Origin of the sequence: Pseudomonas sivasensis (assembly GCF_021391435.1) — a bacterium.
Classification (GTDB): Bacteria; Pseudomonadota; Gammaproteobacteria; order Pseudomonadales; family Pseudomonadaceae; genus Aquipseudomonas; species Aquipseudomonas sivasensis.
This window is the reverse complement of sequence record NZ_CP090029.1, coordinates 5,510,631-5,736,498: the sequence shown is the minus strand read 5'-3', so window position 1 is coordinate 5,736,498 and position 225,868 is coordinate 5,510,631. Positions and strand designations below refer to the sequence as shown.

221 protein-coding genes, 7 tRNA genes, 3 rRNA genes and 4 pseudogenes (2 of these 235 only partly in view) are annotated in these 225,868 nt (G+C 59.0%); 141 read left to right on the top strand and 94 right to left on the bottom strand.

The window, feature by feature from the left end:
- On the top strand, window positions 1–1,077 hold the 3' portion of the coding sequence (locus LRO94_RS26115; protein WP_179179811.1) for an acyl-CoA dehydrogenase C-terminal domain-containing protein. Its footprint begins 693 nt before the window's first position; only the last 1,077 of its 1,770 coding nucleotides appear in the window; its start codon lies beyond the left edge, outside the window; it ends in the stop codon at window positions 1,075–1,077.
- 122 nt (window positions 1,078–1,199) lie between these two features.
- Window positions 1,200–2,978 carry an acyl-CoA dehydrogenase C-terminal domain-containing protein gene (locus LRO94_RS26110; protein ID WP_032883911.1) on the top strand — a complete coding sequence of 593 codons (1,779 nt, stop codon included), beginning with the start codon at window positions 1,200–1,202 and terminating at the stop codon, window positions 2,976–2,978.
- A 226-nt stretch (window positions 2,979–3,204) separates the two neighbouring features.
- Here LRO94_RS26110 and LRO94_RS26105 read toward each other — a convergent pair whose 3' ends face one another.
- The gene (locus LRO94_RS26105) at window positions 3,205–4,104 is read right to left on the bottom strand and encodes a LysR family transcriptional regulator (protein ID WP_032883909.1); all 900 of its coding nucleotides are present in this window, start codon (window positions 4,102–4,104) and stop codon (window positions 3,205–3,207) included.
- Between the two features lie 197 nt (window positions 4,105–4,301).
- On the opposite strand from LRO94_RS26105, the gene LRO94_RS26100 reads away from it, so the two are divergent.
- Both LRO94_RS26100 and LRO94_RS26095 read left to right on the top strand, forming a co-directional pair.
- Window positions 4,302–5,567 carry an aspartate aminotransferase family protein gene (locus LRO94_RS26100; RefSeq protein ID WP_032883908.1) on the top strand — a complete coding sequence of 422 codons (1,266 nt, stop codon included), beginning with the start codon at window positions 4,302–4,304 and terminating at the stop codon, window positions 5,565–5,567.
- A gap of 182 nt (window positions 5,568–5,749) precedes the next feature.
- The gene (locus LRO94_RS26095; protein ID WP_003194776.1) at window positions 5,750–5,908 is read left to right on the top strand and encodes a YqaE/Pmp3 family membrane protein; all 159 of its coding nucleotides are present in this window, start codon (window positions 5,750–5,752) and stop codon (window positions 5,906–5,908) included.
- Window positions 5,909–5,913: 5 nt separating this feature from the next.
- On the opposite strand, the gene pqqE is transcribed toward LRO94_RS26095, so the two are convergent.
- The 10 genes and pseudogenes from pqqE to LRO94_RS26045 form a co-directional block, all read right to left on the bottom strand.
- On the bottom strand, window positions 5,914–7,044 hold the full coding sequence (gene pqqE, locus LRO94_RS26090; protein ID WP_095185055.1) for a pyrroloquinoline quinone biosynthesis protein PqqE: 1,131 nt from the start codon (window positions 7,042–7,044) through the stop codon (window positions 5,914–5,916).
- Window positions 7,037–7,312 (bottom strand): pyrroloquinoline quinone biosynthesis peptide chaperone PqqD, encoded by a 276-nt coding sequence (gene pqqD / locus LRO94_RS26085; RefSeq protein WP_032883906.1) that lies wholly within the window; start codon window positions 7,310–7,312, stop codon window positions 7,037–7,039. The genes pqqE and pqqD overlap by 8 nt, the downstream gene beginning before the upstream one ends.
- A complete protein-coding gene (gene pqqC / locus LRO94_RS26080) occupies window positions 7,309–8,061 on the bottom strand; it encodes a pyrroloquinoline-quinone synthase PqqC (RefSeq protein ID WP_032883904.1) in 753 nt (250 codons plus the stop codon). Before pqqC ends, pqqD begins: the two co-directional genes overlap by 4 nt.
- A gap of 11 nt (window positions 8,062–8,072) precedes the next feature.
- Window positions 8,073–8,984 carry a pyrroloquinoline quinone biosynthesis protein PqqB gene (gene pqqB, locus LRO94_RS26075; RefSeq protein ID WP_032883902.1) on the bottom strand — a complete coding sequence of 304 codons (912 nt, stop codon included), beginning with the start codon at window positions 8,982–8,984 and terminating at the stop codon, window positions 8,073–8,075.
- A gap of 71 nt (window positions 8,985–9,055) precedes the next feature.
- Complete coding sequence (gene pqqA / locus LRO94_RS26070; protein ID WP_003194766.1) at window positions 9,056–9,130, bottom strand: pyrroloquinoline quinone precursor peptide PqqA; 75 nt, start codon at window positions 9,128–9,130, stop codon at window positions 9,056–9,058.
- A gap of 174 nt (window positions 9,131–9,304) precedes the next feature.
- Window positions 9,305–11,659 carry a pyrroloquinoline quinone biosynthesis protein PqqF gene (pqqF, locus tag LRO94_RS26065; RefSeq protein WP_233896911.1) on the bottom strand — a complete coding sequence of 785 codons (2,355 nt, stop codon included), beginning with the start codon at window positions 11,657–11,659 and terminating at the stop codon, window positions 9,305–9,307.
- A gap of 48 nt (window positions 11,660–11,707) precedes the next feature.
- A complete protein-coding gene (locus LRO94_RS26060) occupies window positions 11,708–12,502 on the bottom strand; it encodes a carbon-nitrogen hydrolase family protein (protein WP_032883898.1) in 795 nt (264 codons plus the stop codon).
- Window positions 12,503–12,513: 11 nt separating this feature from the next.
- Window positions 12,514–14,205, bottom strand: a complete 1,692-nt coding sequence (locus LRO94_RS26055) for a flavin monoamine oxidase family protein (protein WP_032883896.1) — start codon at window positions 14,203–14,205, stop codon at window positions 12,514–12,516.
- A gap of 146 nt (window positions 14,206–14,351) precedes the next feature.
- Window positions 14,352–14,798, bottom strand: coding sequence for an Lrp/AsnC family transcriptional regulator (locus LRO94_RS26050; RefSeq protein WP_032883895.1), 447 nt, complete (start codon window positions 14,796–14,798; stop codon window positions 14,352–14,354).
- Window positions 14,799–14,834: 36 nt separating this feature from the next.
- A pseudogene (locus LRO94_RS26045) lies at window positions 14,835–14,987 on the bottom strand (LysR family transcriptional regulator); the annotation flags it as partial.
- Window positions 14,988–14,995: 8 nt separating this feature from the next.
- Here LRO94_RS26045 and LRO94_RS26040 point away from each other — a divergent pair.
- A pseudogene (locus LRO94_RS26040) lies at window positions 14,996–15,295 on the top strand (VOC family protein); the annotation flags it as partial.
- Between the two features lie 767 nt (window positions 15,296–16,062).
- Here the strand turns inward: LRO94_RS26040 and LRO94_RS26035 are convergent.
- From LRO94_RS26035 to rpsU, 8 genes and pseudogenes are all read right to left on the bottom strand, one after another.
- Entirely contained in the window at window positions 16,063–16,305 is a 243-nt protein-coding gene (locus tag LRO94_RS26035) for a hypothetical protein (RefSeq protein WP_122681317.1), read from the bottom strand.
- Between the two features lie 10 nt (window positions 16,306–16,315).
- Window positions 16,316–16,816, bottom strand: a complete 501-nt coding sequence (locus LRO94_RS26030; protein ID WP_177434271.1) for a hypothetical protein — start codon at window positions 16,814–16,816, stop codon at window positions 16,316–16,318.
- 600 nt (window positions 16,817–17,416) lie between these two features.
- Window positions 17,417–17,652 (bottom strand): annotated as a pseudogene (locus tag LRO94_RS26025) (site-specific integrase); the annotation flags it as partial.
- 125 nt (window positions 17,653–17,777) lie between these two features.
- A tRNA-Ile gene (locus LRO94_RS26020) sits at window positions 17,778–17,854 on the bottom strand.
- Window positions 17,855–17,875: 21 nt separating this feature from the next.
- Window positions 17,876–21,613 carry an EAL domain-containing protein gene (locus tag LRO94_RS26015; RefSeq protein ID WP_032883874.1) on the bottom strand — a complete coding sequence of 1,246 codons (3,738 nt, stop codon included), beginning with the start codon at window positions 21,611–21,613 and terminating at the stop codon, window positions 17,876–17,878.
- Between the two features lie 123 nt (window positions 21,614–21,736).
- A complete protein-coding gene (rpoD, locus tag LRO94_RS26010; protein ID WP_032883873.1) occupies window positions 21,737–23,587 on the bottom strand; it encodes an RNA polymerase sigma factor RpoD in 1,851 nt (616 codons plus the stop codon).
- Between the two features lie 67 nt (window positions 23,588–23,654).
- Window positions 23,655–25,622 (bottom strand): DNA primase, encoded by a 1,968-nt coding sequence (dnaG, locus tag LRO94_RS26005; protein WP_179179812.1) that lies wholly within the window; start codon window positions 25,620–25,622, stop codon window positions 23,655–23,657.
- A gap of 443 nt (window positions 25,623–26,065) precedes the next feature.
- Entirely contained in the window at window positions 26,066–26,281 is a 216-nt protein-coding gene (rpsU, locus tag LRO94_RS26000) for a 30S ribosomal protein S21 (protein ID WP_002551877.1), read from the bottom strand.
- 202 nt (window positions 26,282–26,483) lie between these two features.
- On the opposite strand from rpsU, the gene tsaD reads away from it, so the two are divergent.
- Window positions 26,484–27,509: a tRNA (adenosine(37)-N6)-threonylcarbamoyltransferase complex transferase subunit TsaD gene (tsaD, locus tag LRO94_RS25995; RefSeq protein WP_032883871.1), complete on the top strand. Its 1,026-nt coding sequence runs from the start codon at window positions 26,484–26,486 to the stop codon at window positions 27,507–27,509.
- Window positions 27,510–27,552: 43 nt separating this feature from the next.
- Here tsaD and plsY read toward each other — a convergent pair whose 3' ends face one another.
- Window positions 27,553–28,122, bottom strand: a complete 570-nt coding sequence (plsY, locus tag LRO94_RS25990; protein WP_032883869.1) for a glycerol-3-phosphate 1-O-acyltransferase PlsY — start codon at window positions 28,120–28,122, stop codon at window positions 27,553–27,555.
- Window positions 28,123–28,194: 72 nt separating this feature from the next.
- On the opposite strand from plsY, the gene folB reads away from it, so the two are divergent.
- Both folB and folK read left to right on the top strand, forming a co-directional pair.
- Window positions 28,195–28,548: a dihydroneopterin aldolase gene (folB, locus tag LRO94_RS25985; RefSeq protein ID WP_032883867.1), complete on the top strand. Its 354-nt coding sequence runs from the start codon at window positions 28,195–28,197 to the stop codon at window positions 28,546–28,548.
- Window positions 28,539–29,063, top strand: a complete 525-nt coding sequence (folK, locus tag LRO94_RS25980) for a 2-amino-4-hydroxy-6-hydroxymethyldihydropteridine diphosphokinase (protein ID WP_095185045.1) — start codon at window positions 28,539–28,541, stop codon at window positions 29,061–29,063. Before folB ends, folK begins: the two co-directional genes overlap by 10 nt.
- On the opposite strand, the gene LRO94_RS25975 is transcribed toward folK, so the two are convergent.
- The 11 genes from LRO94_RS25975 to LRO94_RS25925 all read right to left on the bottom strand — a co-directional run bounded on the left by LRO94_RS25975 (window position 29,052) and on the right by LRO94_RS25925 (window position 43,125).
- The gene (locus LRO94_RS25975) at window positions 29,052–30,287 is read right to left on the bottom strand and encodes a multifunctional CCA addition/repair protein (RefSeq protein WP_099601627.1); all 1,236 of its coding nucleotides are present in this window, start codon (window positions 30,285–30,287) and stop codon (window positions 29,052–29,054) included. The two genes, folK and LRO94_RS25975, sit on opposite strands and share 12 nt — an antisense overlap.
- A gap of 63 nt (window positions 30,288–30,350) precedes the next feature.
- A complete protein-coding gene (locus tag LRO94_RS25970; protein ID WP_032883861.1) occupies window positions 30,351–31,916 on the bottom strand; it encodes a SpoVR family protein in 1,566 nt (521 codons plus the stop codon).
- Window positions 31,913–33,184, bottom strand: a complete 1,272-nt coding sequence (locus LRO94_RS25965; protein ID WP_179179813.1) for a YeaH/YhbH family protein — start codon at window positions 33,182–33,184, stop codon at window positions 31,913–31,915. The genes LRO94_RS25970 and LRO94_RS25965 overlap by 4 nt, the downstream gene beginning before the upstream one ends.
- Window positions 33,185–33,297: 113 nt before the next feature.
- A complete protein-coding gene (locus LRO94_RS25960; RefSeq protein ID WP_003194732.1) occupies window positions 33,298–35,220 on the bottom strand; it encodes a PrkA family serine protein kinase in 1,923 nt (640 codons plus the stop codon).
- 284 nt (window positions 35,221–35,504) lie between these two features.
- Window positions 35,505–35,834 (bottom strand): thiosulfate sulfurtransferase GlpE, encoded by a 330-nt coding sequence (gene glpE, locus LRO94_RS25955; RefSeq protein WP_032883859.1) that lies wholly within the window; start codon window positions 35,832–35,834, stop codon window positions 35,505–35,507.
- 32 nt (window positions 35,835–35,866) lie between these two features.
- Entirely contained in the window at window positions 35,867–36,718 is an 852-nt protein-coding gene (locus LRO94_RS25950; RefSeq protein WP_095185042.1) for a symmetrical bis(5'-nucleosyl)-tetraphosphatase, read from the bottom strand.
- Window positions 36,718–37,098 (bottom strand): Co2+/Mg2+ efflux protein ApaG, encoded by a 381-nt coding sequence (gene apaG / locus LRO94_RS25945; RefSeq protein ID WP_032883857.1) that lies wholly within the window; start codon window positions 37,096–37,098, stop codon window positions 36,718–36,720. The genes LRO94_RS25950 and apaG overlap by 1 nt, the downstream gene beginning before the upstream one ends.
- Before the next feature lie 103 nt (window positions 37,099–37,201).
- Window positions 37,202–38,014, bottom strand: a complete 813-nt coding sequence (gene rsmA / locus LRO94_RS25940) for a 16S rRNA (adenine(1518)-N(6)/adenine(1519)-N(6))-dimethyltransferase RsmA (RefSeq protein ID WP_095185041.1) — start codon at window positions 38,012–38,014, stop codon at window positions 37,202–37,204.
- Window positions 38,011–39,000 carry a 4-hydroxythreonine-4-phosphate dehydrogenase PdxA gene (gene pdxA, locus LRO94_RS25935; RefSeq protein WP_032883855.1) on the bottom strand — a complete coding sequence of 330 codons (990 nt, stop codon included), beginning with the start codon at window positions 38,998–39,000 and terminating at the stop codon, window positions 38,011–38,013. Before pdxA ends, rsmA begins: the two co-directional genes overlap by 4 nt.
- On the bottom strand, window positions 38,997–40,337 hold the full coding sequence (locus tag LRO94_RS25930) for a peptidylprolyl isomerase (protein ID WP_032883854.1): 1,341 nt from the start codon (window positions 40,335–40,337) through the stop codon (window positions 38,997–38,999). Before LRO94_RS25930 ends, pdxA begins: the two co-directional genes overlap by 4 nt.
- A complete protein-coding gene (locus LRO94_RS25925) occupies window positions 40,312–43,125 on the bottom strand; it encodes an LPS-assembly protein LptD (RefSeq protein WP_032883853.1) in 2,814 nt (937 codons plus the stop codon). Before LRO94_RS25925 ends, LRO94_RS25930 begins: the two co-directional genes overlap by 26 nt.
- Before the next feature lie 130 nt (window positions 43,126–43,255).
- On the opposite strand from LRO94_RS25925, the gene LRO94_RS25920 reads away from it, so the two are divergent.
- From LRO94_RS25920 to LRO94_RS25910, 3 genes are read left to right on the top strand one after another with little or no spacing between them, the layout of a single operon-like run.
- The gene (locus LRO94_RS25920; protein ID WP_032883852.1) at window positions 43,256–44,281 is read left to right on the top strand and encodes an aminoglycoside phosphotransferase family protein; all 1,026 of its coding nucleotides are present in this window, start codon (window positions 43,256–43,258) and stop codon (window positions 44,279–44,281) included.
- Entirely contained in the window at window positions 44,278–44,952 is a 675-nt protein-coding gene (gene murU, locus LRO94_RS25915; protein ID WP_032883851.1) for an N-acetylmuramate alpha-1-phosphate uridylyltransferase MurU, read from the top strand. The genes LRO94_RS25920 and murU overlap by 4 nt, the downstream gene beginning before the upstream one ends.
- 1 nt (window position 44,953) lies before the next feature.
- Window positions 44,954–45,721: a TerB family tellurite resistance protein gene (locus tag LRO94_RS25910; protein ID WP_032883850.1), complete on the top strand. Its 768-nt coding sequence runs from the start codon at window positions 44,954–44,956 to the stop codon at window positions 45,719–45,721.
- Between the two features lie 78 nt (window positions 45,722–45,799).
- Here LRO94_RS25910 and LRO94_RS25905 read toward each other — a convergent pair whose 3' ends face one another.
- Window positions 45,800–46,774: an alpha/beta hydrolase family protein gene (locus tag LRO94_RS25905; RefSeq protein WP_032883849.1), complete on the bottom strand. Its 975-nt coding sequence runs from the start codon at window positions 46,772–46,774 to the stop codon at window positions 45,800–45,802.
- A gap of 77 nt (window positions 46,775–46,851) precedes the next feature.
- On the opposite strand from LRO94_RS25905, the gene LRO94_RS25900 reads away from it, so the two are divergent.
- From LRO94_RS25900 to LRO94_RS25835, 14 genes are all read left to right on the top strand, one after another.
- Window positions 46,852–48,846 (top strand): PAS domain-containing sensor histidine kinase, encoded by a 1,995-nt coding sequence (locus tag LRO94_RS25900; RefSeq protein WP_179179814.1) that lies wholly within the window; start codon window positions 46,852–46,854, stop codon window positions 48,844–48,846.
- A gap of 18 nt (window positions 48,847–48,864) precedes the next feature.
- Entirely contained in the window at window positions 48,865–49,494 is a 630-nt protein-coding gene (locus tag LRO94_RS25895; protein ID WP_032883847.1) for a response regulator, read from the top strand.
- Window positions 49,495–49,708: 214 nt separating this feature from the next.
- The gene (locus LRO94_RS25890; RefSeq protein WP_032883846.1) at window positions 49,709–50,821 is read left to right on the top strand and encodes an ABC transporter ATP-binding protein; all 1,113 of its coding nucleotides are present in this window, start codon (window positions 49,709–49,711) and stop codon (window positions 50,819–50,821) included.
- Between the two features lie 43 nt (window positions 50,822–50,864).
- Window positions 50,865–51,905, top strand: a complete 1,041-nt coding sequence (locus tag LRO94_RS25885) for an ABC transporter substrate-binding protein (RefSeq protein ID WP_032883845.1) — start codon at window positions 50,865–50,867, stop codon at window positions 51,903–51,905.
- A 214-nt stretch (window positions 51,906–52,119) separates the two neighbouring features.
- A complete protein-coding gene (locus LRO94_RS25880; protein WP_032883844.1) occupies window positions 52,120–53,367 on the top strand; it encodes an ABC transporter permease in 1,248 nt (415 codons plus the stop codon).
- Window positions 53,368–53,379: 12 nt separating this feature from the next.
- Window positions 53,380–54,204, top strand: coding sequence for an ABC transporter permease (locus LRO94_RS25875; RefSeq protein ID WP_017739612.1), 825 nt, complete (start codon window positions 53,380–53,382; stop codon window positions 54,202–54,204).
- A 140-nt stretch (window positions 54,205–54,344) separates the two neighbouring features.
- Window positions 54,345–55,493 carry an iron-containing alcohol dehydrogenase gene (locus LRO94_RS25870; RefSeq protein ID WP_032883843.1) on the top strand — a complete coding sequence of 383 codons (1,149 nt, stop codon included), beginning with the start codon at window positions 54,345–54,347 and terminating at the stop codon, window positions 55,491–55,493.
- A gap of 84 nt (window positions 55,494–55,577) precedes the next feature.
- Entirely contained in the window at window positions 55,578–56,252 is a 675-nt protein-coding gene (rpe, locus tag LRO94_RS25865) for a ribulose-phosphate 3-epimerase (protein WP_179179815.1), read from the top strand.
- On the top strand, window positions 56,249–57,067 hold the full coding sequence (locus tag LRO94_RS25860; protein WP_179179816.1) for a phosphoglycolate phosphatase: 819 nt from the start codon (window positions 56,249–56,251) through the stop codon (window positions 57,065–57,067). Before rpe ends, LRO94_RS25860 begins: the two co-directional genes overlap by 4 nt.
- A gap of 70 nt (window positions 57,068–57,137) precedes the next feature.
- The gene (gene trpE, locus LRO94_RS25855) at window positions 57,138–58,619 is read left to right on the top strand and encodes an anthranilate synthase component I (protein WP_179179817.1); all 1,482 of its coding nucleotides are present in this window, start codon (window positions 57,138–57,140) and stop codon (window positions 58,617–58,619) included.
- Between the two features lie 9 nt (window positions 58,620–58,628).
- Entirely contained in the window at window positions 58,629–59,222 is a 594-nt protein-coding gene (locus LRO94_RS25850; protein ID WP_024077700.1) for an aminodeoxychorismate/anthranilate synthase component II, read from the top strand.
- A gap of 9 nt (window positions 59,223–59,231) precedes the next feature.
- Window positions 59,232–60,281: an anthranilate phosphoribosyltransferase gene (trpD, locus tag LRO94_RS25845; RefSeq protein ID WP_032883837.1), complete on the top strand. Its 1,050-nt coding sequence runs from the start codon at window positions 59,232–59,234 to the stop codon at window positions 60,279–60,281.
- Window positions 60,278–61,114, top strand: a complete 837-nt coding sequence (gene trpC, locus LRO94_RS25840; RefSeq protein ID WP_095185035.1) for an indole-3-glycerol phosphate synthase TrpC — start codon at window positions 60,278–60,280, stop codon at window positions 61,112–61,114. The genes trpD and trpC overlap by 4 nt, the downstream gene beginning before the upstream one ends.
- 161 nt (window positions 61,115–61,275) lie before the next feature.
- Window positions 61,276–61,971 (top strand): lipoate--protein ligase family protein, encoded by a 696-nt coding sequence (locus tag LRO94_RS25835; protein WP_032883833.1) that lies wholly within the window; start codon window positions 61,276–61,278, stop codon window positions 61,969–61,971.
- Here LRO94_RS25835 and crp read toward each other — a convergent pair.
- On the bottom strand, window positions 61,968–62,612 hold the full coding sequence (crp, locus tag LRO94_RS25830) for a cAMP-activated global transcriptional regulator CRP (RefSeq protein WP_032883832.1): 645 nt from the start codon (window positions 62,610–62,612) through the stop codon (window positions 61,968–61,970). The two genes, LRO94_RS25835 and crp, sit on opposite strands and share 4 nt — an antisense overlap.
- Window positions 62,613–62,857: 245 nt before the next feature.
- Here crp and LRO94_RS25825 point away from each other — a divergent pair, with 245 nt between their 5' ends.
- On the top strand, window positions 62,858–63,280 hold the full coding sequence (locus LRO94_RS25825; protein WP_003176451.1) for an OsmC family protein: 423 nt from the start codon (window positions 62,858–62,860) through the stop codon (window positions 63,278–63,280).
- Between the two features lie 62 nt (window positions 63,281–63,342).
- Here LRO94_RS25825 and coq7 read toward each other — a convergent pair whose 3' ends face one another.
- The 6 genes from coq7 to hemJ all read right to left on the bottom strand — a co-directional run bounded on the left by coq7 (window position 63,343) and on the right by hemJ (window position 67,813).
- Window positions 63,343–63,990 (bottom strand): 2-polyprenyl-3-methyl-6-methoxy-1,4-benzoquinone monooxygenase, encoded by a 648-nt coding sequence (coq7, locus tag LRO94_RS25820; protein WP_032883831.1) that lies wholly within the window; start codon window positions 63,988–63,990, stop codon window positions 63,343–63,345.
- A 138-nt stretch (window positions 63,991–64,128) separates the two neighbouring features.
- The gene (locus LRO94_RS25815) at window positions 64,129–64,467 is read right to left on the bottom strand and encodes a histidine triad nucleotide-binding protein (RefSeq protein WP_032883829.1); all 339 of its coding nucleotides are present in this window, start codon (window positions 64,465–64,467) and stop codon (window positions 64,129–64,131) included.
- Window positions 64,468–64,514: 47 nt separating this feature from the next.
- Entirely contained in the window at window positions 64,515–65,303 is a 789-nt protein-coding gene (locus tag LRO94_RS25810; protein WP_032883828.1) for an SDR family NAD(P)-dependent oxidoreductase, read from the bottom strand.
- A gap of 60 nt (window positions 65,304–65,363) precedes the next feature.
- Window positions 65,364–66,329, bottom strand: a complete 966-nt coding sequence (locus tag LRO94_RS25805) for a DUF805 domain-containing protein (RefSeq protein WP_032883827.1) — start codon at window positions 66,327–66,329, stop codon at window positions 65,364–65,366.
- A 68-nt stretch (window positions 66,330–66,397) separates the two neighbouring features.
- On the bottom strand, window positions 66,398–67,360 hold the full coding sequence (locus LRO94_RS25800) for an NAD(P)H-dependent flavin oxidoreductase (RefSeq protein WP_095185033.1): 963 nt from the start codon (window positions 67,358–67,360) through the stop codon (window positions 66,398–66,400).
- Between the two features lie 24 nt (window positions 67,361–67,384).
- A complete protein-coding gene (gene hemJ, locus LRO94_RS25795) occupies window positions 67,385–67,813 on the bottom strand; it encodes a protoporphyrinogen oxidase HemJ (RefSeq protein ID WP_179179818.1) in 429 nt (142 codons plus the stop codon).
- Between the two features lie 134 nt (window positions 67,814–67,947).
- On the opposite strand from hemJ, the gene argC reads away from it, so the two are divergent.
- Entirely contained in the window at window positions 67,948–68,982 is a 1,035-nt protein-coding gene (gene argC / locus LRO94_RS25790) for an N-acetyl-gamma-glutamyl-phosphate reductase (protein WP_024077689.1), read from the top strand.
- Window positions 68,983–69,147: 165 nt separating this feature from the next.
- The gene (gene erpA, locus LRO94_RS25785; RefSeq protein WP_003176443.1) at window positions 69,148–69,498 is read left to right on the top strand and encodes an iron-sulfur cluster insertion protein ErpA; all 351 of its coding nucleotides are present in this window, start codon (window positions 69,148–69,150) and stop codon (window positions 69,496–69,498) included.
- A 69-nt stretch (window positions 69,499–69,567) separates the two neighbouring features.
- Here the strand turns inward: erpA and LRO94_RS25780 are convergent, their stop codons facing one another.
- On the bottom strand, window positions 69,568–70,659 hold the full coding sequence (locus tag LRO94_RS25780; protein WP_032883823.1) for an anhydro-N-acetylmuramic acid kinase: 1,092 nt from the start codon (window positions 70,657–70,659) through the stop codon (window positions 69,568–69,570).
- Between the two features lie 3 nt (window positions 70,660–70,662).
- Window positions 70,663–72,081 (bottom strand): peptidoglycan DD-metalloendopeptidase family protein, encoded by a 1,419-nt coding sequence (locus LRO94_RS25775; protein ID WP_032883822.1) that lies wholly within the window; start codon window positions 72,079–72,081, stop codon window positions 70,663–70,665.
- A 208-nt stretch (window positions 72,082–72,289) separates the two neighbouring features.
- On the opposite strand from LRO94_RS25775, the gene tyrS reads away from it, so the two are divergent.
- The 55 genes from tyrS (at window position 72,290) to bfr (ending at window position 114,799) form a co-directional block, all read left to right on the top strand.
- Window positions 72,290–73,489 carry a tyrosine--tRNA ligase gene (gene tyrS, locus LRO94_RS25770; protein WP_017739632.1) on the top strand — a complete coding sequence of 400 codons (1,200 nt, stop codon included), beginning with the start codon at window positions 72,290–72,292 and terminating at the stop codon, window positions 73,487–73,489.
- A 496-nt stretch (window positions 73,490–73,985) separates the two neighbouring features.
- Window positions 73,986–75,522 (top strand): 16S ribosomal RNA (locus tag LRO94_RS25765).
- A gap of 83 nt (window positions 75,523–75,605) precedes the next feature.
- Window positions 75,606–75,682: transfer RNA gene (locus LRO94_RS25760), tRNA-Ile, on the top strand.
- A gap of 30 nt (window positions 75,683–75,712) precedes the next feature.
- Window positions 75,713–75,788, top strand: a tRNA-Ala gene (locus LRO94_RS25755).
- A gap of 247 nt (window positions 75,789–76,035) precedes the next feature.
- Window positions 76,036–78,927: ribosomal RNA gene (locus LRO94_RS25750) — 23S ribosomal RNA — on the top strand.
- 169 nt (window positions 78,928–79,096) lie between these two features.
- Window positions 79,097–79,212, top strand: a 5S ribosomal RNA gene (gene rrf, locus LRO94_RS25745).
- The 16S, 23S and 5S rRNA genes sit together here with 2 tRNA genes alongside, the layout of an rRNA operon.
- Before the next feature lie 167 nt (window positions 79,213–79,379).
- Complete coding sequence (gene birA, locus LRO94_RS25740; protein WP_032884528.1) at window positions 79,380–80,339, top strand: bifunctional biotin--[acetyl-CoA-carboxylase] ligase/biotin operon repressor BirA; 960 nt, start codon at window positions 79,380–79,382, stop codon at window positions 80,337–80,339.
- Window positions 80,329–81,078: a pantothenate kinase gene (locus LRO94_RS25735; protein WP_032884529.1), complete on the top strand. Its 750-nt coding sequence runs from the start codon at window positions 80,329–80,331 to the stop codon at window positions 81,076–81,078. The genes birA and LRO94_RS25735 overlap by 11 nt, the downstream gene beginning before the upstream one ends.
- A gap of 7 nt (window positions 81,079–81,085) precedes the next feature.
- A complete protein-coding gene (locus LRO94_RS25730) occupies window positions 81,086–81,532 on the top strand; it encodes a hypothetical protein (RefSeq protein ID WP_032884530.1) in 447 nt (148 codons plus the stop codon).
- A gap of 142 nt (window positions 81,533–81,674) precedes the next feature.
- Window positions 81,675–81,759, top strand: a tRNA-Tyr gene (locus LRO94_RS25725).
- A gap of 24 nt (window positions 81,760–81,783) precedes the next feature.
- A tRNA-Gly gene (locus tag LRO94_RS25720) sits at window positions 81,784–81,857 on the top strand.
- Between the two features lie 25 nt (window positions 81,858–81,882).
- A tRNA-Thr gene (locus LRO94_RS25715) sits at window positions 81,883–81,958 on the top strand.
- A gap of 161 nt (window positions 81,959–82,119) precedes the next feature.
- Window positions 82,120–82,195: transfer RNA gene (locus LRO94_RS25710), tRNA-Trp, on the top strand.
- A gap of 45 nt (window positions 82,196–82,240) precedes the next feature.
- Complete coding sequence (secE, locus tag LRO94_RS25705) at window positions 82,241–82,609, top strand: preprotein translocase subunit SecE (protein WP_032884531.1); 369 nt, start codon at window positions 82,241–82,243, stop codon at window positions 82,607–82,609.
- Between the two features lie 9 nt (window positions 82,610–82,618).
- On the top strand, window positions 82,619–83,152 hold the full coding sequence (nusG, locus tag LRO94_RS25700) for a transcription termination/antitermination protein NusG (RefSeq protein WP_003176436.1): 534 nt from the start codon (window positions 82,619–82,621) through the stop codon (window positions 83,150–83,152).
- A gap of 117 nt (window positions 83,153–83,269) precedes the next feature.
- Complete coding sequence (gene rplK / locus LRO94_RS25695) at window positions 83,270–83,701, top strand: 50S ribosomal protein L11 (protein ID WP_003176435.1); 432 nt, start codon at window positions 83,270–83,272, stop codon at window positions 83,699–83,701.
- Window positions 83,701–84,396 carry a 50S ribosomal protein L1 gene (gene rplA, locus LRO94_RS25690; protein WP_032884532.1) on the top strand — a complete coding sequence of 232 codons (696 nt, stop codon included), beginning with the start codon at window positions 83,701–83,703 and terminating at the stop codon, window positions 84,394–84,396. The genes rplK and rplA overlap by 1 nt, the downstream gene beginning before the upstream one ends.
- A 199-nt stretch (window positions 84,397–84,595) precedes the next feature.
- The gene (gene rplJ, locus LRO94_RS25685; RefSeq protein ID WP_003232405.1) at window positions 84,596–85,096 is read left to right on the top strand and encodes a 50S ribosomal protein L10; all 501 of its coding nucleotides are present in this window, start codon (window positions 84,596–84,598) and stop codon (window positions 85,094–85,096) included.
- Window positions 85,097–85,174: 78 nt separating this feature from the next.
- Window positions 85,175–85,540, top strand: a complete 366-nt coding sequence (rplL, locus tag LRO94_RS25680) for a 50S ribosomal protein L7/L12 (RefSeq protein ID WP_003176432.1) — start codon at window positions 85,175–85,177, stop codon at window positions 85,538–85,540.
- A gap of 219 nt (window positions 85,541–85,759) precedes the next feature.
- Complete coding sequence (gene rpoB / locus LRO94_RS25675; RefSeq protein WP_032884533.1) at window positions 85,760–89,833, top strand: DNA-directed RNA polymerase subunit beta; 4,074 nt, start codon at window positions 85,760–85,762, stop codon at window positions 89,831–89,833.
- 64 nt (window positions 89,834–89,897) lie between these two features.
- Window positions 89,898–94,097 carry a DNA-directed RNA polymerase subunit beta' gene (gene rpoC, locus LRO94_RS25670; protein WP_032884534.1) on the top strand — a complete coding sequence of 1,400 codons (4,200 nt, stop codon included), beginning with the start codon at window positions 89,898–89,900 and terminating at the stop codon, window positions 94,095–94,097.
- 217 nt (window positions 94,098–94,314) lie between these two features.
- The gene (gene rpsL / locus LRO94_RS25665) at window positions 94,315–94,686 is read left to right on the top strand and encodes a 30S ribosomal protein S12 (protein WP_002555494.1); all 372 of its coding nucleotides are present in this window, start codon (window positions 94,315–94,317) and stop codon (window positions 94,684–94,686) included.
- Between the two features lie 118 nt (window positions 94,687–94,804).
- Window positions 94,805–95,275: a 30S ribosomal protein S7 gene (gene rpsG, locus LRO94_RS25660; protein WP_002555493.1), complete on the top strand. Its 471-nt coding sequence runs from the start codon at window positions 94,805–94,807 to the stop codon at window positions 95,273–95,275.
- 30 nt (window positions 95,276–95,305) lie between these two features.
- Window positions 95,306–97,411, top strand: coding sequence for an elongation factor G (fusA, locus tag LRO94_RS25655; RefSeq protein ID WP_010206921.1), 2,106 nt, complete (start codon window positions 95,306–95,308; stop codon window positions 97,409–97,411).
- A gap of 30 nt (window positions 97,412–97,441) precedes the next feature.
- A complete protein-coding gene (gene tuf, locus LRO94_RS25650; RefSeq protein WP_003176426.1) occupies window positions 97,442–98,635 on the top strand; it encodes an elongation factor Tu in 1,194 nt (397 codons plus the stop codon).
- A gap of 158 nt (window positions 98,636–98,793) precedes the next feature.
- Window positions 98,794–99,105, top strand: coding sequence for a 30S ribosomal protein S10 (gene rpsJ / locus LRO94_RS25645; protein WP_003186070.1), 312 nt, complete (start codon window positions 98,794–98,796; stop codon window positions 99,103–99,105).
- 81 nt (window positions 99,106–99,186) lie between these two features.
- Window positions 99,187–99,822 (top strand): 50S ribosomal protein L3, encoded by a 636-nt coding sequence (rplC, locus tag LRO94_RS25640; RefSeq protein WP_003194649.1) that lies wholly within the window; start codon window positions 99,187–99,189, stop codon window positions 99,820–99,822.
- A gap of 12 nt (window positions 99,823–99,834) precedes the next feature.
- Entirely contained in the window at window positions 99,835–100,437 is a 603-nt protein-coding gene (rplD, locus tag LRO94_RS25635) for a 50S ribosomal protein L4 (RefSeq protein WP_017135963.1), read from the top strand.
- The gene (gene rplW / locus LRO94_RS25630) at window positions 100,434–100,733 is read left to right on the top strand and encodes a 50S ribosomal protein L23 (protein WP_002555488.1); all 300 of its coding nucleotides are present in this window, start codon (window positions 100,434–100,436) and stop codon (window positions 100,731–100,733) included. The genes rplD and rplW overlap by 4 nt, the downstream gene beginning before the upstream one ends.
- 14 nt (window positions 100,734–100,747) lie before the next feature.
- Window positions 100,748–101,572: a 50S ribosomal protein L2 gene (gene rplB / locus LRO94_RS25625; RefSeq protein ID WP_032884535.1), complete on the top strand. Its 825-nt coding sequence runs from the start codon at window positions 100,748–100,750 to the stop codon at window positions 101,570–101,572.
- Between the two features lie 16 nt (window positions 101,573–101,588).
- The gene (gene rpsS, locus LRO94_RS25620; RefSeq protein ID WP_003232420.1) at window positions 101,589–101,864 is read left to right on the top strand and encodes a 30S ribosomal protein S19; all 276 of its coding nucleotides are present in this window, start codon (window positions 101,589–101,591) and stop codon (window positions 101,862–101,864) included.
- 11 nt (window positions 101,865–101,875) lie between these two features.
- On the top strand, window positions 101,876–102,208 hold the full coding sequence (gene rplV / locus LRO94_RS25615; RefSeq protein WP_003103908.1) for a 50S ribosomal protein L22: 333 nt from the start codon (window positions 101,876–101,878) through the stop codon (window positions 102,206–102,208).
- 13 nt (window positions 102,209–102,221) lie between these two features.
- Window positions 102,222–102,908 carry a 30S ribosomal protein S3 gene (gene rpsC, locus LRO94_RS25610; RefSeq protein ID WP_003176422.1) on the top strand — a complete coding sequence of 229 codons (687 nt, stop codon included), beginning with the start codon at window positions 102,222–102,224 and terminating at the stop codon, window positions 102,906–102,908.
- Window positions 102,909–102,920: 12 nt separating this feature from the next.
- Window positions 102,921–103,334, top strand: a complete 414-nt coding sequence (rplP, locus tag LRO94_RS25605) for a 50S ribosomal protein L16 (RefSeq protein WP_003232424.1) — start codon at window positions 102,921–102,923, stop codon at window positions 103,332–103,334.
- Entirely contained in the window at window positions 103,334–103,525 is a 192-nt protein-coding gene (gene rpmC, locus LRO94_RS25600) for a 50S ribosomal protein L29 (protein WP_002555481.1), read from the top strand. The genes rplP and rpmC overlap by 1 nt, the downstream gene beginning before the upstream one ends.
- A 2-nt stretch (window positions 103,526–103,527) precedes the next feature.
- Window positions 103,528–103,794 carry a 30S ribosomal protein S17 gene (gene rpsQ, locus LRO94_RS25595; protein WP_003176419.1) on the top strand — a complete coding sequence of 89 codons (267 nt, stop codon included), beginning with the start codon at window positions 103,528–103,530 and terminating at the stop codon, window positions 103,792–103,794.
- A 23-nt stretch (window positions 103,795–103,817) separates the two neighbouring features.
- Window positions 103,818–104,186 (top strand): 50S ribosomal protein L14, encoded by a 369-nt coding sequence (gene rplN, locus LRO94_RS25590; RefSeq protein WP_002555479.1) that lies wholly within the window; start codon window positions 103,818–103,820, stop codon window positions 104,184–104,186.
- Window positions 104,187–104,197: 11 nt separating this feature from the next.
- Complete coding sequence (gene rplX / locus LRO94_RS25585; RefSeq protein ID WP_003176416.1) at window positions 104,198–104,512, top strand: 50S ribosomal protein L24; 315 nt, start codon at window positions 104,198–104,200, stop codon at window positions 104,510–104,512.
- Window positions 104,513–104,532: 20 nt separating this feature from the next.
- Complete coding sequence (rplE, locus tag LRO94_RS25580) at window positions 104,533–105,072, top strand: 50S ribosomal protein L5 (protein ID WP_003176415.1); 540 nt, start codon at window positions 104,533–104,535, stop codon at window positions 105,070–105,072.
- 13 nt (window positions 105,073–105,085) lie between these two features.
- Window positions 105,086–105,391, top strand: coding sequence for a 30S ribosomal protein S14 (gene rpsN, locus LRO94_RS25575; RefSeq protein WP_003176414.1), 306 nt, complete (start codon window positions 105,086–105,088; stop codon window positions 105,389–105,391).
- A gap of 208 nt (window positions 105,392–105,599) precedes the next feature.
- On the top strand, window positions 105,600–105,992 hold the full coding sequence (rpsH, locus tag LRO94_RS25570; RefSeq protein WP_010566853.1) for a 30S ribosomal protein S8: 393 nt from the start codon (window positions 105,600–105,602) through the stop codon (window positions 105,990–105,992).
- 12 nt (window positions 105,993–106,004) lie between these two features.
- Complete coding sequence (rplF, locus tag LRO94_RS25565) at window positions 106,005–106,538, top strand: 50S ribosomal protein L6 (protein ID WP_003176412.1); 534 nt, start codon at window positions 106,005–106,007, stop codon at window positions 106,536–106,538.
- A gap of 10 nt (window positions 106,539–106,548) precedes the next feature.
- Window positions 106,549–106,899, top strand: coding sequence for a 50S ribosomal protein L18 (rplR, locus tag LRO94_RS25560; protein WP_003176410.1), 351 nt, complete (start codon window positions 106,549–106,551; stop codon window positions 106,897–106,899).
- Window positions 106,900–106,902: 3 nt separating this feature from the next.
- Window positions 106,903–107,403 carry a 30S ribosomal protein S5 gene (rpsE, locus tag LRO94_RS25555; protein WP_003176409.1) on the top strand — a complete coding sequence of 167 codons (501 nt, stop codon included), beginning with the start codon at window positions 106,903–106,905 and terminating at the stop codon, window positions 107,401–107,403.
- Window positions 107,404–107,405: 2 nt separating this feature from the next.
- On the top strand, window positions 107,406–107,582 hold the full coding sequence (gene rpmD, locus LRO94_RS25550) for a 50S ribosomal protein L30 (RefSeq protein ID WP_003176408.1): 177 nt from the start codon (window positions 107,406–107,408) through the stop codon (window positions 107,580–107,582).
- A gap of 3 nt (window positions 107,583–107,585) precedes the next feature.
- Window positions 107,586–108,023, top strand: coding sequence for a 50S ribosomal protein L15 (gene rplO / locus LRO94_RS25545; RefSeq protein ID WP_003176407.1), 438 nt, complete (start codon window positions 107,586–107,588; stop codon window positions 108,021–108,023).
- On the top strand, window positions 108,024–109,352 hold the full coding sequence (gene secY / locus LRO94_RS25540) for a preprotein translocase subunit SecY (RefSeq protein WP_017736663.1): 1,329 nt from the start codon (window positions 108,024–108,026) through the stop codon (window positions 109,350–109,352).
- A 27-nt stretch (window positions 109,353–109,379) separates the two neighbouring features.
- On the top strand, window positions 109,380–109,496 hold the full coding sequence (gene rpmJ, locus LRO94_RS25535) for a 50S ribosomal protein L36 (protein ID WP_002555468.1): 117 nt from the start codon (window positions 109,380–109,382) through the stop codon (window positions 109,494–109,496).
- Between the two features lie 129 nt (window positions 109,497–109,625).
- On the top strand, window positions 109,626–109,982 hold the full coding sequence (gene rpsM / locus LRO94_RS25530; protein ID WP_003210063.1) for a 30S ribosomal protein S13: 357 nt from the start codon (window positions 109,626–109,628) through the stop codon (window positions 109,980–109,982).
- Window positions 109,983–110,012: 30 nt separating this feature from the next.
- Window positions 110,013–110,402: a 30S ribosomal protein S11 gene (gene rpsK / locus LRO94_RS25525; protein ID WP_002555466.1), complete on the top strand. Its 390-nt coding sequence runs from the start codon at window positions 110,013–110,015 to the stop codon at window positions 110,400–110,402.
- Between the two features lie 18 nt (window positions 110,403–110,420).
- Window positions 110,421–111,041 carry a 30S ribosomal protein S4 gene (gene rpsD, locus LRO94_RS25520; protein WP_003176404.1) on the top strand — a complete coding sequence of 207 codons (621 nt, stop codon included), beginning with the start codon at window positions 110,421–110,423 and terminating at the stop codon, window positions 111,039–111,041.
- Between the two features lie 22 nt (window positions 111,042–111,063).
- A complete protein-coding gene (locus LRO94_RS25515) occupies window positions 111,064–112,065 on the top strand; it encodes a DNA-directed RNA polymerase subunit alpha (RefSeq protein WP_003176403.1) in 1,002 nt (333 codons plus the stop codon).
- 41 nt (window positions 112,066–112,106) lie between these two features.
- Window positions 112,107–112,493: a 50S ribosomal protein L17 gene (gene rplQ, locus LRO94_RS25510; RefSeq protein WP_003176402.1), complete on the top strand. Its 387-nt coding sequence runs from the start codon at window positions 112,107–112,109 to the stop codon at window positions 112,491–112,493.
- 237 nt (window positions 112,494–112,730) lie between these two features.
- Window positions 112,731–114,179, top strand: a complete 1,449-nt coding sequence (locus LRO94_RS25505; protein ID WP_099603301.1) for a catalase — start codon at window positions 112,731–112,733, stop codon at window positions 114,177–114,179.
- Between the two features lie 155 nt (window positions 114,180–114,334).
- Complete coding sequence (gene bfr / locus LRO94_RS25500) at window positions 114,335–114,799, top strand: bacterioferritin (RefSeq protein WP_032884537.1); 465 nt, start codon at window positions 114,335–114,337, stop codon at window positions 114,797–114,799.
- Window positions 114,800–114,862: 63 nt separating this feature from the next.
- Here the strand turns inward: bfr and uvrA are convergent, their stop codons facing one another.
- Window positions 114,863–117,697: an excinuclease ABC subunit UvrA gene (gene uvrA, locus LRO94_RS25495; RefSeq protein ID WP_032884538.1), complete on the bottom strand. Its 2,835-nt coding sequence runs from the start codon at window positions 117,695–117,697 to the stop codon at window positions 114,863–114,865.
- A 178-nt stretch (window positions 117,698–117,875) separates the two neighbouring features.
- Here uvrA and LRO94_RS25490 point away from each other — a divergent pair, with 178 nt between their 5' ends.
- The 4 genes from LRO94_RS25490 to tam all read left to right on the top strand — a co-directional run bounded on the left by LRO94_RS25490 (window position 117,876) and on the right by tam (window position 121,575).
- The gene (locus LRO94_RS25490; protein WP_095186176.1) at window positions 117,876–119,270 is read left to right on the top strand and encodes an MFS transporter; all 1,395 of its coding nucleotides are present in this window, start codon (window positions 117,876–117,878) and stop codon (window positions 119,268–119,270) included.
- Between the two features lie 9 nt (window positions 119,271–119,279).
- Window positions 119,280–119,795, top strand: a complete 516-nt coding sequence (locus LRO94_RS25485) for a single-stranded DNA-binding protein (protein ID WP_003232445.1) — start codon at window positions 119,280–119,282, stop codon at window positions 119,793–119,795.
- A gap of 122 nt (window positions 119,796–119,917) precedes the next feature.
- Window positions 119,918–120,724: a hypothetical protein gene (locus LRO94_RS25480; RefSeq protein ID WP_179179819.1), complete on the top strand. Its 807-nt coding sequence runs from the start codon at window positions 119,918–119,920 to the stop codon at window positions 120,722–120,724.
- Window positions 120,725–120,813: 89 nt separating this feature from the next.
- A complete protein-coding gene (tam, locus tag LRO94_RS25475; protein WP_095186178.1) occupies window positions 120,814–121,575 on the top strand; it encodes a trans-aconitate 2-methyltransferase in 762 nt (253 codons plus the stop codon).
- A gap of 20 nt (window positions 121,576–121,595) precedes the next feature.
- Here tam and LRO94_RS25470 read toward each other — a convergent pair whose 3' ends face one another.
- Window positions 121,596–122,159: a cysteine hydrolase family protein gene (locus LRO94_RS25470; RefSeq protein ID WP_032884542.1), complete on the bottom strand. Its 564-nt coding sequence runs from the start codon at window positions 122,157–122,159 to the stop codon at window positions 121,596–121,598.
- Between the two features lie 96 nt (window positions 122,160–122,255).
- On the opposite strand from LRO94_RS25470, the gene LRO94_RS25465 reads away from it, so the two are divergent.
- From LRO94_RS25465 to LRO94_RS25455, 3 genes are all read left to right on the top strand, one after another.
- Window positions 122,256–123,215: a GlxA family transcriptional regulator gene (locus LRO94_RS25465; protein WP_095186179.1), complete on the top strand. Its 960-nt coding sequence runs from the start codon at window positions 122,256–122,258 to the stop codon at window positions 123,213–123,215.
- A gap of 171 nt (window positions 123,216–123,386) precedes the next feature.
- On the top strand, window positions 123,387–124,496 hold the full coding sequence (locus LRO94_RS25460; RefSeq protein WP_179179820.1) for a DUF3182 family protein: 1,110 nt from the start codon (window positions 123,387–123,389) through the stop codon (window positions 124,494–124,496).
- Entirely contained in the window at window positions 124,486–125,241 is a 756-nt protein-coding gene (locus LRO94_RS25455) for an alpha/beta hydrolase family protein (protein WP_032884545.1), read from the top strand. The genes LRO94_RS25460 and LRO94_RS25455 overlap by 11 nt, the downstream gene beginning before the upstream one ends.
- A gap of 5 nt (window positions 125,242–125,246) precedes the next feature.
- Here the strand turns inward: LRO94_RS25455 and LRO94_RS25450 are convergent, their stop codons facing one another.
- From LRO94_RS25450 to LRO94_RS25440, 3 genes are read right to left on the bottom strand one after another with little or no spacing between them, the layout of a single operon-like run.
- Window positions 125,247–126,191 carry a lysylphosphatidylglycerol synthase domain-containing protein gene (locus LRO94_RS25450; RefSeq protein ID WP_099603296.1) on the bottom strand — a complete coding sequence of 315 codons (945 nt, stop codon included), beginning with the start codon at window positions 126,189–126,191 and terminating at the stop codon, window positions 125,247–125,249.
- The gene (clsB, locus tag LRO94_RS25445) at window positions 126,181–127,449 is read right to left on the bottom strand and encodes a cardiolipin synthase ClsB (RefSeq protein WP_032884547.1); all 1,269 of its coding nucleotides are present in this window, start codon (window positions 127,447–127,449) and stop codon (window positions 126,181–126,183) included. Before clsB ends, LRO94_RS25450 begins: the two co-directional genes overlap by 11 nt.
- On the bottom strand, window positions 127,446–128,225 hold the full coding sequence (locus tag LRO94_RS25440; protein ID WP_032884548.1) for an endonuclease/exonuclease/phosphatase family protein: 780 nt from the start codon (window positions 128,223–128,225) through the stop codon (window positions 127,446–127,448). The genes clsB and LRO94_RS25440 overlap by 4 nt, the downstream gene beginning before the upstream one ends.
- Window positions 128,226–128,491: 266 nt before the next feature.
- Between LRO94_RS25440 and LRO94_RS25435 the strand changes: the two genes are divergently transcribed.
- The 5 genes from LRO94_RS25435 (at window position 128,492) to LRO94_RS25415 (ending at window position 135,495) form a co-directional block, all read left to right on the top strand.
- Window positions 128,492–129,934, top strand: a complete 1,443-nt coding sequence (locus LRO94_RS25435; protein WP_032884764.1) for an OmpA family protein — start codon at window positions 128,492–128,494, stop codon at window positions 129,932–129,934.
- 18 nt (window positions 129,935–129,952) lie between these two features.
- The gene (locus LRO94_RS25430) at window positions 129,953–131,524 is read left to right on the top strand and encodes a hypothetical protein (protein WP_095186184.1); all 1,572 of its coding nucleotides are present in this window, start codon (window positions 129,953–129,955) and stop codon (window positions 131,522–131,524) included.
- Window positions 131,525–132,355: a hypothetical protein gene (locus tag LRO94_RS25425; RefSeq protein WP_179179821.1), complete on the top strand. Its 831-nt coding sequence runs from the start codon at window positions 131,525–131,527 to the stop codon at window positions 132,353–132,355. It begins immediately after the preceding gene.
- 58 nt (window positions 132,356–132,413) lie between these two features.
- Window positions 132,414–134,498: a mechanosensitive ion channel family protein gene (locus tag LRO94_RS25420; RefSeq protein ID WP_122756015.1), complete on the top strand. Its 2,085-nt coding sequence runs from the start codon at window positions 132,414–132,416 to the stop codon at window positions 134,496–134,498.
- 112 nt (window positions 134,499–134,610) lie between these two features.
- Window positions 134,611–135,495, top strand: a complete 885-nt coding sequence (locus LRO94_RS25415; protein ID WP_032884551.1) for a sugar nucleotide-binding protein — start codon at window positions 134,611–134,613, stop codon at window positions 135,493–135,495.
- Window positions 135,496–135,621: 126 nt separating this feature from the next.
- On the opposite strand, the gene LRO94_RS25410 is transcribed toward LRO94_RS25415, so the two are convergent.
- The 5 genes from LRO94_RS25410 to LRO94_RS25390 all read right to left on the bottom strand — a co-directional run bounded on the left by LRO94_RS25410 (window position 135,622) and on the right by LRO94_RS25390 (window position 139,534).
- Window positions 135,622–136,320, bottom strand: a complete 699-nt coding sequence (locus tag LRO94_RS25410) for an OmpW/AlkL family protein (protein ID WP_095186186.1) — start codon at window positions 136,318–136,320, stop codon at window positions 135,622–135,624.
- 94 nt (window positions 136,321–136,414) lie between these two features.
- Window positions 136,415–136,936, bottom strand: a complete 522-nt coding sequence (locus LRO94_RS25405; RefSeq protein ID WP_179179822.1) for a DUF3299 domain-containing protein — start codon at window positions 136,934–136,936, stop codon at window positions 136,415–136,417.
- Window positions 136,937–136,947: 11 nt separating this feature from the next.
- On the bottom strand, window positions 136,948–138,213 hold the full coding sequence (locus LRO94_RS25400; protein WP_179179823.1) for an ABC transporter permease: 1,266 nt from the start codon (window positions 138,211–138,213) through the stop codon (window positions 136,948–136,950).
- Window position 138,214: 1 nt separating this feature from the next.
- Entirely contained in the window at window positions 138,215–138,925 is a 711-nt protein-coding gene (locus LRO94_RS25395) for an ABC transporter ATP-binding protein (protein ID WP_122681791.1), read from the bottom strand.
- Window positions 138,926–138,931: 6 nt separating this feature from the next.
- Window positions 138,932–139,534 (bottom strand): DUF2796 domain-containing protein, encoded by a 603-nt coding sequence (locus LRO94_RS25390; protein ID WP_179179824.1) that lies wholly within the window; start codon window positions 139,532–139,534, stop codon window positions 138,932–138,934.
- Window positions 139,535–139,666: 132 nt separating this feature from the next.
- Here LRO94_RS25390 and LRO94_RS25385 point away from each other — a divergent pair, with 132 nt between their 5' ends.
- Window positions 139,667–140,014: a hypothetical protein gene (locus tag LRO94_RS25385; RefSeq protein ID WP_099603289.1), complete on the top strand. Its 348-nt coding sequence runs from the start codon at window positions 139,667–139,669 to the stop codon at window positions 140,012–140,014.
- Here the strand turns inward: LRO94_RS25385 and trxA are convergent.
- From trxA to LRO94_RS25370, 3 genes are read right to left on the bottom strand one after another with little or no spacing between them, the layout of a single operon-like run.
- Window positions 140,011–140,883, bottom strand: coding sequence for a thioredoxin (gene trxA, locus LRO94_RS25380; protein ID WP_032884557.1), 873 nt, complete (start codon window positions 140,881–140,883; stop codon window positions 140,011–140,013). The genes LRO94_RS25385 and trxA overlap by 4 nt on opposite strands.
- A gap of 32 nt (window positions 140,884–140,915) precedes the next feature.
- Complete coding sequence (locus LRO94_RS25375; RefSeq protein ID WP_095186189.1) at window positions 140,916–141,578, bottom strand: class I SAM-dependent methyltransferase; 663 nt, start codon at window positions 141,576–141,578, stop codon at window positions 140,916–140,918.
- Window positions 141,575–142,030 carry a YbaY family lipoprotein gene (locus LRO94_RS25370; RefSeq protein ID WP_032884559.1) on the bottom strand — a complete coding sequence of 152 codons (456 nt, stop codon included), beginning with the start codon at window positions 142,028–142,030 and terminating at the stop codon, window positions 141,575–141,577. The genes LRO94_RS25375 and LRO94_RS25370 overlap by 4 nt, the downstream gene beginning before the upstream one ends.
- 139 nt (window positions 142,031–142,169) lie before the next feature.
- On the opposite strand from LRO94_RS25370, the gene nrdR reads away from it, so the two are divergent.
- The 11 genes from nrdR (at window position 142,170) to LRO94_RS25315 (ending at window position 150,375) form a co-directional block, all read left to right on the top strand.
- Window positions 142,170–142,640 (top strand): transcriptional regulator NrdR, encoded by a 471-nt coding sequence (nrdR, locus tag LRO94_RS25365; protein WP_163033267.1) that lies wholly within the window; start codon window positions 142,170–142,172, stop codon window positions 142,638–142,640.
- Window positions 142,637–143,773 carry a bifunctional diaminohydroxyphosphoribosylaminopyrimidine deaminase/5-amino-6-(5-phosphoribosylamino)uracil reductase RibD gene (ribD, locus tag LRO94_RS25360; protein WP_122681787.1) on the top strand — a complete coding sequence of 379 codons (1,137 nt, stop codon included), beginning with the start codon at window positions 142,637–142,639 and terminating at the stop codon, window positions 143,771–143,773. Before nrdR ends, ribD begins: the two co-directional genes overlap by 4 nt.
- A 47-nt stretch (window positions 143,774–143,820) precedes the next feature.
- A complete protein-coding gene (locus LRO94_RS25355) occupies window positions 143,821–144,483 on the top strand; it encodes a riboflavin synthase (protein ID WP_179179825.1) in 663 nt (220 codons plus the stop codon).
- Between the two features lie 15 nt (window positions 144,484–144,498).
- Window positions 144,499–145,590 (top strand): bifunctional 3,4-dihydroxy-2-butanone-4-phosphate synthase/GTP cyclohydrolase II, encoded by a 1,092-nt coding sequence (ribBA, locus tag LRO94_RS25350; protein ID WP_032884563.1) that lies wholly within the window; start codon window positions 144,499–144,501, stop codon window positions 145,588–145,590.
- An 88-nt stretch (window positions 145,591–145,678) separates the two neighbouring features.
- Window positions 145,679–146,155, top strand: coding sequence for a 6,7-dimethyl-8-ribityllumazine synthase (gene ribH, locus LRO94_RS25345; protein WP_003176356.1), 477 nt, complete (start codon window positions 145,679–145,681; stop codon window positions 146,153–146,155).
- Complete coding sequence (nusB, locus tag LRO94_RS25340; protein ID WP_032884564.1) at window positions 146,152–146,652, top strand: transcription antitermination factor NusB; 501 nt, start codon at window positions 146,152–146,154, stop codon at window positions 146,650–146,652. The genes ribH and nusB overlap by 4 nt, the downstream gene beginning before the upstream one ends.
- Before the next feature lie 18 nt (window positions 146,653–146,670).
- Complete coding sequence (thiL, locus tag LRO94_RS25335; RefSeq protein WP_179179826.1) at window positions 146,671–147,636, top strand: thiamine-phosphate kinase; 966 nt, start codon at window positions 146,671–146,673, stop codon at window positions 147,634–147,636.
- A gap of 66 nt (window positions 147,637–147,702) precedes the next feature.
- Window positions 147,703–148,431, top strand: coding sequence for a substrate-binding periplasmic protein (locus LRO94_RS25330; RefSeq protein WP_179179827.1), 729 nt, complete (start codon window positions 147,703–147,705; stop codon window positions 148,429–148,431).
- Window positions 148,432–148,559: 128 nt separating this feature from the next.
- Window positions 148,560–149,177, top strand: coding sequence for a GTP cyclohydrolase II (gene ribA, locus LRO94_RS25325; protein ID WP_032884567.1), 618 nt, complete (start codon window positions 148,560–148,562; stop codon window positions 149,175–149,177).
- The gene (locus tag LRO94_RS25320) at window positions 149,174–149,590 is read left to right on the top strand and encodes a nuclear FMR1 interacting 1 family protein (protein WP_095186193.1); all 417 of its coding nucleotides are present in this window, start codon (window positions 149,174–149,176) and stop codon (window positions 149,588–149,590) included. Before ribA ends, LRO94_RS25320 begins: the two co-directional genes overlap by 4 nt.
- Complete coding sequence (locus LRO94_RS25315) at window positions 149,587–150,375, top strand: cobalamin-binding protein (RefSeq protein ID WP_179179828.1); 789 nt, start codon at window positions 149,587–149,589, stop codon at window positions 150,373–150,375. Before LRO94_RS25320 ends, LRO94_RS25315 begins: the two co-directional genes overlap by 4 nt.
- A 19-nt stretch (window positions 150,376–150,394) precedes the next feature.
- Here LRO94_RS25315 and LRO94_RS25310 read toward each other — a convergent pair whose 3' ends face one another.
- The 14 genes from LRO94_RS25310 to exaC form a co-directional block, all read right to left on the bottom strand.
- Window positions 150,395–152,284 (bottom strand): TonB-dependent receptor domain-containing protein, encoded by a 1,890-nt coding sequence (locus tag LRO94_RS25310; protein ID WP_179179829.1) that lies wholly within the window; start codon window positions 152,282–152,284, stop codon window positions 150,395–150,397.
- Window positions 152,285–152,425: 141 nt separating this feature from the next.
- Entirely contained in the window at window positions 152,426–154,324 is a 1,899-nt protein-coding gene (gene dxs, locus LRO94_RS25305) for a 1-deoxy-D-xylulose-5-phosphate synthase (RefSeq protein WP_095186196.1), read from the bottom strand.
- A 111-nt stretch (window positions 154,325–154,435) separates the two neighbouring features.
- Window positions 154,436–155,323 carry a farnesyl diphosphate synthase gene (locus LRO94_RS25300; protein WP_179179830.1) on the bottom strand — a complete coding sequence of 296 codons (888 nt, stop codon included), beginning with the start codon at window positions 155,321–155,323 and terminating at the stop codon, window positions 154,436–154,438.
- A complete protein-coding gene (locus tag LRO94_RS25295) occupies window positions 155,320–155,562 on the bottom strand; it encodes an exodeoxyribonuclease VII small subunit (protein WP_003176346.1) in 243 nt (80 codons plus the stop codon). The genes LRO94_RS25300 and LRO94_RS25295 overlap by 4 nt, the downstream gene beginning before the upstream one ends.
- A gap of 265 nt (window positions 155,563–155,827) precedes the next feature.
- A complete protein-coding gene (gene ycaC / locus LRO94_RS25290; RefSeq protein WP_027605204.1) occupies window positions 155,828–156,460 on the bottom strand; it encodes an isochorismate family cysteine hydrolase YcaC in 633 nt (210 codons plus the stop codon).
- A 423-nt stretch (window positions 156,461–156,883) separates the two neighbouring features.
- Window positions 156,884–157,660: a LexA family transcriptional regulator gene (locus LRO94_RS25285; protein ID WP_081797587.1), complete on the bottom strand. Its 777-nt coding sequence runs from the start codon at window positions 157,658–157,660 to the stop codon at window positions 156,884–156,886.
- Between the two features lie 211 nt (window positions 157,661–157,871).
- The gene (ppa, locus tag LRO94_RS25280; protein WP_003176323.1) at window positions 157,872–158,399 is read right to left on the bottom strand and encodes an inorganic diphosphatase; all 528 of its coding nucleotides are present in this window, start codon (window positions 158,397–158,399) and stop codon (window positions 157,872–157,874) included.
- A gap of 108 nt (window positions 158,400–158,507) precedes the next feature.
- On the bottom strand, window positions 158,508–159,323 hold the full coding sequence (locus LRO94_RS25275; protein ID WP_032884574.1) for a M90 family metallopeptidase: 816 nt from the start codon (window positions 159,321–159,323) through the stop codon (window positions 158,508–158,510).
- A 6-nt stretch (window positions 159,324–159,329) separates the two neighbouring features.
- Window positions 159,330–159,986, bottom strand: a complete 657-nt coding sequence (locus LRO94_RS25270; protein ID WP_032884575.1) for a DedA family protein — start codon at window positions 159,984–159,986, stop codon at window positions 159,330–159,332.
- A gap of 300 nt (window positions 159,987–160,286) precedes the next feature.
- Window positions 160,287–160,745, bottom strand: a complete 459-nt coding sequence (locus tag LRO94_RS25265) for a GNAT family N-acetyltransferase (protein ID WP_032884576.1) — start codon at window positions 160,743–160,745, stop codon at window positions 160,287–160,289.
- A 91-nt stretch (window positions 160,746–160,836) separates the two neighbouring features.
- Window positions 160,837–161,670: an ethanolamine ammonia-lyase subunit EutC gene (gene eutC / locus LRO94_RS25260; protein WP_179179831.1), complete on the bottom strand. Its 834-nt coding sequence runs from the start codon at window positions 161,668–161,670 to the stop codon at window positions 160,837–160,839.
- Window positions 161,667–163,061 carry an ethanolamine ammonia-lyase subunit EutB gene (locus LRO94_RS25255; RefSeq protein WP_099603283.1) on the bottom strand — a complete coding sequence of 465 codons (1,395 nt, stop codon included), beginning with the start codon at window positions 163,059–163,061 and terminating at the stop codon, window positions 161,667–161,669. The genes eutC and LRO94_RS25255 overlap by 4 nt, the downstream gene beginning before the upstream one ends.
- A 52-nt stretch (window positions 163,062–163,113) precedes the next feature.
- The gene (gene eat / locus LRO94_RS25250; protein ID WP_122681780.1) at window positions 163,114–164,547 is read right to left on the bottom strand and encodes an ethanolamine permease; all 1,434 of its coding nucleotides are present in this window, start codon (window positions 164,545–164,547) and stop codon (window positions 163,114–163,116) included.
- Between the two features lie 145 nt (window positions 164,548–164,692).
- Entirely contained in the window at window positions 164,693–166,213 is a 1,521-nt protein-coding gene (exaC, locus tag LRO94_RS25245; protein ID WP_032884580.1) for an acetaldehyde dehydrogenase ExaC, read from the bottom strand.
- A 271-nt stretch (window positions 166,214–166,484) separates the two neighbouring features.
- Here exaC and LRO94_RS25240 point away from each other — a divergent pair, with 271 nt between their 5' ends.
- The 4 genes from LRO94_RS25240 to LRO94_RS25225 all read left to right on the top strand — a co-directional run bounded on the left by LRO94_RS25240 (window position 166,485) and on the right by LRO94_RS25225 (window position 170,718).
- Window positions 166,485–168,386: a sigma-54-dependent Fis family transcriptional regulator gene (locus LRO94_RS25240; RefSeq protein ID WP_179179832.1), complete on the top strand. Its 1,902-nt coding sequence runs from the start codon at window positions 166,485–166,487 to the stop codon at window positions 168,384–168,386.
- A gap of 79 nt (window positions 168,387–168,465) precedes the next feature.
- Window positions 168,466–169,815: a UDP-N-acetylmuramate:L-alanyl-gamma-D-glutamyl-meso-diaminopimelate ligase gene (gene mpl / locus LRO94_RS25235; RefSeq protein ID WP_032884582.1), complete on the top strand. Its 1,350-nt coding sequence runs from the start codon at window positions 168,466–168,468 to the stop codon at window positions 169,813–169,815.
- The gene (gene ubiX, locus LRO94_RS25230) at window positions 169,812–170,441 is read left to right on the top strand and encodes a flavin prenyltransferase UbiX (protein WP_032884583.1); all 630 of its coding nucleotides are present in this window, start codon (window positions 169,812–169,814) and stop codon (window positions 170,439–170,441) included. Before mpl ends, ubiX begins: the two co-directional genes overlap by 4 nt.
- Entirely contained in the window at window positions 170,434–170,718 is a 285-nt protein-coding gene (locus tag LRO94_RS25225) for a YceK/YidQ family lipoprotein (RefSeq protein WP_032884584.1), read from the top strand. The genes ubiX and LRO94_RS25225 overlap by 8 nt, the downstream gene beginning before the upstream one ends.
- 137 nt (window positions 170,719–170,855) lie before the next feature.
- On the opposite strand, the gene LRO94_RS25220 is transcribed toward LRO94_RS25225, so the two are convergent.
- From LRO94_RS25220 to LRO94_RS25210, 3 genes are all read right to left on the bottom strand, one after another.
- Entirely contained in the window at window positions 170,856–171,497 is a 642-nt protein-coding gene (locus LRO94_RS25220; protein WP_122681778.1) for an oxidoreductase, read from the bottom strand.
- A 29-nt stretch (window positions 171,498–171,526) separates the two neighbouring features.
- Entirely contained in the window at window positions 171,527–173,245 is a 1,719-nt protein-coding gene (locus LRO94_RS25215; protein WP_032884586.1) for a C13 family peptidase, read from the bottom strand.
- 105 nt (window positions 173,246–173,350) lie between these two features.
- Window positions 173,351–173,806 carry a MaoC family dehydratase gene (locus LRO94_RS25210; RefSeq protein WP_032884587.1) on the bottom strand — a complete coding sequence of 152 codons (456 nt, stop codon included), beginning with the start codon at window positions 173,804–173,806 and terminating at the stop codon, window positions 173,351–173,353.
- 165 nt (window positions 173,807–173,971) lie between these two features.
- Between LRO94_RS25210 and LRO94_RS25205 the strand changes: the two genes are divergently transcribed.
- From LRO94_RS25205 to LRO94_RS25195, 3 genes are read left to right on the top strand one after another with little or no spacing between them, the layout of a single operon-like run.
- Complete coding sequence (locus LRO94_RS25205) at window positions 173,972–174,325, top strand: CidA/LrgA family protein (protein WP_032884588.1); 354 nt, start codon at window positions 173,972–173,974, stop codon at window positions 174,323–174,325.
- A complete protein-coding gene (locus tag LRO94_RS25200) occupies window positions 174,322–175,038 on the top strand; it encodes an LrgB family protein (RefSeq protein WP_179179833.1) in 717 nt (238 codons plus the stop codon). The genes LRO94_RS25205 and LRO94_RS25200 overlap by 4 nt, the downstream gene beginning before the upstream one ends.
- A 21-nt stretch (window positions 175,039–175,059) precedes the next feature.
- A complete protein-coding gene (locus LRO94_RS25195) occupies window positions 175,060–175,653 on the top strand; it encodes an LON peptidase substrate-binding domain-containing protein (protein WP_095186203.1) in 594 nt (197 codons plus the stop codon).
- Here the strand turns inward: LRO94_RS25195 and LRO94_RS25190 are convergent.
- Window positions 175,647–176,963 (bottom strand): bifunctional DedA family/phosphatase PAP2 family protein, encoded by a 1,317-nt coding sequence (locus tag LRO94_RS25190; protein ID WP_032884591.1) that lies wholly within the window; start codon window positions 176,961–176,963, stop codon window positions 175,647–175,649. The two genes, LRO94_RS25195 and LRO94_RS25190, sit on opposite strands and share 7 nt — an antisense overlap.
- A 25-nt stretch (window positions 176,964–176,988) precedes the next feature.
- Window positions 176,989–177,672, bottom strand: a complete 684-nt coding sequence (locus tag LRO94_RS25185) for a DNA-3-methyladenine glycosylase (protein ID WP_032884768.1) — start codon at window positions 177,670–177,672, stop codon at window positions 176,989–176,991.
- Between the two features lie 174 nt (window positions 177,673–177,846).
- Between LRO94_RS25185 and LRO94_RS25180 the strand changes: the two genes are divergently transcribed.
- From LRO94_RS25180 to LRO94_RS25120, 13 genes are all read left to right on the top strand, one after another.
- Complete coding sequence (locus LRO94_RS25180; RefSeq protein WP_032884592.1) at window positions 177,847–179,112, top strand: glutamate-5-semialdehyde dehydrogenase; 1,266 nt, start codon at window positions 177,847–177,849, stop codon at window positions 179,110–179,112.
- The gene (gene nadD, locus LRO94_RS25175; protein ID WP_095186205.1) at window positions 179,112–179,756 is read left to right on the top strand and encodes a nicotinate-nucleotide adenylyltransferase; all 645 of its coding nucleotides are present in this window, start codon (window positions 179,112–179,114) and stop codon (window positions 179,754–179,756) included. The genes LRO94_RS25180 and nadD overlap by 1 nt, the downstream gene beginning before the upstream one ends.
- A gap of 69 nt (window positions 179,757–179,825) precedes the next feature.
- Window positions 179,826–180,320 carry a ribosome silencing factor gene (gene rsfS, locus LRO94_RS25170; protein ID WP_003176298.1) on the top strand — a complete coding sequence of 165 codons (495 nt, stop codon included), beginning with the start codon at window positions 179,826–179,828 and terminating at the stop codon, window positions 180,318–180,320.
- A 9-nt stretch (window positions 180,321–180,329) separates the two neighbouring features.
- Window positions 180,330–180,797, top strand: coding sequence for a 23S rRNA (pseudouridine(1915)-N(3))-methyltransferase RlmH (gene rlmH / locus LRO94_RS25165; RefSeq protein ID WP_048724663.1), 468 nt, complete (start codon window positions 180,330–180,332; stop codon window positions 180,795–180,797).
- A gap of 15 nt (window positions 180,798–180,812) precedes the next feature.
- A complete protein-coding gene (gene mrdA, locus LRO94_RS25160) occupies window positions 180,813–182,711 on the top strand; it encodes a penicillin-binding protein 2 (RefSeq protein WP_032884594.1) in 1,899 nt (632 codons plus the stop codon).
- 31 nt (window positions 182,712–182,742) lie between these two features.
- Window positions 182,743–183,846 carry a rod shape-determining protein RodA gene (gene rodA, locus LRO94_RS25155; RefSeq protein ID WP_050442794.1) on the top strand — a complete coding sequence of 368 codons (1,104 nt, stop codon included), beginning with the start codon at window positions 182,743–182,745 and terminating at the stop codon, window positions 183,844–183,846.
- A 17-nt stretch (window positions 183,847–183,863) separates the two neighbouring features.
- Complete coding sequence (gene mltB, locus LRO94_RS25150; protein WP_179179834.1) at window positions 183,864–184,874, top strand: lytic murein transglycosylase B; 1,011 nt, start codon at window positions 183,864–183,866, stop codon at window positions 184,872–184,874.
- Window positions 184,874–185,875: a septal ring lytic transglycosylase RlpA family protein gene (locus LRO94_RS25145; protein WP_179179835.1), complete on the top strand. Its 1,002-nt coding sequence runs from the start codon at window positions 184,874–184,876 to the stop codon at window positions 185,873–185,875. Before mltB ends, LRO94_RS25145 begins: the two co-directional genes overlap by 1 nt.
- A 180-nt stretch (window positions 185,876–186,055) precedes the next feature.
- A complete protein-coding gene (locus tag LRO94_RS25140) occupies window positions 186,056–187,213 on the top strand; it encodes a D-alanyl-D-alanine carboxypeptidase family protein (protein ID WP_032884597.1) in 1,158 nt (385 codons plus the stop codon).
- Window positions 187,214–187,297: 84 nt separating this feature from the next.
- Window positions 187,298–187,573 carry a DUF493 domain-containing protein gene (locus LRO94_RS25135; RefSeq protein WP_032884598.1) on the top strand — a complete coding sequence of 92 codons (276 nt, stop codon included), beginning with the start codon at window positions 187,298–187,300 and terminating at the stop codon, window positions 187,571–187,573.
- Window positions 187,573–188,220: a lipoyl(octanoyl) transferase LipB gene (lipB, locus tag LRO94_RS25130; RefSeq protein WP_032884599.1), complete on the top strand. Its 648-nt coding sequence runs from the start codon at window positions 187,573–187,575 to the stop codon at window positions 188,218–188,220. The genes LRO94_RS25135 and lipB overlap by 1 nt, the downstream gene beginning before the upstream one ends.
- Window positions 188,221–188,246: 26 nt before the next feature.
- Window positions 188,247–189,248: a lipoyl synthase gene (gene lipA, locus LRO94_RS25125; protein WP_162163623.1), complete on the top strand. Its 1,002-nt coding sequence runs from the start codon at window positions 188,247–188,249 to the stop codon at window positions 189,246–189,248.
- Between the two features lie 139 nt (window positions 189,249–189,387).
- On the top strand, window positions 189,388–190,308 hold the full coding sequence (locus tag LRO94_RS25120; protein ID WP_032884600.1) for a S66 peptidase family protein: 921 nt from the start codon (window positions 189,388–189,390) through the stop codon (window positions 190,306–190,308).
- Window positions 190,309–190,427: 119 nt separating this feature from the next.
- Here the strand turns inward: LRO94_RS25120 and LRO94_RS25115 are convergent, their stop codons facing one another.
- The 5 genes from LRO94_RS25115 to leuS form a co-directional block, all read right to left on the bottom strand.
- Complete coding sequence (locus LRO94_RS25115; RefSeq protein WP_032884601.1) at window positions 190,428–191,753, bottom strand: lytic murein transglycosylase; 1,326 nt, start codon at window positions 191,751–191,753, stop codon at window positions 190,428–190,430.
- A 61-nt stretch (window positions 191,754–191,814) separates the two neighbouring features.
- Window positions 191,815–191,979: an alternative ribosome rescue factor ArfA gene (gene arfA / locus LRO94_RS25110; RefSeq protein ID WP_003176285.1), complete on the bottom strand. Its 165-nt coding sequence runs from the start codon at window positions 191,977–191,979 to the stop codon at window positions 191,815–191,817.
- 228 nt (window positions 191,980–192,207) lie between these two features.
- Complete coding sequence (gene holA / locus LRO94_RS25105) at window positions 192,208–193,245, bottom strand: DNA polymerase III subunit delta (protein ID WP_032884602.1); 1,038 nt, start codon at window positions 193,243–193,245, stop codon at window positions 192,208–192,210.
- Window positions 193,246–193,284: 39 nt separating this feature from the next.
- Window positions 193,285–193,890 (bottom strand): LPS-assembly lipoprotein LptE, encoded by a 606-nt coding sequence (locus LRO94_RS25100; RefSeq protein ID WP_032884603.1) that lies wholly within the window; start codon window positions 193,888–193,890, stop codon window positions 193,285–193,287.
- An 88-nt stretch (window positions 193,891–193,978) separates the two neighbouring features.
- Complete coding sequence (leuS, locus tag LRO94_RS25095; protein ID WP_122752989.1) at window positions 193,979–196,585, bottom strand: leucine--tRNA ligase; 2,607 nt, start codon at window positions 196,583–196,585, stop codon at window positions 193,979–193,981.
- A gap of 261 nt (window positions 196,586–196,846) precedes the next feature.
- Here leuS and LRO94_RS25090 point away from each other — a divergent pair, with 261 nt between their 5' ends.
- The gene (locus LRO94_RS25090) at window positions 196,847–197,164 is read left to right on the top strand and encodes a hypothetical protein (RefSeq protein ID WP_095186209.1); all 318 of its coding nucleotides are present in this window, start codon (window positions 196,847–196,849) and stop codon (window positions 197,162–197,164) included.
- Window positions 197,165–197,262: 98 nt separating this feature from the next.
- Window positions 197,263–198,024 carry a YdcF family protein gene (locus tag LRO94_RS25085; RefSeq protein WP_095186210.1) on the top strand — a complete coding sequence of 254 codons (762 nt, stop codon included), beginning with the start codon at window positions 197,263–197,265 and terminating at the stop codon, window positions 198,022–198,024.
- Window positions 198,025–198,098: 74 nt separating this feature from the next.
- Here the strand turns inward: LRO94_RS25085 and lnt are convergent, their stop codons facing one another.
- The 5 genes from lnt to miaB form a co-directional block, all read right to left on the bottom strand.
- A complete protein-coding gene (gene lnt, locus LRO94_RS25080) occupies window positions 198,099–199,622 on the bottom strand; it encodes an apolipoprotein N-acyltransferase (protein WP_122752987.1) in 1,524 nt (507 codons plus the stop codon).
- An 8-nt stretch (window positions 199,623–199,630) separates the two neighbouring features.
- A complete protein-coding gene (locus LRO94_RS25075; protein ID WP_005791724.1) occupies window positions 199,631–200,470 on the bottom strand; it encodes an HlyC/CorC family transporter in 840 nt (279 codons plus the stop codon).
- A 31-nt stretch (window positions 200,471–200,501) separates the two neighbouring features.
- Window positions 200,502–200,960 carry an rRNA maturation RNase YbeY gene (gene ybeY, locus LRO94_RS25070; protein ID WP_032884608.1) on the bottom strand — a complete coding sequence of 153 codons (459 nt, stop codon included), beginning with the start codon at window positions 200,958–200,960 and terminating at the stop codon, window positions 200,502–200,504.
- Window positions 200,953–201,957 carry a PhoH family protein gene (locus LRO94_RS25065; protein ID WP_032884609.1) on the bottom strand — a complete coding sequence of 335 codons (1,005 nt, stop codon included), beginning with the start codon at window positions 201,955–201,957 and terminating at the stop codon, window positions 200,953–200,955. Before LRO94_RS25065 ends, ybeY begins: the two co-directional genes overlap by 8 nt.
- A gap of 193 nt (window positions 201,958–202,150) precedes the next feature.
- Window positions 202,151–203,479 (bottom strand): tRNA (N6-isopentenyl adenosine(37)-C2)-methylthiotransferase MiaB, encoded by a 1,329-nt coding sequence (gene miaB / locus LRO94_RS25060; RefSeq protein WP_032884610.1) that lies wholly within the window; start codon window positions 203,477–203,479, stop codon window positions 202,151–202,153.
- 131 nt (window positions 203,480–203,610) lie between these two features.
- Between miaB and LRO94_RS25055 the strand changes: the two genes are divergently transcribed.
- A complete protein-coding gene (locus LRO94_RS25055; RefSeq protein WP_003236992.1) occupies window positions 203,611–203,937 on the top strand; it encodes a DUF1820 family protein in 327 nt (108 codons plus the stop codon).
- Window positions 203,938–203,945: 8 nt separating this feature from the next.
- On the opposite strand, the gene LRO94_RS25050 is transcribed toward LRO94_RS25055, so the two are convergent.
- The 4 genes from LRO94_RS25050 to LRO94_RS25035 form a co-directional block, all read right to left on the bottom strand.
- Window positions 203,946–204,500, bottom strand: coding sequence for a tetratricopeptide repeat protein (locus LRO94_RS25050; protein WP_032884611.1), 555 nt, complete (start codon window positions 204,498–204,500; stop codon window positions 203,946–203,948).
- A gap of 225 nt (window positions 204,501–204,725) precedes the next feature.
- Window positions 204,726–206,009, bottom strand: a complete 1,284-nt coding sequence (gene hemL / locus LRO94_RS25045; RefSeq protein ID WP_095186212.1) for a glutamate-1-semialdehyde 2,1-aminomutase — start codon at window positions 206,007–206,009, stop codon at window positions 204,726–204,728.
- An 18-nt stretch (window positions 206,010–206,027) separates the two neighbouring features.
- Complete coding sequence (gene thiE / locus LRO94_RS25040) at window positions 206,028–206,651, bottom strand: thiamine phosphate synthase (RefSeq protein ID WP_032884613.1); 624 nt, start codon at window positions 206,649–206,651, stop codon at window positions 206,028–206,030.
- Between the two features lie 31 nt (window positions 206,652–206,682).
- Complete coding sequence (locus LRO94_RS25035) at window positions 206,683–207,480, bottom strand: hydroxymethylpyrimidine/phosphomethylpyrimidine kinase (protein ID WP_122756000.1); 798 nt, start codon at window positions 207,478–207,480, stop codon at window positions 206,683–206,685.
- A gap of 275 nt (window positions 207,481–207,755) precedes the next feature.
- Between LRO94_RS25035 and LRO94_RS25030 the strand changes: the two genes are divergently transcribed.
- The 4 genes from LRO94_RS25030 to LRO94_RS25015 all read left to right on the top strand — a co-directional run bounded on the left by LRO94_RS25030 (window position 207,756) and on the right by LRO94_RS25015 (window position 214,246).
- Window positions 207,756–210,146, top strand: coding sequence for a hybrid sensor histidine kinase/response regulator (locus LRO94_RS25030; protein WP_099603269.1), 2,391 nt, complete (start codon window positions 207,756–207,758; stop codon window positions 210,144–210,146).
- A gap of 68 nt (window positions 210,147–210,214) precedes the next feature.
- Window positions 210,215–211,870 carry an acyl-CoA dehydrogenase family protein gene (locus LRO94_RS25025; RefSeq protein ID WP_179179836.1) on the top strand — a complete coding sequence of 552 codons (1,656 nt, stop codon included), beginning with the start codon at window positions 210,215–210,217 and terminating at the stop codon, window positions 211,868–211,870.
- Between the two features lie 195 nt (window positions 211,871–212,065).
- Window positions 212,066–213,538 (top strand): AMP nucleosidase, encoded by a 1,473-nt coding sequence (gene amn / locus LRO94_RS25020; protein WP_163033266.1) that lies wholly within the window; start codon window positions 212,066–212,068, stop codon window positions 213,536–213,538.
- Between the two features lie 72 nt (window positions 213,539–213,610).
- Window positions 213,611–214,246, top strand: coding sequence for a pseudouridine synthase (locus LRO94_RS25015; protein ID WP_122765288.1), 636 nt, complete (start codon window positions 213,611–213,613; stop codon window positions 214,244–214,246).
- Here LRO94_RS25015 and LRO94_RS25010 read toward each other — a convergent pair.
- Together LRO94_RS25010 and LRO94_RS25005 are read right to left on the bottom strand one after the other, a co-directional pair.
- On the bottom strand, window positions 214,241–214,450 hold the full coding sequence (locus LRO94_RS25010) for a DUF2788 domain-containing protein (protein WP_032884769.1): 210 nt from the start codon (window positions 214,448–214,450) through the stop codon (window positions 214,241–214,243). The two genes, LRO94_RS25015 and LRO94_RS25010, sit on opposite strands and share 6 nt — an antisense overlap.
- Window positions 214,451–214,645: 195 nt before the next feature.
- Complete coding sequence (locus tag LRO94_RS25005) at window positions 214,646–215,125, bottom strand: Lrp/AsnC family transcriptional regulator (protein ID WP_003176264.1); 480 nt, start codon at window positions 215,123–215,125, stop codon at window positions 214,646–214,648.
- A 416-nt stretch (window positions 215,126–215,541) separates the two neighbouring features.
- Between LRO94_RS25005 and LRO94_RS25000 the strand changes: the two genes are divergently transcribed.
- The gene (locus LRO94_RS25000; RefSeq protein WP_179179837.1) at window positions 215,542–216,615 is read left to right on the top strand and encodes a DUF6515 family protein; all 1,074 of its coding nucleotides are present in this window, start codon (window positions 215,542–215,544) and stop codon (window positions 216,613–216,615) included.
- On the opposite strand, the gene LRO94_RS24995 is transcribed toward LRO94_RS25000, so the two are convergent.
- On the bottom strand, window positions 216,612–217,505 hold the full coding sequence (locus LRO94_RS24995) for a cation diffusion facilitator family transporter (RefSeq protein ID WP_032884620.1): 894 nt from the start codon (window positions 217,503–217,505) through the stop codon (window positions 216,612–216,614). The two genes, LRO94_RS25000 and LRO94_RS24995, sit on opposite strands and share 4 nt — an antisense overlap.
- A 9-nt stretch (window positions 217,506–217,514) precedes the next feature.
- Complete coding sequence (locus tag LRO94_RS24990; protein ID WP_179179838.1) at window positions 217,515–217,934, bottom strand: polyribonucleotide nucleotidyltransferase; 420 nt, start codon at window positions 217,932–217,934, stop codon at window positions 217,515–217,517.
- Between the two features lie 110 nt (window positions 217,935–218,044).
- Between LRO94_RS24990 and hrpB the strand changes: the two genes are divergently transcribed.
- Window positions 218,045–220,552, top strand: coding sequence for an ATP-dependent helicase HrpB (gene hrpB / locus LRO94_RS24985; RefSeq protein ID WP_122765289.1), 2,508 nt, complete (start codon window positions 218,045–218,047; stop codon window positions 220,550–220,552).
- A gap of 124 nt (window positions 220,553–220,676) precedes the next feature.
- Here the strand turns inward: hrpB and LRO94_RS24980 are convergent, their stop codons facing one another.
- Both LRO94_RS24980 and LRO94_RS24975 read right to left on the bottom strand, forming a co-directional pair.
- Window positions 220,677–221,765, bottom strand: coding sequence for an endonuclease/exonuclease/phosphatase family protein (locus LRO94_RS24980; RefSeq protein ID WP_032884623.1), 1,089 nt, complete (start codon window positions 221,763–221,765; stop codon window positions 220,677–220,679).
- A gap of 40 nt (window positions 221,766–221,805) precedes the next feature.
- Window positions 221,806–222,465 carry a YciC family protein gene (locus tag LRO94_RS24975; protein ID WP_032884770.1) on the bottom strand — a complete coding sequence of 220 codons (660 nt, stop codon included), beginning with the start codon at window positions 222,463–222,465 and terminating at the stop codon, window positions 221,806–221,808.
- Between the two features lie 180 nt (window positions 222,466–222,645).
- On the opposite strand from LRO94_RS24975, the gene LRO94_RS24970 reads away from it, so the two are divergent.
- The 3 genes from LRO94_RS24970 to LRO94_RS24960 all read left to right on the top strand — a co-directional run bounded on the left by LRO94_RS24970 (window position 222,646) and on the right by LRO94_RS24960 (window position 224,643).
- Window positions 222,646–223,395 (top strand): DUF2076 domain-containing protein, encoded by a 750-nt coding sequence (locus LRO94_RS24970; RefSeq protein ID WP_122681744.1) that lies wholly within the window; start codon window positions 222,646–222,648, stop codon window positions 223,393–223,395.
- Between the two features lie 117 nt (window positions 223,396–223,512).
- On the top strand, window positions 223,513–223,989 hold the full coding sequence (locus tag LRO94_RS24965) for a LabA-like NYN domain-containing protein (RefSeq protein ID WP_032884625.1): 477 nt from the start codon (window positions 223,513–223,515) through the stop codon (window positions 223,987–223,989).
- A 42-nt stretch (window positions 223,990–224,031) separates the two neighbouring features.
- Window positions 224,032–224,643, top strand: a complete 612-nt coding sequence (locus tag LRO94_RS24960; protein WP_032884626.1) for a 3'-5' exonuclease — start codon at window positions 224,032–224,034, stop codon at window positions 224,641–224,643.
- Window positions 224,644–224,783: 140 nt separating this feature from the next.
- Here the strand turns inward: LRO94_RS24960 and LRO94_RS24955 are convergent.
- A pseudogene (locus LRO94_RS24955) lies at window positions 224,784–225,025 on the bottom strand (DUF6124 family protein).
- Between the two features lie 102 nt (window positions 225,026–225,127).
- On the opposite strand from LRO94_RS24955, the gene LRO94_RS24950 reads away from it, so the two are divergent.
- Window positions 225,128–225,694, top strand: a complete 567-nt coding sequence (locus tag LRO94_RS24950) for a hypothetical protein (protein WP_179179839.1) — start codon at window positions 225,128–225,130, stop codon at window positions 225,692–225,694.
- On the top strand, window positions 225,672–225,868 hold the 5' portion of the coding sequence (locus LRO94_RS24945; protein ID WP_032884628.1) for an acyl carrier protein. It continues 88 nt past the right edge of the window; the window shows 197 of its 285 coding nt (coding positions 1–197); it begins with the start codon at window positions 225,672–225,674; the stop codon falls past the right edge of the window. The genes LRO94_RS24950 and LRO94_RS24945 overlap by 23 nt, the downstream gene beginning before the upstream one ends.

Sequence of the window (225,868 nt, the reverse complement as noted above, 5' to 3'; positions counted from 1 at the left end):
CCCAAGTTCCACGCTGACTCCGGCGAACGCAACGCGGTGCACTGCGGCTCCATCGAGCATAAGATGGGCATCAAGGCTTCGGCCACCTGCGTGCTGAACTTCGACGGCGCCAAGGGCTTTTTGATTGGAGAGGCCAACAAAGGCCTCAATTGCATGTTCACCATGATGAACCACGCGCGGCTGGGTACCGGCATGCAGGGCCTGTGCAACGGCGAGGCGAGCTTCCAGGGCGCGATCAAATACGCCAACGACCGCCTGCAAATGCGCTCCCTGACTGGCGCCAAGGCGCCGAACAAAGCCGCCGACCCGATCATCGTGCACCCCGATGTGCGTCGTATGCTGCTGACCATGAAAGCCTTCAACGAAGGCAATCGCGCGCTGACCTACTTCACCGCGCAATTACTCGACACTGCACACCTGAGCAGCGACGCCGCTCAACGCCAGGAAGCCGAAGACCTGCTGGCGTTCCTCACGCCGATCTGCAAAGCCTTTATGACCGACACCGGGCTGGAAGTGACCAACCACGGCATGCAGGTATTTGGCGGCCATGGCTATATCCGCGAATGGGGCATGGAGCAGTTGGCTCGCGATGCGCGGATTGCGCCGATCTATGAAGGCACTAACGGCATTCAGGCACTCGACCTGCTGGGGCGCAAGGTGCTGGGCAGCCAGGGCAAGTTGCTGCGCGGGTTTACCAAGATTGTGCATAAGTTCTGCGCCGCGAATGCCGAACATCCGCAGTTCAAGGCCTATGTGGCGCAGCTCAATCAGTTGAACCAGGAGTGGGGCGAGTTGACCACCCAGGTCGGCATGGCCGCGATGAAAAATCCCGACGAAGTGGGCGCCGCTGCCGTGGATTACTTGATGTACAGCGGTTACATCGTCCTTGCCTACCTGTGGCTGCGCATGGCGATTGCGGCGCAGGCCCATGACGATGTCGAGTTTGCCAAGGCCAAGCTGGCCACGTGCGAGTTCTACTTCAAGCGTCTGCTGCCGCGTACCACAACCCACCGCGCCGCTGTGCAAGCGGGCAGCGAATGCCTGATGAGTCTGCCAGCGGAGGCATTTGCACTGTAGTGACTTAAAAATACCAATCAGTCACAAGTGGACCCTATGTGTCTGAAAAGTTGTTCGGGTACACTCGGAGCCTGTAAAACCGATCCTATCGAATCACTTTTCCCGTTCTCACGAGGTTTGCCATGGCTGATTACAAAGCGCCGCTGCGTGATATGCGCTTCGTCCTCAACGAAGTTTTTGAGGTCGCCAATACATGGGCCCAATTGCCGGCATTGGCAGACAGCGTTGACGCCGAAACTGTCGAGGCGATCCTCGAGGAAGCCGGCAAAGTCACCGCCAAATCCATCGCCCCGCTGAGTCGCGGTGGCGATGAGCAAGGCTGCCGCTGGGATAACACCGCGGTGTTTACCCCGGACGGTTATCCACAGGCCTACAAAACCTACGCTGAAGGCGGCTGGGTCGGTGTCGGCGGCGATCCGGTGTTTGGCGGTATGGGCATGCCCAAGGCGGTGTCGGCCCAAGTTGAAGAGATGATCAACTCGTCGAGCCTGGCGTTTGGCCTGTATCCGATGTTGACGTCTGGTGCGTGCGTATCGATCAACACCCACGCCAGCGAAGAGCTCAAGGCTGCCTACCTGCCGAAGATGTATTCAGGTGAATGGGCCGGTTCCATGTGCCTGACCGAGGCCCATGCCGGCACAGACTTGGGGATTATCCGGACCAAGGCCGAGCCTCAGACGGACGGCTCCTACAAAATCAGCGGGACCAAGATCTTTATCACCGGTGGCGAGCACGACCTCACCGAAAACATTATCCATCTGGTCTTGGCCAAGCTACCGGATGCGCCGGCCGGGCCTAAGGGGATCTCGCTGTTCCTGGTGCCAAAGTTCATGGTCAATGCCGACGGCAGCCTCGGCGCGCGCAACCTGGTGAGCTGTGGTTCCATTGAACACAAGATGGGTATCCAGGCGTCCGCTACTTGCGTGATGAACTTCGACGAAGCCGTGGGTTACCTGGTGGGCGAGCCTAACCGTGGGCTGGCGGCGATGTTCACCATGATGAACTACGAGCGTCTGGGTGTGGGTATCCAGGGTCTCGCATCCGGCGAGCGTTCCTATCAAAACGCAATTGAATATGCGCGTGATCGTCTGCAAAGCCGCTCACCGACAGGCGCTCAGGCGAAAGACAAAGCCGCTGACCCGATCATCGTCCATCCGGACGTGCGCCGCATGCTGCTGACCATGAAAGCTGCGAACGAAGGCGGCCGCGCGTTCTCCACCTACGTGGCAACGCAGCTGGATATCGCAAAGTTCAGCGAAGACGCCGCAGCCCGTGAGCGTGCGGATAACCTGGTGGCATTGCTGACGCCGGTGGCCAAAGCGTTCCTCAGCGACCTGGGCCTGGAAACCACGGTGCTCGGCCAGCAGGTGTTTGGTGGCCACGGCTACATCCGCGAGTGGGGCCAAGAGCAACTAGTGCGTGATGTGCGCATCACCCAGATCTACGAAGGCACCAACGGCATTCAGGCCCTGGACTTGATGGGGCGCAAGATCGTGGGCAGCGGCGGGGCGTTCTACACCTTGTTTGCCGACGAGATCCGCCAGTTCATTGCTCACTCGAACGCCGACCTGGCTGAGTTCACCAAACCGCTGAGTGCGGCGGTGGACAACCTCGATGAGTTGACGGCCTGGGTGCTGGATCGCGCCAAGACCAACCCGAACGAAATCGGTGCGGCCTCAGTGGAGTATTTGCATGCGTTTGGATACATGGCCTACGCCTACATGTGGGCGCGTATGGCCAAGGCCGCGTTGGGCAAAGAGGCTGAAGAAGACTTCTACGCCAGCAAGCTGGGGACCGCGCGCTTCTACTTTGCGCGCCTGCTGCCGCGTATTCACTCGCTGAGTGCATCGGTAAAGGCCGGTAGCGAATCACTGTTTTTGATGGATGAGGCACTGTTTTAAGGGGGGCGAGGGCGTGTAAGCATTCTCTTACATGACGTGCTGCTATTCGTCCTCTATCGCCAAATTGGATCCACGGATAATCTACTTCACATGGACGTCGCGCAGGAAGCGCAAAGAAACAACACGGACACGTAGGATTCTGCCAGGACGGCGGAGTGAAATGGATGTCAGGGAAACAGTCTGCAAAGCCCCGCTTCGGCGGGGTTTTCTTTTGCCCGCGAAAAAGTCAGGCCGGCGCCTGCGGGGCATTCATCACGTCTTCAAGCAAGGTGCGCAGCAGTGCCACTGTTGCTTGCTGGCGCTGCACGTCACGGCACACCAAGCCTACTTTCAGCGGCACCCTCGGTTCACTCAAGGGTTTCCACAGCAGCATCTGGCTGTTGTGTTCGTCCTGGGAGCGCCCCGGCAGCACCGTTGCCAGTTTGGTATGGGGCAGGCTGTCGAGAATCCCCACCATGGTGTTGAGCTCAGCCTGGACTTGTGGCCGTCGCCCAAGGTTGGCGAGTTGGCCCTGCCAGATCTGCCTGATTTGAAACTCTTCCCCCAGCAACAACATCGGCAACTCGGCCGCCTGTTTCAGCGAGACTTTCTTGAATTCGCGCAGGGGATGATCGTCCGGAATGACCACTTTCAACTCATCTTCATACAGCAGCACGCCATGTAATCCCGGCTGACGGGGTGGCAGGTAACTGATGCCGATGTCCAGCGAACCATTGAGCAGCCGCCGTTCAATCTCAAGCCCGGTCAATTCGTAAATCTGCACCACCAGATGCGGCTGGGCCTTGCGTACGCGCTCAAGCATCTGCGGCACCAGGCTGGTGTGCACGGTTTGCAGCACGCCGATAGCCAAGGTGCGCAGGGCCTGGCCCTTGAAGTTGCGCAGCGCTTCGACGGCTTGCTGCATGCCATCTATCAACGGCAACGCGTGGTTGTACAGCGTGTGAGCGGCCAGGGTTGGCAGTAGACGTTTGCTGCTGCGCTCGAACAGGCTCACATCCAGGTTCTGCTCCAGTTGGCGAATCTGTTGCGACAACGCTGGTTGGGAAATCGACAGACGTTCGGCGGCACGGCCTACATGGCCCTCTTCATACACCGCGACGAAATAACGCAGTTGCTTGAAATCCATAAGTCTTTCTTATCGAAAAAGCTGAAAAATCGAAATGGCTGTTAGCCCTTTAGGCGCCTAGTCTAGCGCCTATTCGCAGGGCTTACAGGGCCAGATCAGGCAATGAACAGTGTTTGTGTTGATAGCGTTTACATAGGCAACTCAAAAAATTCACAGGCAGTCTTCGCGACTTGCTCGGTTGCTATCGGGGGGGATCTGTGAACTTGTTCTCTATTCGCCGCCCCGCGCCTAGCCTGGACGATTTGGTCTTGGATACGCAGCACGATGATCCGTCCAGCGAATCCTTGATGCCCACGGTGGCGAGGCCGCCGCAAGTCTTCGTGCGTGGCCAAGGTTCCTGGTTGTGGGACAGCGACGACCGCGCTTACCTGGACTTCAGCCAAGGCAATGGCGCCAATAGCCTCGGCCATAGCCCCCAGGTGTTGATCAAAGCGCTGAGTGACCAGACCCAAGCGTTGATCAACCCCGGCGTGGGTCTGCATAACCGTGCCCAACTCAACCTCGTCGACCGTTTGTGTCACCGTACCGGCAGCGACCAGGCTTACCTGCTCAACAGTGGCGCGGAAGCCTGTGAAGCGGCGATCAAGCTGGCGCGCAAATGGGGTCAGCTGCATCGGGGTGGCGCGTACCGCATCATCAGTGCCAGCAACGGTTGCCATGGCCGCAGTTTCGCGGCGCTGGCTGCATCGGCCGGTACTTTGGAAAACCGTTTCGAACCGCAATTGCCTGGTTTCAGCCATGTGCCTTTCAACGACCTGCCGGCGCTGCACGCTGCTGTCGATGCTCAAACCGTAGCCATCATGCTCGAACCGATCCAGGGTGCCGGCGTAACCCCTGCGACGGAGCGCTACCTCAAGGGCGTTGAGCGCTTGTGCCGTGAACTGGGGATCCTGCTGATCCTTGACGAAGTGCAGACAGGCCTCGGTCGTTACGGCACGTTGCTGGCCGAACAACAGTACGGTGTACGCGCCGACATCATCACCCTTGGCAAAGGTCTGGGCGGCGGCGTGCCCCTGGCGGCGCTGCTGGCACGTGGTAAGGCGTGTTGTTTCGAAGTAGGTGAATTGGAAGGCACTCATCACGGCAATGCGTTGATGGCGTCAGCCGGCGCGGCGGTGCTCGATACGGTGCTGGAGCATGGCTTTCTTGAGCATGTGCGCGAGTCCGGCCTTTATCTTGGCGAAGGCCTCACCCGTCTGGCCTATCGCTACGACCACGGCCAACTGCGCGGCCAGGGCCTGATGTGGGGGCTGACGTTGTCGGATGATTCTGCCGATGCTGTAGTAAGCGCCGCACTGCAAGAAGGCCTGATCCTCAACGCCCCGCAACCTGACTGCCTACGCTTCACGCCAGCGCTGACGGTGAGCAAAAGCAACATTGACGAAATGCTCCTACGCCTCGCTCGCGCGTTCTCCCGCGTGCGTACCGCACAGCTGCAATGCCGCAAGGGCATCGCTGTTTAATCCCATTTTTCTGAACCGTCTCGCGGTATACGCGGCGCCTCCAGCCTGATTCTTTTGGCTGGGGGCGTTTTTTTGCCTGCTCGTTACAGGATGGCTCAATGCCAGAATTCACTGAACCCTCACGAATGGCAAAGGTCGATTAGCTACACGGCTCGCACGAGCCGATTTTTTGGAGCTGACCCATGGACATCATTCGTATCATCATCGCCATTCTGCTGCCGCCACTGGGTGTGTTTCTGCAAGTAGGCTTCGGCGGCGCGTTCTGGCTGAATATTCTGCTGACGTTGTGCGGTTACTTCCCTGGGATCATCCACGCGGTGTACATCATCGCCAAGCGCTGAGGCTGTTAGCCTTTTGCGATGAGCCGTGAGTTGCGCTCATTTCGAAAGGCCAGTTGCTCGATGGTCTGGGTGGCGTGTTCGGCCTCTTCCCGCGCTTGCAGGATGATGCCGTGTTGCTCGGACTTGCTGCACACTGGGTCGGCATTGCTCGCATCCCCCGTGAGCATGAAGGCCTGGCAACGGCAGCCGCCGAAGTCCTTTTCCTTCTCATCGCATGAACGGCATGGCTCGGGCATCCAGTCATAGCCGCGAAAGCGGTTGAAGCCGAACGAGTCGTACCAGATGTGCTGCATGCTGTGGTCGCGCACGTTGGGAAACTGCACTGGCATTTGTCGGGCGCCGTGGCAGGGCAGGGCGGTGCCGTCTGGCGTGACGGTCAGAAAGATGCTGCCCCAGCCGTTCATGCAGGCTTTCGGGCGTTCTTCGTAGTAATCCGGCGTGACGAAGATCAGCTTGCACGGATGACCTTCGGCTTCGAGCTTGGCGCGGTATTCGTTGGTGATGCGCTCGGCGCGCACCAACTGCTCCTTGGTTGGCAACAGCCCAACACGATTGAGCTGCGCCCAGCCGTAGAACTGGCACGTCGCGAGCTCAACAAAGTCCGCTTCCAGCGCGATGCACAACTCGATGATGCGGTCGATCTTGTCGATATTGTGCCGATGGGTGACGAAATTCAGCACCATCGGATAGCCGTGGGCTTTCACCGCACGAGCCATTTCCAATTTTTGCGCGAAGGCTTTTTTCGAGCCGGCCAGCAGGTTATTGACCTGTTCGTCGCTGGCCTGGAAGCTGATTTGGATATGGTCCAGGCCGGCCTTCTTGAAGTCGCTGATCTTCTGCTCGGTGAGGCCGATGCCGGAAGTGATCAGGTTGGTGTAGAACCCCAGTTTGCGAGCCTCGGCGATCAACTCGGCCAAGTCCTGACGCACCAGCGGTTCACCGCCGGAAAACCCCAGCTGCGCGGCGCCCATTTCCCGGGCTTCGCGAAATACCTTGATCCACTGCTCGGTGCTCAGCTCCTTGCCCTGCTCGGCAAAGTCCAGCGGGTTGGAGCAATACGGGCACTGCAGCGGGCAGCGGTAAGTCAGCTCGGCCAGCAGCCATAGCGGCAGGCCAATGGCCGGCTTTTCAGGCAAGGGTGATCCAGTGCTCAGCACGGGCGACCTCCATGAATTGCTCGATGTCGTCACCGAGCTCAGGCACACCTGGGAATTGTTTATCCAACTCGGCGATGATTGTGGCCACGTCGCGCTCGCCGTCGATCAAACCACCGATCAACGCGGCGCTGTCATTGAGCTTGATCATGCCCTCAGGGTAGAGCAGCACATGGCCCTTTTGCGCAGGCTCGTACTGGTAGCGATAACCCTGGCGCCAGGTCGGTGTTCTGCTGCGATCAAAGCTCATAGGGTGATCCCTTTATGCCAGACCCGCTGCTCGGTCACGCTGTGATAGGGCGGGCGTTTGAGTTCGTAGGCCATGCTCATGGCGTCCAGCATGCTCCACAGGATGTCCAGTTTGAACTGGAGAATTTCCAGCATGCGCTCCTGGCCTTCGCGGGTGGTGTAGTGCTGCAGCGTGATCGCCAGGCCGTGCTCCACATCGCGACGGGCCTGACCCAAGCGAGTGCGGAAATATTCGTAGCCGGTTGGGTCGATCCACGGGTAATGCTGCGGCCAACTGTCGAGGCGCGACTGGTGGATCTGCGGCGCGAACAGTTCGGTCAACGAGCTGCTGGCGGCCTCCTGCCAACTGGCGCGACGGGCGAAGTTGACGTAGGCGTCCACCGCAAACCGTACGCCGGGCAGCACCAATTCCTGGGAGCGCAGTTGGTCCGGGTCGAGGCCGACAGCCTCGCCCAGGCGAAGCCAGGCTTCGATACCGCCGTCCTCACCGGGAGCGCCATCGTGGTCGAGCAAGCGCTGGATCCACTCGCGACGGATCTCGCGCTCCGGGCAGTTGGCCAGAATCGCGGCGTCCTTCAGGGGAATGTTCACTTGATAGTAGAAACGGTTGGCGACCCAGCCCTGGATTTGTTCGCGGCTGGCACGGCCTTCGTACATCGCCACATGGTAAGGGTGATGGATATGGTAGAAGGCGCCCTTGGCGCGCAAGGCGGCTTCGAATTCGGCGGTAGTCAACGGTGTGTCAGTCATGTCGTCTGCTCCTACAATTCAATGCTCATGCCGTCGTAAGCCACTTCGACATTGCGCCGCACCAGCTCCGCCCGCTCGGGAGAATCTTCATCGAGGATCGGGTTGGTGTTGTTGATGTGGATAAGCACCTTGCGCTGCTCCGGCAGTTGCTCCAGCACTTCCAGCATGCCGCCGGGGCCGTTTTGCGCCAGGTGGCCCATCTCGCGACCGGTGCGGGTACCGACGCCACGGCGCTGCATTTCATCGTCGTCCCACATCGTGCCGTCTACCAGCAGGCAGTCGCTGCCGGCCATGATCTCCAACAGTGGCGCGTCGACTTTGCCCAGGCCCGGGGCGTAGAACAGTTTGCCGCCGGTGCGCAGGTCTTCAACGATCAGGCCAATGTTATCGCCGGGGTGCGGGTCGAAACGGTGCGGCGAGTAAGGCGGCGCAGCGCTGCGCAGTGGCAATGGAGTGAAGCGCAGATTCGGGCAGGCCGGGATGGTGAAGCTGGCGTCGAGTTCGATGCGGTTCCAGGCCAGACCGCCGTTCCAGTGGGTGAGCATGGTGAACAGCGGGAAGCCGGTGCTCAGGTCTTCATGGACCATGTCAGTGCACCACACCTGGTGCGGGCAGCCTTCGCGCAGGCTCAAGAGGCCCGTGGTGTGGTCGATTTGGCTGTCCATCAGGATGATCGCACTGATGCCGGTGTCGCGCAGGGCACGGCCCGGTTGCATCGGCGCAAAGCCTTGCAGCTGTGCGCGAATATCCGGGGAGGCATTGCACAGCACCCAATTCACACCATCGTCGGAGATCGCGATGGACGACTGGGTACGTGCCTGGGCCCGCAGGCTGCCATCACGAAAACCTGCGCAGTTCACGCAGTTGCAGTTCCACTGCGGGAAACCACCGCCGGCGGCGGAACCTAGAATCTGGACGAACATGGTTACTCCATCACGCAAAGCTCAAAACAAAAACGCCCCGGGCGAACCGAGGCGTTGTATTACCCAGCGGATTAACGGCTGGCGAAGTACATGGTGACTTCGAAACCGATGCGCAGATCAGTGTAAGCAGGTTTGGACCAAGTCATATTCTTACTCCTACGAAGTGATGGGACGTTTACTACCAAGTAATACATATAGTCCACCTCCAGTCGGAGATGTTCAGATGTGTGCGTAGGAATGTTACTCAATTCTTGTCAGGTTAGCGCTGTCTTGGTGGAAAAAGCCTGTTGCAGGGTTGGCAATGATCAGCCTGCTGGCGTTCAGGCGCTCAACGTCTCCGGGCCGTTGGCTACGTAGCGCCAGCCACCTAGGGCGTCATTCAATTGCTGGGCGGCCCGCAGCAGGTCTTCACGGCTAACGCTGTGGATCAGTTGCTGAATGTGCGTGAGATAACCCGACGAATGGCCGGCCAAGTGTGCGTGCCACAGCAGCTCGGCAGCTTGGCCGACCGGCAACGCTTGAGGTGAAAATTGTTGAGCCAGGGCAAGGTTGCCCAGATCTTCGAAACTGCCGACCAACGCTGGCAGTTGGGCCAGGAAAGTTTCCAGGTGCTCAACGATGCCTTCCAGGGACACGCTGGGAGACTGCACGCCAAACAACAGGCCGGTTTGCCCGTTTATCTGTCGGACTGCGCTGAATACTGCGTAGCCCAACTGCAGTTCAACCCGCAGGCGTTGGTAGAAAGGAGCTTGGAGCAGGTGTCCAAGCAGTCGCCACGACGCTTCATCGGCCAGGGATTGGCTCGGGGTCGGGCAAAACAGCAGCAAGGCGGCTTCGGTGGAGCTGGTTTTTATCTCATGCCACACGCGTTGACCACTGAGGTTTTGCAGTGTTTGTTCGATGTGGGCAGGTTGCCCAGGCAGACGGGCGGCGGCCGCTTTGATCAACGCTTGAGTTGCGATGGGTAAACCCAGGCCCAGGCCATGCCAGCGTGCGGTGGCCCAGGATGCAGGCTGCTCGTGGGGGGCGACATTACCAGCGGCGCAGCACGAGGGCAGCGCCTTGAGCAACGCTCGGATTGGGATCATGGGCGGTGGCGCGATGACAGCTTCTTGCGGCTGATTCAGGCTTTGCGCCAAGACCTCCAGCACGGCCGGCATGGGCTCGTGCAGGCCGGTCATTTTCACCAGCCAGTCACTACCGGTGGCTTCAAAGGACACTTCAACACCCGCCTGACGTGCATTTTTAAGCAAGGGCTGCAAGCTGCTTTCCACCCCGGCGGCAACTGGCGAGCCAAACCGCCATTGCAGGTACAGCGCGCCTTCGTCGCTGTCATCCGCCAAGGCCTGGCTGAATGTTAGCGCCGCTACCTCCCGGCGACCCCGCGAGCGATCCTGGGCAAAGGTTCGCAGCCCTCGGTGGGCGCTGGTTTGGCCGCGGATCAGGCCTGCGCGCTCTTGCTTGACCGGTGGGCGCAGGAACGGATTGTTCGATGGGAGTTGCCAGCGATGTTCAGCGGGCGGTAGTTGCAGTGATTCAAGCAGGGCCTTGAGCGCGGCGATGCCTTGTTCACCCAGATCGTCGCTGTCGTTTCGGGCCAATGTCAGGGCGCCTTGGATCTGTTGTTGTCGCACGTTCAGCAGCGCGAACTCTTCGCGCAGCGGAGTCCAGTCGCTGTGTGAGAAAAAGCTCAGCCAGTCGTGCAACAGTGCCTCAATGTGTGTCGCCGGTTTGTCTGCGGTCCCGAGCGTAAATTCGATATCCAGCACTGCTTGTCCGACGGCGTGGTACAGGACTGACGCCTGCAGTGCGCTGACCAATTGCCGTGCTTTCAACTCAGCGAGCAGCCCGCCCGGTGCAGAGGCGTTTAGCCAAGTGCAGAGGAAATCCAGTGCTTCGCGGGGTACGTCACAGGTGATGACGTGGTGCAGGTGGTCGCCTTCGGTGTGCTGATACCGCCGAGCCTGGCCTTGCATCAGGGCCGGTGGCGACGCCTGCGGATGTTGCGGGCCAGAGACCAGTTGCACACTGAACTGCTGCGCCAGGGCTTCCAGCTCTTGCAGCGACTGCGGACCGGCAAGGCTCAAAGTCATCTGCCCGCTCTGATAGAAATGTGTGTGGAATTCCCGCAAGGCTTGTTGAAACGCCTCGCGCTCCACCGGCAGGCTGTCGCGGTTCCCGGCATGAAAACCACGCAACGGATGATCCGCCGCCAAGCCTTCGAACAGCGCCACCTGTTGCTGAGCCTTGGCATCTTGAGACCAGGCGACAAACTCTGCGTGCAGCACTTCGCGCTCGCGCAGTTGATCCTCCAGCGTCAGGCGCGGATGGGTCAGCATGTCGGCCAGCCGTTCAAGTCCCTCTGCAAAGGTCGGAACGGGCAGTTCAAAGAAGAAGTCTGTGGTGCGTTCGCGGGTGCTGGCATTCACTTGGCCACCGTGACGTTGTACGTAGGCCATCAACCCTTCGCCGCTGGGAAACCGCTCGGTGCCGAGAAACAACAAATGCTCAAGAAAATGCGCCAGACCCGGCCAAGCCAACGGTACGTCATGGCTGCCGGCAGCCACCCTTAACGCTGCGGCGCAACGCTTCAAACGTGGCGCATGGCGCAGGCAAACCCGCAGGCCGTTGGCCAGGGTCAAATGAACGGGATAAGGGTGGGCCGGGACAGGCATGGGCACTTCCAGAACGGGGCAAGTGCCTATGCTAACAAACCCATCGGATCAGGGCTTGTGCAGCGGGCCGTAAAGCTCGGGGCGACGGTCTTGCAGGTAGTGATTGGCGGCGCGGGCGTCGAGGATCGATTGGTGATCCAACGTGCCGACAATCAAGGCTTCATCCAGACCGGCCTGGGCGATGCGCTGGCCATCCGGTGCGGCGATGCTGCTTTGGCCACAGTACTGAATCTCGCCTTCGTGCCCGCAATAGTTGGCATAGGCCACATAGCACTGGTTTTCAAAGGCCCGCGCCCGCACGGTGACGTCGGCAACGAAATCGAACGGCACCATGTTGGCGGTGGGCACCAGTATTAATTCGGCCCCGGCCAAGGCCAGGCGTCGGGTGTTTTCCGGGAACTCCAGGTCGTAGCAAATCAGGAATCCCAGCTTCCAACCGTTGAGCTCCACCAGTGGGAAGTCATCGTCGCCGGCACTGAACATCGAATGGTCCAGATCCCCGAACAGATGGGTCTTGCGATAGTTGCAGAGGCGCTGGCCGTTGGCGTCTATCAGCTGCACGGCGTTGTAGATCTGCCCATCGTCGGCCCGCTCAGGATAACCATACAAAATGGCCAGTCCGGCGCTTTGCGCGATGTCGGCAATGCTCTGGGCAGACTCGCCATCCCGCGCTTCGGCCAATGCCCCGACGGCTTCTGCGCCGATGTTGTAACCGGTCAGGAACATCTCCGGCAGCACTAGCACATCGGCGCCGGTCGCTTCGTGTGCGAGCTGGCGCAGGCGCTTGAGGTTGCCCGCCACTTCCAGTGGCAGCGGCGGGCATTGGTACAGGGCGACACGCATGGCGTAACTCCTTATTCGGCCAGGGCGATTGGTCCGATGTCATCGAACACGTCGCCCGGCCCTGGGTTCTCGGCGTGAGTACTGCCACCGAAGTGGGTCATGATGCCCCACACCGCGTTCAGCGAGGTTTGTACTGCGCCTTCCACCCAGGCAGGTGTCCAGGAAACGTCGTCGCCGGCGATAAAAATCCCACGCTGTTCGGCCGGCATGTCCTTCTGCATAAAGTGCGCATACATACGCTGGTTGTAACGATAGTGGCCAGGCAGCGCGCCTTTGAAGGCCCCGAGGAAATGCGGGTCGGCCTCCCAGGACACGGTGATCGGATCACCAATGATGCGCGCCTTGATATCGACTTTCGGGTAGATCTTGTTCAAGGCATCCAGGGCCAGCTTTACCCGCTTTTCGATAGGCTGCGGAAGCATTTTCAGCGCGTCGCTCATCCACGAGTACGACAAGCAGATCACCCCTGGTTTGTCGTCGCCGTTGTCGAACAGGTAAGTGCCGCGGGTGAGGCGGTCGGTGAGGGTCATGCTCATGAGGTCGCGGCCGGTTTCCGGATCTTTGTCTTTCCAGAAGGGGCGGTCGACCATCACGAAGGTTTTCGAGGATTGCATGTAGCGGGTGCGGTCCAGGGCCATCCACATCTTTTGCGAGAACAGGGTTTCATCGCATTCGATTTGGGTGGTCAGCAGCCAGCTTTGGCAGGTGGTGAGGACGGCGGCATATTCGCGGGTGTCGCCGTAGTTGTCGGTCACCGCGAAACGGCCATCGGCTGCGTGTGCAATGCGCTTGACCCCGGCTCTCGGCGCGCCGCTGTGCAACGAGCTGAGGCTGGTGCCGGCCGGCCAGTGGGCGCAGCGTTCCGGTACATGGCGCCAGATACCCATTGGCACTTGGGCCACGCCACCGACCACCAGGTGTTGGTGGTCGTCGCAGTTGGTCATCACTACGCGGAAGATTTCCAGCATCGAGTTGGGAAAGTCCGAGTCCCAGCCGCCGGTGCCGAAACCGACTTGCCCAAACACTTCACGGTGATGAAACGACAACTTGGCGAACGCCTTGGACGTGGCGACGAAATCGTAGAAGGTGCGGTCGTCCCACAGGGGCACCAGCTTATTCCACAGCGCTTTGAGGCGCGGTACGTCGCGGTCGCGAATGGCTTGCTGGATATCACCGAACTGCGAGCCGGCTTCCAGGGCGTCGGCCCAAGCGTCAGCCACTTCCTGGAACAGTGCAGGCAAGTCGGACAGCTTTTGTGCGTAGTGGGTTTGGCCTTCGAGGTCGATCACGGTGCTGCCGGAGGCCGGCGTCAGTGGGTTGGGGAACGGTTTGGTTTCCAGTCCCAGCTTGTCCACATAGTGATAGAAGGCGGTGGACGACACCGGGAAGCGCATGCCGCCCAGCTCGGCGATGATGCCTTCGGCACCTTCGAAAGCCTGGGAGCGCAAACGGCCACCCATTTTCGAGGCTTCGTACACCACGGGTTTGAGGCCCAGCTTCATCAGCTCATAGGCGGCAACCAGCCCGGCGATACCTGCGCCGATGATGGCTACTTCTGCACCATGGTTGGCGGCGGGGATGCTGCCCAAGCCTGCGGGGTGCTCGATCCAGTCATCAAAGGCAAACGGAAAATCCGGGCCGAAGATGGTGATGGGCTTTTTACCGTCTGCAGGGTGGCGACTGTTTTTGTTCGACGTATTCATGGCTGACCTGGCTGGATACCCGGCGGGGCACGACCCGCTGATTATAGGAAAAGATGGCAGCCAGTTTAGGGAGCGTTGCGCTCGTTAATAAGACGCAATGTGTCGTCGGAATGAATTGTTTTCAGTCGAAGTGACGAGATTGCTGGTCAGATTGGTTGTCCGCGATCCAATTTGTTACTGAGGATGATCGAGGTGGTGGTTTTCTCTACACCATCGACACTGCCGATCTGGTCCAGTAACTGATCCAGTTGCTCCGGCGAATCCGTCCGTAGCCAAGCCACGTAATCAAACTCGCCGCTCACCGCGCACAACTGTTGCACCTGAGCCATGGCACTCAGCCTGCGCAACACTTCTTTGCCTGAGCGAGGTTGCACAGTGATGCCCACGTAGGCCTGCAAACCACCGTCCGCTACCCGTTGGCCCAAGCGCACGCCATAACCGGTGATCACTTGGGTTTTCTCCAGGCGCGCCAGGCGGGAGGTCACCGTGGTGCGCGCGATGCCCAACTGCCGGGCAAGCATGGCTACGCTTTCGCGGGCGTTGATCTGCAAGGCGGCGATCAGTTGGCGATCGATTTCATCGAGGACAGGCAAGGGAGGCTCCGTGACGGGCTGCAATGGGAACGCATGTTACAGGCTTGAATCGTCCAGCAGGCAGCGGGCAAACAGTTGTGGCACTGGTAAGTGCCGTTGGCTATAGCGACTCAGTAGGATGACCTCTCGGTAAAACGTCAGGTTGCCCAGCGGGATTATTCTTACTTGGGGCGAGCGCTCCAGCCACAGTCAGTAGTTTCTTCGGCCACCCATTGGTCATCCCCGGACATCCGAAAACCGCCTTCCAGGACGCGGCCCACACCAATGCCGTCGACGTCCACGATGTCCCCGTGCCGTATTTCGGCGTGGTATTGAGCTGTGAAGATTGGCACGTACTGGCGTACCGCTTGCAGGCGCGAGGTACGACGTTTGCGCTTGAGTCGCATATTCGGTTCAAGGGCCAAGTAGGAGGGCAGGCGACATTGTTCCTGTTTGACCCGTGCGTTAATGCGCTTGAGTTCAAAGCAACCAGGGATATTGGGCAGTTGTTTGCGAAGTGGGGCGGCGGACGTTGTGTGGACAGTCCGGATACTGAGAGTGGGTCTTCAGACACACAAAAGCCGCGCAATGCGCGGCTTTTGAGTTGGTGGGCCCACACGGACTTGAACCGTGGACCAAGGGATTATGAGTTGCTGGGCGAGCTGATATGCCTAGAGAAATCGTTCGTAGGTGAACGTAGGTTGGCATAGCTGGAGGCCCCGTAGTACGTGGTGTTAAGCGTAATTTTGAAAAGGGTGCTCAAGCTGAGTACTGTACCGTGGTTGTACTGATTTTGCGCTCTTTGAGTTTCGCAATTTGCCCCGCAGTGAATTCTTCGCCCACGATCTTCTGTAGTGCCCCCGGGCTAATTCTCTTGCATCTCAAAACCACGTTCCATTCACAGATCGAGAAGCAAAGCGCGACTTGGCCTAAGGCATGCGTATAGTCTGACTTTAAAGGTTGGCGATTGCGGTGACCTTTCATGTGCGCTAGATCCGTGCTGTCTAGGATCAGAATTAGGCCGCGCCCGCAGAGTTGGCGAGGCTGGTCAATGTGGCATTACACATTTCCGACTGCACCTGGTCTGCGTTACAGCCGCCACCCATCATTTAGCAGTGATTTTGGCGGCATCTAACCTACGTTAGGAGTTACCAGTATGTTCAAAGTAACCCCTCAATCCGCCGGCAAGGTCCAACGCTAAGATCATCGATCAACGCGCTGTTGATCGACTGTTGTCCCATATGATTTTGGGTCAGAGACGGCACCGAGAAATCGTGCAAGGGCTTCAGTCCCTCTCCGTGAACCGCCGCCGCGTCAGGAAAAGCACCACGCCCAGCGGCACGGCCAGCAGTGCTAGCAGCTCCAGGTCAAAGCCCAGCACCTGCTGCTCACCAACCTTGAAGATGCTGACCAAGCCCGTTGCCAGCAGCGCCAAACCAAGCCACTTGCGCAGCGGGTATGGTTTCAGAAACTGAACGAGGATCGCGCCCAGCACCAGAAGGAAGACAGTTTGCATGATGTAGGGCATGTGCAGTTCCTCAGACCTTGATGACCAGCGTCACGACAGAGCGCTGTGGGCCAATCCCGCCATGTACCTCTCCCTCGATGCTGACCAGCACGTCACCTGCATGAAGGTTCGGTAGGGCCCCTTTGAGGTACCAGTTGACACCTGTCGTCACAACTGCACCTGAAGCCCAACCAATGAGCGGCCCGCCCAACGCACCTACCTTCCCGGCAACGCCACCTGAGGCCGCAGCAATTCCCTTGGCGACGTTGCCGCGCATAGTAGTGATAGCGTCGGCCTGCTGCCGGGTCAGGGGATTGGAAATGCAGACTGTCAGCAGGCATGGCAGGTTTCGAGCCTGCATTCGGTCGTACATATCGACAACGATGCTGTTGACTTGGTAATGGGCGCGTTTCGCTTCGCCAAAGTGCAGCTCGCGCAGGCGACCTCGGTCGCTTTCCATGAGGGTGATTTGAGACAGATTGAAGACGATTCCTTCCTCGGACCTGTACTGCGTGGTTTTCTCGAACTTCATGCGCGTATCCATTCGTGCAAAAAGACGATGATCTTCTACAAGCGGTGACTAAGATGCAAACGGTCTTTGATGTGAGGCCCCGGGGAATTTGACGTCTGCACGGGTCTCATCGCCAGCAAGCCAACTCCCCGGTAACAACACATCGAGCGCGTCGGTTTTGGAGACGTTAGGCCGAGGCGCCTCCGCACGAGGCACTGGCCGGGGTATGTTGTGACCGTGTAAAGCTCCGTCGACAACTTCTGCATTGCGCTGAGGGTTAAGGGCGTGCGATCAAACTGCAATCGCGGAATCCCGCCGCACCTCTCTCACGAGCCTGAAGGCGGCGGGTGATAATCGGGATGCCCCTCGGTGCGCTCACCACGTGCAGAAGCCCAGAAGTATTTCGCGTGATGCTTGTAGACGTCGGTGACTTCCGATAGGTCTAAGCCCAGACCTTGAACCAAACTCTGTTGTCGCTGATGCCCAATTGACCCGGCTACCGAAATTTGGCTGACCCAAGCCTTGGCGTTATAAGTATTAGCAGGTCTGACTTTGAGCTGATCACTGATGGAGTAGCTTTAAGTCGGCATCTGGGATAATTCTGCATCAGCGATAACAAATGGTGGGTTTCTTGGTGGGGGTTATGCCGCTCAGATAGCGCTTGAGTGCAGCCTCTAGCGTCATTTTCTCCGAGCCGCTACATCGGATGTACACGCCACGCACCATTTCTTCTTCGGTACGCCTCGACCAGTCCTCCGCATCACGCTTTGTGCGGAAGGTTTTGGCGACTGTGGGCCAGCCATTTTTACGAATGAGCGCCTTCAGGTGCCGGAAGGAGTTTTGACGAGAGTAGCCATGAGAGGGTGCTCCTAGGCGGCTGGCGAACCAGCACTGTACCTAAATTGTACCCTTGGACCATAGGACTGTATCTGTGGTGGACCAGCCAGAAACGCGAAAGCCGCGCAATGCGCGGCTTTGGAGTTGGTGGGCCCACACGGACTTGAACCGTGGACCAAAGGATTATGAGTCCTCTGCTCTGACCAACTGAGCTATAGGCCCTTAACAGGTCGCGGATTATAACTATGGTTTCTTCTGTGTGCTATCCGAAAAATCCTCAATGCTCATACGAAGGAAGGTAGCGACAAAAAGCTCCGGCGGCAGTGGCAAGCTGACGATGTAGCCTTGCATCTGTTCGCAGCCCTCAGCTGCCAGGAAGGCTTGCTGCGCGGGGTTCTCCACGCCTTCGGCGATGATGGTGAATTGCATGCTGTGGCCCAGGGCGATGATAGCGCGCACGATGGCGGCGTCGTGGGGGTCGTCCGGCAGGCCGCGGACGAAGGATTGGTCGATCTTCAGGAAATCCAGCGGTAGCCGTTTAAGGTAGCTGAGGGACGAGTAGCCAGTGCCGAAGTCATCAATTGCCAGCTGCACGCCCAGTTGTTTGAGTTGGTGTAGCACCTCAAGTGCTTCTTCGGCCTGGCTCATGATGAAATTTTCAGTGATCTCCAGTTGCAGGTGACCTGGGTCGAGGTGGTAGTCGCGCAACAGTTGTTCTATTCGACTCAGCAAGCCGGGATGGCGTAGCTGCGCACCGGCGAGGTTGACCGACAGCGGGCCGAAATCTTCGTAGGTGCCCTGCCACGCGTGCAGTTGTCGGCAGGCCTGTTCCAAGACCCAATCGCCAATTTGCAGGATCGTGCCGTTCTCTTCGGCCAGGGCAATAAAGTGTTCTGGCGGTACGTCGCCAAAGGTGGGGTGATGCCAGCGGATCAGGGCTTCGGCACCGATCAGTTCTTGTGTTACCAGGCTCAGTTTCGGCTGGTAATACAGGCTCAGCTCTTTACGTTCGATGGCTCGCCGCAGTTCATGCTCCAGTGCCACACGCTCGTTGGCCTGAGCCGTCAGGTCGCGGGTGTAGCTTTCGACCCGGTTACGTCCCTTGGCTTTGGATCGATACATCGCAGCGTCGGCATTCTTGACCAAGGTGGCGACATCCGTACCGTCCTGCGGGTAAAGGCTGGTGCCGATGCTGGCGCTGATGAAGAACTCGTGCTCGCCAGCCTGGAATGGCGGGGTGAAGCAGGTCAGTAACTTGTTGGCCAATTGCTCGGCGTCATTGGCGTGTTGCAGGCCGGGTAGCAGGATGATGAATTCATCGCCGCCCAGGCGCGCTACGGTATCGATGTCTCGCAGTTGGTCCTTGAGGCGCACGGCAATGTCTTTGAGCAGCAGATCGCCGATCGGGTGGCCGAGGCTGTCGTTGATGTGTTTGAAGCGGTCCAGATCGAGGAACAACACCGCGCCCTGTTTGCCAGTCTCTTGATGGCCGTTTAGGGCTGCCTGCAACCGGTTTTCAAATAGAGTGCGGTTGGGCAGCCCGGTCAGTGGATCGTGGTGCGCCTGATAATCGAGGCGCGCCTGGGCCAGTTTGAGGCTGGAGATGTCTGCAAACACCGCCACAAAGTGAGTGATCAATTGATCCCGGTTGCGCACAGCGCTGATGGTCAGCCAACTGGGGTACAGTTCGCCGTTCTTTCGACGGTTGGAAATCTCGCCCTGCCAATGACCTTGGGCCGTCAATTGGTGCCACATCGCGGCGTAAAACGCGCTGTCATGCAGGCCAGAGGCGAGGAGGCGGGGTGTTTGGCCGAGGGCTTCGGCTTCGCTGTAGCCAGTGATTTCGCTGAAGGCGCGGTTGACGGCGCTGATGTTCTGCCGGGTGTCGGTGATCAACACGCCTTCGGCGGTACTCTCGAATACCGTCGCGGCCTGTTGCAGTTTTTCCTGCATCAATTGACGTTCGGTGATGTCGCGGGCGATGGTCAGCATGCAGTCTTCCCCGGCGATCGGCAGCGGGCGACTGGACACTTCACACATCCGAATTTCACCGTCGCTACGTCGTATGTGGCAGATGAAATCACGCACAAAGCCATCTCGCTGCATCAGTTCCAGCATGTGTTTGCGTTCGTTGAGATCGACCCAGATGCCCAGTTCCAGGGTTGATTGGTCGAGAGAGGTGGCGCTGGTGTAACCGGTCAGGCGGCTGAAACCTTCGTTGACTTCAATCAGCAGGCCGTCGCGTTGGCGGCTCAGCAGCAAGCCGTCGGGCGAAGCATGGAAGGCTTTGGCGAACTTCTCTTCGGAGGTTTGCAGCAGTTGCTGGGTTTCCTTGAGTTGGGTGATATCGCGCACCACCACCACGATGGCTTCAATCGCGTCGAGCTGGAAGGGCTCCGCGGAGATAAGCCCGGTGAAGGCTTGGCCGTTGCTGCGCAAAAACGGCATTTCAAGGTTGCGAATACTGGTTGTCTGGACGCGTTGCAACAACTCCGGACCGATGCCCGGGATGCCCCATATCTCCAGTTCCGTGCCGGTTCTGCCGATCACTTCCTCGGCAGTCAGGCCGATTTGATCTTCGAACGCTTTATTGACCTCCAGCAGACAGCCATCGGAAAGCCGCGCGATCACCAGGATGTCGGGGCATTGCTGGAAGACCGAGGCAAACTTCTGCTCGGACAGCTGCAGCGCCTCCTCGGTGCGCTTGGCCTCGCTGATATCAATCATCAAGCCGCGCAGCACCGGCTCATGGCCGTGTTCGATCAGGCTGACAATATCGCGTACCCACAAACAGCGGCCGTCGGCGGTGATCACTCGGTAATCAATGCTGTGGTCGCGGTTGGCGCGGGTTTCGCGATAGCAATAGGCTTCGGTGCGGATCAGGTCGGCGGGGTGAATGATGTTGCGCCAGAAGCCCGGAATCAGCCAATGGGCTCGTGGGTAACCCAGCAGGTCCTCGGCGTGGGGCGACACGTAGCTGTAGGTGAAATCGGTGATGCTGGCTTCCCAGGCAATAGCGGACAAGCTTTCTACCAGGCCGCGATAGTGGTACTCGCTGCTGCGCAATTCTTGTTCAAGCGCGACGCGGCGGGAAATTTCCGAACTCAGCCGGCGATTGATCCGAATCACGACGGCCAATACGGCGATTAGCAGCAGCACGGCGGGCAGGCCGTACATCAGCAGGTCGCGCCAGAACGTGCGGTTATCCGTGAAGTTGCCTACCCAGTGCTGTTGGATGGCATTGGTTTCATCGGGGCTGAGGTCGGCCAGGACTTTATCCAGGATGCCCACCAGTATTTTGTCGTCCCGTGGCACTCCCATCGCCAATTGATAGCGGTAAGGGGTGTCGCCGCTGACGTATAGACCATCGAGTTTTAGTTCGCGCAGGCTCCAGACGCTGGACGCCAGGTCGCTGACCACGGTATCGACTTCGCCGGTCGCCAAGGCCTGCAGCGTGGAACTGACGTTGGGCATCGCGACCAGGTTGAGGTCAGGATGGTGGGTGCGCAGCAACTCGTGAGGGGCGTAGTTTTCCACCACGGCAACCTTCAATCCGTAAAGGTCCTTGAGATTACGCGGCCGTGCCCCGCCTTCGTGGGCAAGAATCACCATCGGAAAATCGATGTAAGGCCGGGTGAAGGCCAGATAATTCTGGCGCTCCGGTGTCGACATGATGCTGGGGATAAGGTCGAGCTGATTGCTTCGAGCCATCTCCAATACGGCACCCCAGCTCGGCGGCTCGATTATCTTGACCCTGACGCCCAGGCGATCCTGGATCAGACGCACATAATCCGCCGACAAGCCTTGGTATCGACCATTTTCATCACGGTATTCGAAGGGTGGCCACGAGGGGTCCACTCCCAGTCTCAGCTCCTGATGGTCCGCCAGCCAGCCACGCTCATCATCAGTAAGAGTCAACGCGCCAGCCGTTGCGGTCCAGTTCAGCAGCGACAGCAGTATCACGGTCGGCAATCTGGGCATAACGGTCTCGTTATGGCACGGGGGAATGTGTCGAGTGTAGACGGGCATTGCGGGGGGAGTGGGGCAGTACGGGATTTTATCTATGCAAAACAAAACCCCCGGCATGGGCCGGGGGTTCTGGTATCACTCGTCGAGGAAGGAGCGCAGATGCTCGCTTCGAGTCGGGTGGCGCAATTTGCGCAGCGCCTTGGCTTCGATCTGACGGATCCGTTCACGGGTCACGTCAAACTGCTTACCGACTTCCTCAAGGGTGTGGTCGGTATTCATGTCGATGCCGAAACGCATGCGCAGTACCTTGGCTTCACGGGCAGTGAGGCCGGACAGTACGTCGCGAGTCGCTTCTTTCAAGCTCTCAACAGTGGCGACATCGATTGGCGACTGCATAGTCGAGTCTTCGATGAAGTCACCCAGGTGGGAGTCTTCGTCATCACCGATCGGGGTTTCCATGGAGATCGGCTCTTTAGCGATCTTCAATACCTTACGGATTTTATCCTCAGGCATTTCCATGCGTTCGCCCAGCTCTTCCGGGGTCGGTTCGCGACCCATTTCCTGCAACATCTGCCGGGAAATACGGTTGAGCTTGTTGATCGTCTCGATCATGTGCACCGGAATACGAATGGTGCGGGCCTGGTCGGCGATCGAGCGAGTGATCGCTTGACGGATCCACCAGGTGGCATAAGTCGAGAACTTGTAGCCGCGACGGTATTCGAACTTGTCGACAGCCTTCATCAAGCCGATGTTGCCTTCCTGGATCAGATCGAGGAATTGCAGGCCACGGTTGGTGTACTTCTTGGCGATGGAGATCACCAGACGCAAGTTCGCTTCTACCATCTCTTTCTTCGCGCGGCGGGCTTTAGCCTCACCGATCGACATGCGACGGTTGATGTCCTTGATCTCGGCAATCGTCAGACCGGTTTCGGTCTCAAGTGCAGTCAGCTTCTGCTGGCAGCGGATGATATCCGGCTGCAGGCGACCAATGGCTTCAGCATACTTCGCCTTGCCTTTGGCCAGAGCGTCGCTCCAGCTTTCGTCAACTTCGTTGCCCGGGAACTGGCGCAGGAAGTCAGTACGCGGCATGCGAGCATCACGAACACAGAGCTGCATAATCGCACGCTCTTGTGCGCGCAGACGCTCAAGGGCGCTGCGAACGCGTTCAACCAGGCCTTCGAATTGCTTCGGAACCAGCTTGATTGGCATGAACAACTCAGCCAGCGCCAGCAGCTCGGCAATTGCCAGCTTGTTGGAGCGACCGTGCTTTTTCAGGGCCTTGCGGGTGACTTCCATTTGATCGGAAACCGCACCGAAACGCTGGGCAGCGATGATCGGGTCTGGACCGCTTTCGACTTCTTCTTCGTCGTCGGTGCTGGCTTCAGCCTCGTCGTCATCGGAGTCGTCGTCCGCTTTTGCGGCTTTCGCATCGACAGGCGGCGGTACTTCGGCAGCAGGCGGCGCAATACCGTCGTCCGGGTCGATATAACCGCTCAGGACGTCGGACAGGCGGCCACCTTCGGTGGTGACGCGAGTGTACTCGGAGAGAATGTGGTCAACCGTGCCAGGGAAGTGCGCGATTGCGCCCATCACTTCACGGATGCCCTCTTCGATACGCTTGGCGATTTCGATCTCGCCTTCGCGTGTCAGCAACTCGACGGTACCCATTTCACGCATATACATGCGCACAGGGTCAGTCGTGCGACCGATGTCGGTCTCCACCGCGGCCAACGCAGCAGCGGCTTCTTCAGCGGCTGCCTCGTCGGTATCGGCGTCGGCCAACATAAGGGCGTCCGCATCCGGAGCACTCTCGTGTACGGGGATCCCCATGTCATTAATCATGCGGATGATGTCTTCCACCTGCTCAGGATCTGAAATATCCTCAGGCAGGTGGTCGTTGACCTCTGCGTAAGTCAGATACTTCTGCTCACGACCAAGGGTGATCAACTCTTTGATACGAGACTGCTGTTGCGCTTTTCCGGACATAACACCCTATCCACTGAAGGTCTTGGCGGGCAAAAAACAAGCCGAGGATTATACCCGAGCTATGACCTCACACGCCAGCTGAGGTCGGGTTTGATGCGGAAACATTCTGTTTTAAGAGGTCGCGCATCTGTTTTGCTATCTGAATTTGCTCTTCAGCCGATAATCCTGGCTGTCTTGCTCTCTTGATGAGTTCATCGAGGGTTTGCGTATGCTGACCCGCAGATAACCTAGTAATGGTGTCTAAAAACTGTTGTTCAAGGTTATCGCCGTCAATTAGCCACTCCTTTTCCGCAAGTGCTTTCAACAAGCGCCCTTGTTCTGTGCCGTGCCAGCGTGCCATCAGCTGAATTGAGTTTAGCTTAGGATTTTTCTGCACGGCTTCGATCAGCGCGATCAGCACCTGAGCGTAGGTATTGCTCGCATTGGCAAAATGGTCGGCACTTTCGACCTTGCCCGCCAGTTGCGGGTGGTGAATGAGCGTGCGCAGGGCGATCAGCGTGGGCGCTTCTACGGCAACTGGCGTGCGTGGGGCGTAGGCCTCATCGCGATCGCCACGCTTGCCGTTCTTGCTCCACGGTTTCTTGTCCCATTTCTTGCCGCCGGCACCGGGCTTCTTCGGCGTCCATTCCTGCTGGGGCGCGTAGGCCTCCTGCGGCTGGAAGTCGGCATAGTCCGGCATGGCGTCGTAATCCATGCCCGGGTCGTAGGCGGGCGGAGCATCCTGCGGTGCGCTGTGCACCAGCTGACTGACGGCTTCGCCGCTTAGCCCGGTAATTTCCAGCAGGCGTTGGCGCATCAGGGTGCGCAGGTTGGCGCCAGGCACCTTGTCGATCAGCGGCGCTGCGAGGGTGGCCATATGGGCCTTGCCTTCAAGGGAGCGCGGATCGGCTTCCTCAGTCAGTTGCTGGAAGAAATAATCGGCCAGCGGCTGCGCATGTTGGTTGATGCGTGCACGGAATGCGTCAGTGCCTTCGGAGCGCACCAGGGTGTCCGGGTCCTCTCCCTCGGGCAAGAACAGGAAGCGCGCGCGGCGCCCATCCTGCAGGCTCGACAGCGTGGCTTCGAGTGCGCGCCAAGCGGCGTTGCGGCCAGCCTGGTCGCCGTCGAAGCAGAACAGCACGCTGGGCACGACGCGAAACAGGCGCTTCAGATGTTCTTCGCTGGTGGCGGTGCCAAGGGTGGCCACGGCGTTGCGCAAGCCTTGCTGAGCGAGGGCGATCACGTCCATATAGCCTTCAACCACGATGATTTCATCGAGGTTGCGATTGTTCTTGCGCGCTTCGAACAGGCCGTAGAGTTCCTGGCCTTTGTGGAACACCGGGGTTTCCGGGGAGTTCAGGTACTTGGGCTTGTCGTCGCCCAGTACGCGGCCACCGAAGGCGATGATACGGCCGCGACTGTCACGGATAGGGAACATCACGCGGTCGCGGAAGCGGTCGTAGCGCTTGCCGGTCTCGGCGTTTTCCACCAGGAGGCCTGCGTCGATCATGGCTTTTTGCTGCAGAGTGTCGCTGCTCAAATGTTTGTACAGGTTGTCCCAGCCGGGTGGCGCGAAGCCGAGACCGAAGTCGCGAGCGATTTCACCGGTAAGGCCGCGCCCCTTGAGGTAATCGACTGCTGCCTTGCGCTGAGGATGGCTCTTCAGTGCCTGCCGGTAAAAGTCGGCGGCGGCAGTGAGCAGCGGGTATAGCGGCGAATCGGTGGGTTGCCGTGGTTTGTGCGGGCGGCCACTTTCTTCGCGGGGGACTTCCATGCCGGCGGCTTTCGCCAGGTCCTCGATTGCCTGGGGGAAGTCCAGGTTGTCGTGGTCCATCAAGAAACCGAGGGCGTTACCGCCTGCGCCGCAGCCAAAGCAGTAATAGAACTGCTTGTCTGGGCTGACGCTGAACGACGGGGTTTTTTCTTTGTGGAACGGGCAGCAGGCGGTGTAATTCTTGCCGGCTTTCTTCAATTGCACGCGCGAGCTGACAACATCGACGATGTCGGTGCGGTTCAGAAGGTCGTCAATAAAGCTCTGGGGAATTAGCCCGGTCATGGCGTTCTCGTCAGCACTGCGTGTAAATGAGGGCCCGTGAAGTGCTCAAGCGCTTGAGTCGAGTGGCTCGACCATCAATCGTCTGCTTGGGCTGTATGGAAGTGTATCTGCCGAGCATTCACTGACGTTAATTTCTATCAGTCTTCGGCGAAGAAATGTTGCCCCTGGCTCCGGTCTTGGCCGCTGGCGGCCTCGGAAGCTCATCGATGGGCACAGCCGACCGTTGATCGCCTGTTTACAGAATAAGTGTGCTCGTCAGTAGCCTTGTTAGGCTCGTCAGAAGAGACGTGCACCGCTGGCAAAAGAGCCAGTCCTGACGTGTGAAGCAGTTGTCTCAGTCGCATGTGCGGCTTCGACGATGAAGCATCAAGCGATATCTGCAAATGCCAATAGCCCGGCTGAAGGGCCGGGCTTGGCAGAAGCTTGCTACGAACGTCTGTGTATTAGTACAGACGAACGGCGCGGCGCTGCTCGCGCTGAACTTTCTTGGCGTGACGCTTAACAGCGGCTGCTGCTTTACGCTTACGCTCAGAAGTTGGCTTCTCGTAAAATTCGCGGCTACGAACTTCGGCCAGTACACCGGCTTTTTCGCAGGAGCGCTTGAAACGACGCAGAGCTACGTCGAAGGGTTCGTTCTCTTTAACTTTGACGGCTGGCATCCAGAGCTACCTTCTTTCATTACCGGGATCAACGTTCTCGTCGCAAAAAATTCGCGGCTGAGGTCGTCGGTTTTTAAGGGTTGCGGATGTTAACCCCTCATTGACCGGAATGCAAAGCCTCTGATCGAAAACCGCTAGTCGGGAGGGGGAGTGGCGACTATTATGCGCGCCTTCGAATTTAGCCTCTACAAGGCGCAAACCCATGCTAGTACTGGGACTTGAAACCTCCTGCGACGAAACCGGTGTCGCACTTTACGACAGTGAACGCGGGCTTTTGGCCGATGCACTGTTCAGTCAGATCGACCTGCACCGCGCTTATGGCGGCGTGGTGCCGGAGCTGGCCAGCCGTGATCACGTCAAGCGCATGCTGCCCTTGATTCGCCAGGTGCTGGACGAGGCCGGTTGTGTGCCGACCGAGATCGACGCGATTGCCTACACGGCGGGCCCTGGATTGGTCGGAGCCCTTCTGGTTGGGGCCTCTTGCGCACAGGCGCTGGCTTTCGCCTGGGGTATTCCAGCCCTGGGTGTGCACCATATGGAAGGCCATTTACTGGCGCCGATGCTGGAAGAAAACCCGCCGCAGTTCCCGTTCGTCGCTTTGTTGGTTTCGGGGGGGCATACGCAGCTGGTTCAGGTCGACGGAATCGGTCAATACACGCTTTTGGGCGAGTCGCTGGACGACGCCGCCGGCGAAGCTTTCGACAAGACTGCGAAGATGATGGGCCTCAATTACCCCGGCGGACCGGAAATCGCCCGTCTCGCCGAAAAGGGCGTTGCTGGTCGCTACACATTCCCGCGTCCGATGTGCGATCGCCCCGGTTTGATGTTCAGCTTCAGCGGGTTGAAAACCTCCGCACTGAATACCTGGCAGCACAGCGTCAGCGCCGGGGACGACAGTGAGCAAGCCCGTTGCGACATCGCTCTGGCGTTCCAGCAGGCCGTGGTGGAGACTTTGACCATCAAGTGCAAGCGTGCTCTGAAACAGGCTGGCATGAAGCGTCTGGTGATTGCTGGCGGCGTCAGCGCAAACAAGGCGCTGCGCAGTTCATTGGAAAAAATGCTCGGTGATATGAAGGGGGATGTGTTCTACGCCCGCCCTGAGTTTTGCACCGACAATGGCGCCATGATCGCCTATGCCGGTTGCCAGCGTCTGCTGGCGGGGCAGCACGAAAGCCTGGCGATCAGCGTGCAGGCACGTTGGCCGATGGAGCAGCTACCGCCGTTGTAGGCCGTTATTTGGGCGCGACGTGAGCCAGGCTCATCTTGGGGATTTAAAAATGCCGTTCGCGCCCGGCAAACAGGTCGCGTAAATTGCCCCGATGGCGCCAGACGATCAGCAATGTCAGCACGCTCATCGGCAGCAGCGCCGCCGGTTCCTGCCAGGCCAGCAATGGCAGGGTGAGCGGCGTGGCGATCAGCGCCGCCAGTGAGCTGGTTCGGGTCAGGTAGAACGTCAGCAGCCAGGCAAGCACGGCCAGTAGTGCCGCCGGTGGGTAGATCCCCAGCAGCATACCGGCCGCCGTGGCGACACCTTTGCCGCCGCGAAATCGGAAGTACAGTGGAAACAGATGGCCCAGGACGGCGCACACGCCCACCCAGGCCTGCTGTTGCAGGGTAAGGCCGGCGGTGCTGGCGATCAGCACGGGCAGCAAGCCCTTGCACAGATCGCCCAGCAGCGTCAGCACGGCGAGCTTCTTGCCGGCCAGGCGCAACATGTTGGTGGCGCCAGCATTGCCGGAACCACTCATTCGCGGGTCGGGGTTTCCCGTCAGGCGGCTGAGCAAAATGGCGAAGGACAGCGAGCCGAGCAGGTAGGCGAGAATCGCCAGTGACCAAAACATGCTAACTATTCCGGGCGAGGACGCCCTGATTCTAACGGGGCATCGCGCCCTTGTCGTGCTGCGGAGAAGAGCTTGGACAGAGTGTTTATCGAAGGCCTGGAAGTCGACACCGTGATCGGGGCCTACGACTGGGAGCGCGGGATCCGCCAATGCCTGCGTCTGGACCTGAGCTTCGCGTGGGATAACCGCCCGGCCGCCGCAGGTGACGACCTGACCTTGGCGCTGGATTACGCCAGCGTTTCGGCGCGTATCCAGGCGTTTGCCGAGCAGTCCCAGTACCAACTGGTGGAAACCTTTGCTGAACGCTTGGCCCAAGTGTTGATGAGTGAGTTCCAGATTCCCTGGCTGCACCTCAAACTGACCAAGCCCGGCGCAGTACCGGCCGCCAAAGGTGTGGGCGTGGAGATTGAGCGCGGATGTCGCTAACTCAGGTTTACCTTGGCCTCGGTAGCAATATCGAGCGCGAGCTCCATCTGTGCGCCGGGCTCGACGCGTTAGCGAGCTTTCTGACGGATATGCGCTGCTCGGCGGTGTTCGAAAGCCAGCCGGTGGGCATCAAAAGCGGGCCGTTCTTCAATCTGGTGGTGTCGGCCTATACCGACCTGTCGTTGACAGAATTGGACCGCCGTCTTAAGACCATCGAAGCTGAAAACGGCCGCTACGCGCCGGACCGCAAAGGCCTGCCATTGGACATCGATGTGCTGCTGTACGGCGAGTTGGTGGGGGATTTCGACGGTTTGATTCTGCCCCGTGCGGAAATCCTGAAAAACGCCTTTGTTTTGTGGCCGCTGTCGTTGATGGCGCCGGACCGCGTGCATCCTGAGGTGGGTAAAACGATGGCTGATCTGTGGCGGGATGCGCAGATCGATCAGTTGTTGGCGCCTGTCGCCTTTGAGTGGCAGGGCCAGCACCTGACGCCGAATGCGCTTCTAATTCGATAGGGCGCGTTGTTCCTTGTAGGCCTGCAATGCCTTGAGCCGTTCGCGCTTCAAGGCTTCGCCCAGCTCAGGGCCTTTGAAACCCTTCTCCACCAATGGCGCCACCGCCACCTCGCGTGCTGTCTGCGCCGCACCGCGCAAATAATCTGCCTGTGGATAACTGCGTTGCTCGAAGCCCTTGCGGCCCCGGGCATCCATTTCACAGGCGACCACAAACTCCTCAAAGCGCTGCGGTCGGCGATATACGTCAAAACTTTGCAGTAACTCCAGCAGCGTCGAGGCTTTCAGCTCCAGCGCTCGATGGCCGTGGGTGTGATATTGACCCACCAGCAGCGCCAGCTCCTGGCAATCCCTTGGCACTTTGAAACGTTCATTGACTGCCTTGATCAGCTTCAAGCCCCGATGCTCATGGGCGATATGCTGCGGCAACTTATCCACAGGCGTTAGACCTTTGCCCAGGTCATGCAGCAGGCAGGCCCAGCGCACGGTCAGTGGCTGTTTGTGCAAGGCGGCCTGCTCCAGCACGCTCAAGGTATGCACGCCAGTGTCTATCTCGGGGTGGTGGGCCTCGGGTTGGGGGACGCCGAAGAGTGCATTCACTTCCGGCATCAAGGTTTTCAGTGCGTCGCAGTCGCGCAGGACCTGAATAAACACCTGAGGCTGATCTTCCATCAGCGCTCGGGAGATTTCCTTCCAGCTGCGCTCCGGCGTCAGGGCTTCCAATTCGCCTGACTCGCTGAGTTGACGCATCAGTTCCAGAGTCTGCGGTGCCACTGTAAAACCAAGATGTGCATAGCGAGCGGCAAAACGTGCGACGCGCAGAACTCGCAGGGGATCTTCGGCGAAAGCGGGGGAAACATGGCGCAGAACGCGGGCTTCGAGGTCACGCTGGCCGTTGTAGGGGTCGGTCAGGTTGCCGTCATCGTCTTCAGCCATTGCGTTGATGGTCAGGTCGCGACGGATCAGGTCTTCTTCCAGCGTGACCTCGGGGCTGGCGTGAAAGACAAAACCGCCATAGCCCCGGCCGCTCTTGCGCTCAGTGCGGGCCAAAGCATATTCGTCGCCGTTCTTCGGGTCCAGGAACACCGGGAAGTCAGCGCCTACCGGCTTGAAGCCCTTCGCCAGCATCTCCTCGGTGGTCGCGCCGACAACGACGCGGTCGATATCAGTGACCTTGATGCCCAGCAGGCGGTCACGCACGGCGCCGCCGACTTTGTAGATTTTCATGAAAAAGCCTCCATTAGCGGCACAGGATACCGCCTGTGCCTGACCAATGGAGGCTTTGCTGTTTCAGAGGTGAACGACGGCCATGTCCAGGCGACCATAGTCGTTATCGTTGTGATCACTGCGCGGTGGAACATGGTGAGTTTTCATCACCTGATCGCCTTGCAGGGTTTCCAGATGGATGTCAAAACCCCACAACCGGTGTAAGTGCTTGAGTACTTCCTCGGTGGATTCGCCCAGGGGTTTGCGGTCATGTTGCTGGTGACGCAAGGTCAGCGAGCGGTCTCCGCGGACATCAATGCTGTAGATCTGTACGTTGGGCTCCCGGTTGCCCAGGTTGTACTGCGCGGCCAAGGTTTCACGGATGATGCGGTAGCCGGGCTCATCGTGGATGGCCGGGACCACCAAATCGTCCTTGAGATCGTCATCGAGGATGCTGAACAGCTTGAGGTCGCGGATCACCTGGGGTGACAGGTACTGCAGGATAAAACTCTCGTCCTTGAAGCTGCTCATGGCGAACTTGATGGTGGACAGCCAGTCGCTGCCGGCGATTTCCGGAAACCAGCGGCGGTCCTCTTCGGTCGGGTGTTCGCACATGCGCCGGATGTCGCGGTACATGGCAAAACCCAGAGCGTAAGGGTTGATGCCGCTGTAATACGGGCTGTCGAAGCCAGGCTGAAATACCACACTGGTATGGGAGGTGAGGAACTCCATCATGAAGCCGTCGGTGACCAAGCCCTCGTCGTACAGGTCGTTCATAAGCGTGTAGTGCCAGAACGTCGCCCAGCCTTCGTTCATCACTTGGGTTTGGCGCTGTGGATAAAAGTACTGGGCGATCTTGCGCACGATGCGCACGATTTCCCGTTGCCATGGTTCCAGCAGTGGGGCGTGTTTTTCCAGGAAATATAGGATGTTTTCCTGAGGTTCGGCGGGGAAGCGCGCATTGTCCTTGTCGCTGTTTTTGTCGGCGCGTTTAGGAATAGTGCGCCACAGGTCGTTGATTTGCTTCTGCAGATGCTCTTCACGCTCCTTCTGACGCAAGCGTTCTTCCTCGGCGGAAATCGGGTACGGGCGCTTGTAGCGGTCGACCCCGTAGTTCATCAGGGCATGACAAGAGTCGAGCAAGTCCTCCACTGCGTCGATCCCGTGGCGCTCCTCACACTGCATGATGTACTGCTTGGCGAACACCAGGTAATCGATGATCGAACTCGCATCGGTCCAGGTGCGGAACAGGTAGTTGCCTTTGAAAAAGCTGTTATGCCCATAGCAAGCGTGGGCCACCACCAATGCCTGCATGCAGATGGTGTTTTCTTCCATCAAGTAGGCGATGCATGGGTCGGAGTTAATCACGATCTCGTAGGCCAGCCCCATCTGGCCGCGGGTGTAGGACTTCTCGGTGCTGAGGAAGTGTTTACCGTAGGACCAATGGTGATAACCCAGCGGCATACCAACAGACGCGTAGGCATCCATCATCTGCTCAGCGGTGATCACTTCGATCTGGTTGGGGTATGTGTCCAGAGCATAACCCGCCGCGATCCGACTGATTTCCTTGTCATAGGCTTGGATCAGCTCAAAGGTCCACTCGGAGCCGGTGGAAATGGGTTGGCGCTTAGTCTCTTTTTTGGCGGTCATGTCACTAACCTGCGCTGGAAGAGTTCACGGAAGACCGGATAGATATCGCCGGCCGAGACCAGTTGCTGCTGGGCGAACGTGTCGGCAAAAGCTTCGCCGATGCGCTCATATTCGAACCACAGGGCCTGGTGCTCACGGGGGGTAATTTCAACGTAAGTGTAGTACTGCACGAACGGCATGATCTGGTTGATCAGAATGTCGCGGCAGATGGGCGAATCATCATTCCAGTTGTCGCCGTCAGAGGCTTGAGCGGCGTAGATATTCCATTCGTTGGCCGGGTAGCGCTCGGCCATGATCTCCTGCATCAGCTTCAGGGCGCTGGACACGATGGTGCCGCCGGTTTCCCGCGAGTAGAAGAACTCTTCTTCGTCGACTTCCCGGGCGCTGGTGTGATGGCGGATGAACACTACGTCGATCTTGTCGTAGTTTCGCTTCAGGAACAGGTAGAGCAGGATGAAGAACCGTTTGGCGATGTCCTTGGTGGCCTGGGTCATGGAGCCGGAAACGTCCATCAGGCAAAACATCACCGCCTTGGAACTGGGGTTCGGTTGTTTGACGAGCAGGTTGTATTTCAAGTCGAAGGTGTCGAGGAACGGCACACGATGGATGCGCGCATTGAGTTTCTCGATTTCCGCCTCGATTTCCTGGATATCGCCGAAGTTATCCGGTTCTTCGCGCTTCAAGCGCGCCAACTCTTCCTTGGCCTCTTTCAATTTGGCGCGGCTGCTGCCCGACAGGGCGATACGCCGTGCATGGGCCGAGCGCAGGGTACGGATGATATTGATCCGTGACGGGTTGCCCTCGTTACTGATACCTGCCCGCACGGTCTTGAAGGTGTCGGTACCGGTCAGGTTTCGTTTGACGAGGTTGGGTAATTCCAAGTCCTCGAACATGAACTCGAGGAATTCCTCCTGGGTGATCTGGAACACAAACTCGTCCATGCCTTCGCCAGAATTGCCGGCTTTGCCTGGACCTTTGCCGCCACCACCGCCTTGAGGTCGCTGGATATGTTCGCCGGTGGTGAACTCCTTGTTACCAGGGTGCACGACGGTCTGTTTGCCGCCGCGGCCATGGTGCAGGACCGGTTCGTCGATATCCCGTCCGGGAATGCTGATTTGCTCACCATGCTCCATGTCGGTAATGGAGCGGCGGCTGACGGCCTCTTCGACGGCCTTTTTGATGTGGTCACGGTAACGCCGTAGGAAACGCTGGCGGTTTACCGTGCTCTTGTTCTTGCCATTGAGGCGTCGGTCGATCACATAGCTCATGAGGAGCCCTCCGGGCAGCTTCACGTTACAAGCTTCAAGCGGCGAGCTGGAAGCTTAGAGACAAGCGGTCAACTGCCAGGCCCATGACCTGGCAGTGCACGCCTATCGCTGCCTTACTGCGATTTGCGAACCCGCAGATACCACTCGGAGAGCAGTCGTACCTGTTTGTCGGTGTAGCCACGCTCGACCATTCGTGTGACGAAGTCGTTGTGTTTTTGCTGATCCTCCTTGCTGGCCTTGGCATTGAAGCTGATGACCGGTAGCAGATCCTCGGTGTTGGAGAACATTTTCTTCTCGATGACCACCCGCAGCTTCTCGTAGCTGAGCCAGGTAGGGTTCTTGCCGTTGTTGTTGGCACGGGCACGCAGTACGAAGTTGACGATCTCGTTGCGGAAATCCTTCGGATTGCTGATGCCAGCGGGTTTCTCGATCTTTTCCAATTCCTCGTTGAGGGCTACGCGGTTGAGGATCTCGCCGGTTTCCGGGTCGCGGTATTCCTGGTCCTGGATCCAGAAATCCGCATACAGCACATAGCGGTCGAAAATGTTCTGGCCATACTCGCTGTAGGACTCCAGGTACGCGGTCTGGATTTCCTTGCCAATAAACTCGATGTAGCGCGGCGCGAGGTACTCCTTGAGGAAGCGCAGGTAGCGTTCACGGGTTTCCGCCTGGAACTGTTCCTGTTCGATCTGCTGCTCCAGCACATAGAGCAGGTGCACCGGGTTGGCGGCGATCTCGTGCGGGTCGAAGTTGAAGACTTTGGACAGGATCTTGAACGCAAAGCGCGTCGATAGGCCGTTCATGCCTTCATCCACGCCTGCCGTGTCGCGGTATTCCTGGATTGACTTGGCTTTAGGGTCGGTGTCCTTGAGGTTTTCACCGTCGTACACGCGCATCTTCGAGTAGATGTTCGAGTTCTCCGGCTCCTTGAGGCGCGACAGCACGGTGAACTGGGCGAGCATCTTCAGGGTGTCGGGTGCGCAATGGGCCTTCGCCAGGGAGCTGTTGAACAGTAGCTTGTCGTAGATCTTGATCTCATCGCTGACTCGCAGGCAATAAGGCACCTTGACGATGTAGATCCGGTCGATGAAGGCTTCGTTGTTCTTGTTGTTACGGAAGGTGTGCCATTCCGATTCGTTGGAGTGGGCCAGCAGGATCCCGGTGAACGGAATCGCGCCCAAGCCTTCGGTGCTGTTGTAGTTACCTTCCTGGGTCGCGGTAAGCAGTGGGTGCAGCACCTTGATCGGTGCCTTGAACATTTCCACGAATTCCATCAGGCCTTGGTTGGCCCGGCACAGTGCGCCCGAGTAGCTGTAGGCGTCGGCGTCGTTTTGCGGGAATTCTTCGAGTTTGCGAATATCGACCTTGCCCACCAGCGCCGAAATATCCTGGTTGTTCTCATCGCCCGGCTCGGTCTTGGCAACGCCGATCTGGTTGAGGATCGAGGGGTAGAGTTTCACCACGCGGAACTGGCTGATGTCACCGCCAAACTCGGCCAGGCGCTTGGTGGCCCAGGGCGACATGATGGTGTTGAGGTAGCGGCGTGGGATGCCGAAGTCTTCTTCGAGGATCGCGCCATCTTCCGTGGCGTTGAACAGGCCCAGTGGCGACTCGAAGACCGGCGAGCCCTTGATCGCGTAGAAGGGCACTTTCTCGATCAGCTGTTTGAGCTTTTCGGCCAGGGACGATTTACCGCCGCCGACAGGGCCGAGCAGGTAGAGGATCTGTTTCTTCTCTTCCAGGCCTTGGGCGGCATGGCGGAAGTAGGAGACGATCTGATCAATGCATTCTTCCATTCCGTGGAAGTCTTCAAAGGCCGGGTAGCGGCGGATCACCTTGTTGGAGAATATTCGCGACAGGCGCGAATTATTGGCGGTTTCCACCAGCTCCGGCTCACCAATCGCCAATAGCAGGCGCTCGGCGGCAGATGCGTAGGTGCTGCGGTCCTGCTTGCACAGCTCAAGATACTCTTGCAGCGTGAGTTCTTCCTGCTGTGTGGACGCGAAGCGTTGTTGGAAGTGGCTAAAGATACTCATGACGTCGTCACCTCGCTCGATACGTGGAGCCGACGCCGGATCTATCAGTCGATGCTGGCAGTCATTGACGATCGCCAATGGCCGTTTTCCCCCCAGAACACCCTAAACGCTACCGATGACCCGCACGCCGGTGTACCGGCTCTCCCCTGATTCGGATGGCCTGCGCTTAAGGATAGTTCGGAATCTGGGAGGTCAAGGCGTGATACGCAATTAGTTTGCCTGCGCCGTTCGTCAGAAACGGCGCGAGCCCAAGCGTCACGCGGGGTAGCGGGGTTTGAAAATATTTATTGCGAATCGCCCGAAGAAATTTCTGCGGGATAGGTCGTACGCCACAGCTCAAAACCACCGTCCAGGCTGTAGACGTCGGAGAAGCCTTGGCTGATCAGGTAGGCGGCGGCGCTCTGGCTGGAATTGCCGTGGTAGCAGGCCACGATCAGTGGCGCGTCGAGGTCGGCGGCGCGAATGAAGTCGGCGATGTTAACGTTATCAAGATGCTGGGCGCCGGTGATATGGGCTGCCGAGTAAGTAGGCTGGTCGCGGATATCAACCACCACCGCGCCTTGCTCGCGCAGGGCTTGGGCTTGTTCGGGAGGGATACGTTTGAATTCGCTCATGGCGGGCTCCTTGTCTTGGCGGCGCTTAGCGTCTAGCGCTTGGCGGCAGCCGGCAGTGTAATGGGAAGGGGAGATTCACACTGGCAGCTGTGGCGCTCGCCAGTGTCGATGTTCATCAGGGTCATGGCGCCGCCCCACACGCAACCGGTGTCGAGGGCGAATACGCCGGGTTCGTTGCACTTGCCTTCCAGGGCGGCCCAGTGGCCGAAGATGATCTTCGTATCACGGGTCTTGCGTTCCTTATGGGCAAACCACGGCTTGTAACCGGGCAGGGCGGTGTCGGCACCTTCTTTGCTCTTGAGGTCCAGCTTGCCCTCGGCGGTACAGAAGCGCATGCGCGTGAAGTAGTTGGTGATCACCCGCAGGCGGGCGACGCCCGTCAGGTCGTTATCCCACTTCACCGGTTCGTTGCCGTACATGCCGTCCAAGTAGGTGGTGTACAGGCTGTCATCGGCCAAGGCACTTTCGACTTCGGCTGCGCACTTAAGGGCTTTCTTCAGCGTCCATTGCGGCGGGATACCCGCATGCACGAGGGCCATGTTGCGGCCTTCGTCGTAATGCACGATCTTTTGCCGGCGCAGCCAGTCGAGCAGCTCGGCTCGGTCGGGCGCTTCGAGAATTTCCCGCAGGGTGTCGCCCTTTTTCAGGCGCTCGATATTATTGCCGGCCGCCAACAAGTGCAGGTCATGGTTGCCCAACACACACACCAGGGAATCACGCAGGCTATATAAGTAGCGCAGGGTTTCCAGGGACTCGGGGCCGCGATTGACCAGATCACCGACCAGCCAAAGCCGATCATTGGCCGGGTCGAAGCTCACGCGCTCAAGCAGGCACTTGAGCGGCTCCAGGCAGCCTTGCAGGTCGCCGACTGCGTAGGTCGCCATCAGTGCAGGGCTCCCGGTACGGCAAGGCGAAATGGCTTGATGATGGCGTCGAACAGTTGGCCATCGGTGGCTTTCATCTGATACGAGCCTTGCATGGTGCCGACCTTGGAGGTCATCACCGTGCCGCTGCTGTAGGTGTGGCTGGCGCCAATGTCGATCAGCGGTTGCTGGCCAACCACGCCTGCGCCGCGCACCTCTTCCACTTGGCCGTCACCGTCGGTGATTACCCAATGGCGTGATAGCAACTTGGCCGGCACCTGCCCGTTGTTCTTCACCGTGATGGTGTAGGCAAAGGCAAAGCGGTTCTGTTCAGGTTGCGATTGGTCCGCCAGGAAGCGGGTCACGACGCTGACGTCGATCTGGTAGCGAGGATCGGACATGCAAGAGGCCTTAAAAGCAAAAGCGGAGGACAGCAGATGCGGATCAGTCTAGGCCAAGAGGTGGGCACTAGGCCAGACATGTGTCTGGCCATGGCTGGGTGCTTCAGTCGACTGCTGGAGCAGGCTGGATGGCAAGCTGGTCTGCCAGGCGCACGAACGCGGCCAGGTCCAGTTGCTCGGGACGCAGGCTACCGTCGACGCCGGCGGCTTCGATTTCAGCTTGGCTCAATAGGGCCTTGAGCGTGTTGCGAAGGGTCTTGCGGCGTTGGTTAAACGCTTCGCGCACGACACGTTCCAGCAACTTGTGGTCCTTGGCCGGGTGGGGCAGAACAGCATGCGGTACCAGGCGAACAATGGCCGAGTCGACCTTTGGCGGCGGGTTGAATGCACCCGGACCCACGTTGAACAGGTGTTCAACGCGGCAGTGGTACTGAACCATGATCGACAGACGGCCCCAATCACCACCACCTGGGCCTGCGGCCAGGCGTTCCACCACTTCTTTCTGCAGCATGAAGTGCATGTCGCGGATGATCCCGGCGTTGTTCAGCAGGTGGAAAATCAGCGGTGTGGAGATGTTGTACGGCAGGTTACCGACCACGCGCAGGCTGTTAGGCGCGGCGTTGAGGGAGTTGAAGTCGAACTTCAGTGCATCGCCCTGGTGCAGATTGAAGTTGGATTTTCCGGCGAACTGCTGGTTGAGGATAGGGATCAGATCCTTGTCCAGTTCAACCACGTCCAGCTGGCCACCGCTGGCCAGCAGGCCTTGGGTCAATGCGCCCTGGCCTGGGCCGATTTCCAGCAGGCGGTCTTCGGGCTTGGCATGGATGGAGCGCAGGATGCGGTCGATCACGCCAGCGTCGTGCAGGAAGTTTTGCCCGAAGCGCTTGCGCGCCCGGTGTTGGTAATGCTCAGTCATATACGGGTCTCGGCCATCTGATAGGCGGTTTCCAGGGCCACGTGCAGGCTGCCGGTATCGATCTTGCCGCTGCCCGCCAAGTCCAGGGCAGTGCCATGGTCGACGGAGGTGCGGATGATCGGCAGGCCCAGTGTCACGTTGACGGCGGCGCCGAAGCCTTTGTATTTCAGCACCGGCAGCCCCTGGTCATGGTACATCGCCAACACTGCGTCGCAGTGCTCCAGATATTTGGGGGTAAACAGAGTGTCCGCTGGCAGTGGGCCACGCAGGTCCATGCCTTCTTGGCGCAGACGCTCCAGGGTTGGTTCGATGATGTCGATTTCTTCATGGCCCAAGTGCCCGCCTTCACCTGCATGGGGGTTGAGCCCACAGACCAGGATACGCGGTTGAGCGATGCCGAATTTTTGCTGCAGGTCGGCGTGCAGGATGCGCGTGACGCGCTCCACGCGTTCGGCGGTGATGGCGTCTGCGACGTCACGCAGCGGCAGGTGCGTAGTCACCAGGGCGACACGCAGGCCGCGTGTGGCCAACATCATCACGACTTGTTCAGTGTGTGTCAGTTCGGCGAGGAATTCGGTGTGGCCGGAAAAGGCGATGCCGGATTCGTTGATCACGCCCTTGTGGACCGGTGCGGTGATCATGCCGGCGAAGTCACCGTCGATGCAGCCTTGCCCCGCACGAGTCAGGGTTTCGAGCACAAAAGCCGCATTGCCCTTGTCCAGTTGCCCTGCAACCACCTTGGCCTGCAGTGGGGTGTCCCACACATAGAGGCTGCCCGCGGGCGCCGGCAGGTCAGGCCAGTTGCCCGGCGCCACGTCCAGCAGGTTGATAGCCACACTCAGTTGCGCGGCCCGCTCAAGGAGCAGGTCGCGGCTGGTAATGGCAATCAGGGGGTATGGTTGAGGCTGCGAGGCGAGCAGCAGGCAAAGGTCTGGACCAATGCCGGCCGGCTCGCCGGGTGTTACCGCGAAACGCTGGGGTTTCACTGTGCTGCCTGGTCGGTGCCTGTTTGCTCGGCGCCTGGCAGCTTGTTTTCCACGTAGGCTTCGTCACGGATCTGACGCAGCCAGGTTTGCAGCTCTTCGTCGTACTTGCGGTTACGCAGTACGTTCAGCGCTTGTTGCTCGCGGGCCTGGCTGGTGTTGTCAGTGGCGCGGCGGCCAAGGACTTCCAGTACATGCCAGCCATATTGGGTCTTGAACGGCTTGGACAGTACGCCTTGCGGAGTATCGGCCATTACCTGTTGGAACTCGGGCACCAGCGCTTTCGGGTCGATCCAATTCAGGTCGCCGCCGTTGAGGGCTGAACCTGGGTCTTCCGAGAAGCTCTTGGCCAAGGTGGCGAAGTCTTCACCGCTTTCGATGCGGTCATAGATCTTCTGGGCCAGCTCCTTGGTTTGCGCCTCGGTACGGATTTCGCTTGGTTTGACCAGGATATGACGAACATGAACTTCGTCTTTCAGCGAGGTCTCGCCACCGCGACGTTCCAGCAACTTCAGGATAATGAAGCCACCTGGGGTGCGGGCTGGCTGGGTGATACCGCCCACTTCCATGGCACTCAGTTCACGGTCGAACGGAGGTGGCAGTTGAGCGGCTTTACGCCAGCCCATATCGCCGCCTTCAAGGGCGTTGTCGCTGCCGGACTGGGCAATGGCCATCTGAGCAAAGTCAGCACCGCCTTTCAGGCGATCATAGATAGCTTGGGTTTTCGCCGCCGCCGCATTCAGTTGCTCGGAGTTGGCACTGTCCGGGGTCGGGATCAGGATATTGGCCAGGTGCAGTTCTTCGGAAAGCTGCATCTTGCCCAAGTCGGAGGCCAGGAAGTTCTTCACTTCCTGCTCGGACACCTGCACTCGCTCGGCAACGCGACGCTGACGCACACGGCTGATGATCATCTCGCGGCGGATCTGGTCGCGGGCGTCTTCGTACGAAAGACCGTCGCGGGCCAGGGCTGAGCGGAACTGGTCGATGCTCATGTTATTGCGTTGAGCGATGGTGCCGACGGCCTGGTTCAGCTCTTCGTCCGAAATACGAATACCGGAACGATCACCGATCTGCAGTTGCAGGTTTTCGACGATCAAGCGTTCAAGTACCTGTTGGTCCAGGACGCTGGTAGGCGGTACACCACCGCCACGCTTGGCGATGGTTTGCTGAACTTCCTTGACCCGTTGGTCCAGTTGGCTCTGCATGATCACGTCGTTATCGACGATGGCCACTACCTTATCCAGCTGTTGAACCGCAGCGTGTGCCGATGCGGTCCCCAGGAACAGTGCGCCCAGCACTAGCGGGCGCAGACAATCAGAAAGCTTGGTCTTCACGTTCACGATAACCTTCAATGCCTTTGTCGAGGAAGCTCTCTACCTTGGCGCCGGTCAGGCCGCCGAGTCCTTTGAGGACGATCTGCAGGAAGAGCCCGTGGTCACCCTTTTCGTTCAGCGGGGCGATCTGGCTGTATTCGTCGTTGGAAACCCAGTAACGGTTGATGACGCGCAGTTTCCAGCAGCAGTTGTCGTACTCGAAACCACCAAAGGCTTCCAGTGTACGGTTGCGTGCGTAGTCATACTGCCAGCGGGTGATCAGATTCCACTGAGGAATGATCGGCCACATCATCGAGAAGTCGTGTTGTTGGATTTTGTAGTAATCCTTCACGTAGTTCGGGTCGCCTGGCTGACCGTAGTCGCCACCGAACTGCCACTTACCGGTCAATTGGTTGTAGACAACCTGGTCGTTACGATAGCGGTAACCAACGTTGATGATCTTGTTCGGGTTGTCTTCCGGCTGGTAGTGAAGCATCGCGCTGCCGGAGCGAGGGCTGTGCTCCTCGGTGTCCCAGTTGTAGTTGGCCGTGGCGCGCCAGTCGCGGTTGAAGCGGAACTCGTAGTCCAGGGCAACCGGAGAGACGTCGGACTGTGCATCGGCACGGTCTGCGGCGAGGATGCCTGGCAGTTGAACTTCACGATCCTTGAAGTACACCGCCTGGCCCACGGCTACACGTTGACGTTCGAAGCCGTTTTCTTCGATCCAGCGGCTGGTCAAGCCAAGGGACAGCTTGTTTTCGTCGCCGATACGGTCGGCCCCGCTGAAGCGGTTGTCGCGGAACAGCGAAGAGTAGCTGAACGACGATTCGCTGGTGTCAAACACCGGAATATCGCTTTGGTCCTTGTTCGGCACGTACAGGTAGAACGCGCGCGGTTCAAGGGTCTGGCGATAGTCTTTGCCGAACCAGTTGGTATTGCGATCGAAGTACAGGCCGCTGTCGACGCTGGCTACAGGAATTGCACGGTCCTGGGAGCTTTTGAACGTGCCGCCAGCGTATCGGGTGCCGTTATTCGCTGCCAATGTTTGTGCAGCGATGATGTCGTTCTTGCCTTTGTTGTCTAGGTCAAGATCGTACTTGGTGTAGACGTACTTGAGCTTCGGCGTCACAAAGCCGTAGGTCCAGTTCATCGGGTATGAAACGGCTGGCGCTACGTTCAGGCGAGTACCGTTTGCACGGGTCAGGCCGTTGACGTAAGTGTCCAGGCGACGCTCGGAATCACCGTTTTCATTGATAAAGTTGCCGCTTTCCAGGCTGCGTTCAAACCGAACTGCTTCGGTTTCGTAGCTGAAGTTCAAACCACCTGGGTGGTATGGCAGCTGACCATTGAAGGTGATCTGTGGCAGTCGGTCATACGGTGTGATCTGGGAGATCGTGGCCAGCTGGTAAGCCTGGACATTCAAGCGCGCCTGGTAGGAGTCGCCGCGATAACTCACGGAGCCCTGCTGGTTGACGTAGTCCCGGCTCTCGACACCTTCCTGATAGGACTTGAGGTCCTGGAAGTAATAAGGGTCGCTGATTTTTGTGTAGTCGACCTGGGTCAGTACACGCGAATCCAACCCGCCTTTATGCTGCCAATTGAGCATGTAGCGGGTTTTTTCGTAATCGGTCTGCAGTTTGCGTTCGTCGTTGTCGTCGTTGAGGTACGCGCCGCCGAACTGGCCTTCGCTGGACTTGGTGAGGTAGCGGAATTCGCCTTCCATCATCATGCCGCGCTTGGTCATGTATTGCGGGTACAACGTGGCGTCGTAGTTCGGCGCCAGGTTGAAGTAGTACGGCGTAACCAGGGTGAAGCCGGTTTCGCTGCCGGTGCTGAAGCTCGGCGGCAGGAAGCCGGACTGACGACGGTCGTCGATCGGGAAATAGATGTAAGGGGTGTACAGGATCGGGATGTTCTTGATCCGCAACGTCGCGTTGGTGGCCGTACCGAAACCGGTGGCTGGGTTCAACGTGATGTTGTTGCCTCGAAGCTGCCAGGCGTTGCTGTCCGGCTCGCAGGTGGTGTACGTACCGTCCTTGAGACGGATGATCGCGTTTTCGGCGCGCTTGGCGTACAGCGCGTTACCGCGGATACGCGACTTGTGCAGCACGTATTCGGCGTTGTCGATCTGGGCCGCGCCGGTGTCCAACTGAACCTGGGCGTGGTCGCCGACGATCAGTGCACCGTTGTCACGCAGTCGTACGTTGCCGTTCAGCTCGCCGCGGCTTTCGGCCTGGTACAAGCTGGCTTCTTCGGCTTCAAGCTGCATGCTGCCCTGACGCATGACGACGTCACCTGCCAGGGTCGCGACTTGTTGTTCCTGCTCGTAACGAGAGGCCTTGGCACCGATGAAGGTGGGCGCATCGCTCTTGTTCGTCTTGTCGTTCATGCCAGGACGAGTCGGCTCGATGTACGCACCGCCGCAATAAGGACCGGTTTCGGCCAACTGGGCTGCGGTCAACTTTTCGCGAGGTACCCAGTCCAAGTGGCTGTAGTCGGCGCTGCGTGAGCGCAGGCCACGGCCCTTGGATTCTGTGACCAGTGCGGTCTTGGGTTCGGCCGCGGCAGTGCCATCAGCTTCGGCCTGCGCCGTGCTGTTGGCCGAGCTGACGGCAGCGCCGTCATGCACCGGGCGCGGTGGCAATGGGGCTGCGGCGGTTTTCGGCGCGCAATCCCAGGCACCCGAAGCAGAGACTGAGCAGTCATACTGTTCCGCGGCGACCACGAATGAGGTGGCGAAGGGTTGCATGGCCAGCAGACTGCCGGTTACCAGCAACGGAAATTTTCTACGAAACGCGGGGGATTTCAATGCCATCTTATTAGTCCGGGCTTCCTGCGTGCCATCTGCCCGCGGTTTGGGCCGCACGCCTCTCGATGGTCTGAAAAAGATGCGTGATAATAAAGCATGACCCGCTTGACGGCTAGCGCCGTCGGAGACCCTTGTAATGCCTGAGCAAGATCTACGTTTACAACAGCTGGAAGTCTGGCTGGATGAGCAGTTGCCGATCCTTTTCAACGCTCAAGACTGGGGCTCCGTACCCCCGGCCACACTGACTGCGGCCAGCAGCGACGCGAGTTTCAGGCGTTACTTCCGTTGGGAGGGTGGCGGCCGGACTTTCGTGGTGATGGACGCTCCGCCCCCCCAGGAAAACTGCAAACCCTTCGTCGATATCGCCCATTTACTGGCGAAGTCGGGCATAAATGTTCCAAAAATTTATGCAGAAGATCTGTCGCGCGGCTTTCTTTTGCTCAATGACCTGGGCAGAAAAACCTACCTGGACGTGATTGACGAACAAAACGCCGATCAGCTGTTTGCCGACGCCATCGACGCCTTGCTGGCATTCCAGCAGTTGCCGATGGACGCACCACTGCCCAGTTATGACGTTGCCTTGTTGCGCCGCGAGCTGGAACTCTTTCCCGAGTGGTACGTACGGCGCCATTTGGGTGTCGAGTTGGATGCAGAACAACAAGCCCTCTGGCAGCGCGTCAGCGACCGGCTGATCGACAGCGCCTTGGCGCAGCCGAAAGTGCTGGTGCATCGCGACTATATGCCGCGCAACTTGATGATCAGCGAGCCGAACCCCGGCGTGCTGGATTTCCAGGACGCGGTCTACGGCCCGGTCACTTATGACATTACCTGCCTGTTCAAGGACGCTTTCCTCAGTTGGCCCCAGGCGCGCGTACGCGATTGGCAGCGCGGTTATTGGGAGCGTGCGGGCCAAGCGGGCATCCCGGTGCAACCGGATTTTGATGACTTCCTGCGTGCCAGCGACCTGATGGGTGTGCAGCGCCACCTCAAGGTCATTGGCATCTTCGCGCGTATTTGCCATCGCGACGGCAAGCCACGCTACTTGGCCGACGTGCCGCGCTTCTTTGCTTATATAGAAGCAGTGCTCGCCGATCGCCCGGAGTTGAGCGAATTGGCTGAGCTGCTGACCAGTCTGCGCCAACCCGCTGAGGCCAGCGTATGAAGGCCATGATCCTGGCCGCCGGCAAAGGTGAGCGGATGCGTCCGCTTACCTTGCACACGCCCAAGCCGCTGGTGCAGGCCGGCGGCAAGCGTCTGATCGAATACCACCTGGAGGCGCTGGCCAAGGCCGGCTTCACCGATATCGTGATCAACCACGCCTGGCTCGGCCAGCAGATCGAGAGCTATTTGGGCGATGGTGCGCAGTTTGGCGTACGCATCCGCTACTCCCCGGAGGGCGAACCGCTGGAAACCGGCGGTGGGATTTTCCAGGCGTTGCCGTTGCTGGGGGACGAGCCTTTTCTGGTGGTCAATGGCGATATCTGGACTGACTACGACTTTACCCAACTCAAGCAACCGCTCAGCGGCCTGGCTCACCTAGTGATGGTCGACAACCCAGCGCATCATCCCTCGGGCGGTGATTTCTTCCTTGATGAGGGTCTGCTTCATGATGCGACGCCCGGTGCCGATAACCTGACCTTCAGTGGCATTTCAGTGCTCGACCCCCAGTTGTTCGCGGGTTGCAGTGCCGGTGCCTTCAAGCTGGCGCCGCTGCTGCGTGCGGCGATGGCCAAGGGTCAGGTAACGGGGGAACACATGGCGGGACGCTGGATTGATGTCGGCACGCTGGAGCGCTTGGCGCAAGTCGAAACCCTGCTGACAGCGGGGCAGTAGCATGTTGTGGCCAGGGACGCTGATCGGCGCCGGGGCTGGCTTTGCCATTGCCAGTATTCCGGGGGCCTTGTTGGGTGCATTGTTGGGGCAGGCGTTGGACCGCCGAATGCAATTGCGCAGTTGGGCTCAGTTGCGCGAGCGCATGGGCGGCCGCCCGGTGCTGCGCAATGATGAGTTGTTGTTTGTATTGCTCGGGCGCCTGGCCAAAAGCAACGGGCGCGTGGTGGACGGGCATATCCAGCAGGCGCGTCAGGAGATGCGCTCGCTGGACATGACCGAGTCCGCCCAGCGCCGCGCGATTGCGGCGTTCAATCGCGGTAAGTCGGGCTCCGATCGTATGCGCAGTTATCTGCGCGTGCTCAAGGCTCAGCCCCATGCGGCGGAAGGTGTGTTGCGCGCCTGTTGGCGGATGGTGTGGGCGGACGGTAAGGCGGATGATGCCGAGCGCGACTTGATCAACCTGTGGGGCAAGTGGTTGGGCTGGACGCCGCAGCAGCTTCAGGCCTTGGCGGCGGACTACACGCCTGAGCGCAAGCCGCTGGTCAATCGAGGCACGACCTATCAGGAAGCGTTGCGACTGCTCGGCGTCACCGCTACCACCGAGCCGTCGGTCATCAAACGTGCCTATCGCCGCCTGCTGAGCCGTCACCATCCGGACAAGGTGGCCGGTAGTGGCGCCAGTCTCGCGCAAGTGCGTGAGGCGACCGAGCGAACCCGTGAATTGCACAATGCTTACTCGTTGATTCGCGAGCGCCGTGATTTTCGCTAGATGCCGCTCTTTCACGGATAACCACATTCCAATGTGGGAGAGGGGCAAGCCCCTCCCACATTGTTTTTGTGCTGTTCTTCAGTCGGCGCTGGCCTGCGGGCTCAACCACCCGCGAATCCTGCGATACAACTGCTCCTGCTCGGCTGCGCTATTGCCGGGCACGGTTTTCAATGACACCTGCTTATAGCCATCATTCTTCAATCGCTTGGCAGCCTGGGCACGGGCCTGAGCGTTTTTGCGTGCCAGCGCGTTGTCTTGATAGAAGACATCGGCAGTCGGCAGTTTCAGGCCGGGCGCCAGTTGCTGCACGTCCGGATGGCGTCCGTTAGGCGTCTGCGCCGCGACCATCACAAATTTCTGCACCTGGGACGGTTGTTTCTCGGTGAGATAACGCGCGGCCCACCAGGCGCCTGTGCCATGGCCCAGCAGCACCACACTGCGTGCGTTCTGGGTCTGGGCGAAGGCCACGGCAGCGTCGATGCGGTCGAAGATGCGCGAGGCGTCGGTCTTGTCCTGCTCGTCGGCGCCCGGCACCACTGACGGATCGGTGCCCTCGGCTTCGGCGCTGGCGGCTTGTTCGATCGGTTTGTCGGCGGTGCTCGCTTCTTTGCTGCTGGTGTCGACAGTGGCTTTGGGTGCTTCCATAACGCGCGGCGGCAGGGTATCTACGCTCACATCCGGCAATGACAGGCTGAGGCTGCCCCAATTGGCGTCGGGAAATTTGCGCCGCAACGGGCCGATTGCTTGCGGCCAGTCAGCACTTTCACCGCTGCCCGGTACGATAATCACCACACCTTCGGGTTCGGCGCTGTTGGCCGGTTTCCACAGGGCGAGGAATGAGTCGCTGCCAGCCTGCAATTGTTGCTGTTCCTGCTGAGGGATGGTGCGCTCCAGCGCGGTGGCGTCTTCCTGGCTGCGCTCAAGCAGAGGCTGGCGCTCGACGGGTTTTTCGTCGGCCGGCGCGGGGGCGTCGGCGGCCTGTACAGAAAAGGCACTGGTAAACAGCAGCGACAGGCACAATGCTGGCAGTGCCGAACGGTTTCGATAGGGCATCGTAGATTTCCGGCCAGAAGAGATTCCAGCAGCCTAATGGGTTGGTCAGTTTTTGTCAGTGATGTGAGACGTGGATCATGGGTTTTCGCTGTCTGCTGGTTATCGGCTGTTTGTGCGTCGCCTTGATGGCGAACGCCTCACCTACGTCTGCTGCCCCGCAGGCGCAGCTCAATGCGCAGCAGCGCGAATGGCTGGCCCAGCACCCGGAATTGCGGGTGGGCGTAGTGCTGCAGTTGCCTTACGCGCAATACGACCGTCGCTTGCAGCGCTTGTCCGGGGCCAATGTGGAGTTGATGCAGTGGCTGGCCAAGGCGCTGAATATCGAGCTGACCTGGCGCAATTTCCCCAACCAGGAGCAACTGGAAGCCGCCGTCCGCGACGACGAAGTGGACATTGCCCCCGGCCTGCAACAGACCCCAGCCGGCTTGCGCCTGTGGTTATTCAGCGACCCGTACATGCGTGTGCCCCAGCATATCGTCGGCATCCGCGAGGGCGGCGGCGCGGTTGAGCTGGAAAAACTGGACGATCAATCCCGCGTCGCCGTGCGCATGCCCAGCGCCGTGGCCGATTACCTGCGCAGCACTTATCCCAACCTCAACCTGCAAGGTGTGCCCATTGAACGCCAGGCCTTGCAGTTGTTGGTCAGCCAGCAAGCGCGTTATGCCGTGGTAGATGAAGCGCAATTAAGCCGATTATCCGGCGAGGCCGAGTTCGCCGGTTTGGCGGTGGTGGGGGACATCGGTCTGCCGCAATTGTTGCGGGTGGCCACACGGCGCGATTGGCCCGAACTGGCGGGCATCATGGAAAGTGCCTTGGGCGCTATCCCCGCCCGAGACCTTGACCAACTGCATAGCCGCTGGCTGCAACCCAAATACCCACGGTTATCGGAGTCGCCTGGGTTGTGGCAGAACCTCAGCCTGTTACTGAGCCTGCTGCTGCTCGCCAGTTTGGCGACCGTGTTCTGGCAGCGCCGCCAGCAACGTGTGTTGGAACATGGCCTGCTGGCCGCCCGTGAAGAAAGCGCCGCCCGCGCTGCCGGTGCCGAAGCGCTGCGGTTGACACAGTTTTCCATCGACCAAAGCACCGTTGGCATCCTGTGGGTCAACTGGGACAGCCATGTGCGCTACGCCAACCACGCCGCCGAAAGCATGCTCGGTTATGCTCCTGGCGCACTGATCGAGCGGCCGCTGGTTGACCTCGACCCGACCCTGGACATGGACCGCTGGCTCAATTTGTGGAAGCGCGCACGGGCCAGCGAAGAGGGACCACAGAACTTCGCCACCGATTGTTTGCGCGCCGACGGCAGCATCTTGCCGGCCAACGTGTCCTTGAGCTTTTTGCGGTTTGCCGAGGCTGAGTACTTGGTGGTTTACCTGAACGACGTCACCGAGTTGCGCCGCACGCTGGCCGCGTTGATGCAAAGCGAAGCGCAACTACGCGAACTGTCGGCCCACCTGGAAACCGTGCGCGAGGAAGAAAAAGCCCGCATCGCCCGGGAAGTGCATGACGAACTCGGTCAGATGCTCACCGTGCTCAAGTTGGAAACGTCCATGTGCGAGCTGGCTTATGCGCAACTGGACCCTGGCCTGCACGAGCGCTTGAACAGCATGAAGCGCCTGATTGCTCAACTGTTCCAACTGGTGCGGGACGTCGCGACGGCGCTGCGCCCACCGATTCTCGATGCTGGCATTGCCTCCGCCGTTGAATGGCAAGCCCGTCGTTTTGAAGCGCGCACGCAGATTCCCTGCCTGGTTCAGGTGCCGGATAACCTGCCGACCCTGAGCGACGCCAAGGCCATCGGCCTGTTTCGTATCCTGCAGGAGGCGCTGACCAACGTGATGCGCCATGCCCAGGCGCATACTGTGGAGCTGACGCTGGCCATAGAAGGCTCGGATTTGCGGTTGACCATCAGCGACGACGGCGTAGGTTTCGTCCAGCCTGAAGGGCGTGCGGTATCGTTTGGCCTGGTCGGTATGCGCGAGCGGGTGCTGATCATGGGCGGGCAATTGAGCCTGCACAGCGAGTTGGGGGAGGGCACCACCCTGAGTGTGACGGTGCCGCTGGATGCATAACGCCAAGAGGAAGTCCCTGTGATCCGTGTACTGGTAGCCGAAGACCACACCATCGTTCGTGAAGGCATCAAACAACTGATCGGCCTGGCCAAAGACCTGCTGGTGGTGGGGGAGGCTAGCAATGGCGAGCAGTTGCTGGAGACGTTGCGCCACGTGCCGTGCGAGGTGGTGTTGCTGGACATCTCGATGCCCGGCGTCAACGGCCTGGAAGCGATTGCGCGCATCCGTGCGTTGAGCAACCCGCCGGCGATCCTGGTGCTGTCGATGCACGACGAAGCGCAAATGGCTGCCCGTGCCCTGAAGGTCGGTGCCGCCGGTTACGCCACCAAGGACAGCGACCCGGCGTTGTTGCTGACGGCGATCCGCAAAGTCGCGGCCGGCGGGCGTTATATAGACCCGGACCTGGCCGACCGTATGGTGTTTGAAGTCGGTCTGACCGACGCCCGGCCATTGCATTCGTTGCTGTCGGAACGGGAGTTCTCGGTGTTCGAACGCTTGGCGCAGGGCGCCAACGTCAATGACATCGCCCAGCAACTGGCGCTGAGCAGCAAGACCATCAGCACTCACAAGGCGCGATTGATGCAAAAGCTCAATATCACCTCCCTGGCTGAGCTGGTGAAGTACGCCATGGAACACAAGCTGTTGTGATGACATGCCTGTTTGCGACCTGCTTCAAACCCCGCTGACGCCATTCCCGGCGCTTCGCACTGCAGCACTGTTCCATCCCCGCCATCCGTGTAGGGCAATCCCTACCCCCAAGCTTCCATCCTGCTGATGCAATTCTCTCCTGGCCCCCGATTTCCGGGGTCTCGCGCCTGGACTACGCTTGTGCCACAGCAGTCCAAAACACAAAGGTGCGGGTATGAGCGAGGTGGATTCAAATGATGTGCTGGTCAGCTTTCGTGGCGTGCAGAAGAGCTACGACGGCGAGAACCTGATCGTCAAAGACCTCAACCTGGAAATTCGCAAGGGCGAGTTCCTCACCTTGCTCGGGCCTTCCGGTTCGGGCAAGACCACCAGCCTGATGATGCTCGCCGGGTTTGAGACGCCGACTGCCGGTGAAATCCAGCTGGCCGGGCGCTCCATCAACAACGTGCCGCCGCACAAGCGCGACATTGGCATGGTGTTCCAGAACTACGCGCTGTTCCCGCACATGACCGTGGCCGAGAACCTGGCGTTTCCCTTGTCCGTGCGTGGTTTGAGCAAGACCGATGTCAGTGAGCGGGTCAAGCGCGTGCTGAGCATGGTCCAGCTCGACGCGTTCGCCCAGCGCTACCCGGCGCAACTGTCCGGAGGCCAGCAACAGCGTGTGGCCCTGGCCCGCGCGTTGGTGTTCGAACCGCAACTGGTACTGATGGACGAACCGCTCGGCGCTCTCGACAAGCAATTGCGCGAACACATGCAGATGGAGATCAAGCACCTGCACCAACGTCTCGGCGTGACAGTGGTGTACGTGACCCATGACCAGGGTGAAGCCCTGACCATGTCCGACCGCGTGGCGGTGTTCCATCAGGGCGAGATCCAGCAGATCGCCCCGCCGCGCACGCTGTATGAAGAACCGAAGAACACCTTCGTCGCTAACTTTATTGGTGAGAACAACCGCCTCAACGGCCGCTTGCACAGCCACACCGGCGACCGCTGCGTGGTCGAGCTTGCGCGGGGCGAGAAGGTTGAAGCACTGGCGATCAATGTCGGCCAGATCGGTGGCCCTGTAACGCTATCGGTGCGTCCGGAACGTGTCAGCCTCAATGGCTCCAGCGAAAGCTGCATCAACCGCTTCTCCGGGCGGGTGGCCGAATTTATCTACCTGGGCGACCACGTGCGTGTGCGCCTGGAAGTCTGCGGCAAGACCGATTTTTTTGTGAAACAACCGATTGCCGAGCTGGACCCAGCACTGGCGGTCGGCGACGTGGTACCGATTGGCTGGCAAGTCGAGCACGTTCGCGCACTCGACCCACTTCTAGAGGCGAATTGATCGCCCCATGGCTTCACCAACCCTGCACGTGGAGAGAACAACAATGTTGAGATCCCTGAAGTATTCCGTCCTGGCCTTGAGCTTGATGGGCGCGACACAGGCCATGGCCGGCCCGGACCTGACCGTCGTGTCCTTTGGTGGCGCGAACAAGGCTGCACAGGTCAAGGCCTTCTATGCACCGTGGGAAAGCGCGGGCAACGGCAAGATCGTCGCCGGTGAGTACAACGGTGAGATGGCCAAGGTCAAAGCCATGGTCGACACCAAAAGCGTGTCCTGGGACCTGGTAGAAGTGGAATCGCCGGAACTGTCCCGCGGTTGTGACGAAGACATGTTCGAACCGCTGGACCCGAAACTGTTCGGCGACAGCGCCAACTACGTGAAGGGTGCGATCCAGCCATGCGGCGTGGGTTTCTTCGTATGGTCGACTGTGTTGGCGTACAACGCCGACAAACTGGCTTCCGCGCCAACCAGCTGGGCGGATTTCTGGGACACCAAGAAATTCCCGGGCAAGCGCGGCCTGCGCAAAGGCGCCAAGTACACCCTGGAATTCGCCTTGATGGCCGACGGCGTAGCGCCGAAGGACGTGTACAAAGTGCTGGCCGGCAAAGATGGCCAAGACCGTGCGTTCAAGAAACTCGACGAACTCAAGCCGTCGATCCAATGGTGGGAAGCTGGCGCACAACCGCCGCAGTACCTCGCATCGGGTGACGTGGTGATGAGCTCGGCTTACAACGGCCGAATCGCTGCCGTGCAGAAAGAAAGCAACCTGAAAGTGGTGTGGAACGGCGGCATCTACGACTTCGATGCATGGGCGATTCCAAAAGGTCTGGCCAAGGATCGCGCAGAAGCGGCGAAGAAATTCATCGCCTTCTCGGTCGCACCGCAGCAGCAGAAGACCTACTCGGAAAACATCGCCTACGGCCCGGCCAACACCCAAGCCGTACCGTTGCTGGCCAAGGACATCCTCAAGGACATGCCGACTACGCCAGAGAACATCGCCAACCAGGTGCAGATCGACGTGAGCTTCTGGGCGGACAACGGCGAGCAGCTTGAGCAGCGCTTCAATTCTTGGGCTGCCAAGTAACCCGCCTGCTGTGTTCAATGGGCTTTTGTGGTGAGCGGGCTTGCCCAGCGCTGGACTGCGAAGCAGTCCCAAACCAGGCGCCGTGTTCTGTCTGAAAGAACGCGGTGACTGTCAGAGGGGCCGCTTCGCCGCCCAGCGCGGGGCATGCCCACTCACCACAGCGTCTGAGCCCAGGCACAGGTTTGTCGTCACTTTCAGATTTTCGGAGTTAGCCATGGCCATCGCCGTTCCCTCGAACGAGGTCAACAGCCCCACCCTCAAGCAGCGCCTGGCGCGTGCCGAGCGGGTCAATCGCTGGAAGGCCCAGGCCTTGATTGCACCGCTGGTGCTGTTTTTGCTGCTGGTGTTTCTGGTGCCGATCGTCGCGCTTTTGTTCAAAAGCGTCGGTAATCCGGAAGTGGTGGGCGGCCTGCCGCGTACCGTGGTGGCGGTGACTGCCTGGGACGGTCGTGGTCTGCCGGGTGAACCGGTGTATCAGGCTCTCAGTGAAGACCTGGGTGAGGCGCGCAAAAACCAGACCCTGGGCGATCTGTCTAAACGCTTGAACATGGAGCTGGCCGGCTATCGCAGCCTGCTGACCAAAACCGCGCGGGCGCTGCCGTTCACCGAAGCGCCTGCCTCCTATAAAGAAGCGCTGGAAACCCTCGACGAACGCTGGGGCGACCCGGCGTACTGGCAAGCGATCCGGCGTAATACCAGCAGCCTGACACCGTTCTACCTGCTGGCGGCCGTCGATCACCGCATCGACGACCTCGGCGAAGTGGCCCCGGCCACCCCGGATCAGGCGATCTATCTGGATATCTTTGCCCGTACCTTCTGGATGGGCCTGGTGATCACCGTGATCTGCCTGTTGTTGGCCTATCCCCTGGCGTATCTGCTGGCCAACCTGCCGGCGCGTAAAAGCAACCTGCTGATGATTCTCGTGCTGCTGCCGTTCTGGACCTCGATCCTGGTGCGAGTGGCAGCGTGGATCGTGCTGTTGCAATCCGGCGGTCTGATCAACAGTGCGCTGATGGGCATGGGCCTGATCGATAAGCCCCTGGAGTTGGTGTTCAACCGCACCGGTGTCTACATCTCCATGGTGCACATCCTGCTGCCGTTCATGATTCTGCCGATCTACAGCGTGATGAAAGGCATCTCGCCGACCTACATGCGTGCGGCGATTTCCCTGGGCTGCCACCCGTTCGCCAGTTTTTGGCGCGTGTACTTCCCGCAGACCTACGCCGGCGTTGGCGCTGGTTGCCTGTTGGTGTTCATCCTGGCGATTGGTTACTACATCACCCCGGCACTGTTGGGCAGCCCGAACGACCAGATGGTCAGCTACTTCGTGGCCTTCTACACCAACACCAGCATCAACTGGGGCATGGCGACGGCGTTGGGCGGCCTACTGCTGCTGGCGACCGTGGTGCTGTACCTGATCTACAACCGTTTGGTCGGCGCCAGCCGCCTGCGCCTGAGCTGAGGAGACCTTGCGATGCTGAGCCCTTATATGTCGCCCGTTGAGCGGGTTTGGTTCTACAGCTTGCGGATCCTCTGCGGCTTGATTCTGCTGTTCCTGATCTTGCCCGTGCTGGTGATCATCCCGCTGTCGTTCAACAGCGGCAGTTTTCTGGTGTACCCGTTGCAGGGCTTCTCGCTGCACTGGTACCAGGACTTCTTCGCTTCAGCTGAATGGATGCGAGCGCTGAAGAACAGCATCATCGTCGCCCCGGCGGCCACCGTGCTGGCCATGGTGTTTGGTACGCTGGCGGCGATTGGCCTGACCCGTGGCAATTTCCCCGGCAAAGCACTGGTCATGGCGCTGGTGATTTCGCCGATGGTGGTACCGGTGGTGATCATCGGCGTGGCCAGCTACCTATTTTTTGCGCCGCTGGGTTTGGGTAACAGCTTTTTCTCGCTGATCGTGGTGCACGCGGTGTTGGGTGTACCTTTTGTGATCATCACGGTATCGGCGACGTTGCAGGGTTTTAACCACAATCTGGTGCGTGCAGCGGCCAGCCTGGGGGCTTCGCCACTGACTGCGTTTCGTCGGGTGACCTTGCCGTTGATTGCGCCGGGGGTGATCTCCGGGGCGCTGTTTGCGTTCGCGACCTCGTTCGACGAGGTGGTGGTGACGCTGTTTCTCGCCGGCCCCGAGCAAGCGACCCTGCCACGGCAGATGTTCAGCGGTATCCGCGAAAACCTCAGCCCCACCATTGCGGCGGCGGCGACGTTGCTGATTGCCTTCTCGGTGTTGCTGTTGCTGACCCTGGAATGGCTGCGCGGCCGTAGCGAGAAACTGCGTACTGCCCAAGTCTAAAGCCCAGCACAGAACCCATGTGGGAGGGGGCAAGCCTCCTCCCACATGGGTTCTGTGACCATTCAGCTGCTGAATGAAAGACAACCTGTTTCGGTCAGCTACTCTTGTGCCAGCCCATGGACTAATAAGAGGCCGCGCACATGAGTACTTCCTCATTCAAGATCGCCCACAAATTGCTGACCGGCGCTGGCGCCATCGAACAACTGGCCTTTGAACTCACGCGCCTGGATGTGGATAACCCGCTGATCGTGACCGACGCCGTGCTGGTCAAATCCGGCACCGTGGCGCTGGCGCTTGAACACCTGGGTGAGCGCCCCTACGAAATTTTTGATCGCGTGCTGCCCGACCCGGAAATCGCCATCGTCGAAGACTGCATGCAGGCTTATCGCGACGGCGGGCACGACGGCCTGATTGGGCTGGGCGGCGGCAGTGCCATCGACATCGCTAAAAGTGTGGCCGCCTACGCCGGTTACCATGGCGCCCTGGCCGACTTGTTTGGTGTCGACCAGGTACCGCGCAAGGGCCCGCCGCTGATCGCCATCCCGACTACGGCCGGCACGGGCTCGGAGGTGACCAATGTGGCGATCCTCTCCGACAAGGCCGCACAGCTGAAAAAAGGCATCGTCAGCGACTACCTTTTGCCGGATGTGGCGCTGATCAGCCCGCAAATGACCCTGACCTGCCCACGCAGTGTCACCGCCGCCAGTGGTGTAGATGCACTGGTGCATGCCATTGAGTCCTACCTGTCGCTGAATGCCTCTCCGATCACGGACGCCTTGGCCATCGGCGCAATCAAGCTGATCGCCAAGGCGCTGCCCAAGGCCTACGCCAACCCCGCCAACCTCCAGGCCCGCGACGACATGGCTACCGCCAGCCTGATGGCCGGCATGGCGTTCGGGAATGCCGGGGTGGGTGCGGTGCACGCGTTGGCTTATCCACTGGGCGGGCGTTTCAATATCGCCCATGGCGTGAGTAACGCGCTGTTACTGCCCTATGTGATGCACTGGAACAAGCTGGCGTGTGTCGAGCGGATGCAGGACATTGCTCAGGCCATGGGCGTGAATATCACGGGGTTAAGTGCCAATGACGCAGCCGACCAGGCGGTCGAGGCGATGACGCGACTCTGCGCCGCAGTGGAGATCCCGGAAGGGCTTCACAGTTTCGGGATTCCCGAAGGCGCAATTCCCACCATGGCTGCCGAAGCGGCAGGTATCGAACGGTTGATGCGTAACAACCCGCGCAAGCTCAGCGTGGCGGATATCGAGAAAATCTACCGGGCCGCTTACTAGCCATTGAGCCAGGTCACGGTGCGCGCAGCAAAGCATGAGGTATACAATGCGCGCCATCGTGATTTAGCTCAAAAAAGGTGCGTCATGCAGCCCTTCGTCATTGCTCCATCGATTCTCTCCGCCGATTTTGCCCTCCTGGGTGAGGAAGTGGACAACGTGTTGGCCGCTGGTGCCGACTTCGTGCACTTCGATGTCATGGACAACCACTACGTGCCCAACCTGACCATCGGTCCGATGGTCTGCGCAGCGTTGCGCAAATACGGCGTTACCGCGCCGATCGATGCGCACCTGATGGTGAGCCCGGTAGACCGCATCATCGGCGACTTCATCGAAGCCGGTGCAACCTACATCACCTTCCACCCGGAAGCCTCGCTGCACGTCGACCGTACCTTGCAACTGATCCGCGAAGGCGGCTGCAAGGCGGGCCTGGTGTTCAACCCAGCTACCCCGTTGGACGTGCTCAAGTACGTGATGGACAAGGTCGACATGGTGTTGCTGATGAGCGTCAACCCAGGTTTCGGCGGGCAGAAGTTCATCCCCGGCACCCTCGACAAGCTGCGCGAAGCCCGCGCGCTGATCGATGCGTCCGGTCGTGATATCCGCCTGGAAATCGACGGTGGGGTCAACGTCAACAATATCCGTGAAATCGCAGCGGCCGGCGCCGATACGTTCGTGGCCGGTTCGGCGATCTTCAACGCGCCGAACTACCAGGAAGTCATCGACAAGATGCGTGCCGAACTGGCGCTGGCACGTCCATGAGCGGCTTTGAGCAGCTGTTTCCCGGCAAACTGCCACGGTTGGTGATGTTCGATCTGGACGGTACGCTGATCGACTCGGTGCCAGACCTGGCGGCGGCGGTGGACCAAATGCTGCTCAAGCTGGGACGCAAGCCGGCGGGGATCGAGTCTGTACGCGAATGGGTTGGCAATGGTGTGCAGATGCTGGTGCGCCGGGCCCTGGCTAACCATATCGACGCTGAAGGCGTCGATGACGTGGAAGCCGAGCACGCGCTGGAGTTATTCAATGCTGCTTATGAGGGCGGCCACGAACTGACCGTGGTTTACCCCGGCGTGCGCGACACCCTCAAATGGCTGCACAAACAGGGCGTGGAAATGGCCCTGATCACCAACAAGCCGGAGCGCTTCGTAGCGCCGCTGTTGGACCAGATGAAAATCGGCCGGTATTTCCGCTGGATCATCGGTGGCGATACCTTGCCACAGAAGAAACCCGACCCGGCGGCGCTGTTTTTCGTGATGAAAATGGCCAATATCCCGGCGTCCCAGTCGCTGTTTGTCGGCGACTCGCGCAGTGATGTGCAGGCGGCAAAAGCCGCGGGTGTTCAGTGTGTAGCCCTAAGCTACGGTTATAACCATGGCCGGCCGATTGCCGAAGAGTCGCCGGCGCTGGTCATTGATGACCTGCGACTGCTAATCCCCGGTTGCTTGGGAGCGGGCGCTGAGATAACGTTGCCCGACATCGATAAGTCCCCTTCTGGAAATTCCATCGTGGTGGTCACTCGCAAACTCTGGATGAAAGTCATCAAGGCCCTGGCCCGCTGGCGTTGGCGCGCCTGACTGATCCTGGCCGCGCCCTGCGGCACGTTTGCATACCTGACTGTTAGACCCTCACGCCACGAGGCACATCATGATCCGCGAAGAATTCCTGCGTTTGGCCGCTGCCGGCTATAACCGTATCCCCCTGGCCTGCGAAACCCTGGCCGACTTCGACACGCCACTGTCGATCTACCTGAAACTGGCCGACGAGCCCAACTCCTATCTGCTGGAGTCGGTACAGGGCGGCGAGAAGTGGGGCCGTTACTCGATCATCGGCCTGCCATGCCGCACGGTGCTGCGGGTACACGACCATCATGTGAGCATTACCCATGATGGCGTCGAGATCGAAAGCCATGACGTTGAAGACCCGCTTGCCTTCGTCGAAGCCTTCAAGGCGCGCTACAACGTGCCGACCATTGCGGGTCTGCCGCGTTTTAACGGCGGGCTGGTGGGTTACTTCGGCTACGACTGCGTGCGTTACGTGGAAAAACGCCTGGGCAAATGCCCGAACCCGGACCCGCTGGGCGTGCCGGATATTCTGCTGATGGTGTCTGACGCGGTGGTGGTTTTCGACAACCTCGCCGGCAAGATGCACGCGATTGTGCTCGCTGACCCATCCCAAGCTGACGCCTTCGAACAGGGCCTGGCCAGCCTGGAAGCCCTTCTGGAAAAACTGCGGCAGCCGATCACCCCGCGTCGCGGCCTGGACCTCAGCCGTCCGCCGGCGGCTGATCCGGTGTTCCGCTCCAGCTTTACCCAGGATGACTATGAGCGCGCGGTCGATACCATCAAGGAATACATCCTCGCCGGTGACTGCATGCAGGTGGTGCCGTCGCAACGTATGTCCATCGACTTCAAGGCCGCGCCTATCGACCTGTACCGGGCGCTGCGCTGCTTCAACCCGACGCCGTACATGTACTTCTTCAACTTTGGTGACTTCCACGTAGTGGGTAGCTCGCCGGAAGTGCTGGTGCGTGTCGAGGATAACCTGATCACCGTGCGCCCGATCGCCGGCACTCGTCCGCGTGGCGCGACTGAAGAAGCGGATCTGGCGCTGGAAGAAGACCTGCTCAGCGACGATAAGGAAATCGCCGAGCACTTGATGCTGATCGACCTGGGCCGTAACGACACCGGGCGTGTTTCGGAAATTGGCTCGGTGAAGCTGACCGAGAAGATGGTCATCGAGCGTTATTCCAACGTGATGCACATCGTGTCCAACGTCACCGGTGAACTGAAAGCCGGGTTGACGGCGATGGACGCACTGCGGGCGATTCTGCCGGCGGGCACGTTGTCGGGCGCGCCGAAGATTCGCGCGATGGAAATCATCGACGAGTTGGAACCGGTCAAGCGTGGTGTCTACGGCGGCGCCGTGGGGTATTTCGCCTGGAACGGCAACATGGACACCGCTATTGCGATCCGCACGGCAGTGATCAAGGACGGGGAGCTGCATGTGCAGGCCGGTGGCGGGATCGTCGCCGACTCGGTACCGGCCCTCGAATGGGAAGAAACCCTGAACAAGCGCCGCGCGATGTTCCGCGCTGTTGCGCTGGCTGAACAGACCCCCAATTCCTGAGGTTTCCCCATGTTGCTGATGATTGATAACTACGATTCCTTTACCTACAACGTTGTGCAGTACCTGGGCGAACTCGGTGCCGAGGTCAAGGTGGTGCGCAACGACGAGCTGACCGTGGCCGAGATCGCCGCGCTGAATCCCGAGCGCATCGTGGTTTCGCCGGGCCCGTGCACGCCGACCGAGGCGGGTATTTCTCTCGAAGCCATCAAGTACTTCGCCGGCAAGCTGCCAATCCTGGGTGTATGCCTGGGCCACCAATCCATTGGCCAGGCCTTTGGTGGTGACGTGGTGCGTGCGCGCCAAGTGATGCACGGCAAGACCAGTCCGGTGTTCCATAAGGACTTGGGCGTATTCCAGGCACTCAACAACCCGGTGACTGTGACTCGCTACCACTCGCTGGTGGTCAAGCGCGAAACCCTGCCGGAATGTCTGGAGCTGACTGCCTGGACACAGCTGGAAGACGGCTCGGTCGACGAGATCATGGGCCTGCGTCACAAGACACTGAACATCGAAGGGGTGCAATTTCACCCCGAGTCGATCCTGACCGAGCAGGGCTACGAGCTGTTCGCCAACTTTCTCAAGCAGAGCGGCGGCACGCGCTAAGGACTTTCCATGGATATCAAGACTGCCCTGAGCCGTATCGTCGGCCATCTGGACCTGAGCACCGCTGAAATGAGCGATGTGATGCGCGAGATCATGACCGGCCAATGCACTGACGCGCAGATCGGCGCGTTCATGATGGCAATGCGCATGAAGAGCGAGAGCATCGACGAGATCGTCGGCGCGGTTTCGGTGATGCGTGAGTTGGCCGACAAGGTCGAGCTTAAAACCCTCGACGGTGTGGTCGATGTGGTTGGCACCGGCGGCGACGGTGCGAATATTTTCAACGTGTCGACGGCTTCATCCTTTGTGGTCGCGGCGGCGGGCTGCACCGTGGCCAAGCATGGTAACCGTGCGGTGTCCGGTAAGAGCGGCAGTGCCGACCTGCTGGAAGCGGCCGGTATCTACTTGAACCTGACACCGGTACAAGTGGCGCGCTGCATCGACAACGTCGGCATCGGCTTTATGTTTGCCCAGTCCCATCATGGTGCAATGAAGCACGCCGCCGGTCCGCGCAAAGACCTTGGCCTGCGTACGCTGTTCAACATGCTCGGCCCGCTTACGAATCCGGCCGGTGTAAAGCACCAGGTGGTGGGCGTATTCAGTCAGGCGTTGTGCAAACCGTTGGCTGAAGTGCTGCAACGCCTGGGCAGCAAGCATGTGCTGGTGGTGCATTCCAAAGATGGCCTGGATGAATTCAGCCTGGCCGCGCCGACCTTTGTGGCGGAGCTGAAGAATGATCAGATCACCGAGTATTGGGTCGAGCCAGAAGACCTGGGCATGAAGAGCCAGAGCCTGCATGGCTTGGCGGTAGAAAGCCCGGCGGCGTCCCTGGAGTTGATTCGCGATGCCCTGGGGCGGCGTAAGACTGAGAACGGTCAAAAAGCTGCGGAAATGATTGTTCTGAATGCTGGCGCGGCACTTTACGCTGCCGACCATGCCTATAGTCTTAAGGAAGGTGTCGAATTGGCCCACGATGCGCTGCACACCGGTCTGGCTCGTGAAAAGCTCGAAGAGCTGGGAGCATTCACCGCTGTATTCAAGATGGAGAATGAAGGATGAGTGTTCCGACCGTTCTGGAAAAGATCCTGGCCCGCAAGGCTGAAGAAGTCGCCGAACGCCGTGCCCGTGTGAGCCTGGCCGAGCTGGAAGCCCAAGCGAAAGCCGCTGACGCACCGCGTGGATTTGCCAATGCACTGATCGCCCAGGCCAAGCTCAAGCATCCGGCGGTGATCGCGGAGATCAAGAAGGCTTCGCCGAGCAAGGGTGTGATCCGCGAGCACTTTGTGCCAGCGGAAATCGCGGTCAGCTACGAAAAGGGCGGGGCGACATGCCTGTCCGTATTGACTGATATCGATTATTTCCAGGGTTCCGACCTGTTCCTGCAGCAGGCCCGCGCGGCGTGCAAGTTACCGGTGATCCGCAAGGATTTCATGGTCGACCCGTACCAGATCGTCGAAGCCCGTGCCTTGGGCGCCGACTGCGTTCTGCTGATCGTCTCCGCTCTGGATGACGTGAAGATGGCCGAGTTGGCGGCCGTGGCCAAAAGCGTCGGCCTGGACGTGCTGGTGGAAGTGCACGACGGCGATGAGCTGGAGCGCGCACTCAAAACCCTCGACACACCGCTGGTGGGGGTCAACAACCGTAACCTGCACACCTTTGAAGTCAGCCTGGAAAACACTCTCGACCTGCTGCCGCGTATTCCACGCGACCGCCTGGTGATCACTGAGAGCGGCATTGTTAACCGCGCCGACGTGGAGCTGATGGAAATCAGCAACGTGTACTCGTTCCTGGTGGGCGAGACCTTCATGCGCGCCGAGAACCCGGGGGCGGAACTGCAGCGTCTGTTCTTCCCGGAGCGTGGCGTGGCGGTCAGCGGTTCAACTCTCGATTGATTTGACCCACGGTCAATATTTGAAATGCAGTCAAATGTGGGAGGGGGCTTGCTCCCGATAGCGGAGTGTCAGTTGACTTGTTCATCAACTGACAGAATGCCATCGGGAGCAAGCCCCCTCCCACATTGGGTCCTGTGGTTATGCCGATAGGTAGGTGTTAGATGACTCAGCCAGTAAAGATGACCGTCGAAGCAGGCCTTGCCGCCGAGCAAGCCTTGTTGGCTGCCGTTTGTGCTGGTGACCAGGAGTTCGGCCTGCTGTTCTGGCAACCCAGTGATCAAGCCTTGGTGATGCCGCGTCGTCTGAGTCGGTTGCCGGCATTCGAAGCCGCCAGCCAAGTCTCGGCCGATTACGGTTGGCCGGTGTTGCTGCGTGAGACCGGTGGCGAACCGGTGCCGCAGTCCAGCGCTACGGTCAATATCGCCCTGGTCTACGCTCCGCCGCGCAGTGAAGGCGATCAAGGCCGCATCGAAACCGGTTACCAGCGCCTATGCCAGCCGATCTGCGATTTACTCATCGAGTTGGGCGGCGATGCCTCCGTCGGGGAAATCGAAGGTGCATTCTGCGACGGTCGTTACAACGTCAACCTGAACGGGCGCAAAATGGTCGGCACGGCCCAGCGATGGCGGCAAAGCGGTGGCCGCCCGGTAGGGTTGGTGCACGGTGCGTTGTTGCTGGATAACGATCGCGAAGAACTGATCGCGGCGGTCAATCGCTTCAACGAAGCCTGCGGTCTGGAGCAACGGGTTCGTGCCGACAGCCATATCGCCTTGCACGAAGCTTTCCCCGCGCCGGACGCCATCAGCCGATTGGATACCTTGTACCGTCAGATGCTGGCCAGCTTCCTGCCGGGTTAGCGAGTACCGAACACCACCATTGTCTTGCCTTTGACGTGGACCAGATTGCGCTCCTCCAGGTCCTTGAGCACGCGGCCGACCATCTCTCGTGAACAGCCGACAATTCGCCCGATTTCCTGACGGGTGATCTTGATTTGCATGCCGTCGGGATGAGTCATTGCATCGGGCTGTTTGCACAGCTCCAGCAGGCAACGGGCCACGCGACCGGTAACGTCGAAGAATGCCAAGTCGCCGACCTTGCGCGTGGTGTCACGCAGGCGCTGGGCGATCTGACCGCTGAGTGCGTAGAGAATGTCGGGATCGTGTTGAGCCAGCTCGCGAAATTTGGTGTAACTGATCTCGGCCACTTCGCACTCGACCTTTGCCCGCACCCAGGCGCTACGCTCCTGTTCCTTGCCGGCTTGCTCAAACAGCCCCAGTTCCCCGAAGAAATCCCCCGTGTTCAGGTAGGCGATGATCATCTCGCGGCCGTCTTCATCCTCGATCAGAATGGTGACTGAGCCCTTGATAATGAAGAACAACGTTTCGGAGCGCTCGCCGGCGCAGATGATGTTGTGCTTGGCCGGGTAACGTCGGCGCTGGCAATGCATCAGCAGCTTGTCGAGATTCTTGATCTTGGGTATGGGCGTCAGAGCAACCATGGTTGTATCCCGAAAGGCAGCGCGAGGTGGTTGGAATTGTTGTACTCGGCGGTATCGGCATTGATACACGCTTTATAAAGGGTGGCAATGCGCCACTCATTTGGCGTCAGCTTAACAGACACATTCTGACTCGATTAGCCAATTTACCGAGCAAGCCCCGTTATTGATCACATAGATGGGAAACGCTGTCGCGCTCAGGCCCTGTGCTAAGCTGGCGACCCTTTTTTAGCAGTGGAGTCTGGGCGATGAAGGCACGCATCCAATGGGCGGGCGAAGCCATGTTCCTCGGTGAGTCGGGCAGTGGCCATGTAGTGGTCATGGATGGCCCGCCTGAAGCCGGTGGCCGCAACCTGGGCGTACGTCCGATGGAAATGCTCCTGCTGGGCGTGGGCGGTTGCAGCAATTTCGACGTGGTCAGCATCCTGAAAAAATCCCGACAGGCTGTGGAAAGCTGTGAAGCCTTCCTGGAAGCCGAGCGCGCCACTGAAGATCCCAAGGTGTTTACCAAGATCCATATGCACTTCGTGGTGAAGGGCCGAGGGCTGAAGGAGGCTCAGGTCAAGCGCGCCATCGAGCTGTCGGCAGAGAAGTACTGCTCGGCGTCGATCATGCTCGGTGCGGCCGGCGTGGCCATTACCCATGACTACGAGATTATCGAGTTGGGTTAATCGCCGATTGGCAAAAGAAAAGGGCGCTTTGAAAGCGCCCTTTTTTTCGGCTGCAGGTTTGCTCAGACGCGGTAGGTGCTTTTGGTCATGACCTTGGCAAGTAGGCTCATGCCGAAACGCACTGGCGCCGGGAAGCGGAAACCGCCTGCATCCAGTGCGCTTTCAGCGTGGTGTTCTTCATCGATACGCATCTGCTCAAGAATGGCCCGGGATTTTTCGTCTTCGGCCGGCAATTGTTCCAGGTGTTCATCCAAGTGCTTGCACACTTGATGTTCAGTCGCGGCGACAAAACCGAGGCTGACCTTGTCACTGATCAAGCCGGCAGCAGCGCCGATGCCGAACGACAAACCGTAAAACAGTGGATTCAGCACGCTGGGATGGCTACCCAGTTGACGGATGCGTTGCTCGCACCAGGCCAGGTGGTCGATTTCTTCCTCGGCCGCGTGCTCCATGGCCGCGCGTACCTGCGGCAGCTTGGCAGTCAGTGCCTGGCCTTGGTAAAGCGCCTGGGCACAGACTTCGCCGGTATGGTTGATGCGCATCAGGCCGGCGACATGACGAGTGTCGGTCTCGCTCATCTGCGCGTCAGGTTGCACGATGGCGGGCGACGGACGGTACGGTTGGCCACTGAAGGGCAGGAGTGTGCGCATGGCCGTGTCGGCTTGCAGCAATAGGCGATCAATCGGCGAGTAGTGACGTTGGGTAGTCATGCTGACCTCCGGGAAGAATCTCGGCGGCCAGTTTACCGCAAGAGATGGGCAAGCGTTTGCCCTGAGTCAATTTGCCTTTGTAGCGAGGGAGCTTGCTGTCGTCCGGCTGCGTCGCAATCGCAAACTCCCCAATAATCCTCAGCCCGGTGGCCAGTTCATCTGGCGCTGACCCAGCACGTGCATATGGATGTGATAGACAGTCTGTCCGCCATCCTCATTGCAGTTCATTACTACGCGAAACCCTTTCTCGCAGCCTTGTTCCACGGCGAGGCGCTGGGCGGTAAACAGAATGTGCCCGGCCAGGGATTTGTCATCTTCCGTGAGGTCATTGAGGGTGCGGATAGGCTTCTTCGGGATCACCAGAAAATGCACTGGTGCCTGCGGGGCAATATCGTGAAAAGCGAGGACTTGATCATCTTCGTAGATGATCTTCGCGGGTATTTCTCTGTTGATGATCTTGGTGAACAGAGTATCCACAGCTGTTTCTCCATTATGAGCGTGCAGGGGTGAGTGTACCCACGCGGTCAGCGTGGGCAATAGGCCTTGTTGATGGCACCGGCTATTTTGCGCGTCAGCCAGCGCGGGCTTAGACGTGGGCTGAAGGCCAGCCAGCGATTACGGCGGCCGGGGATGATGATGGCTTTGTTCTTTTCCAATGCGCGTACGGTGTAGAGCGCGACCTCTTCCGGGCTCATCAGTTGTTCGCTGCGATCAAGCTTGGCGGTGTCCATTTGCGCGGTACCGAAGAACGCGGTGCGTGTCGGGCCAGGGCAAAGGACCGATACCTTGATGCCGCAGGTCTTCAGTTCTTCGCGCAAACCCTCGGAGAAATGCAGCACATAGGCCTTGCTGGCGTAGTAACTGCTCATCCACGGACCGGGTTGAAACGCGGCAATCGACGCAACGTTAAGAATTTGTCCGCCGCCCTGCAGCGCCATGGTATTGCCCAGGGCGTGACACATGCGGGTGAGGGCGAGGATGTTGACTTCAATAAGGTCTTGCTCGGTCATCCAGTCCTGGGCCAGGAATGGTCCGCTTGTGCCGATGCCGGCGCAGTTGACCAGCAAATCAATCTGCCGCTCGCCTTCTTCAAGCTCTAACAGGAATCCGGACAAGCGCAGCGGCTCGCCCAGGTCGCAGGCACGAAACAGCACCTCGACGCCGAAGCGCTGAGTCAATTCGATTGCAATGCTTTCCAACTGATCACGCTGGCGGGCCACCAGAATCAAGCTGCGGCCACGACGTGCCAGGGCTTCTGCCAAGGCAAGGCCAATGCCGCTGGAGGCACCGGTGATCAGAGCGTAACGGGTCATGCCTTTCTCCATCGCAACGCCCCCATCAATGATGGAGGCATCACGGATGGGGGCGTTTCTTTACTGTTCTTCTGCAGAGTCTACAGGTTCGGCCGCTTCGTCAGCACTTTGGGCGTCTTCTTCATCAACGATGACGCTTTGATCGGCGTCTTCATCGGAGGTGATGGAGCTGCTTTCGTAGCTGCTGTCGACGTTGGATTCGAGTTGGTCCAGGTAGCCGTTCATGCCCAGCGACACGACGAGGATGAGCATCAGAGGAATGAATGCCAGCCACAGAGAGGCCAGAACCTTTACCGCAGTGGAGTTACGCGGTGGCGGTGCGCCGTATTGGTTGGCACCCGAGTTACCTGGCACTACCAGCAGCAACAGCGGGAAAATGCTGTTTACCAGCGGCACGAGGTTCAGCAGGTACAGCCAGCCAGACCAGCCCAGGTCGTGCAAGCGCTGGACCCCGATTTGCACACTTACGACTACAACCGCAACGAACAGCGCTAAACCGAGCAACGAGCCAACAATGATGGCTATCGTCGGTGACGCGGTCGCGATGGCGAAGCCTACAGTACTAAGGATGCCTGCTGCGACGAGCATTGCGACGGTCAGTACCAGCGTCCATGCCAGATACCGCAGACGGCCAATACGGCCATTGATCGTGAAGATCTTGAGATCGGCGTATTCAGGGTGGCTGTCACCCACGGCAGCACGCGGAGGCGCGTACGGTGAAGCGGCTGGGCGAGAGAAGTCTGTTGCACCAGAACTCGTCTCGTGTGTTTCGGCAAGGCTGAAGGCTACGGGCTGTTCGGCCTCGATGCGCGCGTCGACGCCAGCGTTCTTCAGAGCGGTGAGGTAGGTTTCGGCGTCGGGGCGTGACAGGTCGCGTTTTAGTGCAACCGGGCGACCGGTGAAGAGTTTCTCGATGTCCTCGACGGTGCTTTTGAACAGCTCAGCCAGGTTCAGCTTGGCCGTGGTGCTTTCGACACCCGGGAGCAAGGCTCCATCAAAAACAATCTTGAAGCGGTTGTCGCTCATGCGGGCTTCCTTGTCACTTATTCAGGTGGGGGTGCGGGCCTGCTCAATTGGCAGGCCTGTCGGTTGGGTCAGCGTGGCCAGCGCAATTGTGCGGCCTGCTCGCGCGCCTTGCGGTATTCGGCATCGAGGCGGGCAACGAGTTCATCGACGCTGGGCAAATCATTAATCTCACCGACGCCTTGGCCGGCGGACCATACGGTCTTCCATGCTTTGGCTTCGTCGCTCAGCGGTTTGAGCTTGGAACCGAAGTTGACTTCGCCTTTGCCTTGCAGGGCAGCGAGGTCGAACCCGGCATTTTCCAGGCTTTGGCGCATAAAGCTAGCGGGAACGCCGGAGACTGCGGGAGTGTGCACGATGTCGGCGGCGCGCGATGTGAGCAGCATCTCTTTATAGGCATCTGGGGCGTGGCTTTCGGTGGTACCGATAAAGCGCGTGCCGAAATATGCCAGGTCTGCGCCCAGTAACTGGGCGGCGAGGATTTCGTGTCCATGATTGAGGCACCCGGCCAGCAGCAGGGTTTTGTCGAAAAACTGCCGAATCTCGGCAATCAGCGAGAACGGGCTCCAGGTGCCGGCATGGCCACCGGCACCGGCAGCCACAGCAATCAGGCCATCTACACCGGCTTCAGCGGCTTTTTCGGCATGGCGCCGGGTGGTGACATCGTGGAACACCAGCCCGCCGTAGCTGTGCACGGCATCTACCAACTCCTTCACCGCGCCCAAACTGGTGATCACGATCGGCACCTTGTGCTCAACGCAGATCGCCAGATCCGCCTCCAGGCGAGGGTTACTGTTGTGCACGATAAGGTTGACGGCGTACGGCGCTGGATTGTCCAACTGCGCAAGGCCCGCTTCGATTTCCTCCAGCCAGGCTTTGAAGCCACTGCTCTCGCGCTGGTTGAGCGCAGGGAAGCTCCCGACCACGCCATTGCGGCAGCAGGCCAGGACCAGTTGTGGATTGGAAATCAGGAACATCGGCGCAGCCACCACGGGCAGGCGCAGACGTTGTTCAAGCAGAGCGGGCAGCGACATTGGAGGTACCCCGAGTAATTGAAGTTAGAACGGTTTGACTACGACCAAAATTACGATAGCCAGCAATATCAGAACCGGGACTTCATTGAACCAGCGATAAAAGACATGGCTGCGGGTGTTTTCGCCACGGGCGAAACGTTTTACCTGTGCGCCACACATGTGGTGATAGCCGATCAACAGTGCAACGAGGGTCAGCTTGGCGTGGATCCAGCCGCCGGACTGAAAGATGCCGGGGTTGAGGGCAATCAGCCAGATGCCGAATGCCAAGGAGGCAATCATCGCCGGGCCCATGATGCCGCGGTACAACTTGCGCTCCATGATGCTGAAGCGCTCCTTGCTGACGGTGTCCTCGCTTTGGGCGTGGTAGACGAACAGGCGCGGCAGGTAGAACAGCCCGGCAAACCAGCAGACGATGCTGATGATGTGGAAGGCTTTGACCCATAGATAAAGCATTTTTAGTTATTCCCAGGTTCACGGTAGCGAAGATAGTAGTGGCTCATGCGCCCATACGTCACGTTGACGGTTGTCGCAGGGCGATACGGCCCCTATTATCGACGGCTTTCCAGTGGTTCGTTGAGGGCAGGTTTATGGTCAAGGTCGGTATCGTCGGCGGCACGGGTTACACCGGTGTCGAATTGCTGCGTCTGTTGGCTCAGCATCCGCAAGCTGAGGTGGTGGTCATCACCTCTCGATCCGAGGCAGGCCTGGCTGTGGCCGATATGTACCCGAACCTGCGAGGCCACTACGACGGCTTGGCGTTCAGTGTTCCGGACATCAAGACCCTTGGCGCCTGCGACGTGGTGTTCTTCGCCACGCCACATGGTGTTGCCCATGCGCTGGCCGGTGAGTTGCTGGCAGCTGGCACCAAGGTCATTGACCTGTCGGCAGACTTCCGGCTGCAGGACGCCGATGAATGGGCCAAGTGGTACGGTCAGCCACACGGCGCGCCGGAGTTGTTGGAAGAGGCGGTGTACGGCCTGCCTGAAGTCAATCGTGAGCAAATCAAGCAGGCGCGCCTGATCGCGGTGCCGGGTTGCTACCCAACCGCTACGCAGTTGGGCTTTCTGCCGTTGCTTGAAGCTGGGCTGGCGGATGCTTCGCGCCTGATTGCAGACTGCAAGTCGGGCGTCAGCGGTGCCGGCCGTGGTGCTGCGGTAGGTTCGCTGTACTCCGAGACATCGGAAAGCATGAAGGCCTACGCGGTAAAAGGGCATCGCCACCTGCCGGAAATCCGCCAGGGCCTGCGCCGTGCTGCCGGTAAGGAGGTGGGCTTGACCTTTGTGCCGCACCTGACGCCAATGATCCGTGGTATCCACTCAACGCTATACGCAACCGTGGTCGATCGTTCGGTAGACCTGCAGGCGTTGTTTGAAAAGCGCTACGCGAATGAGCCGTTCGTCGACGTAATGCCGGCGGGCAGCCACCCGGAAACCCGTAGCGTGCGTGGCGCCAACGTGTGCCGGATTGCTGTGCACCGTCCGCAGGACGGCGACCTGGTGGTCGTGCTGTCGGTGATCGATAACCTGGTCAAGGGCGCGTCGGGCCAGGCTGTGCAGAACATGAACATCCTATTCGGCTTGGATGAGAAGTTGGGCTTGTCCCATGCCGGCATGCTGCCTTAAGGCGGTTTGTTGATTGCGCAAAAGGCCCGTTGATCGGGCCTTTTGTGTTTCTAATGGCGGCGATGCAGATTGATATACCGTAACAATAGTTGACCGATTTTCTAGGAGAAGCGGATAATGCCCGCCATTACGCATATGGCGGCTCTACGCCGGGAGATTATCAGCATGAGCGTTGAATCCTTCACCCCCACGGCTTTGCAATTCACTCACGGTGCTGCGCACAAGGTGAAGAGCCTGGTCGATGAAGAGGGTAATGATCGCTTGAAGCTGCGCGTATTCGTTACGGGCGGCGGTTGTTCAGGGTTTCAGTACGGCTTTACCTTCGATGAAGATGTGGCTGACGATGACACTATCGTTGAGCGCGAGGGCGTGAGCCTGGTTGTAGACCCGATGAGTTTCCAGTACTTGGCGGGCGCCGAGGTGGATTATCAGGAAGGTCTGGAGGGTTCGCGTTTCGTGATCAAGAACCCTAATGCCACCACTACATGTGGTTGCGGGTCTTCGTTCTCGATCTGATCGAGAGTGGATACAAAAACGCCGCTTGGCTTTCATGGGCCAAGCGGCGTTTTGCTGTCTGCGGATTAGTCAGGCGGGGTAGATTGCGCCTAGTAACCGCAGTCCGCGCGCGCCAGTGACGCTGGGGCGGTTGGCGGCAATGCCTTCCAGGCAGCAATGGGCCAGCCAGGCGAAGGCCATGGCTTCGACCCAGTCGGGGTCTACGCCGTGAGTGGCTGTGCTGCTGACCTGGGTGGATGGCAGCAGGGCGGCCAGTCGCTTCATCATTGCGGTGTTATGGGCGCCGCCCCCACAGATCAACAGCGTTTCTGTCTGCGATTGTGCGGTTTGCAGGGACTCAACGATGGTCAGGGCGGTCAGTTCCAGCAAGCTGGCCTGCACGTTCTGGGGTTCGAAGGCTGGCAGGCGGCTAAGGTGCTGTTGCAACCATCCCAGGTTGAACACTTCTCGGCCGGTGCTTTTTGGGCCTTTTGTCAGGAAAAACGGGTCGCCGAGCAGAGCGTTGAGCAACTGATGTTCTACTTTGCCGCTGGCTGCCCACTGGCCGTCGCGATCAAAGTGTTCGCCGCGTTGTAGATGAATCCAGGCATCCAGCAGGACATTGCCCGGGCCGCAGTCGAAGCCGGCTACAGGTTTGCCGGTCTCAATCAGGCTGAGGTTGCTGAAACCGCCTATATTCAACACCGCACGGTTGCCGGTGCTTTCGCCAAACAATGCTTCATGAAACGCAGGGACGAGCGGTGCACCCTGGCCGCCGGCGGCTACATCGCGGCTGCGAAAGTCGCTGACCACGGTGATGCCCGTCAGCTCAGTGAGCAAGGCCGGGTTTCCGATCTGCACCGTAAAACCTCGGGCGGGTTCGTGGCGGATAGTCTGACCATGGCTGCCGATCGCGCGGATGTCTTGAGGCTTGAGGTTTTGCTGGTCGAGCAGTGTGTGAATGCCTTGAGCGGCGAGGGTAACCCAATGCTGCTGGGCGATCGCTGAACGGGCAATCTCATCCGGGCCGCTAGCGCACAGGCTTAGCAGCTCTGCGCGCAGGGTGTCCGGCATCGGAGTGTAGTGGGTGGCGATCAGATTGACCGCTGCACCTTGTTCGATCAGGGCGATATCCAGGCCGTCGAGGCTGGTTCCGGACATCACACCTATATAGAGCGGCATGACTTAACGCTTCGCCGAAGCCAGAAGGGTGGAACGCTCCTGGTCCATACGTGCCATCAGGGGCTGGCTTTGTTGTATGAAGCGCGCGCGCTCTGCTTTGGCGATTGGGTCGGCCATCGGCAGTTTCTGGCCCAGTGGATCAACGTGTACGCCATTGACCTGGAACTCGTAGTGCAAATGCGGTCCGGTGGAGAGGCCGGTAGTGCCGATATAGCCGATCACCTGACCCTGCTTCACATTACCGCCCGTCTTCACGCCCTTTGCGAAGCCTTGCATGTGGCCATACAAGGTTCGGTAGGTGTTGCCGTGCTGAATGATCACCGTGTTGCCGTAACCGCCGCGACGGCCGGCCAGCAGGACCTTGCCGTCTCCCGCTGCCTTGATAGGCGTACCACGAGGAGCTGCGTAGTCGACGCCCTTGTGTGCGCGGATTTTGTTCAGGATTGGATGCTTGCGCCCCATGGAGAAACGCGAGCTGATGCGAGCGAAGTCCACTGGGGTACGGATGAAGGCTTTGCGCATGCTATTGCCATCAGCCGTGTAGTAGCTGCTATTGCCTTGCTTGTTGGTGTAGCGCACAGCGGTGTAGGTCTTGCCGCGGTTGGTGAAGCGTGCAGAAAGAATATTGCCAGTGCCGACCACTTTGCCGTTGGCGACTTTCTGCTCGTAGATCACGTCGAATTCGTCGCCTTGGCGGATGTCTTGGGCGAAGTCGATGTCGTAGCCAAATACGCTGGCCATGTCCATGGTCATGCTATGCGACAACCCCGCGCGCGCAGCGGATTGCGACAGCGAGCTGTTGATCACACCGTGAACGTAGGCGGAGCGCATCACTGGTTTGGTGGTGATGCGATTGAACGCGAAACCTTTAGCGCCCTTAGTCAGGGAGATGCTTTCGAGGTCGCTGACGTTGCTGTGCAGGTTGTTCAACTGGCCGTCAGGCGTCAATTCGAACTCAAGCTTCTGGCCGTGTTTCAGTTGGGTGAACTGCTTGGCTTGTTTGTCGCTGGCCAGCACGTCGTTAACGGTGGCGGCAGGAAGGCCAACCTTCTCGAAAAGGGTCGAAAGCGTATCGCCTTTTGCGACGATCACTTCGCGGTGCTGAGGATTCTTAGCTGCGTCTGCGACTGGCTTTTGCAGTTCCTTTGCCGCTTGCTGGGTATCTTCGGGCGTGTTTTCTATCTGGGCAAACGGCGATTCAGATGGGGCATTTGTGGCTTGTTGAGCGTCGGAAGCGTCTTGATCTTGTGTCAGTTGTTCAACTGGACTCTCCAAGTCGAGGCTCAGGGATGTTCGTTTGGCTTCTACGTCACTGGAAGGGAATACCAGGAGTGCCAGGCTAAGAAGGGCGGCGATACCACTTGCGGCGAGCAGGTGGGTCTTCGGGTAAAGCGGCGGCGCTTTAGACGGTTCAGTGGTCATAGGTAATTTGACTTTGAAGATGAAATGGAAAAGATGAATGACATGATGAAGATGAAATAACTGTATAAAATATAACCAAATCATCTGTGGCGCAAGCTCGCGAATGCTGGGCTTGCTGAACGGTGTCCGTGCGCAGGGCAAAACTTGTAATTAGTCCCTGATCTTGTATGGTTGGTTCCCTTTTGAATCTGAGCCTTGCGGGTCTGTTATGAAGTCGGTTGAAGAGCAGCTAGCGCTGATAAAACGTGGTGCGGAAGAACTGTTGGTTGAGGCCGAGCTGATCGAAAAGCTCAAGCGTGGCCAACCCCTGCGTATTAAGGCTGGTTTCGATCCGACAGCGCCGGACCTGCACCTGGGTCACACCGTGCTTATTAATAAGCTACGTCAGTTCCAGGAACTGGGGCATCAGGTCATCTTCCTTATAGGTGACTTCACTGGGATGATCGGCGACCCGAGTGGCAAAAGCGCTACGCGCCCGCCGCTAACCCGCGAGCAGGTTCTCGACAACGCCGAGACCTACAAGACCCAAGTATTCAAGATTCTTGATCCGGCTAAGACCGAGGTGGCGTTCAACTCCACCTGGATGGATCAGATGGGGCCGGCCGACTTTATTCGTCTGACATCTCAGTACACCGTTGCGCGAATGCTTGAGCGCGACGACTTCGATAAGCGCTACTCCACCAATCAGCCGATCGCTATTCATGAGTTCCTGTATCCGCTAGTCCAGGGTTATGACTCGGTGGCGCTGCGTGCCGATGTGGAGCTGGGTGGTACCGACCAGAAGTTCAACCTGCTGATGGGGCGTGAGCTCCAGCGTGCGTATGGGCAAGAGGCTCAGTGCATTCTGACTATGCCATTGCTGGAAGGGTTGGATGGCGTCAAGAAGATGTCCAAGTCTCTGGGTAACTATGTAGGTATCCAAGAGGCGCCAGGCGTGATGTACGGCAAGCTGGTTTCCATTCCTGATGCGCTGATGTGGCGTTACTTTGAGCTGTTGAGCTTCCGCTCGATGGACGAGATCAATGCGTTGCGTGCTGATGTCGAGGCGGGTGCCAACCCGCGTGATGTGAAAATCAAGCTGGCAGAGGAGATTGTTGCTCGGTTCCATGGTGAAGAGGCAGCGGCCAGTGCTCACCGCGCGGCGGGCAACCGCATGAAAGATGGCGAGTTGCCGGATGATCTGCCTGAGGTTGAGCTGACTGCTGCTGAGGCGATGCCGATTGCGGCCGTTCTTAATAAGGCGGGCTTGGTGAAAAACTCCGCCGTGGCTCGTGACCTTCTGGGTTCGGGTGGTGTGCGTATAGATGGCGAGGTGGTAGATCGCACCTTTATATATGAGCTCGGAGCGACCCACGTTTGTCAGGCGGGGAAGAAGGCCTTTGCACGTATTACGCTAAAATCTGAATAAGGCTGAAATTAGGTGTTGACGGCGAATTATATCTGTCTATAATTCGCCCCACTTCCGGTGCAGTCGAAACGGAAAACTCCTTGGTAAACAATGAGTTACGCAGTTTTCGGCAGTAGGTTGCTTCAGTTCATCGAAGCCAAAAGGAAGTTGAAAAAGAGGTGTTGACAGCAGCGTGTAACGCTGTAGAATTCGCCTCCCGCTGATGAGAGATCAGAAGCGCAAGTGGTTGAAGTTGTTGAAGAAATCTTCTAAAGCTTCTGAAAATAATCACTTGACAGCAAATGAGGCTGCTGTAGAATGCGCGCCTCGGTTGAGACGAAAGATCTTAACCAACCGCTCTTTAACAACTGAATCAAGCAATTCGTGTGGGTGCTTGTGGAGTCAGACTGATAGTCAACAAGATTATCAGCATCACAAGTTACTCCGCGAGAAATCAAAGATGTAACCAACGATTGCTGAGCCAAGTTTAGGGTTTCTTAAAAACCCAAAGATGTTTGAACTGAAGAGTTTGATCATGGCTCAGATTGAACGCTGGCGGCAGGCCTAACACATGCAAGTCGAGCGGTAGAGAGAAGCTTGCTTCTCTTGAGAGCGGCGGACGGGTGAGTAATGCCTAGGAATCTGCCTGGTAGTGGGGGATAACGTTCGGAAACGGACGCTAATACCGCATACGTCCTACGGGAGAAAGCAGGGGACCTTCGGGCCTTGCGCTATCAGATGAGCCTAGGTCGGATTAGCTAGTTGGTGAGGTAATGGCTCACCAAGGCGACGATCCGTAACTGGTCTGAGAGGATGATCAGTCACACTGGAACTGAGACACGGTCCAGACTCCTACGGGAGGCAGCAGTGGGGAATATTGGACAATGGGCGAAAGCCTGATCCAGCCATGCCGCGTGTGTGAAGAAGGTCTTCGGATTGTAAAGCACTTTAAGTTGGGAGGAAGGGCAGTTACCTAATACGTGATTGTTTTGACGTTACCGACAGAATAAGCACCGGCTAACTCTGTGCCAGCAGCCGCGGTAATACAGAGGGTGCAAGCGTTAATCGGAATTACTGGGCGTAAAGCGCGCGTAGGTGGTTTGTTAAGTTGGATGTGAAATCCCCGGGCTCAACCTGGGAACTGCATTCAAAACTGACTGACTAGAGTATGGTAGAGGGTGGTGGAATTTCCTGTGTAGCGGTGAAATGCGTAGATATAGGAAGGAACACCAGTGGCGAAGGCGACCACCTGGACTGATACTGACACTGAGGTGCGAAAGCGTGGGGAGCAAACAGGATTAGATACCCTGGTAGTCCACGCCGTAAACGATGTCAACTAGCCGTTGGGAGCCTTGAGCTCTTAGTGGCGCAGCTAACGCATTAAGTTGACCGCCTGGGGAGTACGGCCGCAAGGTTAAAACTCAAATGAATTGACGGGGGCCCGCACAAGCGGTGGAGCATGTGGTTTAATTCGAAGCAACGCGAAGAACCTTACCAGGCCTTGACATCCAATGAACTTTCTAGAGATAGATTGGTGCCTTCGGGAACATTGAGACAGGTGCTGCATGGCTGTCGTCAGCTCGTGTCGTGAGATGTTGGGTTAAGTCCCGTAACGAGCGCAACCCTTGTCCTTAGTTACCAGCACGTAATGGTGGGCACTCTAAGGAGACTGCCGGTGACAAACCGGAGGAAGGTGGGGATGACGTCAAGTCATCATGGCCCTTACGGCCTGGGCTACACACGTGCTACAATGGTCGGTACAGAGGGTTGCCAAGCCGCGAGGTGGAGCTAATCCCATAAAACCGATCGTAGTCCGGATCGCAGTCTGCAACTCGACTGCGTGAAGTCGGAATCGCTAGTAATCGCGAATCAGAATGTCGCGGTGAATACGTTCCCGGGCCTTGTACACACCGCCCGTCACACCATGGGAGTGGGTTGCACCAGAAGTAGCTAGTCTAACCTTCGGGAGGACGGTTACCACGGTGTGATTCATGACTGGGGTGAAGTCGTAACAAGGTAGCCGTAGGGGAACCTGCGGCTGGATCACCTCCTTAATCGACGACATCAGCTGCTCCATAAGTTCCCACACGAATTGCTTGATTCATTGAAGAAGACGATAAAGAAGCAGCCCGAAATTGGGTCTGTAGCTCAGTTGGTTAGAGCGCACCCCTGATAAGGGTGAGGTCGGCAGTTCGAATCTGCCCAGACCCACCAATTTTGTGTGGGAAACGCCTGTAGAAATACGGGGCCATAGCTCAGCTGGGAGAGCGCCTGCCTTGCACGCAGGAGGTCAACGGTTCGATCCCGTTTGGCTCCACCACTACTGCTTCTGTTTGTTGAAAGCTTAGAAATGAGCATTCCATTGTGATGATGGTGAATGTTGATTTCTAGTCTTTGATTAGATCGTTCTTTAAAAATTTGGGTATGTGATAGAAAGATAGACTGAACGTTACTTTCACTGGTAACGGATCAGGCTAAGGTAAAATTTGTGAGTGGCTCGAAAGAGCCAAATCGAATTTTCGGCGAATGTTGTCTTCACAGTATAACCAGATTGCTTGGGGTTATATGGTCAAGTGAAGAAGCGCATACGGTGGATGCCTTGGCAGTCAGAGGCGATGAAAGACGTGGTAGCCTGCGAAAAGCTTCGGGGAGTCGGCAAACAGACTTTGATCCGGAGATGTCTGAATGGGGGAACCCAGCCATCATAAGATGGTTATCTTACGCTGAATACATAGGCGTAAGAGGCGAACCAGGGGAACTGAAACATCTAAGTACCCTGAGGAAAAGAAATCAACCGAGATTCCCTTAGTAGTGGCGAGCGAACGGGGACTAGCCCTTAAGTGGCTTTGAGATTAGCGGAACGCTCTGGAAAGTGCGGCCATAGTGGGTGATAGCCCTGTACGCGAAAATCTCTTAGTCATGAAATCGAGTAGGACGGAGCACGAGAAACTTTGTCTGAATATGGGGGGACCATCCTCCAAGGCTAAATACTACTGACTGACCGATAGTGAACTAGTACCGTGAGGGAAAGGCGAAAAGAACCCCGGAGAGGGGAGTGAAATAGATCCTGAAACCGTATGCGTACAAGCAGTGGGAGCCCACTTTGTTGGGTGACTGCGTACCTTTTGTATAATGGGTCAGCGACTTATTTTCAGTGGCGAGCTTAACCGAATAGGGGAGGCGTAGCGAAAGCGAGTCTTAATAGGGCGTCTAGTCGCTGGGAATAGACCCGAAACCGGGCGATCTATCCATGGGCAGGTTGAAGGTTGGGTAACACTAACTGGAGGACCGAACCGACTACCGTTGAAAAGTTAGCGGATGACCTGTGGATCGGAGTGAAAGGCTAATCAAGCTCGGAGATAGCTGGTTCTCCTCGAAAGCTATTTAGGTAGCGCCTCATGTATCACTGTAGGGGGTAGAGCACTGTTTCGGCTAGGGGGTCATCCCGACTTACCAAACCGATGCAAACTCCGAATACCTACAAGTGCCGAGCATGGGAGACACACGGCGGGTGCTAACGTCCGTCGTGAAAAGGGAAACAACCCAGACCGTCAGCTAAGGTCCCAAAGTTATGGTTAAGTGGGAAACGATGTGGGAAGGCTTAGACAGCTAGGAGGTTGGCTTAGAAGCAGCCACCCTTTAAAGAAAGCGTAATAGCTCACTAGTCGAGTCGGCCTGCGCGGAAGATGTAACGGGGCTCAAACCATACACCGAAGCTACGGGTATCACGTAAGTGATGCGGTAGAGGAGCGTTCTGTAAGCCTGTGAAGGTGAGTTGAGAAGCTTGCTGGAGGTATCAGAAGTGCGAATGCTGACATGAGTAACGACAATGGGTGTGAAAAACACCCACGCCGAAAGACCAAGGTTTCCTGCGCAACGTTAATCGACGCAGGGTTAGTCGGTCCCTAAGGCGAGGCTGAAAAGCGTAGTCGATGGAAAACAGGTTAATATTCCTGTACTTCTGGTTATTGCGATGGAGGGACGGAGAAGGCTAGGCCAGCTTGGCGTTGGTTGTCCAAGTTTAAGGTGGTAGGCTGAGATCTTAGGTAAATCCGGGATCTTAAGGCCGAGAGCTGATGACGAGTTAACTTTTAGTTAACGAAGTGGTTGATGCCATGCTTCCAAGAAAAGCTTCTAAGCTTCAGGTAACCAGGAACCGTACCCCAAACCGACACAGGTGGTTGGGTAGAGAATACCAAGGCGCTTGAGAGAACTCGGGTGAAGGAACTAGGCAAAATGGCACCGTAACTTCGGGAGAAGGTGCGCCGGTGAGGGTGAAGGACTTGCTCCGTAAGCTCATGCCGGTCGAAGATACCAGGCCGCTGCGACTGTTTATTAAAAACACAGCACTCTGCAAACACGAAAGTGGACGTATAGGGTGTGACGCCTGCCCGGTGCCGGAAGGTTAATTGATGGGGTTAGCTAACGCGAAGCTCTTGATCGAAGCCCCGGTAAACGGCGGCCGTAACTATAACGGTCCTAAGGTAGCGAAATTCCTTGTCGGGTAAGTTCCGACCTGCACGAATGGCGTAACGATGGCGGCGCTGTCTCCACCCGAGACTCAGTGAAATTGAAATCGCTGTGAAGATGCAGTGTATCCGCGGCTAGACGGAAAGACCCCGTGAACCTTTACTATAGCTTTGCACTGGACTTTGAATTTGCTTGTGTAGGATAGGTGGGAGGCTTTGAAGCGTGGACGCCAGTCTGCGTGGAGCCAACCTTGAAATACCACCCTGGCAACTTTGAGGTTCTAACTCAGGTCCGTTATCCGGATCGAGGACAGTGTATGGTGGGTAGTTTGACTGGGGCGGTCTCCTCCTAAAGAGTAACGGAGGAGTACGAAGGTGCGCTCAGACCGGTCGGAAATCGGTCGTAGAGTATAAAGGCAAAAGCGCGCTTGACTGCGAGACAGACACGTCGAGCAGGTACGAAAGTAGGTCTTAGTGATCCGGTGGTTCTGTATGGAAGGGCCATCGCTCAACGGATAAAAGGTACTCCGGGGATAACAGGCTGATACCGCCCAAGAGTTCATATCGACGGCGGTGTTTGGCACCTCGATGTCGGCTCATCACATCCTGGGGCTGAAGCCGGTCCCAAGGGTATGGCTGTTCGCCATTTAAAGTGGTACGCGAGCTGGGTTTAGAACGTCGTGAGACAGTTCGGTCCCTATCTGCCGTGGACGTTTGAGATTTGAGAGGGGCTGCTCCTAGTACGAGAGGACCGGAGTGGACGAACCTCTGGTGTTCCGGTTGTCACGCCAGTGGCATTGCCGGGTAGCTATGTTCGGAATAGATAACCGCTGAAAGCATCTAAGCGGGAAACTAGCCTCAAGATGAGATCTCACTGGAACCTTGAGTTCCCTGAAGGGCCGTCGAAGACTACGACGTTGATAGGTTGGGTGTGTAAGCGCTGTGAGGCGTTGAGCTAACCAATACTAATTGCCCGTGAGGCTTGACCATATAACACCCAAGCAATTTGCTTGCTTCGAGCTGAAAAGCGAAAGAGCACCAGATTGCGGTGTGTGAAGACGAAATGAACCGAAAGTTCGACTCTTGCAAACACCGAAAGCTATCACATACCCAATTTGCTGAAGCGAGGCCTGCTGGTCGCGACTCAGTACCCGAATTTCTTGACGACCATAGAGCATTGGAACCACCTGATCCCATCCCGAACTCAGTAGTGAAACGATGCATCGCCGATGGTAGTGTGGGGTTTCCCCATGTGAGAGTAGGTCATCGTCAAGATTAAATTCCGAAACCCCATTTGCGAAAGCAGATGGGGTTTTGTTTTGGGCGGGCGGAAAGTGCCGGCAGGTTTTCTCATGGCCGCCTTCAGGGCTAGACGCCTGCCTTTCTATGCAATGGTCTTTCGCATGGCTATCATGCGTTCCTCATTGTGAGGCGATACTTGCATGCTGACGTTGTTAGAACTTCTGAAAGATGGCCGATTTCATTCCGGGGAAGCACTTGGCGCCGCCCTGGGCGTCAGTCGCAGTGCTGTCTGGAAGCAACTCCAGCACCTTGAGGCCGAATTGAATCTGCCTGTTCATAAGGTTCGTGGAAAGGGGTATCAATTAGCATCCCCATTGGTTTTCTTGAGTGCTGCGGAAATTGAGCAGCATGCCCCTGATTTAGCATGGCCTATCCATATCTACGATTCCATTGACTCAACAAATGCGGAAGCTTTGCGTCTTGCTGGGGTTGAGTGCGCGACGCCCTTTCTGGTGCTTGCGGAGCAGCAAACGGCGGGAAGAGGCAGGCGTGGTCGAAAGTGGGTCAGTCCATTTGCCCAGAATGTCTATTACAGCCTTGTATTGCGTATTGAGGATGGTCTTCGGCAGTTGGAAGGCTTAAGTCTTGTGGTTGGATTGGCGGTCATGCAAGCCCTGCGTGAGTCTGGAGTTCAGACTGCGACTTTAAAATGGCCAAACGACGTTCTCGTAGGGCAAAAGAAAATTGCCGGGATTTTGCTGGAGCTCGTAGGGGATCCTGCTGATATCTGTCACGTTGTCCTTGGAATAGGCATCAACGTCAATATGCAGAAGGCTGGCGAGGTTGATCAGCAATGGACATCAGTGCAGTTAGAGACGGGTTTTCCTGTTGATCGAAACGCCCTGATTGCCCGGCTGGGTTTGCAGTTGCAAGGCTACTTGGGTCGACACCGGGTGCTAGGTTTTGCCGAGCTTCAGAATGAGTGGGAGAAAAATCACGCTTGGCAGGGGAGGGCTGTGTCGCTTATAGCCGGTGTCAACCAGGTCGATGGAGTGGTGCTGGGTGTTGATCGTCAAGGTGCTTTGCGTTTGAGTGTTGATGGTGTTGAGAAAATATACAGTGGTGGTGAGCTAAGCCTGAGGTTGCGTGATGATTCTTGAGCTCGACTGTGGGAATAGCTTTATCAAATGGCGTGTGCTTGATTCGAGCGGGGTGAACGCCTCGGCTGAAGGTGTTGCAGGTTCGGATGCTGCCTTGATTGATAGCCTGCTGGCGCTGCCTGAGTTGTTGCTGACGCGTTGCAGGTTAGTGAGCGTCCGTGCGCAGGAAGAGACGGAAAAACTGGTTGAAGCGCTTGTGGATACATTTGGTGTTGTTGTTACCAGTGCTGCTTCAGCTCGTGAAGTGGCTGGGGTACGTAACGGCTACGAAGATTTTGAGCGCCTTGGTCTGGATCGCTGGTTGGCAATGCTCGGTGGATTTAAATTGGCCTCGGGTGCCTGCTTGGTGCTCGATTTTGGCACTGCGGCGACTGCAGATTTTATAGCTGAGGATGGCGAGCACCTGGGAGGCTTTATTTGTCCGGGCATGTCTCTCATGAGGAATCAGCTGCGTACACATACGCGAAAGATAAGGTATGGCGATGCCGCTGCTGAAAGGGCTTTGGAGTGCCTCTCACCAGGTCGTACAACAGTCGAGGCAGTAGAGCGAGGCTGTGCGTTGATGCTTCGAGGATTTGTTCTGACCCAGGTAGAGCTCGCGCGCAGCTACTGGGGCGATGACTTCAGTATATTCCTGACTGGCGGAGATGCTGATTTGGTATTGGGCTCTGTGCCGCAGGCTCGACTCGTTCCTGATTTGGTTTTCGTTGGTCTGGCGATGGCGTGCCCGTTATCTTGAGGTGTTTATGCGTTGGCTGTTTTTGCTTTTACTGATCCTCAACGCCTTTTACTACATATGGCACCAGCAAGAGGCCCCGCTGCGCGCTAAAGACGTTACTCCTCTGAGTCTCTATCGAGGTGCTCAGCAGGATATTCGTCTGCTGAGTGAATCTTCGGATGCAGTGATCCGCAGGGAGCGGGCAAAGGTATCTGATTCGCAAAGTACCTGTTTGTACATTGGTGGATTTACAGACCAGCGCCAAGCGCAATCTGTCGAGCAGCGTCTCACTAGCTTGGATATAAAGGTCAAGGTTCAACTGCTGAGTACGCCAGATGCTCAAGGTTACTGGCTCCGGGTGGCCCCGGAAAGCCGGCGCCTGGCTGAAGATCTGCCCTTTGAAAACCTTGTTAAGGAATTCAATGAGTTAAAACATAAAATAATGCTGTGCGAAGGCATTGCAACTGTCGAATAGTTTGCATAGAATGGCGCCCGCTTCGCAGTGAAGACCTTTAGGGGGATTTAATGAGATGCGGCGTCAATGCAGCTAACCTCATAATTTAAATGAGAAAATGCTTGACAGAAGGTCGGCGTAATGTAAAATGCCGGCTCGCTTAGGAGGGGTTCCCGAGCGGCCAAAGGGATCAGACTGTAAATCTGACGTCTACGACTTCGAAGGTTCGAATCCTTCCCCCTCCACCATTTTTAGCGTGAGCTGCAAGCTCCGCGGGTATAGTTTAGTGGTAGAACCTCAGCCTTCCAAGCTGATGATGCGGGTTCGATTCCCGCTACCCGCTCCAAGTTTGCAGGTTGTGCATGTGTTTTGCTCTTGTAGCTCAGTTGGTAGAGCACACCCTTGGTAAGGGTGAGGTCAGCGGTTCAAATCCGCTCAAGAGCTCCATATAACAAGGCAGATATGAAAATATCTGCCTTTGTTTTAACAGCTGCCTCGGCTTGAGTGTTTTGTATCTGGTGGTTTTGCCAGGTTGTCTCAAGTCTGTTGGGGTTGGTTGTTGTAAAGTCTTTTTCAGGCCTGCATAATGGTCGGCCTGATTTTGTTTTAGGTCAGTAGCTCAATTGGCAGAGCGACGGTCTCCAAAACCGTAGGTTGGGGGTTCGATTCCCTCCTGACCTGCCAGATTCACGTGGTGTGTCTGGCTTTCTTTTCACAGGATCTTCATAGATGACTCCTAAGGCTGAAGCTCAAAGCTCTCGTTTCGATCTCGTCAAGTGGCTAGTTGTTGTAGCGTTGGTGGTCGTAGGCGTAGTTGGCAATCAGTACTATTCTGCTTCGCCGATCCTGTACCGTGTGCTCGCTTTGCTTGTTATTGCTGCTGTGGCTGCCTTTGTGGGCTTGCAGACTGCTAAAGGCAAGTCTTTTGCGGTACTGGTAAAGGAAGCTCGCACCGAAATCCGTAAAGTCGTTTGGCCGACTCGCCAAGAAACCACGCAGACCACGTTGATTGTTGTGGCTGTTGTTCTGGTTATGGCGTTGCTGTTGTGGGGGCTTGATTCCCTGCTCGGTTGGCTTGTTTCCTTGATTGTTGGCTAAGGGTGTCCCGTGGCTAAGCGTTGGTACGTTGTTCATGCTTACTCGGGTTACGAGAAGCATGTTATGCGCTCTTTGCTAGAGCGCGTGAAGCTGGCAGGCATGGAAGATGGCTTCGGCGAAATTCTGGTTCCCACTGAAGAAGTGGTTGAAATGCGGAATGGTCAGAAGCGTAAAAGTGAGCGTAAGTTCTTCCCTGGCTATGTTTTGGTTCAGATGGACATGAATGAAGGTACTTGGCATTTGGTCAAGGATACGCCTCGTGTCATGGGTTTCATTGGCGGTACCGCTGATAAGCCTGCTCCGATCACTGATAAAGAGGCAGAAGCAATTCTGCGTCGCGTTGCTGATGGTAGTGACAAGCCTAAGCCGAAGACTTTGTTCGAGCCGGGTGAGGTTGTTCGTGTTACAGATGGTCCGTTTGCTGATTTTAACGGCACTGTCGAAGAGGTTAACTACGAGAAGAGCCGGATCCAAGTGGCAGTGCTCATTTTCGGTCGCTCTACTCCTGTAGAGTTGGAGTTCAGCCAGGTCGAGAAGGTCTAGCTGGCTAAGCATCCCAACCCCGCAGCCTTAGGCTGTGGGGTTTTGTCGTCACTGGGATAAACGCGCAAGTAACCGGGGAGCCTTTCGAGGCGTTTGAACCCGTAATTGGAGTGCCTCATGGCCAAGAAAATTACCGCTTACATCAAGCTGCAAGTGAAGGCCGCTCAGGCCAACCCAAGCCCACCTGTTGGTCCAGCTCTGGGTCAGCATGGCGTGAACATCATGGAATTCTGCAAGGCCTTCAACGCCCGTACTCAGGGTCTTGAACCAGGTCTGCCGACTCCAGTGATCATCACTGTATACAGCGACCGTAGCTTCACTTTCGAAACTAAGTCGACCCCGGCTTCGGTTCTGCTGAAGAAGGCTGCTGGTCTGACTAGCGGTTCCGCTCGTCCTAACACCGTTAAAGTCGGCACTGTAACTCGTGCTCAGCTGGAAGAAATCGCGAAAACCAAAAACGCGGATCTGACTGCAGCTGATATGGATGCAGCCGTGCGTACCATCGCCGGTTCTGCTCGTAGCATGGGCCTTAACGTGGAGGGTGTGTAATGGCTAAGCTGACCAAGCGCCAAAAGGCTATCGCCGGCAAAATCGAAGCAGGCAAGGCCTACAGCTTTGTAGACGCTGCAGCCCTGTTGACCGAGCTGTCGACTGTCAAATTCAGCGAGTCCGTTGACGTTGCTGTAAACCTGGGTGTGGACCCGCGTAAGTCCGACCAAGTCGTTCGTAGCGCTACTGTGCTGCCACACGGTACTGGCAAGACTGTACGTGTAGCCGTCTTCACCCAAGGCCCGGCAGCTGAAGCTGCTCTGGCCGCTGGCGCTGATCGCGTTGGCATGGACGACCTGGCTGCCGAAATGAAAGGCGGCGACCTGAACTACGACGTAGTTATTGCCTCCCCGGATGCAATGCGTGTTGTAGGTCAGTTGGGTCAGATCCTTGGTCCGCGTGGCCTGATGCCTAACCCTAAAGTCGGCACTGTAACGCCAGACGTAGCTACCGCGGTTAAAAACGCCAAGGCTGGTCAGGTTCGTTATCGCACCGACAAAAACGGCATCATTCACACCTCCGTTGGCAAGGTCGGTTTCGACGCCGTCAAGCTGAAGGAAAACGTTGAAGCCCTGATCGCTGATCTTAAGCGTATCAAGCCAGCTTCTTCTAAAGGTATCTACGTCAAGCGCGTTACCCTGAGCACCACTATGGGCCCAGGTCTGGTCATCGACCAAGGCTCGCTGGACGTATAAGACACAGATTGACGCAAGCGATTGCGTCAATTGAAAAAATTGGGGTCCCTGCCTGGCGGGGGCTATCCAAGACCGTAGGCGACGCAAGTCTTAAACCAAAAGCCTACGCAGATGGTGCTCCCGGTTCCTTACCGAATCAGACACCAAAACGACATCCGGCCTAGGCCAGATGAAACGGTAACAAGCAGGAGTTAAACCCGTGGCAATTAATCTCGAAGACAAGAAGGCCATCGTCGCTGAAGTCAACGAGGCTGCCAAAGCTGCCCTGTCCGCTGTCGTGGCTGATGCCCGTGGTGTGACAGTAGGCGCTATGACCGGACTCCGTAAAGAGGCTCGTGAAGCTGGTGTATACGTACGTGTTGTACGTAACACCCTGCTCAAGCGCGCTGTTGCTGACACTGAATACAGTGTTCTCAATGACGTGTTCACCGGCCCGACTCTGATCGCTTTCTCCAAAGATCATCCAGGCGCTGCTGCCCGTTTGTTCAAGGAATTCGCCAAGAGTCAGGATAAGTTCGAGATCAAGGCAGCTGCGTTCGAGGGCAAGTTCCTCGCAGCTAACCAAATCGACGTACTGGCAACATTGCCGACCCGCGACGAAGCCATTTCGCAGCTGATGAGCGTGATTCAAGGCGCTACCAGCAAGCTGGCTCGTACTCTGGCTGCAGTTCGCGAGCAAAAAGAAGCTGCCGCAGCCTAAGGCTGAGCGACTTCTCTCGCGTATTTTTGTTTATTTCGATGGCCGCGTAGGCCGTCCCCCAATTCAGGAAATACAGCAATGTCTATCTCCCAAGACGATATCCTCAACGCCGTAGCTGAAATGTCGGTTCTGCAGGTTGTTGAGCTGATCAAAGCTTTCGAAGAAAAATTCGGCGTTTCCGCTGCCGCTGCTTCCGCTGGCCCAGCAGTTGCTGCTGTTGCTGCTGAAGAGCAAACCGAATTCAACGTCATGCTGCTGGAAGCTGGCGAGAAGAAAGTAAACGTGATCAAGGCAGTACGTGAACTGACCGGTCTGGGCCTGAAAGAAGCCAAGGCTGTAGTTGACGGCGCTCCTGCCCAGGTTCTGGAAGCAGTGTCGAAAGACGCAGCTGACAAAGCCAAAGCTACTCTGGAAGAAGCAGGCGCTAAAGTCGAGCTGAAGTAAGCATCGACTTTGCGTCTCCAGCCCAAGCGTTAAGCTGAAGGCTGATGGCTGGTGGCTCTTGCCACCGGCCTTTTTCCGTTATTGGCTGTCGACTCGGTCGCCGCCATTAACGCGCTGTAGCCACCCGAAGTGGTGGTGCAAACCATGGGGTTTGCAAGATTTTCTGGCTGCTCCCGTCGGAGGGGCCAAACAAGCAGGTGACCAAGCTGGGGAACGCTGATGGCTTACTCATATACTGAGAAAAAACGTATCCGCAAGGACTTTAGCAAGTTGCCGGACGTCATGGATGTCCCGTACCTTCTGGCTATCCAGCTGGATTCGTATCGTGAATTCTTGCAGGCGGGAGCGACCAAAGATCAGTTCCGCGACGTGGGCCTGCATGCGGCCTTCAAATCCGTTTTCCCGATCATCAGCTACTCCGGCAATGCTGCGCTGGAGTACGTCGGTTATCGCCTGGGCGAACCGGCATTTGATGTCAAAGAATGCGTGTTGCGCGGTGTTACGTACGCCGTACCTTTGCGGGTAAAAGTCCGTCTGATCATTTTCGACAAAGAGTCGTCGAATAAAGCGATCAAGGACATCAAAGAGCAAGAAGTCTACATGGGTGAAATCCCACTGATGACTGAAAACGGTACCTTCGTTATCAACGGTACCGAGCGTGTTATCGTTTCTCAGCTGCATCGTTCACCGGGTGTGTTCTTCGATCACGACCGCGGCAAGACGCACAGCTCCGGCAAACTCCTGTACTCCGCGCGGATCATTCCGTACCGCGGTTCTTGGTTGGACTTCGAGTTCGATCCTAAAGACTGCGTGTTCGTGCGTATCGACCGTCGCCGTAAGCTGCCAGCTTCTGTGCTGCTGCGCGCGCTCGGCTATACCACCGAGCAGGTGCTGGACGCTTTCTACACCACCAACGTATTCAGCCTGAAGGATGAAACCCTCAGCCTGGAGCTCATCGCATCGCGTCTGCGTGGTGAAATTGCTGTCCTGGATATCCAGGATGAGAATGGCAAGGTAATCGTTGAGGCTGGCCGTCGTATTACTGCGCGCCACATCAACCAGATCGAAAAGGCCGGTATCAAGTCGCTGGAAGTGCCTCTGGACTACGTCCTGGGTCGCACTACCGCCAAGGTCATCGTTCACCCGGCTACAGGCGAAATCCTGGCTGAGTGCAATACCGAGCTGAACACTGAGATCCTGGCCAAAATCGCCAAGGCTCAGGTTGTTCGCATCGAGACCCTGTACACCAACGATATCGACTGCGGTCCGTTCGTCTCTGACACGTTGAAGATTGACTCCACCAGCAACCAACTGGAAGCGCTGGTCGAGATCTATCGCATGATGCGTCCTGGCGAGCCACCAACCAAAGACGCTGCTGAGACCCTGTTCAACAACCTGTTCTTCAGCCCTGAGCGTTACGACCTGTCTGCGGTCGGTCGGATGAAGTTCAACCGTCGTATCGGTCGTACCGAGATCGAAGGTTCGGGCGTGTTGTGCAAAGAAGACATCGTTGCGGTACTGAAGACTCTAGTCGACATCCGTAACGGTAAAGGCATCGTCGATGACATCGACCACCTGGGTAACCGTCGTGTTCGCTGCGTAGGCGAAATGGCCGAGAACCAGTTCCGTGTTGGTCTGGTGCGTGTTGAGCGTGCGGTCAAAGAGCGTCTGTCGATGGCTGAAAGCGAAGGCCTGATGCCGCAAGACCTGATCAACGCCAAGCCAGTGGCTGCGGCGGTGAAAGAGTTCTTCGGTTCCAGCCAGCTCTCGCAGTTCATGGACCAGAACAACCCTCTCTCCGAGATCACCCACAAGCGCCGTGTTTCCGCTCTGGGCCCGGGCGGTCTGACCCGTGAGCGTGCTGGCTTTGAAGTTCGTGACGTACACCCGACGCACTACGGTCGCGTTTGCCCGATCGAAACACCGGAAGGTCCGAACATCGGTCTGATCAACTCCTTGGCGGCCTACGCGCGCACCAACCAATACGGTTTCCTCGAGAGCCCGTACCGTGTGGTGAAAGACGCTCTGGTCACTGACGAGATCGTGTTCCTGTCCGCCATCGAAGAAGCTGATCACGTGATCGCTCAGGCTTCGGCCACGATGAACGACAAGAAAGTCCTGATTGACGAGCTGGTAGCTGTTCGTCACCTGAATGAGTTCACCGTTAAGGCGCCGGAAGACGTCACCTTGATGGACGTTTCGCCGAAGCAGGTAGTTTCGGTTGCAGCGTCGCTGATCCCGTTCCTGGAGCACGATGACGCCAACCGTGCGTTGATGGGTTCCAACATGCAGCGTCAAGCTGTACCGACCCTGCGCGCTGACAAGCCACTGGTAGGTACCGGCATGGAGCGTAACGTAGCGCGTGACTCCGGCGTTTGCGTCGTGGCTCGTCGTGGCGGCGTGATCGACTCTGTTGATGCCAGCCGTATCGTGGTTCGTGTTGCTGATGATGAAGTTGAAACTGGCGAAGCCGGTGTCGACATCTACAACCTGACCAAATACACCCGCTCGAACCAGAACACCTGCATCAATCAGCGACCGCTGGTGAGCAAGGGTGATCGCGTCCAGCGTAGCGACATCATGGCCGACGGCCCGTCCACCGACATGGGTGAACTGGCACTGGGTCAGAACATGCGCATCGCGTTCATGGCGTGGAACGGCTTCAACTTCGAAGACTCCATCTGCCTGTCCGAGCGTGTTGTTCAAGAAGACCGCTTCACCACGATCCACATTCAGGAACTGACCTGTGTGGCACGTGACACCAAGCTTGGGCCGGAGGAGATCACTGCGGACATCCCGAACGTGGGTGAAGCTGCACTGAACAAGCTGGACGAAGCCGGTATCGTTTACGTAGGTGCTGAAGTTGGCGCAGGCGACATCCTGGTTGGTAAGGTCACTCCGAAAGGCGAGACCCAACTGACTCCGGAAGAGAAGCTGTTGCGTGCCATCTTCGGTGAAAAAGCCAGCGACGTTAAAGACACCTCCCTGCGTGTACCTACTGGTACCAAGGGTACTGTCATCGACGTACAGGTCTTCACCCGTGATGGCGTTGAGCGTGATGCTCGTGCGCTGTCCATCGAGAAGACTCAGCTCGACGAGATCCGCAAGGACCTGAACGAAGAGTTCCGTATCGTTGAAGGCGCGACCTTCGAGCGTCTGCGTTCCGCTTTGGTAGGCCACAAGGCTGAAGGCGGCGCAGGTCTTAAGAAAGGTCAGGACATCACCGACGAAATCCTCGACGGTCTTGAGCACGGCCAATGGTTCAAACTGCGCATGGCTGAAGATGCTCTGAACGAGCAGCTCGAGAAGGCCCAGGCGTACATCGTTGATCGCCGCCGTCTGCTGGACGACAAGTTCGAAGATAAGAAGCGCAAACTGCAGCAGGGCGATGACCTGGCTCCAGGCGTTCTGAAAATCGTCAAGGTTTACCTGGCAATCCGTCGTCGCATCCAGCCGGGCGACAAGATGGCCGGTCGTCACGGTAACAAAGGTGTGGTCTCCGTGATCATGCCCGTTGAAGACATGCCGCACGATGCCAATGGCACTCCGGTCGACGTGGTCCTCAACCCGCTGGGCGTACCTTCGCGTATGAACGTTGGTCAGATCCTTGAAACCCACCTGGGCCTTGCGGCCAAAGGTCTGGGCGAGAAGATCAACCGTATGATCGAAGAGCAGCGCAAGGTCGCAGACCTGCGTAAGTTCCTGCACGAGATCTACAACGAGATCGGCGGTCGCAACGAAGAGTTGGACACCTTCTCCGACCAGGAAATCCTGGATCTGGCGAAGAACCTGCGCGGTGGCGTTCCGATGGCTACCCCGGTGTTCGACGGTGCCAAGGAAAGCGAAATCAAGGCCATGCTGAAACTGGCAGACCTGCCAGAAAGCGGCCAGATGCAGCTGTTCGACGGCCGTACCGGCAACAAGTTTGAGCGCCCGGTTACTGTTGGCTACATGTACATGCTGAAGCTGAACCACTTGGTAGACGATAAGATGCACGCTCGTTCTACCGGTTCGTACAGCCTGGTTACCCAGCAGCCGCTGGGTGGTAAGGCTCAGTTCGGTGGTCAGCGTTTCGGGGAGATGGAGGTCTGGGCACTGGAAGCATACGGTGCTGCTTACACTCTGCAAGAAATGCTCACAGTGAAGTCGGACGATGTGAACGGTCGGACCAAGATGTACAAAAACATCGTGGACGGCGATCACCGTATGGAGCCGGGCATGCCCGAGTCTTTCAACGTGTTGATCAAAGAAATTCGTTCCCTCGGCATCGATATCGATCTGGAAACCGAATAACACGTGACGCGAATCGAGAGCGGGGCTGTTTAGCCCGCTCTCTGCTCCGCCAGGAGGAAAGGCCTTGAAAGACCTACTGAATTTGCTGAAAAACCAGGGTCAAGTCGAAGAGTTCGACGCCATCCGTATTGGGTTGGCATCGCCTGAGATGATCCGTTCGTGGTCGTTCGGTGAAGTTAAAAAACCGGAAACCATCAACTACCGTACGTTCAAACCTGAACGTGACGGCCTGTTCTGCGCCAAGATCTTTGGCCCGGTAAAGGATTACGAGTGCCTGTGCGGTAAGTACAAGCGCTTGAAACACCGTGGTGTGATCTGCGAGAAGTGTGGCGTTGAAGTTGCACTGGCCAAGGTTCGTCGTGAGCGCATGGCGCACATCGAACTGGCTTCGCCGGTTGCTCACATCTGGTTCCTGAAATCGCTGCCGTCCCGTATCGGTTTGCTGATGGACATGACCCTGCGTGATATCGAGCGCGTTCTCTACTTCGAGAGCTATGTCGTTATCGACCCAGGCATGACCACCCTTGAAAAGGGTCAGTTGCTGAACGACGAGCAGTACTTCGAAGCGCTGGAAGAGTTCGGCGACGATTTCGATGCCCGCATGGGTGCCGAAGCGGTCCGCGAACTGTTGCACGCTATCGACCTGGAACACGAGATTGGCCGTCTGCGTGAAGAAATTCCGCAAACCAACTCCGAAACCAAGATCAAGAAGCTGTCCAAGCGTCTGAAGTTGATGGAAGCCTTCCAGGGTTCCGGCAACTTGCCAGAGTGGATGGTGCTGACCGTTCTGCCGGTTCTGCCGCCAGACCTGCGTCCGCTGGTACCGTTGGACGGCGGTCGTTTTGCGACCTCCGACCTCAACGACCTATACCGTCGCGTGATCAACCGTAACAACCGCTTGAAGCGCCTGCTTGATCTGTCCGCTCCGGACATCATCGTGCGCAACGAAAAGCGTATGTTGCAAGAAGCGGTTGATGCCCTGCTTGACAACGGTCGTCGTGGTCGCGCTATCACGGGTTCCAACAAGCGTCCTCTGAAATCCCTGGCCGACATGATCAAGGGTAAGCAAGGTCGTTTCCGTCAGAACTTGCTCGGTAAGCGTGTTGACTACTCCGGTCGTTCGGTAATTACCGTAGGCCCGACCCTGCGCCTGCACCAGTGCGGTCTGCCTAAGAAGATGGCTCTCGAGCTGTTCAAGCCGTTCATCTTCGGCAAGCTGGAAATGCGCGGTCTCGCGACCACCATCAAAGCGGCCAAGAAAATGGTCGAGCGCGAACTGCCAGAGGTTTGGGACGTTCTTGCTGAAGTGATTCGCGAACACCCGGTCCTCCTCAACCGTGCACCGACCCTTCACCGTCTGGGTATCCAGGCGTTTGAACCGGTACTGATCGAAGGTAAGGCTATTCAGCTGCACCCTCTGGTCTGTGCTGCGTACAACGCCGACTTCGACGGCGACCAAATGGCCGTGCACGTACCGCTGACGCTGGAAGCCCAGCTGGAAGCGCGTGCGTTGATGATGTCGACCAACAACATTCTGTCGCCAGCCAACGGTGAGCCAATCATCGTTCCGTCGCAGGACGTTGTATTGGGTCTGTACTACATGACGCGTGAAGCGATCAACGCCAAAGGCGAAGGTCGTGTATTTGCGGACTTGCAGGAAGTTGACCGTGTGTTCCGTGCCGGCGAAGCCGCATTGCACGCCAAGGTCAAGGTGCGGATCCACGAAACCGTCAACGATCGTGATGGCGGAAGCGTGAGCAACGTTCGTATCGTCGACACTACTGTCGGCCGTGCACTGTTGTATCAAGTTGTGCCAAAAGGTCTGTCGTACGATGTCGTCAACCTGCCGATGAAGAAAAAGGCGATCTCCAAGTTGATCAACCAGTGCTACCGCGTGGTTGGTTTGAAAGAGACTGTTATCTTCGCTGACCAGTTGATGTACACCGGTTTTGCTTATTCGACCATTTCCGGCGTTTCCATCGGTGTTAACGACTTTGTTATTCCGGATGAAAAAGCCCGCATCATCAGTGCTGCTACTGACGAAGTGAAAGAGATCGAAAGCCAGTACGCCTCGGGCCTGGTAACACAGGGCGAGAAGTACAACAAAGTGATCGACCTTTGGTCCAAGGCGAACGATGAAGTTTCCAAGGCGATGATGGCCAACCTCTCGAAAGAGAAAGTCATCGACCGTCATGGCGTCGAAGTCGACCAGGAGTCCTTCAACTCGATGTACATGATGGCCGACTCGGGCGCGCGGGGTTCTGCTGCGCAGATCCGTCAGCTCGCCGGTATGCGTGGCCTGATGGCCAAGCCGGACGGTTCCATCATCGAAACGCCGATTACTGCGAACTTCCGTGAAGGTTTGAGCGTACTTCAGTACTTCATCTCCACTCACGGCGCTCGTAAAGGTCTGGCGGATACCGCGTTGAAAACCGCTAACTCCGGTTACCTGACACGTCGTCTGGTAGACGTTGCACAAGATCTGGTTGTAACCGAGATCGATTGCGGCACCGAGCACGGCCTGCTCATGACTCCGCACATTGAAGGCGGTGACGTTGTAGAGCCGCTGGGTGAGCGCGTATTGGGTCGTGTTATTGCGCGTGACGTGTTCAAGCCAGGTACTGAGGAAATCATCGTTCCTGCCGGCACTCTGGTTGATGAGAAGTGGGTCGAGTTCATCGAACTCAACAGCATCGACGAAGTGATTGTTCGCTCGCCGATTAGCTGCGAAACCCGCTACGGTATTTGCGCCAAGTGCTATGGCCGTGACTTGGCTCGTGGTCACCAGGTGAATATCGGTGAAGCGGTCGGCGTTATCGCTGCCCAATCCATCGGTGAGCCGGGTACCCAGCTGACCATGCGTACGTTCCACATCGGTGGTGCGGCAAGCCGGACCTCCGCAGCTGACAGCGTTCAGGTGAAGAATGGCGGTACTGTCCGTCTGCACAACCTGAAGCACGTTGAGCGAGTGGATGGCTGTCTGGTTGCGGTATCCCGTTCCGGTGAGCTGGCAATCGCTGACGACTACGGTCGTGAGCGTGAGCGTTACAAGCTGCCGTATGGTGCTGTGATTTCGGTTAAAGAAGGTGACAAGGTCGACGCTGGCGCAATCGTGGCCAAGTGGGATCCGCACACTCACCCAATCGTTACCGAAATGAAAGGTACCGTGACCTACGTGGGCATGGAAGAAGGCATCACGATCAAGCGTCAGACTGACGAATTGACCGGTATGACCAACATTGAAGTACTCGACGCGAAAGATCGTCCAGCTGCCGGTAAAGACATCCGTCCTGCCGTTAAGATGGTCGATGACAACGGCAAGGACTTGTTGCTGCCAGGCACTGACGTAATCGCTCAGTACTTCCTGCCAGCTAACGCCCTGGTCGGTGTAGCGGATGGTGCGAAGATTGCGATCGGTGATGTTATCGCTCGTATCCCGCAAGAAACTTCGAAGACCCGTGACATCACCGGTGGTCTGCCGCGTGTTGCCGACTTGTTCGAAGCTCGTCGTCCGAAAGAAGCATCGATTCTGGCTGAAGTCAGCGGCACCATCGCGTTCGGTAAAGAGACCAAAGGCAAGCGCCGTCTGGTTATTACCCCGAACGACGGTAGCGATCCGTACGAAGAGCTGATTCCGAAGTGGCGTCACCTGAACGTCTTCGAAGGCGAACAGGTAAACCGCGGCGAAGTTATCTCCGACGGCCCGAGCGATCCACACGACATCCTGCGTCTGCTGGGTGTGAGTGCGCTGGCCAAGTACATCGTTAACGAGATCCAGGATGTTTATCGTCTGCAAGGCGTGAAGATCAACGATAAGCACATTGAGACCATCCTGCGTCAGATGCTGCGTAAAGTTGAAATCGCTGAATCCGGCGATTCCAGTTTCATCAAGGGCGACCAGATGGAACTGACTCACGTACTGGTAGAGAACGAGCGTCTGGCTGGCGACGAGAAATTCGTATCCAAGTTCACTCGTGTTCTGCTGGGTATCACCAAGGCGTCGTTGTCTACTGAGTCGTTCATCTCGGCGGCCTCCTTCCAGGAGACCACTCGCGTACTGACCGAAGCAGCGGTAACCGGTAAGCGCGATTACTTGCGCGGCCTGAAAGAAAACGTGGTCGTGGGTCGTCTGATCCCGGCTGGTACCGGTTTGGCTTACCACAGCGAGCGTAAGCGCCGCCGTGATGCTGACAAGCCGCTGCGCGTAAGCGCCAGTGAAGTGGAAGCTGCACTGACCGAAGCGCTGAACTCAAGCGGTAACTGAGTTCTGCAATAAATAAGTCTGGGCCCTGGCAGTCCCATTCGTCGGATCGAGGCAATTTTGCCCCGGTTCGACGAGAGGGGAGGTCGGGGCCTTGCCTTGACTGGGGGCAAGATCCTCTTTAGACTCTTGTACCCCTAAATTTGGCGGGAACTCGTTCCTGCCATTTTTGCTTTTCTTGCAAGACAATAGCGTCGCAAGACAACAGTGGAGCTAGTAGATGGCAACTATCAACCAGCTGGTACGTCAGCCGCGTAAGCGTATCGTCGAGAAATCCGACGTGCCTGCGCTGCAGAACTGCCCGCAACGTCGTGGCGTATGCACTCGCGTGTATACCACTACGCCGAAAAAACCTAACTCGGCACTGCGTAAAGTGTGCCGTGTGCGTCTGACCAACGGTTTCGAGGTTTCCTCGTACATCGGCGGTGAAGGCCACAACCTGCAAGAGCACAGCGTGGTGCTGATTCGTGGCGGTCGTGTAAAAGACTTGCCAGGTGTTCGTTATCACACCGTACGCGGCTCCTTGGATACTTCCGGCGTTAAAGGTCGTAACCAGGGTCGTTCGAAGTACGGTACCAAGAAGCCTAAGTAGTAGCGGCTTTTTGTAAAACTGAACCATCTTATTTTCTGAGTCGATAAGAGTAAGGTCGGAGGCGTCCCGAAAGGGCACTGATTCCGAGCGAACCTGAAGACCGTTTGAGGGCTTATCCATGCCAAGAAGACGCGTAGCAGCCAAGCGCGAAGTGCTTGACGATCCAAAATACGGAAGCCAAATTCTGGCCAAGTTCATGAACCACGTGATGGAAAGCGGCAAGAAAGCCGTTGCCGAGCGTATCGTTTATGGCGCGCTGGAAAAGGTTAAAGAACGCAAGAACAGCGACCCCCTGGAAATCTTCGAGAAAGCTCTCGACGCCATCGCTCCGCTGGTCGAAGTGAAGTCGCGCCGTGTAGGCGGCGCTACTTATCAGGTTCCGGTTGAAGTTCGTCCGTCCCGTCGTAACGCCCTGGCAATGCGCTGGTTGGTAGACTTCGCCCGTAAGCGCGGCGAGAAGTCTATGGCTCTGCGTTTGGCTGGCGAACTGTTGGACGCTGCTGAAGGTAAAGGTGCTGCTGTTAAGAAGCGTGAAGACGTGCACCGTATGGCTGAAGCTAACAAAGCTTTCTCGCACTACCGCTTCTAATCTTAGCTTCACTAATTTTGCGAGGGCTTTATGGCTCGTACTACTCCGATTAGCCGCTACCGTAACATCGGTATCGTTGCTCACGTGGATGCTGGTAAAACCACCACCACCGAGCGCGTACTGTTTTACACCGGCAAAAGTCACAAAATGGGCGAGGTGCATGATGGCGCCGCGACCACAGACTGGATGGTTCAGGAGCAGGAGCGTGGTATTACCATTACTTCTGCTGCTATTACCGCCTTCTGGAAAGGTTCTGAGAAGCAGTACAAAGACGAGCATCGCTTCAACGTAATCGATACCCCGGGCCACGTAGACTTCACCATTGAAGTTGAACGTTCCCTGCGCGTACTCGATGGCGCTGTCGTTGTGTTCTGTGGTACTTCGGGTGTTGAGCCTCAGTCGGAAACCGTATGGCGTCAAGCCAACAAATACGGCGTTCCACGTCTTGTTTACGTAAACAAGATGGACCGTGCTGGTGCCAACTTCCTGCGCGTGATCGGTCAGATCAAGCAGCGTCTGGGTCACACTCCGGTGCCAATCCAACTGGCTATCGGTTCCGAGGACAACTTCCAGGGTCAGATCGATCTGATCAACATGGAAGCGGTCTACTGGAATGATTCCGACAAAGGTATGGTTCCTGTTCGTAAGCCTATCCCTGCTGAACTGCAGGAACTGGCTGACGAGTGGCGCAACAACATGGTTGAGGCTGCTGCCGAAGCCAGCGAAGAGCTGATGAACAAGTACCTCGAAGGTGAAGAACTCACCAACGTGGAAATCAAGGCCGCTCTGCGTCAGCGTACTATCGCTGGTGAGATCGTCTTGGCTGTTTGCGGTTCCTCGTTCAAGAACAAGGGTGTTCCCCTGGTTCTCGATGCTGTGATCGACTACCTGCCTGCTCCAACCGACATTCCTGCTATCAAGGGTACCAACCCTGATAACGAGGAAGAGGAAATGGAGCGTCATGCAGACGACAGCGAGCCGTTCTCGGCCCTGGCGTTCAAGATCGCTACCGACCCATTCGTGGGTACCTTGACTTTCGTCCGCGTTTACTCGGGCGTGTTGGCGTCCGGCGACGGTGTGATCAACTCGGTTAAAGGTAAGAAAGAGCGCGTGGGTCGTATGGTGCAAATGCACGCAAACGCCCGTGAAGAGATCAAGGAAGTGCGCGCTGGTGACATCGCGGCCCTGATCGGCATGAAGGATGTCACCACTGGTGAGACTTTGTGCGACGCTGCTAAGCCAATCATCCTGGTTCGCATGGACTTCCCGGAGCCAGTTATTTCGGTTGCCGTAGAGCCTAAGACCAAGGATGACCAGGAAAAAATGGGTATCGCTTTGGGCAAGCTTGCTCAGGAAGATCCATCTTTCCGCGTTAAGACTGATGAAGAGACTGGTCAAACGATCATCTCTGGCATGGGCGAGCTGCACCTGGACATCCTGGTTGACCGGATGCGCCGTGAGTTTAACGTCGAAGCCAACATCGGTAAGCCTCAGGTTTCCTATCGTGAGCGCATCACGAAAAACTGTGAAATCGAAGGCAAGTTCGTTCGTCAGTCCGGCGGTCGTGGTCAGTTCGGTCACTGCTGGATCCGTTTTGCTCCTGCTGACGAAGGTCAGGAAGGTCTGCAATTCGTGAACGAAGTAGTGGGTGGTGTTGTTCCTAAGGAATACATCCCTGCTATCCAGAAGGGTATCGAAGAGCAGATGAAGAACGGTGTTGTTGCCGGCTATCCGCTGATCGGCCTGAAAGCAACCGTTTTTGACGGTTCTTACCACGACGTCGACTCCAACGAGATGGCGTTTAAGGTGGCTGCTTCCATGGCAACCAAGCAACTGGCCCAAAAGGGCGGTGGTGAGTTGCTTGAGCCAATCATGGCGGTAGAAGTTGTTACACCTGAAGACTATATGGGTGATGTCATGGGCGACCTTAACCGTCGTCGCGGCATGATCTTGGGTATGGAAGACACGGTTTCCGGCAAAGTGATTCGCGCCGAGGTTCCGTTGGGTGAGATGTTCGGTTATGCGACCGACGTTCGCTCCATGTCCCAGGGTCGCGCAAGCTACTCTATGGAATTCAAAAAATACAACACAGCTCCGGCGCACATCGCTGAAACTGTATCCAAAAAACAAGGCTGATTCAGTCCTTTAGGCAAGGAGTTAATTGTCGTGGCTAAAGAAAAATTTGATCGTTCCCTACCGCACGTCAACGTTGGCACCATCGGTCACGTTGACCATGGTAAAACCACTCTGACTGCTGCTCTGACTCGCGTTTGCTCCGAAGTGTTCGGTTCCGCAATCGTTGATTTCGATAAAATCGACAGCGCGCCAGAAGAAAAAGCTCGTGGTATCACCATCAACACTGCGCACGTTGAATACAACTCGCTGATCCGTCACTACGCTCACGTTGACTGCCCAGGTCACGCCGACTATGTGAAGAACATGATCACCGGTGCTGCCCAGATGGACGGCGCGATCCTGGTTTGCTCGGCCGCTGATGGTCCGATGCCACAAACCCGTGAGCACATCCTGCTGTCCCGCCAGGTTGGCGTTCCGTACATCGTGGTTTACCTGAACAAGGCTGACCTGGTAGACGACGCTGAGCTGCTGGAACTGGTTGAGATGGAAGTGCGCGATCTGCTGAGCACTTACGACTTCCCAGGTGACGACACTCCGATCATCATCGGTTCTGCTCGTATGGCTCTGGAAGGCAAAGACGACAACGAAATGGGCACCACGTCCGTTCGTAAACTGGTTGAGACTCTGGACAGCTACATCCCAGATCCAGTTCGTGTTATCGACAAGCCGTTCCTGATGCCAATCGAAGACGTATTCTCGATCTCCGGTCGTGGTACTGTTGTGACTGGTCGTATCGAGCGCGGTATCGTTAAGGTTCAAGATCCACTGGAAATCGTTGGTCTGCGTGACACTACCGTCACCACCTGCACCGGTGTTGAAATGTTCCGTAAGCTGCTCGACGAAGGTCGTGCGGGCGAGAACTGCGGCGTTCTGCTGCGTGGTACCAAGCGTGACGACGTTGAGCGTGGCCAGGTTCTGGTTAAGCCGGGTTCGGTTAAGCCGCACACCAAGTTCGAAGCTGAAGTGTACGTGCTGAGCAAAGAAGAAGGCGGTCGTCACACTCCGTTCTTCAAAGGCTACCGTCCACAGTTCTACTTCCGTACTACCGACGTTACTGGTAACTGCGAACTGCCGGAAGGCGTAGAAATGGTAATGCCAGGCGACAACATCAAAATGGTTGTCACCCTGATCAAAACCATCGCTATGGAAGACGGTCTGCGCTTCGCAATCCGTGAAGGCGGCCGTACCGTTGGTGCTGGCGTTGTAGCTAAAATCATCGAGTAATTATCTCTTCTGAGATAGCTCTGATGTTTTGAGGAGGCCCCCGCTTAGCGGGGGCCTTTTTATTGGGTTGACACCCATCTGGGCCGTCTATAGAATTGCGCCTCCTTTTAACGGGCGTATTGCGCTCGGTGGGAATAGCAGCCGGAGTCTGAAATCCAATGCAAAATCAGCAAATCCGTATCAGGTTGAAGGCTTTTGACCATCGCCTGATCGACCAATCCACCCAGGAAATCGTGGAAACCGCGAAACGTACTGGTGCTCAAGTGCGTGGTCCAATTCCACTGCCTACCCGTAAAGAGCGGTTCACCGTTCTGGTCTCCCCGCACGTCAACAAAGACGCGCGTGACCAGTACGAGATCCGTACTCATAAGCGCGTACTGGACATCGTCCAGCCAACGGATAAAACCGTTGATGCACTTATGAAGCTTGATCTGGCGGCCGGTGTGGAAGTTCAGATCAGCCTCGGCTAAGACTTGGGTCTTAGTCGTGTAACGCTCTGAAATGGGCGGCCATAGCGGGTGAAAGCCCCGTACACTCATGAGGTTTACAACATGACTATTGGTGTAGTCGGTCGTAAATGCGGTATGACCCGTATTTTCACCGAAGAAGGTGTCTCCATTCCGGTTACGGTCATTGAGATCGAACCGAATCGCGTCACCCAGTTCAAAACTGAAGAGACCGATGGCTATCGTGCAGTGCAAGTCACTGTCGGCGAGCGTCGTGCTTCGCGCGTGACTGCTGCTCAAGCAGGTCACTTCGCTAAAGCAAACGTTGCAGCTGGTCGCACTGTTATGGAGTTCCGTCTTGAAGATGGCGACTACCAGGCTGGCGATCTGATCAACGCTGAAATCTTTGCCGCTGGTCAACTGGTTGATGTAACCGGTCAGTCCAAAGGTAAAGGCTTCCAGGGTACGATCAAGCGTTGGAATTTCCGTGGTCAAGATAACACTCACGGTAACTCCGTCTCCCACCGCGTCCCGGGCTCTATTGGCCAGTGCCAGACTCCTGGTCGTGTATTCAAGGGCAAAAAAATGTCCGGTCATATGGGCGCTGAGCGCGTGACCGTGCAGTCCCTCGAAGTAGTGCGCGTCGACGCTGAACGCAATCTGTTGTTGGTCAAGGGTGCTGTTCCTGGCGCTACTGGCGGCAACCTGGTTGTACGTCCAGCGGCCAAGGCTCGCGGTTAAGGGGAAGCTGACATGCAATTAAATGTAAATGACGCTCAAGCGATCGAAGTTTCCGAACTGACATTTGGCGGCGAATTCAACGAGACGCTCGTTCACCAAGCAGTCGTGGCCTATATGGCCGGCGGCCGTCAAGGTAGCAAGCAGCAAAAGACCCGTTCCGACGTTCGTGGTGGCGGTAAGCGCCCATGGCGTCAGAAAGGCACTGGCCGTGCTCGTGCCGGTACTATCCGTAGCCCAATCTGGCGTGGCGGCGGTACCACTTTCGCAGCTCGTCCACAGGATCACACTCAGAAGCTCAACAAGAAGATGTACCGCGCAGCTCTGCGCTCCATCCTTGCTGAACTCGTGCGTACTGATCGTCTGGTCGTGGTTCAGGACTTCGCTGTTGAAAGTCCAAAAACCAAAGATCTGCTGGGCAAACTGAACAACATGAGCCTGACCGATGTTTTGATCGTGTCTGAAGCTGTTGATCAGAACCTGTACCTGGCTGCTCGCAACCTGCCACACGTTGATGTACGTGACGTGCAAGGTTCCGATCCAGTTAGTCTGATCGCATACGACAAGGTGTTGATCACCGTGTCGGCCGTGAAGAAATTCGAGGAGCTGCTGGGATGAACCAGGAACGCGTATTTAAAGTTCTGCTTGGCCCGCACGTTTCCGAAAAGGCTACGGTTCTGGCTGACAAGAAAGGCCAGTTCGTTTTCAAGGTTGCAACTGACGCAACCAAGCTGGAAATCAAGAAGGCCGTCGAAAGCCTGTTCAGCGTGAAAGTAGAGCGTGTTACTACCCTGAATGTTCTGGGTAAGAGCAAGCGCACTGCTCGCGGTCTGGGCAAGCGTAATGACTGGAAGAAGGCAGTTATCTCCCTTCAGCCAGGCCAAGATCTCGATTTCAGCAGCAGTGCTGAGTAAGGAAGGGGTGCATCATGGCAATCGTTAAATGCAAACCGACTTCCCCTGGCCGCCGTTTTGTGGTCAAGGTGGTCAACCAGGAGCTGCATAAAGGCGCTCCTCACGCACCGCTGCTCGAGAAAAAATCGAAGACTGGTGGTCGTAACAACAATGGTCGTATTACCACTCGTCACATCGGTGGTGGCCATAAGCAGCATTATCGTTTGGTCGACTTCCGTCGCAACGACAAAGATGGCATCACTGCCACTGTTGAGCGTATCGAATACGATCCAAACCGTACTGCTCACATCGCTCTGCTGCTGTACGCAGATGGCGAGCGTCGCTACATCATCGCACCTAAAGGTGTGAGTGCTGGCGACCAGCTGATCGCAGGTGCCTTGGCGCCGATCAAGCCGGGCAACGCTCTGCAGCTGCGTAACATTCCAGTTGGTAGCACCGTACACGGCATCGAATTGAAGCCAGGTAAAGGCGCGCAAATCGCTCGTTCCGCTGGTGCTTCGGCTCAGCTGATCGCTCGTGAAGGTGTCTACGTGACCCTGCGTCTGCGTTCTGGTGAGATGCGTAAAGTTCTGGCTGAATGCCGCGCGACCCTAGGTGAAGTCTCGAACTCCGAGCACAGCCTGCGTTCGCTGGGTAAAGCTGGTGCCAAGCGCTGGCGTGGCGTTCGCCCAACCGTTCGTGGTGTTGCCATGAACCCGGTTGACCACCCACACGGTGGTGGTGAAGGTCGTACCTCTGGTGGTCGTCATCCGGTATCGCCATGGGGCTTCCCGACTAAGGGCGCGAAGACTCGTGGTAATAAGCGTACCGACAAAATGATCGTCCGTCGTCGCAAGTAAATAGAGGGATACGACAGTGCCACGTTCTCTGAAAAAAGGTCCTTTTATTGATCTTCACCTACTGAAGAAGATCGAAGTGGCGGCGGAAAAGAACGATCGCAAACCGGTGAAAACCTGGTCGCGTCGTTCGATGATCCTGCCACAAATGGTCGGTCTGACCATCGCTGTACACAACGGTCGCTTGCACGTCCCAGTTCTCGTGAACGAAGACATGGTCGGCCACAAACTAGGCGAGTTTGCCGGTACCCGCACTTATCGTGGGCACGTGGCAGACAAGAAAGCCAAGCGTTAAGGGGTTAGGAAATGGAAGTAGCCGCTAAGTTGTCGGGCGCTCGAATCTCCGCCCAGAAAGCCCGCTTGGTCGCCGACCAGATCCGCGGGAAGAAGGTGGGCGAAGCGCTCAACCTGTTGGCTTTCAGCAGTAAGAAAGCCGCCGAGATCATGAAGAAAGTGCTGGAGTCGGCCGTAGCCAACGCCGAGCATAACGAAGGCGCAGACGTTGATGACCTGAAGGTCAGCACCGTTTTCGTCAACGAAGGGCGTTCGCTGAAGCGCATCATGCCACGTGCCAAAGGCCGTGCTGATCGCATCGTCAAGCGGTCTTGCCATATCACTGTCAAGGTTGCTGACAAGTAACGGAGTCGAAGAGATGGGTCAGAAAGTACATCCCATTGGCATTCGCCTGGGAATCGTCAAGGAGCACACCTCCGTCTGGTACGCAGACGGTCGGACTTATGCGGACTATTTGTTCGCTGATCTGAAGGTGCGTGAGTATCTCCAAGACAAACTAAAAAGCGCGTCCGTAAGCCGTATCGATATCCATCGTCCGGCACAAACTGCACGTATCACCATCCACACCGCTCGTCCAGGTATCGTTATCGGGAAGAAAGGTGAAGATGTTGAGAAACTGCGTCAGGACCTGACCAAGCAAATGGGTGTGCCTGTGCACATCAATATCGAAGAGATCCGTAAGCCGGAGCTCGACGGTATGCTGGTTGCGCAGAGCGTAGCTCAGCAGCTGGAGCGTCGCGTAATGTTCCGTCGCGCTATGAAGCGCGCCGTACAGAACGCCATGCGCATTGGTGCCAAAGGCATCAAAATCCAAGTGAGCGGTCGTCTCGGCGGTGCTGAAATCGCACGTACTGAATGGTATCGCGAAGGTCGTGTGCCACTGCACACCCTGCGTGCCGACATCGACTATGCCAACTACGAAGCTCACACCACTTATGGTGTGATCGGTGTAAAGGTTTGGATCTTCAAAGGCGAAGTAATTGGTGGTCGCCAAGAAGAACTGAAACCACAAGCACCAGCGCCTCGTAAAAAAGCTGCTAAGTAAGGGGTACGCCAAATGTTGCAACCAAAGCGTACGAAGTTCCGCAAGCAGATGACAGGCCACAACCGTGGTCTGGCTCAGCGCGGTAGCAAAGTCAGCTTCGGCGAGTTCGCGCTGAAGTCTGTAGCTCGTGGTCGTCTCACCGCTCGTCAGATCGAGTCAGCGCGTCGTGCACTGACCCGTCACGTTAAACGTGGCGGCAAGATCTGGATCCGTGTATTCCCGGACAAGCCGATCTCCAAAAAGCCCCTCGAAGTTCGGATGGGTAAAGGTAAGGGTAACGTGGAATACTGGGTAGCCCAGATTCAGCCAGGCAAAGTCCTGTATGAAATCGAGGGTGTAACTGAAGAGCTGGCGCGTGAGGCTTTTGCCCTGGCTGCTGCAAAGCTGCCGCTCGCCACCGCCTTTGTTAAACGGACGGTGATGTGATGAAAGCGAATGAACTTCGTGAAAAATCCGCACAGCAGCTGAACGAGCAACTGCTCGGCCTGCTGCGCGACCAGTTCAATCTGCGTATGCAGAAAGCAACTGGCCAGTTGGGGCAGTCTCATCTGCTCTCGCAAGTTAAGCGTGACATTGCTCGCGTGAAGACTGTGCTCAACCAGCAGGCAGGTAAGTGATCATGGCTGAAGCCGAAAAGACTGTCCGTACGCTGACTGGCCGTGTTGTCAGCGACAAGATGGACAAAACCATCACCGTTTTGATCGAGCGTCGCGTTAAGCACCCGATCTACGGTAAATATGTTAAGCGTTCGACTAAGCTGCACGCGCACGACGAAACCAATCAGTGCCACATCGGCGACAAGGTCACTATTCGTGAAACTCGTCCGCTGGCCAAGACCAAGTCTTGGGCGCTGGTTGATGTTCTCGAACGCGCTGTGGAAGTCTAAGGACTAGGGGTCGGAGAAATTATATGATTCAGACTCAATCCATGCTCGATGTGGCCGATAACAGCGGCGCTCGCCGTGTTATGTGCATCAAGGTGCTGGGTGGCTCCCATCGTCGTTACGCTGGTATCGGTGACATCATCAAAGTTACCGTGAAGGAAGCAATTCCTCGCGGTAAGGTGAAAAAAGGCCAAGTGATGACTGCTGTTGTAGTCCGCACTCGTCACGGTGTACGCCGTGCAGACGGCTCTATTATCCGCTTTGATGGCAACGCTGCTGTTCTTCTGAACAACAAGCAAGAGCCGATCGGCACCCGTATCTTTGGGCCAGTGACGCGTGAACTTCGTACTGAGAAGTTCATGAAGATCGTCTCGCTCGCCCCAGAAGTGCTGTAAGGAGATCCGACATGCAAAAGATTCGTCGTGACGACGAGATCATCGTGATCGCCGGCAAAGACAAAGGTAAGCGCGGTAAGGTTCTTAAGGTTCTCGCTAATAACCGTCTGGTTATTGGTGGTCTGAACCTGGTTAAGCGCCATACCAAGCCTAACCCTATGTCGGGCGTGCAGGGCGGTATCGTCGAAAAAGAAGCTCCTCTGGACGCTTCTAACGTCGCCATTTTCAACGGCGAAACCAACAAGGCTGACCGCGTTGGTTTTAAAGTAGAAGATGGCAAGAAAATTCGTGTCTTCAAGTCGACCCAAAAAGCGGTTGATGCTTGAACACTGCTAGGTAGAAGACCATGGCACGACTAAAAGAGATTTACTGGAAAGAAATCGCACCGAAGCTTAAGGAAGAACTTAAGCTCTCGAACGTGATGGAAGTTCCACGCGTTACCAAAATCACCCTGAACATGGGTTTGGGCGAAGCGGTCGGTGACAAAAAAGTCATCGAGCACGCTGTTGCTGACCTGGAAAAGATCACCGGTCAAAAAGTCGTTGTGACTTACGCTCGGAAATCCATCGCTGGCTTTAAAGTCCGTGAAGGTTGGCCGATCGGCGTCAAAGTGACTCTGCGCCGTGAGCGTATGTACGAATTCCTGGATCGTCTGCTGTCGATCTCCCTGCCTCGGGTTCGCGACTTCCGCGGCCTGAATGCCAAGTCCTTCGATGGTCGTGGTAACTACAGCATGGGCGTGAAAGAGCAGATCATCTTCCCGGAAATCGACTACGACAAGATCGATGCTCTCCGCGGTCTGGACATCACCCTGACCACCACTGCCAAGAACGATGATGAAGGTCGCGCTCTGTTGCGTGCTTTCAAATTCCCGTTCCGCAACTGATTGGAGTAGGACCATGGCCAAGATGAGCATGAAAAACCGCGAGCTGAAGCGTCAGCTCACGGTTGCCAAGTACGCCAAGAAGCGTGCAGCACTGAAAGCAATCATCGTTGATCTGAACGCAAGTCCAGAAGCGCGTTGGGAAGCTACAGTTGCTTTGCAGAAGCAGCCACGTGACGCAAGCGCTTCGCGCATGCGTAACCGCTGCCGCCTGACCGGTCGTCCACACGGCGTTTACCGCAAGTTCGGCCTCGGCCGTAACAAACTGCGTGAAGCGGCAATGCGTGGTGACGTACCAGGTCTGGTTAAAGCTAGCTGGTAAGTACTTTCAGCGTCTAGGGGGTCTGCATCGCAAGATACTGACCGCCGGTGACCTTGAATCTGGAACAAGCCCCTTTTGGGGCTTGTTTCATTTCCGGAGTGTGTCTAAAATACGCGGCTCGCCTGAGCCCGTGTTTTTTACGCTCGGAGATTCTCGGCGACATATGTAGCCGCAAGGCTAATTTTTTTGTATTAGGAGCGTCTAGCCCATGAGTATGCAGGACCCGTTAGCGGACATGCTAACTCGTATCCGTAATGCCCAGATGGCTGAAAAGTCCGTCGTAAGCATGCCATCTTCCAAGTTGAAGGTAGCTGTTGCCAAAGTCCTGAAAGACGAAGGCTACATTGCGGGTTATCAGATCAGCAGCGAAACCAAGCCACTGCTGTCCATCGAGCTGAAGTACTTCGAAGGCCGTTCGGTCATCGAGGAAGTGAAGCGCGTTAGCCGTCCAGGCCTGCGTCAGTACAAGTCCGCTGAAGATCTGCCGAAAGTTCGTGGCGGTCTTGGCGTGTCTATCGTCTCCACCAACAAAGGTGTGATGACGGATCGTGCTGCGCGCGCTGCCGGTGTCGGCGGCGAAGTTCTTTGCACTGTGTTCTAAGGGGGGATAAGCATGTCTCGCGTCGCTAAGAACCCCGTTAAGCTGCCAGCCGGTGTCGAAGTCAAATTCGCAGGCCAACAGCTTTCGGTGAAGGGTGCCAAGGGCACTCTTGAACTGAACATCCATTCGTCCGTTGAGATCGTTGAAGAAGCTGGTGAGCTGCGTTTCGCTGCTCGCAATGGCGATCAACAAACTCGCGCAATGGCCGGTACCACGCGTGCGTTGGTAAACAACATGGTCCAAGGCGTAAGCCAAGGCTTCGAGCGCAAGCTCCAGCTGGTCGGTGTTGGTTACAAAGCGCAAGCAAAAGGCACGGTTTTGAACCTTGCCCTTGGCTTCTCGCACCCAGTGGATTACGAACTGCCGGAAGGCATCACCGCTGAGACCCCTAGCCAAACCGATATCCTGATCAAGGGTATTGATAAGCAGCTGGTAGGTCAGGTGGCCGCTGAGATCCGCGACTTCCGTCCACCAGAGCCTTACAAAGGCAAAGGTGTGCGCTACGCGGACGAAGTCGTCCGTCGTAAAGAAGCCAAGAAGAAGTAGGGCATAGCAAATGACCGACAAAAAAGTTACTCGACTGCGTCGCGCTCGCAAAGCACGCCTGAAAATGCACGAACTCGAAGTCGTGCGTCTCTGCGTGTACCGCTCGTCGCAGCACATCTACGCCCAGGTCATCTCGGCCGACGGCAACCAAGTCCTGGCAAGCGCCTCGACTTTGGATAAAGAACTGCGTGATGGTGCCACTGGCAACATCGACGCGGCCACTAAGGTTGGCCAGCTGGTCGCTACGCGTGCTAAGGCCGCGGGCGTCTCGCAAGTGGCTTTCGACCGCTCTGGCTTCAAGTACCACGGCCGCGTGAAAGCGCTGGCTGATGCTGCTCGTGAAGCTGGGCTGGAGTTCTAAGTTATGTCAAATAACGACCAAAAGCGCGACGAAGGCTACATTGAGAAGCTGGTTCAAGTTAACCGCGTAGCTAAAACCGTTAAAGGCGGCCGTATCTTCACTTTCACTGCGTTGACCGTGGTAGGTGATGGTAAAGGGCGCGTTGGCTTCGGCCGTGGCAAGTCACGTGAAGTGCCTGCTGCGATCCAGAAGGCAATGGAAGCTGCTCGTCGCAACATGATCCAAGTTGATTTGAACGGTACCACTCTGCAGTACGCAATGAAGTCCGCCCATGGCGCTTCGAAGGTGTACATGCAGCCTGCCTCTGAAGGTACCGGTATCATCGCTGGCGGCGCTATGCGTGCTGTCCTCGAAGTTGCTGGTGTTCAGAACGTTCTGGCCAAGTGCTACGGCTCGACTAACCCTGTAAACGTGGTTCACGCCACTTTCAAAGGTTTGAAAGCCATGCAATCTCCTGAGTCCATCGCTGCTAAGCGTGGTCTGACTGTCAAGGAGATCTTCTGATCATGGCTACCGTTAAAGTAACGCTGATCAAAAGCATGACCGGCCGCATTCCTAACCACAAACTGTGTGTTAAAGGTTTGGGTCTGCGTCGCATCGGTCACACTGTAGAAGTCCAGGATACTCCCGAGAATCGCGGGATGATCAATAAGGCTTACTACATGCTGCGTGTAGAGGGTTAATCGATGAAACTCAATGATCTGAGTCCAGCGCCGGGCTCCCGTCGCGAAAAGCATCGTCCGGGCCGTGGTATCGGTAGCGGTTTGGGTAAGACTGGTGGCCGTGGTCACAAAGGTCAAACCTCCCGCTCCGGTGGCACCATTGCTCCAGGCTTTGAAGGCGGTCAACAGCCGCTGCATCGTCGCCTGCCTAAGTTCGGTTTCGTATCCCTGAAAGCTATGGATCGCGCAGAAGTGCGTCTGTCCGAGCTGGCTAAAGTGGAAGGCGACATCGTTACTGTGCAGACCCTGAAAGATGCCAACGTGATCAACGTCAACGTACAGCGTGTGAAAATCATGCTGTCCGGTGAAGTGACTCGCGCTGTCACTATCGGCAAGGGAATCGGCGCCACCAAAGGTGCGCGTTCGGCTATCGAAGCAGCTGGCGGCAAGTTCGAGGAATAAATGGCTAAGCAAGGTGCTCTCTCAGCGCTCGGCAAAGGCGGTATGTCTGAACTTTGGGCTCGTCTGCGTTTTCTGTTCCTGGCGATTATCGTCTACCGAATAGGCGCACACATCCCGGTTCCAGGTATCAACCCGGACCGACTCGCAGACCTGTTTCGACAGAATGAGGGGACCATTCTTAGCTTGTTCAATATGTTTTCCGGCGGCGCGCTGGAACGGATGAGCATCTTTGCACTGGGGATCATGCCGTATATCTCGGCATCGATCATCATGCAGTTGATGACTGCCGTCAGCCCGCAGCTGGAGCAGTTGAAGAAGGAAGGTGAAGCTGGCCGTCGCAAGATTAGCCAGTACACCCGCTACGGCACTGTTGCCCTCGCTCTGGTTCAGGCTATCGGCATGTCCGTTGGTCTGGCTGGGCAGGGCGTTGCGTTCACTGGTGACTTTGGCTTCCATTTCGTCGCGGTATCCACTTTTGTGGCTGGTGCGATGTTCATGATGTGGCTGGGTGAGCAGATTACTGAGCGCGGTGTTGGTAACGGTATCTCGATGTTGATTTTCGCAGGTATCGTCGCCGGTCTTCCGAGAGCGATTGGGCAGTCTTTCGAGTCTGCACGTCAGGGTGATATCAATATCTTCGCCCTAGTTGCTATCGGTTTGCTGGCAGTAGCGATTATCGGTTTTGTGGTGTTCATTGAGCGTGGCCAGCGTCGTATTGCTGTTCACTACGCCAAGCGTCAGCAGGGCCGTAAGGTCTTTGCTGCGCAGACTAGCCACTTGCCGCTGAAAGTGAATATGGCCGGTGTTATTCCGGCAATTTTCGCGAGCAGCATTTTGCTGTTTCCGGCTTCGTTGGGTACCTGGTTTGGCCAGTCTGAAAATATGGGCTGGCTGCAGGACCTCTCTCAGTCGATCGCTCCTGGTCAGCCGTTGAATATTCTGCTGTTTAGTGCAGGGATTATTTTCTTCTGCTTCTTCTATACGGCGTTGATGTTCAATCCGAAAGACGTAGCGGAAAACCTGAAGAAGTCCGGTGCCTTTATTCCGGGTATCCGTCCAGGTGAGCAGTCTGCGCGCTACATTGATGGCGTTCTGACTCGTTTGACCCTGTTCGGTGCTCTATATATGACGGCCGTCTGCCTGTTGCCCCAGTTCCTTGTGGTTGCAGCAAACGTTCCGTTCTACCTTGGCGGGACCTCGTTGCTGATCGTGGTCGTGGTTGTGATGGACTTCATGTCCCAAGTACAATCGCACCTCGTTTCGCACCAGTACGAATCCCTGATGAAGAAAGCCAACCTGAAGGGTTACGGCAGCGGCATGTTGCGCTGAGTACCCATAAGGTTCGAGGAGTTGGTGATGAAAGTTCGTGCATCGGTGAAAAAGCTGTGCCGTAACTGCAAGATTATTCGCCGCGAAGGTGTTGTTCGAGTAATTTGCAGCGCGGAACCGCGTCACAAACAGCGCCAAGGCTGAGTGTGATCCGCTTGAAGCCCGGCAGCTAGTGCGCTGCCGGGTTGATTATTTGTTATTACAGCGATATTATCTCGCGCCCTATTTCTTGGCTTCCGGGGCGTAGGTAGCTGTCAATTGGAGTCCCACTGAATGGCCCGTATTGCAGGCGTTAACATTCCAGATAACAAGCACACTGTTATCTCGCTGACCTACATCTATGGTGTTGGTCGCACTACTGCGCAGAAAATTTGCGCAGACACTGGGGTAAACCCAGCCGCTAAGATCAAGGATCTGAGCGACGAGCAGATTGAGCTGTTGCGTGGCGAAGTGGCGAAGTTCACCACTGAAGGTGACCTGCGTCGCGAAATCAACATGAAAATCAAGCGTTTGATGGACCTCGGTTGCTACCGTGGTCTGCGTCATCGTCGTGGTCTTCCAGTACGCGGTCAGCGTACCAAGACTAACGCGCGTACCCGTAAAGGTCCGCGTAAGCCGATCCGCAAGTAATCGCCCACGCGAATCGACAGGAAATTAATCATGGCAAAACCTGCTGCTCGTCCTCGTAAAAAAGTTAAAAAGACAGTGGTTGATGGCATCGCCCACATCCATGCATCTTTTAACAACACAATCGTGACCATCACCGACCGTCAAGGTAACGCGCTTTCTTGGGCTACCTCCGGTGGTTCGGGTTTCCGCGGTTCCCGCAAGTCCACCCCGTTTGCTGCTCAAGTAGCTGCTGAACGTGCTGGTCAAGCTGCGCTGGAATATGGCCTGAAAAACCTCGACGTTAACGTCAAAGGTCCAGGTCCAGGTCGTGAGTCTGCTGTCCGTGCTTTGAACGGCTGTGGCTATAAGATCGCCAGCATCACCGACGTGACGCCAATCCCGCACAACGGGTGCCGTCCGCCGAAGAAGCGCCGCGTGTAATCCAGGAGATTGTAAAGAATGGCTCGTTACATTGGTCCAAAATGCAAACTCGCTCGTCGCGAAGGCACCGATCTCTTCCTGAAGAGCGGCGTGCGCGCGATCGAATCGAAGTGCAACATTGAAGCAGCACCTGGTATCCACGGCCAACGCCGCGGTCGCCAGTCCGATTACGGCACCCAACTGCGTGAAAAGCAGAAGGTTCGTCGTATCTACGGCGTTCTCGAGCGTCAGTTCAGCGGCTACTACAAAGAAGCTGCTGGCAAGAAAGGTGCAACTGGTGAAAACCTGCTGCAACTGCTCGAATGCCGTCTGGACAACGTTGTATACCGTATGGGCTTTGGTTCGACTCGTGCCGAATCCCGTCAGCTGGTATCGCACAAGTCGATCAGCGTTAACGGTCAGACCGTAAACGTTCCGTCTTATCAGGTTCGTGCTGGTGACGTGGTCGCAGTTCGCGAGAAAGCAAAAAACCAACTTCGCATTGTCCAAGCTCTCGATCTGTGTGCCCAACGTGGCCGCGTAGAATGGGTAGAAGTAGACACTGAGAAGAAGTCGGGCGTTTTCAAGAACGTTCCTGCTCGCAGTGATCTGTCCGCCGACATCAACGAAAGCCTGATTGTCGAGCTCTACTCCAAGTAAGGGCTAGAAAATAGGTGCATCCATGCAGATTTCGGTAAATGAGTTCCTGACACCCCGCCACATTGATGTGCAGGTTGTCAGTCCAACCCGCGCCAAGATCACACTCGAGCCTCTCGAGCGTGGTTTTGGCCACACCCTGGGCAACGCGCTGCGCCGCATCCTGTTGTCCTCAATGCCCGGCTGTGCAGTAGTCGAGGCCGAGATTGACGGTGTGCTCCACGAGTACAGCGCCATCGAAGGTGTACAGGAAGACGTAATTGAAATCCTGTTGAACCTTAAAGGTCTGGCTATCAAGCTGCACGGCCGTGACGAAGTTACGCTGACCTTGTCGAAGAAGGGTTCGGGGGTGGTTACCGCTGCCGATATTCAGCTGGATCATGATGTCGAGATCGTTAATCCCGATCACGTAATCGCTAACCTGGCGTCTAACGGCGCCCTGAACATGAAGCTCACTGTAGCTCGTGGTCGTGGTTATGAACCGGCCGACTCGCGTCAGAGCGATGAAGACGAAAGCCGCAGCATTGGTCGCTTGCAGCTCGACTCTTCGTTCAGCCCGGTTCGCCGTATCGCATACGTGGTGGAAAACGCCCGTGTCGAACAGCGTACTAACCTGGACAAGCTGGTTATTGATCTGGAAACCAACGGTACTCTGGATCCTGAAGAGGCTATCCGCCGCGCTGCAACCATTCTGCAACAGCAGTTGGCTGCGTTCGTCGACCTCAAAGGTGACAGCGAACCAGTGGTAATCGAGCAGGAAGACGAGATCGATCCGATCCTGCTTCGCCCGGTTGACGATCTGGAACTGACTGTACGTTCGGCTAACTGCCTTAAGGCGGAAAACATTTACTACATCGGCGACCTGATTCAGCGTACCGAAGTAGAACTGTTGAAGACTCCGAACCTGGGCAAGAAATCCTTGACTGAAATCAAGGACGTTCTGGCCTCCCGCGGTCTGTCCCTCGGCATGCGCCTCGACAACTGGCCGCCTGCAAGTCTTAAGAAGGACGACAAGGCGACTGCCTGATCGTCGTAATCACCGAACGTGAGTTTGGTAAGGAATGAACCATGCGTCATCGTAAAAGTGGTCGTCACCTGAGCCGTACCAGCTCGCACCGCAAGGCCATGTTTCAAAACATGGCGGTGTCGCTGTTCGAGCACGAGCTGATCAAAACTACACTGCCGAAAGCTAAAGAACTGCGTCGCGTTGCTGAGCCGCTGATTACTTTGGCTAAGACAGACAGCCTGGCTAACCGCCGTCTGGCTTTCGACCGTACTCGTTCGAAAGCTATCGTTGGTAAGCTCTTCAACGACCTGGGCAAGCGTTACGCTACCCGTGAGGGTGGCTACCTGCGCATCCTCAAGTGCGGTTTCCGCGCTGGTGACAACGCGCCTATGGCGTACGTTGAGTTGGTTGATCGTGCTACTGCCGGCGAAGCTGTAAGCGCCGAGTAAGACGACAAGCTATAACAAAGAACCGGGCCTAGTGCCCGGTTTTTTGTGCGCGTAACAAAAGCGCGATTTGTACAAGTTTTCGGGGTAGGGGCTTGGCACTATGCTGTTGAGGTTGTTGGTAGTAATTTTCTATTGATGCGTGAAATTTAATGAATTTGTACGTGTCATGTTGCTGATCAATAATCCTCCCAAGCCGATTAGCCGGCAGTTCTAAGTCCGACCTGAGGAAAATTGAGCATGAGCCAGAATAAAATCCTTACTACCGCCAGCGGTGCTCCCGTTGCAGATAACCAGAATTCCCGTTCTGCTGGCCCGCGTGGCCCGCTGTTGCTCGACGATTTCCATCTGATCGAGAAGCTCGCTCACTTCAACCGTGAAAACATTCCTGAGCGCCGCGTACATGCCAAAGGGTCGGGTGCCTACGGAACGTTTACAGTCACCCAAGACATCACTCAGTACACAAGCGCCAAGCTGTTTGAATCTGTGGGTAAGCAGACCCCGACCTTCCTGCGCTTCTCAACTGTGGGCGGTGAGCGTGGTTCTGCTGATACCGAGCGCGACCCACGTGGTTTTGCCTTGAAGTTCTACACTGAAGAAGGCAACTGGGACATCGTGGGGAACAACACTCCGGTGTTCTTCATTCGCGACCCGCTGAAATTCCCTGACTTCATTCACACTCAGAAGCGTCTGCCGCAAAGCAATCTCAAAAGCGCACAGATGATGTGGGACTTTTGGTCGCACTCCCCTGAGGCGCTGCACCAAGTGACCATCTTGTTTTCGGACCGTGGCATTCCAGACGGCTACCGTCACATGCACGGCTTTGGCAGCCACACTTACAGCCTGATCAATGCTAATGGTGAGCGTCACTGGGTGAAATGGCACTACAAAACCAAGCAGGGGATCAAGAATCTGGCTCCAGCCGATGCTGCACGCTTGGCCGGTACCGACCCCGATTACGCCCAGCGTGATCTGTTCGGTGCGATCGAGCGCGGTGATTTCCCGAAATGGCGCGTCTGCATCCAGATCATGACTGAAGCCCAAGCTAACGCTCACTACGAGAATCCTTTCGACGTGACCAAAACCTGGTCGCAGAAGGAATTTCCGTTGATCGAAGTTGGTGAGCTTGAGCTCAATCGCAACCCGCAAAACTACTTTGCTGAAGTTGAGCAGGCAGCATTCGGCCCGAGCAATATGGTCCCAGGTGTTGGCCTGTCCCCAGACCGCATGCTGCAAGGTCGGGTTTTTGCCTACGCTGATGCCCACCGCTACCGTGTTGGCACCAATCACCAGCAGTTGCCGGTAAATGCGCCGCGCAACCCGGTAAATAGCTACCAGCGTGACGGGTCGATGGCTTTCGGCAACAACGGTGGTGCCGCCCCTAACTACGAGCCAAACAGCTACGCCGATGCACCTAAGCAAGCTCCGCAGTACGCCGAGCCAGCCTTGGCCCTGAGCGGTGCCGCTGATCGTTACGATCATCGGGAAGACACTGACTACTACAGCCACGCCGGGGCGCTGTTCCGCCTGATGAACGATGATCAGAAAGCCCTGCTCACCAATAACATCGCGGGTGCAATGGCTGGGGTTTCCAATGATGTGGTTCAGCGTCAATTGGCGCACTTCTACAAAGCGGACCCTGCATATGGAGAAGCAATCGCAAAGGCATTGGGTGTATCGCTTAACTGACTCTAAACGATAAGCAGAACCGCCCTCATTTGGGCGGTTTTTGCGTTATTTCCGCTACTTTTCTCCGGAAATGTTCACTTTTATGCCGTTAGTCCCGTGACCTCCGAGTCATCATGGTTCAAACTACAGACTTTCAAGCAGGGAGATGTAGGGCGATGCAAGGTCACCCCGACGTAATCGATTACCTCAACACGTTGCTGACGGGCGAACTGGCAGCTCGTGACCAATATTTCATCCACTCGCGTATGTACGAAGACTGGGGTTTTACCGAACTCTATGAGCGTATCAACCACGAGATGGAAGAAGAGGCACAGCACGCTGACGCGCTGATGCGTCGTATCCTGATGCTCGAAGGCACGCCGCGCATGCGTCCCGATGATCTGGACGTGGGCACCAGCGTACCTGACATGCTCGCAGCCGATCTTCGCCTTGAGTACAAGGTGCGTGCTGCGCTCTGCAAGGGCATCGAGCTCTGCGAGCAGCACAGCGACTTCGTCACGCGGGAAATCCTGCGTGTGCAGTTAAACGACACCGAAGAAGATCACACCTACTGGCTGGAAAAGCAGTTGGGCCTGATCAAGTTGGTAGGGCTGGAGAATTATCTGCAATCGCAGTTCTGATTTCCGGCTACTAAAAAGCCCCTGTCACCGCAAAGTGACAGGGGCTTTTTTATGGGGCATACATCAGGCCCGATCACGCTCCAACAGCGGCTTCAAGTAGTAACCGGTGTGGGACTGCGGCATTTCGGAGACTTGCTCCGGTGTACCTACCGCGATGATCTGGCCACCCTTGGAACCGCCTTCCGGCCCTAGGTCCACCAACCAGTCAGCAGTCTTGATCACATCAAGGTTGTGCTCAATCACGACCACAGTGTTGCCGTGGTCGCGCAATCGGTGAAGCACGTCCAGCAGTTGCTGGATATCTGCGAAGTGAAGGCCCGTGGTCGGCTCATCGAGGATATACAGAGTCTTGCCCGTATCGCGCTTGGACAGCTCGCGAGACAGCTTCACCCGCTGCGCCTCACCCCCGGACAGCGTGGTCGCCGACTGTCCCAGCTTGATATACGACAGGCCTACATCCATCAGCGTTTGCAGCTTGCGCGCCAATGCTGGAACCGCGTCGAAGAACACGCGAGCTTCCTCGATGGTCATCTCCAGGGTTTCGTGGATGTTCTTGCCCTTGTACTTGATCTCCAGGGTTTCGCGGTTATAGCGCTTGCTCTTACATACGTCGCACGGCACATAAATATCCGGCAGGAAGTGCATCTCCACTTTAATCAGGCCATCGCCTTGGCACGCCTCACAGCGCCCGCCCTTGACGTTGAACGAGAACCGGCCAGGACCATATCCACGCGAGCGTGACTCCGGAACACCGGCGAACAGCTCGCGAATCGGTGTGAACAGCCCAGTGTAGGTCGCTGGGTTAGAACGCGGTGTGCGGCCAATCGGGCTTTGGTCGATGTCGACGACCTTGTCTAAATGCTCCAGGCCTTTGATGCTGTCATGTGCCGCCGCTTCCAGGGTGGTTGCACCGTTCAGGGCGGTTGCGCTCAGTGGGAACAGCGTGTTGTTGATCAGTGTCGACTTGCCCGATCCGGAAACACCAGTCACACAGGTCAGCAAGCCCAGCGGAATCTCCAGGTCGACATTACGCAGGTTGTTCCCGCGTGCACCTTTGAGGTGTAGCGCCATCTTCTTGTTACGCGGCGTGCGTTTAGCCGGTACCTCAATCTTCACGCGGCCAGACAAGTACTTGCCGGTCAACGAGTCCGGGTGAGCCATGACTTCGGCCGGCGTACCCTCGGCAACAATATGCCCACCATGTACGCCGGCACCTGGGCCAATATCGACCACATAATCCGCCAGGCGAATCGCGTCTTCGTCGTGCTCGACTACGATTACCGTATTGCCGATATCCCGCAGGTGTTTCAGCGTACCCAACAGTCGGTCGTTATCTCGTTGGTGCAAACCAATGGACGGCTCATCAAGGATGTACAAAACGCCTACCAGCCCGGCACCAATCTGGCTGGCCAGGCGAATACGCTGCGCTTCACCGCCCGACAGAGTATCGGCACTGCGATCCAGCGAAAGATAATCCAGGCCCACGTTAACCAGGAACTGCAACCGCTCACGGATTTCCTTGAGGATTTTGTCGGCAATCTCCCCACGGCGTCCTGTCAGCTTGAGGACGCCGAAGTATTCACAGGCATCGCCAATCGGCAGATTGGTCACTGCCGGCAGCGTCTTCTCGCCCACCCATACATGCCGCGCCTCACGACGCAGGCGAGTGCCACGGCAATCCGGGCAAGGTTGAGTGCTGAGGAATTTCGCCAACTCTTCGCGCACGCTCGCCGATTCGGTCTCGCGGTAGCGCCGCTCCAAGTTCGGCACGATGCCTTCGAACGGGTGGGAGCGCTTGACGATGTCGCCACGGTCGTTCAGGTATTTAAAGTCGACGTTCTGCGAGCCACTGCCATTAAGGATGACCTTCTGCTGATCTGCCGGCAGTTGGTTGAATGGCACTTCAAGGCTGAATTTATAGTGAGACGCCAGTGAACCCAGCATCTGGAAGTAGTAGACATTACGCCTGTCCCAGCCGCGTATTGCCCCCTCCGCCAACGTCAGCTCGCCGTTGACCAGGCGTTTGATGTCGAAGAACTGCTTTACCCCAAGACCATCGCAGGTCGGGCAAGCGCCGGCCGGGTTGTTGAAGGAAAAAAGCTTGGGTTCCAGCTCGCTGATGGCATGGCCACAGATCGGGCAGGCAAAGCGTGCGGAGAAGATGATCTCTTCACCCGGCTCGTCATCCATCGGCGCCACCAGGGCAATACCGTCCGCCAGTTTCAGCGCGGTTTCGAATGACTCGGCCAGACGCTGCTGCAGGTCGGCGCGCACTTTGAAACGGTCGACCACTACATCGATCGAATGCTTCTTCTGCTTGTCGAGCTTTGGCGCTTCATCCAGCTCATACAGCTTGCCGTTGATGCGTGCGCGTACAAAACCCTGGGCACGTAGCTCTTCGAAAACAGAAAGGTGCTCGCCCTTACGCTCGCGAATCACCGGGGCCAGCAGCATCAGCTTGGCGCCTTCCGGCTGCGCCAGTACCAAGTCGACCATCTGGCTGACGGTCTGGGCTTCCAGCGGAATGTCGTGGTCCGGGCAGCGGGGAATACCTACCCGCGCGTACAGAAGGCGCAGGTAGTCGTAGATTTCGGTGATGGTGCCCACGGTGGAGCGTGGGTTGTGGGAGGTCGACTTCTGTTCGATGGAAATCGCCGGCGACAGACCTTCGATGGTGTCGACGTCAGGCTTTTCCATCATCGACAGGAACTGCCGAGCATAGGCCGACAGCGATTCCACATAGCGGCGCTGACCTTCGGCATACAGCGTGTCGAACGCCAGGGACGATTTGCCCGAGCCGGACAAGCCGGTGATGACAATCAGTTTGTCCCGGGGCAGGGTCAGGTCGATGTTCTTCAGGTTGTGGGTTCTAGCCCCACGAATCAGGATCTTGTCCAAGATGGCCTCGCACGGCGGGCGTAAATAATGCCGGAGTATACGGCTAAAGACTGGATGAATATACACTGTCAAAGTGCCGGGTGCAGCCTTACATGAAAGCTGCGCGGCAAAGCGCCGCATATACCCTCTCAATCGATGGGACTGGTAGAATCGCCGCCGGTTCACACGAGGTTTTTCCATGCACGATCCCCACAGCGAACGCATGAGTAGCGGCGAGACCCGAGCAGCAAGCGGTCTGGCCCTGGTGTTCGCGTTCCGTATGCTTGGCATGTTCATGGTGTTGCCGGTACTGGCGACCTATGGAATGGATCTGGCAGGCGCGACCCCCGCACTGATCGGCCTGGCGATTGGCGCCTACGGCCTGACCCAGGCGATTTTTCAGATCCCCTTTGGGATCATTTCCGACCGCATTGGCCGTCGTCCGGTGATTTACCTCGGGCTGATCGTCTTCGCCCTCGGCAGTGTGCTCGCGGCGCAGTCCGATTCCATCTGGGGTGTGATCGCCGGGCGTATCCTGCAAGGTGCTGGGGCGATCTCCGCTGCGGTGATGGCGCTCCTCTCTGACCTGACCCGCGAACAACACCGCACCAAGGCCATGGCCATGATCGGCATGACCATTGGCCTGTCGTTTGCGGTGGCCATGGTGGTCGGTCCCTTGCTGACTCGTGCTTTCGGCCTGCACGGCTTATTCCTGGCCACCGGCGGCATGGCGTTGTTCGGGATCGTGATCGTGGCCTTTATGGTGCCGCGCTCCACCGGCACGTTGCAGCACCGGGAGTCGGGTGTCGCACGCAAGGCGTTGTTGCCGACGCTCAAGCACCCAGACCTGCTGCGTCTGGATTTAGGTATCTTCGTATTACACGCAATGCTGATGTGCAGCTTCGTCGCCTTGCCCCTGGCCCTGGTGGAAAAAGCCGGGCTGCCCAAGGAGCAGCACTGGTGGGTCTACCTCACTGCTCTGCTGATTTCGTTCTTCGCCATGATTCCGTTCATCATCTACGGCGAGAAGAAACGCAAAATGAAACGAGTTCTCCTGGGCGCCGTCGCGACATTGATGCTCACTGAACTATTCTTCTGGCAGTTCGGCGACAGCCTTCGGGCGCTTGTGATCGGGACGGTGGTGTTTTTTACCGCGTTCAACCTGCTGGAGGCTTCATTGCCTTCGCTGATCAGTAAAGTTTCACCGGCGGGTGGCAAAGGCACGGCCATGGGGGTGTATTCCACCAGCCAGTTCCTTGGCTCGGCGTTGGGCGGCATCATGGGCGGCTGGATGTTCCAGCATGGCGGTTTGTCGGTTGTGTTCCTCGGATGCGCCGGGCTTGCTGCACTTTGGCTGGTCTTTGCTGTTACCATGCGCGAACCTCCCTACGTCACAAGTCTGCGTTTGCCGCTATCGCCTGAGGCGATCCGTGAAAGCGGTCTGGTAGAGCGCCTGAAGGCAGTCGTAGGGGTAACAGATGCAGTCGTGGTCGCTGAAGAGGCGGCCATTTACATCAAATTGGACACCGAATTATTGGATCGCGCGACGCTTGAGCAACTGGTCAATCCAGTGCCGACAGCGCGCCCAGCTTAGGAGAACGTTATGGCCCGTGGGGTTAACAAAGTCATATTGGTCGGTACATGCGGCCAGGATCCCGAAGTTCGCTACTTGCCTAACGGTAACGCCGTGACCAACCTGAGTCTGGCGACCAGCGAACAGTGGACCGACAAGCAAACCGGCCAGAAGGTCGAGAAAACCGAGTGGCACCGTGTGTCGATGTTTGGCAAGGTTGCAGAGATCGCCGGCGAATACCTGCGCAAAGGTTCGCAGGTCTACATCGAAGGCAAACTGCAGACCCGCGAGTGGGAAAAAGACGGCATCAAGCGTTACACCACTGAAATCGTGGTCGACATGCAAGGCACCATGCAACTGCTGGGCGGTCGTCCACAAGGCGATCAACAGGGCCAGGGCGGCATGTCCAACTCGGCACCGCGTCCACAGCAGTCGCGTCCACAGCCAAGCCAGCAGCCACAGCGTGAGTCGCGTCCAGCGCCACAACAGGCCGCTCCGCAACCGGCTCCGGATTTCGATAGCTTTGATGACGATATTCCTTTCTAGGATATCGCTCGGAGCAATCCGTTAAGCTTTCCCGAAAAGCCCCATGAGCCCTGCTCTTGGGGCTTTTTTGTTTGTAGGTTCGCATTGAGAACCGCCGACCCACACAGTCATGGATGAACATCGTGTCGAACACACTGCTGCGCTACGTATTGGCCGTCGTTTTGGCGGCCGGCTGCACCGCGTTACACGCTGAGCCAAAGGCTTCAAAAAACCTGATTGTCGGCCTCTGGGCCATGCAGGCATTGAACGAAGGTCAAACGACCGTGGCTGAGTTCAGGTCCGATGGCCAATTGTTGATGCACGCTTTCGACTGCGTGAAATCAACTCGGGAACCGACGAACGTGGTCGCTTATTCCGTGGCTGACAATGGGGAGGTAATCAACATGATATTACCGACCAAAACCATTGAGCTGAAGGTGCTGACCTTTTCTCCCGAGGCCATGCAGTTCACTTCCCGAACGGATGGCATGGAAATCAGGTACGACCTTGAAAAAGTCGACAGCATCGATTCTGTGTGCGAACGCTACCCTCAGCTCAAGGCCGAGCAGGCCCGGAGTACGCCCTACACTGACAGTGATTTCGTCGCTGCCCCAGCCATTCCCGACCATCCGGGTATGGACCGCTACGTCGGCAAATGGAGCTCCAGTAATTTTGTGATGTATGAAATTACCCGAGATGTGAACGGGGTTTTTTACCTGAGTACGCCCAGTGACAAAAACTGGCATTACCTCTACAACGACGTCCACTGGATAGGCAATGCGCTGCATTTCCAACGGTATACCTACTCGGACCATGAACAGGCGTTTCGTCTCCCAAAGCACAAATTACTCACCCCTACCAGTCTTGAACCCATGCTTGACGGCCGGATGCGCGAAGACTTCATCCTCAATGGCGATCCGTACATGAGTTTTCTGAAGCGGATGAAATGACGGCATAGAAGATCTCCGGCCCTGGCATTTGTCCTCATGGGTCACACGATTTAGGCTGTAGCCCCTTCCAAAGAACAAGGAAAGCCGCGATGACCTGGTCTGCCAAGCAGTACACGATGTTCGAGCAACAACGCACCCGTCCGGTCCGTGACTTGGTTGCAGCCATTCCAAATAGTGACGTGAAAACCGCCGTTGACCTGGGTTGCGGCCCTGGCAACTCCACTGAAGTGCTGGCCGAGCGCTTCCCTCAAGCACATGTCATCGGCATGGACAGCTCCGACGATATGTTGATCGACGCCCGCAAACGCCTGCCGGAATTGAGCTTTGAACTGGCCGATATCGGCGCCTGGAGTCCCGCGCAAAAATTCGACGTGATCCTGGCCAACGCTTCGCTGCAATGGGTGCCCAACCACAGCACGCTTTACCCTCATCTGGTCAACCAACTGACGCCCGGCGGCACGCTGGCAGTGCAAACCCCGGACAACCTCGATGAGCCTGCACACCGGCTTGCGCGTGAAGTCGCGGCTGAGGGCCCGTGGTCTGCAAAGCTTGGTACGGTCAAACACAATGAGCGGTACGCGGCGAGCTACTACTACGAGTTGCTGAGCAAGCACTGCGCTGCCGTTGACGTATGGCGCACGACCTACCTGCACCCGTTGGCGGATCACGGGGCTGTGGTGGAGTGGTTCAAGGGCACGGGATTGCGTCCATTCCTTGCGCCTTTGACCGATGGTGAAAAAGCCGCCTTTCTACAGGAATATCAGGCGCGGATTGCCCAGGCGTATCCAGCCCTGGCCGATGGCACCGTGTTACTGCCGTTCCCGCGCCTCTTTATTATCGCGACCCGCTAAAACACCCAGGCAAGCAGCGTTTACGCCGCCGCTGCTTGCGCCTTCAAATACTCCTCCGCCGACACCACGCCCGCATACCCAAACGCCAACGAGGCCATGTACGCGCCATGCACCTGCGCGGCCGGAATCACCTGCCCGTTGAACTCCTGATCGCGGGTGGCGCAGGCATCATGAATCACCGTGACCTTGTAGCCCAGATCCGCTGCGGCCCGCACCACGGCATCGACGCACATATGGCTCATGCTGCCGACCACCACCAGTTCGGTGATGCTGCGTTGTTCCAGCAAGGCGCGCAGATTGGTTTCACGAAACGAGTTCACGAAATGTTTAAGCACCACAGGCTCATTGCTTTCGTTCAGTACCTTTGGATGCAACTGCGCGCCTTGTGACCCAGGCGTGAAGAACGGTGCATCTTCGGACGTGAATTCATGGCGCACATGAATCACCGCATCACCTGCCTGGCGGAACGCCTTGAGCACCTGCGCAGCCTTGTCCGCCGCAGCTTCCACACCATCAAGCGGCCACTTGCCCTGGGGGAAGTAGTCGTTCTGGATATCGATTAGGATGAGCGCTTGCTTGGCCATGGGTATTGCCTCGTGATGGGTTGATGGGCCCAGTATCTTAGCTGGCGCCGGCGCCGGGGATTGGCTGCACCGACAATAACAGGGGGAAAACTGACAATGGCTGTTGTTGAGCTGGGCGTGTTGATCTACGAAGGGGCGCAATTGGCCGCCGTGCATGGCCTGACCGACCTGTTCGGCGTGGCCAACCGGATTGCGGCCGAGCATCAGTCTGCACAACTGCCGCTGCTGCGTATCAGTCATTGGCAGGTAAGTGCCGATGGCTCGCCGAAAAGGGTATTCGACAGCCACCCAGGCCCCGACCAGCCGATGATGGCCGTGCTGGTGCCCCCGTCGATTGGTGAGTTCACCGAAGAACAAGCGCCGCCTGCGCTGCTGGAGTGGCTTCGTCAGCAGCACGCGACGGGGACCGTACTCGGTGGCGTCTGTATCGGCTCGATCATGCTGGCGCGCAGTGGCTTGCTGGATGGGCGCAGCGCTACTACCCATTGGTCTTCCGCCAAGTCTTTTGCCGCACGTTACCCCTCCGTGCGCCTGGAGGCGGACAAACCTATTGTCGATGACGGCGACCTGATTACTACGGCCGGGCTGATGGCGTGGTCCGAACTGGGCCTGCGTCTGGTTGACCGTCTCATGGGGCCGAGCATCGCTGCCGACACCGCGCGGTTCTTGGTCATCGAACACAGCGACAGCGCCAGCCAGTGCGGCAGTAACTTTGCGCCGATCCTCGGTCATGGCGACGCGGCCATTCTCAAGGTTCAACATTGGTTGCAAGCCAGCGGGGCGGTAGATGTGTCCGTCGCGACCATGGCGCAAGAGGCGGGGTTGGAAGAACGTACTTTCCTGCGGCGCTTTCGCGGCGCCACTGGCTTGAAACCCACCGAATACTGCCAGCACCTGCGTGTGGGCAAGGCGCGGCAGATGTTGGAGTTCACCAACGGCACCATCGACCATATCGCCTGGACCGTGGGCTATCAGGATCCCAGCGCCTTTCGCGCCATTTTCAAGAAAATCACAGGTCTGGCGCCCAGTGATTATCGCAGCCGTTTTGGCGTGTGAATCGTGCAGAACGCCGCGCACTTGACGCCTCGTCGTGCAGAATAAAACAGGCCAAATGCCATCGGTTTTTCAGTAACTGATTGATTTCAAACCGGTCCCGCCCCTCCGTGTTTTGGCCTGATCCCTGCAGCCTTCTTGATACACACATGGCCGGACGGCCAAGGGGGACGCATGACCCCGACACAACGCAAAAAATGGGTGGTCGCTTACTCCACACGAGAGGGCGCACCTCAGCATGAAGTCGACACAAACCTCGCCCTGGCCCGCTGGCTGGCGCAAATTCTGGGGCTTAAATTCGGTGGCAGCTACGATCCGCAAAAACATGCTGGCCGTGAGCTGTATTTACTGCCAACGCAAACCCTTGTGGGCCCGGCGCAGGCCCGCGCCCTTAACGTCAAAGGCCCCGAAGATCTGTGGGGCGGCTATGTCGATCACGACTTCATCTGCACCAAAGCCATCAGCCATGGTTTGTTAAGCCCTGAGGCCAAGGCGCCAGAGGGGTGGTCGTCGTTGTTCTGCGAGCGGGTAAAAAAAGTCGTGTTGGAAGGCCTCAGTGTATTCGCGCTCGAAGACGCACTGCCCGCTGCCACCCGTTTGCTCAACGACGGGCCCATTCGCCTGAAACCAGTGCACGCCTGCGCTGGACGCGGCCAGGAAGTTATCCACAGCCTCGATGCCTTCAAAGTCGTGCTGGCCCGACCTGAGGCCGTGCAATTGTTCGACGAAGGCGTGGTGTTGGAGCAGGACCTGCATGATGTGGTCACCCATAGCGTGGGCCAGAGTTTTATCGGCGATCACGTGTTCAGCTATTGCGGCGAGCAATACCTGACTGAAGACGGGGAGGGCGAAGGTGTCTATGGCGGATCCGAGCTGCTGGTCGTACCCGGTTATTACGAAGACTTGCTTAAGCTCGATCTGCCCGAGGACGTACGCCTGGCCATCGAGCAAGCGCAGGTCTTCGACACGGCAGCTGATGAAGCCTACCCCGGCTTCTATGCCTCACGGCGCAACTACGACATCGCTCAAGGTTTGGATAACCACGGCCAGCGTCGCAGTGGCGTGCTCGAACAATCCTGGCGCATGGGCGGCGCCAGCAGCGCGGAAGTCGCGGCGCTGCAGAGCTTCATCAACCACCCGGGCCTTAAAGCCATTCATGTGTCCTCGGTAGAAACCTACGTGGACCAAGCGCTGCCGGCGGATGCCATTGAGGTGTACCGCGGCCCCGCGGAAAACAGCGACTTTCTTCTCAAGTACGTGACGGTTAAATCTTATGACGGCTAGAAGTGAAACCATTTCCATCGATATCGACGACGAACAAATGAGCGGCACGTTTCTGAGCCCTAAATCCAAAGTGCCGGGCGTGTTGTTTGTGCACGGCTGGGGCGGTAGCCAAGAGCGGGATCTGGAGCGGGCCAAAGGCATCGCCGGCCTGGGGTGTGTGTGCCTGACCTTCGACCTGCGCGGCCATGCTGGCAACGGTATTCCATTGAACCGCGTCACCCGCGAAGACAACCTGCGGGACCTGCTGGCGGCGTATGACCGGCTGCTCGCCCATCCTGCCATCGACACCTCGGCGGTGGCGGTCGTGGGCACCAGTTATGGCGGCTACCTGGCTGCAATCCTCACCTCGCTGCGCCCGGTACGCTGGCTGGCGCTGCGTGTGCCGGCGTTGTACCGCGATCAGGAATGGCTCAAGCCCAAGCGCGATCTGGATAAGGTCGATTTGATGGATTACCGCAGCACCTTGGTGCATGCCGAGACCAACCGCGCCTTACATGCTTGTGCGGCGTTTACCGGTGATGTGCTGATTGTCGAATCGGAAACCGATGACCATGTGCCCCACGCCACCATCATGAGTTACCGCGCTGCGTGCCAGCAGACCCATTCCCTGACTCACCGCATCATCGATGGCGCTGACCACTCCCTCAGCGATCCGGTGTCCCAACAGGCCTACACCTCGATCTTGGTGGACTGGATCACCGAGATGGTGGTCGGCGAGCGGTTGAGCATCATCCAATCCCAGTAGTGCGTTCAGGCGGGTGTTTTCTTCACCCGCAACGCCTTGGCCTTGGCTTCCACGCCCAAGTACATCACCAGTGCAATCAGCAGCGGGCAGATGAAGTAGATCGCCCGATACGCAATCAACCCCGCCAGCAAACTGCCCCGCGACGCCTCATGCTGTAACAGCCCGATAAACACCGCTTCCAGCACCCCAAGCCCGGCTGGGATATGGGTGACTACGCCGGCAATCGCGCTGATCAACAACACACCCAGTACCAGCGGATAGTCCAACTTGGCGGGTAGCAGGGTAAAAATCACCGCCGCCATCAGCGACCAGTTCAACGCGCCCAACGCCAGTTGCAAGCAGGCCATGCGCAGCGATGGGAGGTTGATCTCGATGCCTCGGATCGACCACGCGCGTTTTTTCGAAAATTGGCAGGCCGCCAGGTAGCCCAGGCTGGCCAACACCAGCAATACACCCACCCCTTGCAGCGCGCCGCTGCTCAGCTTCCAGCCCGGCGGCATGGTCACCAGCCCGCTGCTGAAAACCGCGCCGGCCAGCGCCATGTAGCCAAACCAATTGGTGGCCAGGCTCAGGCCCAGAATCTTGGCGATATTGCCGGTGCTCACGCCCAACCGCGAATACAGCCGATAGCGCATGGCTATGCCGCCGACCCACGCGCTGAGGTTGAGGTTGAACGCGTAGCTGATGATGCCCACCGGCAGAATCTGCTTCCAGCGCAATGGCTGGCGGATGTAGGTGCGGCCGATCAGGTCGAAGCAGGCGTAGACGATAAAGCTGCACAGGGTCAACGCGCCTGCTATCAGCAAGGTACGCAGTTTGAAATCACCCAGCGTCTGGACCACCTCGCTCCAGTCGATCCTGCGGGCGAGCAGGGTGAACAGCACGATCAGCAGCAGGAAGAAGGCGATGGTCAGGGGCTTCTTCCAACGCTTGAAACGCTCAGCTTTCATGGCGCTGTTCCTCATGCACGAAGGGTTTCAAGCGCGGTTTGTGCGCAGGCAGCCAACCGGTCAGCGCGGGGAAATGGCGCATCACATGGAACACCAGGAAGCCGACGGTCAATCGCCATAACCACAGGCGTGGCTTGCGGTTTTCCGGCATGGTCTGGCAGTGATTTTTACTGAGCACTTCGAGGCGCTCGTACAGTTGCTGATTAAACGCGCGGTCGCGAATCAACACGTTGGCTTCCAGATTCAGTGCCAGGCTCAACGGGTCCAAGTTGCTCGAACCTACAGTGCTCCACTCGTCATCCACCAAGGCGACTTTGCCGTGCAGCGGGCGCTGGCAGTATTCGTGAATCACTACGCCGTCTTTGAGCAGGTAGTCGTAGAGCATGCGTGCTGCCAGTTTGGCCAGCAGCACGTCGGGTTGGCCCTGCATGATCAACTGCACATGCACGCCGCGGCGCGCGGCGTTGCGGATTTCCCGCAGCAGGCGGTAGCCGGGGAAGAAATACGCGTTGGCGATCACCGCTCGGTGTTGGGCCTTGCTCAGGGCATGGATATACGCTTCTTCGATATCGTCGCGGTGTTGCAGGTTGTCACGGTAAATCAACCGTACCAGGCCGTCGCCGTGCTCGCTCGACCACGCTGAAGGCCGCTGCTGGCGCCGTCGCCACCCGCGCCGCGTGCGCACCTGGCGGCCACTTTGCGCCAAGGCAAAGTGATGCAAGTCTGCCACCGCCGGGCCAATTACCTGCACCGCGTAATCCTGTTTGGCCTCGGGGCCGAAATCCCCCAAGTGATCAGCAGAGAAGTTGATCCCGCCGATAAACCCCACGGTGGCGTCCACCACCACAATCTTGCGGTGCAGGCGGCGGAACCAGTTTGTGCGAATCCCCAGCGTCTTGGACGCCGGATCGAACATCTGCACCGTCACGCCGGCCTCGGCCAGCTCACCGAGAAACCCCGCGCTCAGCTCGCCACAGCCAAAGCCATCCAGGCTGACCACGACCTTGACCCCACGCTGCGCCGCCTCGATCAGGATACGTTGCAGCTCATGGCCAACCTTGTCCTCGAAAAGGATAAAGGTCTCCAGCAGGATCTCGCGCCGGGCTTGGCGCAGCGCCTCGAATACCTTGGGAAAGTACGCTTCGCCGTTCTCCAGCAACTCGACCTGATTACCGCTCTGCCAGCCGTAATCCAGGTCGCGTGCCTTGGTTTCGTCCGGCGGCTGGTCGGTAGAGATATGCTCGACCGCAACGTTCATAGCTCAATCTCCACCGACAGCGGCACATGGTCTGAAAGATGGGACCACGGCCGTGTGGTCAGCACCTGTGGGTTGTGAACCTTCACGTTGCGCACATAAATGCGGTCCAGCGGCAGCAACGGCAGGCGTGCCGGGAAGGTGCGCGCCGGTTTGCCAAGGGTGTGCACGAACACCTCGGTGAGGCCGCTTTGGCTCAAATCGGCCCGCTGGCGCCAGTCGTTGAAATCGCCGGCGACCACCAACGGCGCATCGGCGGGAATCTCGCGGATGCGCTGCTCCAGCAAACGCAATTGCTGCTGGCGATGCACCTCGCGCAAGCCCAGGTGGATACAGATTGCGTGCACTTCCTGCCCGCTGCCCGGCAAGCGCAACACGCAATGCAGCAGGCCACGGTTTTCATGGCCGCTTTGGGAGATGTCGAGGTTGTCGTAGCTCACGATCTGGAATTTCGACAGCAGCGCATTGCCGTGGTCGCCATGGGGATAAACCGCGTTACGCCCGTAAGCGAACTGCGGCCAGATACTGTCGGCCAGAAACTCGTACTGCGGCATGTTCGGCCAGTCGCTGTAGCGCTGCGGATGGCGCTCGTGGGTGCCATGGATTTCCTGCAGGAACACCATGTCTGCGCCCACGCTGCGCACCGCTTCTCGCAGCTCGGGCAGGATGAAGCGTCGGTTCAGGGCGGTGAAGCCCTTGTGGATATTGACCGTCAGCACTGTAAAGCGCGTGATGGCGACGCTGGGGGTAACGGGCACCCAGTCGGGGATCGCAGTCATGTGTATTCCTGTGAAGAGTGGGGCTTGGCTTCATGTAATGGCTGACTGCTGGCGGCTGGAGAAAGTTTCGAGCGTCCTACGGACGGTTCTGAAGGACGCATGGAGTTACAAATGCTGTTGAATTGCCATCACTGACGTGATCCAATCCCGCGCTATTTACCCCATTCAACGATTGTGCAGGGCCTGTTCATGGATGATGCAGTTGGCGCGTATTCGGCGTTGGCAGTGGGTCGGCGGCTCTTTTCATGAAGGCCGGAACCCATCAAGTGAATACCTCCTTTACCCGAAAAATCAGCCTGCTTGCTGGCGCCGTGGCGCTCAGCGGCTGCGCGACGCTTAACGACGCCGGCAAAAACTACGGCACGGCCATCGGTTGCGCCGGTGGTGCATTGCTCGGTGCAGGCCTGACGTATGCGATCACGGGCGATGCCAAAAAGGCGATCGTCGGCGGTGGTGTGGGCGCGGCGGCCGGTTGTGTGGCGGGTAACTTGTGGCAGAACCGTTTGCAGGAACTGGAGCGGATCGCCAAGGAAGAGAACCTGAATATCCAGGTGCAAACCCTGCAAAGCCAGGAGGTCGCCAGCGGCAACGCCCGCGCGCCGGCACCGACTGAAGCGGGCATCGTTGCCCAAGTGCAGGATGAAGGCATGTTCGCCACCGGCAGCGCGCAGTTGAGCGCCAATGGTCAGCGCCAGGTCCGCAAGTTGGCCGCCGCGTTCGCGCCCAAGCAGGGCCAGAACAGCCAAGCGGCGATTCTGGTCGTCGGCCACACCGACGCTACCGGCAGCGCCGCCACCAACCAGCGGTTGTCCGAGCAACGTGCCCGCGCCGTGGCGTCGATCCTGGCCGAGCAAGGCATCGCCCCGCAGCGTATGTTTTTCCAGGGGGCGGGGGCTTCGCGGCCAATCGCCGACAACAGCGATGTGCAGCAACGCGGCAAGAACCGTCGGGTTGAGATCGTTGAAGTGACTGACCGCAACATGCTGGTCAAACGGGTCAACGCCGAACAGAACAACTCCAAATACCTGGCGCACGGTACCTCGACCGAGCCTGCGCGCACCGTCGCCCGCGCGCCGAAAAACAAGCCTGCTGCCACCACCAAACCGGCTGCCGAGAGCAAGCCCGCCGATGCCGGTACCGCCCTGGTCGACTTTGGCGGCCAGCCGGCCAGCGACACGCGTTGGACCCTGGCCCAAGGCATCGCGCCGAAAAAGGCCGGGTTCGCTCTGGTCAGCAGCGCGCAAGCCAACGATCTGCCCAACAGCAGTTGCGAAGCCGACCGCCCGCGAGAAACCGGCAAGGTGTTCAACCTCGCCAGCGGCAAGGCGCTCGACACCCAAGTCACCACCGAGTACCTGCCGGGCTACAACAACCGCGTGTGGGCGAATGTGGTCAATGGCCACCTGGTGACGCTGTCACCGGTTTCGATCCTGCGTGACGGCGCCAGCGTCGACCGCCAACCCTTCATCGAAGTGGTCCAGGGCTACAAGGACGGCAACCGCAAGTCGATCAAAAGCAAAGCCGTGGCCAACACCTACGAAGGTGAGGACCTGGTGCTCTATCGCGTTTTCATCCAAGACCCCAAGGCACCGGTGTCGTGTATCGACGTGGTGTTCAGCAAGAAAAACTCCGAAGCCACGGACGGTGCGTTGTTCTACCCGCGCAGCCGTGAAGCTTTCACTACCCGTTTCGTGCCGATTCGCGCGTAAGACTCAAGGACATACACCATGGAAGACTTCAGCTTTAATGCGCTGACGGCCCTGCTCTGGGCAAACAAGCTAATCACCGGCCTGGTGATTTCCACGCTGCTGGCGGCGATCCTGATTCAAGCGTATTGGGAAAAAGTGGGTTATTTCGTCATGCGTGTTTGGCACGGCGTGCCCGTGATCGGCAAGGTGGCGCGCCTGTCCAAGCAGAGCCTGATGCTCGACGCTTATGGCTGGCCGAAATCCGAGAGCGAGCTGTGCGACGCGTACTACTCGCGCTATGAAAAAATCGGCGCGGAAGACGTCGACTTCTTTAATAAAAGCGAATCCTACCTGCGCACCATCGGCGAGCGTGGCCGCCGGGAGCGACCGTTCTGGGTGTTTGCCCTGATTTTTATGCTGATCATGTTCGAGGCCGTGGGTTTCGCCTACGTACTGGTGCCATTCATCAACCAGAACCTGTCGGCCAATGACCAAAGCTGGATGGGCTGGTTGTTCGCCTTCCTGCTGGCGGTCGCCTCGGCGATCCTGGCCGAAGTCACCGGCCGTGCCGCGCACAAGAACGCGCTGATCAGCAAGGCTCGCCACTGGTGGGAAAACGACAGCGACAGCGACCGCCCGAATCAGCTCAAGGAGTTGCCGGGCATCGGGATCAAAGACACCGAAAGCGATAAAGACGGCAAGGACTACAACCGCATCCTGGCGCGCATTAACACCAACCACACCGTGACACCAAGCCGTGGCTGGATGATCACCACCGGTATCTGGATCGCGATTATCGCGATTGCGGCGTTCGGTATCCGCACCATGCAGCTCAAAAGCATCGAGACCGAAATGGTCGGCAGCCCGCATGCCTTTGCCCAGCAGAATTACGACTCGGCCAGCCCGTTCGAACTGCCGGCCGATTCGGCGGCGATCAACGATCAGGCAGACAAGCAAACCCTGACCGACAAGATGGACGCGATCCGCAAAGCCTCGCTGATCACCTTCATCGTGCTGTCGGTGATCTACATCGCGATTCAGATCACCAGTATCTGGCTGGCGTCGATCTTCGGTTTTGCCGGGGTTGAGTCCAAGACTGCCTGGGAGCACACCCACAAGTTCTCCAGCGGCGAAGCCCTGGAAAACTGGATGCAGAGCCAGCGCGTGGAAATTGCCTCCCATGCCGATCACAAATTGAGCAAATTGCAGCTCAAGCTCGCCGGGCGCACCACCACCAACGCCCAGCAGCAGGCGGCGTTGACCACTGCACACAATCGCAGTTTCGAGACCTTCGTGGCGCGCAAACAGGCGTTGCCAGGGAATCCGCAACCGGCGGCCAAACCCGTCAATGTTCCGGTTGCACCTGCCGCACCTGCCGCACCGGCGGTAGCGGAAGTCGCTGCACCAGCACCAGCACCAGCCCCGGTGCAGGCACCAGTGGCGGTGGCTGCCCCGGAAGGTCTCGACGCCCTGCGCGGCAAAGACCTGACGGCCTACACCGAAGAGCAATTGGCAACGATCAGCCGTGCCAAAGGCCACGCCCTGGAAGATGTGCTGGCGCTGCGTGCCGAACAGCAGTTGGTTAAAGACTTTGACGCAACAGGTGCCTGAATGATGATCCCGCGCTTTTTCTGTGCCCTGTTGCTGGCGCCCTTGATGGCGGTGGCCGGCGAGCGCAACGACATTCCGGATTGCTATCCGTATGCCAAGGTCGCTGAGTTTCGGCCCGTGGCTGCGGGGCGCGAGTTGACGGTGATCATTGATCAAACGATCCCGATGCCTGAGGTCATTCAGAAGGCCACTTGGGCCCAGGTGCAGCGCTTTGTTCAGCCGGGCGATAAGGTCCGACTGTACAGTTTCTCGGCGTTTCTGCCGGGGCAGTTCATGCAATTGCGCTTTGCTGGTGAACTCAACCAGGGCATCGACGAGAAAGTCCGTGAGCGCGTGGGTATGCAATCGCTGCGCACCTTTGACACGTGCCTGGCCGAGCAACGCAGCTTCTTCAACAAGACCTTTGGCAAGGTGTTTGTGACCACGCTGCGTGAAGCGTCCGAAGAGATTGCGCGCAGTGAGATCTTCCAGTCGTTGCGTGATATCGGCAAAGACCTGGGCCAGCAACCGGCTCAGGAACGTGTGGTGTTGTTGATTTCCGACATGCTGGAAAACAGCGACTTCGGCAGCTTCTACGCCAACAACCGGATTCGTGATCTGCAACCCGACGCCGAGCTGAAGCGGGTGGCCGACAAAGGCCTGTTCGCCGATCTGCAGGGCGCGCGGGTCTATGTGGCCGGTGCGGCGTTGGTGACCAAGGACGTCAAGCAGGCTTATCGCTCCGGCAAGACCATCCAAGCGTTGGAAGGCTTCTGGAACGGCTATTTCGCCGGCTCTAACGCGCAGTTGGTAGCGTTTGGCGCGCCAAGCCTGAATGTCGACCTGAAGTGAACCATCCCTGCTGAAACCCGTCAGTTCCTTACAGACCCTTCTGAAGGAACTCGGTGTTTTGCTGAATCTCAAGACTGCATTACTGCTCGGTGCGCTGCTGTTTTGCGGCAGTGGCGCACTGCACGCCGCGGCGGTTGCGCCCGAACCCGAGACGCCGGCCAAGCCAGAGTTGCTGGTGGAAGGCGGACTGCTCGGTGCCATCAGTTCCAGCATCGACGACGTGCAAGACAAGCTCGACCTCAATCAGAGCCTGATCGACGCCTGGCGCCTGCGTGCGGACAGGGCGGCGGATGAAGTAGGGCGGTTGGTCGACCAAACGTCAGAACGTTCGCCGTGGAGTGTGGCCGGGAATTTTCTGCTGCTGTCAGGTGTGTGGGTCGGCGCTTTTACCGTGCTGACGTTGTTGGGGCGGTTTATCGTGCAGCGCTTGGGCCGACGGTCATTCGTCGCACAGCGCAAACGCCTGCATGCGGTGCTCGGGTATGTGGTGCCCTACACGATCCCGGCGCTGATCTGCCTGCCGCTGACCCTTTATGTCAGTCACTTCCTGCCCACTTCGGTGGGGCGCGCGTTGGCACTGTGTTTTGCCTATGCCACCAGCAGCGGGATCTTTTCCACCTCGATGCTGTTGTGCGTGATTGTCATGTTCAATTTCGGCCACAAGCGGCCGGCGGTGCAGATTATTCGCGATTACTGCCCCAAGCCGCTGTTCCTGATTGGCTTCCTCGCCGCCCTCAGCGATGCTCTGACCAGCCCGCAAATTGCCCGCCAGCTTGGCGGCAATATCACCAGCAGTATTGCGGTATTTACCGGCCTGTTCGCGGCGGTGATTTTCGGCGTGCTGGTGGTGCGCTTGCGTCGGCCGGTCGCCCATCTGATCCGCAATCGGCCACTGGCCCAGCGCCTTAAACATCCGGCGTTGCAGCAATCTTTGCGGGTGTTTTCCGGCCTGTGGTACTGGCCGATTCTATTGATGGTGCTGGTCTCGGCAATCAACCTCATCGGCGCCGGTGACGATAACCAGAAAGCCCTGCGTTGCGCGCTGTTCACCACGATTCTGCTAATTGGCACCGTGTTCTTGAGCACCGTGTTGCAACACCTGTTCAAGTCCCGCAGCCAGGTAGCGATCCAGCGCAGTAGCGCCTATAAAGATCGCTTCTTGAGCCTGTTGCACGCGATCCTTCGCATTGTCATGGCGATCGCCTTTATCGAGATCCTTGGGCGGATCTGGGGCGTGTCCCTGTTCGAGTTTGCCCAGCGCAACTCGGTAGGTCGGGCGATCAGCGACTCTTTGAGCAGCATCGGTTTGATTCTGCTGATGACATGGTTGTTCTGGGTGGTGCTCGACACGGCGATCCAGGAAGCGCTGAAACCGCCGGTAAACAAACGCTCCAGTCGCCAGCCGAGCACGCGGGTGAAAACCATACTGCCGCTGTTGCGTAATGCGGTGAAGATCATCCTGGTGGTCATCTGCGCGATCACCACCATGGCCAACCTTGGCATCAATGTCGCGCCGCTGCTGGCGGGTGCTGGTGTGGTCGGCCTGGCCATTGGTTTTGGTTCTCAGCAACTGGTGCAGGATGTGATCACCGGGCTGTTCATCATCATTGAAGACACGCTGTCCATCGGCGACTGGGTGGTGCTTGACTCCGGCCACGCCGGCACCGTCGAGGGCCTGACCATCCGCACCCTGCGTCTGCGTGACGGCAAGGGCTTTGTGCATTCGGTGCCGTTCGGGCAGATCAAGGCGGTCACCAACCAGTCGCGGCAATTTGCCTATGCGTTCTTCTCGGTGCAGTTCACCTACGACACCGATGTGGACAAGGCCGTGGAGTTGATTCGTGAAGCCGGTCAGTCGATCCGCGACGATGTCTTCCTCAAGTACAACCTGCAAGGGCCGCTGGAAGTGTTTGGTGTCGACAAGATGGACCTCAATGGTGTGGTGCTCACAGCGCAGTTCCGCACGGTATCGGGTGGGCAATATGCTGTCAGTCGCGCATTTAACCAGCGTCTGAAAAAGCTTGTGGATAACTGCCCCGAGGTGCACTTCGCGCAGACTTATCCACAGCAGGTCATGGTGCCCCAGCGTGCGGCGTTGGAGCATGAGCCCGCAGAGCCAGGCGTCAAGACACTTAATCCGTGACGGTTGCGCTACAAACCCGCAAAATGCAACGATTCTGGCAAATGCCAGCGGCAAGGCCCACGGGCCTGCCGACCATAGCCAACGTTCCAAACAGACCGGGCCTGCTCAATCTATGCGAATGCGCCTTATGTTATTGGGCGGCGGGAATGCCCTCGGGCAGGCGCTGATTCGCCTCGGTGCAGAGGAAGACATCGGTTTCCTCGCACCCAAACCGCCCCAAGACGGCTGGGATGCCGCGAGCCTTACCCAATTGCTCGACGACACCCGTCCCGATGCCTTGATCAATCTCGCCTACTACTTCGACTGGTTCCAGGCCGAAGCCGTCAGCGAAACCCGTTTGGCTTCGCAGGAGTTCGCTATCGAGCGCCTGGCCGAACTGTGCCAACACCACAACATCACCTTGCTGCAACCGTCCAGCTACCGCGTATTCGATGGCTCCCGTGCCACCGCCTACAGCGAAAAAGACGAGCCGGTGCCCTTGGGCCTGCGTGGCCAGGCGTTGTGGCGTATCGAACAGAGTGTGCGCGCCACGTGCCCGCAGCATGTGTTGCTGCGCTTTGGCTGGCTGCTGGATGACAGTGTGGATGGCACCCTCGGGCGCTTCCTGGCTCGGGCCGAGAAACCGGATGAATTGCTGATGGCGGATGATCGCCGTGGCAACCCGACGCCGGTGGATGATGCGGCGCGGGTGATCATTTCAGTGCTCAAGCAACTCGATTGCGCGGCGCCGCTGTGGGGCACTTACCATTACGCCGGCCAGGAGGCGACTACGCCGCTGGCGCTGGGTCAGGCGATCCTAACCGAAGCGCGCACTTTCCATCCGTTGGCCATTGAATCGCCCACCGCCCAAGCCCACGCGGCCCGGCCGGATGCGACGGACGAGCCGCAGCACGCGGTGTTGGCCTGCAAGAAAATCCTGCATACCTTTGGCATCAAGCCACGGGCCTGGCGGGCGGGGCTTCCGGCGCTATTGGATCGGTTTTACCGCCACAGCTGAACCCAACGCACAATCAACTGTGGGAGGGGGCTTGCTCCCGATAGCGGTGTACCAGTCACTGGTTTGTTGACTGATCCACCGTCATCGGGAGCAAGCCCCCTCCCACAGTTGTTTATGCAGTTTTGCTTAGAACTTGTAGCCGATACCCACCATGTAAACCATTGGGTCCACGTCCACATTGACCTTGGCACGGGTGCCCGGCGCCACGGCATTGTTTTCCACGGTAGCCTTGGTGCTGATGTCGATGTAACGCGCCTGGGCGTTGATCATCCACTTGTCGTTGATCATGTAGTCCGCGCCGATCTGCGCAGCCCAACCCCATGAGTTCTCGGCTTTGAAGTTGCTGAAGCCTGCGCCCTGGGCACGGCTGCCGACGTGTTCGTCGTAGATCCAGGTGTAGTTGATACCGGCGCCTACGTACGGTTGGAACGGGGACTTGTTGTCCAGCGGGTAGTACACGACGCTCAGGGTTGGCGGCAGGTGTTTCAGCGTACCCAGCTTGCCGTTGGCGCCGCCGAGGGCGGTGCCCTTGATCTTCACGTCATGCTCGAACGGCGTGGCGGCCAGCAGTTCGATACCCACGTGGTTGGTCAGCATGTAGGCGAAGTTGAGGCCCAGTTGGGTGTCGCTGCTCATGGTCGCCTTGCCGCCCAGGTTGGTACCGGCCAGCGGGCCCTGGTCAACCTTGACGGTGCTGCTGTCGGCCTTCGGGTTCACGGTGATAGCACCGGCGCGAACCAGAATGTCGCCCGCTTCGTGAGCATGGGCAATGGGGGCGACGAGGGCGAGCGCGAAGAGGGACGCGCCGAGCAGAGACTTGTTCATGGGAGCTCCAAAGGACGTTTAAAAGTTGTACGTCCAATGGTAAAGATCGTTCCGTTCGGTCTGTTGACTCAGCTCAATGAAAGGACGATCAGCGTTATTCCTGCAGTTCGTACATGTAAATCTTCTCGGCATCCATCTGGTAACCGGCGTCCGCCAGTTCGCTGGTAGACGGCTTGACCTGCATCGCGCCTTCGATCCAATACGGCTGGTACAGCTCATCGAGCTTCACGCCGACTTCACTTTTCACATGCACGATCTGGTTCGACGGCGGCGGCGGTACGTGGATGCACGCGCCGAAATACGGCACCAGCAGGAACTCGGTGGTACGGCCTTCTTCGCTGACTTCCAGCGGCACGATATAACCCGGCAGGCGGATGTGCTGGCCATTGAGGCTCTGCACCACCGGCGCGTTGGGCAGGTCCTGCTTGGCCGCCGGCGCGGCTTCGACGGACAAGGCGTCGGCCATGTTCGACAGTTCGTGCAGCGGTTTCATATTCGGGACTTCTGGCGGCGCGTCCGGTGGGATCATCTCCTGCCAGGACAAATCCTTGGGCTGCTCATCGGCCCAGGCGGGTACCGCCACCAGCAACAACAGTGCAAACAGGGCACGACGCATCGAGTCCTTCCTCATAAACGTATGGACAGGCCATCGGCCAAGGATTGTCGGTAGGCGCGCCAGGCCGGCACGCTGCCCATCAACAGCGCAGCAGCCAGGATACCGGCGAGCAAGGTCCATTCATATTCGCTCGGCCAGGACATCGGAAGGTCCAGCCCGTAATTGGCCTGCAAATACCCACGCGACGCGGCAATGCACACATACAGCAAGCCCACGCCTGCGATCACGCCGGACAGGGCCAGGGCGAAGGCTTCGAAGATCAGCAACGTTGCGATATGCCACGGCCGTGCACCCACCGAACGCAGGATCGCCATTTCGCGGCGGCGTTCGTTGAGGCTGGTAAGGATGGCGGTGAGCATGCCGATCAAGCCGGTCAGCACCACAAACAGCGAGATCACGAACAGCGCTTTTTCGGCGGTGCCCATCATGCTCCACAGCTCTTGCAGCGCCACGCCGGGCAGGATCGCCAGCATCGGCTCGCCACGGAATTCATTGATCTCGCGCTGCAGGGCGAAGGTGGAAATCTTGTTGTTCAGGCCGAGCATGAAGGCGGTAATGGCCTGCGGGGTCAGGTCCATATTGCGCGCCTGATCGGCGCTGATGCGGCCTTTGCCCTGGGCCGGCACACCGTTGTGCCAGTCGATATGGATAGCTTCCATGCCGCCCAGGCTGATGTGCAACGTGCGATCCACCGGCGTGCCGGTGCGCTTGAGAATACCGACCACGGTGAACGGCTTGTCATCGTGCTTGACCAGGCTGACCACCGCCACGCCGTGGGCCAGTACCAGCTTGTCGCCGAGCTTGTAGTGCAGGGCATCAGCGACCTCGGCACCGAGCACCACTTCGAACGGGTCGATGGCAAAGGCACGGCCGCTGGCCAGTTCGAGGTTTTGCTTGCGGCCGTACTGGTAATGCTCGAAGTACGACTCGTTGGTACCCATCACCCGGTAGCCGCGATGGGAGTCGCCGAGGGAAATCGGGATCGCCCATTTCACCTGGGGGCTGGCGGCGAAGTGCTCGTAGCTGTCCCAGCGGATGTTGTTGGTGGCGTTGCCTATGCGAAATACCGAATACAGCAGCAGGTTGACCGAGCCGGAGCGGGCGCCGACGATCAGGTCGGTGCCGCTGATGGTACTGGCGAAACTGTTGCGCGCCTCAACGCGAACCCGTTCCACTGCGAGCAACAAGCAGACTGAAAGCGCGATGGCAAATGCGGTGAGGATCGCGGTAAAGCGACGGTTAGCCAGGCTGGCCATGGCTAGACGAAACAAATACATCTCAAACCTCTGCGGGCGTGGCGGCGCGATTGAGTTCGGCCAGCGACAGGTTGCGGTCGAACAGCGGCGCCAGGCTCTGATCATGGCTGACAAACAACAGACTGGCGCCGGCGTCGCGGCATTCAGCGAACAGCAACTGAAGGAAAGCTTCGCGGGCGTCGTAGTCCAGGGCTGAGGTGGGTTCGTCGGCGATCACCAATTCCGGTTGGCCGATCAGCGCGCGTGCAGCAGCCACCCGTTGTTGCTGGCCGATGGACAGCGAATCGGCGCGGCGCTCCAGCAGGTCTTTATCCTTCAAGCCCAAATGCGCGAGCAATGTAGCTGCGGCCTGGTCGACACTGCCGTGGCGCTGCTTTGCCCGCTGCGCTCGCAGTTTGGAAAAGTGGCAAGGCAACTCGACGTTTTCGCGCACCGACAGGAACGGCAGCAGGTTGAACTGCTGGAAGACGTAGCCCGTATGGTCGACGCGGAAACGATCACGGGCGCCGGCCGAGAGTTCGGTCAGCTCCTGGCCGAGCAAGCGAATGCTACCTCGGCTGGGTTTCTGCACGCCGCCCAATAGACCAAGCAGCGTAGTTTTTCCGCTGCCGCTCGGGCCCTTGAGAAACAGGGTTTCACCCGCTTCCAGGCGGAAGGCGGGGATGTCCAGCAACTGTGGGTGACCGGGCCAGTTGAAGCCCAGGTCAGACAGTTCGATCAGTGCTTGGGTCATGTGAACTCAGAACTTCAGGGTGGCTGCTGTGGCGGTGGCATCAACACCTTGCTGGCCGCTCGGGCCGATCAGTTGTACCTGAATTTTCTGAGTGGCGGGGAAGGTCTTGAATACCTGGGTCAGGTCCAGATTGCTCAACGCAGTCGGCGTGGCGCAGGTGAATTGGTAGTGGGCGTGGATTTCGCTGTGGTCGTGATGATGTTCGTGGGCGCCGTCTTTGGCGTCGTGATCGTGGTCATCGTCGTCGTGGTCGGCTTCCGGCTTGTCACCGAACAGCGGGCTGTTGAGCTCCTGGGAGCTGATCACGCAACCGGCGGCCTTGGGCAGGTTGAACAGGGCCGCTGGGTTTTCCAGCTGTTTGCGTGCAGCGGCGACTTTGGCCTTATCGGCAGCCGTGGTGGCGACGTGCTCAAAACCCACCAGATTCATTGCCGGGCTGTCCAGCTCAAGCTCCAGGGTCTGGCCGTCGAGTACGGCGTTGAGACGCCCGACGCCGTGCTCGTGCGCGCCGAGGCTGCCGTGTTCGTGGTCGTGATCATGGTCCTCAGCCGCATGGGCAATGGCCAGTGGCAGCAGGGCAAACGGCAAAGCGAGCAGCAGACGGCGCATGAGAGGGCTCCAGAACATGAAAGTTATGTTATGTGATCTTATAACAATAAGGCCGAGAGTTTGACCGTCTGCTTGGCGTTGCGCAAGCCGCATGGGAGCATGCCCGTCAGAAAAACTGCAGGAGTCAGGACGATGTTGCGAATTCGTGGAACCATCGGCGACCTGCCGGTGGACTTAACCCTGGAACTGGACGACGGCGATTGGGCAAAGTTGGGCGCGCAATTGCAGGCGACGCCGGCAGCCAGCGCCGCCGCCGCGCCGGTAGCGCCGGTCAAACACAATGATGACCTGTGGCAGAACGCCCAGGACTTGTTGCGCAACGCCGGACAACTCAGCGGCCTGGAGTTGCTTGATCGATTGGAAGGTTTGGCGGGGGATGCTGCGGCGGGCAAGCGACTGTTGGTGCGCCTGCGCCACAGCGCTAAGGTCAAGGTGAGCAGCGGCGGGGATACGCCGCTGTACAGTTGGATCGGTGATTAGTACAGCGCGGCAAACAACTTGCGGCGGTACACGGTGACCAGCGGGTGGTCATTGCCCAGCAGTTCGAACACTTGCAACAGGGTCTTGTGCGGCAGGCCTTCGCTGTAGCCGCGGTTGCGGATAAACAACTTGAGGAGGCCTTCCAGCGCGGCGTCGTACTGCTGACGCGCCAGTTGCTGGATGCTCAACTGATACGCAGCTTCATCGTCCTGCGGGTTTTGCGCCAGACGGCTTTTCAAGTCGGCGGCGTCCGGCAGGTCGGCGGCTTGGCGCAGGAAAGTGATTTGCGCCTTGGCCCCGGCGAGCGCGGCTTTGTGGTCGTCGCTTTTCACTGCGTCGAGCACGGTTTGGGCTTCACCGAGCTCACCGCGTTCGGCCAGGCAGCGTGCGTACAGAATCAGCGCGGCGGCGTTGGTGTTGTCCTCGCCCAGCAGCGCGACGAGTACGGCTTCGGCGTCGCTGATGCGCCCTTCGGCAAACAACGTTTGTGCCTGTACCAATGGATCCGCCGCCTTCGGCGCGGGCATCTGCACATGCGGCGCCAACAGCGCTCGCACAGCCGACTCCGGCTGGGCTCCGGCGAACCCGTCTACCGGCTGGCCATCCTTGAACAGCACCACCGTCGGCAGGCTTTGAATACCAAAGCGCGCAACGATGTCTTGCTCGGCTTCGCAATCGACTTTCGCCAACAGCAACTCGCCTTGATAACTCTCGGCAATCTGCGCCAGCATCGGCATCAAGGCCTTGCAGGGCGCGCACCACTCGGCCCAGAAATCCACCAATACGGGTTTTTCGAAGGAGTTCTGAATCACGGCCTGGTCGAAGTTGGCGGCGGTGACGTCGAAGATGTACGGCGTGGGCTCACTCATGGGGCGTCTCGAATAAAGCGGGAATGGGGCAACTATAAGGGCTGGCGTCGCGAATGGTACAGGCTCACCTTGCGAAACTCCCAAGGCTCGGCCAAGTCTGGCAACGTCAGCGCATCGAGGATTTCCAGGCGCTGATAAGCCGGGTGTTGGAAGTCGCGAACCCGCGAGTCCGCCACCAGTGCTTCGCGGCCGCGGCTGAGGAAATGATCCAGCAGTGGCAGGTTGGCGCGATCGTAAAGCACATCGGCTACCAGGATCAGGTCGAAGCGATCGGCTTCGGCGAAGAAGTCCGGCGAATAGGTTAATTCCACGTTATTGAGCTCGGCATTGGCGCGGCAAGATGCCAACGCCAGCGGATCCAGGTCGCAGGCAACTACTTCCACCGCACCTGCCTTAACCGCCGCAATCGCGGCCACGCCGGAACCGGCGCCGAAGTCCAGCACGCGCTTGCCCGCGACCCACTCGGGGTTCGCCGCCAAATACCGCGCCAATGCCAGGCCGCTGGCCCAGCAAAAACTCCAGTAGGGCGGCTCATGCAGGATGCGCCGGGTTTCTTCCGGGCTGAAGGCGCGGTCCATGTTGTCCGCATCCAACAGCCACAACGAGAGCTCGGTGCCCGGCAGCGGGCAGGGCACCAGTTGAGCGTCGCCGATCAGCGCGCTCAGGGCGCGCTGCAAGTCCAACGGGGGCGTCATGGTGCCTTGACGAGTTCCAGGGGGCCGGTGGTCTGGGTGATTGCTTGGGTGATGCGTACGGCGGGCAGGTGCAGGATCAACTGACCGGACTGGCTGGCGCGGCCACGCAGCTCAACCCGTGCACCGGCCGGGAAAGCCTCTGGGTTAAAACGCAGGCGGAAGGCCACGGGCTTGCCGTTGCCGGTCAGTACGCTGCTGGCGAGCAGTTGTTGCGGGCGCGAACGGTCGTCGATCACCAGCAGGGCCATCTCGACTTCGGCACCGGCGGGGACGTTGGTCAGGCTGCCGTTGATTTCACGTTGGTAGGCGGGTAGGGGGCCCAGGTCTTCAATGCCAGGGACTTTTTTCTCCTGCGCAGGCACCGGTTGGGGCGCAGACGGCTTGGGGGCTTCGCTGCTGCAGGCGACCAGGACACTGAACAGGGTGAGCAAAACAAGTGGTCGTAACTGCATGTACGGCTCCAGAAAGGACAAAATCCGTGGCTTGAAATGTAAGAAACATAATAGCCCGCCTGTATACCGTAAAGGCTATGGCTTGTCTTGCCACAGGGATGCGCTACCATGGCCCTCCCTTTTTTTGTTGCCTGCCACCATGCACTGTCCCTTCTGCGGTGCCAACGACACCAAGGTCATTGACTCGCGTCTGGTCGCCGAGGGCGATCAAGTACGTCGCCGGCGCGAATGCCTGGCCTCTGGCTGCGGTGAACGTTTCACCACCTTCGAAACCGCCGAACTGGTATTGCCACGTCTGATCAAGTCCGACGGCAGCCGCCAGCCTTTCGACGAAGAAAAACTGCGCGCCGGTATGCAGCGCGCGCTGGAAAAACGCCCAGTGAGTGTCGAGCGGCTGGAGGCGGCGCTGGCGCATATCAAGCACAAGCTGCGAGCGACTGGCGAGCGCGAGGTCAAGAGCCTGGTGGTGGGAGAGTTGGTGATGGGCGAGCTGCAAAAGCTCGACGAAGTCGCCTATATCCGTTTCGCTTCGGTGTATCGACGCTTCCAGGACCTCAATGAGTTCCGCGAAGAGATCGACCGCCTGGCCCGTGAGCCGGTCAAACCATGATTCCTCCTTCTGCTGAACAAACTGTCCTCGACGCCCATTACATGGCCCGCGCCCTTGAACTGGCGCGCAACGGCCTGTATACCACCCACCCTAATCCGCGTGTTGGCTGCGTGATTGTGCGCGATGGGCAGATTGTCGGCGAAGGCTGGCATGTGCGCACGGGCGAGCCCCATGCGGAAGTGCATGCCTTGCGGGCTGCCGGCGATAAGGCCCGAGGCGCCACGGCATACGTCACCCTCGAACCGTGCAGCCACTATGGTCACACCCCGCCGTGCGCCGATGCGCTGGTGAGCGCCGGGCTGGCGCGGGTGGTTGCGGCGATGCAGGACCCTAACCCGGAAGTTGCCGGGCGCGGTATGCAGCGCTTGGCCCAGGCCGGGATCGAGGTGCGCAGTGGCGTACTGGAAGGTGAGGCGCGGGCGCTCAACAAAGGCTTTCTCAAACGCATGGAACACGGGTTGCCGTTCGTGCGAATCAAAATGGCGATGAGTCTGGACGGTCGTACCGCGATGGCCAGCGGCGAAAGCCAATGGATCACCGGTCCCGCCGCCCGCGCCGCCGTGCAGCGCCTGCGCGCCGAGGCCAGCGTGGTGCTGACTGGCGCCGACACGGTGTTGGCTGACGGTGCGCGGCTTACCGTCCGTGCTGCCGAGCTGGGACTGGATGAAGAAACCACCGCCCTGGCCATGTCGCGCCCGCCGTTGCGTGTGTTGATCGACGGCCGCCTGCGAGTACCGCTCAACGCACCCTTCTTTAAGGCGGGCCCGGCATTGGTCATCACCTGTGTCACCCCGGAAAACCAGTTCCCCCGAGGCCCCGAGTGTCTGGTGGTGCCAGGCGTAGAAGGCCAGGTCGACCTGCGCTCGGCGCTGGTGGCGCTGGCCGCCCGTGGCGTCAACGAAGTCTTGGTGGAAGCTGGCCCAAGCCTGGCAGGGGCGTTTGCCCAGCAAGGTCTGGTGGACGAATACGTGATTTTCGTCGCCGGCAAGTTCCTCGGCTCCGCTGCCCGGCCTTTGCTGGACTGGCCGCTTGAGAAACTGGCCGACGCCCCCCAACTCAAGATCACTGAAATGCGCGCTGTAGGCGACGACTGGCGAGTCACTGCCATCCCTGTGCCAGCAGCGAGCGTATAATTCTGACCGGGCGCTCAAGTGCCCGCCCCGTTTTCCAGGAGAAGGCCATGTTCACCGGCATTATCGAATCCATCGGCAGCATTCGCGCCATGACCCCCAAGGGCGGCGACGTGCGCCTGCTGGTTGAAACCGGCAAGCTCGACCTCGGCGACGTCAAGCTGGGCGACAGCATCGCCGTCAGCGGCGTGTGCCTGACTGTCATCGAACTGCCGGGCAATGGCTTTGCCGCCGACGTCAGCCGGGAAACCCTGGACTGCACCGCGATGAATGACCTCAAGGCCGGCAGCCCGGTCAACCTCGAAAAAGCCCTGACGCCCACCACCCGTCTCGGTGGTCACCTGGTCAGCGGCCACGTCGACGGTGTCGGCGAAGTCGTTGCCCGCAGCGAAAATGCCCGCGCCGTGGAATTCCGCATCCGCGCGCCCAAAGAGCTGGCCAAATACATTGCCCACAAAGGTTCGATCACTGTCGACGGCACCAGCCTGACCGTGAACGCCGTGAATGGCGCCGAATTTGAACTGACCATCGTTCCCCACACCCTGAGCGAAACCATCATGGCGTCGTACCAGCCTGGTCGCCGGGTGAACCTGGAAGTCGACTTGCTTGCCCGTTACCTGGAGCGCCTGCTGATGGGCGATAAGGCCGCAGAGCCTGCAACTGGGAACATCACTGAGAGTTTTTTGGCCGCTAACGGCTACCTGAAATCCTGACCAAGGGGGTGCCGCGTGGCGCTCAATAACATCGAAGAACTGGTTGAAGACATCCGCCAAGGCAAGATGGTCATCCTGATGGATGACGAAGACCGCGAAAACGAAGGCGACATCATCATGGCCGCCGAGGCCTGCAAGCCTGAGCACATCAACTTCATGGCCAAGCACGCTCGCGGGCTGATCTGCATGCCCATGAGCCGCGAGCGCTGCGAGCTGCTCAAGCTGCCGTTGATGGCGCCGCGTAACGGCTCGGGTTTTGGTACCAAGTTCACCGTGTCGATTGAAGCGACCACAGGCGTGACCACCGGCATTTCCGCCGCTGACCGCGCCCGCACCGTTCAAGCCGCTGCCGCCAAAGACGCCAAGGCCGAAGACATCGTCAGCCCAGGCCACATCTTCCCGCTGATGGCCCAACCGGGTGGCACCCTGGCCCGTGCCGGCCACACAGAAGCAGCCTGCGACCTGGCGCGCATGGCCGGTTTCGAGCCGAGCGGTGTGATCTGCGAAGTGATGAACGACGACGGCACCATGGCTCGTCGCGCCGAACTCGAAGCATTTGCCGCCGAGCACAACATCAAGATAGGCACCATTGCCGACTTGATTCACTACCGGATGATCCACGAACGTACCGTTCAGCGGATTGCCGAGCAGCCACTGGACAGCGAACTGGGCCAATTCAATTTGGTGACCTACCGTGATTCAGTGGAGGGCGATGTGCACATGGCCCTGACCCTGGGCACCATCAGCGCAGACGAACCGACCCTGGTGCGTGTGCACAACATGGACCCGCTGCGCGACCTGTTGATGGTCAAGCAACCGGGCCGTTGGAGCCTGCGCGCCGCGATGGCTGCGGTGTCCGAGGCGGGCAGCGGTGTGGTGCTGCTGCTGGGTAACCCGGTGGACGGCGATGTATTGCTTGCCCATATCCGCGAGACCGCCGAGCAGACCCAGGTTAAAACACCGACCACCTACAGCATCGTCGGTGCCGGTTCGCAGATCCTGCGTGACCTCGGTGTGCGCAAAATGCGCCTCATGAGCGCACCGATGAAATTTAATGCGATATCCGGATTCGATCTGGAAGTTGTAGAATACGTGCCCTCCGAATAAAGGCTGGCGTCTTTTGCCCCTTGTTCGCGGTTAAATCATCACTGAGGGACGCACTTTTCGCGTCCCGGCTCTTTAAGAGATTTGTCGAATGACCCTGAAGACCATCGAAGGTACCTTCATCGCCCCCAAAGGCCGCTATGCCCTGGTGGTTGGCCGCTTCAACAGCTTCGTGGTTGAAAGCCTGGTAAGCGGTGCCGTGGATGCCCTGGTTCGCCACGGTGTGAGCGAAAGCGATATCACGATTATCCGTGCCCCTGGCGCCTTCGAAATTCCACTGGTTGCGCAAAAAGTTGCTCAGCAGGGTGAATACGCAGCAATCATCGCCCTGGGCGCTGTGATTCGTGGCGGTACCCCGCACTTCGAATACGTGGCCGGCGAATGCACCAAGGGCCTGGCCCAGGTGTCCATGGAGTTCGGCGTGCCAGTCGCTTTCGGCGTACTGACCGTTGATTCCATCGAGCAAGCCATCGAGCGCTCCGGCACCAAGGCCGGCAACAAAGGCGCTGAAGCTGCTCTGTCCGCCCTGGAAATGGTCAGCCTGCTGTCGCAGTTGGAGGCCAAGTGATTTCCGACGAGAGCGATCGTTTCAACCCGCGTGACGAGCGTCCAGCGGACGCCGGCAAACCTTCGAAGAGCGAAAAGCGCCGTGCTGCTCGTCAGCTCGCCACCCAGGCGTTGTACCAGCGCCATATGGCCGGTACTTCGCTGAACGAAATCGAAGCGCAATTTCGCGTCGACAACGACTTCACCTTTGCCGACCAGAGCTACTTCCACGACATCCTGCACGGCGTTCCGGCCAACCTGACCGAGATCGACGCTGCATTGACGCCGTGCCTGGACCTGACCCTTGAAGAGCTGGACCCGGTTGAACTGGCCGTACTGCGCCTGTCCACCTGGGAACTGCTCAAGCGCGTCGACGTGCCGTACCGCGTGGTGATCAACGAAGGTATCGAGCTGGCGAAAGTCTATGGTTCGACCGACGGTCACAAGTTCGTCAACGGCGTGCTCGACAAGCTGGCTCCGCGCCTGCGTGAAGCCGAAGTGAAGGAACACAAGCGCTAAGTTGCGCTTGAGTTCTCGATGGGCGAGTTTGAGCTGATCCACAAGTACTTTGCCGCCGCGCCCTGTGCGCAGGGCGGCGAGGGCATTGCCTTGGGGATCGGCGACGACTGCGCCCTGCTGGCGCTCCCTGCCGGGGAGCAACTGGTAATCTCCACCGATACCTTAGTGGCAGGCGTGCACTTTGCCGACCCTTGCGATCCGTTCCTGCTCGGCCAGCGTTCGCTGGCGGTGGCGGTGAGCGATCTGGCTGCCATGGGCGCCAACCCCCTCGCGTTTACCCTTGCACTCACTACGCCCACCGTCGATGCCGACTGGTTGCAACGCTATGCCCAGGGTTTGAACGCCATGGCGCTAAGCTGCGGCGTGGGCTTGGTGGGCGGCGACACCACGCGGGGGCCGCTCAGTTTGACCCTGACGGTGTTCGGCCGTGTGCCAGCGGGCCAGGCGTTGACGCGCAGCGGTGCGCAGCCGGGGGACCTGCTGTGCGTGGGCGGTGAGTTGGGCAATGCCGCTGGCGCCTTGCCACTCGTGCTGGGCCAGCGCAACGCCGATGCGGCCATCGCTGATCCTCTGCTGGCCCATTACTGGTCACCGCAGCCGCAGTTGGCTTTAGGGCTGGCGCTGCGGGGCAAGGCGACGGCTGCGATGGATATCTCCGACGGGCTGTTGGCCGATTGCGGGCATATCGCCAAGGCGTCGGCCGTCAGCCTGTTGATCGAGCGTCAGAAGCTTCCGCTGTCCAGCGCCTTGCTGGCGTTTGTCGGTGATGACCAGGCGCGGGTGGCTGCATTGAGCGGTGGCGACGACTACGTGCTGGCCTTCACCTTGCCGTCCGTCGAGTTGGCACCGCTGCTGGCCGCGGGTTGGCCGGTGCACGTTATTGGCCGTGTCCAGGCGGGGCAGGGTGTGACGCTCCTCGACGCCAACGGGCAGGACATCACTCCGGCCATCCGGGGTTATCAGCACTTTCGCGAGACGCCCTGAGTCGGCGTGCTGCGCTACCCTCTACTACGTCATTACGCAAGCAAAGCATTGCAGGAGGTCGTACCCATGGATGTGCGCCACTGGCTGCTGACACTGCTGTGTGTCATTCCGGCGTGGGTCCTGGCGCAGGATGAGTCTGTTGTACCAGGCAAGATCATGCTTGCCAGTGAGGCTTGGGACGGCTACACCAATGCGGACGGCAGCGGTCTGGCCTGGGATGTGCTGCGGCAGGTCTTCGAGCCGGTCGGGATCACTCTGCACACCCGCATCGAGCCCTATACCCGCTCGGTGGGCCTGGCCCAGCGCGGTGAGGTAGATGGTTGGGTCGGCTCTTACCGTGACGAGGTCACGGGCGTTCTTTACCCGCACTGGAAGTTGGACTCCGACGCTATCTACGCCCTTGGGCTGGCAACCTCCCCGACTCCGAGCGCCGCAACGCTGGGCGAATACCGCCTGGCCTGGGTACGCGGCTATCGGTACGAGGCGTACTTGCCCAATGTGCGACGTTTCAACCAGATTCAGCGGCGCGATGGGATTTTACCGATGCTCCAGCATGGTCGGGCCGATTTCTACATTGATGCCCTCAGCGAAACGCAATACGTCCTCAAACAGGCGCGAGACCCTTCCGCGTTCAGGCTTACCCACATCATCGACCTGCCGCTATACGTTGGCTTTGCCGATACCGAGCGCGGCCGTTCGTTACGCACCGTGTACGATCAGCGCATGGCCGTGCTGGTCAAAAGCGGCGTGCTGAAGCCGATCTTCCAGCGCTGGAACCTGCCGTATCCCTTCTAACTGCATAGAACCGAGATGAAGGCCAATCGAACCGATTGATCTTTATCAGCGATCATTCAGCTTAAGCGTGTGCAGGAACCTGCTGTTACAATGCCCGCCTCTGTAAAATCTGAAATCAGGAGCACACGGTGCCCGTCGTTTTCGTCGCCGCTTCCAAGCTGCCTACCCCTTTTGCCACGTTCACCATGAACGGCTTTCTCGAAGAAGCCACCGGGCGTGAGCACGTTGTGCTCAGCCTCGGCGATATCGCGGATGGCGCGCCAGTACTGGGTCGTGTGCATTCCGAGTGCCTGACCGGCGATGCGTTGTTCAGCCAGCGCTGTGACTGCGGCTCGCAACTGGAGGCGGCCATGCGCGCCATCGCCCGTGAAGGCCGTGGCGTGCTGCTGTATCTGCGCCAGGAAGGCCGCGGTATTGGCCTGCTGAACAAAATCCGCGCCTACGAGCTGCAAGACGGCGGCGCTGATACCGTTGAGGCCAACGAGCGCCTGGGCTTCGCTGCAGACCAGCGTGACTACGCGATCTGCCTGCCAATGCTTGAGCACCTGGGCGTGAAATCCCTGCGTCTGATGACCAACAACCCGCGCAAGGTCAAAGCCTTGACCGAGATGGGCATCACCGTGGCCGAGCGTGTGCCGCTGCATACCGGGCAAAACCCCCACAACAAGCTCTATCTGGCGACCAAAGCCAGCAAGCTCGACCATATGATGGGCAACGAGCATCAGGGCGAGGTCGACCGCGCGTGACCCGTGGCCAGGTAAAGCGGCGACTGTCCTTCAACTGGTGGCAGTACCTGGCCTTGGCGCTGCTTCCGTTGTTCGTGCTCAACCTGGTGTTTGGCCAGGTAGCGCTGCTGCCCGTGCTGGCGATGCCGTTCTTCATCGCTGGCGTGGCCTCGATGTTCCTAAGCCTGCGTTACTTCCACGGCTATAAACACGCGCTGATCGCCACCTCAAAAGCTCTCGATACTCCCGAAGAACCGGCTGCCTGGATCACCCTCGCGGCCCGCCGGCGCACGGCTTTGCTGGTGGCGGCGATTCCCGCGTGGGTGGGCGCGCTGGCGGTGTTCGTTGGCCTGGAAGCGGTGCCGCTGTTCCTGCTGGCGCTGTCGACGATGGTGCTGTTTTACCTCTACCGCATTCCCCGTCAACTCGGATGATGCACCGCTGGCTGGCGCTTCTGCTGCTGACACTGAGTGCACAGGCCTTGGCCGCCGAGCGGGTGGTGAGCCTGGCGCCATCCCTATCTGAAATCGTGGTCGAACTGGGTGCTGCCGATCTGCTGGTAGGCGTGCTTGATGGCGGCGAACGGCCGGCCGAGTTGGTGAAGGTGCCATCGGTGGGGCATTACGGCCAGTTAGACATGGAGCGCCTGCTCAGCCTCAATCCCGACCTGATTCTGCTGTGGCCCGGCAGTGTCGGCCCGGCCCAGCGCGAGCAGCTGCAACGCCTGAATATTCCGGTGTACGTCGCCGAACCTCATAGCCTCGAACAGTTGACCACCCAAGTCCAGGCCATAGCCGAGCAATTAGGCCGTGCCGACGCCGGCCGGCAATTGGCCGCGCAACTGCGCGAGCGCCTGGCCGGGTTGCGCCAGCGTTATCAACGTGTCGAACCGTTGCGGGTGTTCTATCAGGTGTGGAACCAGCCGCTGTACACCGTGGGCGGTGGCCAGATCATCAGCGACGCGCTGAGCGTGTGCGGTGCGCGCAACGTGTTTGACGACCTGAGGCTACCCGCACCGCAGGTCAGCATCGAGTCGGTGTTGCAACGTAATCCCGAAATGATTCTGGTGGGCGATCAGGCTCAGAAGGACGCCTGGAAGGACTGGCCAAGCATGGCGGCGCGGGTACAGTTGGTTCCGGACAAAGGCCTGGAACGGCCCAGCGGGCAGATGCTGGAAGCGCTGGCGCGGCTGTGTCAGGTAATTGCCCCGAGCCGATGAAGCCAGTACCAGGCGACAATCAGATTTCAGGTGTCCAGGTCACACCAAGCATCCACGCCCGGCCCTCTTCACGGTAATCCTGATTGTTCAGAAATGCCGGATCGTTGTAGCTATAACGTGCCCGCGAATAGGATTTATCCAGCACGTTATCAACCTTCAGCGACAGCGCTACTTCTCGGCTAACCGCCCAACTGCTGCGCAACCCGAGCAATCCGTAGCCGCCCAGGCGCTGCGTGTTGTCTTCATTGTCGTAGCTATTGCTGATGGCCTGCCAACTGGCGCCCACGCCTACCTGATCGAATTGCCGATCCATATCCAGGCTCAATGTGCGGCGTGCACGACGGGCCAACGTGTGGCCGCTGTCGCGGTCGCGTGGGTCGATGATCGAAACACCCAGGTTGCCCTGCCAGCCGAACAGTTCCTGTTTCAGCGCCGCTTCAAAGCCATCAATGCGCGCCGATGCCACATTCTGCGGTTTGTCGGTACGGTCGAGGATGATCGCATTGCTCAGGTCGGTGCGGTACACCGAGGCTTCCAGGCGCGTGCTGTCACTCAGTTGGCTGCGCCATTGCACTTCGTAGCTTTTCGAGGTTTCGGGCTGCAGGTTGGGGTTGCTGTATTGCGTTTGCGGGTAATACAAGTCGTTGAAGGTCGGCGCACGGAATCCTTCGCTGTAACTCAGTAACAGGTCATTGTCGGGATTGACCGGCACGGTGAGCGTACCGCTCCAGCTGTTCTGGCCGCCGAACTGCTGGTTCTCGTCGTGGCGCAAACCCAGCTCTGTGGAGAACCGTTCGCTGCGGAAGCGGTGCTGCACAAAGGCGGCGCGGTTCCAGCGGCTGTTTTCGGTGAAAGTGGTGGAGCCGTGGAAGCGGTCTTCGTACCAGTCACCGCCCAAGATCAGGCTGTTCTGTTCATCCAGGGTCAGGTCGTTCTGCCAGTTGACGGAGTCGCGGTAGGTGTTGAATGCGCTGAAATAATCACTGAGGGTGTCGCGTTTGATGTCACGGTTCTCGCTGTGGCCCAGTTCCACGCGCGATTGCCAGCGCTCACTGAACGTGGCGTCGATATAACCGCTGGCGCTGCTCACGGCGTAGTCGGTGTAGGGTTTTTGCCCAACAGTCTGCTTGGTGACGATGTCGTAGCGGCCGAAGCTGTTGTCGTACTCCGACTTGCCACGGTTATCCAGCAGGTTGAAACCCACCTCCAGCGCATCGCTGAACGAATGGCTGAGGTTCAGGCTCACCGATTGGTTGCGATAGGCATCATGGTCGCCGTCGCTGGGGAAGGATTCGTGGGTCGAATTGATACCGGCAGTTTCATCCAGGCTCGCCCCGAGGTTGAAGCGCGTGTGTTCATCGCCACCCGAGAGACCGAGGCTGCGCTCCCAAGTGTTATTGCTGCCAAAACCCAGTTTCACGCGCGGTTGCAGGCCTTGCGCGGCGTTGCGCCGGGTGAACACTTGGATTACGCCGCCAATAGCATCGCTACCGTAGATCACCGAGCGCGAGCCGCGCAGGACTTCCACGCGCTCAATCTGGTCGATATTCAGGTATTGCAGGCCGCTGTCGCCGGACGTGGTGTTGGCGATGCGCTGGCCGTCCACCAGCACCAGGCTCTGGGCGGATTTAGTGCCGCGTAGGTAGATCCCCGGCAAACTGCCGCGTCCGCCGGTTCGCGCGACTTGCGCGCCGGGCACTCGGCTGAGCAGGTCAGTGAGGCTGGTGGGTTGCAGGCGATCGATGTCATCGCGGGTGAAGACGGAGTTGGCGGCGCTGCTGTCGTTGCGCGCCTGCACCTGACGGTTTGCGCTGATGACCACTTCGGGGAGCTTCAGGGCCTCGTCGCGGGTTTCGGCGAGCAATTCAGGGGAGGGCAGAAGCAGCAGGGCAAGGTACAGGCGATTCATAGACTGTTCACAGCTTTTGAAGGTGACACAAATCAAATGTGGGAGGGCGCTTGCCCCCGATGGCGGCCTGTCAGTCAGCATAGTTGTTGACTGAACTGCCGCTATCGGGGGCAAGCCCCCTCCCACATGTTGATCCGGTTTCTACAGGTCCAGCAGCGCCATTCGTGCGCGCACCGAAGCCTCGATCCCTGCTTCGTCCAAGCCGCACTCCGCCAGCATCTGCGCTGGCTTGGCGTGTTCGACGTACACATCCGGCAAGCCCAGGTGCAGCACCGACTTGAGGATATTCTCCCGTGCCAGGAACTCACTGACTGCCGCGCCGGCGCCCCCCATGATGGCGTTCTCTTCAACGGTCACCAGCAACTCATGGCTACCGGCGATCTCGCGTACCAAGGCTTCATCCAGCGGTTTGACGAAGCGCATATCGACCACGGTCGCGTCGATCTTTTCGGCGACTTTCAGTGCTTCGGCCAATTGCACGCCGAACACCAGGAACGCGACCTGGCTGCCCTGGCGACGCACGATGCCTTTGCCGATCTCGATCGGCTCCAGATCTTTTTCGATCACTGCATTCGGGCCATTACCACGCGGGTAACGCACGGCGGCCGGGCCGTTATACAGGTGGCCAGTGCTGAGCATCTTGCGCAGTTCGTTCTCGTCGCTCGGCGTCATTACCAGCATGCCGGGGATGCAACGCAGGTACGATAGGTCGAAGCTGCCGGCGTGAGTTGGGCCGTCTTCGCCTACAAGACCCGCGCGGTCGATGGCGAACAGCACGTCAAGGTTCTGCACCGCCACATCGTGAATGAGCTGGTCATAACCGCGTTGCAGGAACGTGGAGTAAATCGCTACTACTGGCTTGGCGCCTTCACAGGCCATACCGGCGGCAAAAGTCACCGCGTGCTGCTCGGCAATCGCCACGTCGAAATAGCGCAGCGGGAAACGCTCGCTGAACGCCACCAGGTCGGAGCCTTCCTTCATCGCCGGGGTAATGCCCACCAGGCGCGAGTCGGCAGCGGCCATGTCGCACAGCCATTCGCCAAACACACCGGAATACTTCGGCCCGCTGGCCTTTTTCGGCGCAGCGGCTGGGGCGTCCACAGGTTCCAGCTTGGTGATCGCGTGGTAACCAATCGGGTCGACTTCCGCCGGGGCGAAGCCTTTACCTTTCTTGGTGACGATATGCAGGAACTGCGGGCCTTTGAGGTCGCGCATGTTACGCAGCGTGGCGATCAGAGTGGGCAGGTCGTGGCCGTCGATAGGGCCGATGTAGTTCCAGCCCAGCTCTTCGAACAGGGTACCGGGGACAAGCATGCCCTTGGCATATTCTTCGGTGCGTCGGGCAATTTCCCACGCGCCGGGCAGACGCGAGAGCACCTTCTTGCTGCCTTCGCGCATGCTGGCGTAGGTACGGCTGGAGAGGATTTTTGCCAGGTAGTTGGACAGGCCACCGACATTGCGAGAGATCGACATGTCGTTGTCATTGAGGATCACCAACATGTTGGCGTTCACTTCAGGAGCATGGTTCAGCGCTTCGAAGGCCATGCCGGCGGTCAACGCGCCATCACCGATCACCGCAATCGCCTTGCGATCACTGTTTTGCAGGCGGGCGGCAATCGCCATGCCCAGCGCTGCACTGATAGAGGTGCTGGAGTGACCGACGCCAAAGGTGTCGTACTCGCTCTCGGCGCGACGCGGGAAGGCGGCAACACCGTCCTTTTGGCGCAGGGTACTCATGCGCTCGCGTCGGCCGGTGAGGATTTTATGCGGATACGCCTGATGGCCCACGTCCCACACCAGCCGGTCGTCCGGGGTATCGAACACGTAATGCAACGCGATGGTCAGCTCGATGACGCCCAGGCCTGCACCAAAATGCCCACCGGTCTGACCGACCGTGTAGAGCAATTCCAGGCGCAGTTCATCGGCCAGGGTTTCCAGCTCGGCTTCACCCAGACGACGCAGGCCGTCCGGCGTGACAGCACGGTCGAGCAGGGGCGTGGACGGGCGCTTGCGGGGAATCTCTTGAAACGTCGTGGGCATCAGGCGAATCGTTATAGGTATAAGAAGAGGCGGCAGTTTACCTCAAGCATCGCAAACTGCCCACGCAGAGCGCCGAACTTGGCCGATATGCGGCTGCAATGGCCGCTGTTATCAGTGGCGGCGTTCGACGATATACCGCGCCAGGTCACGCAGTGGCGCGGCTGCCGCGTCGAAAGGTCGCAGGGCGTCCAGGGCCTGGTCGCGCAGTTCCAGGGCATATGCCTTGGCAGCGTCGAGACCAAGCAGCGCAGGATAAGTCGGTTTGTCCCGTGCGATATCGGCACCTTGGCGCTTGCCCAAGGTGGCCGTGTCACTTTCCACGTCGAGAATGTCGTCCTGCACTTGGAAAGCCAGGCCGATGGCGCGGGAATACGTCTGCAAGGCCGCCAACTGCGCAGCTTCGGCCCGGCCACTGGCCAGGGCACCGAGGTGCACGGCAGCCTCGATGAGCGCGCCGGTCTTGTGGCGATGCATATGTTCCAGAGCTTTTTGATCCAGCTTGAGACTGACCGAACCCATGTCGATCGCCTGCCCACCAACCATACCGGCCGGGCCCGCAGCGTGGGCGAGGGCGGTGACCATGCGCAGGCGAGTCTCGGCGTTGACGCTGCTCAAGCCCGGGTCCAGCAATGCGCTGAACGCCAGGCTTTGCAGGCCGTCACCGGCCAGAATCGCATAGGCTTCATCAAAGGCTTTATGAGTGGTTGGCTGGCCGCGACGCAGATCGTCGTCGTCCATTGCCGGCAAATCGTCGTGTACCAGGGAATAAGCGTGGATCAGCTCCACCGCACACGCCGCGCCGTTGGCCTGATCGGCAGGCGCACCGAGGGCTTCACACGCCGCATACGCCAGCAACGGGCGCACACGCTTGCCGCCATTCATCACGCTATAGCGCATGGCTGCATAGAGACGGTTCATTTCTGCGCTGGGCGCAACAAACAAGGGCTCCAGCGCCGCATTCACCCGGGCTTGGCTACTGGCCTGATACGCGTCGATCATTCCGGCTGTTCCGCATCGAAAGGTTCTTCGGCCAACTCCCCGTCACGCTCCAGCAACACCTGTACCTTCTGCTCCGCCTGCGCCAGCGCGCTCTGGCAGTCGCGAGTCAGGCCGATGCCTTGCTCAAACGCCGTCAGCGAGTCCTCCAGCGACAACTCGCCATTCTCCAGACGCTCGACCAGGGTTTGCAGGTCGGCGAGGGATTGTTCGAAATCGAGTGCAACTTTTTTGCGGGCCATGGCGGCTATTCCGGTAGACGGTAAACCGGCGGGACACTAGCAGACATGGGGGAGTGGGGCAAATGAGTGGTGGGAATTACGAGGTGGTAAATCGCAAAGTCGATTGAACACAGGTGGTCCCGAAACACGCGGGATGGGCACGTTGCCGGCAGTTGCAAAACAGTTGCCAAGCCTCGAGCAAGTTGAGCGTGAACGGGCGGGTTACGCTCAGGTGAACACCGAAAGCCTGCTTTTCAAGGCAGGCTTATCGGGAATTTCGGCTGACTTATTTCTGATGGGCTGTCAGCGCCGCATAACCATTCATCAAGTTGCGATAGTTGGGAATACGCTGGGACAACAGATTGCCCAGTCCTTCGATATCGTTGCGCCAGTCGCGATGCAGCTCACACGCCACCGAGAACCAGTTCATCAACTGTGCACCGGCTTGCGTCATCCGGCTCCATGCCGCTTGTTGCACGGTGGTATTGAACGTGCCGGATGCATCTGTCACCACAAACACCTCAAACCCTTCTGCCAACGCCGACAAGGTCGGGAACGCTACGCACACATCCGTTACTACGCCGGCAATGATGATCTGCTTACGGCCGGTAGCCTTGATCGCCTTGACGAAGTCTTCGTTGTCCCACGCATTGATCTGGCCAGGACGAGCGATGTACGGCGCGTCCGGGAACATCTCCTTCAACTCAGGCACCAGAGGGCCGTTGGGGCCTTGCTCAAAGCTGGTGGTGAGGATGGTCGGCAGGTTGAAGAATTTGGCCAGGTCGGCCAGTGCCAGCACGTTGTTCTTGAACTCGTTGGGCGAGAAGTCTTGCACCAAGGAAATCAAGCCGGTCTGGTGGTCGACCAGCAGGACTACGGCGTCGTCTTTGTTCAAGCGGTTGTAGGTCGGAGTGCTCATGGTTGAATCCTTTTTTTGTTTAAGTGGGTTTGGCGTTGCGTTCAACATGGGCACAGATTAATGGGTCGTGATTGGAGGATAAATCGGGCGAGGGGAGTCTTACTGTCAACTAAAAAGGGACAAAGGATGGAGGCTGGGCATGGCGTTGGGAGCGAGCGGAGGCAAAGAGGATGCGTGCACGTTGGCTTGATTTGCAGAGGGGGAGATTATTAGAGGCATTAAAAAGCCGGCTTGTGGCCGGCTTCTCGGGGACTGCCTCAGCTTGTTTTTGACAAACCTCACCAGCCTTCAAATCGCTCAGCCCACATTGCGTCGGGCTGAATAGTAGGGGCATCCGCGGGAACTCCTCCGCTTCGCCGAGCAGGGTGGTTAGCCTTAAGCCACCCCCTGCCAAATGTGCGGCGCATGATACCCACATTCACCTTAAATGCCCACCTCCGGTTCCGATTTAGAGCCTTCCCAGCCTAATAGGTGCTCATCCAGCGGCACGGGCGGGCGGCGGTTGTTGAGGGTGGACCACCAGAATATCCAGCCGACGATTTTGAAGTTCTGCTCGAAGCGTTCTTCATGGTTGAGGTATTCGTCCGGGTGTTCGCTGGCGTTGTGGCTTCGCATGCGCAACCCTCCCCCTGGACGGTTGTAGAGATATTTGATGCGCAGCATGCCGTCGTGTTCGACGGCGTAGATTTCGCCATCAATGATTTGGGTGCGGCCTCTGTCGATGGCGAGGGTGGCGCCCTGTTGGATGATGTCGATCATGCTGTTGTCGACCATGTAGGCGCCTACCGCGCGGTCAGGGTTGACGGTAAGGGTTTCGAGAGTATGCAGGGAGACGCGGATGCGCTCGGTTGAGGTGAATGTGGGGTGGAGGGGAATCTCCACGTCGAGTGGTTCCGGAGGGCAGGTTGGGCCTGTGAGGTACTTTCCGCCTCCTTCTCGGGTGCTGGGCAGTCCTTTCCGGGCGTCTGGGCCTTCCAGCAGGAAGTTGGCCGGTGGGTGTTTGGGGCCTTCGCCGGTGCGCAGCCAACGGCTGGAGACGCAGAGAAGTTCTGCAAACTCGTTGAGTCGGCCCATGGGTACACCGCGTTTGAACCAGTTGTTCACGTGTTGAGGCGTGACACCACGGTTTTTGGCGAAGTCGGATGCGGAAAGATGAACTTCCTGCAATAGCACTTTTAAACGATCACCTGATGTATTCATAAACGCAGAGTTTACTGGCCAAGAAAACCAATCAAATAAACCATGCGTTGAATTGCGCCTGTAGGTTTTTGCTTAGTTGTGGCTTGATCTTTCAGTTGTATCGCTTAGTTGAACGGCGTGTACTAATTTTTGAACTTGTTGTTTAGTTTTCCCACAAAAAAGCCCCGAATAATCGGGGCTTTTTAATTGCCGGGGCAATGAAGAGCGGGTATCAGCCTTTGTAGGCTGCAACCGACTTCATGATCTCGGCGCGGGCGGCGTCTGCGTTGCCCCAACCGTCGATCTTCACCCACTTGCCTTTTTCGAGGTCTTTGTAGTTCTCGAAGAAGTGCTTGATCTGTTCCAGCAGCAGTGGTGGCAGGTCGGTGTATTCCTTCACGTCCACATACAGCTGGGACAGCTTGTCGTGTGGGACTGCGATAACTTTGGCATCGCCGCCGCCGTCGTCGGTCATGTTCAGGATGCCGACTGGACGTGCGCGGATGACCGAACCAGGGGTGACCGGGTAAGGCGTTACGACCAGCACGTCGAGGGGATCACCGTCGTCAGCCAGGGTGTTCGGGATGAAACCGTAGTTGGCCGGATAGAACATCGGGGTGGCCATGAAACGGTCAACGAACAGGCAGTCGCTGTCTTTGTCGATTTCGTATTTGATCGGCGCGTGGTTGGCCGGAATCTCGATGGCGACGTAGATGTCGTTCGGCAGGTCTTTGCCAGCCGGAATCTTGCTGTAGCTCATTGGGCGTTGCCCCCGTAGTTGGCCATATGACATGGCCGGATTGGCCTAAAAGTGGCGGCGATTATAGGCATATTCTGACGGCGATGCCATGCGCCAGACGTCGTACGGTCATTCGTCTTGTGGCTGATAACGCGGGTCGTGGGCTTGCAGATGGGTCAGGCGGGCCAAGGGGTCTTGGCGATAAAAGCGACTGAGTTGGGCATACACCTGTGGATAAGTGCGGACCAGTAAATCCGGGGCACTGAAAAAATATTCGCTGGTGACCGCAAAGAATTCCGCGGGGTTTTCTGCGGCGTAGGGGTCGATCTCGGTGTCGGCGTCCGGGTTGGCGTCCAACTGGCGATTGAGATCGTCATAAGCGCTTTGCATCACGCTGGCCCACTCCTGCACGCGCATGTCGTGGTGCAGCGGCGGTAGGCCGTTGGCGTCGCCGTTGAGCATGTCGAGTTTGTGGGCCAGTTCGTGGATCACCAGGTTGTAGCCCTCCCACTGGCCGCTGGCGAGTACGCCCGGCCAGGCGAGGATCACCGGGCCTTGCTGCCAGGCTTCACCGCTGTGTTCGCCGTCCCACTCGTGTTCGATACCGCTGCTGTCTCGATGGCGCTGGGGGCTCAGGAAATCGTCGGGGTACAACACGATTTCGTGGAAGCCCTGATACCAGTCGAGGTCGCCGAGGTTCATCAGTGGCAATTGCGCCTGAGCGGCGAGCAGCAGGCGTTGCTCCTGGTGCAGCTCGACGCCCGGCAGGGCGGTGAGGTGTTTTTCGGCGAGAAACACCACGCAGGCTTCGCGCAACCACTGGTCCTGCTCGGCGCTGATACCGTCGAGGAAGGTCAGGTGGTGGCGCACCCGTTGCCAGGTTTCATCGGCAATCGGGTGCTTGGCCAGCAGGCGCCGGCGACGCCAGGCGCTGAGGGACCACATCGCAGGTTACTGCTGCTTGGCTTCGGAGGAAGTGCGGCCAAAACGGCTGCGGAACACGCCAATGATCATCGGCACCAGGGACAGCAGGATGATGAACACCACCAGCAGCGACAGGTTTTTCTTGATAAAGGGCACGTTGCCGAAGAAGTAGCCCAGGGTCACCAGGCCGCCGACCCAGAGGATAGTGCCCAGCACGCTGAATCCGAAGAACCGTGGGTAGGGCATTCTCGCGATGCCGGCCACGAACGGCGCAAAGGTGCGCAGAATCGGCAGGAAGCGCGCCAGGGTCACGGTTTTACCGCCGTGCTTGTCGTAGAAGTCGTGGGTTTTTTGCAGATAGTCGCGGCGGAAAATCTTCGAGTTCGGGTTACTGAACAGGCGTTCTCCGGCTGTTCGTCCGATTACGTAGTTGGTGCTGTCGCCGAGGATTGCCGCCAACATCAACAGGCCGCCCAGCAATACCGGGTCCATGCCGCCACCTGCGGCGATGGCTCCGGCGATAAACAGCAAAGAGTCGCCTGGCAGGAACGGCATGACCACCAGGCCGGTTTCGCAAAAGATGACCAGAAACAGAATGGCGTAGATCCACGGACCGTAATTGGTTACCAGCAGGTCGAGGTAGACGTCGAGATGCAGGATAAGGTCGAGCGGGTTGAAATCCATGGATGGCACCTGTGTGAACGGCCCGGCTCAGCAGGCCTGTGCGGAAGCTCGGGTAATAAGGCTACAAGTGTATGCCGCATTTCTTACAACCCTGAAAGGTCCGCATTATACGGATTGAGAGGTGAAAAGCGTGTTGGTTTTGTAGCGGGGGATGTCGTGGCGTGAGGTCTGAAGATCGCCAGAAATCAATGTGGGAGCGGGCTTGCTCGCGAAAGCGGTGGGTCAGTTATAAATAGTCTGACTGACAAACCGCTATCGGGGGCAAGCCCCCTCCCACAAGGTGTCCACGGTGTCCGGGAGTCAGTCTTCGCTGATCGGCAAGGTGTAGTTCTTGAACTCGGTGTCTTCACGAAACCCGATTGACTCGTACGTCTTCTGCGCCACTTGGTTGTCACTGCTGGTCGACACCCGCAGCCGCACTGCGTGCGTCTCTTTGGCCATCTTTTTCGCGGTGCGCATCAGGTTATCCGCCACCAGCTGCCGACGTGCGTCTTCTGCTACGTAGATGTCATTGAGGATCCACACCCGCTTGAGCGAAAGCGACGAAAAGCTCGGATACAACTGACAAAAACCAAGCAACTTCTTGTCGTCATCATCGGCCAAGGCCAGGTAAATCACCGACTCCTTGCGGCGCAGGCGCTTTTCCAAAAAAGCCCGCGATGAGTCCGGGAACGGCAGGGCCCCATAAAACTCGCGGTATTTGACGAACAGCGGGGTCAACAGGTCCAGGTGTTCCAGGGTCGCTTGAGTAATCCGCATGCCAGGCCTCAACTTCCAGATGGGTATGACCACACGTGCGGCCGTGAATTGATGCTGCCTAAAGACGCCAAAAAGCGCAATCGTGCCGGGATCAGTCCTGCGGTGGGCTGAGCAGGAAATTACCTTTCATCAGGTTCGGATCGTCGGACTCGATGGTCTGCAGCTGCGCCTCATCCTTGAGGTTTACCCCCGAGAGCTGCCGGCGACGCGCCTCTTTCATCAAATACAGCAAACGATGGGCCGCCATCCCGTAACTCAAGCCTTCCAAGCGCACGTTGGAGATGCAATTGCGATAGGCATCGGTGAGACCGATCTTGGGGTTGTAAGTGAAATACAGCCCCAGACTGTCCGGCGAACTGAGCCCCGGCCGTTCGCCGATGAGGATCACCACCATTTTGGCGCCGAGCAGTTGCCCGATTTCGTCGGCCACCGCCACGCGCCCCTGTTCCACCAGGATCACCGGCGACAAGGACCACCCTTCGGCGTGGGTTTGTTCTTCCATGCGCGTAAGAAACGGCAACGTATGTTTATGCACTGCCAGCGCCGACAGACCATCAGCCACCACGACCGCCAGGTCCACGCCGCCGGGATGCGCTGCCGCGTAATCCCGCAGGCTCTGTGCCGATTCGTCACTCAAGCGCCGCCCCAAATCCGGACGTTGCAAGTAGCTATGCCGGTCGGTTGCGGCGCTGTGCAGCAACAGGCTGTCACGCCCACGTTCGGCCAGTTGACTGCTAAGGCCAGCATGGTCGAAAGGCAGATGCACCGCGTCCCGCGCCTGGGCGTGGGCAAATTGGAAATCAAGCTGGGCGTTGGTAGGAATGCTGGTACCGGTACGGCCCAAGGCAATACGCGCCGGGGTCAGGCGCCGCAGTTCCAACCACGGGTTTTCAGGCAGGTCGAGTTGCACAGGCGGCTCCTTCATCCCAATTGCGCCAGGGCGTGGCGAAACGCCGGTGGCAGGCTGTTGCCGAAGCGCACCTTGCCGTCGGCTTGCGTAAAAATGCCCATTTTTGCCAGCCACTGTTCAAACTCCGGTGCCGGCTTTAAACCCAACGTCTGGCGAGCGTACAAGGCGTCGTGGAACGAGGTGGTCTGGTAGTTGAGCATGATGTCGTCGGAGCCGGGGATACCCATGATGAAGTTGATCCCGGCCACGCCCAGCAGGGTCAGCAGGGTGTCCATGTCGTCCTGGTCGGCTTCGGCGTGGTTGGTGTAACAGATGTCGCAACCCATCGGTACACCCAGCAATTTGCCGCAGAAGTGGTCTTCCAGGCCGGCACGGATGATCTGCTTGCCGTTGTACAGGTACTCGGGGCCGATAAACCCGACCACCGTGTTTACCAGAAACGGTTTGAAATGCCGTGCCACGGCATAGGCGCGGGTTTCGCAGGTTTGCTGGTCGACGCCAAAATGCGCATTGGCCGACAAGGCGCTGCCCTGGCCGGTTTCGAAATACATCAGGTTTTGGCCCAGAGTGCCCCGGTTCAAGCTCAAGCCCGCGTCGTAGCCTTCCTGCAGCACATTCAGGTTGATGCCGAAACTGGCGTTGGCCGCCTCGGTGCCGGCAATCGACTGGAACACCAGATCCAGTGGCACGCCGCGGTTGATGGCTTCGATGGAGGTGGTGACGTGGGTCAGCACACAGGCCTGGGTGGGGATTTCGTAGCGCTGGATGATGGCGTCGAGCATCTCCAGCATCGCGCAGATCGAGGCGATGCTGTCGGTGGCCGGGTTGATGCCGATCATGGCGTCGCCGTTACCGTACAACAGGCCGTCGAGAATGCTCGCAGCGATGCCCGCCGGCTCGTCGGTCGGGTGGTTAGGTTGCAGGCGGGTCGACAGGCGACCGCGCAGGCCCATGGTGCCGCGAAACTGGGTGACGACGCGGATCTTCTGCGCCACGAGTACCAAGTCCTGCACGCGCATGATCTTGGACACCGCAGCAGCCATTTCCGGTGTCAGACCCGGCGCCAAGGCGCGTAGGGAATGTTCATCGGCGGCGTCGCTGAGCAGCCAGTCGCGCAGGCCACCGACGGTCAGGTGACTGACAACGGCGAAAGCCTGCTTGTCGTGGGTGTCGATGATCAGTCGGGTGACTTCATCGCTTTCATAGGGGATCAGCGCTTCTTCAAGAAAGTGTTTCAACGGGATATTTGCCAGCGCCATTTGCGCCGCCACCCGCTCACCGTCGTTCTGCGCGGCGACGCCGGCGAGAAAGTCTCCGGAGCGCGCGGGACTGGCCTTGGCCATCACGTCCTTGAGGCTGTCGAAGCGGTAGGTTTGTGCACCCACCGCGTGGGAAAAGCTTGCCATACAGTGTCTCCTTGACGACGCGGGCAGCAGCCCGCGTCGAGGTTTACGGCAGTTAGTGCAAGGCGGCCTCTGCGGCCTGGATCGCCGCGAATTCCTCTTCGGGTGTGCCTGCTACCAAGTGATGCCGGCTGTAGAAAGCAAAGTAAGCAATTAATACTCCATAGATGATCGCGGCGCCAATCACCACCCGTGGATCCACCAGAAAGCCCGCAACTACGGCCACGCAGGCGAGTACCAAGGCAACCCCTGAAGTGAAAATGCCACCCGGCGTGCGGTAAGGACGGTCCATTTTGGGGCGACGGATGCGTAGGGTTATGTGCGCGGCCATCATCAGTACGTAGGAAATGGTCGCGCCAAACACCGCCACCAGGATCAGCAAATCCCCCTGGCCTGTCAGCGACAGGCCGAAACCGATAATGCCGGGGATCACCAGCGCCAGTACCGGTGCCTTGCTCTTGTTGGTCTGGGACAGTTTGCGCGGCAGATAGCCGGCACGGGACAAGGCGAAGATCTGCCGCGAATAGGCATAGATAATCGAGAAAAAGCTGGCGATCAGTCCGGCCAAGCCAACCAGGTTGACGAAGCTGCCCATCCAGGTCGAACCGCCGTAGGACAACGCCAGCGCTTCCACCAGCGGGTTCCCGGATTTGATCAACGCGTAAGTGCCCGCGCCGCCCGGTGCAATCACCAGGATCAACAAGGCAAAGCTGGTCAGCACCACAATGGCGCCGATCAGGCCACGAGGCAGGTCGCGCTTGGGGTTCTTGGTTTCTTCGGCGGCCAGCGGCACGCCTTCTACGGCCAGGAAAAACCAGATCGCGTAGGGAATTGCCGCCCACACGCCGACGTAGCCAAACGGCAGGAAGGTGCTGGCGCCCTTGGCCTCGGTCACCGGAATATCCAGCAAGTTGGCGACGTTGAAGTGCGGCACCATCGACACCAGGAACACGCCCAGTGCAACCGCGGCGATGGCAGTGATGACAAACATCAGCTTCAAGGCTTCGCCAACGCCAAAGATGTGGATACCGATAAAGATGATGTAGAACGCCAAGTAGATCATCCAACCGCCAATGCCGAACAGCGACTCGCAGTAAGCGCCGATAAACACCGCGATGGCGGCGGGGGCTATGGCGTATTCGATCAGAATGGCCGTGCCCGTGAGAAAACCGCCCCAAGGCCCGAAGGCACTGCGGGCAAAGCCGTAGCCACCGCCAGCGGTAGGGATCATCGAAGACAGTTCGGCCAGGGAGAAACACATGCACAGGTACATGGTGGCCATCAGCAATGTGGCGAGGAACATACCGCCCCAGCCACCTTGGGCGAGGCCAAAGTTCCAGCCGGCGTAGTCGCCGGAAATAACGTAGGCAACGCCGAGCCCAACTAACAGCACCCAGCCGGCGGCGCCTTTTTTAAGTTCGCGTTGTTGGAAGTATTGGGAGTCAACTTTTTCGAAGTCGACAGAAGATCCAGTCGGTTCGCTAGGCATGAAGAAGTACCTTTCGTTGTTATTGTTTTTAACTCGGCCTCTGTGTGCCGAATGCTATTCGCAAGTACTTGTGACGATCTAAGTGTGGGAGGGGAAAACCCCCTCCCATCAATGACCTTGTTTCAAAAGTGGGAGGGGATGTTAGTTAGAAGAAGCCCAGTGGATTAATGTCGTAACTCACCAGCAAGTTCTTGGTCTGCTGGTAGTGGTCCAACATCATCTTGTGTGTCTCGCGGCCCACACCGGACTTCTTGTAGCCACCGAACGCGGCATGCGCCGGGTACAAGTGGTAGCAGTTGGTCCACACTCGGCCCGCCTTGATCGCCCGGCCCATGCGGTAGGCGCGGTTGATGTCGCGGGTCCACACGCCGGCGCCCAGGCCGAACTCAGTGTCGTTGGCAATGGCCAGGGCTTCGGCTTCGTCCTTAAAGGTGGTGATGCTCACCACTGGGCCGAAGATTTCCTCCTGGAACACACGCATTTCGTTGGTGCCCTTGAGCAGCGTCGGCTGGATGTAATAACCGCCGGCCATGTCGCCGGTGAGCTGCTCCACCTTGCCGCCGGTGAGCAACTGCGCGCCTTCGCCCTTGGCGATTTCCAGGTAAGACAGGATCTTGTCGAACTGCTGCTCGGACGCCTGGGCGCCGACCATGGTGTCGGTGTCCAGCGGGTCACCGCGTTTGATCTGCTCGATTTTCTTCATCACCACTTTCATGAAGTCGTCGTAGATCGACTCTTCCACCAGCGCACGGGATGGGCAGGTGCACACCTCGCCCTGGTTGAAGAACGCCAGCACCAGGCCTTCGGCGGCTTTCTCGATGAAGGACGGTTCGGCTTTCATGATGTCGGCGAAGAAGATGTTCGGCGACTTGCCGCCCAGCTCAACGGTGGACGGAATAATGTTCTCCGCCGCCGCATGCATGATGTGCGAACCCACCGGGGTGGAGCCGGTGAAGGCGATCTTGGCGATGCGTTTGCTGGTGGCCAGGGCTTCGCCGGCTTCTTTGCCGAAACCGTGTACTACGTTCAGCACGCCCGGTGGCAGAAGGTCGCCGATGACTTCCATCAGCACGTTGATGCCCAGCGGGGTTTGCTCGGCGGGCTTGAGTACCACGCAGTTACCGGCGGCCAGGGCCGGGGCGAGTTTCCAGGCGGCCATCAGCAGCGGGAAGTTCCACGGGATGATCTGACCAACCACACCCAGAGGCTCGTGGAAGTGATAGGACGCGGTGTGTTCGTTGATCTCGGCGCTGGTGCCTTCTTGGGCGCGGATGCAGCCGGCAAAGTAGCGGAAGTGGTCGGCGGCCAGCGGTATATCGGCGTTGAGGGTTTCACGCACGGCTTTGCCGTTGTCCCAGGTTTCGGTGATGGCCAGCAGTTCGAGGTTCTGTTCGATGCGGTCGGCGATTTTCAGCAGCACCAGCGAGCGGTCCTGGGCCGAGGTCTTGCCCCAGGCGTCAGCGGCGGCGTGGGCGGCGTCGAGGGCCTTGTCGATGTCTTTGGCAGTGGAGCGCGGGAATTCGGCGATGGGCTTGCCGTTTACCGGCGAGGTGTTGGTGAAATAGTTGCCGTCGACCGGCGCAACGAATTCGCCACCAATGTAGTTGCCGTACTTGGCCTTGAACGAAACGATCGCGCCTTCAGTACCGGGGTGTGCGTAACGCATGGTGGTATCTCCTGGCTTTTATGTTTATTGGAGTGCAGCGCTCAAGCGCTTGATAAAGCGTAGAGCAAAGGTCGGGCCACTGCCTTGAGGGCCAGGTAAATCAAGGGGGTGGGGTGTGTTGCAAGGCATTGCTGTCACACGCCTGGCACAGCCTGGGTGACACTTTGTGCCATAAACGGTACAGCCTGTGACCGGTGGGTCTGCACGGGATTGCATCTCTTGCAGGGCTGGGGGATGCTGGACGCTCTCACGCAGGGAGAATAATAAGAACATGCACAACGATCATTTCAGTCGCCATGCCCAGCAAGTCCTCACCGTGGCACGTGGCCGTGACCCCTCCAGCGATCCGTCCATCGCCCGTTCCTGGCTGCGGTGCCTGGAGGATTACCACCTGGATCCCGCGCAGACCATCGCACCCACCGTGCTTGAACACGGGCGCCTGTTGGAAAGCCGCGAGCGTCTGCAGCAAGTGCTGCACATCGCCGGCAGTGAGATGAATAGCCTGCACCAGCAGCTCTCCGGTGCCGGCCACGCGGTACTGCTGACCGATGCGCGCGGAGTGATCCTCAACTGTGTCACCGCGCCGTCCGAGCGCAAGATTTTCGAGCGCGCCGGTCTGTGGCTCGGTGCCGATTGGAGTGAAGCCTGCGAAGGGACCAATGGCATCGGCACCTGCCTGGTGGAGCGTCAGTCCCTGACCATTCATCGCGATGAACACTTCCGTGGCCGCCACACCGGGCTGACCTGCTCGGCGAGCCCGGTGTTCGACCCCCATGGTGAATTGCTGGCGGTGCTGGACGTGTCGTCAGCCCGGGAAGCGGTATCGCGCCAGAGTCAGTTTCACACCATGGCGCTGGTGAACCTGTCAGCGAAGATGATCGAGAGCTGCTACTTCCTGCGCCATTTCGAGCACCACTGGCTGTTGCGCTTTCATCTGCAGGCCGAGTCCGTGGGCCTGTTCAGCGAAGGGTTGCTGGCGTTCGATGGTGAAGGGCGCATTTGCGCGATGAACCAGAGCGCGCTGAATCTGCTAGGGCAGGTTCGAGGCAACCTGCTGGGGCAGCCGGTGGAGGCGTTCTTCGACTGCTCTCTGGATCAATTACTCGGTCGCGCCAGTGCCAATGCGACCGCCAGTTGGCCACTGCGCACCCGCGATGGGCGGCGCTTGTTTGCCGCACTGCGTGGTCAGCCACGCAGTGTGTCTTTACCCATCGCGAAGGCTGAGCCCGCCCGCCTGGCTGGCATCTGCCTGGGTGATCCGGCGTTGCAAAATGATTTTCGCAAGGCGCTGCGGGTATTCGAGCGAGATGTGCCGCTACTGATTAATGGGGAAACCGGCAGCGGTAAAGAAGCCTTCGCCAAGGCCGTGCACCATGCCAGCCAGCGTGCCGACAAAGCCTTCGTCGCCCTCAACTGTGCCGCCATCCCGGAAAGCCTGATCGAAAGCGAGCTGTTCGGCTATCGCGGTGGCAGTTTCACTGGCGCGCGGAAGGAGGGCATGCAGGGTAAGTTGCAACAGGCTGACGGCGGCACTCTGTTCCTCGATGAAATCGGTGATATGCCTCTGGCTCTGCAAACCCGCTTATTAAGGGTTCTGGAGGACCGTATGGTGGTGCCTATCGGCGGTGAGCCCCAGGCGGTTAACGTCAGAATTATCAGCGCGACGCACCGCAACTTGCTGGGGCGTGTCCAGGACGGCAGTTTCCGTGAGGACTTGTATTACCGGCTCAACGGGCTGGAAGTTGGGCTGCCACCGCTGCGTGAGCGCAGCGATAAATCTCAGTTGCTGGATTTTCTGCTGGCTGAAGAGGCGGGCGAGCAGACTATACAACTTGAGCCGGCGGCGCGTTCGGCGCTGTTGACCTTTGCCTGGCCCGGTAACGTCCGACAACTGCGCACGGTGCTGCGTACGTTGGCGGCGCTGTGTGACGACGGGCGCGTGGGCCTTGAAGATTTGCCCGCGTCGATCCGCCAGGCCCGGCCGCAACCGGTGGTTGAGGCTAAGACCGCCGAGTCGCCCCTGGAAGACGCCGAGCGACTTGCCTTGCTAACGGCCTTGGAACAACAGCGCTGGCACATGTCCCATACGGCGGAGCAACTGGGGGTCAGCCGCAATACGTTGTATAGAAAGCTGCGCCGGCACGGCATCGCACGCGCGTCCCTGCCCGGATGATCGTGGTTTGGTCCTACAGCTAAAGAGTGCGATTTTCGCCCCCCTGCGCTAACCTGCCTCGATGTTTACGAGGTCGACTATGCACATTCATATTCTTGGTATTTGCGGCACCTTCATGGGTTCGATGGCGGTTCTGGCTAAAGAGCTGGGCCATCACGTGACAGGCTCCGATGCCAATGTTTACCCGCCCATGAGCACGCAACTCGAAGCGCAGGGCATTGAACTGACCCAGGGTTACGATCCGGCGCAATTCGACCCGGTGCCGGACTTGGTGGTGATCGGCAATGCCATGTCCCGTGGCAACCCGGCCGTCGAGTACGTGCTCAACAAAGGTTTACCGTACGTCTCCGGCCCGCAATGGCTGGCCGATCATGTGCTGCAAGGCCGCTGGGTACTGGCCGTTGCCGGTACCCACGGCAAGACCACTACCAGCAGCATGCTGGCCTGGGTGCTGGAGCATGCAGGCATGAGTCCTGGCTTCCTGATCGGCGGCGTGCCACAAAACTTCTCGGTCTCCGCGCGCCTGGGCGACACGCCGTTCTTTGTGATCGAAGCTGACGAGTACGACAGCGCCTTCTTCGACAAGCGCTCCAAGTTTGTCCACTACCGTCCACGCACGGCGATCCTCAATAACCTTGAGTTTGATCATGCGGATATCTTCCCCGATCTGCCCGCTATCGAGCGGCAGTTCCACCATTTGGTGCGCACCATCCCAAGCGAAGGCCTGGTCATCTACCCGACTACCGAGCCGGCGTTGCAGCGCGTGATCGAGATGGGCTGTTGGACACCAGTGCAAACCACCGGTGCGGGTGGGCAATGGCAGGTTAAGTTGCTCAGTGAAGACGGTTCCAGGTTTGAAGTGCTGTTTGAGGGTGAGGCCCAAGGCATCGTCGAGTGGGACATGACTGGTCAGCACAACGTTGCCAATGCCTTGGTCACTCTGGCTGCCGCACGGCATGTGGGCGTGGTGCCTTCCATGGGCATTGCTGCGCTGAGCGCATTCAAAAGCGTAAAACGCCGCATGGAAAAAGTCGCCGACGTGAATGGGATTACCATCTACGACGACTTTGCCCACCACCCAACCGCCATTGCCACCACCCTTGACGGACTGCGCAAGCGCGTTGGCGATGCCCCGATCATTGCTATTGTCGAGCCGCGCTCAAACTCCATGAAGCTCGGTGCACACCGCGACGGCCTGCCGGAAAGCGTCAACGATGCCGACCAGGTGGTGTGGTACGCCCCGACCAATCTTGGCTGGGACTTACCGGCGATTGCGGCCCAGTGCACGGTGCCGTCGAAAGTCTGTGATTCCATCGAGGGCATCATTGAGTTCGTCAAGCAGCAGGCCAAGCCTGGCACCCATGTGGTGGTCATGAGCAACGGCGGCTTCGGCGGCTTGCACGGCAAACTGGCCGAGGCGCTGAAATGAGCGGGCCGGAACGCGTCACCCTGGCGATGACCGGTGCCTCGGGCGCGCCCTACGGCCTGCGTCTGCTTGACTGCCTGGTGCGTGAAGATCGCGAGGTGCACTTCCTGATCTCCAAGGCCGCGCAGTTGGTGATGGCGACCGAGACCGACGTGGCACTGCCTCCCAAGGTGCAGATGATGCAGGCCTTCCTCACTGAGTACACCGGTGCGGCGCCGGGGCAGATCAAGGTTTACGGCAAAGAAGATTGGATGTCGCCGGTGGCCTCGGGCTCCGGTGCACCGGCGGCAATGGTTGTTGTGCCGTGCTCCACCGGCACCTTGTCGGCGATTGCCACCGGGGCTTGCAATAACCTGATCGAGCGCGCGGCAGACGTGACATTGAAGGAGCGCCGCCAGTTGATCCTGGTGCCGCGCGAGGCGCCGTATTCGAGCATTCATCTGGAACACATGCTCAAGTTGTCGAACATGGGCGTGACCATCTTGCCTGCGTCGCCGGGCTTTTATCATCAGCCGCAGACCATCGATGACCTGGTGGATTTTGTGGTGGCGCGCATTCTCAACCTGCTGAATATTCCACAGGACATGCTGCCGCGTTGGGGCGAACACCATTTGAGCAGCGATGAATAAGGCACTGTTGGTGATACTGGCGTTGCAATTGGGCGGCTGCGCCACCGCGCGTACGCTGGACGCTGCGCAGCCCGGCGCGCCGGTGGTGTATGCCGGCACGCGGTTGGACTTGTACGCAATGAATGGAGGTTGCTGCGCCAAGGACCGGTTTGGTGCTGAGGCGCCGAGCTATCCCGGTGTCGACCTGCCGGCCAGTGCGTTGCTCGACACTTTGCTGTTGCCGCTGTCGGTGTTGACGGTGCTCGGAGTGGGATTTAACGCCACGGGCGGGCTCTAGCGCTGACCCGAAGGCAATACAAAACCAATGTGGGAGGGGGCTTGCCCCCGATAGCGGTGTATCAGTCACCCAATATGTTGACTGACCCTCCGCCATCGGGAGCAAGCCCCCTCCCACATTTTGCTTTGTGTTCGGCTTTATTTGCCGAGCTTGCGCAGTTCGTCCGACTCTACGATCCGCACCCCATTCTGCTCTTCCAGCGCCAGGCGCCACATGGCCCGGGCCAGTTCACACACCTCGATGCCGCGGTACTTGCCTGGAATCAGCCGTGACAGCGGCCCTGCCAGTTGTTCGGCCAAACGGGGTTCCAGCCGCTCCCCCAACAACAGCGACGGTCGCACGATGGTCAGTTGCGGCCAGTCTTGGGCCTTGAGTGCCTGCTCCATTTCCCCTTTGACTCGGTTGTAGAAAATCGAAGATTTCGGATCGGCGCCAATCGCGCTGATCACAATCAGGTGCCGTGCGCCCATTTCCCGTGCGCGCTTGGCGAAGGCGACGACCATCTCCAGGTCAACCGCACGGAAGGCCTCTTCCGAGCCCGCTTTTTTGATTGTGGTGCCCAGGCAGCAGAAAGCGATATCCACCCGGCCGCTCAGTTGCGGCAGGAACACCGCTGGGTCGCCCACCGGGTTTTCCAGGTGTGGATGTTCGGCCAATGGCTTGCGGCTCGGCGCGAGCACGCGGGTCACGGTGGGTTCGTTGAGCAGGCGGTCGAGCAGGTGTTCGCCAGTGAGGCCGGAGGCCCCTGCGAGCAAGATATGCTGAGGTGTCAGGTACATAGTGTTTCCCCCTTGTTACACGTTGCAGCTTAGTTGCCTTTGGCTTCCTTGCTATTCATTGAGACGCTTTCGAGCGCCTTTCGTGCCTGCTGTTTGCGTAAAAGTTGCCAGTGGGCAATCACGCCTTTGGGGGCCCAGATCTGCGGTTCGGACGCTTCGAAATTGTCGGCCTGTTCGCGCTCGCTCACATGCAGCTGTGCCAGCTTGAAGGCTTGCTGCAAATCGTCGGTCTGGTTGAAGGCTTGGGCGAAGAGGGCGTCGCCGAAGTAGGTGAAGTCGGCTTCTTCGGAGCAACCGAAGGACACGCGGTCGGCGCGGGAGGCGGTCATGATCAGCGTACGGTCGTCTTTGAGTGCCGGGATAAAGCCGCCGGAATAGCAGGCGGAAATTACGATGATCTTGTCGCGGTTTTTCAGCGGTGTCAGCACGGCGGCCAGCTCATCGGCGGGCAAATCGGCCAGCTCCATGCGCGGCTGATCCAGCACCAGTTCGTGTTCGTGGGTGCCGTGGCTGGTCATGTAGATAAACACCAGGTCTTCCGGGCCTGTGCGCTCGGCCAGGGTTTGCACGGCACGGCGCAAGCTTTCGCGGGTGGCCAGGGGGCGGTCGGCGATATGGTCGCGGTGGTTGACCAAACGGATCTGCCCACGTGCGCCGAAGCGGGTGGCGAGCATGTTGCTGACGTAATCGGCTTCGCGCAGGAACACGCTTTGTTTGCCGTCGCCGGCCACCGCTAGGGTGTACAACTCCACGGCAGGGGTGGAGGCGGGCACGGCGGCAAAGGCAGCATCGAGCAAATGCCCTTGGGCCAGCACGCCGATCTCCAGTGGGTCAGGCAACAATGTGCCGTCCGCGTCACGCACGCGCATGCCGTTGACCCAGGTACCGGCCTGCACCGTGCCGTCGGTGAGGACCAGCGTGCCGCGGCCCTGATAGTTGTCGCTGTCGAAGCCGCCGATGTAGAAGCTGCCGTCGGTCAGGTTCAGGCGGCCTTCTCCGGTAAAGCGCCAATCGCTGAAATAGCCGACGTAGTGGCTGCCATCCACGCCGATCAGTTCGCCCTTGCCGCTGAGCGCGCCTTCCTTGAACTGGCCGATCCACACGTCGCCGTCAGCGTTTTCATAGCGGCCCTTGCCGTTGAGTTGGTTCTGCTTGAACTGACCGACATAGATGTCGCCGTCGGCGCTGTTGAAGGTGCCGTTGCCCTCCAACTGGCCATCGACGAAGCGACCACTGAACTGATTGCCGCTGTCGTCGTTGCGCTGGCCTTCGCCGTTCGGCTTGCCGTGGGCGAACTGGCCCTGGTATTGGCTGCCGTCGGCCAGCTCCAGGCGGCCTAGACCGGAATACTGATCGTCTTTGAATTCGCCGCGATAGGTCATTTGCCCCTCTTTGAGGGTGCCTTCGCCGTTGCGCCGACCGTTGCGGAACCCGCCGACATACTGGCTGGCTGCGGTGGTCAGGCTGCCCTGTCCATCGAACAGGCCTTGCTGGAACTGGCCTTTATAGACTTCGCCGTTGCTGCCATGCCACTCGCCCTGGCCGTGCCACTGGCCTTTGTCGAACGCGCCGGCGTACCAACTGCCGTTGGGGTAGTCCACACGGCCCTGGCCTTGCAGCAGGCCGTTGACCACATCGCCCCGATAGCGGCCGCCGTCGGGCAGGCGCGCATCGGGCGGCAACAGCGATTCGCCGTCTCCGCAAGCGGTGAGCAACAGGGCAAGGGCAAGGGGGGCGAGTGGGCGCATAGCGGGATCCGGATATTTGAGCGCCGAGTATGCCGCAGCTGCGAGTTTCATACATAAATTTACATACCCCGTGGTGAGTTTCAGCCTCTCACCACAGGGATGGCCTTACACGAAACAGAGTGAAAGCGACTCGGCAATGTAGGCCGGTTTTTCCTGGCCTTCGATCTCCAGCGTGGCAGTGGCCTTTAACAGCCACTGGCCGGGCTTTTTCTCGGTGACGTCAGTGAGGATCACGTTCAAGCGCACCTTGGAGTTGACCTTGACCGGCTGGATAAAGCGCACGGTGTCCAAGCCATAGTTGACCGCCATCTTCAGGCCTTCGGGCATGATCAGGATGTCTTCCATCAGCTTGGGTATCAGCGATAGCGACAGGAAACCGTGGGCAATGGTGCTGCCGAACGGCGTTTGCGCAGCCTTGACCGGGTCGACGTGGATGAACTGATGGTCGCCAGTGGCTTCTGCGAACAGGTTGATACGTGCCTGGTCGATGGTGAGCCATTCGGAACGTCCCAGTTCCTTGCCGACATAATCTTTGAGCTGCGCTACAGGTACATAGGGCATTGCGTCTCTCCTTGGTTCATCGATGCTGTTTTTATGGATTACAGAGAACCAATGTAGATCATCACGGGCGACCAGCCCGGTCAACCCACCATGCTTTTGGCGAATGCCGATGCATAGGGCCGGCATGCTTATAATGCGGGCGAGTTCAGAGGGGGGAGAAAGCGGATGCTGTTACGTGGTCTGACATGGCTGGTGTTGTTTCAGTTGATCGGTACGGCGATCAATCATTTGCTGTTGCCGGTTCTGCCGGGGCCAATCATTGGCCTGCTGCTGATGCTGGGTTTCCTGATCTGGCGTGGCGAGGTGGGCGAGCCGTTGAGCCTGGCCGCTGGCAGCCTGTTGCGGTATCTGCCACTGCTGCTGGTGCCGCCGGCAGTCGGCGTGATGGTGTACGCCAAGGACATCGCGGCTGACTTTTGGGCCATCGTCGGCGCGCTGGTGTTGTCACTGGTGATCGCCATGGCATTCGTTGGCGTACTGATGCAGCAGATGGTCAAGCGCAAGGAGAAGGATCAATGATCTTCGACTGGCATGGCGCGTGGACGTCCGTGATTCATCACCCGCTATTCGGTATCGGTATTACCCTGGGCGCCTATCAACTGGTGCTGGTGGGGTTCGAGAAAACCCGCTGGATCTTCCTGCAACCGGTACTGGTCTCCATGCTGCTGGTGATCGGCGTGTTGCTCACCTGCGGCCTGAGCTATGCCGAGTACCGCAAGAGCACCGAGATCATGGGCATTCTGCTGGGGCCTGCCACGGTGGCGCTGGCGGTGCCGCTTTATCTGAATCTGCGGCGCATTCGCCAATTATTTTGGCCAATTTTTACTACGCTGGTGATAGGCGGTGTATTGGCTACCGGCCTGTGTGTGCTGCTCGGCTGGTGGTTCGGCGCTGAACACATGATGCTGATGACCATGGCGCCCAAGTCGGTGACCTCGCCGATCGCCATGCTGGTGGCCGAGCAGATCGGCGGCGTGGCGGCACTGGCCGCGGTGTTTGTGCTGATCACTGGGGTCGTGGGGGCGATGGTGGGGCCGGCGTTACTTTCGCGCCTGGGTGTGCACAGTCCCGAGGCGCGTGGCATGGCGTTGGGCATGACCGCCCATGCGGTCGGCACCTCGGTGGCCCTGCAGGAAAGCGAAGAGTGTGGCGCCTTTGCGGCGCTGGCCATGAGTCTGATGGGCGTGGCCACGGCGGTGTTCCTGCCGTTGGCTGTGTCAGTGATTGTTTAAACCAGGTTTAAGGAAACCTTTATGAGTCTGGCGCTGTTCCCGCTCAATACCGTGCTGTTCCCTGGCTGCACCCTCGATCTGCAACTGTTCGAGGCGCGCTACCTGGACATGATCAGCCGCTGCATGAAAAAGGGCGAAAGCTTCGGCGTGGTGTGCATCCTTGACGGCAAGGAAGTAGGCATGGCTCCGGACGGCTACGCGCTGATCGGCTGTGAAGCGCTGATTCGCGACTTCAAGCAGCAGGACAATGGCCTGCTGGGGATTCGTGTCGAAGGTGGGCGGCGTTTTCGCGTGCTCGATACGGGCGTGCAAAAAGACCAGTTGCTGGTGGCCGAGGTGCAATGGCTGGATGAGCAGCCGGACCAGCCGTTAGACGAAGAGGACGCTGATCTGTTGGCATTGCTCCAGGCCCTGGCCGAGCATCCGATGGTCTCTTCGCTGGACATGGACGCCCACGCCGAGGGCCAGCAAGCCTTGGGCAATCAGCTTGCTTATCTCTTGCCCTTTACCGAGGCCGACAAGATCGACCTGCTGCAACTCGACGACCCGCAGCAGCGCCTGGATGCGATCCAGATGCTGCTTGATGAGCTACAGGAAGAGCTTTTCACTCAGTAGGCGTAGCGCAGCAGTGCGTGGGATGTGCCGGTGAGTGCAATAAAGCTCAAGACTGCCACTATGGCAGGCAGCAGCAGCCACCATGTTTTTTTGCGCAAGGGTGGCAGTGGGCTGCGGTGCTGGATGGCTGTCAGGCTGAACGCACACACCGTCATCGCCAGGAGCGTGCCGGCCAGGATGTCCGAGGGCCAGTGGGCGCCCAGGTAAACCCGGGACAAGGCGATAAATGCGGCGGGAATGCAGCCCAGCAGTATCCACGTCAGGCGCAGCCGTGTCGGTTGGCCGCAACCTGCCAGCACCGCCAGCGCCAGGAAAAACGCGAAGGCGCCGGAGGCATGGCCGCTGGGCATGCTGAAACTGGTCAGGGGGTCGGTAAGGATTTCTGGGCGGCCGCGGGCGAAAAACAATTTGCTCCCGGTGTTGATTACCGCCGATCCGGCCAGTGTGGCGCCCACAAAGATGGCGTGGCGCCACTGTCGAGCCAGTAGCAAAAGCCCGGTGAAGACGGCGCTGGCGACAAACATCTTCTTGAACTCACCCAATTGGGTGACCATCACCATGGCTTCATCCAGCCAAGCGCTGCGATGCTCCTGCACCAGTGCGCTCAGACCCTGATCGAAATCATTCAGGTGTGGATAACCGATAAACAGTGCGATCAACAACGTCAGGCTGGCGCAACCTATCCACAAGGTGGTGCGCCGGTGGTCGCGCAGGCTGCTGTTCAAACCCAGCCCCAGCAGTACCGCCAGGCACGCCGTGACAACGCCGGCCTCAGGCCAGAAGCCTTCCGGTAATGGCAGGCGGAACGCGGCGCCGGTGGCCCAGCCTGGCAGCAAGTAGGCCACCGACCAGCCGGCTGCGGCGAGGACGCTCACTGCCGCAAAGCGTGGGAACGGCATATCGCACATGCCGGCCACCATCGGCAGCATCGGGCGCAAGGGGCCGATGAAGCGTCCGACCAGCAGGCTGGCGATGCCGTACTTGTGGAAGTAGGTCTCTGCACCGTTCATCCATTCGGGGTGGTGGCGCAGACCGGGCAGGCGGCGGATGTTCTGGTGGAAATGTCGGCCCAGAAAGTAGGAAACCCCATCGCCCAGCAAACCGCCGAGAAAGCCCAGCAACAGTGTTTCACTCAACGACAGCGCGCCGCTGCCGGCCAATGCGGCAATGGCAAACAGCAATACCGTGCCCGGTACGATTAAACCGGCAATCGCCAGGCATTCCACGCACGCGACGATAAACACCGCCACCGCCAGCCATTGTGGGTTCAGGGTCAGCCAGCCGGTAATGCTATCGAGCCATTGGCCCATAAACGTCACTCCATCACCACAAAATTCAAATCAGAAAATAGTCGCGGCCTTCGACCTGGCCTCGGCGCAGCGGGTTCCGTGTGCAGTACGGTGCATAGCTTGCATCGACAAAACGGTACATCAGGTGTTCATCGCGGCCACTGGGGATGCCCAGGCGGGTCGTCTGGATGATTTGCGTCGGTACCTGGCCGACATCTTCCACATACAGCCTTTCCTGGTCGAAGCGCTTGGCGTCCCACATCGGCACTTTGAGTCCCAGCGCTTTGCACAACAACGTTTGGCCAGCGCACAGCTTCTGCGAGGTGCGCGGGCTGCCATCGGCATTCGGGTTGTTCAACTGCATCTGCGCGAGGCTCGCCTGGCCGGAAAGGTCATCGACCCACGGATAGGCCGATTTGATCAATACGGCATTGCCCGGTCCATGTGCGCTGAAGTTCAGGGAGTCGCCGCCACGGGCGTAGTACATGTAGATATGGCCGCCATCCAGAAACAAAGCCTTACGCTTTTCTGTGTAGCCGAGTGAAGCGTGGCTACCTTTTTCGGCCACGTAATAGGCTTCCGTTTCAATAATTCGAGCCGAAAGCCAGATTTCGCCGACGCGATGGCGTACAACTTTGCCGAGCAGTTCCCGCGCAAGAATTTGCGCGTCACGGTCGAAGAAGCCGTCGGGCAGGGCGCTGGCGGGGCGTTGGGGCGATGAGCTGGGCATGGCGGTCAGGGGAAATGCGGCTAAATGTGACGGAATCATAACAACTCCCACCTTAATTACCGCTGAACCCCAGGTTTTTACAGTTCATTTCGACCATCCGCCCCTGACCGCTGTCAGTCGGGCGGCGTCACAGCTATAATCTGCCGCTTTCCTCTTTGCCAAGACTCCCTGACCATGACTGAGTCCGTTCTTGACTACATGACCCGCCTGGGTCGCGCTGCCCGTCAGGCCTCGCGGTTGATCGCCCGTGCGAGCACCGCGCAGAAGAACCGTGCCTTGCTGGCCGCCGCTGATGCTCTGGATGCTTCGCGCTCCGAACTCGCCGCGGCCAACGAACTGGACCTGGCCAACGGCCGCGCCAATGGCCTGGAACCGGCCCTGCTGGACCGTCTGGCGCTGACCCCGGCACGTATCGACGACATGATCGAAGGCCTGCGTCAGGTGGCCAAGCTGCCTGACCCCATCGGTGAAATCCGCGATATGCGTTACCTGCCGTCCGGTATTCAGGTCGGCAAGATGCGCGTGCCCCTGGGCGTGATCGGCATCATCTATGAGTCGCGACCTAACGTGACCATTGACGCCGCGAGCCTGTGCCTCAAGTCTGGCAATGCCACCATCCTGCGTGGCGGTTCCGAGGCGATCAATTCCAACCGCGCAATTGCCGCCTGCATCCAGCAAGGCCTGGCCGTGGCCGAACTGCCGGCCGAAGTGGTGCAAGTGGTGGAAACCACCGATCGCGCGGCCGTTGGCGCGCTGATCACCATGCCGGAATTCGTCGACGTGATCGTGCCGCGCGGTGGCAAGAGCCTGATCGAACGCGTCAGCCGTGATGCCAAGGTTCCGGTCATCAAGCACCTGGACGGCGTATGCCATGTGTTCATCGACATCGCCGCCGATATCGACAAGGCCATCCGCATCGCCGACAACGCCAAGACCCATCGCTACGCCCCGTGCAACACCATGGAGACTCTGCTGGTGCATGTCGGCATTGCCGATCGCGTGCTGCCGCCGCTGGCTGCCATCTATCGCGACAAGGGCGTGGAACTGCGCGGCTGCGAACGCACCCGCGCGCTGCTGGGCGCCGACGTGATCGAAGCGACTGAACAGGACTGGTACACCGAATACACGGCGCCGATCCTGTCAATCCGCATCGTTGATGACCTGGATCAGGCCATCGAACACATCAACACATACGGCTCCAAGCACACCGACGCGATTGTCTCCGAGCACTTCAGCGATGCGCGTCGCTTCCTCAACGAAGTGGATTCCGCTTCGGTGATGGTCAACGCCTCGACGCGCTTTGCCGACGGCTTTGAATACGGGCTGGGCGCCGAGATCGGCATCTCCACCGACAAGCTTCACGCACGCGGCCCGGTTGGCCTGGAAGGTCTGACCAGCGAGAAGTACGTGGTGTTCGGCGACGGTCATGTGCGCACTTGATGGCTAAACGCATCGGGCTGCTCGGCGGTACTTTCGACCCCGTGCACATCGGCCATTTGCGCAGCGCTCTCGAAGTCGCAGATGCCCTTGCACTGGACGAGTTGCGCGTGATGCCCAACGCGCGGCCGCCCCATCGCGATACGCCGCAGGTGTCACCGCAACAACGGCTGGAAATGGTGCGCCTTGCCGTAGAAGGCATACCGCCGCTGGTGGTGGACGACCGCGAACTCAAACGCGATAAACCGTCCTACACTGTCGACACCCTGGAGCTGATACGCGCCGAGTTGGCCGTAGATGACCAGTTGTTTCTGCTTTTGGGCTGGGACGCATTTTGCGGCCTGCCCTCTTGGCATCGCTGGGAGGAACTCCTCCAGCATTGCCACATCCTGGTTTTGCAACGCCCGGATGCCGACAGCGAACCGCCGGATGCCTTGCGCAACCTGCTGGCCGCGCGGTCGGTAAGTGACCCCTTGGCCCTGACCGGGCCGAACGGGAATATTGCATTCGTCTGGCAGACCCCGCTTGCGGTGTCTGCCACCCAGATCCGTCAACTGCTGGCCAGCGGGAAGTCGGTACGTTTCCTGGTGCCTGACGCGGTCCTGGCCTACATCGATGCGCACGGGCTTTACCGTGCGTCGAACTGAAAAGGCGCGCTTGAACGCACGAACAGTCGTGCAGCGAGCGCCCGAACATATGAGCAAAACGAGTTTTTTATGACGAACAAAGACGTAAGCAAAGTAAAACGCAAAGGCACGTTCAAAAGCGCCCCGCTGCCGGTTGAAGCCCACGTTGGTCCGGAACTGGCTGGCGAAGAGCTGGTAAAAGTCGCCGTTGCCGCCCTGGAAGACGTGAAGGCCCAGGACATTCAGGTTCTGGACGTACGCGACAAGCAGAGCATCACCGACTTCATGATCATCGCCACTGGTACTTCCAACCGCCAGATCGGCGCGATGCTGGACAAGGTCCGCGAAGCCGTCAAAGCCCAAGGCGTCAAGCCACTGGGTGAAGAAGGTAAGGGCGACAGCGACTGGGTGCTGCTGGACATGGACGACGTGATCGTTCACATGATGACCTCCAACGCCCGTCAGTTCTACGACCTGGAGCGTCTGTGGAAAGGCGCCGAGCAGAGCCGTGCCGCTGATGGCAAGCACCACAGCCCGGAAGTGGGCCACGCGCACTTCGACAAGCTCAACAAAGACCAGGAATAAGGAACGGCTGTGCGCCTGCGTCTGATCGCTGTCGGTTCACGCATGCCCAAGTGGGTGGAAGAAGGCTGGCACGAGTATGCCAAGCGTCTGCCCTCTGAGCTGTCGCTGGAACTGGTGGAAATACCGCTCAACACCCGGGGCAAGAATGCCGACGTAGCGCGCTTTATCCGTCAGGAAGGCGAAGCCATGTTGGCCAAGGTCGGCCCCAACGAGCGCATCGTCACCCTCGAAGTGCACGGCAAACCCTGGAGCACCGAGCAACTGGCGGTGGAACTGGATCGCTGGCGCCTGGACTCGCGCACCGTCAACTTCATGGTCGGTGGCCCGGAAGGGCTGGCGCCGGAAGTCTGCGCGCGAGCCGACCAGCGTTGGTCGCTGTCGGCACTGACGTTGCCGCACCCGTTGGTAAGGATTCTGATCGGTGAACAGCTGTATCGCGCCTGGACAGTTCTGTCCGGGCACCCTTACCACAAATAGTCTGCGCCCCTCCCGATGACCCAGCCGATCCGCATCAAGGACCACGAGAAAGACGCACGTCTTGTACGCGCTCGGGTCGTGTTTGGTGCGATTCTGGTCGTCGGGCTGATGTGTGTGCTGATCGCCCGCCTGTATTTCCTGCAGGTGATCCAGTACGAGTACCACTCCACGCTGTCGGAAAACAACCGGGTGCATGTGCAGCCGATTCCGCCGACCCGTGGGCTTATTTTCGACCGCAACGGTGTGGTGGTCGCGGATAACCGGCCCAGCTTCAGCCTGAGCATGACCCGCGAGCGTTCCGGCGATTGGCAGCAAGTCCTTGATGTCATCGTCGAGGTGCTGCAACTGACGCCGGAAGACCGAGTGATCTTCGAAAAGCGCATGAAGCAGGGGCGTCGGCCCTTTGAGCCGGTGCCGATCCTGTTTGAGCTGACCGAAGAGCAGATCGCCCGCATCGCGGTGAACCAGTTCCGGTTGCCGGGGGTGGAAGTGGTGGCACAGTTGGTACGTCATTACCCGCAGGGCGCGCATTTTGCGCACTCGGTCGGCTACATGGGGCGGATCAACGAAAAAGAGCTCAAGAGCCTCGACCCGGTCAATTACAGCGGTACCCACCATATCGGCAAGACCGGCATCGAGCGTTTCTACGAGCCGGAACTGCACGGCCAGGTGGGTTACGAAGAAGTAGAGACCAATGCCCGTGGCCGCGTATTGCGCGTGCTCAAGCGCACCGACCCGATTCCCGGCAAGGACATTGTGCTGAGCCTCGACATCAAGCTGCAGGAAGCGGCGGAGATGGCCTTGGGTGGGCGGCGTGGCGCGGTGGTGGCACTGGACCCGAAAACAGGCGAGGTCCTGGCCATGGTCAGCCAGCCAAGTTTCGACCCTAACCTGTTTGTGACCGGGATCAGCTTCAAGGCCTACGCCGAGTTGCGCGATTCCATCGACCGACCGCTGTTCAACCGCGTGCTGCGCGGCCTGTATCCGCCCGGTTCGACCATCAAGCCCGCGGTGGCGATTGCTGGCCTGGATGCAGGTGTGGTCACTGCTTCCAGTCGCGTGTACGACCCGGGCTACTACATGCTGCCCAACTACGATCACAAATACCGTAACTGGAACCGCACCGGTGACGGCTACGTCGACTTGGACACCGCGATCATGCGGTCCAACGACACCTATTTCTATGACCTGGCCCATAAGCTGGGGATCGACCGGCTGTCTGCCTACATGGGCAAGTTCGGCCTCGGTCAGAAAGTTTCCCTGGATATGTTCGAAGAATCTCCTGGCCTCATGCCGTCCCGGGAGTGGAAGCGTGCGACCCGTCGTCAGGCGTGGTTCCCGGGTGAAACCCTGATCCTCGGCATCGGCCAGGGCTATATGCAGGCCACCCCGTTGCAGCTGGCCCAGGCTACCGCGCTGGTGGCCAACAAAGGTATCTGGAATCGCCCGCACCTGGCCAAGACCATCGAGGGCGAGAAACCGGTGGATGACAACCCGATCCCGGACATCGTGCTGCGCGACTCGTCCGACTGGACCAAGGTCAACCATGGTATGCAGCAAGTGATGCACGGCGCCCGTGGCACCGCGCGAAAAGCCGCAATCGGTGCGCAGTACCGCATTGCCGGCAAGAGCGGTACGGCCCAGGTGGTCGCGATCAAGCAGGGCGAGAAATACGACCGCACCAAGGTCCAGGAGCGCCACCGCGACCACGCCTTGTTCGTCGGTTTTGCTCCGGCAGACGACCCGAAAATCGTCGTGGCCGTCATGGTGGAGAACGGCGAGTCCGGCTCCGGTGTTGCCGCTCCCGTGGTGCGCCAGGTGATGGATGCCTGGTTGTTGGCCGACGACGGCAGGCTCAAGCCCGAATATGGCGGCCCCCCTTCAAACCCCGAGGTTACGGCCAGTGAAGAGTAATTTTGACCGCATCCTCTCCAGCGAGGATGTGATGCGTCGCCGCGCGACGTTGCTGCAGCGCATGCACATTGATGGCCCGTTACTGATCCTGTTGCTGACCCTGGCCGCCGGGAGCCTGTTTGTGCTGTATTCGGCCAGCGGCAAGAATTGGGACCTTCTGATCAAGCAAGCGTCGTCTTTTGGCCTGGGCCTGCTGTCCATGGTGGTGATTGCCCAGTTGGAGCCGCGTTTCATGGCGCGGTGGGTGCCGCTTGGCTACGTCGCCGGTGTATTGCTGCTGGTGGTGGTGGACGTGATGGGCCACAACGCCATGGGCGCAACCCGCTGGATCAACATTCCGGGGGTGATTCGCTTCCAGCCGTCGGAATTCATGAAGATCCTGATGCCGGCCACCATTGCCTGGTACCTGTCCAAGCGCACCTTGCCGCCGCAGCTTAAACACGTAGGCATCAGCCTGATTCTGATTGGCGTACCGTTCATCCTGATCGTTCGTCAGCCGGACCTCGGCACCTCGCTGCTGATTCTCGCCGGCGGTGCGTTCGTGCTGTTCATGGGTGGCTTGCGCTGGCGCTGGATCCTCAGTGTGCTGGCTGCGGCCGTACCGGTGGCCGTGGCCATGTGGTTCTTCTTTATGCACGACTACCAGAAGCAACGGATCCTCACGTTTCTCGATCCGGAAAGCGACCCGCTCGGCACCGGCTGGAACATCATCCAGTCCAAGGCAGCCATCGGTTCCGGCGGCGTGTTTGGCAAGGGTTGGCTGCTGGGCACCCAGTCGCACCTGGACTTTTTGCCAGAGAGCCACACCGACTTCATTATCGCGGTGATGGGCGAAGAGTTCGGCTTGGTAGGCATCTGCGCACTGTTGCTGATCTATTTGCTGCTGATCGGGCGCGGCCTCGTAATTACCGCACAGGCACAGACGCTGTTCGGCAAATTGCTCGCAGGCAGCCTGACCATGACTTTTTTTGTTTATGTTTTCGTCAACATCGGTATGGTCAGTGGCCTGTTGCCGGTGGTTGGGGTGCCGTTGCCGTTCATTAGCTACGGCGGAACTTCGCTGGTGACATTGCTGTCAGCGTTTGGGGTTTTGATGTCGATTCATACGCATCGCAAGTGGATCGCACAGGTTTGAATAAGGTGAAGATGTCAATGCAAGTAATGCGCGGCTGGGCCACTCGGCATGCGTCCTGGATGGGCCTGATTGGGCTACTGGGCGCAACGCAAGAGGCGCAGGCCGGTGACTACGATGGTTCACCCCAGGTCGCCGAATTTGTCGGTGAGATGACCCGCGACTACGGTTTCGCAGGTGAGCAGCTGATGGGCGTGTTCCGCGAAGCCCAGAAAAAGCAGGCGATCCTCGACGCCATCTCCCGCCCCGCCGAACGCGTGAAGCAGTGGAAGGAATATCGCCCGATGTTTCTCACCGACGCCCGCGTGGCGCGCGGTGTGGACTTCTGGCGCCAGCATGAAGCCGTGCTGGCCCGCGCCGAGCAGGAATACGGCGTGCCGGCCCAGGTAATTGTTGCGATCATCGGCATTGAAACCTTTTACGGGCGCAATACCGGCAGCTATCGGGTGATCGACGCCTTGTCGACCCTGGGCTTCGATTACCCGCCTCGCGCCGACTTCTTCCGCAAGGAGCTGCGCGAATTCCTGCTGTTGGCCCGCGAAGAGCAGGTCGACCCGCTGACCCTCAAAGGCTCCTACGCCGGGGCGATGGGCTTACCGCAATTCATGCCGAGCAGCTTTCGCGCCTATGCCGTGGATTTTGACGGTGACGGCCACATCAACATCTGGAGTAATCCCGACGACGCCATTGGCAGCGTGGCCAGCTACTTCAAGCGCCATGGCTGGGTGGGCGGCGAGCCCGTAGTGATTCGCGCCGACATCAGCGGGGAACGTGCCGATGAAGGCCTGACCCAGGGCATCGAGCCGGCCAAGACGGTCGGGGAGTTGCGGGCGCTGGGCTGGTCGAGTCAGAATGCGCCACGCGATGATATGCCGGTCACGGCGTTCCGCCTGGAAGGCGAAAATGGTCCTGAATATTGGATGGGCCTGAAGAATTTCTACGCAATCACGCGTTATAACCGCAGTGTGATGTACGCCATGGCCGTGCATCAGCTGTCAGACATGCTGGTCCAAGCACGGGGCAACAAGTAATGCGGGCATCGCCGTTCAATCAACCGCTCAAGCTGGTGGCGTTCGCCGCGTTGTCCCTGCTGGTCGTCAGTTGTTCCACAAGCCGTGGCCCGGCACCACAGAAGTCCGGCGGTACCGCCGTACGTTCCCAGCCAGGCCTGGACATCAACCGCGCGCACAAAGACGGCGCGCCGTGGTGGGATGTCGATGTGTCGAAAATCCCGGATGCCACGCCCACCTTGCACACCGGCCCTTACAAGGCCAACCCCTATACCGTGTTGGGTAAATCCTACTTTCCGTTGCAGGAATCCAAGACCTACGTGCAATCGGGCACGGCGTCCTGGTACGGCACCAAGTTCCATGGTCAGAACACTGCCAACGGCGAGGTCTATGACCTGTATGGCATGAGCGCAGCGCATAAAACCTTGCCGCTGCCCAGCTATGTGCGGGTGACCAACCTGGACAATAACCGCACGGTGATCCTGCGGGTCAACGACCGTGGGCCGTTCTATTCGGACCGGATCATCGATTTGTCCTACGCCGCCGCGAAGAAGCTCGGCTATGCCGAAACCGGTACGGCGCGGGTCAAGGTCGAAGGTATCGACCCGGCGCAGTACTGGGCCCAGCGTGGCAAGCCCGCCCCGCTGATGCTCAATGAACCGCAGAGTGCGCAGCCGCAAGTGACGGCATCCACCGGCAAGATCGAACAGTGGACACCGCCACCGCAGCAACACGCACCGGACACGGTGGTCGTACCCCACGCAGCGTCGGGTGCTTCGGTCGCTGGCGGGCAATACCTGCAAGTGGGCGCTTTCGCCAACCCGGATGCGGCAGAACTGTTAAGGTCCAAGCTCAGCGGCATGGTCAACGCGCCGGTCTTTATCAGCTCCATCGTGCGTAACCAGCAAACCCTGCACCGCGTGCGCATGGGCCCGATCGGCTCGCCGAGCGAAGTGGCGCAAGTACAGAACAGCGTGCGCATGGCCAACCTGGGACAACCCAGCGTGGTCACCGCTGAATAACAAAGAATTGATGGTTCAGGCCCGTGCGCGGGTTTGAGCTGTGGTTGTTGGCTCGTTGAACAATAAAAACCCAGGGGCAAGGGGTGAGCGGGCAACCGAACACGTGACAGTCTGGTAGCGGGCTGTCTGAATAAGTTTTGCCCGCGAGGGCAAGTTTCCATAAGCAATTTCGAGAGACGGATGAACATCACCACCTTAGCCAAACGCACGTGCCTGCTTATCTCGCTGATCATCACCCCGGCCGCCTGGGCGGTTGAAATGGTGCCGGCTTCACCGCAACTGGCCGCTAAGGCGTGGGTCCTGATGGACGCTGCCAGCGGCAACGTGCTGGTAGAGAGCAACGGTGACCAACGCCTGCCGCCAGCCAGCCTGACCAAGCTGATGACCGCCTACATCGCGACCCTGGAAATCCGTCGCGGCCAGATCGGCGAGAACGACCCGGTGACCGTCAGCGAAAATGCCTGGCGTACCGGCGGTTCGCGCATGTTCATCAAGGTGGGCTCGCAAGTCACCGTAAGTGACCTGCTGCACGGCATCATCATCCAGTCCGGTAACGACGCCAGCGTCGCGCTGGCCGAGCACATCGCCGGCAGCGAAGATGCATTCGCCGACATGATGAACAAAACCGTGGCCGACCTGGGCATGACCAACAGCCACTTCATGAATCCGACTGGTTTGCCAAACCCTGAGCACTACTCGTCGGCTCACGACATGGCGATCCTGGCCCGCGCGATCATTCGTGTCGACCCGGTGCACTACGCGATTTACTCCCAGAAGGAGTTCTTCTGGAACAACATCAAGCAGCCTAACCGCAACCTGTTGTTGTGGCGCGACAAGACCGTTGATGGTCTGAAAACCGGCCACACAGAAGAGGCTGGCTATTGCATGGTGTCGTCCGCTGTTCGTGACGGCCAGCGCCTGATTGCAGTGGTATTCGGCACAAACAGCGAGCAGGCCCGTGCGGCCGAAACGCAAAAGCTGCTGACCTATGGTTTCCGCTTCTTCGAAACCCAGACCTTCTATCAGAAGGGTGCTGAACTGGCGACCGCGCCGGTATGGAAGGGCGCAACCTCTCAAGTCAAGGCCGGCCTGGCTGAAGACCTGACCCTGACCATGCCTAAAGGCCAGCTGAAAAAGCTCGCTGCCAGCATGACCATGAACCCGCAATTGGTTGCTCCAATCGCCAAGGGTGACGTGATCGGTAAAGTCGAAGTGAAACTGGACGACAAGGTGGTGCACAGCGCTGACCTGATCGCGCTGGACGCTGTCGACGAAGGTGGTATCTTCCGCCGCGTGTGGGATAGCATCCGTCTATTCTTCTACGGCTTGTTCAACTGATAGTGTGCACCTGCAAAGCCCCGCGTTGATCCGACGCGGGGCTTTGCCGTCGCCACGGCTTACCGCTTACGAGGCCGTTACGCCATGACCGATACCGAAGTAAAGGCACCCAAGATCGAATTCCCGGTGGTCGATTACCCGATCAAGGTGATCAGCGACACGGGTGTTGGCCGCAAGGACACGATTCTTGAGATCGTGCGTAAACACGCCACGATCAACGATAACCGAGTGGATGAGCGATCCAGCACCACCGGTAAATACACGACTATCCAGTTGCACATCGTTGCGACCGGCCAGGACCAGCTCTACGACATCAACAGCGAACTGCGGGCCACCGGCTTCGTGCACATGGTGCTGTGATGCCAGAGGTCCTGGGCTTTCGCGAGCTCGGCCAGATGGCCTACGAGCCTGTCTGGCACGCCATGCAACGGTTCACCAACGAGCGTGGCACCTCGGCCCCCGATGAGATCTGGCTGGTGGAACACCCGCCGGTGTTCACCCAGGGCCAGGCTGGCAAGGCTGAGCATTTGCTGCTGCCGGGGGATATTCCGGTGGTGCAGGTCGACCGAGGTGGCCAAGTGACTTACCATGGCCCCGGCCAGTTGGTCGCTTATCTGTTGCTGGACGTGCGCAAGCTGGGATTTGGCGTGCGCGATCTGGTCAGCCGGATAGAGGCTTGCCTGGTCGAGTTGCTGGCCAGTTATGGCGTGACCGCCGCGGCCAAGCCTGATGCTCCCGGTGTGTATGTGGATGGCGCGAAAATCGCCTCCCTGGGGCTTCGGATTCGTCACGGATGTTCCTTTCATGGCCTGGCCCTGAACGTGGACATGGACTTGGCCCCGTTTCGGCGGATCAACCCGTGCGGCTATGCCGGGTTGGCGATGACCCAACTGAGCGAACACGCTACACCGATTAAATTTGCCGAGGTAAGTGCCCGGCTGCGCGCGCAGCTCGTCAAACACCTCGACTATGCTGAGCAGACGACCCTAACGGGCGGAATCGACTGATTATGACTACTGATGCAGTGCAAACCATGATCCCGACGCTGGACGTTACCGAGCGTCCGGCCCCGGCCCCGCGTGCCAAGGTGGAAGCCGGTGTCAAGCTGCGCGGCGCCGAGAAGGTTGCACGCATCCCGGTGAAGATCATTCCGACCACCGAACTTCCGAAGAAACCCGACTGGATTCGCGTGCGTATCCCGGTTTCGCCGGAAGTCGACCGTATCAAGGCCCTGCTGCGCAAACACAAGCTGCACAGCGTATGCGAAGAGGCCTCTTGCCCGAACCTGGGCGAATGCTTCTCCGGCGGCACCGCCACGTTCATGATCATGGGTGACATCTGCACCCGTCGTTGCCCGTTCTGCGACGTTGGCCATGGCCGGCCGAAGCCACTGGACGTGAACGAGCCGGAAAGCCTGGCCATCGCCATCGCCGACCTGAAACTCAAATATGTAGTGATCACCTCGGTGGACCGCGACGACTTGCGTGACGGCGGTGCACAGCACTTTGCCGACTGCATCCGCGAAATCCGCAAACTGTCGCCGAACGTGATGCTCGAAACCCTGGTCCCGGACTACCGTGGCCGTATGGACGTGGCGCTGGAAATCACCGCCGCCGAGCCACCGGATGTGTTCAACCACAACCTGGAAACCGTGCCACGCCTGTACAAGGCTGCGCGTCCGGGTTCGGACTACCAGTGGTCGCTGACCCTGCTGCAGAAATTCAAGCAGATGATGCCGCACATTCCGACCAAATCCGGCCTGATGCTGGGCCTGGGCGAAACCGACGAAGAAGTCATCGAAGTCATGAAACGCATGCGCGAACACGACATCGACATGCTGACCCTGGGCCAGTACCTGCAACCGTCGCGCAGCCACTTGCCGGTGCAGCGTTTCGTGCACCCGGACACCTTCGCCTGGTTCGCCGAGGAAGGCTACAAGATGGGCTTCAAGAACGTCGCCTCGGGCCCGTTGGTACGCTCTTCGTACCACGCTGACGAACAAGCCAAGTTGGTCAAGGCAAGCCTGGTTTCCTGATAGGGGTTTAGATCCAGTGTGGGAGGGGGCTTGCCCTCGATTGCGGTATGTCAGTCGCTACATGTGCTGGCTGATCCACCGCAATCGGGGGCACGCCCCCTCCCACATTTCGTTCCGCGCTAGTTAGGGAGAGTTGTGTATGACAGCAGCCGTTCCAGCCCTTCGTTCTGAAGGCACCATCGCCCTGATCGCCCCTGCCGGCCCCGCCGTGCTGGACGTTGAAAGGGCTGGCCAATGGATGCGCACGCGCGGCTACGATCTGCGAATTTCCCCCGGCGTCTATGAACGCGACGGCTACCTCGCCGGCAGCGATGCAGTGCGCCTGCGTGACCTGCACGCCGCCTTCGCCGATCCGGACATCGACGCTATCTTTTGCCTGCGCGGCGGCTATGGAACACCGCGTCTGCTCGATAGCCTGGATTTCGAACTGCTACGCGCCAACCCCAAGCCATTCGTGGGCTACAGCGACATCACCGCCCTGCACTTGGCGATCAGCCGCTACGCCGGCTTCGTGACCTTCCACGGGCCGATGCTCAATGCCGATCTGCTGGGCGACAAGCAGCAGCCTACCGAGTCCTCCCTGTTCAGCCTTCTGCGCGGACAAATGGGCGCCGGCAGTGTGCTGTCGCACCCGGTGGCGTACCCGTTGACCACGATCGAGCCTGGCATTGCCTGTGGGCGCTTGCTGGGAGGTAACCTGTCGATGATTGCGGCGGTCATGGGGACGCCTTACGAAATCGACGCTGAAGGCATCATCCTGTTTATCGAAGACGTCAACGAGCCGATCTACCGCATTGACCGGTTGCTGACGCACTTGCGCCTGGCCGGTAAATTGGCCCAGGTTGCGGGTGTGCTGGTGGGGGATGTGGCGGGGGTGGATAACGCTGCGCTGGAGCGCCTGCTGAAGCAGACGTTCGAGCCTTTGTGCATACCGGTGTTGGCCGGCTGGCGCAGTGGGCATTGCGATCCGAACCTGACGCTGCCAATGGGCGCGTTGGTGCGTTTGGATGCAGGGGAGAAGCGGGTGGTGTTGGAGCAGGATGTGGTGTTCAAACCCTGAATCTGTTGGTGCCTGCCAAACCGCCATCGGGGGCAAGCCCCCCCCACACTTGAATGTATTCACAAATCAAAATGTGGGAGGGGGCTTGCCCCCGATAGCGGTAGTCGCCATAAGCAGATCTAACGGTTCTGCAGCGACTCCAGCAATTTCACCGTCGGATACCCATCCGCCGGCCAGCCCAGCGCCTGCTGCGCCGCACGAATCGCCTTACGGGTGTTGGCGCCGATAATCCCATCCGGGTTGCCCGCGTCATAGCCATTGGCACTCAACGCCGTCTGCAAATCCATGCGCTGGGATCGGCTCAGCGGCAGCTCATCTTTCGGCCACTCGCCACGAATCACGCCACCGCCACCAAACCGCTCCGACAACAGGCCAACCGCCAGCGCGTAGGACGATGAGTTGTTGTACTTGAGGATGGCGCGGAAGTTATCCAGCACCAGGAACGCCGGGCCGCGATAGCCCGCAGGCAGCAGCAGGGCGGCGGAGAGTTGGTCGACATTGCTTGGCATGCTGGCGCCCGGCGGCAGCTGCACGCCCAGTTTCAGCCACTCAGCGACGGTTTTGCGGGTGCCGCCATCGGCCAGGGCGTAATCGAAGTTCGCTGGCAGTTGTTTCACCTCGAACCCCCAAGGCTGGCCTTTCTGCCAGCCGGAGCTTTGCAGGTAGTGCGCAGTGGAGGCGAGGGCGTCGGCCGGGCTATTCCAGATATCGCGGCGACCGTCGCCGTCGAAGTCCACTGCGTGGGTGTTGTAGGTGGTCGGGATAAATTGGGTCTGGCCCATAGCGCCTGCCCAGGAGCCTTTCATCTGGTCGGCCTGGATATCGCCGTGTTGGATGATCTGCAGTGCCGCCAGCAATTGCGCCTGTGCAAAGGCTGGGCGTCGGCCTTCATAGGCCAGGGTCGCCAGGGAGCGGATCACCGAGTTGTTGCCCTGGAACTGGCCGAAGTTACTCTCCATGCCCCACACCGACACCAACGCTTGGCGGTCGACGCCATAACGTTGCTCGATGCTTTGCAGGATGTCGGCATATTTGATTAGCAGTGCCTGGCCATTACGCACACGCAACGGCGATAGGGCACCGTCGAGGTATTCCCACACCGGGCGGGAAAACTCCGGCTGGCTGCGGTCGGCGCGGATCACCGCCATGTCGGGGGTGACATTGGCGAAGGCATTGTCGAACACGGCGGCGGTAATGCCGGCCTGCAGGGCTTGCGCGCGGAAACCCGCCTGCCATTCGGCGAAGGTTTGGGTCGGTTGGATATCGAGATTGTCCACGGCCAGCGGGGCCACGACGGCGGGCGCTACAACGGGTGCGGTTTGGAGCTTTGGCAACGGTTGGGCGTCGGCGGCGGTAGGTTTTTCCGCACAGGCGACAAGCAGAATGAGGCTGGAGGCAGCGATCAGTTGGCGAAGGTGCCAATGACGGGAAAGACGAGAGGGCATGCACAGGTCCAGGGATTACAAATCAGACGCTGACCTTATCATGCCAGAGGGGCGCTTGCCTTCAGGCAGCCAGAAAGTAAGAAGCCTCCCAGCTATTAGACTGGAAGGCTTCGCGGCGGTAGCTGCCCTTGCCCTTGCCGGCGCGTTCCTGACGGCTGCGGAACAGTGGCTGGGCGATGATGGATTTGGCCTTGTTGGGGCCATGCTTGGATGGCTTTTTGCTCATGGTCGATGCTCTCCTCAGATGTGATGCAGCGGTGCAAATCATCTGCCGAAGTTGGACAGCTGTAAAGCCCGGCGGCGGGTAGGAGATTTCATTGCGTACGCGATAGGACGTGTGGGAGGGGGCTTGCCCTCGATGGTGGTGTTTCAGTCAATACATGTGTCGACTTCAGCGCCGCCATCGGGAGCAAGCCCCCTCCCACATTGGTTCTGTGGTGTTTGGAAACTAGGATTATTCGGCTGGAAGTGTCAGGCGCTGACCGGCCATCAACAACGACAAACGGCTGAGGCTCATCCACGGTGAACCCGCCGCCTGGCCCTTGATCTGCGCATCAATGCGCTGCGCCTCCAGCAACAGTTGTGCCCAGCGTTGCGCCGAGTGCCGTTGAAGGGCTTTGCTCATCAGGGGTTTGCGCTTGTCCCACACCGGTGGCCGAGCCTGGCTAAAGCACTTGTCCAGCGGCGTGCCTTGGCTGTACTGCAGGGCAATATTGGCCAATACCCGAAGCTCTCGGGCCAGGGCCCAGAGAATCACTGGTGGCTCGACCCCTTCGCCACGCAGGCCTTCGAGCATGCGCAGGGCGTGGGCGGGTTCGCCGTTGAGGATTGCATCCACCAGCCCGAATACGTCAAAACGTGCACTGTCCGCCACGGCGCCTTGTACCGTTTCGACGGTAATCTGCCCGTCTTCGGCCATCAGCTTGAGCTTTTCGATCTCCTGAGCAGCGGCAAGCAAGTTGCCCTCGACCCGGGCGGCGATCAGCTCAACCGCGTCTTGCGTTGCGGCCAGCCCCGATTGTGAGAGGCGCTGGCGAATCCACTGCGGCAGCTGATTGCTGTCCACCGGCCATATCTGGATGAACTGGGTCTGCGACCCTTCTACCAAGGCCTTGCCCCACTTGGTCTTCTGCGCGCTGCCGTCGAGTTTGGGCAGGCTGATCAGCAAGACCGTATCTTCAGCGGGACGTGAGCAGTATTCCATCAGTGCTGCCGCGCCTTTATCACCAGGCTTGCCCGATGGCAGACGCAGCTCAAGCAGGCGTTTTTCGGCGAATAGCGACATGCTCGCGCCGGCTTGCAGCAGCGTGCCCCAGTCGAAACTGGCGTCGGCGCTGAATACCTGGCGTTCATCGAAGCCCTGCTGGCGTGCGGCGGTACGGATGGCGTCGGCGGCTTCCTGGCACAGCAGCGGGTCATCACCGCTGACGATGTAGACAGGCGCGAGGCCACCTTGCAGGTGTTTGGCGAGTTGGGCGGGGGCTAGTTTCATAGGCAGGTAGAGCGGGGCGCCTGGGGCGCCCCGTCTGGCTTACTCGACAGGTACTTCAACAGGCGATTGTTTCGGCGTGTTGTCTTCGTACTCTTTCGCAGCTTTCAGCGCATCGGCGTCAGCCTTGGCCTTGTTGTCAGCGGCTTGCTGCAAGGTTTCCAGCTTCTCCGGGGTCAGCATCGACAGGCGCAAGACTACGCGTTGCACCAGATCACGACGCATTTCCTTGCGGACCTGGATGATTTCGGCATCCGAGCCCACCAGGTTGTTGCCATCGTGGCTGACGATTTTCTGCACCTGGATGTTGTCACCCATCAATGGCAGGTGGTCGCGGCCCTGGATTTCAAAGCTGAGCACAGTGCTCAGTTCGATATCCGAGGCGCGCCCTGCGCTGGCGTAGCTCAGGTTGCGCTGGGTTTCTTTTTCGTTCGCCAGGAACAGCTTGTAGGTTGCGCCGGTGTAGACGTGTACCCCGTTGTTTTCGAGGACCTGGCGCAACTGGGTCACGGTTTCGCTGTAGGCGTCGCGCGCGCTGACATCCAGTTCCTTGATCGTCAGGTCATTGGTGCCGGTGCCGCGCAGCTGGAAGCCGCAAGCGCTCAGTAGCACGGCAAGGCCCATAACCAGCAGATTGCGTTTGATCATTTTGTTGCTCCCCTTGAAACCATGTGGGCCTTATCGAGGCCTTGAAGGCTTTGTTCGGCGCAGGGCTCAAGCCCTGCGCCCGATGCGATTAGCTAGCGACGATATTGACCAATTTGCCAGGCACCACGATCACTTTGCGGATCGTCAGGCCTTCGGTAAAGCGCAGCACGTTCTCGTTGACGCGTGCGGCCGCTTCGACTTCTTCACGGCTGGCACTGGCCGGCATGTCGATCTGGCCACGCAGCTTACCGTTGACCTGGATCACCAGTTGCAGCGTGTCCTGTACCAGGGCGCTGTCATCCTGCACCGGCCAGCGCGCATCGATGACTGCGTCGCTATGGCCCAGACGGCTCCACAGGTCGTGGCTGATGTGCGGCGTAATCGGTGCCAGCAGCAGGGTGACCGTTTCCAGGCCTTCCTGTACCAGTGCGCGGTCCTGTTCGGTCGCTTGCGGGGCTTTTTCCAGCACGTTCATCAATGTCATCACCTGGGCGATGGCGGTGTTGAACTTGTGGTTTTGGCCTACATCCTGGCTGGCTTGCTTGATGGCCAGGTGGGTGCTGCGGCGAATAAGTTTCTGCTCGTCGCTCAGGGACGCCACGTCCAGCTTGGCCGGCAGGCCCTGGCTGACATGGGCGTGAGCCAGGCGCCAGACGCGCTTGAGGAAGCGGTGCGAGCCTTCGACGCCGGAGTCGGACCATTCGGCGCTCATGTCAGGTGGCGAGGCGAACATCATGAACAGACGGCAGGTGTCGGCACCGAACTGGTCGATCATCGACTGTGGGTCGACGCCATTGTTCTTCGACTTGGCCATTTTCTCGGTACCGCCGATCTCCACCGGCAGGCCGTCGGCGATCAGCTTGGCGCTGATGACCTTGGCTTTGCTGTCGCGCTCAAGTTCGACGTCCGCCGGGTTGAACCAGGTGTAGGCGCCATTGGCTTCGCGGCGATAGTAGGTCTCGGCGATCACCATGCCTTGGGTCAGCAGGTTCTTGAACGGCTCGTTGGAACTCACCAGGCCTTCGTCGCGCATCAGCTTATGGAAGAAACGCGCGTACAGCAGGTGAAGAATGGCGTGTTCGATGCCACCAATGTACTGATCCACCGGCAACCAATGGTCAGCCGCGGATTTTTCCACCAGGCCACCCTCGTAGTGAGGCGAGGCGTAGCGGGCGTAGTACCACGAGGACTCCACGAAGGTGTCCATGGTGTCGGTTTCACGCTTGGCTGGCTGGCCGCATTTAGGGCAACTGCACTCGTAGAACTCAGGCATGCGTGCCAATGGCGAACCGGCGCCGTCCGGCACCACGTCTTCCGGCAGCACGACCGGCAGTTGGTCTTCCGGTACCGGCACGTCACCGCAGGTTTCGCAGTGGATAATCGGGATCGGGCAGCCCCAGTAGCGCTGGCGGCTGATGCCCCAGTCGCGCAGGCGGAACTGGGTGCGCGAGGCGCCGAGGTTCTTCTTGATCAGCGCGACTTCGATGGCGTCGAAAGCACCTGCGAAGTCCAGGCCGTCGAACTCTCCGGAATTGATCAGGGTGCCGTGCTCGCCGTAGGCGTCTTGCCACGGGGCCGGGTTGGTGTCGCCCGAACTGGTGCGCACCACCGACTTGATCGGCAGGTTGTATTTGGTGGCGAATTCGAAATCACGCTCGTCGTGGGCCGGTACAGCCATTACTGCGCCATCGCCGTAGTGCATCAACACGTAATTGGCGACCCAAACCGGCAACTTCTCGCCGGTCAGTGGGTGCTCGACGAACAGGCCGGTCGGCAGGCCTTTTTTCTCTTGAGTGGCGACGTCGGCTTCAGCCACGCTGCCGCCTTTGCATTCGGCGATGAACGCCTGCAGCTCGGGGTTGTTCTGTGCGGCCTGGGTGGCCAGCGGGTGCTCGGCGGCCACGGCGACGTAGGTCGCGCCCATCAGGGTGTCGGGACGGGTGGTGAAGACTTTGAGTGCGCCCGCTTCGCCGATGGAGTCGACGTTGTACGGGAACTGCACTTCCATGCCCTTGGACTTGCCGATCCAGTTGCGCTGCATGGTCTTGACCTGTTCAGGCCAGCCCGGCAAATCGTCGAGGCTCGACAAGAGTTCATCCGCGTAGGCGGTGATCTTGAAGTAGTACATCGGGATTTCGCGCTTTTCGATCAGCGCGCCGGAACGCCAGCCGCGCCCGTCGATCACCTGCTCGTTGGCCAGCACGGTCTGGTCGATCGGGTCCCAGTTCACGGTGCCGCTTTTTTTGTAGATCACGCCTTTTTCGAACAGGCGAGTGAACAGCCATTGTTCCCAGCGGTAGTAATCCGGCTTGCAGGTGGTCACTTCGCGGGACCAGTCCACCGCCAGGCCCAGGCTGCGCAGCTGGGTCTTCATGTAGGCGATGTTTTCGTAGGTCCACTTGGCGGGAGCCACGTTGTTTTTCATCGCAGCGTTTTCCGCCGGCATGCCGAAGGCGTCCCAACCCATGGGTTGCAGGACGTTCTTGCCTTGCATGCGCTGGTAGCGGGAAATCACGTCGCCGATGGTGTAGTTACGCACGTGCCCCATGTGTAGCTTGCCGCTGGGGTAAGGGAACATCGATAGGCAATAGAAAGTCTCCTTGCCTGGCTGTTCACTGACTTCAAAGGACTTTTGCTCGTCCCAGAAGGTTTGGGCGGCATTTTCTATTTCACGGGGCTGATATTGTTCGTGCATGGCTACTTTTGAACTGGATAGGGGTGGCCTAATCCTCTTCGGTGCAACGTTCAGGTTGTTCGACACCAAAAAGCGGCGCGTCCGTGCCCAAACCCTGCGGGAAGTGGAGTTACAGGAAGCGCCGTAGCATACATGACCCCACTCTATCGAGGGAAACCCTGATTGCGTAGCCGAGGCCGTCTGTCGCGGCGCCGGGCAGGCGCAGCAACGAGGGCTACGCTGTTCAGTGGGGAGCAAGTCTTTCTTCAATGAGGTGAGGGGATGGTTGAATCGCAGCGAATCGCAACTAAACCGGACGTCTACGAGGGACTGATCGACCGATTGGGTCGTGCATTGGATGCAGCGAGGACAGCGGGCCGATTGCGTGATGAACGGCCTGTCGAGTTGGAACTGCGTGGATTGAGTCGCGCGGAGTTGGAACTGATCAAGGCTTACCTGGAACGCAACAAGCGCAGTGCGCCCCCTTGGGTGGCAACCCCGCCAGCCCAAGAGCCTACGCACTCTGCCAAGGTGGTGTGGCTCAAGGACTTGCCGGCCGGTCGTGGCCCGGAAACATTCCGGTCCGCCCGCTACAAGTAGTTAACCCCCGCTGAACAACACCATTGCGCTATTTCACTGTAGAGATTGTCGCTAAACCCCGTTACACCTTAGGCTTCGGGCATCTTTGGAGATGCCCGATGCCTATTCGTTATTTCATTAAACAACTGCTCCTGCCGCCCGGCATTCTCTTGCTGCTGCTGGCCCTTGCCTGGTGGTTTAGACGCACTCGCCCACGTTTGGCCGGCTGCTGCTTTGCCCTGGGGTTTGGCGGCATGTGGTTGATCAGCTTGCCGGTGGCCGTGGAGTGGGGCGCGCGGGCCCTGGAGACCGAGCCTCCGTTGGCGCGTGAAGACTGGTCGACCCTGGCCCAGCGCGCCGACGCCATTGTGGTGCTGGGCTCGGGACGTGAGCGCGGCGACCCGGCATGGGGTTCTGATCAGCCTACCGGTATTGGCCTGGAGCGCCAGCGGTATGCCGCCCGACTGGCCAAGGCGTCCGGCCTGCCGGTGCTTACCACCGGGGGATTGCACTACGGCACGCCGCCCAGCGAAGCTGAGCTGATGGCGGTGTCGATGCAGGACGATTTCGGCGTTACGGTGCGCTGGAAGGAAGAGCGCAGCCGTACCACCTGGGAAAACGCACAGATGAGTGCCGAGATTCTATTGCCCGAGGGCATCAAGCGTGTGGTGGTCGTGACCCAGGCCTGGCACATGCCGCGTTCGGTGTGGAGTTTTGAAAAGGCCGGCTTCACCGTAGTGCCGGCGCCGGTGGGGTTTCTAGGCGTGGACAATGCACGGCCGCTGGGTGGATGGATGCCCGAGTTCAAGTCGGTGTGGCAGAGTGGGCAGTTGATCAACGAGGCGGTAGGGCAGGTGGGGTATCGGTTGTTCTATCGATAACCCTGCTGATTAAAATGCAGATCAAGATGTAGGAGGGGGCAAGCCCTCTCCCACATTTTGATTCGCGTTGGCTGTTAGACGGTTTTTGCCATCCGGCCTGCCAGCAGCGCCCAACCAAACAACCCCAGGCACACGATGATCAGCGGCCACGAGCGCCATTGCAGGTATGGCGTCAGGTTATGCATCGGCACCACTTCGCCGTAGAGGATTCCGCGCTCGAATTGCGGGATCTGCGCAGTGATCTGGCCAAACGGGTTGATCAACCCAGTCACGCCATTATTGGTCGCACGGATCATCCAGCGCCCAGCCTCCAACGCACGCATCTGCGCCATTTGCAGGTGCTGCAGCGGGCCGATGGAGCGGCCGAACCAGGTGTCATTGCTGATGGTCAGCAGCAGGTCGCTCTGGGCCGACAGTCCGGCGGCGAATTCCGGGTAGACCACTTCGTAGCAAATGAAGGGCGCGATCTGATAGCCCTTCGCCTGCAACATCGCCTGGTCGGCGGGGCCGCGGGCGAAGTCCGACATCGGCAGGTCGAAGAAGGCAATCAGTCCGCGCAGCATGTCCTGCAGCGGCACGTATTCGCCAAACGGCACGAGCTTCTGCTTCAGGTAAGTGCCGTCGCCTTCGCCTACCACGGTGATGCCATTGAAGTAGCGCTTCTGGTGGTGCACTTCCTGGCGTATTGGCACGCCGGTGATCAGCGCTGTGTGTCGGTCGGCGGCAAACTTGCCCATCATCCCCAGGTAGCCCTCGACGGACTCCTTGAGCACCGGCACCGCCGTTTCCGGCCACACCAACAGGTCGACAGGCTTGGAGCTGAAACTCATGTCGCGGTACAGCGCGAGCTGCGCATTGAGCTGCTCGGGGTCCCACTTCATGCTTTGTTCGACGTTGCCCTGGATGGCCGCTACGGTCAGCGGAGCGCCGGACGGGGACGTCCAAGCGTGATGCTTGAGCGCCAGGCCGATGGCCCAGGGTGCGACCAGCAACACCAGACCTGCGCCGATAAACCCATTGCGTTTACTGGCCAGCAGGCGCGGCAGGTTGCACAGCAGGGCCGCCGTCAGTGCCAGGGCAAAGGAAATCAGCCACATGCCACCCACTGGCGCCAGGCCGGTGAGGGGGCCGTCGAGCTGGCTGTAACCGGAGTACAGCCACGGGAATCCGGTGAGGAACCAGCCGCGAAAGGCTTCCTGGCCGACCCACAATGCGGCAAACGTCAGCGCATCTGCCAACGGTGCTTCATTGCGACGCAACCAGCGCGCCCACAGCCAAGCGGGCAGGGCGAAGAACCAGGCAATGGCGGCGGTGAACAACAGCATCAGGAACCCCGCCAGCAGCACCGAAGCGCCGCCGAAGTGGTGGATGCTGTAGTAAATCCAGCTGGTGCCAGCACCAAACAGGCCGAAACCGAAACACCAACCACGGCCCAGCGCCTGACGGGGTGTCAGCTCTCGCAGGCCGACATAGAACACTCCGACCGCGATCAGTGCAAACGGCCACAGATCGAACGGCGCCAGCGCCAGGGTAGTGATGGCGCCGGCCACCACGGCCAGCAAGTTACCGGGCCAGCCGGGTGCGATCATGCGGCGCATTTCAGTCCTTAACGGGCAATAGGGGTCAAGCGGATCAAGTGGATACGACGGCTATCGGCATTCAGGATGCGGAAGCGATACGCGCCGATCTCGGTGGTTTCGTTACGCTTGGGCAGATGCCCGAACGCACTCATTACCAGGCCGCCAACGGTGTCGAACTCGTCGTCGGAGAATTCGCTGTCGAAAAACTCGTTGAAGTTCTCGATCGGCGTCAGCGCCTTGACCAGGAAGTCACCGCTCGGCAGCGGCTTGATGTAGCTGTCTTCTTCGACGTCGTGCTCATCCTCGATGTCGCCGACGATCTGTTCCAGCACGTCTTCGATGGTCACGAGGCCGGCCACGCCGCCGTATTCGTCGATCACAATGGCCATGTGATTGTGGTTGGCGCGGAATTCGCGCAGCAGCACATTCAGGCGCTTGGATTCGGGTACGAAGGTGGCGGGACGCAGCAGGTCCTTGATGTTGAAGCTGTCGCCGTTCTCCTTGAGGATCAGCGGCAGCAAGTCCTTGGCCAGCAGGACGCCCATGACGTCGTCATGGCTTTCACCGATCACCGGGTAGCGCGAGTGCGCGGAGTCGATCACGGCCGGGAGGAATTCCCGCGGGGTCTGGGTCGCCTTGATGCTGATCATCTGCGAGCGCGGGACCATGATGTCCCGTACTTGCAGGTCAGCGACCTGGATGGCGCCTTCGACGATGGCCAGCGCTTCGCTGTCCAGCAACTTGTTCTGGTGGGCCTCGCGCAGCAGCTCCAGCAGCTCCTGGCGGTTTTTCGGCTCGTGGGCAAAAGCCTGGGTCAGTTTACCCAGCCATGACTTTTGCCCGTTGCTCGATCGGTCTTCGCTCATAGCGATTACTCTAAATCCTTTGTTGTGTCAGTTATGTTTCGTCGTCTGCATACGGATCAGGGTGACCCAGTTCGGCAAGCAACGTTTGTTCCAGTGTTTCCATTTCCTCGGCTTCGTCATCGTCTATATGGTCGTAACCCAAGAGATGCAAGCAGCCGTGGATGACTAGATGAGCCCAATGGGCTTCCAGCGTCTTGCCTTGTTCCTTCGCCTCGCGCTCCACCACTTCGACGCAGATCACCAGATCGCCCAGCAACGGGATATCCAGCAGCTCATCGGGTACGTCGGCGGGGAACGACAGCACGTTGGTCGCGTAGTCTTTCTGGCGCCAGGTGTGGTTCAACTCGCGGCCTTCGGGCTCGTCCACCAGACGGATGGTCAATTCCGAGTCGGCAGTGCGCTGGCGCAGGGCCAGTGCGCACCATTGGCGGAATTGTTCTTCGCTGGGGGCGGGCGCCTCGGTGGCCAGTTGCAGGTCAAGCTCAAGCATCGCGGCGAACGTCCTTTGACAGTCCGTCGTCGCGGTGTTCGAAGCGCTCGTAGGCTTCGACGATGCGTTGCACCAGCGGGTGGCGCACTACGTCCTTGGGTGAGAAATGCGTGAAACTGATACCCGGCACGTCCTTGAGCACTTCAATCACATGGCTCAAGCCCGACTTGGTGCCCTTGGGCAGGTCAACCTGGGTAATGTCGCCGGTGATGATGGCCGTCGAGCCGAACCCGATGCGGGTCAGGAACATCTTCATCTGCTCGACCGTAGTGTTCTGGCTTTCGTCGAGGATGATGAAACTGTTGCTCAAGGTGCGGCCGCGCATGTAGGCCAGCGGGGCGATTTCAATCACCTGGCGTTCGATCAGCTTGGCCACGTATTCGAAGCCAAGCATCTCGTACAGCGCGTCGTAGAGTGGACGCAGGTACGGGTCGATCTTCTGTGCGAGGTCGCCGGGCAGGAAACCGAGCTTTTCGCCCGCTTCGACCGCCGGGCGCACCAGCAGGATGCGGCGCACTTGCTCGCGCTCAAGGGCATCCACTGCACAGGCCACGGCGAGGTAGGTCTTGCCGGTACCGGCGGGGCCGATGCCGAAATTGATATCGTTGCCGAGGATTGCCTTGACGTACTTCTGCTGATTCAAGCCCTTTGGGCGAATCATGCCTTTCTTGGTACGCAGTGCCACGCTGGCTTCAGCGACGGGGTTGTTAGCCAAGTCTTCCACAGCCGACTCCTGCAAATACAGGTGCACGGTTTCTGGCGACAGCTCGCTACCCTTGGTTTCGCGGTAGAGACGGCGCAGCAGATTTTCTGCAGATTTAGTGGGCTGGGCTTCACCAATAAGCTCGAACTGATTGCCGCGATTGCGGATCTCGATGCCCAGGCGTTGTTCGATCAGGCGCAGGTGCTCGTCGAACTGTCCGCACAGATTGGCGAAACGGCGAGCCTCAAAGGGCTCAAGGATAAAACGATGGGGTTCTACTGTGGGTGCGTTCAAGGTCGCTTTTAGCCGCCCTTTGGCTGTTTAGGTGAAAGAGAGGATAACGCCAGTGACGCGGGTACGAAAGCACTTACGTCATTGGAATGTTGCACGGCTCCTATGTGGGAGGGGGCTTGCCTCTGATAGCGGTGTGCCAGCAATAAGTGAGTGGTCTGATTCACCGCCATCGGGGGCAAGCCCCCTCCCACATTTATTGCACCAGAGAGCCGCGCAGCGAGTGTGGTTGCGCCGCATCGATGTGCACATCGGCAAATTGGCCGATCAGGGTTGGATTGTCGCAACGGAAGTTGACGATCCGATTGTTCTCGGTGCGGCCCTGCAATTCGCCGGGATCTTTCTTCGAGTAGTCGGTGACCAGGATGCGCTGGACTGAACCGACCATTTGTCGGCTGATCTCGAAGCCCTGCTGGTTAAGTCGGTGTTGTAGCGCGTTCAAGCGCTCTTTTTTCAGCGCTTCCGGGGTTTCGTCCACCAGATCGGCGGCGGGTGTGCCGGGGCGTTGGCTGTAGACGAACGAATAGGAGAAGTCGAAACCGACGTCTTCAATCAGCTTCATGGTCTGCTGGAAGTCTTTTTCGGTCTCGCCTGGGAAGCCGACGATAAAGTCTGAGCTGATGCAGATGCCCGGCACTGCTGCACGCAATTTGCGCAATTTGGATTTGTATTCCAGGGCGGTGTGATTGCGCTTCATTGCCGACAGGATGCGATCCGAACCCGACTGCACCGGCAAATGCAGGTGCTTAACCAGCTCAGGCACGTCGGCGTGGGCCTGGATCAGGCTGTCGGAGAACTCCAGCGGGTGCGAAGTGGTGTAACGGATGCGCTCGATACCGTCCACTGCTGCCACTACGCGGATCAACTCTGCCAAATCCGCCAGGCGACCGTCCTCGGTCAAGCCGCGATAGCCGTTGACGTTCTGGCCCAACAGGGTCACTTCGCGCACGCCGTTTTCGGCCAGGTGGATGATCTCTGCCAGCACGTCGTCAAAGGGCCGGCTGACCTCTTCGCCACGGGTGTAGGGCACCACGCAGAAGGTGCAGTACTTGCTGCAGCCTTCCATCACCGATACATAGGCGCTTGGCCCGTCGATACGCGGCTCAGGCAAATGGTCGAATTTTTCGATTTCCGGGAACGAGACGTCTACCTGAGGCAGCTTGGTGATACGGGCCGCGTCGATCATTTCCGGCAAGCGGTGCAGGGTTTGCGGGCCGAAGACCACGTCGACATAGGGGGCGCGGTCGCGGATCGCGGCGCCTTCCTGGCTGGCCACGCAACCGCCGACGGCGATCACCATCTCTGGATTGGCCAGTTTCAATTCACGCCAGCGGCCCAACTGCGAGTACACGCGGTCCTGGGCACGCTCGCGGATCGAGCAGGTATTGAGCAGGATCACGTCGGCATCTTCGGCGCGGGCGGTGACTTCCAGGGCCTGGTGTTCGCCCAGCAGATCGACCATGCGCGAGCTGTCGTACTCGTTCATCTGGCAACCGTGGGTTTCGATATAAAGCTTCTTGGCCATGGGAATCGTCAACTGGTGGTAAAGAACCGCGCATTATAGGGGGCATGCCCATTGGTTCCTAGCGTTGTGCATCGGGTGCCATGCTATAGTTCGCGCCCTCTTTTATATCCCCGATGTGTTATCCGCCCACCATGACCAAACGCGAAGCTCCAATCTACAAGGTGATTTTCCTCAACCAGGGCCAGGTGTTCGAAATGTACGCCAAGCAGATCTATCAAAGTGATCTGTGGGGCTTCCTGGAAGTGGAAGAGTTCGTCTTTGGCGAGCGCACCCAATTGGTCGTCGACCCGGGCGAAGAAAAGCTCAAGGCGCAGTTCGAAGGCGTGGTGCGCAGTTTTGTGCCGATGCATTCAATTGTGCGTATCGATGAAGTCGAGCGGCTGGGCACGCCGAAGATCAGCGAGGCACGGGGCGTGAGCAATGTCATGCCGTTTCCGATGCCAATGCCTGAGAAGTAAGACGACTGTCAGGGCAGGGGTGAGAAGGGCGAACGCCCATCGGCACTCTGCAGTTCCTGCAGGTAGTTGCGGAAAATCTGGCCCAACACCTGGGTGGCCACTTCCAGTTCATCGCGCTGCATGTGCTCGGCGACTTCGTCGGCCGTGTCCAGCGCGTCTTCGGCGCCGTTGACGGCGGCCATTTTCAGCACGATATACGCCTGAACGTTATTGGCCGGCACGCCTTCGCCTTTGAAGAACATGGTGCCTAGCTGGAATTGTGCCTGCGCGTGACCCTGCAACGAGGCTTTCTCGAAGTAGCTCAAGGCTTTGTTGAGGTCGAGGGCGGGATTTTTGCTGTCGTGGTAGTACTCGCCCAACTCATATTGCGCCTGCGCATCACCTTCGTCGGCCTGTTTCTGGCACGCGCTCAGGGATTCGGCCTGGCTGTCTGGCTGGGTATTGAGGGTGCAACGACCCATCGCTGGGATTAACAACGAGTTGCCGCCTGCTTGGGCATTTGCCAGCAGCGGCTGAAGGAGCAACAGGCAGCCCAGTACCAGGGTGCGGCCGGTGCGTTTCATGGGAATCGACTTACCTCTGACGGGGCGCGCGGACCCTCACGGGATCCAATAAGCGCGCATTATGAAATAAGCAGGCCTCTGCTTACAAAGTCTTTACTCGTTTTTCTGCTGCTTGGGCAAGTTATCTGCCGGATTGCAGGTGAATTCTCGAAAAAATAAGGAAATCTCTGTAAGCAAAGTAGCAAATCTGGCGCCACCCACAGCGACGCCAGATGTTGCGACCGTTTATTTCAGGGCAGCGAATGCGCGTTCAGCGGCGTCCAGGGTCAGTTGCAACTCGGTTTCGCCATGGGCAATCGATGTGAAGCCCGCTTCAAAGGCACTCGGCGCCAGGTACACGCCGCCTTCCAGCATCAGGTGGAAGAAGCGTTTGAACAGGTCGGCGTCGCTGCTCATCACGTCATCAAAGGTGACGATATCGTCCGCACCGCTGAAGTACAGGCCGAACATGCCCCCCGCCTGCGTGGTGACAAACGGGATGCCGGCCGCATCGGCGCGCTGTTGCAGGCCGTCCAGCAGGCGAGTGGTGTAGTCGGTCAGCTCAGCGTGAAAGCCCGGGCGGCTGATCAAACGCAGCGTTGTCAGGCCGGCAGCCATAGCCAGCGGGTTACCCGACAGCGTGCCTGCCTGGTAGACCGGACCCAGTGGCGCGATGTGCTGCATGATTTCGCGTTTGCCGCCGAAGCAGCCTACCGGCATGCCACCGCCGATGATCTTGCCGAAGGTGCTCAGGTCAGGCGTGACGCCATAGTGCGCCTGGGCACCACCAAGGGCGACGCGGAAGCCGGTCATCACTTCATCGAAAATCAATACCACGCCATGCTTGTCGCACTGCTCGCGCAGGCCTTCGAGGAAACCCGGTGCAGGTGGTACGCAGTTCATGTTGCCGGCCACCGGCTCAACAATGATGCACGCCACGTCTTGGCCGACTTCGTTGAGCATCTGCTCGACGGCGGCTATGTCGTTGAACGGCAGCGTCAGAGTGTGCTTGGCAAATGCCGCTGGCACACCGGCCGAGCTGGGCACGCCTTGGGTCAAAAGGCCGGAGCCGGCTTTTACCAGCAGGCTGTCGGAGTGGCCGTGGTAGCAGCCTTCGAACTTGATGATGCTGTCGCGGCCGGTGAAACCACGGGCCAGACGAATCGCGCTCATAGTGGCTTCGGTGCCGGAGCTGACCATGCGCACCATTTCCATTGACGGCACGATTGAGCACACCAGGTCAGCCATCTCGGTTTCCATGGCGGTAGGGGCGCCGTAGGACAAGCCGTGCTCCAGCTGTTTACGCACTGCATCCAGCACGTCCGGGTGGCTGTGGCCCAGGATCATCGGGCCCCAGGAACCGACGTAATCTACATAGCGTTTATCATCTTCGTCGGTGACATAGGCACCTTCGGCATGCTTGAAGAACAACGGCGTGCCGCCCACGCTCTTGAACGCACGCACGGGGGAGTTCACACCGCCGGGGATGTGTTTCTGGGCATTGGCAAACAGGGTTTCGGAACGAGACATGGTGGGGGCTCTCTGAATTCAGGATTTGATTAAGGCGTTGAAAGCGCGGGCGCGGCGCGTGACTTCCTGGGTGCTGTCGGCACCGAACAGACCGTGGACCACGGCCAGTAAGTCGGCACCGTGGGCCACCAAGGGCTCGGCGTTTTCCAGGGTGACGCCCCCGATCACGCAGATCGGCAAGTGCAGGCGCTTGCGGGCCTCAGCCAGCATTTCAAGGGTGGCGGCAGGTGCACCAGGCTTGGTATTGGAATTGAAGAAGCGACCGAAGGCGACGTAACTGGCGCCTTCGCGCGCGGCCTGTTCGGCCAGTTCAATCTGGCTGTGGCAGGTGGCGCCGATGATGGCTTTGGAGCCCAGCAGCGCACGGGCCGGTGTCAGTGGGCCGTCGGTCTGGCCCAGGTGCACGCCGACGCCCAGGCGCGCGGCCAACTCAGCGTCATCGTTGATGATCAGTTGGGTCTTGTAGCGCGAGCACAGTTCACGCAGCTTTTCGGCTTCACGCAGGCGCCGGGCTTCGTCGCTGCTTTTGTCGCGGTACTGCAACAGGGTCACGCCACCGTCCAACGCCGCTTCCACATAGGCGAGGAATTTGCCGGCCAACAGTTGGCTGTCGGTGATGGCGTAAAGGCCACGTAGTTTCATCGGGCAGGCCTCTTGATGTTCGAGCAGAAAGTTACGAGCAGAAATCCAGCGGCAGCCGGCGCGGTACAAACTGGCCCTGGCCGAGCTGTTCAGCGTCACGCAGGGTGCGCCAGGTGTAGTTGAGCGCCGATTGCACCGCGCTCACCAGACCTTCGCCCTGAGCGATCCGCCCGGCCAGTGCGCTGGCCAGGGTGCAGCCCGAACCGTGATAGCTGCCGGGCAGGCGCTGGCAGGTAAAGGTCTGGTGCGTGCCGTCGCGGCTGTAGAGGCGGTTGTGCACTTCATGCTCGTCGCCATGTCCGCCGGTGATCAACAGATGCTTTATAAATGGCAGCAGTTTTTCGGCGCATTCGTCCGCGGTGCCTTCGGGCAGTTCGGCGAGAATGCGCGCTTCGGGCAGGTTCGGTGTGGCAATCAGCGACAACGGCAGCAGCCGCTCGCGCATGGCGTAGCCCACTTCGTCCTTGCCCAGGCTCCCGCCGCCGCCGGCACGCAGCACCGGGTCGCACACCACCGGCAGGTGCGGATGCGCCTGCAGCAGTTCGACCACGGTGTCGACCATTGCGGTGGAACCGAGCATGCCCAACTTGACCGCCGCTACTTCGGAATCGCCGAGCACGGCATTGGCCTGGGCCATTACCCACTCGCGGTCGAGCACGCGAAAGTCGCTGACATTGACGGTGTTCTGCACGGTCAGGGCAGTAACGGCCGGAGCCGCATGGCACCCTTGGGCGAGCAGGGCTTCGATATCTGCCTGCAAGCCGGCGCCACCACTGGGATCATGGCCGGAGAGACAGAGGACAACAGGGCGAGAGCTGTAGATATTCATGGTGCGCGAGCTTACCACCAAACGCTTTTGGCGTGGCCGTCGCCCGATGGTTGAATTTTGTCCAGGATGCGACGCTTTTTTGGCACTTTTCTTCTCGCAAAAGTGTGCTGAAAGCCTTGTCCTAGAGCCTTCAGGAAAATTATTTCAATGGTGTCCAATGGCCTTTAGCGGCTATGCTAAAGTGGATCCAAACAACTTAACTGTATCGCCGGTGTACGTCTTCTCAAAAGGAATGGGGGCTTTTGACATAACCGGACAGGCCACGCTGGGGCTCTATGCGCTATTTGCTGATCTTATTGTTGTGCGGGCTGCCGATGCTCGCCAACGCCATCGAGTTCAACCAGGACACCCGCAGCCTGGCACTGGGCCGAGCCATGCAAGTGCTCGAAGACCCGACCGATGCCCTCACGATTGCCGATGTCAGCGCGCCTTCCGCCGCCCGACAATTCAAACCCCACGATAAAGACACCCTCAATGCCGGCTATTCACGCTCGGTGTTCTGGCTCAAGGTCAACCTGCATTACCTGCCACACAGCCCCGAGGCCCAACGTACTTGGTTGCTGGAGTTGGCCTACCCGCCGCTGGACCACCTTGACCTGTACCTGCCCGACAGCACCGGCAACTATCGCCTGGCCGGGCGCACCGGGGATGCGTTGCCGTTTTCCGCCCGTGAGATTCGCCAGAACAACTACCTGTTCAAGATCGATTTCACCCCCGGCGAGGCGAAAACCGTGTACCTGCGCCTGCAAAGCGAAGGCTCGATCCAGGCGCCGCTGACCCTTTGGTCCAGCACCGCCTACCTGGAACAGCAGCCGCTGCGCTTGTATGTATTGGGCCTGATCTACGGCGTGTTGTTGGGGATGCTGGTGTACAACCTGTTTATCTACCTCAGCGTGCGCGACACCAGCTACCTCTATTACATCTTCTATATCGCCTCGTTCGGCATGTACCAGTTGTCGGTCAACGGCGCGGCAGTGGAGTATTTCTGGCCGAACAACCCCTGGTGGGCGAATGCCGCGACGCCGTTCCTGATCGGTGCGGCCGCGTTGTTTGGCAGCTTGTTCGCGCGCAGCTTCCTGCATACGGCGCAGCACAGTCGCTGGATCAACCGCTTACTGCTGGCGTTGGTGGCCTGCGGTGCCGTGGTGATGTTGTTATCGCTGATGACCAGCTACGCCCTGGCGCTGCGCCTGGCTACCGGCTTGGCGTTGGTGTTTACCGTGACTATCTTTGTCGCCGCCATCAAGGCCTGGTACTGCGGGCAGCGGGTGGCGCGCTATTTCATCATTGCTTGGTCGGCCTTCCTGCTGGGCGGAGTGGTGAATACGCTGATGGTGCTGGGCTACCTGCCCAATGTGTTCCTTACGATGTACGCCAGCCAGATCGGCTCGGCGATTGAAGTGGCGCTGTTGTCCCTGGCGTTGGCTGATCGCATCAATGCCATGCGTGAGCAACAGGCGCAGATTCTGCTCGACGCCAGCCAGAAGCTCGAAGTGCTCAACCAGCAACTCGCCCGCAGCAACCGGCTCAAGGATGAGTTCCTCGCCACCCTGACCCACGAACTGCGCACCCCTATGAACGGCGTGATCGGCTCCCTTGAGTTGATGCAAACCGTGCCACTGGACGACGACCTCGCGCAATACCAGCAAACCGCCGCCGGCTCGGCGCGGGACATGATGCGCATGGTCAACGGCATTCTGACCCTCACCGAACTGCAGGCCGGGCGCCTCAGTGCACAGCTTCAGGTGTTCAGCCTGCGCGGCGTGCTCGACACCTTGCGCCAGCAATTCAGCGCCAGCGCCCAAGCCAAAGGCTTGGCGTTTTCCATCGATGTGGCCGATGAACTGCCGGACCGCGTGGTGGGCGACGCGGACAAACTTATCCAGTGCCTGGATTGCCTGCTGGACAACGCATTCAAATTCACCCACGAAGGCGCCGTGCGCCTGCGGGTGGTGGGCGTGCCCCACAGCGACGGTGGCTTGCGCCTGAGCTTTATTGTGACCGACACCGGTATTGGCTTCGCCTTCCTCGACGAGGCCACCCTGTACCAGCGGTTTTTCCAGCTGGATGGCTCCATGACTCGTGAATACGGCGGCATGGGTATCGGCCTGGCTATCTGCCGGCAATTGATCGAGCTGTTGGGCGGGCGCCTCACGCACCATTCCGAGCCAAGCAAGGGCAGTCGTTTTCAACTGGAAGTGGAAGTCAGCCCGGTGGCGCCTGAAGCAAAACCGGCGGCGGATCGGCAGCGCGCGCCTCAGGATTGCGCGGTGCTGCTGGTGGATGACAACAGCATCGGCCAACTGGTGGTGCGCGGCATGTTGCTCAAGCTCGGTTACCGAGTGAAAAACGTGGACAGCGGCCCGAGCGCATTAGCGGCCTTGCAGAGGGGCAATTTCGACGCGGTGGTGTTGGATATACCTGAGGGCGGCTTCTCATTGTGCTGTCAGATCCGTGCACTGCCGGGCTGCGCAGAGTTGCCGGTGATTGCCTTGAGCACGTCGCTGAATGTGTCTGAGCGCGAGCACTGTCATGGTATCGGCGTGTCCGACCGCCTCGCCAAGCCTGTGCGTTTTGAGGCCTTGCGGGTGGTGTTGGAGCGCCGGGTGCTGTGTCCGCAAGAGGGTGAAAGCGCCGGGCATTCGGCGGGTATGTCACTTTTTTAAGGCGGGTGACGGTGCTTAACTGAAATTCAGGCCTCAACTCAACGGGGCTTTTTCCATGAGGCCCCGTCATGAACCTGCACCCGTTCGCCGAAACCCACGACGTCACTAACCAGCCCCCATCCCTGGATGGCACCAACCTTTTCCGCATCGATCTGCCGTTGCAAGAGTGGTCGCGCCGCTTTGGTGCCGGCTGGGCGCAAGCGCGCCTCGATGCCTATGGCGCGCTGGCCGGTGGGCCGTTGATGGCGGCCGGTTTCCTGGCGAACCAGAACAAGCCCGTGTTCAACAGCCATGACCGTTATGGTCATCGCATCGACCTGGTGGAATTTCATCCTGCTTACCACGAACTGATGCGTATCGCCGTCGAACACGGCCTGCCGTCGTTGCCGTGGGCACACCCGCAGTCCGGCGCTCATGTGGCGCGGGCCGCGATGACTTATCTCCACAGCCAGGCCGAAGCCGGCACTGGCTGCCCGCTGACCATGACCTTCGCCTGCGTCCCGGCCCTGCGCCTGCAATCGGACCTGGCGAAGACGTGGTTGCCGAAAATCCTCAGCACCGAATATGACCCGCGCAATGTCGGTATCGCCCATAAGACCGGCGCCACCATCGGCATGGCCATGACCGAAAAACAGGGCGGCACCGATGTGCGGGCCAATACCACTCGCGCGTATCCGGTAGGGGCCGGCGGTCCAGGGCAAGCTTATGAGCTGGTGGGGCATAAGTGGTTCTGCTCGGCGCCGATGTGCGATGCGTTCCTGACGCTGGCTCAGACTGACAAGGGCCTGACCTGTTTCCTACTGCCTCGGCACCGCCCGGATGACACGCGCAACGAGTTCTATATCCAGCGCCTTAAAAACAAGCTCGGTAATTGCTCCAACGCCTCCAGCGAAGTGGAGTTTCGCGGTGCCCTGGCCTGGATGATCGGCGAAGAAGGCCGTGGCGTGCCGACCATCATCGAGATGGTCGCCATGACCCGCTTTGACTGCATGGTCGGCTCCAGCGCCTTGATGCGCCAGGCGTTGACCCAGGCCAGTCATCATTGCGCCCATCGCTTGGTAGGTGGCCGTGTACTCAGTGAGCAACCGCTGATGCAAAACGTGCTGGCCGACCTGGCACTGGAAAGCGAAGCCTCGCTGGCCTTGAGCATGCGCATGGGCTGCGCCCTGGATAATCTGGGTGATGAGCGGGAGGCCAAATTCGCCCGGCTGGTGACGGCGGTGGGCAAATATTGGATCTGCAAGCGCGCCCCGGCGATGATCAATGAAGCCGCCGAGTGCATGGGCGGCGCGGGGTATGTCGAGGACAGCATCCTGCCGCGCTTGTACCGTGAGGCCCCGGTAAATTCGACGTGGGAAGGTTCCGGCAATGTGCAGTGCCTGGACGTGCTGCGCGCTCTGTCCAAAGAGCCCGGCGTGCTGGAAGCGCTGTTTGTCGAACTCGGTGACGGGCATGGCGATAAGCAGCTGGCGCGGCACATCGAACAACTGAAGTCGGCGTTCATGGACACCCAGGACATTCAGTATCGCGCGCGGCAGTTGACTGAGGACATCGCCGTGGCACTGCAGGCCAAGTTATTGCTGGAGGCCGGTCATGGGGCGGTCAGCGATGGGTTTATCGCCAGTCGTTTGGGCGAGTCGTCTGGCCGCGTCTACGGCACCTTGCCGCGTGGCGTCGATGTCGGGGCCATCGTCGCGCGCTCAAGCCCGAATGTCTCTGAATAGACACGGTCCAAATGTGGGAGGGGGCTTGCTCCCGATGGCTGAGTGTCCGTCAGCCTATCTATAAACTGACCCACCGCTATCGGGAGCAAGCCCCCTCCCACAGGGATTGCAGCCATCTTGGGAGGGCACTCCAATTCAAGGTTTGCGTCTGACAGGGATACAGGCAAGATAAAGGCCTGCAAGTCAGAACACAGGATGCTTACCGTGACCGAAGCTTTTGTTGTCGTTCAAACCGCCGAAGAGGCCGTGGATCGGCTGGCGGCCCTGCATGAGCGGGCTACCGGCGCGCTCAATCAAGCCCTCAAGCAATACCTCAAGGACCGCGTCGAACCCGACGCCGCACAACGCGCGTTGTTTCGTTATCCAGAATTGCGCCTGACCTACCATTGCCACGGCGAAGTCCCACAGACTACCCGGGCGTATGCCAAGGTCCAGCTACCAGGGACCTACAGCGTTACCGTCACCCATCCGGCGGCGTTTCGTAAGTATTTGCTGGAACAATTGGTGCCGCTGATGCACGACTTCACCGTGACGGTGGAAGTGGGCGTCAGCCAGCAGAATATTCCGTACCCGTACGTGGTAGAGCAGGGCGACGAACTGGCCGGCTCTGGCGTAACCGCGGCCACCCTGGCCCGTGTGTTCCCCAGCACCGATCTGTCGGCCGCCACCGATGGCATCGCCGACGGCCTCTACGACTGGGAAAACACCGACCCGCTGCCCCTGGCACTGTTCGATGCGGCGCGTGTGGACTTCTCCCTGCGCCGCCTGGTGCATTACACCGGCAGCGACTGGCGCCATGTGCAGCCATGGATCCTGCTCACCAACTACCACCGTTATGTCGACCAGTTCATCCTGCATGGCCTGGAGCAACTGCGCAGCGACCCGCGCTTTATCCGCATGGTGCTGCCGGGCAACGTGGTGATCGATAAGAGCATGGACCACGGCGAAGCATCGGCCATTGCCGCGGGCGTGGTCTGGCATCGCTATCAGATGCCGGCCTATCACCTGCAGGCCAGCGATGGTCACGGCGTAACGCTGGTGAACATCGGCGTCGGCCCGTCCAACGCCAAGAACATCACTGACCACCTGGCCGTGCTGCGTCCGCATTGCTGGCTGATGATTGGCCACTGCGGCGGCCTGCGCCAATCCCAGACCATTGGCGACTACGTACTGGCCCACGCCTATATGCGCCGCGACGGGATTCTCGACCGCGTGGTGCCGCCGAACATTCCGATCCCGGCCCTGGCCGAAGTGCAGATGGCCTTGCAGCAAGCCGCCGCCAACGTCACCGGCGAAAAAGGCGAAGAGCTGAAAAAGCGCCTGCGCACCGGCACCGTGCTGACCTACGACGATCGCAACTGGGAACTGCGCTGGGCCCAGGAACGGCCATTGATCAACTTGTCCCGCGCCGTGGCGGTGGACATGGAAAGCGGCACCATCGCCGCCCAGGGCTACCGCTTGCGCGTACCGTACGGCACGTTGTTGTGTGTGTCGGACAAGCCGCTGCACAGTGAGATCAAATTGCCGGGTTCGGCCAACGCGTTCTACGAGCGTGCGGTCAGCCAGCACTTGAAGATTGGCATCGAGGCGGTGGACCTGTTGCGCACCGAACTCAACTCGCTGCACTCGCGCAAGCTGCGCAGCTTCGACGAGCCGCCGTTCCGCTAAGCGGTTGGGATGGTCATTTAGCGGTCAGGCCACTAGCATTGTCGGTCCTGACCGTTAGATGTTCCTTTTGCCATGTCCCGTCCTACTCGCCCCGATTCGCGCCGCCCTGGCGCGAAACCTCCGTATTCTGCTGCGCGCCGTGTTGCCAAGGCGCCGCCTGCCGAGCCGAAGTTGGTCCTGTTCAATAAACCCTTCGATGTGCTGACCCAGTTCAGCGACGAAGGCGGGCGCGCGACGCTCAAGGACTTTATCGACATCCCCGGCATTTACCCGGCAGGCCGCCTGGACCGTGACAGCGAAGGCCTCTTGCTGCTGACCAACGATGGTCAGTTGCAGGCGCGTATTGCCGATCCCAAGCACAAACTGGCGAAAACGTACTGGGTGCAGGTGGAAGGCGAACCCACCGAAGCATTGTTGCAACGCCTGCGCGACGGAGTAGAACTCAACGACGGCAAAACCTTGCCCGCCGAGGCCCGGCGTTTGGATGAGCCTGAGTTATGGCCGCGTAACCCGCCGGTGCGCTTTCGCAAAAACCTACCGACTTACTGGCTTGAACTGGTGATTCGAGAGGGGCGTAACCGCCAGGTGCGACGCATGACCGCCGCCGTGGGCCTGCCGACCTTGCGTCTGGTACGGGTGCGTATTGGCGATTGGACAATCGACGGCCTGGACCAAGGCCAATGGAAGGAAGTACCCGCGCGTTTATAAAGCGCCGGACTCGATGAGGCCGATCACCACGCTCTTGATGATGAACGCGGCCACGCCCAGGCCCAGCACGAAAAACAGGATGAACGAACCAAAGCGCCCGGCCTTGGATTTCTTCGCCAGGTCCCAGACGATAAAGCCCATGAAAATGATCAGGACGGTGACCAGGCCGGTCATCATCCATTCTTCGAAGAGTGCGGGGTCGATGTTATTCATGGGGGCTTCCGACGGGGCAGGCGGCAAGTATACGGCAGCGTCACAGGTGCAACATTGACTTGGATCGAAGTGCGTTCCAAATGTGGGAGGGGGCTTGCTCCCGATGGCGGTGTGTCAGTCAGCTAATCTGTGGCTGACACACCGTCATCGGGAGCAAGCCCCCTCCCACAGTTGACCTCACCGATCTTAAGTACGCAGGTGGGTCAGCGGCAATTCGGTGCTGTTGAGCACCTGGTTCAGCACAAAGCTCGACCGGACGCTGGTCACGCCTTCAATGCGAGTGAGGTGGCCCAGCAGCAGCTTCTGGTAGTGATCCATGTCCGGCACCACCACTTTCAACTGATAGTCAGCATCCATCCCCGTCACCAAACTGCACTCCAGCACCTGGGGCAAGGTGCGGATGGCTGCTTCGAAATTCTCGAAGCGCTCCGGTGTATGCCGGTCCATACCGATCAGTACATAGGCGGTGAGGCTCAGGCCGAGCATCTTGCGGTCGAGCAGAGCGACCTGGCGGGAGATGTAGCCGTCGTCCTCCAACTGCTTGACCCGGCGCGAGCACGGCGACGGCGACAAGCCGATGCGCTCGGCCAACTCCTGGTTGGAGATCCTCGCGTCGCGCTGCAATTCCGCCAAAATACTCAGGTCGTATCGGTCAAGCTTGCTCATTGGGTTGGCCTTTGTCGTAACTATTGCGGCGAATTATCCATGAAGGGTTAAAAATTGCGCAAGCACTGTTTATTGACGCAATCTTCGCAATCATCTGTCGGGCGCTGGCGGGTATCTTTATCAACAGAATCACCGCCTGGACAACAGTCCACAGCAGCTCGCCCAATCAGGCCTGCTGCGGCCGCCACCCCAGCAGGGTTGAGCCGGCCTCCAGGCTGCACACTGTCCACAAGACGGCGTGAGGTGAGCCAACGTCAAAAGCGTTGAGCATGGACGAAGTTCTCAAGGGGTGGCCGACGGGTCACCCCTTTTCTTTTGCCTTAAGAAAATTGTTCTCGTGACTGATAACCTGTCTCAGAACCGGGCGAGGCTTTTCCAGTCTCATGTTCAAGCCCTAATCCGCAGTGAGGAATAGCATGAAGCGCATCTGGCGTATGGCAGGTGTTGGTTTGCTGGTGGTCACCGTCGGCACGCAAGTGATGGCTGAAGAGCAACGCCCTGAAGCGGGCGGCCAGCATGAAAGAGGGGCGGAGCGTGGTCGGCAGGGTAACGAACAGCCGCGCCCGCAAAATAACCAGCCGCGCCCGCAGCCTCAGAACAATCAACCACGGCCCGAAAACAATCAGCCGCGTCCACAGAACCCGCATTTTGATCGCGCCGAGCAACAACAGCACGGTGGCGGACAGGGACAAGGTCGCCCGCAAGGTGCCGAACAGCCTCGGCCAGCACCGCAGCCTGCGAATAACCTGCCGATCCAGAGTCGCCCCGATACCGTGCGCCAGACCCAGGAGCCACGCCAGGGTTACTACCGTGACATCCCGCGTCGTAACGACGGCAACCAGCATTGGGAGGCCGGTGGTCCCGGTTCACGTCCGGGCAACAACGGCGGCGGTTACAACAACGGCCATCCTGGCGATAACCGTTGGCCAGGCCGTCCCGATGGGCATGGCAACGGCTGGGGCCCTGGCCCGCAATATCGTCCCGGTTATATCGTCGACCGCTTCCCCGACCGCAATTACCGCGTGCCGTACCGTGGCCAGGATTACTTCTTCTCCGGCGGCTACTGGTACCGCCCTCAAGGCCCGCGCTATGTAGTCGTGGCGCCGCCGTATGGCATTCGGGTGCATTACTTGCCGGACTATGCGCGCGAAGTCTGGGTCGGTGGCTCGCTGTTGTTCCTCGCCGCTGGCTCTTACTACGCCTACGAACAAAGCACCCAGCAATACGTGGTGGTGCAACCGCCGGCGCAAGTGCCGGCGCCGCAGCCAGCACCGCAAGGCAATGGCTATGACGTGGTGGCCTATCCCGCCAACGGGCAGTCACCGGCGCAAGTCCAGCAGGACGGTTACGACTGTTATCGCTGGGCGGTGCAACAAAGCGGCTTCGACCCGCAGGCGGCCACCTACGCCCCTGACCCAGCGGTGGTGCAAACCTACCGCCAGGCCCAGGGCAACTGCCTGAGCAGTCGCGGGTATCAGGTGCAGTACTAGGCCTTGGCGCCCGTAACCACTTCTCGTGGGTCGGCGTGCACCAGCACTTCGGCACGCGGGTAGGCGGCGTGAATGGCATCGGCGGCCTGGTCGCTGATGCCGTGGGCCACTGACAGCGTCAACTCCCCTGGCAGCTCCAGGTGCAACTGCACAAACCAATGGTTGCCAGAGATGCGCGTGCGCAAGTCATGGGCACCCAGCACCCCCGGCACGCCGCGCGCCAGTTCCAGCATGTGCTGGCTGACGTCCGGCGGCAGTTCCTCGTCCATCAACACCGCAAAGCTTTCCTTGGCGATCTGGATCGCGCTCCACAAAATGTAGGCGGCGATGCCCAGGCCGAACCAAGCGTCGAACTGATGAAAACCCATGCCCGCCAGCACCAGCGCCACGAGGATGCTGCCGTTGAGCAGCAAGTCCGAGCGATAGTGCAACGAGTCCGCCCGCACGGCATTGGAGCCGGTTTCGCGGACAACTCGGTGTTGCAGCATCAGCAGTGCCACGGTCAGCGCCAGGGAAAACACGATCACCCCAATGCTCAGCCACGGCGCGCCGACCGGTTCCGGATGCTGCAAACGCTCGTAGGCCTGCAAGGCGATCAGCACCGCACTGCCACCGATAAACAACGCCTGGGCCATGCCCGCCAGCGACTCCGCCTTGCCGTGGCCGTAACGGTGATCGTCATCGGCTGGGCGCAGGGCGTAATGGACCGCCAGCAGGTTCAGCAGCGAGGTCACGCCATCGAGCAGTGAGTCAGTCAACCCGGCGAGCATGCTCACCGAGCCGCTGAGCCACCAGGCGATGGCCTTTGTGACGATCAGCGCACAGGCCACGCCCACCGAGGCGCGGGTGGCCAGGCGTAACAGCCGGGCGTGTTCGGGACTGCTGGTCATAAACGTTCCTTAGGCGGCGGGTTGCACGCCCAGGGACGCAAGTTGTTGCACGCTGCCCTTGAACTGGATCATGCGTGGGTCGTCCAGCGGCAGGGTGCGGCCGGTTTCCTTCTGAATGATGCTTTGCAGCTTGGCGTTGTCGACCTTGCCGTCGGCGCCGATAGCTTCCTGGAGTTTTTCCGGGGCGACCTGGGCCGTCTTGCCGGGTTCGAAATAGATCGCGCCCGTGGCGAAGTCGACGCCGAACGCGATCAAGCCAGGGATCACGTAGAACAACAGGCCTACGGCATCGAGCACGGCAATGGCCGGGTCGATCTTGCCGTCGATCTGGCCACGACGGTCCGGGTAGAAAATCGAACCGCAGGCCGTCAGTTGGCTCAGCAGGGTGACGGCGAGGACACCGCCGATGACACGGGAAGCGATACGCATGAAGACTCTCCTGAACACGGTTGATAGGGGACTATATAGCACTGCCATTGAGACCATCGTCGGCATCCGGCAGTTCGCCGTTATACTCGCCGCTCTGCTTTGGAGCCAGTATGAATTCGTTGCCGATCGATGATGTTTTACCCGCCCTGCGTGACGCCTTGGCGAATCGCCATGAAGCCGTGCTGGAAGCGCCACCCGGCGCCGGTAAAACCACCCGTGTGCCCTTGGCCCTATTGAATGAACCCTGGCTGGCCGGGCAGACCATCCTGATGCTCGAACCCCGGCGTTTGGCCGCTCGCGCCGCCGCCGAACGTCTGGCCAGCGAGCTGGGCGAAAAGGTCGGTGAAACCGTCGGCTACCGCATCCGCCTCGACAGCAAAGTCGGCCCCAACACCCGCATCGAAGTCGTCACCGAAGGCATCCTCACGCGCCGCTTGCAGGACGACCCGGCGCTGGACGGCGTGGGCTTGCTGATCTTTGATGAGTTTCACGAACGCAGCCTCGACGCCGACCTGGCGCTGGCCTTGAGCCTCAACGGCCGCGAGTTGTTTCGCGACGAGCAACCACTGAAAATCCTGCTGATGTCTGCGACCCTTGAAGGCGAGCGCCTGGCCAGCCTGCTGGATGACGCGCCGATTCTGCGCAGTGAAGGGCGCATGTTCCCGGTGCAGATGCGCTGGGGCCGGCCGTACCAGGCCGGTGAATTTATCGAGCCGCGTGTGGTGCAGACTATCCTCGAAGCCGTGCATGACGAGACCGGCAGCGTGTTGGTGTTTCTGCCGGGGCAAGCCGAGATTCGGCGGGTCCACCAGCAACTGGCCGACGCGCTGGGTGATCGCCCTGATGTGCTGTTGTGCCCCCTGCATGGTGAGTTGGACCTGAATGCCCAACGCGCCGCCATCGACCCGGCACCCGCTGGTAAACGCAAAGTCGTACTGGCCACCAACATCGCCGAGACCAGCCTGACCATCAACGGCGTACGCGTGGTGATCGACGCCGGGTTGGCGCGCGTACCGCGTTTCGACCCCGGCAGCGGCATGACCCGCCTCGACACCCAGCGTATCTCCCGCGCCAGCGCCACCCAGCGCGCCGGTCGGGCAGGGCGCTTGGAACCGGGGGTGTGTTATCGGTTGTGGTCCGAAGACCAGCATGAAGGGCTGGCCGCGTATGGCAGTGCGGAAATCCTTGCGGCCGACCTCGCCGGCCTCGCCTTGCAGTTGGCGCGCTGGGGCGTCACGCCCACGCAACTGGTGTGGCTGGATCTGCCGCCGACCGCCGCGTATGCCCAGGCCCAGGATTTGTTGCAACGCCTCGGTGCATTGAACGAAGACACACTCACCGCCCACGGCCAGAAAATGGCCGAGCTGCCGGCCCATCCGCGCATTGCCCACTTGCTGTTGCGCGGGCAGGACTTGGGGTTGGCGGCCACCGCCTGTGATGTCGCCGCCTTGCTGGGTGAGCGCGATATCTTGCGCGGTGGCGGCGCGGATTTGCACAGTCGTCTGGCCCTGCTGTCCGGCGAAGAGCGGGCGCGCGGAACCCAAGGCGGTGTGCAGCGGGCCAAGCAATTGGCGCGGCAATATCGCAGCTATTTAAGAGGCCAGGCGACCCAACCGGTGCCCGACCCGGATCACCCGCGCTGGCTCGGTGCGTTGCTGGCGCTGGCCTACCCGGACCGTGTCGCCCAGCAACGTCGCCCCGGCGGTGCCGAATACCGCCTGGCCAACGGCCGCGCGGCGCTGTTCGCCGAAGCCGACAGCCTGATGAAACAACCCTGGCTGGTGATCGCCGACCTTGGCAGCCGCCAGGGCCAGCGCGAAGAACGCATCTACTTGGCGGCGGATTTTGATCCGGCACTGTTCGACTCGGTACTCGCCGAGCAAGTGCGCAACGTCGACCAGCTGGATTGGGACGAACGCGAAGGCGTGCTGCGTGCCGAGCGCCAGCGCAAAGTCGGCGAACTGGTGCTCAGCCGCGAACCTCTCACCGGTCTCGACGAAAACGCACGCAGCCAGGCGCTGGTCAATCTGGTGCGGCGCAAAGGCCTGGAGTTGTTGCCGTGGACGCCCGAGCTGCGCCAATGGCAGTCCCGCGTCATGCTGCTGCGCCAACTGGACGTCGGCAAAACCAGCGAATGGCCCGACATCAGCGATAGCGCCTTGCTCGCCGACCTGGAGCACTGGCTGATGCCCTACCTGGGCAAGGTCTCGCGCCTGAGCCATTTCGCCAACCTGGATATCTCCAGCTACCTGCACAACCTCTTACCCTGGCCGCTGCCCCAGCGCCTGGACGAGCTGGCGCCGCAGCATGTGAAGGTGCCATCGGGGTCATCGGTGCGGTTGGATTACAGCGAACAACCGCCGATCCTGGCGGTGCGCTTGCAGGAATTGTTCGGGCTGGCGGATACGCCAAGGATTGCGGGCGGGCGTCAGGTGGTGAAGTTGCACCTGTTGTCCCCGGCGCGGCGGCCGGTGCAGGTAACGCAGGATCTGGCGAACTTCTGGCGCAGTACGTACGCCGAGGTGAAGAAGGATTTGAAGGGCCGGTACCCCAAGCACTATTGGCCGGATGATCCGTTGATCGCAGAGCCGACCGCGCGGATCAAACCCCGAAAGTAATCGTGATAGAGATCCAAATGTGGGAGGGGGCTTGCCCTCGATGACTGTGGGCCAGTTACCGATAAGTTGACTGACGCACCGCTATCGGGGGCAAGCCCCCTCCCACATTAGTTTTGTGTGTCAGTTATTGCGCAGCGGGCAGCAGGAAGCGCGCAATCACCGGCAAATGGTTGGAAATACGCAACGTATCCTCCTGCCGCACCTTGGCCTCCACTCGCTTGATCCTCGGGCTGTAGAACAGGTAATCCAGGGTGCGATCCGGGCCATCGATGCTCGGGTCATTGGGAAAATGCGTCAGCCATTTCTCACGATCAATCCCGCTGGATTGGCTGTTGCTCGGGATCATCGGGTACTTATCCCACAACAGATGCAGCTCACTGTCCGGCGAATACTGCCCGCGCTTACCCGCATCCAAACGCAGGAATTGCCCCAGTGGCAGCAGGTTGAAATCACCGCCGATCAGCCAGGGCGTGCCACGGCCTTCGAATTTATCCAGTAACTTTACGGTGGCTTGCACTTGCTCCTGTACGGCACTGCGCCCCGGCGCGTCGCCGTCCAGGCGGGTGTTGAGGACGGCCAGTTGGCCGCCGTCGCTCAGTGGCAGGTAGGTCAACAGCAACGCTGGCTTGGGCTGGAATTGGCGACTGATGAAGTTGGCGTCCGGCACCGGCAATTGCAGGCGCTCGGCGTGTTCGATCTGGTAGCGGCTGAGGGTCGCGAGTTTTCGGCCGACGCTGCCGAAGATATGCAGGTCAGGCACAAAGTCGGCCTTCCAGTCGAAGGCCTGGGCGCTGCATGGATAGAGGTCGACCAGGCGCTCCTGCAACAAGGCAAGTTGGTCCTGGTAATGGGAGGGCTTGGCGTTTTCGTCGAGTTCCTGCAACAGCAGGATGTCGGGCTGTTCGTCGCGAATCACCCGTGCCACTTCATCCAGGCTCACAGCCATGTCTTCCACGGTGGGGCGGTCGTCCGGGCCGCTGCCGTCGGGGGTGTCGTACCAGAACACGTAGTTCTTGCCGGCCAGGTATTGCACGTTCCACGTCATAACCTTGAGCGCCTGCCCTGGCAGCAGCGTCGGCGCGCGGGGCGCAACGCAGCTCACCGGCAAGGTTTCCTTAGGCGCGGGGCGCCAGGTCAGGCTGTAGATCAGGGCGGTGAGCACGCCTGCGATGATCAGCAGGCCCAGCAAGGTGATGCGCAATAAACGGGTCATCGGCTCGGCTTATAGCGTTTCAGGAATGGCACGGAGCATATCACCGCGCGTCGGCATCGCCACCGATCAGCATGAATAAACGGAACAGCACCACGCTGGTGAACAACTGCAGGAAGCTGTGGGCACTGTCCATCAACAGCCCCAGCAGCGGCGCCGGGTTGGGATACGCCGCGAGGCTGGCGCCTTTAAGCAGCCACAGCGGGGTCATGACGCACAGCAGGCACACCAGGATCCGCCAGAAATGCCCACGGGTCAGACGGAAACTTTCCTTCATCGCCTCCAGCGCCGGCATGCCGCGCAGCACCAGCAGGTACTCGGCAAACGCCAGCACCACCATCAGCCACAGGCCAGGCAGGAAATACAGCGACAGGCCCAGCAGGATCAACAGGGTGCTCATGGCCGTCAGCAGGGCGAAGCGCGGCCACAGAGCCAGCGACATGGCCCAGACATCTTTGGTGCGCGGGGACTCACCACGGGTGCGCGCGTCGAGGAACAGAATCAAGGCGCCGGTGTACAGCGGGTACACCAATAAGCCCACCACTACGCTGTAACCGGGAAACGCATCCGCGCCCAGCGTGTGGTCCAGTATCTGTTGCAGCAAGGCTTCGAGAATCACCAGCGGCAGGCATAACTGGACGATCGCGCCCAGGTTGCTGCGGGTAAAACGGAGGGAGTCGCGCAATACGTCTAACGGATTCATCAGGTTCATCGCAGGCCTGGAAACAAGGGCGACACTTTAACCGATCACGGTCAGAGGGTCACAAACGTAAACCTTGAGTAAAGACCATTGAAACAACTCGTAACACCCCCATAACTGGAAGGCACCTGACCTGATCACAGGCGGGACCAGAATTTCTACCGGCAATCTAACGAGGTCGCCATGAACAGCGAAGAGCAAACCCTGATCGATGGACTGTTTTCACGGTTGCAGCAAGCCGAAACGGACTCAGCCCCCCGCGACGCCCAGGCCGAAGCGCGGATCAAGGAGCACATGACTCGCCAACCGGCCGCCGGGTACTACATGACGCAGTCGATCCTGGTGCAGGAACACGCGCTCAAGAGTCTCGACGCGCAGAACAAGCAACAGGCGCAGCAGATCCAGCAATTGCAGGATGAGTTGCAGCGGGCCAAGTCCGCGCAACCGGCCCCGGCGAGCAGCGGTGGTTTCCTGTCGAGCATCTTTGGCGGCGGCGGTTCCCGTGACGCGCAACCGGCGTCGAGCGCTCCGGGCAATTCGGGCGGTGGCTGGCGTGAGCCAGCGCGGCCTTCGTTCGGCGGCCAGTCCGCGCCGCAGCAAAACTATCAACAACCACAACAACCACCCGCCGCCGCGCCCATGGGCAGCGGCTTTCTCGGTGGCGCGATGAAAACCGCCGCTGGCGTGGCCGGTGGTGTGTTGCTGGCAGAAGGCATCAGCAGCCTGTTCAACCACAACTCGCAACAGCCGCAGGTCGTGGAAGAAATAATCCGTGAAGAGCCGGCGCCCGCCAGTGACAACGGCAACTGGGGCAATGACGACCAGAAGTTCGCAGGCAATGACAACTGGGGCGGCAATAACTCGGACAGCTTCGCCGACAGCGATTATTCCGACGATTCCTCCTCCTTTGGCGACGACGACTCCTTCGTCTGACACTCCCGGTCCGGGGCGCTGCGGCGTCCCGGTCTGATTTTTTCCGGAAACTTTCTCGCGGCTGGCATACTGGCACCCTTTCCGGGCCCAGGCGCCTGGCTGTCATGAGGAAGTGCGGTGAAGAAAATTGCAGTGTTCGCCGATGTACAAAACCTCTACTACACCGTCCGCCAGGCGTATGGCTGCCACTTCAACTACGCCGCCCTGTGGGCAGACATCAGCTCCCGCGGGCAGATCGTCGAGGCGTACGCCTATGCCATCGACCGTGGCGACAGCAAGCAGCAGCAATTCCAGCAGATCCTGCGCAACCTGGGGTTTACGGTAAAACTCAAACCGTACATCCAACGCAGTGACGGCTCGGCCAAGGGCGACTGGGACGTGGGCATCACCCTCGACATCATGGACGCCGCCGACCACGTCGACGAAGTGGTACTGGCCTCCGGTGACGGGGACTTCGACATGCTGCTCGAACGCATCATTCAAAAGCATGGGGTTGAAGCCGTGGCCTACGGCGTGCCCGGGCTGACGGCCAACTCACTGATACGCGCCGCCAGCCGCTACGTGCCGATCGAAGGCGCGCTGCTGCTCAAATAAGCGCTGCGGCTCAATCAATTGTTAGACGGAGTTGGAACAGGTTTGGAACGTATAGCGGTCATCGACTTTGAAACCACCGGCATCACCCCGAGCAGCCACTGCCGGGCCACGGAAATCGCGGTGGTTATCCTCGAACGTGGCCAGATCGTGGACCGCTACCAGAGCCTGATGAACGCAGGTGTGCGCGTACCGGGCTTTATCGAGCAACTCACCGGCATCAGCAACGCCATGCTGCGCAGCGCCCCGCCGGCCGAGCGGGTGATGAATGAGGTCAACGAATTCGTCGGAACCACGCCCTTGATGGCGCATAACGCCGCGTTCGACCAGAAGTTCTGGGATTACGAGCTGGGGTTGATTCGCCGGACGCGTTTGCAGAAATTCGCCTGCTCGCTGTTGCTGGCACGTCGTCTGATGCCATCGGCACCAAACCACAAGCTCGGTACCCTCAACACCTACGCGAAACTGCCCCACACCGGCCAGGCTCACCGAGCGCTGGCGGATGCGGAAATGGCGGCCAACCTCACGGCGCACCTGGCCCAGGAACTGCGGCGTACCCACGGCTTGCGCGAACTGTCCCACGACCTGCTGTGCACTTTGCAGAAAGTGCCGGCGGCGAAGATCAATGAGCATTTGAAGAAGCATCGCGGGTTCTGACAGAACAACGCCGTTCAACATGTGGAAGGGGGGCTTGCTCCCGATTGCGGCGGGTCAGCCACACATAAGCTGACTGATCCACTGCTATCGGGAGCAAGTCGAACCGTCGCACCGCCCCTCCCACATTGGTTATCGGTCGTTCATCGAGGCTGCACACACTCCAACGCCCGATCCACCACCCCTTCGCCATCTCCACCAAATGCATCACCGCCCGCTGCTGCACATCCATCGCCTCACCCGACGAGTGCGCAGTGCCCACCGCGCAATGCAGCAAATCCGCCGCATGGGCGAGGGCATCTTCGAGGCTCAGGTTGTCGTTCAGGATGAAGGGCGGGGCATCTTGAGGGCGTTTATCTGCTTTCTGAATGGTCAGTAGGCTCAGCCCTAGTGTTTCGTCAGACCGTTCTGGATTTTCCTTCTCCCACCTATCGCTCTTCGCCGCAACCTAACATCCCGCCTGTCATTTACGTAAAAGGACTACGTTATGCAGGAAAGCGATCTTCACACAGCAATCATGCGAAGCCAGCTTGAACTCCAACGGGACGGCATCGATTTCGGCTCAACTTCAAGCATGGCGTTTCATTTGGGTAATGCGATGACAAGCTGCCCGGCAGTCATAGTGTTGCCTCATTCACCAGGCTGGACCCATGGCGCCAGGTACCAGTTACTCAAGCCCATTCAGACTGACTCCTCAGTGCCGAGCACCCCGTTTGACGAGTTCTGGACACCTACACAGCAACACCACGCCTTGACCGACGCGACGGTTCTGGCCGGTGCTGAGGGCATAGCTGTCAGCAAAATTGCCGTGGGCACCTGGGGCCGTGTCGGCGCCAGCAAAACGACTAGCCCGCTGAGTCTCACCGGGATGTGCTTTTTCCCTCGTACATTGATCAGGCAACCCACCTCGGCCAGAGTGGCAAAGGCAAATTTTGGCACCGTCCGGGTGTTTGGCATTGTTGGACGGGGTATTCCTTTCGTCGCTGGGGGGTTGGCTGTCTTTAATCTGGTCAGTGCCGGTAAGTGCGCCTATGAAACAAGCAACGGAAGGTAGCGCGACCAGAACCGAGATCAGCGAAAAGGTGATTCAGCTCTTCGTCGACATCATCGGTTTCATCGACCGAAGCCAGGTCACGGAGCAAACGGACTTCATCCATGACTTCACGATTATTGATGATGATTTGACCTGCTTTTTCATGCAGAACAAGTGGCAATTCAACTTGCAAGC

Bases quoted from the DNA above. Each gene is read 5' to 3' on its own strand.
- LRO94_RS26110 (WP_032883911.1), top strand. From the start codon at position 1,200: ATGGCTGATTACAAAGCGCCGCTGCGTGATATGCGCTTCGTCCTCAAC.
- LRO94_RS26105 (WP_032883909.1), bottom strand. From the start codon at position 4,104: ATGGATTTCAAGCAACTGCGTTATTTCGTCGCGGTGTATGAAGAGGGC.
- LRO94_RS26095 (WP_003194776.1), top strand. From the start codon at position 5,750: ATGGACATCATTCGTATCATCATCGCCATTCTGCTGCCGCCACTGGGT.
- pqqD (WP_032883906.1), bottom strand. From the start codon at position 7,312: ATGAGCTTTGATCGCAGCAGAACACCGACCTGGCGCCAGGGTTATCGC.
- pqqC (WP_032883904.1), bottom strand. From the start codon at position 8,061: ATGACTGACACACCGTTGACTACCGCCGAATTCGAAGCCGCCTTGCGC.
- pqqB (WP_032883902.1), bottom strand. From the start codon at position 8,984: ATGTTCGTCCAGATTCTAGGTTCCGCCGCCGGCGGTGGTTTCCCGCAG.
- pqqF (WP_233896911.1), bottom strand. From the start codon at position 11,659: ATGCCTGTCCCGGCCCACCCTTATCCCGTTCATTTGACCCTGGCCAAC.
- LRO94_RS26060 (WP_032883898.1), bottom strand. From the start codon at position 12,502: ATGCGTGTCGCCCTGTACCAATGCCCGCCGCTGCCACTGGAAGTGGCG.
- LRO94_RS26055 (WP_032883896.1), bottom strand. From the start codon at position 14,205: ATGAATACGTCGAACAAAAACAGTCGCCACCCTGCAGACGGTAAAAAG.
- LRO94_RS26035 (WP_122681317.1), bottom strand. From the start codon at position 16,305: ATGCCCTACATCATGCAAACTGTCTTCCTTCTGGTGCTGGGCGCGATC.
- LRO94_RS26030 (WP_177434271.1), bottom strand. From the start codon at position 16,816: ATGAAGTTCGAGAAAACCACGCAGTACAGGTCCGAGGAAGGAATCGTC.
- LRO94_RS26015 (WP_032883874.1), bottom strand. From the start codon at position 21,613: ATGCCCAGATTGCCGACCGTGATACTGCTGTCGCTGCTGAACTGGACC.
- rpoD (WP_032883873.1), bottom strand. From the start codon at position 23,587: ATGTCCGGAAAAGCGCAACAGCAGTCTCGTATCAAAGAGTTGATCACC.
- dnaG (WP_179179812.1), bottom strand. From the start codon at position 25,622: ATGACCGGGCTAATTCCCCAGAGCTTTATTGACGACCTTCTGAACCGC.
- rpsU (WP_002551877.1), bottom strand. From the start codon at position 26,281: ATGCCAGCCGTCAAAGTTAAAGAGAACGAACCCTTCGACGTAGCTCTG.
- tsaD (WP_032883871.1), top strand. From the start codon at position 26,484: ATGCTAGTACTGGGACTTGAAACCTCCTGCGACGAAACCGGTGTCGCA.
- plsY (WP_032883869.1), bottom strand. From the start codon at position 28,122: ATGTTTTGGTCACTGGCGATTCTCGCCTACCTGCTCGGCTCGCTGTCC.
- folK (WP_095185045.1), top strand. From the start codon at position 28,539: ATGTCGCTAACTCAGGTTTACCTTGGCCTCGGTAGCAATATCGAGCGC.
- LRO94_RS25975 (WP_099601627.1), bottom strand. From the start codon at position 30,287: ATGAAAATCTACAAAGTCGGCGGCGCCGTGCGTGACCGCCTGCTGGGC.
- LRO94_RS25970 (WP_032883861.1), bottom strand. From the start codon at position 31,916: ATGACCGCCAAAAAAGAGACTAAGCGCCAACCCATTTCCACCGGCTCC.
- LRO94_RS25965 (WP_179179813.1), bottom strand. From the start codon at position 33,184: ATGAGCTATGTGATCGACCGACGCCTCAATGGCAAGAACAAGAGCACG.
- LRO94_RS25960 (WP_003194732.1), bottom strand. From the start codon at position 35,220: ATGAGTATCTTTAGCCACTTCCAACAACGCTTCGCGTCCACACAGCAG.
- glpE (WP_032883859.1), bottom strand. From the start codon at position 35,834: ATGAGCGAATTCAAACGTATCCCTCCCGAACAAGCCCAAGCCCTGCGC.
- LRO94_RS25950 (WP_095185042.1), bottom strand. From the start codon at position 36,718: ATGGCGACCTACGCAGTCGGCGACCTGCAAGGCTGCCTGGAGCCGCTC.
- apaG (WP_032883857.1), bottom strand. From the start codon at position 37,098: ATGTCCGATCCTCGCTACCAGATCGACGTCAGCGTCGTGACCCGCTTC.
- rsmA (WP_095185041.1), bottom strand. From the start codon at position 38,014: ATGACTGAGCATTACCAACACCGGGCGCGCAAGCGCTTCGGGCAAAAC.
- LRO94_RS25925 (WP_032883853.1), bottom strand. From the start codon at position 43,125: ATGGCATTGAAATCCCCCGCGTTTCGTAGAAAATTTCCGTTGCTGGTA.
- LRO94_RS25920 (WP_032883852.1), top strand. From the start codon at position 43,256: ATGCCTGAGCAAGATCTACGTTTACAACAGCTGGAAGTCTGGCTGGAT.
- murU (WP_032883851.1), top strand. From the start codon at position 44,278: ATGAAGGCCATGATCCTGGCCGCCGGCAAAGGTGAGCGGATGCGTCCG.
- LRO94_RS25910 (WP_032883850.1), top strand. From the start codon at position 44,954: ATGTTGTGGCCAGGGACGCTGATCGGCGCCGGGGCTGGCTTTGCCATT.
- LRO94_RS25905 (WP_032883849.1), bottom strand. From the start codon at position 46,774: ATGCCCTATCGAAACCGTTCGGCACTGCCAGCATTGTGCCTGTCGCTG.
- LRO94_RS25900 (WP_179179814.1), top strand. From the start codon at position 46,852: ATGGGTTTTCGCTGTCTGCTGGTTATCGGCTGTTTGTGCGTCGCCTTG.
- LRO94_RS25890 (WP_032883846.1), top strand. From the start codon at position 49,709: ATGAGCGAGGTGGATTCAAATGATGTGCTGGTCAGCTTTCGTGGCGTG.
- LRO94_RS25885 (WP_032883845.1), top strand. From the start codon at position 50,865: ATGTTGAGATCCCTGAAGTATTCCGTCCTGGCCTTGAGCTTGATGGGC.
- LRO94_RS25880 (WP_032883844.1), top strand. From the start codon at position 52,120: ATGGCCATCGCCGTTCCCTCGAACGAGGTCAACAGCCCCACCCTCAAG.
- LRO94_RS25875 (WP_017739612.1), top strand. From the start codon at position 53,380: ATGCTGAGCCCTTATATGTCGCCCGTTGAGCGGGTTTGGTTCTACAGC.
- LRO94_RS25870 (WP_032883843.1), top strand. From the start codon at position 54,345: ATGAGTACTTCCTCATTCAAGATCGCCCACAAATTGCTGACCGGCGCT.
- rpe (WP_179179815.1), top strand. From the start codon at position 55,578: ATGCAGCCCTTCGTCATTGCTCCATCGATTCTCTCCGCCGATTTTGCC.
- LRO94_RS25860 (WP_179179816.1), top strand. From the start codon at position 56,249: ATGAGCGGCTTTGAGCAGCTGTTTCCCGGCAAACTGCCACGGTTGGTG.
- trpE (WP_179179817.1), top strand. From the start codon at position 57,138: ATGATCCGCGAAGAATTCCTGCGTTTGGCCGCTGCCGGCTATAACCGT.
- LRO94_RS25850 (WP_024077700.1), top strand. From the start codon at position 58,629: ATGTTGCTGATGATTGATAACTACGATTCCTTTACCTACAACGTTGTG.
- trpD (WP_032883837.1), top strand. From the start codon at position 59,232: ATGGATATCAAGACTGCCCTGAGCCGTATCGTCGGCCATCTGGACCTG.
- trpC (WP_095185035.1), top strand. From the start codon at position 60,278: ATGAGTGTTCCGACCGTTCTGGAAAAGATCCTGGCCCGCAAGGCTGAA.
- LRO94_RS25835 (WP_032883833.1), top strand. From the start codon at position 61,276: ATGACTCAGCCAGTAAAGATGACCGTCGAAGCAGGCCTTGCCGCCGAG.
- crp (WP_032883832.1), bottom strand. From the start codon at position 62,612: ATGGTTGCTCTGACGCCCATACCCAAGATCAAGAATCTCGACAAGCTG.
- LRO94_RS25825 (WP_003176451.1), top strand. From the start codon at position 62,858: ATGAAGGCACGCATCCAATGGGCGGGCGAAGCCATGTTCCTCGGTGAG.
- coq7 (WP_032883831.1), bottom strand. From the start codon at position 63,990: ATGACTACCCAACGTCACTACTCGCCGATTGATCGCCTATTGCTGCAA.
- LRO94_RS25810 (WP_032883828.1), bottom strand. From the start codon at position 65,303: ATGACCCGTTACGCTCTGATCACCGGTGCCTCCAGCGGCATTGGCCTT.
- LRO94_RS25805 (WP_032883827.1), bottom strand. From the start codon at position 66,329: ATGAGCGACAACCGCTTCAAGATTGTTTTTGATGGAGCCTTGCTCCCG.
- LRO94_RS25800 (WP_095185033.1), bottom strand. From the start codon at position 67,360: ATGTCGCTGCCCGCTCTGCTTGAACAACGTCTGCGCCTGCCCGTGGTG.
- hemJ (WP_179179818.1), bottom strand. From the start codon at position 67,813: ATGCTTTATCTATGGGTCAAAGCCTTCCACATCATCAGCATCGTCTGC.
- argC (WP_024077689.1), top strand. From the start codon at position 67,948: ATGGTCAAGGTCGGTATCGTCGGCGGCACGGGTTACACCGGTGTCGAA.
- erpA (WP_003176443.1), top strand. From the start codon at position 69,148: ATGAGCGTTGAATCCTTCACCCCCACGGCTTTGCAATTCACTCACGGT.
- LRO94_RS25780 (WP_032883823.1), bottom strand. From the start codon at position 70,659: ATGCCGCTCTATATAGGTGTGATGTCCGGAACCAGCCTCGACGGCCTG.
- LRO94_RS25775 (WP_032883822.1), bottom strand. From the start codon at position 72,081: ATGACCACTGAACCGTCTAAAGCGCCGCCGCTTTACCCGAAGACCCAC.
- tyrS (WP_017739632.1), top strand. From the start codon at position 72,290: ATGAAGTCGGTTGAAGAGCAGCTAGCGCTGATAAAACGTGGTGCGGAA.
- birA (WP_032884528.1), top strand. From the start codon at position 79,380: ATGCTGACGTTGTTAGAACTTCTGAAAGATGGCCGATTTCATTCCGGG.
- LRO94_RS25735 (WP_032884529.1), top strand. From the start codon at position 80,329: ATGATTCTTGAGCTCGACTGTGGGAATAGCTTTATCAAATGGCGTGTG.
- LRO94_RS25730 (WP_032884530.1), top strand. From the start codon at position 81,086: ATGCGTTGGCTGTTTTTGCTTTTACTGATCCTCAACGCCTTTTACTAC.
- secE (WP_032884531.1), top strand. From the start codon at position 82,241: ATGACTCCTAAGGCTGAAGCTCAAAGCTCTCGTTTCGATCTCGTCAAG.
- rplK (WP_003176435.1), top strand. From the start codon at position 83,270: ATGGCCAAGAAAATTACCGCTTACATCAAGCTGCAAGTGAAGGCCGCT.
- rplA (WP_032884532.1), top strand. From the start codon at position 83,701: ATGGCTAAGCTGACCAAGCGCCAAAAGGCTATCGCCGGCAAAATCGAA.
- rplL (WP_003176432.1), top strand. From the start codon at position 85,175: ATGTCTATCTCCCAAGACGATATCCTCAACGCCGTAGCTGAAATGTCG.
- rpoB (WP_032884533.1), top strand. From the start codon at position 85,760: ATGGCTTACTCATATACTGAGAAAAAACGTATCCGCAAGGACTTTAGC.
- rpsL (WP_002555494.1), top strand. From the start codon at position 94,315: ATGGCAACTATCAACCAGCTGGTACGTCAGCCGCGTAAGCGTATCGTC.
- rpsG (WP_002555493.1), top strand. From the start codon at position 94,805: ATGCCAAGAAGACGCGTAGCAGCCAAGCGCGAAGTGCTTGACGATCCA.
- fusA (WP_010206921.1), top strand. From the start codon at position 95,306: ATGGCTCGTACTACTCCGATTAGCCGCTACCGTAACATCGGTATCGTT.
- rpsJ (WP_003186070.1), top strand. From the start codon at position 98,794: ATGCAAAATCAGCAAATCCGTATCAGGTTGAAGGCTTTTGACCATCGC.
- rplC (WP_003194649.1), top strand. From the start codon at position 99,187: ATGACTATTGGTGTAGTCGGTCGTAAATGCGGTATGACCCGTATTTTC.
- rplD (WP_017135963.1), top strand. From the start codon at position 99,835: ATGCAATTAAATGTAAATGACGCTCAAGCGATCGAAGTTTCCGAACTG.
- rplW (WP_002555488.1), top strand. From the start codon at position 100,434: ATGAACCAGGAACGCGTATTTAAAGTTCTGCTTGGCCCGCACGTTTCC.
- rplB (WP_032884535.1), top strand. From the start codon at position 100,748: ATGGCAATCGTTAAATGCAAACCGACTTCCCCTGGCCGCCGTTTTGTG.
- rplV (WP_003103908.1), top strand. From the start codon at position 101,876: ATGGAAGTAGCCGCTAAGTTGTCGGGCGCTCGAATCTCCGCCCAGAAA.
- rpsC (WP_003176422.1), top strand. From the start codon at position 102,222: ATGGGTCAGAAAGTACATCCCATTGGCATTCGCCTGGGAATCGTCAAG.
- rplP (WP_003232424.1), top strand. From the start codon at position 102,921: ATGTTGCAACCAAAGCGTACGAAGTTCCGCAAGCAGATGACAGGCCAC.
- rpmC (WP_002555481.1), top strand. From the start codon at position 103,334: ATGAAAGCGAATGAACTTCGTGAAAAATCCGCACAGCAGCTGAACGAG.
- rpsQ (WP_003176419.1), top strand. From the start codon at position 103,528: ATGGCTGAAGCCGAAAAGACTGTCCGTACGCTGACTGGCCGTGTTGTC.
- rplN (WP_002555479.1), top strand. From the start codon at position 103,818: ATGATTCAGACTCAATCCATGCTCGATGTGGCCGATAACAGCGGCGCT.
- rplX (WP_003176416.1), top strand. From the start codon at position 104,198: ATGCAAAAGATTCGTCGTGACGACGAGATCATCGTGATCGCCGGCAAA.
- rplE (WP_003176415.1), top strand. From the start codon at position 104,533: ATGGCACGACTAAAAGAGATTTACTGGAAAGAAATCGCACCGAAGCTT.
- rpsN (WP_003176414.1), top strand. From the start codon at position 105,086: ATGGCCAAGATGAGCATGAAAAACCGCGAGCTGAAGCGTCAGCTCACG.
- rpsH (WP_010566853.1), top strand. From the start codon at position 105,600: ATGAGTATGCAGGACCCGTTAGCGGACATGCTAACTCGTATCCGTAAT.
- rplF (WP_003176412.1), top strand. From the start codon at position 106,005: ATGTCTCGCGTCGCTAAGAACCCCGTTAAGCTGCCAGCCGGTGTCGAA.
- rplR (WP_003176410.1), top strand. From the start codon at position 106,549: ATGACCGACAAAAAAGTTACTCGACTGCGTCGCGCTCGCAAAGCACGC.
- rpsE (WP_003176409.1), top strand. From the start codon at position 106,903: ATGTCAAATAACGACCAAAAGCGCGACGAAGGCTACATTGAGAAGCTG.
- rpmD (WP_003176408.1), top strand. From the start codon at position 107,406: ATGGCTACCGTTAAAGTAACGCTGATCAAAAGCATGACCGGCCGCATT.
- rplO (WP_003176407.1), top strand. From the start codon at position 107,586: ATGAAACTCAATGATCTGAGTCCAGCGCCGGGCTCCCGTCGCGAAAAG.
- secY (WP_017736663.1), top strand. From the start codon at position 108,024: ATGGCTAAGCAAGGTGCTCTCTCAGCGCTCGGCAAAGGCGGTATGTCT.
- rpmJ (WP_002555468.1), top strand. From the start codon at position 109,380: ATGAAAGTTCGTGCATCGGTGAAAAAGCTGTGCCGTAACTGCAAGATT.
- rpsM (WP_003210063.1), top strand. From the start codon at position 109,626: ATGGCCCGTATTGCAGGCGTTAACATTCCAGATAACAAGCACACTGTT.
- rpsK (WP_002555466.1), top strand. From the start codon at position 110,013: ATGGCAAAACCTGCTGCTCGTCCTCGTAAAAAAGTTAAAAAGACAGTG.
- rpsD (WP_003176404.1), top strand. From the start codon at position 110,421: ATGGCTCGTTACATTGGTCCAAAATGCAAACTCGCTCGTCGCGAAGGC.
- LRO94_RS25515 (WP_003176403.1), top strand. From the start codon at position 111,064: ATGCAGATTTCGGTAAATGAGTTCCTGACACCCCGCCACATTGATGTG.
- rplQ (WP_003176402.1), top strand. From the start codon at position 112,107: ATGCGTCATCGTAAAAGTGGTCGTCACCTGAGCCGTACCAGCTCGCAC.
- LRO94_RS25505 (WP_099603301.1), top strand. From the start codon at position 112,731: ATGAGCCAGAATAAAATCCTTACTACCGCCAGCGGTGCTCCCGTTGCA.
- bfr (WP_032884537.1), top strand. From the start codon at position 114,335: ATGCAAGGTCACCCCGACGTAATCGATTACCTCAACACGTTGCTGACG.
- LRO94_RS25490 (WP_095186176.1), top strand. From the start codon at position 117,876: ATGCACGATCCCCACAGCGAACGCATGAGTAGCGGCGAGACCCGAGCA.
- LRO94_RS25485 (WP_003232445.1), top strand. From the start codon at position 119,280: ATGGCCCGTGGGGTTAACAAAGTCATATTGGTCGGTACATGCGGCCAG.
- tam (WP_095186178.1), top strand. From the start codon at position 120,814: ATGACCTGGTCTGCCAAGCAGTACACGATGTTCGAGCAACAACGCACC.
- LRO94_RS25470 (WP_032884542.1), bottom strand. From the start codon at position 122,159: ATGGCCAAGCAAGCGCTCATCCTAATCGATATCCAGAACGACTACTTC.
- LRO94_RS25465 (WP_095186179.1), top strand. From the start codon at position 122,256: ATGGCTGTTGTTGAGCTGGGCGTGTTGATCTACGAAGGGGCGCAATTG.
- LRO94_RS25460 (WP_179179820.1), top strand. From the start codon at position 123,387: ATGACCCCGACACAACGCAAAAAATGGGTGGTCGCTTACTCCACACGA.
- LRO94_RS25455 (WP_032884545.1), top strand. From the start codon at position 124,486: ATGACGGCTAGAAGTGAAACCATTTCCATCGATATCGACGACGAACAA.
- LRO94_RS25450 (WP_099603296.1), bottom strand. From the start codon at position 126,191: ATGAAAGCTGAGCGTTTCAAGCGTTGGAAGAAGCCCCTGACCATCGCC.
- clsB (WP_032884547.1), bottom strand. From the start codon at position 127,449: ATGAACGTTGCGGTCGAGCATATCTCTACCGACCAGCCGCCGGACGAA.
- LRO94_RS25440 (WP_032884548.1), bottom strand. From the start codon at position 128,225: ATGACTGCGATCCCCGACTGGGTGCCCGTTACCCCCAGCGTCGCCATC.
- LRO94_RS25430 (WP_095186184.1), top strand. From the start codon at position 129,953: ATGGAAGACTTCAGCTTTAATGCGCTGACGGCCCTGCTCTGGGCAAAC.
- LRO94_RS25425 (WP_179179821.1), top strand. From the start codon at position 131,525: ATGATGATCCCGCGCTTTTTCTGTGCCCTGTTGCTGGCGCCCTTGATG.
- LRO94_RS25415 (WP_032884551.1), top strand. From the start codon at position 134,611: ATGCGAATGCGCCTTATGTTATTGGGCGGCGGGAATGCCCTCGGGCAG.
- LRO94_RS25410 (WP_095186186.1), bottom strand. From the start codon at position 136,320: ATGAACAAGTCTCTGCTCGGCGCGTCCCTCTTCGCGCTCGCCCTCGTC.
- LRO94_RS25405 (WP_179179822.1), bottom strand. From the start codon at position 136,936: ATGCGTCGTGCCCTGTTTGCACTGTTGTTGCTGGTGGCGGTACCCGCC.
- LRO94_RS25400 (WP_179179823.1), bottom strand. From the start codon at position 138,213: ATGTATTTGTTTCGTCTAGCCATGGCCAGCCTGGCTAACCGTCGCTTT.
- LRO94_RS25395 (WP_122681791.1), bottom strand. From the start codon at position 138,925: ATGACCCAAGCACTGATCGAACTGTCTGACCTGGGCTTCAACTGGCCC.
- LRO94_RS25390 (WP_179179824.1), bottom strand. From the start codon at position 139,534: ATGCGCCGTCTGCTGCTCGCTTTGCCGTTTGCCCTGCTGCCACTGGCC.
- LRO94_RS25385 (WP_099603289.1), top strand. From the start codon at position 139,667: ATGTTGCGAATTCGTGGAACCATCGGCGACCTGCCGGTGGACTTAACC.
- trxA (WP_032884557.1), bottom strand. From the start codon at position 140,883: ATGAGTGAGCCCACGCCGTACATCTTCGACGTCACCGCCGCCAACTTC.
- LRO94_RS25375 (WP_095186189.1), bottom strand. From the start codon at position 141,578: ATGACGCCCCCGTTGGACTTGCAGCGCGCCCTGAGCGCGCTGATCGGC.
- LRO94_RS25370 (WP_032884559.1), bottom strand. From the start codon at position 142,030: ATGCAGTTACGACCACTTGTTTTGCTCACCCTGTTCAGTGTCCTGGTC.
- nrdR (WP_163033267.1), top strand. From the start codon at position 142,170: ATGCACTGTCCCTTCTGCGGTGCCAACGACACCAAGGTCATTGACTCG.
- ribD (WP_122681787.1), top strand. From the start codon at position 142,637: ATGATTCCTCCTTCTGCTGAACAAACTGTCCTCGACGCCCATTACATG.
- LRO94_RS25355 (WP_179179825.1), top strand. From the start codon at position 143,821: ATGTTCACCGGCATTATCGAATCCATCGGCAGCATTCGCGCCATGACC.
- ribH (WP_003176356.1), top strand. From the start codon at position 145,679: ATGACCCTGAAGACCATCGAAGGTACCTTCATCGCCCCCAAAGGCCGC.
- thiL (WP_179179826.1), top strand. From the start codon at position 146,671: ATGGGCGAGTTTGAGCTGATCCACAAGTACTTTGCCGCCGCGCCCTGT.
- LRO94_RS25330 (WP_179179827.1), top strand. From the start codon at position 147,703: ATGGATGTGCGCCACTGGCTGCTGACACTGCTGTGTGTCATTCCGGCG.
- LRO94_RS25315 (WP_179179828.1), top strand. From the start codon at position 149,587: ATGATGCACCGCTGGCTGGCGCTTCTGCTGCTGACACTGAGTGCACAG.
- LRO94_RS25310 (WP_179179829.1), bottom strand. From the start codon at position 152,284: ATGAATCGCCTGTACCTTGCCCTGCTGCTTCTGCCCTCCCCTGAATTG.
- dxs (WP_095186196.1), bottom strand. From the start codon at position 154,324: ATGCCCACGACGTTTCAAGAGATTCCCCGCAAGCGCCCGTCCACGCCC.
- LRO94_RS25300 (WP_179179830.1), bottom strand. From the start codon at position 155,323: ATGATCGACGCGTATCAGGCCAGTAGCCAAGCCCGGGTGAATGCGGCG.
- LRO94_RS25295 (WP_003176346.1), bottom strand. From the start codon at position 155,562: ATGGCCCGCAAAAAAGTTGCACTCGATTTCGAACAATCCCTCGCCGAC.
- ycaC (WP_027605204.1), bottom strand. From the start codon at position 156,460: ATGAGCACTCCGACCTACAACCGCTTGAACAAAGACGACGCCGTAGTC.
- LRO94_RS25285 (WP_081797587.1), bottom strand. From the start codon at position 157,660: ATGAATACATCAGGTGATCGTTTAAAAGTGCTATTGCAGGAAGTTCAT.
- ppa (WP_003176323.1), bottom strand. From the start codon at position 158,399: ATGAGCTACAGCAAGATTCCGGCTGGCAAAGACCTGCCGAACGACATC.
- LRO94_RS25275 (WP_032884574.1), bottom strand. From the start codon at position 159,323: ATGTGGTCCCTCAGCGCCTGGCGTCGCCGGCGCCTGCTGGCCAAGCAC.
- LRO94_RS25270 (WP_032884575.1), bottom strand. From the start codon at position 159,986: ATGGATTTCAACCCGCTCGACCTTATCCTGCATCTCGACGTCTACCTC.
- LRO94_RS25265 (WP_032884576.1), bottom strand. From the start codon at position 160,745: ATGCGGATTACTCAAGCGACCCTGGAACACCTGGACCTGTTGACCCCG.
- eutC (WP_179179831.1), bottom strand. From the start codon at position 161,670: ATGAAGGAGCCGCCTGTGCAACTCGACCTGCCTGAAAACCCGTGGTTG.
- LRO94_RS25255 (WP_099603283.1), bottom strand. From the start codon at position 163,061: ATGGCAAGCTTTTCCCACGCGGTGGGTGCACAAACCTACCGCTTCGAC.
- eat (WP_122681780.1), bottom strand. From the start codon at position 164,547: ATGCCTAGCGAACCGACTGGATCTTCTGTCGACTTCGAAAAAGTTGAC.
- exaC (WP_032884580.1), bottom strand. From the start codon at position 166,213: ATGCGTTACGCACACCCCGGTACTGAAGGCGCGATCGTTTCGTTCAAG.
- LRO94_RS25240 (WP_179179832.1), top strand. From the start codon at position 166,485: ATGCACAACGATCATTTCAGTCGCCATGCCCAGCAAGTCCTCACCGTG.
- mpl (WP_032884582.1), top strand. From the start codon at position 168,466: ATGCACATTCATATTCTTGGTATTTGCGGCACCTTCATGGGTTCGATG.
- ubiX (WP_032884583.1), top strand. From the start codon at position 169,812: ATGAGCGGGCCGGAACGCGTCACCCTGGCGATGACCGGTGCCTCGGGC.
- LRO94_RS25225 (WP_032884584.1), top strand. From the start codon at position 170,434: ATGAATAAGGCACTGTTGGTGATACTGGCGTTGCAATTGGGCGGCTGC.
- LRO94_RS25220 (WP_122681778.1), bottom strand. From the start codon at position 171,497: ATGTACCTGACACCTCAGCATATCTTGCTCGCAGGGGCCTCCGGCCTC.
- LRO94_RS25215 (WP_032884586.1), bottom strand. From the start codon at position 173,245: ATGCGCCCACTCGCCCCCCTTGCCCTTGCCCTGTTGCTCACCGCTTGC.
- LRO94_RS25210 (WP_032884587.1), bottom strand. From the start codon at position 173,806: ATGCCCTATGTACCTGTAGCGCAGCTCAAAGATTATGTCGGCAAGGAA.
- LRO94_RS25205 (WP_032884588.1), top strand. From the start codon at position 173,972: ATGCTGTTACGTGGTCTGACATGGCTGGTGTTGTTTCAGTTGATCGGT.
- LRO94_RS25200 (WP_179179833.1), top strand. From the start codon at position 174,322: ATGATCTTCGACTGGCATGGCGCGTGGACGTCCGTGATTCATCACCCG.
- LRO94_RS25195 (WP_095186203.1), top strand. From the start codon at position 175,060: ATGAGTCTGGCGCTGTTCCCGCTCAATACCGTGCTGTTCCCTGGCTGC.
- LRO94_RS25190 (WP_032884591.1), bottom strand. From the start codon at position 176,963: ATGGGCCAATGGCTCGATAGCATTACCGGCTGGCTGACCCTGAACCCA.
- LRO94_RS25185 (WP_032884768.1), bottom strand. From the start codon at position 177,672: ATGCCCAGCTCATCGCCCCAACGCCCCGCCAGCGCCCTGCCCGACGGC.
- LRO94_RS25180 (WP_032884592.1), top strand. From the start codon at position 177,847: ATGACTGAGTCCGTTCTTGACTACATGACCCGCCTGGGTCGCGCTGCC.
- nadD (WP_095186205.1), top strand. From the start codon at position 179,112: ATGGCTAAACGCATCGGGCTGCTCGGCGGTACTTTCGACCCCGTGCAC.
- rsfS (WP_003176298.1), top strand. From the start codon at position 179,826: ATGACGAACAAAGACGTAAGCAAAGTAAAACGCAAAGGCACGTTCAAA.
- mrdA (WP_032884594.1), top strand. From the start codon at position 180,813: ATGACCCAGCCGATCCGCATCAAGGACCACGAGAAAGACGCACGTCTT.
- rodA (WP_050442794.1), top strand. From the start codon at position 182,743: ATGCGTCGCCGCGCGACGTTGCTGCAGCGCATGCACATTGATGGCCCG.
- mltB (WP_179179834.1), top strand. From the start codon at position 183,864: ATGCAAGTAATGCGCGGCTGGGCCACTCGGCATGCGTCCTGGATGGGC.
- LRO94_RS25145 (WP_179179835.1), top strand. From the start codon at position 184,874: ATGCGGGCATCGCCGTTCAATCAACCGCTCAAGCTGGTGGCGTTCGCC.
- LRO94_RS25140 (WP_032884597.1), top strand. From the start codon at position 186,056: ATGAACATCACCACCTTAGCCAAACGCACGTGCCTGCTTATCTCGCTG.
- LRO94_RS25135 (WP_032884598.1), top strand. From the start codon at position 187,298: ATGACCGATACCGAAGTAAAGGCACCCAAGATCGAATTCCCGGTGGTC.
- lipB (WP_032884599.1), top strand. From the start codon at position 187,573: ATGCCAGAGGTCCTGGGCTTTCGCGAGCTCGGCCAGATGGCCTACGAG.
- lipA (WP_162163623.1), top strand. From the start codon at position 188,247: ATGATCCCGACGCTGGACGTTACCGAGCGTCCGGCCCCGGCCCCGCGT.
- LRO94_RS25120 (WP_032884600.1), top strand. From the start codon at position 189,388: ATGACAGCAGCCGTTCCAGCCCTTCGTTCTGAAGGCACCATCGCCCTG.
- LRO94_RS25115 (WP_032884601.1), bottom strand. From the start codon at position 191,753: ATGCCCTCTCGTCTTTCCCGTCATTGGCACCTTCGCCAACTGATCGCT.
- arfA (WP_003176285.1), bottom strand. From the start codon at position 191,979: ATGAGCAAAAAGCCATCCAAGCATGGCCCCAACAAGGCCAAATCCATC.
- holA (WP_032884602.1), bottom strand. From the start codon at position 193,245: ATGAAACTAGCCCCCGCCCAACTCGCCAAACACCTGCAAGGTGGCCTC.
- LRO94_RS25100 (WP_032884603.1), bottom strand. From the start codon at position 193,890: ATGATCAAACGCAATCTGCTGGTTATGGGCCTTGCCGTGCTACTGAGC.
- leuS (WP_122752989.1), bottom strand. From the start codon at position 196,585: ATGCACGAACAATATCAGCCCCGTGAAATAGAAAATGCCGCCCAAACC.
- LRO94_RS25090 (WP_095186209.1), top strand. From the start codon at position 196,847: ATGGTTGAATCGCAGCGAATCGCAACTAAACCGGACGTCTACGAGGGA.
- LRO94_RS25085 (WP_095186210.1), top strand. From the start codon at position 197,263: ATGCCTATTCGTTATTTCATTAAACAACTGCTCCTGCCGCCCGGCATT.
- lnt (WP_122752987.1), bottom strand. From the start codon at position 199,622: ATGCGCCGCATGATCGCACCCGGCTGGCCCGGTAACTTGCTGGCCGTG.
- LRO94_RS25075 (WP_005791724.1), bottom strand. From the start codon at position 200,470: ATGAGCGAAGACCGATCGAGCAACGGGCAAAAGTCATGGCTGGGTAAA.
- ybeY (WP_032884608.1), bottom strand. From the start codon at position 200,960: ATGCTTGAGCTTGACCTGCAACTGGCCACCGAGGCGCCCGCCCCCAGC.
- miaB (WP_032884610.1), bottom strand. From the start codon at position 203,479: ATGGCCAAGAAGCTTTATATCGAAACCCACGGTTGCCAGATGAACGAG.
- LRO94_RS25055 (WP_003236992.1), top strand. From the start codon at position 203,611: ATGACCAAACGCGAAGCTCCAATCTACAAGGTGATTTTCCTCAACCAG.
- LRO94_RS25050 (WP_032884611.1), bottom strand. From the start codon at position 204,500: ATGAAACGCACCGGCCGCACCCTGGTACTGGGCTGCCTGTTGCTCCTT.
- hemL (WP_095186212.1), bottom strand. From the start codon at position 206,009: ATGTCTCGTTCCGAAACCCTGTTTGCCAATGCCCAGAAACACATCCCC.
- thiE (WP_032884613.1), bottom strand. From the start codon at position 206,651: ATGAAACTACGTGGCCTTTACGCCATCACCGACAGCCAACTGTTGGCC.
- LRO94_RS25035 (WP_122756000.1), bottom strand. From the start codon at position 207,480: ATGAATATCTACAGCTCTCGCCCTGTTGTCCTCTGTCTCTCCGGCCAT.
- LRO94_RS25030 (WP_099603269.1), top strand. From the start codon at position 207,756: ATGCGCTATTTGCTGATCTTATTGTTGTGCGGGCTGCCGATGCTCGCC.
- LRO94_RS25025 (WP_179179836.1), top strand. From the start codon at position 210,215: ATGAACCTGCACCCGTTCGCCGAAACCCACGACGTCACTAACCAGCCC.
- amn (WP_163033266.1), top strand. From the start codon at position 212,066: ATGCTTACCGTGACCGAAGCTTTTGTTGTCGTTCAAACCGCCGAAGAG.
- LRO94_RS25015 (WP_122765288.1), top strand. From the start codon at position 213,611: ATGTCCCGTCCTACTCGCCCCGATTCGCGCCGCCCTGGCGCGAAACCT.
- LRO94_RS25005 (WP_003176264.1), bottom strand. From the start codon at position 215,125: ATGAGCAAGCTTGACCGATACGACCTGAGTATTTTGGCGGAATTGCAG.
- LRO94_RS25000 (WP_179179837.1), top strand. From the start codon at position 215,542: ATGAAGCGCATCTGGCGTATGGCAGGTGTTGGTTTGCTGGTGGTCACC.
- LRO94_RS24995 (WP_032884620.1), bottom strand. From the start codon at position 217,505: ATGACCAGCAGTCCCGAACACGCCCGGCTGTTACGCCTGGCCACCCGC.
- LRO94_RS24990 (WP_179179838.1), bottom strand. From the start codon at position 217,934: ATGCGTATCGCTTCCCGTGTCATCGGCGGTGTCCTCGCCGTCACCCTG.
- hrpB (WP_122765289.1), top strand. From the start codon at position 218,045: ATGAATTCGTTGCCGATCGATGATGTTTTACCCGCCCTGCGTGACGCC.
- LRO94_RS24980 (WP_032884623.1), bottom strand. From the start codon at position 221,765: ATGACCCGTTTATTGCGCATCACCTTGCTGGGCCTGCTGATCATCGCA.
- LRO94_RS24975 (WP_032884770.1), bottom strand. From the start codon at position 222,465: ATGAATCCGTTAGACGTATTGCGCGACTCCCTCCGTTTTACCCGCAGC.
- LRO94_RS24970 (WP_122681744.1), top strand. From the start codon at position 222,646: ATGAACAGCGAAGAGCAAACCCTGATCGATGGACTGTTTTCACGGTTG.
- LRO94_RS24950 (WP_179179839.1), top strand. From the start codon at position 225,128: ATGCAGGAAAGCGATCTTCACACAGCAATCATGCGAAGCCAGCTTGAA.